The organism is Carnobacteriaceae bacterium zg-C25, assembly GCA_017945845.1.
Classification (GTDB): domain Bacteria; phylum Bacillota; class Bacilli; order Lactobacillales; family Aerococcaceae; genus WM01.
The window spans coordinates 1-230,686 of sequence record CP072828.1 but is presented as its reverse complement, the minus strand read 5'-3'; the positions used below and the strand labels follow the sequence as shown (position 1 = coordinate 230,686).

Sequence of the window (230,686 nt, the reverse complement as noted above, 5' to 3'; positions counted from 1 at the left end):
GTTCATTTTCACCACCCGGATAATGTTCTGGGTCATCTTGTGGAATATCTAAAAATTCAATGCCACGATCATAAAAAATTTCAGTACATGGCCCGCAAGGTCCAACACCAATATCCCAAAAGTTATCTTCAAACGGCACTAAATGCGTTGGATTGAAATTCGGTTGTTTTTTCCAAATTTCAGGCGTTTCGGTATCTTCGGGATAGTATGTCGCATACAATAGCTCTGGATCAAAACCTAGCCATTGTTTATCTGTTAAAAACTCCCACGCCCATGCAATAACTTCTTCTTTAAAGTAATCGCCAATTGACCAATTACCTAACATTTCAAATAGCGTGTGATGACGAGCCGTCACGCCAACGTTTTCAATGTCGTTAGTACGAATACATTTTTGCGAATTGGCGATACGTGGATTTTTTGGCACTTCTGTTCCATCAAAATATTTTTTTAACGGCGCAACACCCGCATTAATCCACAATAACGTTGGATCGTTCACCGGAACAAGCGATGCACTTTCTACGATGTCGTGTTGTTTTTGTGCAAAAAATTGTAAATATTTTTCTCTAATTTGTGCGCTATTTAATGTTGTCATAATTTTTCTCCTCAAATAAAAAACGCCATTGTGAGTAGGGGCGCTTATGCACGGTACCACCCTACTTACAATGTACGTTTTAGTCCATTATATCTTATGTTGATGATAACGCAATCAGCGTAACTATTTCTAGTTAATTCATATGGGGAGCACCTTTTTTATGTTTGATTTCACCAAACTCAAACTCTCTAATGTTAAAAACGGCATGTCCCATATCTTTGTTAAACTAAACGACGATTTTTATCGTTTTGATACAATTGTTCAACACGTGCAGTCGCTTGATCATCTACGTTGTCTAACGCTTGCATAATCGTTTCTTTAGCTTGTGTATATTTAAATTGATGTTGATACAGATTCATCGCTACGGTAATGGCTTTATCAATTGATGCATATTCCATACGGTAACGGTTGGCATATTGAATGAACTGTTCCGTCAACATGGCATCATCAATAATCGCTTCTGTTTCTTCGTCTAATTTTTCAACATCTTGCGTACACATTTGAACTAATTCATCAATCTCTTTCATGTTGATTTTGATTTTATTCAAATGTTGAGACAACTGTTCAATGCGTTCAGTTGTTGCAAAAAATAGTTCTAAATACGATTTTGGTAAACCTGGTAAATGTTGACGCTCCAACTCACGTTTCATGTGGCGTAAATCAAATTCAAATGATTCAACTTGATCTCTGGCAAAGCGTTCACGTTGTTTTAATTCGCTTAACGACTTCACGATATCCGCTTGTTGCTTATCAATTTGTGTCAACACATCCGCAATTTGTGTTAATTTCTCTTTTGTTTGTGTGTGGACAAAACGATTTTGCTCAAATCCTAATTTTAAATCGCGCAACAATTCAGATTGTGTATTTAATTGTGTTGCAAAGTCATTCAAATGTTTTTCTTCGTCATCTGACAATTCATAACTTTGTTGAATACGATCCAACTCCACTAAAACATGTTGATTGCTTTCTGAAATTTTTGTCCATTTAACTTCGATACGTGGAATGAGTTTTTGAACCACCTCTTTGGCGGCAATTTCACCTTCCATCACATCATATAAACGTTCAATTTCTTTTTCAATTGCTGCTTGAGTGTCTTCAATGGTATCGACGTCTAAAGCATCAATCGATTGCTTACCTTCATCAATTTGTTGAGATAACATTTTGATTGCTGATTCAATATCAATATCAACAAAATTAAATTTATCCGCAACTAATTTAGTATACCCTTCACGTAAATCAGTGACTTGTTCAGGATACTCAACTGAAAATACATTAAGTAGTTCGGGTATGTGTTGTGCTTTTTCGTCTAGTGTTTGTACTTTGACATCTACTTCGCGTAACACTTCTTTAGCTTCAATGTAATCCGCATCTTGCATTAATTGATTGAATTGTGTTAACTCATTTTCAATTTCTTGTAGACGTGTTTCAATCGTTGAAAAGGCACTTTTAAATTGTGGACTATTTGTTAATAGGGCATTACGCACCGTTTGATAGTGCGTATTTACCGCTTCAATTTCTTCGTGCGTTGACGATTCACTTTCAACAATAACTTGTAGCGCTTCGTTAATTTGGAACGCTTTTTGTTCACTTTCAATGATTAACTCTTTAGCACTTGATACGGATTGTGCACTCTTATGTAATTTTAAAGAGTTTGATAAATTTTCTGCGAGTTCTAATTTTTCTTCAATTTGTGGTAACTGTTCTTTAACGAGCGTATCCCACTGTTGCGCGTAATTTTCATACAACCCTTTTGTTTTTCCCGATAAGTGCATTGTGTTTAATTTTAACACCAATACATCATTCGGAATTTGAAATACGGCATTTTTTCGCTCGTCCAATTCATGAATTTGTTTAGCTTGTTTATTTTTTGTATAAAATACTGCTCCGTAACCTGCAATCACGATAACAATGATTACAAAAAAGATTACTGGGTTCATGTGCGTCCCTCCATCTCATATCAATCTGTTTTATCAGATACATCTCTACTAGTATACCGTTAAAATCGCTTTAAAACAATATCTTTTTATCATCAAACCCAATTTTTGTAGTGTATTTCTTATTTTACCGATATTTAGTCATGCACTAGGTTTGTCGTACTATAATGTAATTAAGGTTGTTGGTACTTCAGGATCTGTATCACAAATGATAAAGTCGTGATTAACCCCTTTTCCCATTTCTTTTAATACACTTTCTACCGTTGTTTTGGCTAATGATTTCATATTATTTTCGCTACTTAAATGCCCTAAATAAATGCGTTTTGTTTTATTACCTAACATATCACCGACAGCCAACGCACCATCTTCATTCGATAAATGCCCTTTGTCCGATAAAATGCGTTGCTTTGTCGACCAAGGGTAACGTCCAGCACGTAACAATTCTACATCGTGATTGCTTTCCATTAAATATAAACTGGCATTTTGCAACTCCCCTTTTAACCGTTGTGGTACATAACCCGTATCGGTTAGCATGACGAATTTTTCATCATTTCGTTCAAAGGCATAAAATTGCGGGTGTATCGCGTCGTGGGATACATCAAAACTACACACATCAATATCTCCGATAGTCATACGCGAATTTGGTAAAAACACCATTTTTTGTTCTAGCGATAAATTCCCTAACGATTGTTCAATCACTTGCCATGTTTTTTCGTTGGCGTAAATTGGAATTTGGTATTTTCGCGCCAATATGCCCACCCCTTTAATATGGTCGATATGTTCATGCGTAACAAAAATACCATTAATATTTTTAGCACTTTTACCAATTTGTTCTAATAATTTTTCAATACGTTTTCCGCTTAATCCAGCATCTACTAAAAACTGCTGTGTAGGCGTTTCAACAAATGTAACATTGCCTGAACTCCCACTGGCTAGCATACTCACTTTCATTGCCCAATTTGACATTTTAAAACTCCATTTCTTTTCAGGCTTTTATTGTATCAAAAAGAGACTCATTTCACTAGTAAAACCCTTTTATACCCATACCGTAAACCGTCCAGTAAACTCAGCGTCATAAAAGACGATACACTGACAACAATTGCCAATGCATTATCTAAAAAAACCTCACTCTGTTCTACAAAAACATCGTTTGACATAAAACAAAAAGCGATAGTGCTTACGCATTATCACTTTCTTCTTTTTCCCATTCATCTGCCAAATCAACTTTTGGTAGCGACACAAAAAATGTGGAGCCTTGATTTTCACGACTAGTTACCCAAATTTTTCCTTTATGCAATTCAACAACTTCTTTTGCAATGGCTAGTCCTAATCCGGTACCACCTTGTTCGCGTGAACGTGCTTTATCCACACGATAAAATCGTTTAAATACATTAGACAAAGCTTTTAAAGGAATACCTAGTCCTTGATCACTCACACTAAAGACAACGTGTGTTTCTGTTTCAACGATTTGTGTTTTAATGTTCCCACCATCAGGCGAATATTTAATGGCATTATTTAAAATGTTGTCAATCACTTGAATTAATTTATCTTCGTCTGCCTCAATCCAAACGGATTGACGCGCAATCACACGTTCAAGTGTATAACCTTTATCTTTGTACTGTACGGACTGCAACAAAATGTCGTAACGGTCACATATGCGTTGTACCAATTCCGTTAAATCGACCAATTCCGTATCAAATTGAATATTGCCGTCTTCTAGTTTAGACAAGTTTAATAAATCGGTTACCATACGAATCATTCGATCGGTTTCTGATTGAATGACGGATAAAAAATTAGGCGCCAAATCTTCATCTTGCCACGCTCCATCAATGAGCGCTTCTGTATACGAACGCATGCTGGTCAATGGGGTACGCAATTCATGTGAAACGTTGGAGACAAACTCCCGACGTTCTTGTTCAATTTTTTCTTGTTCGGTAATGTCGCTTAAGACGCACACAATACCACTAATAAAACCCGATTGACGCTTAATGACTGAAAATTCAACTCGAATAATCGTTTTCAAACCGTCACTGAAACTATTTAAAATCAATTCATCATCTGTTTCAAGCAACTGGCGGAAATTATATTTTTCACGGATTTCAAACGCGTCCATAATAGACTGTTGCAACAAATCTTCACGATGCTTATTCAGCAAAAGTAACGCGGCATCGTTGGCTAAAATAATGTTCCCACGGCGATCTGTGGCAATCACGCCGTCACTCATATGCGTCAACACACTATCCAAACGTTGCCGTTGTGCTTGTGTTGAGGCGCTAACGTCTTTAATTTTGAATCCTAATTCTGTTATCGTATCGGATAAAATGTTCAATTCATTGTTGAAAAAATATAATGAATCGGGTGTGTCATAAACACCGTCGGCAAGTTTATCCGCTCGCTCTTTAATTTTTGAAATCGGTCTTCCGACTTGACGGCGAATGTAAACAATAAAGATAACAGACGCAATAATAATGGCTATGCTACCATAGATGGCGACTTGAGAAAGAATAAAATCGACTAACTCAAGCGATTGCGTCGATAAATTCGACTCTTTGCGAACTAAATAGCTCAAGATAACTAACGCCGTATAAAACAATACAATCATGACAATGCCATAATAGACGGATAGCTTAAATTGTAAACTCCCCCAAAAATGATAGTCTTTTGGGTCATTTAATGGTTCATTAATTTTCTTGTTCATTCATCTTCACAAAGTAACCGACACCCCGACGCGTCATTAACCATGTCGGATGGCTCGGTACATCCTCAATTTTTTCACGCAGACGACGAACCGTCACATCAACTGTTCGTACATCGCCAAAATAGTCATATCCCCACACCGTTGACAACAAATCTTCACGGGTTGCCACTTGATTTAAGTGTTTTGCTAAATAGTGTAGCAACTCAAACTCACGATGCGTTAATTCAATTTCTTTGCCGTTTTTGGATACGATGTAGGCATCTTCGTGAATGATTAAACCACCCAAATCAATGCGATTGGTTTCTTTTTCGCCTTCCGATGTCGTCGATTGTGTTTTCCGACGCAAATTCGCTTTGACACGCGCAATCAATTCACGATTAGAGAAAGGTTTTGTCACATAATCGTCTGCTCCCAATTCCAAGCCTAATACTTTATCGATTTCCGAATCCTTTGCCGTCAACATAATTATTGGAAAATCATGTGTTTGTCGAACGGTACGACAAACTTCTAATCCATCCACTTTAGGTAACATTAAGTCTAGCAACATTAAATCTGGCGCGACTTTCTCAACCATGTCTAGCGCTTCTTGCCCATCAAACGCTACGGATACTTCGTACCCTTCTTTTACTAAATTAAATTTTAAAATTTCTGCAATTGACTTTTCATCATCAACAACTAATATTTTTTTCATATTAGCCTCCTTTTGAAATATGGCACCCTTTAACCCTATTTTACCACAAAAGTTTAAACAGACAATTCTTTTACGAGGTTGTGGTGTTGTCTGCATGAAAACATGACCTAAAACACAATGCTTATGTCATTGCAATCAAAACGAAATCACTAACGCACAATGCCAACAATTATACATAGCGCTACATTAACTGGCATTGACGATTAAAAACAAAATCTGTGAAAAGTGTATTTTCTATTATGTTTAGATAATACCTTTAATAAATTATCAATTTCACTTGGACACTAAACACCATCATTTTGTATCCGACACAGTAAATAGTTAGGATTGATACCATCAGCATCAACCGTATTTGACATAGAGCCAACATTCCTCGTTATCGGCTAATAAAGTCGCTTAATTTTTGGTCACCAACACCATTTGACATAGAACCCCTTTTTGTCTACATGAAATTAGGGTTGGTGGCGTATGCCATCAACCCTAAAAATGATACCGTTAAAAATACTCTACTCAACACCTGAACATTAAGTAGAGTATTTTGTGTTGCACGAATAATCGTATTTTACCAACTTAAACGATTATAATTTTGCTTCTAATTCAGCTTTTAAATCTTCAAAACCAGGTTTACCTAACAACGCAAACATGTTCTTTTTATAAGCTTCAACGCCCGGTTGGTCAAATGGATTCACACCATTCAAGTAACCTGAAATACCAACAGCAATTTCAAAGAAATAGAATAAGTAACCTAACGTATACGCTGATGTATCCGGAATTGTAACTAATAAGTTTGGTACATCACCATCTGTATGCGCTAAAAGCGTTCCTTGGTATGCTTTTGTATTGACAAAGTCAACGTCTTTTCCTTGCAAATACCCTAACCCATCTAAATCTTCTTCGGCAGAAGGAATTAAAATACTTTTACGTGGTTTATCCACTTTAATAACCGTTTCAAATAAGTTACGTTGGCCTTCTTGAATATATTGACCTAATGAGTGTAAATCAGTTGAGAAGTTAGCACTTGATGGGTAAATACCTTTTAAGTCTTTACCTTCAGACTCACCAAACAATTGTTTCCACCATTCTGAGAAGTATTGTAAACTTGGCTCATAATTAATTAATAATTCCGTTACTTTCCCTTTACGGTATAGTAAATTACGGATAGCGGCATATTGATACGCTTCATTTTTTGTTAAATCGTCTGTTGAATAGTCATCTTGTGCTTGTTTGGCACCTGCCATTAAACCATCAATATCTGCACCTGTTACAGCAATTGGTAATAGCCCTACAGGTGTCAACACTGTAAAGCGTCCACCAACGCTATCTGGAATGACAAATGTTTCATAACCTTGTGCATCTGCTTCATTTTTTAGCGCACCTCTTGCACTATCTGTTGTTGCGTAAATACGAGAAATGGCACCTTTTTCGCCATATTTTTTCACTAGTAAATCTTTAAAGACACGGAAAGCAATCGCTGGTTCAGTAGTTGTACCTGATTTTGAAATCACATTTACTGAGAAATCACGATCACCAATCACTTCAATTAAGTCTTGTAAGTAAGTTGAACTAATGCTATTTCCGGCAAAAAATACTTGCGGTGTTTTACGGTTTGGATCCATATTGTAAAAACTATGATTTAAAAAATCAATGGCTGCTTTTGCACCTAAATAAGATCCACCGATACCGATAACAACTAACACTTCTGATTCTTCTTGAATTTTTTTAGCCGCTGCTTTAATACGGTCGAATTCTGCTTTGTCATAATCTGTTGGTAAATTTACCCAACCTGTAAAATCGTTACCAACACCTGTGCCGTTACGTAAGCCGTTATGTGCAGCTGTTACCGCTGATTGCAAATAATCAATTTCGTGTTGTCCAAAAAATTTCAATGCTTTTTGATAATCAAATGTAATACTCATTTTTCTACCTACCTTATTTATCTTTTGAAAGTAATTGTTGTGCTTCTTCAATCCACGTTGGCAACATATTTTTCAACGTCTCAAATCCAATTTGATTCATGTATACCGCGCGTCGTCTTTTTTTGCGTACCGGTTGTTTCGCTAACGGTATTTTTTCTAGTGCGCGTAATGATAAACTTATTTTTTGTGTATATTCATCAACGTCAATGACCATTGCCCTAACGGTTTGCCCAATTTTTAAAAAGTCATACACATTCGGAATATAGCCGTGTGTACATTCTGAAATATGAATCAAACCTTGTTGTTCATTTTCTAATTGTACAAAAATACCATACGTTTGAATACCGGTGACGCTACCTTCTATAATGTCTCCAATTTTGTACATATCGACCTCTATTCTTCAATAGAAATAGAAGTAATTTTCACATCTTCAAGCGGACGATCTTGTGCATTTTTTTCTACTGATTCAATGCTATACACCACATCCATACCTTCAATAACTTGACCAAATACTGTATGACGTTGGTCTAACCAAGGTGTGCCTCCGTTTTTAGCGTATTCTTCAATCGCTTCTTTTGGCCAGCCACCTGCTTCTAATTGACCTAGCATATTAGCTGGAACGTGTTTCGCACTCACAATGAAAAATTGAGAGCCGTTCGTATTTGGACCGGCATTCGCCATTGATAGAGCCCCATTAAAGTTATAGGCATCCATTGAAAATTCATCTTCAAATTTTTCGCCGTAAATGGATTCGCCACCCATTCCTGTACCCGTTGGGTCGCCACCTTGAATCATAAAATCGCTAATGACGCGGTGAAAAATAATACCGTCATAGTATCCTTGTTTTGCTAATCCGACAAAATTGGCAACCGTTTTAGGTGCAATTTCAGGGAAAAGGCGTAACGTAATATCACCTTTGGTTGTGTGCATAATCGCTTTTACACTATTTTCTACATGTTCTTGTAATTGTGGTAATGTCATAATTCTCTCCTTCTTGTTAATCGTGTCTATTATACTAGATTTTGATATGCTTTTCTACTGTAAGGATTTTATAAAAAATTACCCAACCAATCGATTTATGATATAATTTTGATACTTTATTGTAAAAAGGAGTGCACGCAATTCATGGATAAAAAGAAATTAGGTACTATAGGTGTTATCATACTTGCTATTATTGGAGTAGGATTACGCTTTTTGCGTTTTAATGACCGTATAGAAAAACGTGAACGCGAACGTGAATCGTATTCTCAACTTGTTCAAGTTCGTTCCGCCGTACAAAACATGAGTTCAACGACAAAATACGATTTTAAGAAACTTTCAGCAAAATGGAGTAGCATGAGCAACCATTCAACAAAAGAAAACGCCGGTAATTTATCCTACGACAAATACACGCCTGTTGATGGCACTTACTCATTAGGGCAAATTCAATCTAAATATTACGTTGTCGACGTAAAAAGCGGTGGAGGCACGCCAATGGATAACGTCACTGAAGCATATGTTGTGTTTCTAAGAAATAACGATGCGAATTGGGAATCAAATATCATTGTTGGAAAAGTTAAAAATGAATGGCTTGTTTTCGGACCAGAAGCTAATGTCCACGGTAATTTAGGGGATATTGAAATTACATCAAAAACAAAACGACTAACGTTACAAAATGACAAGATAACATTTGAATAACATCAAACTTAAAGAAAAGGACACCTCATTTTAGTATGTGTCCTTTTTTGTATGGATATCTTCTAAAAAGCAGGCGTTAACACGAATAAACCCCGTCGAAAATGTCTTATTTTCGACGGGGTTTTTATACAATTAGAAGCTCTTTGTATAGGGTACACCAAAAAATTTAGATTTTAAAAACGACCAACCTTTTAATAGCCAGTTTGCTTTGCCAAACATCAAAAACGGCTTTTCAATGACGGCATACTGATGATGATTCAACCACACATTAAATAACAATTCGCTGATACGACCAACATAACGCGCTTGAAAGTCAGTCATATGCGTACGATCGATACGTTTAAACAATTCATCAACGATGGTAAATAGCCATTGGCAATACGCATCCGACTTTTCTTTCGTCATAATATACATATTGAACATGTACGCTGAACGTTGTTTCATGGTAGCATCAAATGCACCCAAATACTCTGGCGTAAATTCTGCGATAATATCACGAGTGACATCTAAATGCATACGATCAAATGTGTGTGCATAATGTGAATACAACGTTTCAATATAGTAATACCGTTTTTTAGGAACGATAACATCGGCTTGCATGAGTGCTTGTTGCATTTGATTTTGTGTTAAAACAACATCATTCACATCAATCCCATCGCGAAACTTAACAGTTTGATTGGTAAAATGGCGTCGGTAGTGTGCTAAACCTAAATAGTCACACTCTAAGTTTTTCCACGCCCAATACAGACCCGTCAATTCACAATAATATGGATTTAAATGAGAAATATTGTCAAGCGTATTATCCCCTTGATAACCGATTGGTTCTTTACCTTGTGCACCGACGTGTATTGGTAAATAAACCTCATGTCGATCAGGCATTTCATAAATTTTATGTGTTGCAATTAACACTTTAATCGTTTTATCCATTATTCACCTTGTTTTGTGTCTAAATTTTGCTGTTGAATAATTGGTTCTTTACCTTGTTCAACACGTTTAATGTTTTCTTTTACAGTTTCCAAACTATCTTCATCTACAATACCCATCCACAATTCATATCCTGGCATTGCATACGAATCGGTACGAATTTCACCTTCGACATTTAACGCTTGAGAATGAATGGTGTAACCTGGATCACTTCCGCTTTCTAAATAATTATTAAGAATTGTCGAAATCGTTTCTAGCTTCATATTTGTTTGAGCTGAATTCGCCAATTGATTAATAATTTGTCCGGAATTGGTTAACAATACTGGAGATAGTAATTTTTTAAACAACGCGGTAATGACTTCTTGTTGGTGTGCGGCACGACCAACATCCCCGTCGTCTAAATTATAACGTTCACGAACGTAGGCTAAAGCGTTATACGCGTTTAACGTCTGCTTGCCTGCAGGAATATACACGTCGGGAACGGTTGTGCTTTGGAAGGCGTATGCATTATCCACGGTCACACCACCAACAATATCAACCATTTGCATAAACGTTGTAAAGTTGATTCGTACGAAATAATCCATATGAATGCCATATAGATTTTCTAGTGTGTGCATTGAGGTATCCACACCATACACACCAGCATGCGTCAACTTGTCACGTTGATTTCTTCCGCCATCTGCAATTGGTACAAAAGCATCACGCGGTGTTGTACTTAATAATATTTGCTTTGTTTTTGTATTAACGGTCATAATGATATTGACGTCAGAACGGGATTCTTCCGTAATTGCACCGTATGTATCGATACCACTTAAATAAACGTTAAATACATCTGTTTTTTGATTAGTTGTGGCGCGTCTTGGCAATTGCACCACTTCTTGTTTTTTAAACTCATAAACACGTCTAATTTTATCATTTAAATCGGGAAATTGCGATTTAATGACAGACTCAAATGCATTATTCAATACAATCGCATCTGTTTTACCGGCTAATAAGTTTAAATACGCCGTATAATAAGACTCTACTTCAGTTAATGTTAACGTTTGTTTTGTCTTTGTTTGAATATCATTGGTTAGCGCTGTAATATTGTCTTTATCCATTGATAATGGCGCTTGAACAACTTTTCCTTTTAGTTGATCTAATGATGTGATTGGAGAATCTTTTAAAACCACTACACTCATCGCCACTTCAGAAATATTTTGCGTGCGAGAGAATGTGTTAAATAAATTAATGACTTCTGTCGATTTTACAACGGCAAATCCTAACACACTATTTGATACTAGCAATAATATGAGCACAACAATTTTTAACTTTTTCAGCACTAACAGTATCAATTGAATCAACACAGTTACACCGATAATGGCTAATAAAATATACGTTGTTTTATTAAATAGTAACAATCGATTAGAAATGGCTATAAATAATACATACGCAATCAACACCATTTGGACGATGAATAGTAACCAATTGAATCGACTTAACCATTTTTTATTGTTTGACGTCCCACGGTGGTACCGACGAGATCTTAATTGTAAATCATCCATAAGATTAACTCCTAGTCTTGTAACAACTCCATATCAACACATTTTAATGCGGCATCAATGACTTGATGCATGTCATAATAACGATAATGACCTAATCGTCCGCCAAAAACAACGTTTGGCATATTTTGTGCCAATTCTTGATATTGTTTGTACAATAAGTTGTTTTCTGCATTATTTACTGGATAATAAGGTTCATCACCTTTTTGCCACGTTTTTGAATATTCACGTGTAATGACGGTTTTTTCTTGTTGTCCAAATTCAAAATGTTTATGTTCAATAATACGCGTATATGGCGTTTGAGCATCGGTGTAATTCACGACCGCATTACCTTGATAATTTTCAACATCTAAAATTTCTGTTTCAAATCGTAAACTGCGGTATTCTAATTCACCCAATTGATAATCAAAAAATTCATCAATCATTCCTGTAAAAATGATTTTTGGAAATTCTTTTAAATACATTTCTTTATTGGCAAAAAAATCAACATTTAATTCAACGTCAATATTATCATGGTCTAGCATTTTTTCAACAATTTGTGTATACCCACCAATTGGAATACCTTGATACGTATCGTTAAAATAGTTGTTATCGTATGTGTATCGAACAGGTAAACGACGGATAATAAACGACGGTAATTCGGTCGTTTTCTTGCCCCATTGTTTTTCTGTATAGTCTTTAATTAACTTTTCGTAAATATCACGACCAACTAGTGAAATAGCTTGTTCTTCTAAATTTTCAGGGCGTTTGCCATTTAAATAGGCACGTTGCTCGTCGATCTTTGCTTTTGCTTGTTCAGGCGTGACAACTCCCCACAATTTATTGAACGTATTCATATTAAACGGTAAATTATAAATTTCACCTTTATAATTTGCGACAGGGCTATTCGTATAACGATTGAATTCAGCAAATTGGTTGACATAGTCCCACAACTTTTTATCACTTGTATGGAAAATATGCGCACCGTATTGATGAACTTGAATACCTTCCACTTCTTTAGTGTAAATATTACCCGATACGTGATCACGTTTTTCAATGACTTTAACTTTTTTTCCTTTTAGGGCTGCTTCATGTGCAAAGACTGCACCAAACAAACCAGCACCAACTACTAAATAATCGTACATACTTTCTCCTTTTTAACTGCCACACAGTTTATTTATTTTACTCTACTAAATGAAATAGTGTCAACAATTACTGCGATTCGTGAATCGGACTAATCGTGTACCCTAACGCTAAAATAAACGGATTATATTGAATTTCTAATAATTGCGGGTCAAACATAGCGTGTAACGCTACAATTAAAATGACAAGCGCAAAATACTTTTGATTAAATTGTGGTAATTTAGATAACGCATAATGCGCGATAAAAATAAAACACAATAGAATAAAGCCATAATTTAATAGTGTATTTACAAAAGCGGAATCGACATACAAATAGTCATATATATTTCCATTAGCGTACCTTTGTGGTGTATCGCCATAAAAGGTCCACTCAATGCCTTGACCAAATGGTTTAATTTTAAATAATTCTGTCGCCACCTTACCTAAATACAGTCGGTCGGTTAAAATACTATTCAATTTAGCCATAAACGCATTATTTGGATTATACGCATAAGTTAGTACAATGGGCACCATACCGATTAATGTCACACCGTATTTTAAAATAAATTGTGTTAAAAATCGCATTTCCCATCGTTTCGTTAGTTTAACAACGACCATAATGAAAATGGCTAAAAACGAAAATAACAGCGCGGAACGTGTATCCGTTAAACGATACACATACAGTGTTAAACCAATCATTGCGCCAATTTCAATCCAGCTTAATTTCTGTTGTCGAATATACCACCACATGAGTAAAACGTGAAACAGATAATTAGACACAAACGTTACGAACACGTATCCAGCCGCATATCGCACTTGTCCGTCTGGACGATAGTCATTGTTTAAACGAAATTCGCCTGCTAAATAGGCAAAATGTGTCACTAGCATATAACTTGCAACTAACGTCAATACAACGATCACAACACGTCGAAACGGCACATTATTAATCGTCGCCCAATACGCAAGCAGCGTTAACGGTAACATGACGTTCCCGCTCACAAAGGCAACCGCAACTAGTACACTCCCAATAAAAAGTGAGAATAACATTTTTTTGACGTTGTAGCGATTATCGTATAACGCTTTAATCATTAAAATAACCACTGCTAGTAACGTCATCCCTGTAAATACATCACTCAACGACGGAAACAGTAAAACAAGTTGTGTTTGTTTAAAAAAAGTCCCTGTAACAGTTAAAAATATAGCGCTATAAAACAATATTTCTGATAGTGTTACTTTTACTTTCATATCTCTCCTAATAGCTGTTTTATTGTCTTTTTAATAGCTTATTGCGTAGACGAACGATAACGGACATTACATTAAATCCGGCGTAGTTCCCCAGACGTACAAATGAGACAACTTTACTCGGATTATCGGCATGCATCTGCTCGCTTTTTTCTTTAATACGTTGTTCTAAAGCGATAAATTCGCGTTTGGCTAACTGTACATCAGACATGGCTAATAACACTTTGGCGTGACGATCAACCATGGTTAAAATACGTTGTTTAACAACCTCTTTACGATAGGTATCGGTTGCATAACGATTAAAGAAATCAACAACGCGCAAAATGACTTGTTCGTGCATATGACGATTGCGCACAAAGCTACCTACACTGACACTTTGTGTCACGGTACCTAAACGATACTGATAAACAACCTCGTTTAAATACACAACAGTTTCAATATACGGCGATGGAAACATAATGTATTCCATATCCACATAAAACATTTTTTCTCCGATACGAATATGATTGTTTTTCAAAATATCGGTTTTAATCGTTACCATATGCATTTGTGGTAGTTGACCATGAATTTTTAAAAATTCATCGTACGGATAAACTTGTTTTTCAACGACATTTTCAGATGCAACCAACTGCGTCGTATCACTGCCCATATACACTTCTAAATAAGGTGTAATGACTTCATCCACATCATGTGTTGCTAGAAAGTTAATCAACTGCTCAAACGCTTTTGAATCTACCCAGTCGTCCGCATCAATGACTTTAAAATACTTACCTTTTGCCACATCAATTCCGGCATTAATGGTTGAACCATGCCCACCATTCTCTTTATCCACAACACGAATGACATCGGGATATTGTTCTTTTAACGCGTGCGCCACTTCACTCGTATTATCTTGTGAACCATCGTTCACAATAATAATTTCTAACGCATCGCTATTGTTTACCGCAAGCATCGTCGGAATCGTTTCATTTAAATATTGTGCTGCATTATATGACGGCACAACAACACTCAATACTTTACTCATCATTTCCCTCGCTATTTTTTAGCTTTTAACAACTTGCTCAACAAATCCAGTACAACGACTAAAAAGGTCGTTCCAACAAATGCAATCCCTGTTAATAAGACAATACGTTTTAATGACACACTAGATCGATTGTGCATCACTTGTGCGTCCCCTGACCAATTTTCAATCGAAGCCACACTCATTTTTGATGCAAAGTCTTTTTGAATTGCTTCTAATACAAGTGGTGTCACACGCTTAACAACTTCTTTGCGTGGCGCTGTTACACTAAACGATACGGCACGTCCGTAAACTTCCTTATCTACTTTGACCAAATTATGTAAATCATCGTTTGATAATTCACTTTCAGAAACGCTTTGACGGATACGGCTACCTAACTCTTTAGATTTTAAATAAACTTTCAAATCAGTTGCTGCAATATCAGCCACTTGTGAATATTGAACCGGATTTTCGGCACCCGTACCATCTTTCGGCACAACATACACCATTAATTCTTGTGTGTATGATTCAGATTTGTTTTGTTTAGCTAAAAAGAACGACCCGCCCGCTACCAATAACGTGGCAATTAAAATGATCCATTTTTTGCGCCAAATGGCTGCCAATACTTCTTGTAAAGACACTTCAACAGCTACCTCTTTTTTCACTCTACTTCTCCTTTTTCCCTACTCTGTTTTTCAAAACGATTATTTTGAAACGAGCGTACTTTAAACATCAATTTTGTTAAGAACGATAACTTTAATCGATAAAAGGCAAACGGCCATAACTTCACCGATTTAAACGATTCAACAAGTGGCACATACGCCAAACTTTCTTTCACCAGACGATCATCGAAAACTTGTTGAAATTGCTGTTTTCGTTGTTGTGGTGTTTGTGTGATGCCCACATTATACACTTGTCGCACCATGATGACATTCACATTCATTAAGACATATTCGCTAAATGCTCTTTGCAAAGTGTTGAACATTTTAGATTGCTGAAAATATTCCGCGCTTTGATGCAATGAATACAACATATTGTCCACTTTTTTAGGGTTGGCTTGACGTGTTAATGAGTTTCCGTTGTCACTTGGACAAAAATAAACAACAGTATCCTTCATGCACAACGTTTGCACATGGTCTAAATAGCGCAATGTAAAATCACTATCTTCCGCCATCGTCAGCGCTTCGTTAAAATATATTGCATTCGTTTTAATGCGTTCCGTTTTAAACACACTCGCGGCTACTTGCATATAGACCGTAGGATTGGCAACCATTTTTGCCTTTCCTAAATCGATTTGTTCACCTTCAAACACCAATGCTTCATGCGTTGAACAATCGTCTTTACCATACATTTGAATACGGTACACCGACAAATCGTACTGCTTTTCCATGTCGGAAAACCACGCATCTATCGCTCCGGCTGTCAACACATCATCAGCGTCCAAAAACGTCACGAACTCTCCCGAAGCTACTTCTAAACCACAATTACGTGCAACAGAGACGCCTTTATCACTTCGCAACGCTTTTATCCATGGATGACGTTTGGCGTTTTCATCAATCACGCGTTGCGTGTCATCGTTTGATCCATTTTCAACAATAAGTAATTCAACGCCATCACGATACTGCGCCACGATACTGTCAATAGCACGTTGTAACGTCCGTTGCGCATTATACGCCGGAATAATAATAGACAGTTTATCCTTCATGATTGTCTCCACGTTTTCGTTTCAATAATTTGCCAATTACCTCATGTGTAAATGACTCTTTAAATAAAAGTAACATTCCAAAGAACACCCCGAAATAAACACTTGCCGACAGCAATAGTGTGATAAACGGTGATCCAAATTTAATTGGTACAATAAACAATAGCGAACTTAGCACAACTGATGCCAAAATTTTCATCACATTATTTTTGTCGACAACAGCTTTCATGGTGTGGCGAACCGCAAACCATTGATAACACACGACAACAAATTCTGCCGCTAAATTACCAATAGCCGACCCAACAACTCCCATAGATGGTACTAATAAAATATTGACGATTAAATCTGTAATCGCACCATAACATACCGAACGGACTAGTAACTGCTCTTTACCCATAGGCACCATAATTTGAATACCAATTAAATTCGACAACCCAATGAAAACAAGTGTTGGCATTAAAATCATCATTGGGAATACCGCCGGATCATATCCTGCTCCGGACAAAAATAAAATACCGGGTTGTGCATAAAAAATAAAATAGATGGTCATCGGCAACGCGCTAAGCATAATAAAATTAAGCGACTTCGCCGTCAATCGTGTAAATTCTGCTGTATTGTTGTTTTCGATATAAAATGATAGTCGGGGTAACAACACCGCACCTAAAGAAGTAACGAGTGTTACCAATACACTTTTAATTTTTACGGCGGCATTGTAGTAACCAACCGCTTCATTGCCGTGAATAAACCCGAGCATGACAACATCAAGATTTGTATAAATGACGGTCGCAACGGTTAAGAAAAAGAAACTTAGTGTTGGTTTAATGTGTCGCTTAATGTCTAACGAACTGTGTTTGTGAAACGTCACAACACGTTTTAAATTTAAAAAATTGAGTAAATTTGACCCAACAGCCGCTAATACGGTAATCGTCCCGTAAGTGATGACATCACTTTCTTGTTTGACAAATACAAACATTAAAATTAATGACAACACTTTGAATACAAGTGAACGAATGGTGATGAACTGATATTGTTCCAACGCTTTATAGACCCACTCCACACCTAACAATGTAAAAATGAGCGTTAAGGTATTGATTAAAAATAGCGTTTTATCGGTTGCTAAACGAGGGACGGTAAAAATCGCCACCACGTAACATGCTGTTGATAGCGTCATCGCCACTGTATTCAATAGGAAAATCTCTTTAACGGTTTTGGATAGTTTTTCCTCGTCATCACGCACACGAGCACATTCACGAATGCCGTAATTGGCAATACCTAACATACCAAACATGGAAAAATACGCAACGATACTTGTCACGAAACCAATTCGTCCAATCCCAGATGGTAATAAAATGCGCGACACATACGGGAATGTAATTAATGGAAAAATAATTGATGAAAGTGTCAAAATAAAATTCATGATGAAATTAAATTTGACCGACTTTATTTTATTCGCCACTATCTTGCTCCACTTCCTAAAATAACAATTTTAATTGTTTTTAAAATAATTTTAATGTCTAGCCATAACGACCAGTTATCAATGTATTCCACGTCCAATTTAACAACTTCTTCAAAGTTTTTAATATCACTACGCCCGCTGACTTGCCACATACCCGTGATTCCCGGTTTTAATGATAGGCGTTTCTTTTGTTTGTGCGTATATTGATGATACTCTTCAACTGTTGGTGGACGTGTCCCAATTAAACTCATATCGCCAATTAAGACGTTGAAAAATTGTGGTAGTTCATCCAAACTTGTTTTACGGATAAATTTACCAACACGCGTAATGCGTGGGTCATGTTCCATTTTGAACATGCCACCTTCCATTTCGTTTTCCGCCATTAACGCAGCTTTACGCGCTTCGGCATCCACAACCATGGAACGAAACTTGTAAAATTTGAAAATACGTCCGTTTTTACCAACACGCTCTTGGGCAAAAATTGCTGGCCCTTTAGAATCCAATTTAATGAGCGGAATCAATACAATGGCTATAGGTATGGTAATGACTAAGCCTACAATCGCTGCCAAAATATCAATTAGACGTTTCATCAATATCCCGTAGTAACTGTAAAATTTCGTAGAAAATTTAATGACGGTAAAGCCAGATAATTGTTCTAATTTGCGATCTGCCTCTACCGATATATCGAACGCAGTAATGTTCACTGACACATCAATCCCGGATTCTTCAAAAAGCGGAATCAATTCGCCGACGAGCAAATCATACTCGGCATCCAAATAAATGAAGGCTTCATCCACCACCTGCCGTGTAATAAAATTATCAAGCGTCACCATATCCACCCGGCTAGCACCCGCGAAATAGTCGGGCAACTTCACGTTCGAACGGTCCACGACGTCAACTAAAAGAACTGAAGAGATGGTGCCGTCCCAATCGTCCGTTTTTTGCATACGATGCACTACCGTATCTAGACGATCAAACGTTGTAATGAGCATTACTTTTTTCAAGTTTTTCGCGTGTTTGAAGTAATGTTTACGTATCTTTTTAAGAATGTAATGCCAAACAAATAAAATGAGGGCATGTACCATCACGAAATAAACGAGTTTTGTACGTGATTCTAACGACATCGTTTTATCTAAAAAGAGCATCATTGTCGTAAACAAGAAATATTGTACGGTATAAATCACGATAGCCTTGATCTCCGTACCGAACCGCTTACGGTCAAATCGTTCAATAAAATGTGATGTGTAATACGTCGCGATATGAATTAGGGCAAACGTCAATGCCGTCATGCTAAACAAATCATCGTCATTCGGTAAAACACCCACTAATACAATACTCAAAAAGACACTTAAAATATCAAAAATACAGATTAAAAATTTATATAATTCACTTTGCTTTGGTCGCATAGTACAATCTCCCATAATAATATACTTTCTTATTATACTATTTTTTTCATGAAACTAACATATAAAATTTGTTAAGTTTTGTATAAAGTAGATTAGCCGGGTTGTAAAATAAAGCGCAAAAGCAAAATAGTGTTGTAAAAACAAAAAAAGACCGATAATTAACTGACTAAAATCCACTACAAAATTAGAAAGGTCATTATCATGTCTTGATTGAATTGTAACATAAAAAAGAAAATAAATAGCTGGTATTGGTGGGGTGTGGGAAAGTGAATTTAGCCATTTAAAAATTATAGTATTAGATGTTAATCAATTATTAAAAAGAAAAACCGACAACAAAGAACATCCCTCGTTATCGGTTGGTGAAGATGATTAATATGGATAAACCTAATCTAAAATTTAAATTCCAACAAAAACTTCCACAATTTTTCTTATTTTTTCTAATACTGATTCTTTTTTCTTTTCCCTTGCGCCTTGTCTTCGTGAAGTCGGTGGAATAATACGGTCCAGTTCATCCCCTGCATATTCAACATATCCTTTACTTATAGCCTTTTCTATAAATCGTTTTGAGTCTTCTTTCAAGTTCTCTTCTTCAACTAAAGATAGGATGTTATTTTCCTTCTCTTTCTTTGCAAAACTATAAAATGACTCAAGAATATCATCAGTATTTTTCAATTTAGACAATCTTGTGCTGTTTATAAAGTCCATAATCAATTCTTCTTTTGCTCTTGTGCCAAGGCTAGACCTGATTACCCTGCGAATTTCAGCTTTTAAATTTTCCACATCATCATTTTCTTTTGACTTCTCAAATATCAAAGCCAAAATATAATCTAGATTTATTTCATCTGTTTTAAGCAAATCAATTTGAAACTCAACATCAGAAAAATCAATTTGATTTCCTTCAAAACTTTCATTACGATTTGAATTTACAACACTTTCCCTAATATCAACATAAACACTCTTCATGTCCTGCATCTGTCTATCTGATATAATTTTTTCGAAACTTTCAAATTCATCAAAATTTTTCAGGATATTTTCAGCTTTTAGTAACTCTCCGAAAAGCTCTGCAAATTCTTTTTTATCTGCTTCTAAAACAATTTCAGTCGGATCTGAAAATTTAGATATTATTTCATTACATATATCCGTGTAACCTCGAAAAATTTCGCCTGTTTCCTCATCTTTAAAACCATGAATATACTCTTCATAGCTCTTTTCTAAAATAATATTTATACTATTTTCATCACCAAATGTCTTAATCGCATCCTGTGTAGCTTTTTCTAGATTTCTGAAACAAACAATATTACCAAATGTTTTTACTTTATTAAGAATACGGTTCGTTCTTGAAAACGCCTGAATAAGACCGTGATATTTCAGATTTTTATCAACAAATAATGTATTTAATGTAGGGGCATCAAATCCCGTTAAAAACATTCCCACTACAATAAGCAAGTCAACTTGTTTTTCTTTTACTTTAAGCGATAGATCCTTGTAATAATTTTGAAACTCATTCCCATTTGTGGAAAAATTAGTTTTGAAGTAACTATTATAGTCAGTGATTACCTTGTCCAAAAATTCTTTTGCTGTTGATTCCATGGCAGAAATATCAAAATTCTCTTCAGATATTTCTCCGATTGCTCTTTGCTCTTCATTTGCTGCAAAACTGTAAATAGTAGCTACTTTTAATCTTTTTTCTTCAGGCAAACGTTTCTGTTGTCTTTCAAATTCTTCATAATATAATTTTGCCGCTTCCACACTTTGCACAGCAAGCATAGCGTTAAATCCATTGAGTCTTCTATGCTTCAAATCATAAAACTCGTTACGATGTGTTTTCGTATCAAAAACTTTGAGGATATGCTTTGTAATCTGAGTAATTCTTTCAGGATGGAGTAGCATTTTATTTTCCAGTTTAGCTAATCTCTCTTCATCTTCCTCTTTCTCCGCAGTTTTGAATTTCGGTGTAATATTGTTATAATCCACCTTGAATTTCAACACTTTGCCGTCACGAATAGCATCAGTTATAACATAGCTGTGAAGCTGTGCTCCAAATATACCTGATGTTGTATCGCCACCAAGAGAATTTTCCGGAAAAATTGGAGTTCCCGTAAATCCAAATTGGTAATAATTTTTAAATGATTTTCGTATGTTTTTCTGTGCATCTCCAAATTGAGAGCGATGACACTCATCAAATATAAAAACACACTGTTTATTATAAATTTCATGGATAGGATTTTTCTTTACAAATTCATTTAATTTTTGAATTGTAGTAACTACAATACGATTATCATCTTTTTCAATAGATCTTTTAAGTTCTTTTGTGTCCTTACTTCCATTTACACTATCCGGCTGAAACCTTTGATATTCTTTCATTGTTTGGTAGTCTAAGTCTTTTCTGTCTACAACAAAAAACACCTTATCAATAAAATCCAATGTCGTAGCAAGTCTTGCTACTTTAAAAGACGTGAGCGTCTTACCGGAACCTGTCGTGTGCCAAATAAAGCCCCCCGCTTCGGTTCTGCCGGCTTTTTTCGCCTCATAACTTGATTTTATCTTCCATAAAATCCGTTCAGTTGCTGCTATTTGATATGGACGCATAATGAGAAGAGTATTATTAACATCAAATACACAATATTTTGTAAGCACTTCAAGAACAACACGCTTTTCAAAAAATGTCTTAGTGAAGTCCTCTAAGTCACAAATCACTTTGTTTTTTGCATCTGCCCATTCACAAGTAAACTCGTAATTATTTTTATTCTGAGCTGTTGTATTAGCGAAATACCTTGTATACGTCCCATTGGAAATCACAAATATTTGAACATATTTATATAACGAATTTCCGCTGTTAAAACTTTCCTTACTGTATCTATGAATTTGATTAAAGGCTTCATGCAAATTCACACCTCTTTTTTTCAGTTCTATATGAACAAGTGGTAACCCATTTACCAAAATCGTTACATCATAGCGATTTCGTTTTTTTCCTTCAACAACAATCTGATTGGTAACTTGCAGAAAATTATTATGAATATTTTTCTTGTCGATAATTTTGATATTTTTCAAATGCCCGTCATCAAATACAAAATCATGGATATAATTTTCTTGTACTTTTCGTGTTTTTTCAATAACCCCCTCATTTGGAGCATCTAAATATTCAAGCAGAAATCTGGCCCATTCTTCTTTTGTAAAAGAAACTCCATTCAACTTTTCAATTTGAAATTTTAAATTTGTATATAATTCATCATTTGATTTGACTATAAGTCTCTCATACCCTTGAGAAACCAAATTTTCAATCATTTGTCTTTCCAGTTCCGCTTCACTCTGATATGCAGTTTCTTTAACTTTTAAATCTTTTTCAAAATTAGCTAAAATGATTCCGCCTGTCATTTCCGCAATAGTAGATGTACTATACGTCACTTTATCTTCCGACATCTAAATTACCCCTTTCATTTACATTCTCTTTTCAAATTACTAAAGAGCAATTTTAAAAGATTCTTCTCATTCGCCTTCAATCTGCTCACAGTTTATTTTTTAGGATGTTTCGTTAAAAATCGATACTTCATCGTATTTTTTTACCTGTTAACTTTTTTAAAATCTAATAGTTTCGCTCTATAATATTCGTATTGTTTCTGCCTTAACTCTATTTCTTTTGGTATACTGCTAGACAAGTCATTTATTAAAGCGTCGAACTTATCAAGAATAGAAACAATATATTCTTGAACTGGTAGAGGAGGTAATGGAACTAGAATTTGGGAATATTTTGAAATCCACAATCTCTTATGCTCCGTAGTATCAATAGTAATCATTTGCATATAATAATAACAATATCTAAAATTTATATTTTCTTTTGATTTCAAAATTTTCATTGCTGATGATTTAACCTTAAAATTGAAGTCTACCCAATGGTTTCCAGCTGTAAAATCATCAAATATGATAACTGGATTCTCTTCGTCGGCTGTGTAAATCCCTTCATTTTCATCAGTAAATCCAAGTATAAAAGTTTGTCCAGCAGTTAAAACTGGAATTTTGTAGTTATCATTATAATTGGTTGTTTTAACAATATATTTTGTCGGTTGTTCATAATCCAATAAATTCTCTAACCTTCTCCACTCAACATCAAATAATTTTACCTCAACAATATCCGCGGCTTCTTTCAATATAACCAAATAATCGCTAGATATTATTTGTCTGTCTGTCTGTCTGTCTGTCTGTCTGTCTGTCTGTCTGTCTGTCTGTCTGTCTGTCTGTCTGTCTGTCTGTCTGTCTGTCTGTCTGTCTGTCTGTCTAGAAATTGTTCCGTCTACTATATCAAATGTCAAGAGCTTTTCACGATAATATTCATATTGCTTTTGTCTTTGGTCAATTTCCTTAGGTAACAAACCTTTTGTATCAGAAAGTAAAGATTGAAATTTATCAAGGATTTCCACAACTTTGTTTTGAATTTCTATAGGTGGTAAATCTATTTTTACTTTATTCAAAATAGACTGTGTAAGACTTGGTCTTGTAGAATCTGTACTTAACTTAGCTATATCATAATTTTCGATAAAATAATATAAATACTTAGGTACAATTTTTTTATCATCTATTTCTGTATAAAAAATAGTATCCACATTCCAAAATGGCTCCTCTACATAAAATACATTATCTATTGAACCTTTTCTTGGAATTAGTACAGTAGGTTTATTATATGAATATTTATCTACAAAAACATTCATTTTCCCACCACTACCATATACAGGTATATTCCCATTTCCTAAGGCTTTCCAATCTTTTCCATTTTTGATTTTTATGATTTCACCTAGTGTGGTCAGTTTTACTCTATACCCCCCCCCGAGAATTTCTGGGTTGTTTGACAATTTATTCAAATATTCTTCACTAAGTAGCATATCTCTATAGTACTCATATTGTTTAGTTCTAGCCTGTAATTCAGCCTGTAGTTCAGCCTGTAATTCAGTAACATAATTTGTGAATTTATCAAGAATTTTTACAATTTTTTCTTGGGTTTCGAGAGATGGGATTGGAATTTCCAATTCTTCAATACAACTTTTAGATATAGTTTTTCTGGTATTACCAAAAACTTTTTTATATACTTTCTTTCTAAAATTTTCGCTAAAAAATAAATAATTCAAATAACATGATGTTATAAAATTAGGTTCTATCAATCTTATTCGCATTATATGATAAGAATATACGACGTCTTGCATATCCTCTATAGCAACTGCAGATCTGAATATATCTTCTACAGTTTCTGAACTTGGAGTAATAAATATATCCCCATACTTTACATTACATGATTTTATTTTCACATCTGAAGCTGTTACAATCATTTGGGGAATTTGTTTATTCAAATAAATATTTTTATATACATCCATATAATTTAATAGCACAATTTTATTTTCATCTTCATTTATTTTTTTGTCTACTCCTGCTCCTGTAACAACAGAAATTTCCCCTAATCTTTTCCACTCAACCTTTTCATTTTTCAATAATTCATCTATCTTACTCATTTGCTTTTCCACCTTTTTTAGCAACTTTTTCTATGTTTTTAATTTCTGCAAGATAGTCTTTTTCAACAGGAGAAAGATTTTCAGCTTGATATTTTCTATATTCAGAAATAGCCTTTTCCATTGCTTGTTTATGACTAATTTTACCTGCATCTTTTAATACATCTTCCCCTGTAGATGTCAGAATATTATCCAAGGTTTTTACATAATCACTCATGTACATAGGTTTATGTTTCAGAGCTTGCATTTCTGCGATTTCAAAGTAACCCGCTATAAGTCTGTTTAGTATCTTTAACTCATCTTCTGTAAGATAGTTTTTTGCAACTCCGATATCTTTCTTTGTTGGATAATCTCCGGTAAAAGTAGTAAGCCCCATAAATTCTTTTTCACTATTGGCTCTTTTATAAATTACTTCTGCCGCTGTTTGTCCGTGAACTGCATAATGTAGTTTATTTTGTACCATTTTGAAAAATGCTATGGATTCCCTACTTTTAGGGTCATAATCTATACTTGTTGCATATAAATCTAAAACCTGTCTGTACATAACTTTTTCTGATGAACGAATGTCACGAATTCTATCTAAAAGTTCTTTCCAGTATGCTCCACCGCCCAAATTTTTTAGGCGTTCATCATCCATTGTAAAGCCTTTGATAATATACTCTTTCAGCCTTTCGGTCGCCCATTTTCTGAAATCAGTAGCGATTTTTGATTTTACCCTATAGCCAAGGGAAATTATCATATCCAGATTATAGAAAGGCATATTTCTTGAAACGTTACGATTACCTTCTTTTCGAACCTGTCGGAAATCCCGACAGGTTGATTCTTTATCCAGTTCACCCTCATCATAAATATTTCCTATATGTTCTACAATATTTGTCCTTGATGTTTTGAATAACTCCGCCATCTGCTGTTGTGATAACCATACTGTATCGTCAATAAAATTAACATCTATCTTAGTATTCCCATCACCGGAAGTATAGATGACTACCTCTCCATGAATATTTTCTATTCCCTTACTCATCTTCAAGCTCCTTTACTATTTCGTTGATGGAAGCTCTAAGCTTATCTATTTTTTTGACAGTTTCTTCAAGTTCCTTATTCAAAACTTTGATGTCAATTATTTCTCTTGCATCTTCTTTTTCCACATAAGTTGAAACAGATAAGTTATAGTCGTTTTCTTCTATTTCAGTTCTATCTACATATCTAGAAAAATATTCTTTACCACTTCTATTTTTGAACTCATCAACTATTATATTAATATTTTTTTCTTCTAAAATATTGTTATTTGTTTCTTTTTTAAATTCTTTGCTTGCATCGATAAATAGTATTTTATTTTCTGTCTTGTTCTTTGCTATAACTAAAATGCAGGTAGCTATTGATGTTCCAAAGAACAAATTTTCTGGAAGCTGAATAATACAGTCAATAAAATTATTATCTACAAGATATTGTCTGATTGTTTTCTCGGCACCTTTTCTATAAAAAATACCCGGAAAACACACAATAGCCGCTCTACCTTTACTCGAAAGATAAGCTAAGGAGTGCATAATAAAAGCATAGTCAGCATAAGATTTTGGTGCTAATTTACCTGCCGGCGCAAATCTTTCATCGTTGATCAAAGTTGGATCGGCATCTCCCACCCATTTAATTGAATAAGGAGGGTTTGAAACAATCGCATCAAAAGGTTTTTCATCTCTATGTAGAGGATTAATTAGAGTATCTCCTCTTTTAATTGAAAAATTATTATAATTTACATTGTGCAGGAACATATTCATACGGGCCAAGTTAAAGTTGGTCATATTAATTTCTTGACCAAAAAAGCCTTCATCAATGATATGTTCATCAAATTGTTTTTTCATCTGCAAAAGTAAACTTCCACTACCACATGTTGGATCATATACCTTGTTAATACTTGTTTTCCCTTCCATAACAAGTCGTGCTAGAAGCTTTGACACTGTTTGTGGTGTAAAAAACTCTCCACCAGATTTTCCCGCATTACTTGCATAATTTGAAATCAAATACTCGTAGGCATCGCCAAAAGCGTCTATATCATTATCTTGAAAATTTCCAAAATTAATTTCAGCTATTCCTGTTAATATATCTGCCAATCTTTTGTTTTTTTCTGCTACAGTTCCACCTAAACGGTTACTGGTTGTATCCACATCTTCAAACAAACCTTTGATATCATCTTCTGATGCAAATCCTACAGCACTTCCTTCAATAGCTTTAAATATATTTGCTAAATCCGTATTTAAGTTTTCATTGTTTTTAGCTGTTTTAACAACATTTTTAAACAACTGGCTTGGCAATATAAAAAAGCCCTTATCTTCAACAGTATTCGGTCTAAAATCTCGCTCTGCTTCTTCATCAGAGAGTTCAGCATAATCAAATTCTAAGTCACCAGCCTCGCGCTCAGCAGAATTAAAAAATTCAGTAATATTTTCAGAAATAAATCTATAGAACAAAATCCCTAAAATATATTGTTTAAAATCCCATCCATCTACTGCTCCACGAACACTATCAGCAATAGCCCAAATTTTTCTATGCAACTCTGCTCTTTGTGATGTTTCATTGTTACCCTGCGTTAAACTTGTCATTCTTTTTTACCTCACTCTATTCACCAGACTTTGAATCAAATCTGTATCTTCTATCTTTGTAATACCAAAACTTTTCTTCCCTGCATCTTTAATCGATGCGCCTATGTGATACACTTTAGTATCATCTAAAATTAAAAATCTATCGTGGAAATGTGTAGTTGTTTTTACGGTTAGCATTGGATATTGTGCATTAAATTTATTAATATCCTTTGTTGTTAGATTGCCTTTTCCTGAAGTATAAATTTCAATTTCTACTCCGCTATTTTTCTTACATAGAATATTCAAAGTGTTGATATCTACATAGTTATCAATTAATATAATTTTCTTATCGGCTTTTTGAATAATTTCCACAAGAAAACTAAACGCGTCGTATATTTGACCGTCAAAAAATATTTTCTGTTTTACTTCTGTATTTGTTGCAATGTAATGAAATACTTCTTCTAATTTTTTATCTGTTTCAAGTTGCTTTATTTCTACTCGATCCAATCTTGCAAACATTTCTTGATTGGACAACAAAAACTTTCTCATTTCAACAAAGCTATTCATAATTTTGATACTCACATCAACAGCAATATCACTTTTCAACACAGCCGAAAGCATTGCAATGCCTTGTTCTGTGAATACATATGGCATATATCTTCTTCCGCCATAGTTACTCAAATTTGAGGTTCCATTTTGGAATCTCAAGTTTTTATATTCATCTTCGGTTAATTGAAAACAAAAATTATCAGGAAACCTAGTAGCATTTCTTTTCATAGCTTTATTTAAATTACCAGTTGTAACGTGGTATAAAGCAGCTAAATCACTATCCACCATCACTTGTTTTCCTCTAAATGTATAAATCATATTTCTAATATCAACAACATCAGAAATGATTATATTTGATTTATCTTCCATATAAACCTCCTATCATTACAAATACATTCTATTTCACTATATTTATCATATCTCCAAAATCTACATCTAACGCCTTACCAATTTTATAAAGTATTTCCATACTTACAAGTTCTCCACGTCCCATTTTTGCAACGGTAGCCGGAGCAATTCCGACTGTTTCTTTCAATTCTTTTTTATTCATTCCTTTATCTATAAGAATCTTCCATAATCCATTGTAGCTTGCTTTCATCAATATATCCTCCGAATTCATTAATTTGAATTTATACACCTATATTTTATCATGATTTCCAAAAAATAAAATAGCGTTTACAAACAATATCTAAAATAATTCAACTTTCAAGAAAAGTGGTATGTAACAAGAAACAAGGCTTCAGAAAGCATTTATATTTGTATACAATACACCATTAATAATACATATACCTCTGTACTATAAAAAGTTCATACAAAACTGATTGTCATACACAAAAACAACCTAGCAATGACTCACTAGGTTGTTTAATAATAAAATTCAGATTGTATAATTTTGGGACACCAACACCATTTAACATAGAACCTAGGTCGTATATTTTATAGTGATAGTGGGTAATACTAATGTATCGTTAAATGCTATATTTTTATCCTCAATCGATAATAATCGGTGTATACTAGATGCATAGGTCATGATAATTCCCCTGTGATTGGTTTTGGCGCTTTAATTAAACGGAAATATCTGACCTTTTTGTATACAGAATTTAAAAGGTGTTGATAGCTTCCTTTTGGAAGCCACCAACACCAAATATTATAGAACCCATATTTGTCTCTTTAATTCTATATTAGTGTCTTTTCAGTTTCTATTTTCAGCTATTTTTACACCTTTTTTGTGGTTTTAGAGTTTTTAGTATCAAAACAGTATCAATAGTGATACTATATTCATCCACACACAGCAACATAATAACCATTCAGATAATATAAAAGCGAAACAATTTTTATGATTTTAAATTTGTATTTCTACTATCTCAACGATCTTTTTGAATTAGTCAAATACACATCATCAGATAGCCTTCCCTTATATATTTCATCTGCTAAATATGACAGCAACTCTTTTTGAGCTTTTAAATCAGCTGGAAATACGATTTTATTTTCTTCATTTGTTTCAAATTGCAATCCTAAATTATTAGCCTCCTGAAGTATATAATCTGTCGTATTTTTTTCTAAAACCCCTGTATCTAGTATATAAGCAATTTTTTTCCTCGTCCAATTGTTACTAGCATTCACTAACGAATCTAAATCGTCAACATAAAAACAATTATTTTGGCAAAAATCCCTAATATCATCATCCGTAGCTTGCCTATAATATTTATTTAAATTAAATATTTGATTTGCCCAGTAATATGACTTGAAATATAAAGTTCCATTCTCATAATATGCATCAATACTATCAGTAATAACCACTCCTGGTTTTTGAGTAGAAATAAATGTGTCATTGCTCCAAAATAAAGTAATTCTTCCACCCAACAATAATTGTCTTTTCTGTGTCCTTTGAAAAACAATTTTCTCATTTTCACCATCATCACTTAGCGTTAAAAAAACAGCTCGAATATTTAGTTCATCTCCATCATTTGCAACTAATTTATCTACTCCCAATGGATTATTTATCGCTTCTTGTATTTCATCAGATAAATCAAAGTTTTCAATTTTTAAAATTTCATCTTCATCAGGCTTATACGAGCCATCAAATATAATCGAATTTGATTTATATCTTTCTGTATCTATATTTAGAAGTTCTTCAACGCCAACTAGAGTATCAGTTGTTGTTTCTATTACTTTAACAGATGTTTTATCACTATCCAATGTAAATATATTATCCACTTTATACCTCCATAACATAATATTCGAACAGCCTTACAACTCTACTTAAAGAGTTTCTGTTTCTTAATTCCTTTTTAGTAATCAACGTCATATCAACTCCTTGTTCTGTTTCAATTGAATAAATTTTATATCTTCCTAATATCTCCAATATAGGATTATTAACAGTTTTTTGGCTCAAAATCAGCAACACTATACCAATAAAAACAAGTATCCAATTATTCACAGTAAAATTTTTTCCAAAGTAACTTTCTACAAATGGCACAAAATAAGTTATATATACAGCTAATAGCCAACTTTCTTTATCTTGACTTATATTTAAAATATTAATTTTTTTAGTAACCATCTGTTTCTTTGCAGCATTTAGTATAACAAACTGAGCAATTACTAATACCAAAGATATAATAATTGCTGATAAACCTATTATTATATTGTTCTCTATAAAAACTTTACTTATACCAATGGTCAAAACAAAAGGTGTCAAAATAGAGGTATTAAAAACAACATGTATAAACTTATTAAAGATATTATCACCCCCTAGTTATTTATTGCACGCTTTAACAATTATACTGCTACCCATCATAAAATAAGCATTTGAAAGGTTCATTTGTACGTATTCTGTATTTTTATCGTTTTTACGCGTGCTTTTCAGGAAAAATACCTCAAAAGCACTTCAAGCCTATGAATTTTAATCACTTATCATTAGATAATCTTTACTACTTTAAAATACTCTAAAGGCACTTATACATAACTATGCAACCCGCTTAGTCCCCTGGTAATAGCAAGTATGCTAATACAAATAGTACCTCAGCAATAATTAGAAAGATATTTAATTTGATATATTTATTGTCCCTACTCGTGTCCCAATTCACCATTCCCACTATTTTCGCAAAAGCCTCCCACCAAAATAATGGAAGTCTTTAAAGAATTCACCTAAATTCAAGAACTCCCTTTTGAACCTACTTTTTCAACTTTTTAGTATCAAAACAGTATCATTTAGAGAATTTTACTTAATCAAAATCGCTGAATCCATGTATTTTCAAGCCTTTTATAACAGTATCATATTTGCTTCTGTCATTCCCACTCTATCGTTGCTGGGGGTTTGCTCGTGATGTCGTAGACGACGCGGTTGACGTGGGCGACTTCGTTGACGATGCGCGTACTGATTTTTTGCAACACTTCCCACGGTAGTTTGGCAAATTCGCTAGTCATGCCGTCAATACTTGTGACCGCACGTATACCGATGGTATAGTCATACGTTCTGCCATCTCCCATGACGCCGACGCTACGGATGCCGGGTAGTACGGTGAAATATTGCCACACATCTCGTTCCAATCCGTTGTTTGCAATTTCTTCACGTAAGATGGCGTCACTTTCACGTACAATTTCTAATTTTTCTTCGGTAATTTCACCCAGCACGCGAATGCCCAATCCAGGTCCTGGGAATGGTTGGCGCCACACAATGCTGTCCGGCATACCAAGTGCCGTTCCTAGCGCACGTACTTCATCTTTGAAGAGTGTGTTTAACGGCTCAATTAATTCAAATTGCATGTCTTCGGGTAAACCGCCGACATTGTGATGCGATTTGATGGTCTGTGCTGTTTTCGTGCCACTTTCGATAATATCCGTATATAATGTGCCTTGCGCCAAGAAATCAACACCTTTTAATTTTGCCGCTTCATCATCAAAAACGTATACAAACTCGTTTCCAATAATTTTACGTTTTTCTTCGGGGTCGCTTACCCCTTTTAACTTGTCTAAAAAGCGGTCTTTGGCATCAACACGAATAATATTCAACCCAAATTTTCCGCCTAGCATTTCCATGACTTGATTGCCTTCGTTTTTACGCAATAAACCGTGATCGACAAAAATACACGTCAATTGGTCTCCGATGGCTTTTTGAAGCAAGACACCCACGACGGACGAATCCACTCCACCCGATAAGCCGAGCAACACTTTGCGATTGCCAACACGTTCACGAATTTTTGCGATTTCCATATCAATGAAGTTTTGCATTGACCAGTTTGCGCTTGCTTTACAAATATTGAACACAAAGTTTTTTAACATTTCATTGCCATGTACAGAATGTCTCACTTCTGGATGAAATTGAACACCGTAAATTTGGCGTTCTTTATTTTCAAACGCGGCAAAAGGGCAATTTGGATTTTCGGCAGTAACGACAAACCCTTCTGGAATGGACGTAATACGGTCCCCATGACTCATTAATACGTCTTCACTTTCGCTTAGTCCTTCAAACAAGCCGTCGCCGACATTGTGGATACGAATACCCGCTACACCGTACTCTCGATGTGTCGTTGCAGGTTCCACCACCCCACCGAGTAGATGTGTTGTTAACTGCATGCCGTAGCAAATGCCTAAAATCGGTAAACCCAAATCGAAAATTTCGGGATCGACGCTAAATGAGCCTTCTGCATAGACACTATGTGGCCCACCTGAAAAAATAATGCCGACAACATTACCCATTTCTTGAATGTCACGTGCAGTTGTCTCATTGGAAAGCAGCTCACTATAGACACCGAACTCACGAATGCGGCGTGTGATGAGCTGATTATATTGCGAACCGTAATCTAAAACTACAATTTTTTCCATTGTTTGTACTGTCATACTTTACTCCTGTTTCATTATATTATCGTTAAACATAGCTTGTTTTTTCTATCAAAAAGCACGCTGACATACGTCATGTGTAGAGCGCATCCTATTTTTTGGTCAACGCATATCACACCGTCCGTACGTTATAAAACACGCATAATCATTACACTTTTTTGAGCATCACATACTCCATCAAGTGACGGTCCCCTTTGTATAAAATAATATCGGCTTGATGACGCGTCGGTAGAATATACTCCATTAAGTTACGATAATTTATCGTCTCCCACACATCTCTTGCCATTGCCATGGCTTCCTCTTTATCCCCAATCGCATAGTCGTAATAAAAATTAGTTGGGTCGTCTTTGGCCAATTCCATTAACAGTTCAAATCGCTCTAAAAACCAGCGTTGAATATTTTCGGGATCGGCATCAACGTAAATTGAAAAATCGTAAATATTTGTCATGTACACATCTTTACTATCTTTCAGTTGCAACACGTTAATGCCTTCAATGATTAACACGTCTGGTCGATCAATGACTTGGTATTCGTTTGCCACCACGTCATAAATATCGTGTGAATATACCGGCGCTTTCACTTTTTCAACACCACTTTTGACATCTTGTAAAAACGTCTTTAGCGCAATCATGTCGTAACTTTCCGGGAACCCTTTACGATCCAACAAGCCTTTACTTTCTAATATGTGATTCGGATATAAAAACCCGTCCGTTGTCATTAAATCAATCGTTTTTTCCGGGTAGCGTTGTTGTAACATTGTTTGAATTAAGCGGGCTGTTGTTGATTTACCAACCGCAACACTTCCTGAAATACCGATAATAAATGGCCGCTTTTCAGTGTATTGCTCAGAAAATTCCATATGTGTTGCATGCTTCATGTCATGCAACCGCCAATATAACTGTATAAAATTTAATAATGGTACATAAATGTCTACAACATCGTCTAAATCGATGCGGTCATTGAGTGACGTCAATTTTTTCAAATCGGCTACGGTTAATTGTAAGTCATATTCACCAATGAGCTCACTCCATTTTTTTCGGTCAATTTTATCGTAAGTATTCATGCTATTCTCCAATCGTACGACTATTGTACCATGTTTAATAAAAAAAAAGAAAAAGAGAATGCACCTTTTTAACTTTTCATGTAAAATAATAACTAGACATGAGGAGGTTATATGAAAGGTATTGCACGAGCGCATACAAATATTGCGTTAATTAAATATTGGGGGAAAGCAGACGAAGCACTATTTTTACCGATGAATAGTAGCCTATCTCTTACTTTAGATGCATTTTATACAGATACCAAAGTCGTATTTGATCCTACACTAACAGCCGATAGTTTTTATTTAAACGGTATCAAGGAAGACGCAAGCGATATTACACGCTTTTTAAACTTATTCCGCGAAACGATGAATGAACCATTATTTGCACGTGTAGACAGTTACAACTTTGTTCCAACCGCTGCAGGTTTAGCATCTAGTGCATCAGCCTACGCAGCTTTAGCGCATGCAGTCAATGTTGCATTAGACTTAAACTTGGATATGCAGACCCTTTCCACATACGCTAGACGTGGTAGTGGATCGGCAACACGCAGTATTTTTGGCGGTTTCACACAATGGGAAAAAGGTGTTGATAACAACACTTCAAAAGCGATTTTTATCGATGATGCATCTTGGGATATTGGTATGGTGATTATTGTCGTTAATAGTGCCAAAAAAGCCATCTCATCACGTGAAGGCATGAAAAAAACCGTTAATACATCGCCGTTTTACCCAGCGTGGCAATCGAGTGCTGCTGTTGACTTAGAAAATATGAAAACAGCGATTCAAACACGCAATTTCCAAACGCTAGGTGAAATTACCGAATTTAACGGCATGAAAATGCACGCAACGATGTTAGGTACAAATCCACCGATTTGCTATTTTGAGCCCAATAGTATACTCGCCCAACAACACGTGCGTTTACTGCGTGAAAAAGGCATTCCCGCTTATTTCACAATGGACGCTGGGCCAAACGTAAAAGTATTATGTCGTGCAAGTGATATGGATAAAATTATGTCGCACTTATCCAACGTGTTTCCAAAAGAACAGCTAATTGCTTCACTACCCGGTAAAGGGGTACAAACTTTATCACAAAGTGAGTTCGACGAAAGTGTCGCTAAATTTTCAGCGCAAACAAGAAAGGAGACCGTATGAAAATCGGAACGTCGTTTCATGCGAAAGCTCCCGGAAAATTATTTATCGCTGGTGAATATGCCGTCACACAACCCGGACACCTAGCCGTTATTTCTAGTGTGTCGCGCTATTTGAATGTTGAATTAATCGTGAGTGATTTCAACGAAATTTACTCCGATCAACTTAAAGATGGCTGCTTGGAATGGGCACGTGAATGTGGGGCACTCGTTCCACTAGGTCAAAATCCGTTTCCCATCATTACAAAAACGATTGAAACGGTCGAATGGTACATGAGTGAATTAAATCGAACACCAATTAATTTTGAATTACATGTTACATCGCAACTAGATGCAGAAAACGGCACGAAATATGGCTTAGGCTCAAGCGGGGCTGTGAGTGTAGCGACGATAAAAGTCATGTTAGACGCATACGCGATTGCCTATACACCGCTATTGGTCTATCAGCTAGCTGTTATTACACAACTTCGTTTAAATAGTAATGGCTCATTTGGCGATATTGCCGCAAGTAGTTTTGACACTTTAATCGCCTATAGTAGCGTTGATAAATTATGGTTACGTCAAACATTAGAAAATCAGTCTTTAATTGACGTCTTAAATCAAGAATGGAAAGATTTAATCATTGAACCACTAGTGTTACCAAATGATACCGCCTTTTTAGTCGGTTGGACGGGAAAAAGTGCCAGTACACAACAACTCGTTGATGACATCAAAAAAGCACATCTCAACCAAGCGTCTTGGCAGACGTTTTTAGCGCAATCTAACGTGTGTGTCAATCAATTCATTGAAGCGTTAAAAGCTAGTGATATTTTGGGTATAAAAAATGCCCTAAACATCAATCGTCAATTGCTTCAATCTTTGTCACAACACATTGAAACACCACAATTACAACGTTTAATTACCGTTGCAAATGCTCATGGGTTTATCGCAAAAGCATCAGGCGCTGGTGGCGGAGATTGTGGCATTGCGTTCATTCAAAAAGGCGATAATATTTCTGCTTTATTAAAGGATTGGAAATTAAACGATATTACACCACTACTTGTTATAGGAGGACAATTACATGACGAATGTATTACATTCAACACGTAAAGACGATCACGTCACACACGCGTTATCTCAATACAACACTCATTCAACGTCTGATTTAGAACAGACACGTTTTGTCCACCATGCATTAAGCGACATTTCGGTTGACGATATTTCTTTAAGTACCGAATTGGATACATTACAGTTATCACTACCGTTTTTTATTAATGCGATGACAGGTGGTAGCGAGCAAACGCATCACATCAACGAACAACTCGCCATTGTTGCTAACGAAACGGGGATGGCAATGGCAACGGGTTCAATTAGCGTGGCATTGAATCATCCAGAAACGGCACAGTCGTTTAAGGTGGTTCGCCAACACAATCCAAACGGTATTATTTTTGCCAACTTGGGCGCGCATCACAATTTGGAAAACGCTAAACGGGCGGTAGATTTACTACAAGCCGATGCACTTCAATTACATTTAAATACGCCACAGGAAATCGTCATGCCCGAAGGTGATCGCACCTTTTCAGGCTGGTTACAAAATATTGAAAATATCACTAGCCATTTAAACGTTCCTGTTATCGTCAAAGAAGTGGGTTTTGGCATGAGTCAACAAACTGTTCAGCAACTTGAAAATGTGGGCGTTCGTATTATTGACGTTGCCGGTCGTGGTGGTACAAACTTTGTGTCAATTGAAGACGCTCGTCGTCAAGATTACTCACTTTCAATGTTAACCAACTGGGGACAAACAACATTAGAAAGTCTTTTGGAAGCAACAAACGTTCGACAAAACGCGCATCTTATTGCTTCAGGTGGCATTAAAAATGTTATGGACATTGCTAAATGTCTATCACTTGGTGCAAATGCAGTCGGTTTATCTGGACATTTTTTACATATGGTGACGCACTACGGTGTAGATGAAACCATTAAACATGTACATGACATGCAAGAACAATTGAAAGCAGTCATGACAATTTTAGGACGATCGAATATCGCCGCTTTACAACACCACCCTATCGTTTTAGCAAGTAGTGCTAAAGAGTGGTGCCAAGCGCGTGGCATTGATTATTTACAATTTTCAAGACGCTAAGAGCGTCATAGAGTAGGCAAAACGTGTTAAGTGCTAAAAAATGGAATGTTGTTTTTAGACGAAAAAGAATTTTGCAGTGTTTTGCCGCATTCGCTACAATTTTGTAGCACTAATTTGATTTAGGAGTGTATACAATGAAAAAATTTAATACAAAGCAGTTAGTTTTTGCTGCATTATTAGTAACATTAAATGTTATTTTACAAGGACCGTTATTTAAATTTGATTTTGGTGGTATTGTTCAAGTCGGTTGGTCATTTATCCCAAGCGCATTGATCGGGGTTGTTTTTGGTCCGGTGTTCGGTTTTATTGCCGGAGCGCTTGCTGATGTCATTTCGTTTTTCTTATTCCCAAGTGGATATCCATTCTTTATTGGTTATACACTAAGTTCTGCTTTAGGACCTATGCTTTACGGTTTATTTTTGTACCGCAAAAAAATTACGATTCCTCGTATTTTCTTAAGCGTTCTATTCATTACAATCTTTGTCAACTTAGGGTTGGGTACATTATGGGTTTCTGTAATGCGCGGTAAAAGCTTTATCGCTTTATTACCTGTGCGCTTATACAAAAACGCACTTAGCCTATTTTTAAATACAGCTATTTTGGCATCAATCTTATCAACACCACTCATTACATCAATGATTAAAAAATATCAGGTACATAAAGGGGAATAATTTATGCCATTTGTCCATTTAGAAATGTTAGAAGGTCGTACATTCGAGCAAAAAAAAGCACTTGTTGAAGAATTGACCGCTGTCATTTCAAAACATACTGGTGCTCCAACTGAAGCCATTCATATTATTTTACGTGACATTCCACGTGGTGATGGTTTAGCACAAGGTGGAAAATTTAGAGACTAACATCAAAAGCGCAAGCGAGAATATCGCTTGCGCTTTTTCGGTTATCCCGTCAACCCTAAACATTAACCTTATCAATGTTATGGTTGCAACACGTTTTTAATATTTTCTCTTAATGTGTTCAAACTATTTTGATCGACTTCACCCATTGGCAATGAGACACCCGGTAAAACCGCACTTTGCACATCTGGATGCATTTTTACTTGTAACGTTTGAACGTTTACTTGTTGATCAAACAACACATTCATTAATGCCATCAATCGTTTAAACGGCAAATTGGTTTGAACAGCACTTTGAAGTTGTTCGATATAACTGTCCGCATGCATCAATACATCGAATGATGCCAATCTTTTCAATACTTCACTTAAAATTGCTAACTGATGTTGTTCTCTTTTTGATGTCCCATCTACAACGACTTCCTCGCGCATGTATCCCAACGCTTGTTTAGCGTTTAACGTTAATTGACCGACTTGGAACGTATACCCGCCATATGACGTTGAAAATTCTGTATCGTTATGCACACTAATTGCACCAAGACGTTCAATAATTTGGGCTAATTTTTCTAAATGGATTCGCACATAGTATTGAATAGATGTATCGTATAACATTTCGCTCGTTTTTAATGCGTTATCTACACCAAATATAAAATCATTGGCTATTTTATCCATATTTAAATTTGGTGTGCCATAGATTTGAACAAATGCACTTGACGGCGTTTGTGTCACTAACGCTCTATTCTTTTGCGTATTGGCACTCACCACTAAAGACACGTCACTACGCCCTAAGCTCGTAATCGGCAAATACGAATCGACAGCACTCACCAACACATTAAATGATGGTGCTTCATGATTCGGTTTAACTTGCGTTGGTGACGGAACATTTAAATCGTACACACTCTTTACCGTAGCGCTATACGTTGGCACCACCTTTTCTAACACACTTGCGTACGCACTATTCATGGCGATACTACGAATGCTCTCGCTTTCTAGCATTTTATAAGCCGATAAATACGAATCCGTTTGAAACAACCCGACTTTTAAATGCATATTGGTTTGAATATCATCCGCCAATGTTTTTACTTTTTCGTTATCCTGTTGTGTTGGTGCGGCGATATTTTCATTACCGACTTGTTGAATGGTAACGATAGAACTATTTTTAGGCACTAAAACACTCATTGTTGTCACTAACGGCGTTTGATTGTGCTGCATTTTATCATAGACTGTCACAACATGATACCCGCGGTATAACAACACCCCAAAAATCAATAATCCAGTGATATTTAAAATAAATGCACCCCATTTGAAACGCTTGGTGATCATTAAAACTAAAATGATGACACCTAACAGTGCAGAAACGGTGTAAATGATGTAATTTAGCCACGCAAATTGCAACGCTTGAAAATAGGCGACAAAAAAACAGGTTGTTGCAACGCATAACAGTAACAACACCCATAAAAACCAATTCAAACGAGATAATCGTGAATATTTGCGTCTTTCCACTGTAAATTTTTGTCTTTTCATACGACTACGTTGTTTTCTTGATTCCATAATAATCCCTTCTCCACTCTCTTTTTCCATTATACAAGTTTCAAATAAACAACACAATAAAAGGCAACATTTTTCACAATAAATGTCGCCTTTATTAATGTTTATATTTCACGTTTCAAAACAGCGTTTTTTGTATCATGATGTTTATCTAGGGTTAATGGGCTAACCTTTTTGAGTTAATACACGCATTAAACGTGACACGTACATTGACCTTTTGCACAACAGCACGTTACGGTTTCATCAAGCGTATCCAATCGTTTGGTCAATAATGCAATCATGTGTTGAGCGTCTGATTTGGAAAGTACGGCATCAGATAATAGGCGTTCAAATAGTTCGCCGTGTTTTGTGGTACAAACTAGCGCCAATAATTCTTGTTGCTTTTGTAAAATCACATCCATCTCATCAATACAAGCACGATACACAAACTCACGTTGCTGTTTTTCGTGCGTTAAATACCCTTTTTTGACGAGGCGTGAGAGTAAGGTTTTTATGGTAGACATGGACCACTCAAACTCTTTTGACAGTAGGGTATGTACTTGTGTGGCGGTGACGGTCTTATTTGTCCATACGGTGCGCATCACTTGCCATTCTGCTGTTGAAATCATAACTACCTCAATCTATCTTTTTCCAATTTAATCGTAACGCATTAACAACGACACTGACGGAACTAAAACTCATGGCTAATCCGGCAAACATTGGATTCAGCACGACTGGATAAAAGAGCCCCATCGCTAGCGGTATCCCAATAACGTTGTAAGCAAACGCCCAAAATAAATTGGTTTTAATCGTTCGCATCGTCATTTTAGATAAAGTAATGGCAGACACGACGTCCATGACATCACTATGCATCAACACCACATCACTTGTTTCCATTGCCACTTGCGTGCCACTACCAATCGATATACCAACTGATGCGACGGCTAATGCTGGTGCATCATTTACACCATCACCGACCATGGCTACAACGCTAGTTTCTTCAAGTTGTTTCACGACATTGGCTTTATCTTGTGGCAATACGTCAGAAATGACTGTATCAATTCCCACTGCTTTAGCAATGGTACGTGCTGTTTTTTCATTATCTCCTGTCAGCATCACAACATCAATGTTTAACCGTTTTAAAGCAGATACGGCTTTTTTACTTGTCGGTTTAATGGCATCAGAAATAACAAGTAACCCAATAATTGACTGTTCGTCCATCACAAGCAATGGCGTTTTACCGTTTTGCGCCACTTCACGTGCTTTTAAGACATATTCATGCGTTAAAATGCCTTCGCCTAAATGGTCATACCCCATTTTTTCATTGCCAATCATTAGTATTTTTCCGTCTATTGTACCGCATACGCCACGTCCTTCAATCGCTTCAAATCGCTCAACAGAAAGTCGCTCACCTTCATAAAAATTGACAATTGCTTGTGCTAACGGGTGATTCGAATAACTTTCAATGCTCGCAATTTTTTGAAGTAACGTTTCATCAGCACTTAAATACTCCGTTACAACAGGTTTCCCGTAAGTGACGGTTCCCGTCTTATCTAAAACGACCGTATTGACATGATGTAATTTTTCTAGTGCTGGTGCGTTTTTCACTAAAATACCACGTTTGGCACCGACTCCTGTTGCCACCATAATCGCGGTTGGTGTGGCTAATCCGAGTGCACATGGACACGCAATGATTAAAACGGCAACCGCACTATTTAAAGCAAACGCAACACTTTGCCCAACAAGTAACCAACCAATTAACGTTAAAACGGCAAGCACAAGCACTACGGGAACAAAATACCCCGAAATAACATCGGCTAACTTGGCGATAGGCGCTTTTTCACTTTGCGCACGTTCAACGAACTGAATGATTTGCGAAAGGGTTGTTTCTTTTCCGACATGCGTCACGGTGTAGTCAACCGAACCATTTTGCACTAACGTTGCTCCGATGATTTGATCATCGATACTTTTTGTCACGGGCATACTTTCTCCCGTTAAAAAACTTTCGTCAATTTGTGCCGTCCCACTTAAAATGACACCGTCTAACGCAACGGCTTCACCGGCTTTAGCACGCAACACATCTCCGACTTTAATAATGGCTACGGGCACTTCGCGTGTTTGTCCGTTTTCTACTTTTACGGCAGTTTTAGGCGACAATTCGACAAGCGCTTGTATGGCTCCAGTTGTTTTTTGTTTGGCGGTATGTTCGAAATATTTGCCTAACGTCACAAGTGTTAAAATGACCGCACCAGACTCAATGTAAAAGTCGATATGATGTCCGGCAAATAACACCACCAACGCGTAAAATCCTTGAGCGAACGCCGTTAACGTCCCAATCGCAACTAGAGAATCCATGTTAGCTTGTCCGTTGAAGAGTCGTTTAAAGCCATTTGTATAATAGTGGCGGTTGACCCACATAATTGGTAACGACAATAACGTTTGTACAAGCCCCATTGTAAAGTGATTGTCTAAAAATGACGGCATGGGCGCATTGAAAAAGTGGCTTCCCATTGCTAAATATAGTAACGGTATGACAAAAATTAACGAAATGATTAAACGGTTGCGCAATCGATGATCAACAACTTTTTCGACTTGAGTGGTATCCACAACAGAATATCCCGTTTGTTCAACGATTTGTGCAATAGCCGACACGGTTACGGTATCGTCGTGCTTTACAAATAACGTTTCCGTTGCAAAATTAACGACAACTTCCAAAACGCCTTTTTGTTGCGCTACCGCTTTTTCAATAGAACGGGCACAGTTGGCACAACTCATCCCACTGATTTTTAACAATGTTTCTTGGGTCGGTAAATCGGCTGTATACCCGGCGTTTGTAACACTTGCGTAAACGTCCTCTAAAACGCTATCTTCACTAACGTCTACATACATTGTTTGTGTCGCTAAATTGACATGCACTTGTTTCACTCCGTCAACTTTTTCTACGGCCTTTTCAATAGAATGCGCACAATTTGCGCAACTCATTCCACTTATTTTTAACGTATACTCCATAGTTTCCTTTCCTAATTCATCACAAGCGTTATGATTTCACATCATACCCTATATCATTTAAACAATTTTTAATTTGTGTTAAATCAAACAGTTCATTGGTATGAATGGTTGCTGTTTGTTGTTGTAAATCCATTTCAACTGGTGATTTTGTAAGTGTTTCTAACGCTTTTTGGACACGTGCAGCACAATGCGCGCAACTCATTCCTGTAATTTGTACGATTTGTCTCATTTCAAACTCTCCTTTTTTATAAAGTTTACAGTTGTAGACGTAAATTGTCAAATGTATTGTTTGCCCAATTTTCAAACACAAAAAACGTCTTAAACAAGCTTTCGCTTATTTAAGACGTTAACCCATAGCGTATTGATTATCCTTGGAATTTAAAGACAACAGATGAATCGTATAATTTCAATATTTTTTCAAATACAATTTGAGTGGCAATGGCACTAACAAATGGCACAACAAACCAACAAATTGCTACTAAGGCAATGTTTAATCCGGCATCTAATGACGCTAATGGCCCAACTAAACCAACTAAACCAAACCCAGCTGAAGATGGTACACCACTAATTGAAAATAGCGCAACTGGAATAGCAGATACAATGGCTGTTGTTAAACAAGGCACTAAAATGATTGGATATTTAAACAAGTTTGGCATCATCATTTTCATCGCCCCTAAAGCAATAGCTAATGTTACCCCACCTTTATTAACACGTAATGAATGGATGACTAAAACGGCTGTTGTTGCAGCGATACCCATTGCGGCTGCACCGGCAGATACACCATTTAATTGAATGGCTAAACCGATTGCTACGGTTGATATTGGTGAAATGATGATAAAGGCGAAAGAACATCCAATTAAAATAGACATGATAATTGGTTGGAACGTTGTAAATGTGTTAATAATGTTTCCGATAGTGGCTGTAAATTTAGCAACAAACGGCAATAACATTAACCCAATAAATGATACCCCACAACCAACGACAATTGGTAAGGCAACAATGGATACAGAGCCAAATTTATCTTGTACCCACAACAATACCACAACAGCAATACCGGCAGCTAACATGGTATTGATTAAATCACCTGTACCGGCGCCGACATATTTACCTAATGATGCATCGAATTTCACGACACCTGATGATACAAAGCTGACACCTGCTACAACCATTGTTTGTAGCGGTTTAAATTTAAATTGCAAACCAATTAAAGCACCAATAATAAGTGGTGTAGCCAATTGGAAGATGACAGCAATTTGAATCACTTGTGCTGCAATCGTGTTACTACTAAAATATTTTAAAATCGCAGATAAAACGGCATTTGGAATTAAACCAATAATTACCCCTAACGCTGTTCCTGCAAGTAATCGGTTAAAAAAATCTTTACCTGATATTTTTTCTGTATTCATGACGGTTTTCTCCTTTATTTAGCCTCTAATACAACTTCTTTAGCGTGAATGAGTTGTGTAATCAATTGGCAATATGGTGTAGGCACGCCGTATTTTTGTCCTTTACTTACAATCGCTCCATTGATACAGTCAATTTCTGTTAAACGGTGATTTTTCACTAAATCTTGATGCATTGATGGGTAGTGTAGTCCAATTGTTTCACGATTGTAACAAGCTGTTTCGATATAATTTACAGTTTCTTCAACTGGTAAATCAACATTTTCATGTTTAGCCACTTTTGAAAATTCACTGACAATACCCATTAACATGTCGTGTGCTGTTGCGGTTTCACCTAATTGCGCCATATTACATTCTAATAATGTACATAAGCTATTCATTGTTCCGTTCACACATGCTTTTTTATAAATAGCAAAGCGAATATTTTCAGAATACTCTGCATTTAATTGGGCATCTGATAACACTTTACAAATATCTTTGGCAACAGTGGCATCTCCACCGTGCAATTCTTGTAATGCAATAGATCCGTTACCAAACAATTTAGCACGACCTGGTCCTTCCATGCCGGCTGTCCACATTGTGTTTCCAATTAGAATGCGTTCACGTTTCACATATTTTTCAATGATTTCTTCATGTCCAATACCGTTTAACAAACATAAAACGTTTGTTTCTGGTGTGATAACACTTTGAATGCTCTTTAACATGCCGTCTAACTGCATTGCTTTTGTAAATAAAATAATTAAATCGGCACGTAATGATGCATCCACCTCATCTTTTAAATACGCTTTTAATGGCACCGTTTTTTCTTCTCCATTAAAATTCGCTTTTAATCCATGTGCGTTAATCGTATCAACATGTTCTTTCCATCCATCTACTAAAACCACTTCGTTATTCGCTTCGTGCAACATTAAACCAAAGCGCATTCCCATCGCTCCTGCACCTGCAATAATAATTTTCATTATCTATTCCTCCTGTTTTATGTTATTATTTTCACATACAATGTGAATAAAAATGCCTATTTTTTAAAGGAGACCTCATGGATATTAAACAATTACACTACTTTATTGAAATTTTTGAATCTGGTGGTTTTTCAAAAGCATCGCGTAATTTATTTTTGACACAACCAACATTATCTGCAGCCATGAAAAAATTGGAATCGGAATGCAACACTAAACTGTTCCATTTTCAAAATAATAAAATTGTGCTTACCCAAGCGGGCCAATTTTTGTATCAGCGTAGTAAAACACTTGTAGAAGAATTTCAGCAATTGACACTGGATATGCAACAATTTCAGCATATCGACCATGAAAAAATCACTGTAGGTCTACCCACTTTATTCGCCATGCAATTTATGCCTGTTTTTTCAAAATTTATGTTAGATCACCCTAACGTTGACTTAACGTTAACACAAGGGGGATCAAAAAATTTACAAGCACAGTTGGCTAGTGGTGAAATTGATATTGGCATTTTATCGTTCCCAAAATATGAAGATAGCATTACCATCGATCCTTTTAAAAGTGAGCGTGGTTATACACCTTGTATCGTTGCTCCAGCGAATCACCCTATTGCTAAAAATAATAGCTTATCCTTTAATGATTTAAAAAATGAACAGTTTTCATCTTTTTCACAACGCTTTATTTTAGGTCGCTATTTAAAAAAACGTGCCAAAGAATGTCAGTTTACACCAAAAATTATTTATACCGATGACAACTGGGAAGTTTTATTATCGAGTGTCAATCAGTTAAATAGTGTTTGCTTAATGGCAAAAGAATATCAAGACTATTACAACAACAATGATTTAAAATGGATTCCGATAGAAAATGATTCTATCCACATTCCCATTGGTGTGGCGTATAGACAAAATTATCCTTATTCACAAAATATTTCACTACTCATTCAAACGTTACGAGCGCTCTAGTAACATTTGAATTTACACTTATACTATACACCTTATGTTAATTTTTTCACAATATTGCTTTTTTATACTGGGTATAGATTTTGCCTATACCTTTATCAAACAACAGACAAATAACCGGACTGCTTATTTCAGCAATCCGGTTATTTTTTGCTAGGTTAAATAAAGTTTGCCATCAACCTTAAAAATGATGTAGCCGTTTATTTTCATCAATCTACATTTTTAACGGTACAACTGTTTTTCTTCATAACGGGCATATTGCCACCACACGATAAAACACAATTCCATAATCGCAAAAATCAATACGGCACAACTCAAGAAAAACGATTCTGGTAATACGTGAATAATCGGGTCTGTTGACGGATCAAACAACCAATCGTTGTTGCCAAATGCCACTTGATGAAAAACAACAAACCAATAATTAAAACTTGTCGCAATAAGGATCACTACCGCTACTGGTAAAAAGGTAATGATTTTTCCAATTTGGGCGAACACTTGCCAGCGCTGTTGTTTGGCGATATAACGCAATGCGCCTATCGATGCGACAACACCACCTAAAAAAACAACGTTATTCAATAAAAATAAATTTTTCACTTCGTAAAAATGAAACGCGCCACTTGGGGACGTTGGAATGTCGCTCATTTTCAATACGGATACGAATGGATTTAACAAATAATTTAATAGTTCATCATAATTATGCACGACTTGATCGTGTGTTAATCCAAGTAAGTATTGTGTGTCAATTGCTTGTAGTTGCCATGTAAATAACGGTTTAAACACCATGGTCATAAAAATGGCACCCGTCATAATCGTTAAAATAAGAATAATACTGGCTAAAATATCTCTTTTTTTCATATTACACACCCGAAATCATTTGCACTGCAACATTTTTATCAATGTCATCTTGTTGATGTTTCTGAAGTAATTTTGTCATAAAAACCTCCACACGACTCTGTTCACATTTTACCCTAAACCTAGATTAACGACAAATGATATCTTGTTGAGAGAATTTTAAATTTCTTTAAAACGAAAGCGATGATTCGCTTTTTGTGTTATAATAGCAAAGAATCTTACAAAGTAAGGAGAACATAATGTCTATTAAAAGTCATTTAGCTATTTGGGCAGGAAAAAGTTGTTTAGCCGCTTTAAAATTACTCAAACGTAATGGTGGAAGTTTGCCCGGTAAAATTGCTTTACAAATTGACGAAAACGCTTTACGTACGTTAGCTAAAAATTATAAAACGGTCATTATTACGGGGACAAACGGTAAAACGTTGACAACTGCTTTAACCGTACAAGCGTTAAAACAAATTAATCCAAATGTGTTAACAAATTCAACCGGTTCAAATATGACACAAGGGATTACATCTGCTTTTTTAGGTCATCGCACAACAAAAAACGAAAAACCGTTAGCTGTTCTTGAAATTGACGAAGCGTATTTGCAATACATGGTTGAAGCATTAAACCCTAAAGCTATCGTCACAACCAATATTTTCCGTGATCAAATGGATCGATTTGGTGAAATTTACACTATTTATCAAAAAATTTTAGACGGTATTCGCTTAGCGCCTAATGCAACGGTTATTGCCAATGGAGATGCTCCCATTTTCAATAGTGTGACGTTACCGAATAAACAAGTGTATTTTGGGTTTGATCATGTCGATGATGGCGATTTAGCGGCACACTACAATACAGACGGCATTTTATGTCCGCATTGCCAAAAAATTATTCGTTACAAACATAACGTCTATGCCAATTTAGGCAAATACTATTGCCCACATTGCGCCTTTAAACGTCCCGATTTAAAACACGCTGTAACGGCTTTACAAAAACTATCACTTGAACGTTCTCAATTTCAAATTGATCATGTCGATTTTGATTTACCCGTTGCTGGATTATATAACATTTACAACGCTTTAGCGGCATATAGCGTTGCTCGTGAATTCGGATTAGCACCACAAGCTATTGCGGAAAGTTTTTCTAAAATGCCACGCGTATTTGGCCGACAAGAAATTGTACATGTTGAAGATAAACACGTTCTCATCAATTTGATTAAAAATCCAGTTGGTTTAAATCAAGTATTAGACTTATTGAAATTACAAGATACACCATGTTCTGTTATCGCCGTTTTAAACGATAATTACGCTGACGGACAAGATGTGAGTTGGATTTGGGACGGTCAATTTGAAGATTTAACACAACTCAATATTCAACAAATCGGAGCTGGCGGAGCACGCTTAAATGAAATGGCGGTACGTTTAGAAGTGGCTGGATTTGATCCTAAAGACATTATCCACGCACGTTCCATTCAAGATGTGCTAACCTTTATTAAAAATGCACCGACAAAACAGGTCTATGTTTTAGCAACTTATACCGCTATGCTATCTATTCGCAAAGCACTACTTTCTGAAGGCTATGTGAAAGGAGAAATGAACTAATGACAAAAACCATTCGCATTTGCCATCTATACGGTAACTTATTAAACACGTATGGAGATAACGGAAATTTATTAATGTTGCAACATTGCGCTAAACATCAAGGTTACAACGTCGAAACAACGATTGTCTCATTGGACGAACCGTTTGATCCTAATCAATTTGATTTGGTTTTTTGTGGCGGTGGTCAAGATTATGAGCAACTCATCGTGTCACGTGATATTCAAGAAAAACGTGACCATTTAATTCAATTCATTGAAAACAATGGTGTAGTTGTTGCCATTTGTGGTGGATTTCAATTATTGGGTCACTACTACATTGGTGCAAACGGCGAAAAAATTCAAGGTATTGGTGCATTAAACCATTACACCTTATCACAGGACAACAATCGCTATATTGGTGATATTGAAATTTTAGATGAAGAAACCGGCATGACTTATGTCGGATATGAAAACCATAACGGTCGAACATTTTTACAAGACGGCATGCAACCATTAGGTAAAGTTATTTCTGGTTATGGTAATAATAATGAAGATAAAACAGAAGGGGCACGCTATAAAAATGTATTTTGTAGCTATTTCCACGGTCCACTATTAGTGCGCAACCGTCATTTAGCAGAACATATTATTGATTTAGTTGTCTCGCAAAAACAGTAAGGAGTTATTTATGAACAATAAAAAAATATCGGTACGCGATTTAACAATTTTAGGCGTATTTACAGCATTAGTTATTTTACAAACATTTACACCTTATTTAGGTTATATTCGTTTCGGCTTTGTCGACATTACCATTATTCACGTGACAGTTATTATTGCCGCTACATTGTTAGGCTGGAAAAAAGGTGCGATTATTGGTGGTGTATGGGGAATTTCCTCACTTGCTTACGCTTATGCATCTGCAGGTATTTTAAACCCACTATTTTACAATCCTTTAATTTCTGTAGTGCCACGTATTTTAGTCGGTCTAGTCGCTGGCGCAACATTCGTCTTATTAAAAAAACGCTTAAATCAACATATTAGTGCCGGTATTGCTGGTGTCGTTGGTACATTAACAAATACGATTTTGGTGCTTGGTGCCATGTATACATTTGGTTACTCATTTTTAGCAGACACTTTACATTTAAGTGGTGGTGTCGGGGATCCTGTATTAACCTTTATTTTATCATTGGTGACAACAAATACATTGTTTGAGGTACTTATTGCTGCAGTTGTTGTACCAGCAATTGTCAATCCTTTAAAACGATTGATGACTAACAATTAAATCATTTATTCAATAGGGTTGATGGCATAAGCCATCACCCCTTAGACTGTTGACAACTTAAACTGTCAACAGTCTTTTTTCGTACCAGACGTTAAGTTGTACGGCTTATGCCATCAACCCTAATTTGTTATTTAATCGTTATACGTTCAATCAAATGTAGAACGCTTTTTATGCCACACCAAAACTGTCTATATGATGTATGCCTTATTTTTAAAAGCACATAGCCGTTGGGAAATATCCCAACGGCTATTAGTGTCTGCAGTTTTCAACACATCATTTATTTTAAAAATTTTAAAATGTATTCCCATGTTTTCCAGTCTAAAACATCGAATGCGTTACCGTCGCCTAAAACAGAATAACCAATCATCATTCCGACGACAAAACACACTAGCGCCATAGCTAATATTAAGACGATATAAAACAACACTTTAAGCACATTGTTTTCAATAAATGTAAATCGTGCAGATTTTACAACTTGAAATGATCCTTCCTCTTTAGACATAGGTAATCCCCTTTCTAAACAAATAACTGATTTAACTCATCACGTGTTAGTTCATTTTTCACACGGACGATATTAGCGCCAAGTGCTTTTAATTTCTCATGGAATTGATAATAACCGCGATCTAAATAGTCTAATTTAACGACTTGTGTATATCCGTTGGCACGTAATCCAGCTAATACTAATGCGGCGGCTGCACGCAAGTCACTTGCTGCAACTGTTGCACCTTGTAATGTATGTGATGGGCGCATAAATACGGTATTGCCATCAATCGAAAAGTCAGCATTCATTCGACGCAATTCTTCAAAATGCATGAAGCGGTTTTCAAATACGGTTTCACTCATTGATGTTTCTTTATTCGACAATAGTTGCGCTATTGTCATTTGCGCTTGCATATCGGTTGGAAAACCCGGGTGTGGCATCGTTTTAACACTTGTACCTTTTAGTGTTTGAGGACCTTTAACTTGAATTCCCCACTGTTTTTCTTCAAACAGAACACCCATTTCTTGTAATTTAGAAATTAGCGGTTTATTATGGCTCATCATGGCATCTTCAATAAAAATATCGCCACCTGTAATCGCTGCCGCCACCATAAACGTACCCGTTTCAATACGGTCCGGGATAATGTAGTGCGATGCACCAGTCAACGCTTCAACACCTTCGATACGAATTGTATCCGTTCCTGCTCCGTAAATACGTGCACCCATTTTGTTTAAGACAATCGCTAAATCGACAATTTCTGGTTCACGTGCAGCATTTTCAATAACGGATGTCCCTTCAGCCAATGTGGCTGCCATCATAATGTTTTGTGTTGCACCAACACTTGGGAAATCTAAATAAATTTTAGCACCTTTTAATTTTTCAGCACGCGCTTCAACAAATCCTGCATCTAATGTAATTTCAGCACCTAACGCCTCTAAACCTTTTAAATGCAAATCAATTGGTCGTGTACCAATGGCACACCCTCCTGGCATGGATACTTTAGCATACCCTTTACGCGCTAAAATCGGACCCATAACAACAATTGACGCACGCATTTTGCTCACATATTCAAACGGAGCCACTGTAGCGATATCTTTTGTCGCATCAATCTCCATTGTATTTGTACTTTCATCAAAGGCAATCTCAATATTTATTGCGCGCAATACGTCATTCATCAAGTGGACATCTGATAAAACAGGGACGTTTGCTAAATTCATTTTACCCGTCTGCGCCAAAATACTTGCTGCCAAAATCGGTAAAACGGCATTTTTTGCACCTTCCACTTTTACTCGACCTTGTAATTTTTGACCACCTTTAACAATAATTCGTTCCATATTCTCTCCAATAACTTTCATGTAATACGCCTATTATACCATAAACCTGTTAGAGTGAAATGTATTTGTTTGCTTTCAGTTGTTTGGACGTCACCCACTTTTACGTCACCCGTTTTCGTTAAAGGTTGACGATGTAACCAAACTATGTTACGATACGCTCATCTTAGGAGGGACTATGTCGACAAAAGCACATGTTTTACACGCTTTACAACACACATCTGTTTTATCTGGTGCACAACTTGCCAAGCAATTAAACCTTTCGCGAAATGCGGTGTGGAAAGCGATTCAATCACTAATTAAGGACGGCTTTACGATTGAAAGTACACCAACAGGCTACCAATTGCACCATCAACCACAAACGCTAAACGCAACGCGCATTGAAAGTGCATTTTTAAACGATCCTGTTTTTGTGTACGATACGATTGACTCAACAAACACACAAGCTAAATTACATGCCGATACACTTTCTCATCGCGGTGTTTTTGTTGCAAATGCACAATCGGCTGGGCGAGGAAGATATGGCCGTTCGTTTTATTCTCCATTAGGCAGTGGATTATATATTAGTGTACTTTATCCAGCAAAACGCATACAACAGCATTTGCAACTGATTACCCCATTAGTTGCAGCGGCTCTTCATAACGCCATTCAAACACAACTCGGCATTACTGTCGGCATTAAATGGGTTAACGATTTATTTTTAAATAATAAAAAAGTCGCGGGCATTTTGACCGAAGCGATATTTAGCATGGAAGCTGGGCAAGTCGATAAAGTCATTATCGGTATGGGCGTCAATGTGACTAAACCGGCAAGTGTACCCGATGAATTACAATCCATTATCGGTTATTTGACGAATGATTCGGTTGATATGAACGCTTTAGCCATTGAAATTGTACAAAATGTATTCGATTTGTTGGATCGTTTACCCGACACCTCATTTATGCGTACATACAAAGAACAATCGATTGTCTTACATCAGCCGATTACCATACACTATCCAACACACAGTATACAAGGTGTTGCCATTGATATTAACGATGACGGCCATTTAATTGTCCAAACCGACACCAACGATAGATTAACATTACAACATGGCGAAGTCTCAATTCGTCTATAACTGGAGCTTTATGAAAACAAAAGACATGACCATCACAGCACTTTTTAGTGTTCTCTTATTTTTAAGTAGTTTTTTCAAATTACCCATTGGACCTGTTCCCGTAACAACGCAAATATTTTTTGTATTGGTCATCGGGCTTCTGTTACGTCCAAAGTTAGCATTTTTAAGCACGTTAATTAGTTTACTATTACAATGCATTTTTTCCATGGCGTATGCGTCCTTAACATTTGGCTTTGTAATTGGTTTTGTGATTTCCGCTACGGTTATTTCGCTACTGACGACAAATTGCCCAACAACGATACGTTCTATCGTTTCTGTTAGTATTGGAACATTAGTGATTTATATTTGTGGCACTCTCTACTTTCATCACATGTTACCGTCTAAAACATTATTAGACGTCATTACATTAACGACCACTCCATTTTTAATGGGTGATTTCATAAAAGCCATTTTAGCAATCGCTATGGCAAAGACATTACGAAAAATTTACCGTTAACTCAATAAACTAATGACAACGGTTTTATATTTTATTGATACTAATTTATGATATCCCTGTGCGACACCTGTGTTGCTTCTTTCATATTTCGTATGTGTCACACACAAAAAAGAAATCTATTTATTGGTACATAATTTTTAAGGTTGATGGATTGTGCCATCAACCTTATTTAATATCACATATTTTTATGCACAAAAAAAGACCCGAAGGTCTTTTTTGTTAGGCTTTGTTTGTTGAACCAAAGATGTCCATGATTTCTTTAGTTGTTTTCACGATTGCATCAAAACCTGGTTTGATGACTTTACGTGGGTCGTAAACTTTAGCATCAGTTGCTAATTTTTCACGAACTGCAGCAGTCCATTGTTGTTGCAACTCTGTGTTTACGTTAATTTTAGCATGTCCACGTTCAATTGCTTTTTTGATTTGGTATTCTGGAATACCTGAACCACCGTGTAATACTAATGGTGCGTTTGTAGCTTCTGAAATAGCTAACATTTCATCAAAACCTAATACAGGCTCACCTGCATATGTTCCGTGAACTGAACCTAAAGCCGCTGCTAAAGCGTCGATACCTGCTTCAGAAACCATGCGTTTGCACTCTTCTAAGTCAGCGTATTGTACACCACCGATAACACCGTCTTCTTCTCCACCAACAGTACCAACTTCTGCTTCTACAGATGCTCCTTTAGCGTGAGCGTAAGCAACTACTTCTTTTGTTAAAGCGATGTTTTCATCGATTGGATAGTGTGAGTGGTCGTACATTACTGATGAGAAACCTGCATCGATATATTCTTTACATACTTCTACTGATGAACCGTGGTCTAAGTGTAATGCTACAGGAACAGTAATGTCCATTGTTTCTAATAATGCATTTACCATAGCTGAAACAACTTTAGCACCACCCATATATTTACCAGCACCTTCAGAAACACCTAAAATAATTGGTGATTTTGCTTCTTGTGCAGCAGTTAAAACAGCTTGTGTCCACTCTAAGTTGTTAATGTTGAATTGACCAACTGCATATTTTCCTTCTTTAGCTTGTTGTAACATGTTTGTCATGCTTACTAAACGACTCATAAGAATCCTCCTAAATTTTCGTAACTTTGTTACTTTTTTAACGTTTCCTATTTTATCAAATTTTAGCCGTATTGGCTACTCATGCACATCTAATTTTCTGAAAACCATTTATTTTTTTATAATATTTTCGTGAAAAATCTTCATAAACTTATCCAATACTTTTCAAAATTACACAATTTTCTTTAATACAGGAATTTTTTGAATGATAAAAACGATTAGCCATGATACTAGAAATACCGTAATTGTCCAAATCACTTTTTCAAAAAGAGATGCCATCGTAATATGATTGATATATAACAGGCGCAATACAAACCAATGGATTAAATAAATACCAAACGTTTGCTTTTCAAATAATTGCGTAACTTTTACAATTGCAGATGGTATCTTTGCATAACGAATGGCTGTAAATATCGCTACAGCATATAAAACAGACGGTAAATTGATATACCCTTTAACGTTCATGATAAGTGTATTGGCATCAACAGATAGCTTATACGTCCCATAAAAATGAATCAATAAACCAACAGCGCCTAAAGCATATATCATCAATCTTTTTATTTTTTCAATCGGATAGTGCGCAATATAAAACCCTGCTACGACAAAAAACAAATACCCTGACATGGCTACAACTGGAAAATTTGATACAGCAATATTCGTCAATTTATAAATAAACTCCGATAAAACATTGAATATAAACGTGCTCAACAACAAATACTCGAACGTTTGTTTACGTTTTGATGCATCGATACTTGCAAATAGCGGAATACTTAAATATACCGAAAACAAGACAGGAAAATACCAAAAAAACTGATTGTATTCTGATAATAAAAACCCATTAATCCACTGTTTAATGGTCTGTCCTTCAAAGCGTTGTGGCATATTCAATCTTATGAAAAACCACGCTAAACTACTCCATGCAACAAACGGAATCATCGTTCTCATAACACGTTTTTTTAAAAATACTTTTGTCGAATACTTTTCTTGATAATTTAATAATGTCGCTCCTGAAATCATAAAAAATATAGGAACGGCAAAATAAAATACCGACTCAATCAAATTTGCAAAGTGCCATGAACGTGTATTTGAAAAATGCCAAAAATTATCGTTCACATGTAAAGCGATCACCGCAAAGCTAGATAAGACATTCAATACACTTAAATAATTTTTCTTTTGCATTGTCCCTCCTACTAATCAATCAATTCATAAATGGAAAATCCATTTACATTCCCTTTCAATCGTACACTCGCCTTATTTTGAACCAATTCACTCAACTGACGTTGTGTCAGGACGTATCGAACATTCATTTTTCTCAAGTGTGTTGTGTTCATAACTGCTGTAAAACTATCCGGTAACGTTAAATTAAAGCCCACTTGATCAATCGAATCGTCTATTTTTAAATGAATATGTGCGTAACGATTATAAATGGGACGATACATAGACAGCGGATCAAACTGTGCCCAACGGTCAACATTAGGATACACATTGGTTACATTCACACTTGGTACACCGGCTAATAATGGAATATTGCTATACGGATACATCAAATCATCCACTACCCACACACCCGGTTGCTCTTTATGAATTTGTTTCATTGTTTTAATGAGCGCATTATCGTCAATCACACGCGTCCCTTGACGTACGGGATTGACCATCGCACCAAAAAATAAACTCGTAAGTGATAGACTGATGAATAAATGGCTAATTTTACGATGTAACACAAATGAATAAATAACGTACAACACGACAAAAGCAATCAACGCAGCGATAAGCATGAATAGCATTTGAAGAGAGTGTTCTACACCAAACGCAGACAAATCAAAATAGTCGTGATGTAAAATAAGAGCCAGTACTATCGCAACAGAAGCTACCAGCGCACTATACCATTTCACTTCATCTCGGTTTAATTGCCACTCTAACGCTAATGAACGTATGAGCATCATAATCGCAACAATACCAAATGGTGCAACAACTCGCACACCAAACGAATACGATAACAATGTGGCTTTAGCTAAAATTTCAGGGAATCCAAATGTAATGTATACCCAGAAAAATGCATTAAGTACAGCCAATATGATAAGTAACTTATCTTTTGTTTTTTTCCAAACGTAAGCACTTAAAACAAGGGTAAGCGGTAAACAATCGTACATGACATCCATTCCACGCTCCCATGACAGACCTGTTAACGTATAAAAGATTGAAAACGGTGAATCGAATAAAATGTGTCCCCAATGACCCCCTGTTTCAACACGCTTGCCGGGGTAATCGGTATTCAATACGGCAGAGAGTGTATCTTTTGACTGCCATAACACCACCCCCACAGATACAAGCATTAAAATAAAGGCACCAAGTAATATCGCGGTATCCTTTTTCCACGACCAGACGGCATTTTTGAGGTTATCCCAGATAACGAAAACGATTAACGCAATCATGACGTACGCTACGGGTACTTGCCAAGCTGGATAGAACGTTAAGATGTAGACGCCTCCGCACCACGCCAACGCTAACGCTAAATAAAGGCGTGTTGTATAGTGCGTCGTTTTGAAATAGTGGTAAAACAACACCACAGCCATGCTACTTGTCGAGAGCATTTCAACTAAACCATTGACGGCAAACCACCATTGAACAACAGGTGAAAACGTCATTAAAACGGCCAAAAGGCAGGCTAACTTACGATTTTGTTTAGCAATAATTAACCCTAATTCAAATACGCTCATAAATAGCCAAACGGTACGAAACACCCAGAAAAACGATAATCCACGTTCCAAGCCAAATAATAAGTATCCCATATGTGCCGGTCTAAAGATTGCCCCAAAGTGTAAGACGGGTTGACCGTAGACGATAAACATATCTGTGGCAGTTGCCCGAACACTTTCATTAAAGTAAGGAAACGCCACGTCCTGTGCTGCTTGTGAAAAAGCAAGCGGGGTGAACGTCGCCCATTCATCCGAACGAATGGCACGACTTGTTCCTAATAAAACGTTGTCTAATTCACTTTGACCGATGTAATTGGACCATATCCCAATGGATGATCCGTTTAATGATAACGCAACACCGACGATAATTACCATTAGCGCAATGGCATAGCGATATTTGAAGATGAATTCTAATAAAGATTGTCGAGTAACTTTTTGCATTTACTCACCTATCTTTCTTTTGACTGAACAACTTGATTGAGTAATATTTCAAAGGATTGTCGTTCAGATTTACTTTGTGTATCTAAAATAATGCCGACAGAAAATGACAATAGCGTCAACACCATAAACACACCAGAAATCACGAGAGTTGGCAACTTTTCAACGAAACCAGTTCGTGTAAATTCAAAGAAAATCGGAAAAAACGTGACACTTGCCAAAATTAAAAATAGCAACGAAATAGATGAGAAAAACAACGCCGGTCTGTAGTATTTAAATAAACTGACAATCGTTTTCAATACTTTAAAACCATCTGAAAAAGTGTTCAATTTTGACTCACTACCTTCCGGACGGTCGCGATAATTGACCGGAATTTCTTTAATGTAAAAATTACGGTCTACCGCAAAAATACTCATTTCTGTTTCAATTTCAAATCCTTTAGATAGTACCGGGAACGTTTTGACAAACTCGTAACTAAATGCGCGATACCCCGTCATAATATCTTGTACATTAGATTTAAAAATTGTATTAATTAAACGACGAACTAATACATTCCCAAAGTTATGGAAAGGACGCTTATTTTCAGTAAAATACGTGGAAGACAGACGGTCTCCGACAACCATATCCGCACCTTCATTTAAAACAGCATCTACTAACTTGCGCGCATCTTCTGCTGGATAGGTATCATCACCATCAATCATTAAGTAACATTCTGCATGCACTTGTCGAAACATGGAACGAATCACATTCCCTTTACCTTGACGATATTCATGACGCACAATGGCACCAGCTTGTTGAGCAATTTTCACCGTGTTATCCGTTGAATTATTATCGTACACATAAATTGTTGCTTCAGGAAGTGCTTGTTTATAATCTGATACCACCTTAGCAATCGTTTGCTCTTCGTTATAACACGGAATCAGCACCGCAATTTTATCTTTTATCATGATGTATCTCTCTTTATTGTTTGTTGTAATCCGCTTCATTGTAGCATAAAACCCTTGTAAAGTTAAGACTTACAAGGGTTTACACACTTTCTATTCACTTAAAAATTTTGCTAACGCTTCTTGCCACGTTGGAATAATAAATCCCGTTGCTTTCGCTTTGCTTAAATCCATAACGGAATGTTTCGGACGATTGGCTTTTTGTGGAAATTCATCTGACGTTACCGGTAAAACTACTACCGCTTCATCTTTTAAAATCTCTTTGGCAAACTCATACCACGAACAACTGTTGTCATTTGACAAATGGTACGTGCCGTACTCACATTCGTTTTCAACAACATACACCATAAATTCCGCTAACGTACGCGTCCATGTTGGTCGTCCCACTTGATCACTGACAATCGTCAACGTATCTCGAACCTTCGCTAAATTTTGCATCGTATACACAAAATTTTTACCGAACCGACCAAACACCCATGACGTACGAATGATGTAATGGCTTTCTACCACATCGCGAACGGCCTCTTCACCTTCAAATTTCGTCAACCCATACTCACTTTGAGGGTTTGGTGTGTCGTTTACAGTATATTCCTCTTGTTTTGTGCCATCAAAAACATAATCTGTACTAATATAAACCAATTTAGCATTTACAAATTGTGCAGCATTTGCCAAGTAACGCGTGCCATCCACATTAATTAAACGGCATAATGCCTTACCTTCGTCCTCCGCCATATCGACTGCCGTATACGCGGCGCAGTGATAAATAACGCTTGGTTTTAATTCGCTAATGTATTGATTAACCAATACTTCATTTGTAATGTCTAACGTGTCCACATCAGCTGCCACAAATTCAATATTTTTTTCTTTTAAATATTTTTGCAATTCTTGTCCTAACTGTCCGTTAGCACCAGTAATTAATACTGTCATCGTTTTCCTCATTTTCTAGCAGATTACTGCCCTTTACTTGCATAAAATTGTTCTACTTTAGCTTTTTCATTTTGCCAATATTCTGGATAGTTTTGATACCATGCAATTGTATCCGCTAAGCCAGATTTAAAATCAGTAAATTGCGGTACCCAGCCTAATTCTTGACGTAATTTTGTAGCATCAATCGCATAACGCAAATCATGTCCCGCACGATCTGTCACATGATCATACGCATCTTTAGGTTGACCCATTAATTCTAAAATTAATTCAATCACATCTTTATTCGTTTCTTCGCCATCAGCACCGATTAAATACGTTTCGCCAATACGCCCTTTTGTTAAAATTGTCCATACGGCACTAGAATGATCATTCGTATGAATCCAGTCACGAACGTTTTTCCCTTCACCATATAATTTCGGACGAATACCCGATAAAACATTCGTAATTTGACGTGGAATAAATTTTTCAATGTGTTGATATGGTCCGTAGTTATTTGAACAGTTTGAAATGGTTGCTTGTAACCCAAACGAACGCACCCACGCTTTTACTAAAAGATCGGAACCCGCTTTTGTTGATGAGTAGGGACTTGACGGATTATACGGCGTTTCAGCAGTAAACTTCTCACCCGGACCATCGCCACCAAACTCTAAATCTTCTCGAAGCGGTAAATCGCCATACACTTCATCCGTTGAAACGTGGTGGAAACGCTTGTTGTGTTTTCGACACGCTTCAATTAATGTATACGTTCCAATAATATTAGTATGTAAAAACGGTGAAGGGTCGTTTAATGAATTATCATTATGTGATTCTGCCGCATAATGCACTACTGCATCGACTTGTTGTACCAATTCGTCTACAAGTGTTGCATCTGCAATATCGCCTACGACTAAATGAACACGCTCTGTATCCAATCCTTTTAAATTGTCACGATTACCAGCATACGTTAATTTATCTAAAACGGTAATCGTTATATTGGGAAAATTATTGTAAACGTAATGCACAAAGTTAGAGCCGATAAATCCTGCTCCACCCGTTACCATAATGTGTTTAAACTGCGTCATACGCCCTCCTATAAATCTTCTTTTCTCAATGGTTTAACATCTTTTAATAACGGATGTAATTTATCCGCGTCTGAAACTTCCGCATTTTCTAAATCGTGCCACTGCACATTTAATTGTGGGTCGGCATAATTCACAAAAGCGTATTTCGGTTTTAATTCTAACGCCCAATAGTCATTGACTAAATAACTGTAGGAAACGGTCTCGGATAACACTTGAAATCCATTAGCTACACCACGCGGCACAAATACACCGACACTGGCATCGATTTCGGTTTGATACACATTACCAAACGTTTCGCCTTCACGCAAATCAACCCATGTACCTAAAACTTTTCCACCATCGGCTACAGAAATGTATTTATCCCATGGTTCAGCATGCAACCCGCGCAATACATTTTTACGCGAAAAGCTGACATTATTTTGTAATTTGTCGGCGTCAAAAAATGATTCTGGAAACCCAAGCGGTATCATTTTTTCTTTTTGAAAATTTTCTTTAAACCATCCTCGATTATCGCCATGCACTGGAATATCGAATTGAATGAATCCGGGAATTTGTGGAATGGGTTTGGCACTTAACGTTTTACCAAAAAATTGTTCACTCATCTTATTCTCCAATTAACCGTAGTAAATATTGTCCATATTCATTTTTCTTCAACGGCTGCGCTAATTCACGCACTTGTTCTTTTGTAATGTAGCCCATACGGTACGCTACTTCTTCTAAACACGCCACTTTTAAATTTTGGCGTTTTTCAACAGTCTCAATAAATGTCGATGCTTCTAATAATGATTCATGCGTTCCCGTATCTAACCACGCAAAACCACGTCCCAACAACTCAACATCTAATTCACCACGCTCTAAATACACTTTATTCACATCGGTAATTTCTAGCTCGCCACGTGGAGACGGTTTAATGTTTTTCGCAATTTCAACGACTTGATTATCGTAAAAATACAGACCCGTTACGGCATATTGACTTTTCGGCTGAATCGGTTTTTCTTCAATCGATAAAGCTTTCATGTTTTCGTCAAACTCTACCACACCAAAACGTTCTGGATCATGCACGTGATACCCAAACACTGTCGCACCTTTTTCTTTTTTGGCAACACGTTGCACCATACGTGAAAAGCCATCACCATAATAAATGTTATCGCCTAAAATTAACGCAACAGAGTCATCTCCAATAAACTCTTCCCCTAAAATGAACGCTTGCGCCAATCCATCCGGACTTTCTTGGACTTTATACGAAATATTAACACCTAATTCGTGCCCATCTCCAAAAAGTTGTTCAAATCGTGGCGTGTCGGTTGGTGTCGAAATAATTAAAATATCTCGAATGCCCGCCAACATCAAGATTGACATTGGATAGTAAATCATCGGTTTGTCATAAATTGGCATCAATTGTTTTGATACCGCACGCGTCAACGGATATAACCGCGTCCCACTTCCCCCAGCTAAAATAATTCCTTTCATCTGTATACTCCTACTGTTTAATTTTTCGAATGACTTTGTTTGCCCATTTTTTCGGCAATAAGCGCACCACCGTTTCAAATTTCGCCAACTGCGCGTCCTCTTTTCTAAACGATTTTAACGCACGATACGTCGATGCACTCGGCTTTTTAAACCAATCTATCCGCGCTTGAATACTCTTCAATTCCGCTTCTAACACTTCTTTTTGTTGTGGTGTCAAGGGCAATACATCAAATAAAGTGCTTAACTTATCATATTCTTTCACTAACTTATTTGGCACATAATCTTCAATGTTTTCTACACCGTATAAACGAGTGCTACCAATTTGATTATCGCCATGCAAACGATACTGTACCAAACTTTCTTTAATACATGTGATTTTCCCAGATAGACTGGCGTGTAACGCTAACCAATGGTCGTGCACGTATTCACTGTGAAATGGCATTGCTTGTTTAGCAACCGCACTATCCATTAATAAACTGCATCCCGTTACACAGTTACGGCGCACAAAAAAGGAAAATAAATTTTCGCCTTCCACCATTTCAATACGTGGATTGTATTCGCTAAACCGTTCTGAAATGACATCATTTTGTGCATTAATGACACGTAAATGACTATACACTAAACGACTTTGTGTGTGTTCAATCGTTATCACTTGTTTTTCAATTTTATCTGTTTCCCATATATCGTCTTGATCACAGTACGCAACATAATCGCCTTGTGCCAACTGGGTTAAACGCTCAAACGTTTTTGTACTACCTAAATTTTGTGCATTGGCAAATAAAATATACGGTTTATTTGTTAATTCTTGTTGTACTAACTTAGAAATGGATGCATATTCTTTTTCATTAGCAGAATCATCGCAAATATAAATGCGCATTTTATTATACGTCTGATCATTTAAACTCCGTAATTGTTGTTTTAAAAACGTCATATTCGGATAATATACTGCCAATAAAACGGCAACTTCTTTATTCATTACAAATCCTTTCTAAATACATGTCTATTTTTTCGTTATATTTGCGTGGCGATAATTTTTCGGTATACACCTTTCTTGCGCGCTGTTTCATCAATAAAACATCTTGATATTGTAACTGACAAATCGCTTCAACACCTTGATCAATACTTTCAATATTGATACCTGCGCCATATTCGTCAACCCACTTAGCCGTATCGTGATTAACCGTATTTAACAATGGTAACCCACCATTAAAATAATCAATACTTTTAAGCGTTAAACCGATATATACACTTTCTTTTAAAATGTTAATGCCAAAAGCACAACGGTTAAAAATCTTTTGTTTTTCTGTGTTGTCGTATACATTTCCATAATCTACGACATCAACACCAATAGCGCGCATTTGATGGAGCCAATAGTCTTTTTTTTCTCCATTTCCAATAACGTGTAACGTCACACGACGACGTTCAACGAGTTTTTGAAAAAATTGTGTAATGCGTTCAATATCAATAATGTTATTAATCGATCCTAAATAACAAATATGAAGCCCTTCTTCTTGGGAAAATTGAATCGGCAACGTATTTTCTTCTTGATACGGGTGTAACGTTCCTACCGCTTTGTTGCCAAGTTGTTGCAGTCGATTCGTAAATAATTCACATTCTGCCAACACTAAATTGGCACGGCGTAATCCACGTGTACGTAGTTGCTCCCAAATTTTAAACGGTAACGCTAATATTGGCCTTAACCGGTTATTCGGAAACGTTTCTGGCCACATATCAAACACGTCAAAAATCACTTTAGTTTGTGGAAACTGCCGTTTATATTTCGCTATAAAATGTGCCATAAAATTTGGTGGCACCATAGCATAAATCACATCGGGTTTTTCTTGTAAAAGTTGCTTATAAATCGCTTTTGCAAATTGATAGTGTGAATAAATCCGTTGAAACGATATATTTTTATAATACGGTATCACACGTATTTGTTTGGCATTAGGGACATTCAATTGATAATGTTGGCGATTCATCGTATCGTAGTCGCCCGTTAAATATAAAACGTTATACCCTTTTTGCTCAAAAAAATGCATCACTGATTTAATACGCAAATCATAATAATTAAATTTACTTACGCAAACAACTTTCATGTTTTCTTCCTGTACATTTTGACATAGTTTGCTCTATTATACCATTTTTCAATGAAAAATAGTGAATATTTTCGTAAGTGTGCGCTATCTGGCACAAATGATACCATCAAAACAAAAAAGCACCGAATGTGATCGGTGCTCTATTCATTAACGAACATAAACATCATAGTGATTACCGTAAGTTCCACGGTCATACACTTTACCTTGATAACCAAAAGGTGTATCAATAATTGTACCTAACGGTGCGCTACTTGCTAAAACAATGTAGCCATCTTTATCGGCAACATACCCGTCAGCGTTCACGTGACGACCAGGGATACGTAACCCACCACCAGGCAATACGCTTTGTGAATAATAGGTAAATTTCAAACTATTCCAATTAATAACACCTAAAAACATAAAACGATTCAACGTATATAGTTTTGGTGAACGCGATGTAGCCACCACTTCTTGCGTTTTTGCTACTGCAGGTGTTGCTTGAGATTGGGCTGGTGCCTTTTGTTGCGTAGCAGCTGCTTGAGTTGTCGTTTCAACAACACTTGACGCAGAAGCGATCGACGTTTCATCAGAAGGTTTGTGTTGTTGTGTTTGTATCGTTTGTTGCGTTTTTTCTTCTTTTGAAACGTTTACTTTTTCTCCACTTTTCGCATCAAAGCTATTAACGGTTAAACCGTCAGAAACCGATACGACATTGCGGTCTTTATTAAAAGAAAGGATAGCATTTTCATCAATTAGAGAGAAATTTGAAATCGCATTGATGCTAGCTAAATGTTCCATAGAAATATTTGTTGCTTTTGATAGTGCGTATAAAGTATCGCCCCATTTTACAGTATAACTACTGTTTCCGTTTTTTGCGTTGTTTAATAAATCTGTTTTAATTTCTTCAACCGAACGAGGTGACCAGTCTCTTAAGCCTTGGGCAAATACAGTTGGTTTTGTCACCATCCATAACATTGCACCGACTAATACCAATACAATGCCAACGGTTAATTTTACTTTTTTCATGTTTTTTGTTTTTCTCCATTTCTTGAATAATCTTTATTCAATTTGTAATAAAACACAACACAGTGTGGCTTAACCACGGAAAAATCGTATCATACTAAACCCCCACTTTTTGTAAAGTAAACGTTTTCTTTTATATACCTTTAACCATTTTGTTATATAAAAAGCCTTTTGTTACACGTTTGTTATTTTTGTTACGGTTTCGAAACGAAAAACAGAACATTTATCCCATAAAAAAACAGTATATAAAACGTCAAATTCAACACGTTTTACACACTGTTTCAGTCGTATTTTAAGGTTACAAAAGCAACCTATTTTATTTGTTTATACTGATGTGCCTGTATCAATTGCAACCTTCCTTTACACTTTCCACAGGCAAAACGTTGCGTATCGATACGTCTATTTCGATGAAATTTTTGGGCACACGATAGACATTGGTAAGTGTATTTAGCTGTTTTTTCGCGATGATTCCCCCACGATACAAACCGTGTACCACCCACTTTTTTGAGCAGTTTTTTGAAATCATCGTCTCCATGCCGATACCCTAATCCAAGTAAATGTAAATGATAATGACACAATTCATGTTTAATGACTGCATCAAATTGGTCGATACCTAATAACGTTAAGACGTCCGGATTAAAATCTAAATGATGTGTTTTTAAATGGTACCGTCCACCTGTTGTTTTTAAACGTGTATTCCATGTGGCAATATGCATAAACGGTCGATGAAACCACTCTAGCGAAATGGCTTCTACACGTTGTTGCAACCACTCTTGAGAGTATAACTTACTCATTTGGCCCTACCATCGTTAAACTAATTCGATTTTTAGTGACATCTACTTGATCAATCCATACGGTAACAATATCTCCAACACTTACAACATCACTGGCACGTTTGACAAAGCGCTCGCTCATTTTTGACAAATGCACTAACCCGTCTTGTTTCACACCAATATCAACAAACGCACCGAAATCGACAACATTGCGCACTGTCCCTTGTAGCTTCATACCGACCGTTAAATCTTCCATACTCAAGACATCACTTCTTAACAAAGGCGCTGCAATCGCATCTCTGACATCACGACCCGGTTTTTCTAACGCTTCTAAAATATCTTTAATTGTCTCTTTACCTAACCCTGTTAATTCTACGGCACGTTCTACACTCATCGCCTTAATTTTATCTTGCACATCCGCTTGACCTAGCGATTCCGCCGTAACGCCCATGACGCGCAACAATTCTTTTGTTTGGACGTACACCTCGGGGTGAATCGCCGTATTATCCAATACATTGTCTCCTCCAGATACACGTAAAAATCCTACCGCTTGCTCAAATGCTTTTGGGCCTAGTCGTGGCACTTTTTTCAACTCTTGTCGGTTGTTGAAAGTGCCATGTTCATCACGGTAAGCGACAATATTCGTAGCAATTGTTTTATTTAAACCTGAAACTCGTTGCAATAATGCACTGCTGGCGGTATTTAAATTGACGCCTACCGCATTGACCACATCTTCAACAACAGCATCCAACTGCACTTCCAATTGTTTTTGCGATACATCGTGTTGGTACTGTCCAACACCTACCGATTTCGGATCAATTTTAATCAATTCGGCTAACGGATCTTGCAATCGACGCGCAATGCTGACCGCACTGCGTTCTTCAACTTGAAAATCAGGAAATTCCGCACGCGCGACATCACTTGCCGAATAAACCGACGCCCCTGCTTCATTCACAATGACATAATGCACCGTCTGTTTCAACTGCTTAATGTTTTCCGCAACAAAAATTTCCGACTCTCGACTCGCCGTCCCATTTCCAATCGCGACCATACGCACATCGTATTTCTCGATAAGACGTTTAAATTTAACGCTTGCTTCCTCACGTTGTTTCGCATTCGCGGGTTTGTGCGGATAAATCACACCTTTATCTAAAACACGTCCCGTTGCATCCACAATCGCCAATTTACAACCCGTACGATAAGCCGGATCTAACCCTAAAACAACTTTTTCTTTCATCGGTGGCTGCAACAATAAGTTTTTTAAGTTTTCAGCAAATACATGAATGGCTTGTGTATCAGCAAGTTCTGTCAATTCCGAACGAATCTCACGCTCAATGCTCGGGAAAATAAACCGTTTGTAACTATCTTCATACGCTTTTGCGACATATTCACTCGTCAACGTCTCTTTTTTTATGAGTTTTTTAGCAAAATACGCCATTACTTTTTCACTTGGTAATGTTATCGCTACTTTTAACACATCTTCTTTTTCGCCACGATTCATCGCTAACGTTTGATGTGGTTTCATCAATTTCAACGGTTGAGCAAATTCGTAATAGTGACTATAAACGCCCTTTTCATCTTTATCCGCATTTTTTACACTCGATTCAACAACGGCATGCTGATTGGCAAATCGTCTAATCCATTCCCGATATTTCGGTTCATCTGAAATCATTTCAGCCATAATTTCATGCGCACCTTGTAACGCATCTTCAACGGATAAGACTTCTTTTTCGGCATTAATGAACGTTTCGGCAAATGCTTCGACATCTTCCATCGACCCATTCATTAAAAATTGCGCCAATGGCGTTAAGCCTTTTTCTTTAGCAATCGTGGCTTTTGTCCGTTTCTTTTGTTTAAATGGACGATAAATATCTTCCAACTGTTGCATTTTTTCTGCGCGATCAATAGCTTCTTTAATGTCAATCGTTAATTTTTCTTGTTCATCAATCAAACGCAAAACATCGTCTTTACGTTTCATCAACGCCGCTTGCAATTGATACGTTTCATCAATTTCACGAATCGCCACTTCATCAAGCGCACCTGTCATCTCTTTTCGATAACGCGCAATAAAGGGGACAGTATTCCCTTCTTGCAATAAGTTTAATACCGTTTCTACCGCCTTAGGTGAAATGCCTTTTAAAAGTTTAATCGTGTGTTGTAACGTTTGTTCTTGATACGTTGTCATGTATTCTCCTCATAGAAAAATGCTGAGTTTATTCAGCATTTTCTTCTGTATTCATATTGTCATATTTTTCAAATTTATGTTGGGGATTAAAAATTTGATAATCCGCTTCGATACTATCTTTATCCATTACCAAACCGTGTAGAGCCCCTTGATACACGGCACCACCATCAATCCCAATTTTATGTTGATGATACCAAATTCCCGTATTAAACAAGTTACCATGCAACCCTTGAACAGGTGTATGTCCAAACACAATATGTTTATTTGTGGTGTTTTGTGCATGATGAAAGGCTTCGCGAATCCATATGAAATCGCGTCTACTTGTCTCGTGCCAATCTTCTAGCAACAAATTGATACCCGCATGGACACAAATCACATGCTCCGTTTCGTAATACAACGGCAATTGTTGGAAAAAGGAAACAATATCCGGATAGCGACTTTTAATCATGGCTGCCATTTCAACGGGTGATTCTTCATCAAATACACCGACATACAATAAACTTTCGATGGTAGCTTGCCCCCCATTACGCAAATACCAATCCATTTTTTCTTCCGGTGCATCTAACCATTGTAAAAAAATATCTTCATGATTTCCCGTTAAACAAATGGCATTTTTTTCTTCAACTAACTGTTTAACCGTATATATTGTCGCTTTTGCCGAAGGTCCTCTATCAATTAAATCACCTAAAAAAACAATTTGGTGCTCATCTTCATCAACTAATTTTAATAATTTCAATAATAAATCATGCTCAGCGTGCACGTCACTAATAATAAATAACTTTTTATCCATGGTCCCCTCCACTGTATACAGTACGTTTATTATACCACACATCAAATCATCGCACCGCTTTTTATAATCATTTCTATGACACAAACAAAAAGTATTCATCTACTTAAAAATCGCAAAATAGAGTGGATACTGAGTGTCAAAGCAACACATAAAAAATGCTGTCAAAACCGGTTGTGACTAGGTTTCTTTAAGCACACCAATCTATTTCCACTACACCACATTTAAGTATGCTCATCATATCAGACGTACGGCACGCACGTAGTCGAAAATAAGCGATGTACCGCGTACATCGCGGTAAGCCGTACATCACTTTGTGACTTAAAATGAAAAGATAGTGACGTAACATCCGTTAAATCACTATCTTTATGAGTCATCAACCCTATTTGACATAACACCGAAAAAAGACTGTTGACACTTTACTTTGTCAACAGTCTGAATGTAGTAGTCTAGATTTTTCATACGTCATTTTATGATTTCGATAGGTAAATTACACATTAAATCTAAACAACATGACATCGCCATCTTGAACAACGTAATCTTTACCTTCTAAACGGACACGCCCCGCTTCTTTAGCGCTATTCATGTTACCGTAATGAGATAAGTCTTCAAACGATACCGTTTCTGCACGAATAAATCCACGTTCAAAGTCAGAGTGAATGATACCCGCACATTGTGGTGCTTTCATGCCTTGTCTAAACGTCCATGCACGCACTTCTTGTTCACCCGCTGTAAAGTATGTTGCTAAACCAAGTAACGTATATGCTTTTTGAATTAAAATGTCTAATCCTGATTGTTCAATACCGTAATCTGCTAAAAATTCTGCTTTTTCGTCATCTTCCAATTCAGCCACTTCTTCTTCAAGTCGTGCACAAACCACAACTACTTGAGCGCCTTCAGTCGCTGCAAACTCACGCACAGTATCCACATGATTGTTGTTCCCACCGTTGGCTAAATCATCTTCTGAAACATTCGCAACATATAACACTGGCTTAGTGGTTAATAGGAAAAAGCCTTTTACAACCGCCCATTCATCGTCAGTAAATTCAATACTACGTGCAGATTTTCCATCTTCTAAAACCGTTTTAATACGCAGCAACAAATCGTGTTCAATAAGCGCATCTTTATCTTTTTGCTTTGCCATTTTCGCAACACGTGCAATACGTTTATCAACACTTTCTAAGTCGGCTAACACTAATTCTAAATTGATGGTTTCAATATCCGCAATTGGATCAACTTTTCCATCCACGTGAGTAATGTTCTCATCTTCAAAACAACGCACCACATGACAAATGGCATCAACTTGGCGAATATGGCTTAAAAACTTATTACCTAACCCCTCACCTTTGCTTGCACCGCGCACAATTCCAGCAATATCAGTAAATTCAAAAGTTGTCGGTACGGTTTTTTTCGGTTTGACTAATTCAGTCAAGCGAATAAGACGACTATCCGGCACTTCTACGACACCGACATTGGGATCAATTGTAGCAAACGGATAATTTGCTGCCTCCACACCCGCTTTTGTAATTGCATTAAATAATGTTGATTTACCGACGTTTGGTAATCCGACAATTCCAGCTGTTAAAGCCATTTTCTAAAATCCTCATTTCTTATTCTTGTGTATGTACTGGTGCATTCTTCACCAATACTTTTTTCATTTTTTTTGTAAATTCGACACGTGGCATTAACACCATTTGCCCACATTTTTCACATTTAATACGAATATCCATTCCCATACGAATGATGCTCCATCGATTCGTTTGGCAGGCATGCGGTTTTTTCATTTCCACCACATCGCCTAATCCGAAAACTTTTTGTTGCATGTCATCACCTAATCAATCCGAATATCTAAAATTTCTAAAATGCGTCCTAAATCACCTTGTGACAAGTATTCAATTTCAATTTTTCCACGATCATTACCTTTTTCAACAATATGGCATGACGTTCCAAATTTGTCAGTTAATTTTTCTTCACTTTCTGAAATGTAAGTTGGTTTGAGCGCTTTACGTTTACGCTTAGACACTTTTACTTCAGGTTGTATCATTTTAGCCACTAATTCTTCTAATTGACGAACGGTTAAATTTTCTTTTACCGCACGTTTAGCCAATGCTAACATATCGTCTGGATTCGTTAAACTCAACAATGTTCTTGCCTGTCCCATTGACAATAAGTTGTCATTTAATAATGCTTTTACACCACTTGGCAACGTTAATAAACGCACATAATTGGCAATGTACGGACGGCTTTTCCCTAACTTTTCAGCCACTTGTGCTTGAGTTAAATTTAATTTTGCCATTAAATTTTGATAGGCTTGCGCTTCTTCGAGTGCATTCAAGTTTTCACGCTGTAAATTTTCAACAATCGCAATTTCAATCATCAACCCTTCATCAAGTTGACGGACAATCGCAGGAATCGTTGTTTTACCAGCTAATTTTGATGCGCGAACACGGCGTTCACCCGCAACAATTTCATACCCTTTTATAGCAGACTTACGTAAAATAACGGGTTGAAAAACACCTGTTTGCTTAATGCTTTCTGCTAATTCATTCAAAGCGGCTTCATCAAAAATTTTACGGGGTTGATACGGATTTGGTCGAACCAACGCTAAATCAATTTCTTCAACCTGTTCATTTTCTTTGACGGTTTCAAAATCTTCTAGTCCATTTGAAAACAGAGCATTCATTCCCCGTCCCAAACCTTTAGTTGTTTTTTCTTTTTTAGTCATTTTGTGCTAACACCTCCGAAGCCAACTCTAAATACAATTGTGCGCCACGTGATTTCAAGTCATAATCGATAATGGATTGCCCATAGCTTGGTGCTTCTGACAATCTCACATTACGTACAATAACCGTCTCGTAAACTTTTTCTTTGAAATAAGTGCGGACTTCTTCAACAACTTCTGCACCTAAATTTGTTCGTGTATCCAACATCGTTAGCAACACACCTTCAATACGCAAATCTTTATTAAAATGCTGATGAACTAAACGAATCGTATTCCATAACTGACTCAATCCTTCTAGCGCATAATATTCACATTGAACGGGGATCAAGACAGAATCGCTAGCTGTAAAAGCATTTAAGGTCAATGCCCCTAATGCCGGTGGACAGTCAATTAAAATAAAATCATAGTCATGAACAACATCTTGTAACGCACGTTTCAATAACGTTTCACGATGCTCAATTGTATACATTTCCATTTCAGCACCCGCTAAATTCATGGTTGCAGGTACTATCCATAAATTTTCACGACTACTTGGGACAATCGCATCTCGTATCGATACCCCTTCAATGAGTACACTATAAATATCACGACCTTCAACATCTCCGCGATTCACACCTAATCCACTTGTCGCATTTCCTTGTGAATCACTATCAATCAAAAGGACACGTCGTCCAGAATACGCTAGTGCTGCACCTAAATTAACCGCTGTCGTTGTTTTACCAACGCCACCTTTTTGATTTGATATGGCTATAACTTTTCCCATTCGACACACTCCTATTCTATTGGACTTTTTGCAGGTAAGCCTGCTTTTCTTGGATATTTTTTTGGTGTCGCTTGTTTTTTATGCACGACAACAATATGACGCTCACCGGCTTCATACGGTAATTGAAACGCTTTATCTTCAACAAATTCGCCACCTAATACGTTAAATGCTTTACGCGATTGCGCCACTTCTTCTAGTGTGCTAGAAGCTTTCATCGACACAAAAACACCGTCCACTTTAACCAATGGCAAACATAATTCACTCAATAAATTTAATCGTGCAACAGCACGTGCTGTCACAACATCAAATTTTTCACGAAACGCTTCGTTTTGTCCAAACGTTTCCGCTCTATCATGAAAACACGACACATTTTCTAATTCTAAAGTACGCACCAACTCATTCAAAAAGGTAATCCGCTTGTTTAATGAATCCACGATTGTCACGTGTAAATGTGGTAAAGCAATTTTTAAAGGAATACTTGGAAAACCTGCTCCCGCACCCACATCACATAACGTCACACTTTTTTGCAACACGTCTGTTTCAATGGCAAGTGTTAATGAGTCATAAAAGTGTTTTAAATATACCTCTTCTTTTTGTGTAATGGCGGTTAAATTCATTTTTTCATTCCATTCCACAAGCATTTCAAAGTACATTTCATATTGTTTTAATTGTTTATCAGTGAGTGTAATGCCCGCTTCTTCTACACTTCTTTTGAATTGTTTTGGTGTCATGCTTTACTCCATTTCATCGCATTGTATCATTTCTATTTTAGGTTATTTCCCCCGTATTAGCAAGCCATCTCATCGATTTCTACAATTTCTAAATGATACTGATTATGATTTTCTCCTACGGACAATTGATGATACGTCACATTTACATGCGCATTTTTACCTTTTACAATGATCACACTTTTAATTAAATCTTCCACCACCGAATTATCTTGCACAAAATAACACGTCACATCTAAACACATCCCTTCCGGAACGTAAATGTACACACCGCTATTTGTATACGCTTGATGACGAAGCGACAGTTTTTCCCACACATTTGTGAGGTTGTATTGTTCCATCGCATCAAACAGATCACTGACAACAACACCCGCTTGCATTAGCGCGTAGTCGACTTGCTCCAATGTTGTTATCGTGCCGTATTGGCAAATCACCGTTTCATTATGTGCCACATTGGCTAACACACCAAAACCGGTGTCATCACGTTCGTCAAAACTCATTAATGCATACTGTTCATTGACTTGACGATGGGCTTTTAAGCGCAATGTTTCAATTGCTTGTGGCTCACTTTTAAATTGCGAAAACGCTAAAATTTCACTTTCCATTGTTCCCTCACTAAAAAAGAGCCTGACGGCTCTAACTATTTTATAAATAATTTTGCAATATCATTAAATGTGACGACAACCATTAGTAACAACAGTACGCCCACACCAATCATGGTGACGAAAACTTCTTTATTTTTACTTAACGGTTTACCACGTAATAACTCAATTAAGGCTAATAAAATTTTACCACCATCTAAACCTGGAATTGGCAATAAATTTATAACCCCGAGGTTTGCACTCAGTATTGCTAAAAACGAAAATATAGATAAAATACCAGATTGTGCCACTTCACCGCTCATTTGAACAATGGCGATTGGCCCACCAAGTTGACCCACATTAAATCCGTTTGTCACTAGACCTACTAACGCTAGCCAAACTTGTTTCACGACGAAAATGGTTTCTGTAAAGCCATACGTTAATTTGCTCCAAATATCCGTATCTTTACTTTGCGTTACACCGAGATACCCGTCGGTTAATTGCGCACGAATGGTTTTTGTCTGGTGATTTGATTCATAGGTTACGTCAATATCCGTTACATGTTGCTGGCGTAATCTAGCCATAACGGTTGTCAAATCACTAAAATTCGTTATAGCTGTATCATTAATCGCAGTGATTTTATCCCCTGTTTGTATACCAATACGTGCTGCCACACCATTTTCAGAAACTGTAACATGATTACTTGGCGAATTGACACCACCCGCCGAAAACGCTAATAAAGTAAACACAAAAATGCTCAACAAAAAATTATTGATTGGTCCGGCTGCATATATGGCAATACGCTTAAAAGCACTTTTTGTTTCTAAATGCGTTTGAAGCGGAGCCACTTGCACTCGTGTACCGTCGTGTTCAATGTGCATTGCTTTATCATCAACCACAAAAATTTGTTCATCGGATTCTCCAGCAACAAAACCTTTAATGGTCATCGTATCCACAATATCACAATACGACACTTCAACTGGAAGTGCCAATGTATTAGACGGTTTATCTTGTGTATCAATTTCAACAATACGTCCATCTTCATTTTGAGTAAGATACACACGTTGCCCTTGTCTAATTTCTTGTGTATCATCACCATCTCCAGCCATGCGCACAAAGCCACCAAGTGGTAACGCACGAAGTGTAAAAGTTGTTTCACCTTTACGCCAGCTGAATACTTTAGGTCCCATACCTAAAGCAAATTCACGAACAAGTACACCTGATTTTTTCGCTACATAATAATGCCCAAATTCGTGTAATGTTACAATGATTGTAAAAACCAATAAAAAGACAACAATTGCCATAGTCCCTCCTATTTAGACCACTGCCACTAAAAATAATTGGCAGGCAACAACACCAAACAAAATACTATCAAAACGATCCAAAACGCCGCCATGCCCCGGTAAAATCGTCCCCGAATCTTTAACGCCATAAAACCGTTTTAATGCCGACTCGACCAAATCGCCCATTTGTCCGGCAACCGACACAAAAAAGGCAAGTAATATCGTTTCAAAAACACCGATATCAAAAGGCTTTATAAACAACATCATACTACTGGCTAAACAAGTCGCAATGAACGTGCCACCAATAGCCCCTTCTACCGATTTATTAGGACTAATATAGGGAGCCAATTTACGTTTCCCAAATGAACGCCCCACAAAATAAGCACCCGTATCCGTTAAGTAAATCGCTAATAAAATAAAAATCATAGCTGGCAGACCCATAGAACGAATTGAAATGACATTATTCGCGCCTAACCCAAGGTAGAGTGACGATAGCGTAACCACACCCACTCGTTCAAATGAAAATTTGTTTTCCGAAAATACCATGATAATGAGCAATAAAAAAGCGCAACTGCTCAACAATAGAAACGGCGTTAATTTAAACGGCCCGTAAGCATCCGAAGATACGGTCAACCCGATGGTTGCCACTGCTCCAATAACGGCTTCAGGCGATACAATCGGAATGTTTGCCATTTTCATAATTTCCAAAAAACCAATTACGGCAACACCAACGACGACGACTCGAAACGGTTGTCCACCCATCCACACTAGTGGTAACGCAACAGCTAATAAAAAAATTGAAGTTATTATTCTTTGCTTCATATCTATTTTATAACCCTCCAAATCGTCTATTACGCTGTTGATAATGCGCCAACGCTTCTTCTAACTCGTTTTCTTTAAAATCTGGCCATGCAATTTTGGTAAAATACAATTCACTATACGCAATTTGCCATAACATGTAATTACTAATGCGTTGTTCACCACTTGTACGAATCAATAAATCCGGATCCATGTACTCCCCTAATAAATCACTCGCCCACAACGCACTTGAAAAGACGTTTTCGTCAATTTCATCGATTCTATCTTTATAGGTCGTAGCGACTTGCTTAACCGCTTCAATAATTTCTGCACGCGACCCGTAGTTTAAGGCAAAATTTAAAATCATCCCATCATTTTGCTTTGTTTGCTCGATAGCGTCTTTCACCGCTTTTTGTGTTGCTTGCGGTAACGCATCAATAAACCCTGTCGTAATGACACGAATATTGTTTTCATTTAATTGCGGTATAAACGTGCTAAAAAAATCAATCGGTAATTTCATTAAAAAATTAACTTCATCATTTGGTCGTTTCCAATTTTCAGTAGAGAAGGCATACAACGACAACACTTTAACCCCCAACTTTTTGGCGTGTAAAGCAACCGTTTTAACCGTATTCATTCCCTCTTTATGCCCTGCAATACGTGGTAAGTGTCGATTTTGCGCCCAACGCCCATTCCCGTCCATAATGATGGCAACATGCTTTGGAATATTGTGTTTCGGATCAAATGAATTCATTTCTGTCTGTTGACTACTTTTCTTTTTAAAAAACAACATCTTTTCACCTACTCTTTTGATGACTATCAGCTACATTTTACCATATATACGCTAGAAACTAAACGATTTATTGCGCTTTCGCATATAGCGCCTTGACCATTATCTCTCTATTTTTGAAGTTTTATAAAATGCACGCATCATTTGGTATACAACCGATTCATCAAAGCACTTCATCTTGTACACCAACATACTTCAACAATGTTGATGGATCATTTGAAGATGCCAACATCAAATATTATAAAATTGAAACGTATCGCATACATTTTGGTGAGCCGTATATCACATTGTGGCTTAAAACGAAAAGGTAGTCCTGTTAAATGACTACCTTTATGCATCATCAACCCTATTTGACATAGAACCAAAAAAGACTGCTGACATTTTTTGTCAACAGTCTAACCGGTAGGAAATCCTACCTTAAAAGATGATTTAACCGACTATGTAAAGAATAAATAAATTAAACCGAAAATGACACTGACAATAAGAATTGTTGGAATCACTAATGTGATGATTCCAGCAATAATAATTGCTGGAATATCTTCTTTATCAATTTCATGATTTAATTCTTTTAATTCAGGTTGTTTCTTTTTTTCAAAAAAATTAAACATTAAAAATTCGCCACAAAATGATTTGGCTCTATTTCACGCATAGGCTCTAAATCTTTTTGTAATTCATCTCCACAGATTGTATCTTTGCTACGATCTGCATTTTCAATAGAGTATGTCGGATCGAAAATTTCAATGGCTACTTCTTTACGTGTATCCATTAAAGGAATGGCAGATAACAACATTTTTGTATACGGATGTACCGGATTATCAAAAATATCATCGCTATCAGCTAATTCCACCATGTTACCAAAATACATAACACCCACTCTATCGCAAATGTTGTTAATAACTGATAAATCGTGTGAAATAAATAAGTAGGTCAAATCTTCTTTTTCTTTTAATTCTTGTAATAATTCTAAGATTTGTGCTTGGATTGAAACGTCCAACGCACTAACCGATTCATCACAAACGATGAATTTTGGTTTTAATGCTAACGCACGTGCAATACCAATACGTTGTCTTTGACCCCCAGAAAATTGATGTGGATAACGATGGATAAATTGTCTGTCTAATCCACATTTTTCCATTGTTTCAATAACATATTCTTCTAATTCTTTTGAATTTTCTTTAAACATGCCATGTTCAACAATTGCTTCTGAAATCAACTGACCAATTGTCATTCTTGGGTCTAAAGAAGAATATGGGTCTTGGAAGATGATTTGTAATTCACGACGTAAATCACGCATTTCCATTTTGTTTAGCATCGTTAAATCAATTCCACCATCTTTGAAATGATTCAATTCTTCAAAACGTTCATGTGAACGTACGGCTTCTTCTAAACTTTGAACAACCGCTTTTGCATCTTCATGTTTTTTACGATTTTCAGGTGTGTCGTTTTTCGCTAATGCAACACCTGTATTATATTCATCTAATAAAGCTTTTTTCACTTTTGCTTCATCGGTATGCAACAATAATGCACCCGCCAAACGAGCAATCACGCGAAACTCTTTATGTGCTTGATCCAATTTTAATTGGCTATTGCCATTAATGGCAGCTTGAACATTTTGTTCAGCTTTTTTAAACACATCAAACGCTTGATTTAAATATTTTGTCGCATATGCTGGGTTTAAGGCATGAATACTTCTACCGTAGTAAATTGTATTTCCACGTGTTTGTTTGTATAACTGCAAAATCACACGACCCAATGTTGATTTACCACATCCGGATTCACCAACTAAACCAAATGTTTCATTTTTTCTAATTTCTAGATTGATTCCATTATTCGCTTTTAAATACTGTGGCTTTTTGACAAAACCGCCAGTGCTTCCGATGACAAAGTACTGTTTTAAATCTTCTGTTTTAATCAATAAATCATTAGCCATTCACAGTACCTCCTTTATAATAGCATCTTACAAAATGATTTGGTTCGATTTCGAGTAATGCACCTTCAACACCTTCAACTTCTTCATAAGTATAACCTTCTGGTAACACAAGTGGGTTATGATCTAATAAAGCTTTTGCAGGGTTTTTCTTCGTGCTAATACGCGGAATTGCTTTTAACAAGTCGTACGTGTATGGATGTAAAAATTTATTGTTTTCAAAAATCAACTCGCGTGGAGCCATTTCTAAAACTTGACCTTTGTACATAACGACAATATCGTCTGCCATTTGATTAATAACACCTAAGTCATGTGTGATAAACATAATCGCAGTCCCCATGTCATTTTTTAACTCATTCATCAATTTTAAAATTTGGGCTTGAATGGTTACGTCTAATGCTGTTGTTGGCTCGTCAGCAATTAATAATTTAGGTTTACATGCTAAAGCCATCGCAATCATAACACGTTGACGCATCCCACCAGATAATTGATGCGGATAAGAGTGCAAAATTTTCTCTGGGTTTGAAATACGAACATGCTTCAACATTTCTAATGCACGTTCTTCAGCTTGTTCTTTAGTCATATTTTGATGCAGCATCAAAACTTCGCTAATTTGACGACTGATTTTAAATACAGGGTTTAAAGATGTCATTGGCTCTTGGAAAATGACCGAAATATCGTTTCCACGAATTTTACGTAAATCCGATTCTTTCATTTTTGTCAATTCTTTGCCTTCAAACCAAATTTCACCATCGTAAATTTTTTGATTAGATTCGAATAAACGTAAAATAGACATGGCTGTTTGTGATTTTCCTGAACCTGATTCACCTACAACGCCTAACGTTTTACCTGCACCAATTGAAAAACTTACTCCACGGACAGCTTTTACTAATCCACGTTTCGTTTCAAAATACGTATGTAAGTTTTTGATTTCTACTAATGTATTACTCATCTACTGTCCTCCTATTTTTGATTTGATTTTGGATCAACGGCATCTCTTAATCCGTCACCGACTAAGTTTACGCACAATACGGTTAAGAATACCGCTAACGCTGGGAATAACCATCTCCACCAGTAAAATTGAATAACTTCTGCAGATTGCGCTCCGTTCAGCATGTTACCCCAAGTTGGTGTTGGTTGTACAACACCAAATCCTAAGAATGACAGACCTGCTTCTGTTAGCATCATTCCACCGTAACTTAGTGTCATATTAACAATAACAATACTTAAAATACTTGGTAAAATATGTTTTAAAATAATTTTACTTTCACGAATACCTAAAGCACGCGCCGCTAAAATAAAGTCTTTTTCACGTTCAATTAAGATTTGTCCACGAATTAAACGTGCTAGACCTACCCAGCTTAATACCCCGATAATGACCATAACCAAGTACATACGTTGACTTGGATTTAATGAATTACCTAAAACGGCAGATAATGTAATTAATAACGGTAAAAACGGAATAGATGTGATAATTTCAGCAAAACGCATTAATAAATTGTCGACTGCTCCACCAACGAAACCAGCAATTAACCCAACGGTTACACCGATAATCGTTGTAATCACAACTGCCACGATACCGACTAATAACGATGTTTTACCACCATTCATTAAACGTGTTAAGACATCACGACCTAACTCATCACTACCTAATATAAAGCCGCTTAATCCCCATGCATCTACTGCATTGCTGCGTACAGCATAGTTTTGGAAATATCCAGCATAAATAGCTGTCACATCACTAACTTGTGGCACTTTGTCTTCACCATAAGCGGTTTGCGTTCCCACTGTTGTGATTGTACCGTCTTCAAATAAGATTAAAAAGTGATTGTAACCTGCTTTAATGTCTTTAACCGTTTTTGTGAATTGCTCTTTAATCTCTAGACCTTTATCACTAGCACCCCATGAGATTAGTTTGTTGTTTTCAGTTAAAACTAATCCGTTTAAGTAAGATGCGGCGATTTTTTTCGCTTTCACACGACCGTCTGTTAATTCAGCTGGTAGTGAGCTTGATAAAATGTTTCCACCTGTCACACGAACGGTACCATCATCAAGTAACAAAATCATGTTTTCAGTTGTTGTAGCAACATCTACAATGTGTCCATCCCATTCTGCGTTAATGGATAATTGTTGAACAGAGTTAGAACCCCAAGTAATGATTTTTTTATTACCAAGTAATACCCCTGAATAAAGTGGACCAGCAAATACTTTGTCCACACCTGCAGCAGACATTTTCACTTCATAAATTGGGTCTAATTTAGATTGATCTGCAGAGTTATCTCCCCACATCATCACATCACCAGATGTTGTTAAAGCGATAACGTGTTGATTACTTACAGCAACGTCTTTAAATTTTTTCGTTTTTGCTGTTTCGGGAATATTTAATACACCCGATTTATCTGTACCCCAAGAGTGCAATTGTCCATCAGTGTCAATTGCAAAACCGAAAGATGTCCCGGCAGCAATTTTTTTCACTTTACCATTCAAATGACTTGGTATTGCTAAGTGATTATTACCGGGTGCAATATTTCTCAATGTAGTTTGTGTATAGTTCACATCAAATTTTACGAATGCAGAACCAACAAATGTAAATAACATCACTAAAATAAAACCAATTAAACCAAAAATGGCTAATTTATTTTCTTTGAAGTTGTTCACAATCATTTGTGTTGGCGTCACAATCGTATTATCGTTTAAATCAATAGCTTTTTTTGGTCTACGAGAGAAAATTTTTGTAAATAGTGATTGTTTCTTTTTTGTCATTTTACTCTCCTTTTTCGCCACCTAATTTAACACGTGGATCAACTAACGCATATGAAATATCGGTGATAAAGTTTGTAATCAAATAGATTAGCGCTGTTAATAAGTTAATCGCCATAACAACAGACCAATCACGTTGGTTGATGGACGTTAGCAATTTACTACCTAATCCATCCCATGAAAACACCGTTTCTGTAATAGAAGACCCCGCAAATAAACCACCAATTGATCCGATAACAATCGTCACAACTGGAATTAGGGCGTTACGAAAAGCGTGTGAGTAAACGACAACTTTCTCGGATAACCCTTTAGAACGTGCTGTACGAATGTAATCTTGGTTCAAAACATCTACCATGGCATTACGTACATAACGTACTGTTCCTGCTAAACTTCCTATTGTTAATGTAATAACAGGCAAAATTAAATGTCTACCTAGTGCAATTAAATAATCCGTGCCTTGTAACCTAACAGACGGCATCCCCCCTGTTGGTAATAAATCCAAGCTGATTGACACCACAAAAATTAAAAGTAAACCAATAAAAAATGTGGGCATACTGGTCCCAATTAAAGAGAACACTTGCCAGAATCGATCATAAAACTTACCGCGTCTCACAGCAGATTTAATTCCGACAATAATTGAAATCGTCAATGAAATGACAAGTACAAAAATATTTAAAATAATTGTATTTTTCATTGGTGTCTCAATAATATTTGACACAGGTTGTCCATTAACAGTTTCTCCTAACTCCCCTGTTAATGTATTTTTCATCCAGATAACGTAACGTTCTGGAAGTGGTTTATCTAATCCGTATTTTTTTGTCAATGCTTCTGTAATTCTGGCTTGATCTGCTTCACTAAGTCTGGCGTTTTGAGACACTTTTAACTCCACGGGGTTTCCGGGAGTTATTTGTGAAACGCCAAAAATAATCATAGACATAACCAAAAACACTGGAATCAGCGTTAAAATACGTCTAATAATATATTTGAACATTTAATTTTCCTTTCTAAAACAAGGGAAGATAGTACCGATACATACTATCTTCAACCCTCTATTTTATAATTATTTTAGTCTGAAGTACTCAATTAATGCTGACCAGTCACGAATTGATGTTGTTGGGTCTGTCGCTACTTTTTCGTTTGAGTAGATGTTGTAGTAAACGTTTGAGTACAATGGTAAGAATGGTAACAACTCATTGAAACGTACTTGGTATGCTAACCATTTGTTTGCAAATCCTTCTGTATCAGTTGATTCTGTTGTTTTCATTTCTTCAGATAATCTGTCGATTTCTTTATCGTTAATACGCCATGGGTTTACACGAGTACCTAAGTTTTTAGAGTGCTCTGCGTTGTATGGGTTAACAACCGCACCTGCAAAGTTACTTGCTAAGTTATATAAGTGGTATTGTTGTGTGCTTGCCGCTGTTGTTGTGAATCCCATTTCTTTTTGTAACGTTGGGAAATCTGTTTTTGTAATTGAATATTTCATACCTGCTTTAGGTGCATCAACTAATAAGTTTGTTTCTAAAGCTGTTGAAACTGGGTTGTTATCTGTTGCTAAGTGTTTTACTTCTAACACTTCTTTATTAGCGTTGTGACGTAAGTAAGATTCAGATGCTTTTGATGCGTCGAACGGTGTAACACCATCTGCTTCAAAACGGTAGTCTGATTTATCTAACGCCGCATTTGCTGCTGCAACGTCGTAGCTATATTTGTTTAATTTTGAGTTTAACTCAGCTTCTTTTTCTTTAGCCATCCATTGTGCTGCTGCGTATTGACCGTTGATGGCAACACCACCACCGCCAAGTACGTCTGTAATCAATTGGTTACGGTTGATTAAGTGCGCGATAGCGTGACGAACGTTAATATCTTTTGTTGGTCCAAAGTCGTTTGCCATACCTAAGAAACCATATCCGTTACGGTTATATTTTGTGATACCAAGTGTTTTGTCTTCTTCAGCTGTTTTAGCAATTGATGCTTCAACGAAGCTAGGTGCGAAGTCAACTTCACCTTTTTGTAAACGTTGTAACGCTAAATCACCATTTGAGTTTGCTTTAACTGTAACTGTGCCAATTGTAGGTTTGACACCTTCGTAGTTTCCAACGTAATTTGGGTTAGCTTTTAAAACGATTTCTGTATCAGAAGATTTATCAAGCACATATTTACCGTATGTTACCGTTGGTTTTTTACTGTCAACTTGTGTTACTTTTGCATTTTCAGCAACGGCTTTCATGTCAACGCCTTCTAATTTAGAACCTTCATCAGTTGAACTAATTGTTGCCCCTTTAGCTAACTCGTGCATTGGCAACGCCGCTACACCGTAATATGATAATTCATAGAAATAAGGTAATTTTGCTTTGTCGATTGTAATTGAGAATGTATGATCATCAATTAATTTAATGGCTTTCAAACGCTCTGCTTCACCTTTGTTAAAGGCTTCCGCACCTAATACAGCTGGCTCAACAACAGTTTGTGCACCTGCTTCTGTCCACTCTTTAGATAGACCGAATAATGTTCCAAACACGTAGTCTTTAGCTGTGACTGGTTGACCGTCACTCCATTTTAAATCTTTACGTAAGTGCCATGTCACAACTGTATTGCCGTCAGCGTCAGTTGAACGGTCTAATTTGTCATCTGTTACAACACCTTTGTTAATTAATAATTTACCGTTAGCGTCTTGATCAACTGTACCTGTGTTTTGGATTAAACGTGTAATTGCCACGTCATAAGCACTGTTTGAAAAGTCATTTGTAAAGAAGTCACCAACAAATGGTTGTGAGTCAACAACTAATTCATTAAATTTTGAAGCACCTGATGATGCAGTTGAACCGTTATTGCCTTGTGAGCTACATGCTGCTAATAAAAGGGCTGCTGCCATACCTAATACTAATTTCTTTTTCTTCATATTTTTTCTCCTTATATTTTATTAAACTTAAGATAAAGCTAATATTTGATTTAAAAAAGATTGTGTCCGTTCATTTTTTGGATAATCAAACAATTCGCTCGGTGTCCCTTGCTCTACTATTTGTCCTTCGTCCATGAAAATGACGCGATCTGACACTTCTTTTGCAAATCCCATTTCATGTGTAACGATAACCATTGTCATCCCGTTATGCGTCAAATCTTTGATGACATGTAGCACTTCGTTGACCATTTCTGGATCGAGTGCGGATGTTGGTTCATCGAACAACAAAATATCGGGTTGCATTGCTAATGCTCTTGCGATGGCAACGCGTTGCTTTTGTCCGCCAGATAATTCTTTTGGGTAGACGTCAGCTTTTTCTAATAGTCTTACTGATTGTAACAATTTCAGCGCCATTTGTCTAGATTTCTCATGAGACATTTTTTCTAATTTTGTAGGTGCTAAAGTGATATTTTCCAGTACAGTTAAATGTGGAAATAAATTAAAGTGTTGAAACACCATACCAATAGATTGCATGATGTCACGTGTATCCATTTTTGAGCTCAAAATATCAACACCATTAATTAAAATTTGACCACTTGTTGCCATTTCTAATTTATTTAAACAACGTAACAAAGTGCTTTTCCCAGACCCAGACGGCCCAATAATACACACAACTTCACCTTGTTTAACGGTTAAATTGATGTCCTTGAGTACTTGGTTCGTTTCAAAGCTTTTGTTTAAGTGTGCTACATTAATTTTAATGTCGCTTTCCACGAAACCACTAATCGCCATCACCCTTCCATTGTTATGCCTTCCATTAAACTACTCACATCTCTTTATGAGAGAATTCTTATCGTTTTTTAATGAATTGAGAGTATTTTAAATTATTTTTTTTCATAAAACAACCCATACGTTACATTGCGTGTAATAAAATATGACACGTTAAAATTAAAGACTTAAACCTGGTTGTGCATTCAATGATAACTGCGAAAAATCATTTTCTAAATATTGATAATATGCGGCTATCCCAATCATTGCTGCATTATCCCCACACATGTGCATTGGCGGAAATACTACATCAATCGATAAATTTTGCATCTCCTGTATTAAACGATTGCGCAACCCTTTATTAGCGGCGACTCCACCTGCAACAATTAATTGTTTGGCTTCATATTGTTTAACCGCTTGAATCGTCTTAGTCGCTAATACATCAATAACACTCGCTTGAAAACTTGCCGCCAAATTTTCAGGTTGAATGCTTTCTCCTTTTTGGTTGGCGTTATGCACTCTATTGATGACCGCACTTTTTAACCCACTCAAACTAAAGTCAAAATGTTTTTCATTAATCATGGCACGTGGAAAATGATACGTATCTTTACCGATGGCTGCTAACTCATCAATCGCTTTACCTCCCGGATACGGCAAATGCAATAATCGCCCAATTTTATCATACGCTTCACCTACGGCATCATCACGTGTTTGCCCAATCAATTCAAACGCATTATGCTCTTTCATATAGACCAATTCCGTATGCCCACCACTGACCAACAATGAAATCGCAGGAAACTCAAGTGGCTTAACAACTTGTGCAGCATAAATATGCCCCGCCATATGATTGGTGGCAATTAACGGTTTGTCATATGCCATAGCTAACGCTTTTGCAGCCGTAATCCCAACTAATAAAGAGCCTACTAACCCCGGTCCATGCGTTACGGCTATTGCGTCTACATCTTCTATACACACATTAGCTTGTTTAAGTGCTTCATCTAACACGACATTCATTTGTTCGACATGATGTCGAGACGCCACTTCAGGCACCACCCCGCCAAAGCGTTGATGACTTTTAATTTGTGACGCCACAACATTTGATAATACATCTTTTCCATTTTTTACCACGGCAACACTTGTTTCATCACAACTTGTTTCAATGGCTAAAATCATTACATCTTTCATTTTTTCTCCCAACAATACACCCACGCGTCTTCATTTTCTTTAGTGTAATAGTTTTTGCGCTCTGCAATTTTCATAAACCCACATTGCTCATAAAATCGTTGCGCTTTTTGATTACTGGCGCGCACTTCTAAAAAGCACTTTACAACACCATATGTATCAAACATATTCAGAGTTTCTTGCCATAACCATTTTCCCACACCTTGATTTTGTCGACTCGGCATAACGGCAACATTTACAATCTCCGCTTCATCTAGCACGATGGACAGCGCGATAAACCCATCCTTACTCACAATATAATGTACATTTTCATCACGCATATGCTGTTCAAAAGCTTCTAAAGACCACGAAAATCCGACTTGTTGCGCAATTTCATACACCTGTTTGATTTTATCTTTCATGCGTAATTTGCTCTTTCAATGAGTTCATTTGTCGCCACGATACCATTAACTTTGTTCCAGTTTTCTTCCGCTTCAGCCAATTTCAAATACACAGGCAACACGTCATCACTAGCCACGCACTGACGATTTTTTGCACGCAACATATGTTGCGCACTTGGGTACGCCTGAATGCAACTCGCGTTTGGGAAGTGGTGTAAAATGCTTTCTTTATATAAAGGCATATCAGGGCTAATAAACGTCAACGATTCGTGTGCTTTTACTTTTTCCAATACTTGTGCAAATGGTAAATGTTCATCCATTTCAATGTTACTACCATTTTTATAGTACCCTACAAACACATTTTGACGACGGGCATCATAAAAGGGCACTACCAAATGATTGGTATTTTCTAAACTTAGTGCTAATACGTGCAAACTAGATAAAGGCAATACGGGAATATTTAAAGTTTGCGATAACGTTTTTGCAAAGGTAACACCAATACGTAACCCTGTATAAGAACCGGGTCCTACCGAAACAGCAATTTGATTCAACTGTTTCATCGTAACACCTGCTGTTTTCATAACGGTATCAACGCACGGTGCCAAATGCACACTGTGCTGCAAAGTGTTTTCTAAAGATTCACTAGCAATCAACGTATCGTCCTGAAATAACGCTACAGAAAGTGATTTATTGGCAGCTTCTATCGCTAAAGTAATCATATTATCATCCTTTCATTCTTTGTGTAGTATACCACGTTTAAAACACCCAATCAAAAAGGGTTGATTGACAGCATAAGTTATCATACTTAATGAAGCATACATTTAATTTAGTAGAGCATCAAAAAAAGCCAAACGATTGTTTAGCTTTTTGATCTTATTTTTTTATAGCCAGCATCTTTTTAATGGTAGATGGTGCAAATAGAACAAACATCGGTAAAATTTCTAACCGTCCGGCTATCATACTTAACGATAGCACCAATTTATTCCAGTCTGAATAAAATGCAAAATTTTGAGTGGGTCCAACCGCATCTAATCCCGGACCGATATTGTTAAACGTTGTGGAAACAGATGAAAAGGCGGTCGTAAACGAATCCGCTTCAATCGACACACTTAATAACACGACAATAAAGCATAGGATATAGACTAACAAATAATTGGCAATACGTTGGCTATCTTTATCCGTAATGCGTTTGCCATTAAATGACGGACTCATCACACGGTGTGGGTGCCCCGTTTTAAACACTTCTACAACGGCACTCTTCATGTACATTACGACACGAGACACTTTAATACCGCCGGCAGTTGACCCTGCACACGCGCCGACAAACATGAGCAACAATATAATGGTTTTAGCAAACAAATTCCACTGATTAAAATCAGCAGTTGCATATCCAGTTGTCGTTACAATGGATGCTACTGTAAACAACACTTCCCGAAACGTTTGTTCAAAATGATGCGACGCTGGTGATAAACTCCACATAATTGCGATAACACTAGCCGCAACGATACCAATGTACCAGCGTAATTCTTCGTCATGAAATACGGCTTTAATGTGTTTAATTAAAATATAGTAGTATAAATTAAAGTTCACACCAAACACTAGCATACCGATGGCAATAGCGTATTCGACAAACACTGGGTTGCCGTACATCGCAAAGCCGGCACCACGGATAGCAAAGCCACCCGTTCCAGCCGTACCAAACGCTAATAGTGTAGCATCAAAAATCGGTACACCACCAAAAACGACTAAAATCATTGTGAAAATGGCAGTAAAGACTAAATAAATGATATACAAAATACGAACACTTTCACTCACTTTAGACACAATTTTCCCAAACGTTGGACCGGGCACTTCTGCACGCAGTAAATGCGCCGAATCTGATTGACTCGGCAAAATAGCCAGCGTAAACGCAAGCACACCCATCCCACCAACTAAATGCGTAAAGCTACGCCAAAATAGCGTACTATGCACCAATGTGTCAACACTGGACAAAATACTTGAGCCTGTCGTTGTAAATCCACTTGATGTTTCAAAAAATGCATCAACGATATGCGGAATATCGCCACTAAACACAAAGGGTAATGCACCAAAAAAAGATAGTAGTATCCAACCTAGCGCTACAATAACTGCACCTTCTCTGGCACGAAGCATCATTTTGGGTTGCTTATGACTCAATGCAAACCCAATACTTCCTGTAATCAAAATCGTCCATAAAAAACTCGTTACGTATGTCATTGATTCTTGATACAGTAACGCAACACTTAACGGCAACATTAAAAATCCCGCTTCTACCACTAGTAATCGCCCAATGACAAAAGCAATCATTCGTCTATTCATATTTTCCTCAATCTATTTTTCTAAAATATGTTCAATATCCGTAAAACCGGTATGTGTCGTCATGACAATCACTCTATCTTCCGGTTGCAACATATCTTGTCCATTCGGAAACATAATTTTCCCTTTACGAATGATACACGTAATGAGTACATTCTTTTTCAAAGACATTTGCTGTAACGACATATTCAACACTTGGCAATTATCAGCTACTTTAAAGAGTAATACTTCTACCTTGGCATCAGCAACACGATATAACGCTTCAATATTTGACCCTTGTGCATTGGCGCGCGAACGGACAAATTGAATAATTTCATTAGCGACTAACTGTTTTGGTGTCACAATGGTTTTTAACGCATGTGAATCAACAACTTTTAAAAGATTGACACGACTTAATTTAGTAATGACTTTTTTAACGCCTTGTTTAGAAGCGTATAACCCTAATATTAAGTTTTCTTCATCCACTCCAGTAAGGGCAATGAACGCATCGTATTCAGACAATCCTTGTTCTTGTAAAACATCTGGATTTGTTCCGTCAGAATGAATCACGCGAGCATGTTTATAATCGTGCGCTAAACATTCTGCTCGATTTTCATCTAACTCGATAACTTTTACTTCCATATGATTATGTTCTAATAGTGGTAATAAATAATGTGTAATTTTTCCACCACCAACTAACATCACCGATTTAATCAATCGATCAGGTTGCTTAATTTGTCGGTTAAATTTAGCTGTATCTTTAGATTGCCCCGCAAAATAAATTTTGTCACCATTCATTAAAACGTCGTTACCAGAAGGGATAAATACCTTTTCACCACGTTTAATGATACACACTAACACTGAACCAAATCGTTGACGAAAATCGTGTAAAGGCATATTCACCAAAATTGAATCGCTTTGTATCTCCATTTCAACTAGTGATACACGCGTATTGGCTAGTGGTTGCACACTTAGCGATGAGGCATATCTAACCGTACGTGCAATTTCACGAGCCGCGGATAATTCCGGATTAATCATTAGTGAAATACCTAACTGGGATTTCATAATTTCAAATTGTTGTGAGTATTCCGGGTTACGCACACGCGAAATAGTATGCTTTGCCCCTAATTTTTTTGCCAATGTACACGCAATAATATTAACTTCATCACTATCTGTTGTCGCAATAAAAATGTCGGCATATTCGACTGCAACTTCTTGTAACGTCGCCACATTCGCACCGTTACCAACTAATCCATTAACATCGTATTTGTTAATCAAATTGTCAATAACCATTTCATCTGTATCAACTAGCGTGACATTGTGATCGACTTGTGACAATTCTTGGCAAAGTGCTTCTCCGACTTTCCCAGCACCGACAATAATAATATTCATAATGATTCCCTCATCTACGTTATAATGTTGACATTTTACCACTATCAATCATTTAAAAAAAGCCTACCTATATATAATAAGCAGACTTTCTCATATCATTTTAATATTAAAAACGTTTTCTTGTTTCATGACGCATTTTGGCTGGTCGAAACGTAATGATGACACACTCATTACTGATAACAAAACATTAAACGTTAGTGTTTGATTTAAAATAGAGCTAATACTTTTTCGACAACATTTTCTACTGTGAAACCAAAGTATGGTAATAAATCACCCGCTGGTGCACTTTCGCCAAAACGGTCAATTCCTAGTACATCTCCATTTAAACCAACATATTTGTACCACGGCATTGTTGCACCCATTTCTAAAGCGAAACGTTTTGTTAATGCTGCAGGCAACACACTTTCTTTATAGTCAGCACTTTGTGCATCAAACATTTCAAAACATGGCATGGATACAACACGGACACCTTTACCTTGAGTTTCTAATGCTTTTGCGGCATCAATGGCTAATGATACTTCTGATCCACTTGCTAACAACACCACTTCTGGACTTTGTTCAGTTTCAAAAATAACGTATCCACCTTTAGAAACCCCTTCAAAAGAACTGTTTTCTAAAACAGGTAACGCTTGACGTGACAACACTAGCGCTGTTGGTGTATATGTCGATTTCATCGCTTCTAGCCACGCTGCTTGTGTTTCCACCGCATCCGCTGGGCGAATGACGTTCATGTTAGGCAAGCCACGTAGTGCTGCTAAATGTTCAATTGGTTCATGGGTTGGCCCATCTTCACCAACTGCAATACTGTCATGTGTTAAGACATAAGTAACTGGTAATTTTTGAATGGCTGCTAAACGCATGGCACCTTTTAAGTAGTCACTAAACACAAAGAATGTCCCACCGTAAATGCGTAATCCACCATGTAATGTTGCACCGTTTAAAATACAGCCCATCGCAAACTCACGTACACCAAATTGAATGTTACGTTGCGTACGATTAGCATCATCTTGCAATGTTTCACCTTTAATATAAGTCATATTAGAATGCGCAAGGTCTGCTGAACCCCCTAAAAATAGTGGTGATTTTGATGCAATTGCATTTAATGCATCTTGCGATGAATTACGTGTTGCTTGTTGGAAACCAACTTCGTAAGTCGGGAAATCTGCTGGTGTTAAATCAACTAAGAAATCGCCTTTAATGGCACGTGCTAATTCTTCAGCTAATTGCGGGAATGCCACTTGATAGTCATCAACTAACGCTACCCACTCGTCATAACTGTGTTTTCCACGTTGTACTACTTTTTCATCAAAGTCCGCATACACTTCTTCCGGAACAACAAACGGATCATATTCCCAACCTAACGCTTCGCGTGTTGGTTGCGTATTTTCTGCACCTAATGGTGCACCGTGAACAGCGTTTGTGCCTTGTTTTGGAGAACCAAATCCAATAATTGTTTTTACTTCAATCAATGATGGACGTGGGTCAGCTTTTGCATTTTCAATGGCTTGATGAATTGAAGCGACATCTTCACCATCTTCAACCAATTGTGTGTGCCAACCGTATGCATCGTAACGCGCACGGACATTTTCTGTTAAAGCGTCTTCTGTTTTTCCGTCTAAACAAATATCGTTTGAATCGTACAACACAACTAACTTACCTAATTTTTGTTGTGCAGCAAACGAAGATGCCTCAGCAGAAACACCTTCCATAAAATCGCCATCACCACAAATCGCATACGTATAGTGATCGACAACTGCATAGTTCGGTTGATTAAAATGTGCTGCTAAATAGCGCTCTGCTAACGCCATACCTACAGCCGTTGAAATCCCTTGACCTAACGGACCAGATGTTGCATCAACACCGCGTGTATACCCAAATTCTGGATGTCCCGGTGTTTTTGAATGCAATTGACGAAACTTTTTCAATTCATCAATTGTCACGTCTTCATGTTGTGTTAAATGCAATAGTGCATATAACAACGCTGACCCGTGTCCTGCTGATAAAACAAAACGGTCTCTATTAAACCATTCTGGAACAGATGGATTAATGTTCATGTGATTTGCATACAATGCATATGTCATCGGTGCTGCACCTAATACGATACCTGGATGGCCTGAATTTGCCTGATTAATTGCATCCACTCCTAAAAAACGAATGGCATTAACTGAATTTTTGTACGTCATTAAATTTCTCCTTGTTTATGAAAACTCATTATGCAGTCATTTTACCATAAACCAACAAGAAAACTCTACCTTTGCTTTTTGTGTTATTTACCCATTTCAAAAAATATCCATATTAAAGGTAGTCTGCACCTACTATTTCCGATTCATTATGGTACACTTAAGATAATTAAAATTTGGAGAAATTGATTATGATAAAACCTTTAGCTTTTCGTATGCGTCCAAAATCTATTGACGATATTGTCGGGCAATCACACTTAGTTGGACCGGGACAAATTATTCGTAGAATGGTCGATGCCAAACGATTATCGTCTATGATTTTATACGGGCCTCCCGGCATTGGAAAAACCAGTATTGCTAGCGCGATTGCTGGTTCAACACAATACGCTTTTAGAATATTAAATGCCGCAACGGACGCTAAAAAAGACTTAGAAGCGATTGTTGAAGAAACAAAAATTAGTGGAACGGTTATTTTGCTACTTGATGAAATTCATCGTTTAAATAAAACTAAACAAGATTTTTTATTGCCCCACATGGAAAAAGGTTCCATTATTTTAATTGGTGCAACAACTGAAAATCCGTATATCACAATAAATCCCGCAATTCGTTCACGCGCGCAAATTTTTGAGTTAAAACCGCTTCAACCAAATGATATTTCAAATGCTTTAGACCGTGCGCTAACTGATAAAACAAATGGACTAGGTGATTATCCAATCGATATCACACCAGAAGCAATAACACTCTTATCTACTGGTACAAACGGAGACTTGCGCAGTAGTTTAAATGCATTAGAATTAGCCACCTTATCGACAGAAAGAAATCGTGATGGTCGTATCGTTTTGACCCATCACATTATGGAATCGTGTTTACAACGTAAATACTTTTCACACGATAAAAATGGCGATTCACATTACGATACCATTTCGGCATTCCAAAAATCAATTCGCGGTAGTGATGTTGATGCCAGTTTGCATTATTTGGCACGATTAATTGAAGCAGGCGATTTGCCCACAATCATTCGTCGATTACTCGTGATTGCATATGAAGATATCGGGCTAGCCAACCCAAGCGCTGCAGAGCGTACATTTATTGCTACACAAGTAGCCGAACGCGTCGGGTTTCCGGAAGCGCGCATTCCTTTAGCAAATGCCGTTATTGAACTGGCATTATCACCAAAATCCAATTCTGCCATCATGGCAATTGATGACGCGTTAAACGATATTCGTTCTGGTCGTTTTGGAGATATTCCCGACCATCTAAAAGACACGCATTATTCGGGTGCTAGTCAATTGAATCGTGGCGTGGATTATTTATATCCTCACGCTTTTGATGGACATTGGGTAAAACAAGATTACTTGCCAGAAGCATTGCGACAAAAACGTTACTATAAACCTGTTCATACCGGAAAATATGAGCATGCCTTGAGTTTACAACTGGAAAAATACAACAACAAAGTATAAATCTACACAAAGCATGGCTCTTACGGGTAATTTTTGCTATAATTCAAATCAGAAAGGACGAGGTTATCGCATTTATGAACGAGTTTTTAAAAAAATGTCAGCATTTTTTTGCAACATTATTTACCTCACAACGACAATCGTTATTTAACATTGTTTATTTAGTGGGTAAAAAATTATTTGCGTTGTTATTAATTTTATTTGCATTGTTAAGCGTACTAGGTGTGGGTATCGGAATCGGGTATTTCGCTAACGTGATTGCCAAAACAGAAATCCCTTCACAAGCAAGCATGAAAGCAAAAATTGGAACATTAAATCAATCTTCATCTCTGTTATATGCAAACGGCGAAACGATTGCAGCGGTACAGACGGATTTAACACGAAAAATTGTGACATCTGACGCTATTTCACCGTACGTCAAAAAAGGGTTAATCGCAACGGAAGATAATTTATTTTACGAACATAGCGGAATTGTACCGAAATCGGTATTTCGTGCTATGTTACAAGAAGTAGCTGGCTCCGACACTCAAACTGGTGGATCTACCATTACACAACAATTGGTTAAGCAACAGTTACTATCTAACGAAGTCACCTTCGCACGTAAAGCAAAAGAAATGTTGCTAGCACTACGTTTAGAAAAATATTTTACAAAAGATGAAATTTTAACAGCTTATTTAAACGTATCACCATTTGGGCGCAATAATTCTGGACAAAATATTGCCGGAATTCAAGCGGCTGCAGAAGGTGTATTCGGCAAAAATGCTAGTGATTTATCGTTACCACAAGCCGCCTTTTTAGTTGGGTTACCACAATCTCCTTATGCGTATACACCTTATTTAAATACAGGAGAGAAAAAAGAACAGTTTAACGCTGGGATTAAACGTATGCAAATTGTATTGGACGCTATGTTGCGCGACGGATACATTACACAAGAAGAACATGATCAAGCGTATCATTACGACATTAGCGCAGACTTTTTACCAACCGTTAATCGATCACAAAGTCATCAATCTTATTTATACCAAGCGGTTCATCGTGAAGCTGTTATCATTTTAATGAAGCAACAAATTAAAGCAGAAGGTAAAAAATGGGAAGACATTGACAATCCAAAAGACAATTACGCTGCGTACAACGCCTATTATCAAAAAGCCAGCAACTTATTAGCATCGGCAGGTTATCGTGTTTATTCAACTATCGATAAAAACATTTACCACAACATTCAAGATGCTGCGACTCAAAACGCTTATTTAATTGGCCCAACGTACCAATCTACTTATACAGATAATGCGACTGGACAAACGGTTACAATGGAAGAACCACCTCAAACAGGGGTATCCATTATCGAAAATGAAACAGGAAAAATTTTAGGCTTTGTCGGCGGAACAAATTTTGGCGTAACACAAGTTGACCACGCCTTTACAACACAACGTTCGCCGGGTTCAACGATTAAACCGTTATTAGTGTACGCTCCTGCTATTGAATTGAAAGTAGCCTATCCATCTACTGTATTAGCGGACTTTCCTATCAATAAAACACAAGGTGATGGGTCTGTGTGGCGTCCAACTAACGCGACCGGAACAACGTCAAACACATTTGTTACCGCACGTCACGCGCTACAAATGTCAATGAACAACCCAACGATTAATTTATATTCTGCGGTATTGGCAACGGGTGTTAATCCGGGGGACTACATGCAAAAAATGGGCGTTGATTCTATACCACAAAATGAGTATTTAAACTTGGCTGCTGCCGTAGGTGGTTTTACATACGGACCAACCGTTACCCAACAAACGAGTGCTTTTACAACGTTTGCCAATGACGGGGTACATAAAAATGCTTACTTAATTGAAAAAATTGAAGATGCTGAAGGTAACGTCGTTTACGCACATACACCACAAGAAACACGTGTATTCTCAGAAGGAACCGCGTATATGACGCGTTCAATGCTCTTTGATTCTGTCAACGGCGGAACAACAACCTACATTAAACAGCACGTCAACTTTAATTTAGGTCAAATATTCGGAAAAACAGGAACATCAGACGACAATCAAGACGTTTGGGTTATCGCTTCAACCCCTAAAGTGACTATTGGACAATGGATGGGTTGGGACAATAACGGAAATCAAAAACATTTCCTACAAACATACGATGGTAACGGCCCGTATTGGACACGAACACAAAAATATTGGGCATCTATCGCCAACGCTATACACGCTGTTCGTCCTGACTTATTTACAGGCACATTTAGCCCACAACCAGCAACGGTTGTCCAATCAAGTGTGTTAAGATCAACCGGAACATTACCGGGTGAAACAGTATTACCAAATAACTTAAAAGTATCTGTAACTGGTGAAATGGTAAGCGACTTATTTTTCAGTGACTTTACAGGCGCTCCATTAAATTACAGATTCTCACCTGGGGCAAACGATACGGACTTGAATAGTTTCTGGAATACGATTATTAGACAACAACAAACACCAGCACCTACTCAACCATCGACACAACCACAAAACCAACAAGGTGCTCAAAACAATCAACCAAATCGACAACAAACGAATGCACCTGCAACACGACCTTAATTGTAGGTGCATCATAAATCAATCTATATTAAATGGTGTTGGTAATTTCGGCTCTATGTCAAATAGGGTTGATGCTCATAAAGGTAGTAATTTAACAGATGTTAAGTCCCTACCTGTTCATTTTAAAGATTTGCTAAAAGGCATGTCAGTTTTGCTAAACTGGCACGCCTTTTTGACGTCTACACTCAATCATTTTTTATGTCATTTAACTTAATAAAATAGTGTGAACCATCGGTATCTTCAACGCGGATAATACCACTTTTATGAATTGGCGACACACTACGGGCATCTAACACTTTACCAAACTCAAATTTTTCCGACATAACCACCCATTGTGTATCATTTATTTTAACCAACGCTTTTTGATTCATAAATGCACGGGCATCTTGATAACGTTTTGCATTTATTATCTGCCCATTAAGGTCAATAAATCCCCAACCGTCTTTAAATTGTACAGTGGTCGGTTCGTTACTGATGAAACGTTGTACATTTAAAAATGATTCATTAGACACTGAATCTCCTTTTTCATTTAATAACTGCCATTTTTGATTTTGTTTTGCCCAAATAACGCCAAACGCATTAATCACTTTATCGCCATCCATACGTATATCATCATATAAAGCGTCAGATAGTTTTTCAAAATTTCGATTGATTAATCGCCATTTTCCTTCGTGCTTTACCGCAGCAACGCCATTATAAAAACTTGTAGCATCTTCATAAATAAATGGCGTTAACTCATTCATATGATAATCAATAAATCCATATTTCCCATCTCTTTTCGCAAACGCTCGATTATCACTTTGGAATCCAACAACTTCATACACAACATCTGACACACTTCGTTTATAGCCATTTTCATCAACATAGAAACCTACACCATTTTTTTGTGCCGCAAAAAAGCCTGTATCTTGACTACAATTGGATAAACGATCAAATTCAGCTTCAGCGTAAACGTCTAAATGACTATCCATAATGCCGTAACGATTCCCCTTTTTAAAAACCGAAAACCCATTTTTCTCATCAAACACGTCATCAGCCGGGATAAACGTACGCTCAAACCCTAATCGGTATTCACGCAATTCGACAACATCTTCATTCGGAAACGCTTCTTGATAGCGCGACAATGTCGCTAAATATTTTTTAGGATAATCCCCTTTATACCACGACAACAAACGGGTATACGCACGTTTATCTTGAGGAAATTGCTCAATGACACTTTCATAAATCGCAATGGCTTCATCACTTTGACGGAGTCCCTCATATGCTTTTGCTTTTTGCAATAACCACTCTACAGACACTTCGCCTTTATATCCATCAATCAATTCCAGCGCGTCAACGAATAACTCTTTATCCATTTTTCTTTGTAATTCGACAGTTAGCTGTTCTTGGGTAGGTGGTGTTGGATCTTTTTGAAAATAAAGTGCCATTGCTAAAACAATCGGTAGCGACAAAATAACGTACGCTTTCTTTTTCATAATGTAAACCCTCCTAAAAATATTAGGCTATGACTGAACACAACACCAAACGACAAACAGACAAAAGGTGCCATTGGCAACGACACATTCAAATGATCGCGCTTGATTAAAAAACGAATCGTTCCAATAATGCAAATGCATGCACACGACAGCAATAACACAACTGTAGAATGCCACAATCCAATATACCCGCCAATCACACTCATTAACTTAACATCTCCAGCACCAAAACCATTTTTTAACAATTTATGCAATAGTCCTAGACCCGCTAACCAAACTATCGCACTTACGACACTATATTGAATGACCGATGTATCTTGCAAACACAAAACAATGCGATTAATGAGCAAAAACAATAAAAATGTATTTGGAATACGCTGCATTTTATAATCAATTATCGCAATATAACACAACCCACCCAGTAAAACACTACAATTATACTGTTGCACTGAAGATAAAGCAGTTGCAAACAACGGAACACACATCACTAAACACACGCTCACTAATCGAAGTAACAGCCAATTTTTAGACATTCCGTAACGTCGATACAATATTTCAAAAATTAATAATTGACTACCTATAACGAATACACTCATTTTCCCCTCGTTTACTGCGTCACTTTAGGCGTAGATTTTGTACCGGTATCTGCCCATTTCGTCAACGCTTTCATAATATTTTGTGCTGCGGTTGTAATACCATCTTTAAAAATAACAGCAACGACTAACACAATAACAATAATGACGATAATTGAAACCATATTGGAATCGCCCCGCTCATCTAGAAAAAACTGTTTCATTGACTCACCCCCTTTACGTTAAAAATCCATTAATGAATAGTGGTAACATCATCAAAATAATAATGCCTAAAAAAATTAAACCCGATGGTAAAAGTAATTGTGTTGCTGCGTTTTGCGCTCGTTTAATCACCCGTGTTTTTTCTTTAGTCCAATTGATTTGTGACATTTCAAAAAATAAACGACTCATTTCAGCGCTCCCTTTTTGTTGTGTCTGCATCAATAAATTAATCATTCGCTTAATATCCGTATCGTCACATCGACTTGAAAAATCAGCAAGTGCTTGAATCAGTGGTGTCCCATATTGAATCGCAGAAAGACATTTTTTCATTTCGTCATATAGTACACCTGATTTAGAAAACGCCACTTTTTCAAAAGCGTCCATAATCGTATGCCCCGCACTCACGAGCAAGACAAATTGAAATAGGACTTGTGGCAAATCCTGTACCATGGCTAATTGTTGTTTTTCGTATTTTAGACGTATGCGGTAACGCTCGTTATAAATCAGTAAACCTAATAGCACACCACATAAAACACTAATACCGGGATAAAAAAGAGCAATCACAGCAACGATAGGTACGCCTAACACAAAAAGTGAAACTTGTTTAATAAACACAATATAGTTGACCGCCTGCCCGCTACCATCTTGAAAAACAATATTGCCAAATCGAATAAACGGTATAGACCATGTGGTATCATACGGCAATTTAAATTTTTTAGTGATGACACTACCGATGTATAACGAGTTGATTCGAAAAGGTAATTGATATTTTTCAATGAATTGTTGTTCATATTCTAGTGTCACATCGCTTTTATAGACACAATAAACAACAAGTAGTTCCCAACACAAAATAAATAGTACCACACCCATACCATCACCGTATTCTTTCTACAATTCGTTTTGCACTGACATATCCACTAATAAACAACCCAACAGCAATCGTTCGTACAATCCATTCAGTTGGACTTAACACCGATGGCGTTTGACTTAAACCAAACCATTCCATCATCACTAACAATACGTAAGGCATCGCTAGCAAAATCATCACTTGTTGTTTTTGCTCATGGATAATCGTTAAAATATCTAATTCAATGGCAATTTTTTTCGTGATGAGTTCTTTACTTTGTAACATGAGCGATCTTAAATCGCCTCCTCGACGATAAACGCTGTTAAAAACATCAACAAAATCATGAATTTCAACGGGATTGACTTGTTGTGCAAAGTGTAAAAGCAACTCTTCCACACCGTATCCATGTTCCAAACCAGAAACAATGGTACAAACTTCTTGATAAACCAATGACGTCTTGGGGTGTTGATACAATAAATCAATTTCAGCACCTTTAAAGCTCTCTAATGTATTTTTACCGACCGCGTATGAATTAAATAGTGAATCTAATAAATCGTTAAATTGAAACAACACTAATCGGTCATGCTTTTTATTTAAATATTGTCTATAATAAACAACACCATACACCACTCCCACAACAGCGCTAATCACGCTCAACAATAGTTGCTTATAAACAATATCCATCATCATGTAAAAAATACTGCCACCAACTATTCCGCCAGTTAAATAGTGTTGCCACGTTAATGTCACGCTAGCGTATCCCTTTTTATTTTTGCTTATCACCTTTCTTCCCCCTTTGACGTTCATATAGACATTCCATTTGAACGTTATCATGATGTAACCCAACAATGCGGTGGATGGATTGCACCGCACGCTTACCATTTTCAATCCGTTCTAAATGCACAATAAAATGAATACTTGCAGCTATTTGTTGTCGAATGGCTTTTAACGGCAAATTGTCACTCGCCATTAAAACCATCATTTCCAAACGAGAAATGACATCTTTTGCACTATTGGCGTGAATCGTTGACATAGACCCTGCATGCCCTGTGTTCATGGCTTGTAACATATCTACCGCTTCACTCCCACGAACCTCACCGACAATTATTCGTTCCGGGCGCATACGCAAAGCGGTTTTAATTAAATCTCGAATAGTCAATTTACCCACTTTGGCACTGTTGTCATTTCGGGTTTCTAATACTACTAAATTCTCTTTTCCAATGAGTTGTAATTCTGCAGAGTCTTCAATCGTCACAACTCTTTCTTTTTTCGGAATAAACTGCGATAGAGCATTCAAAAAAGTCGTTTTCCCCGTACCCGTCCCACCACTAATTAACAAATTTTGCTTTTGACGCACCGCACGTTTTAAAAAATGGGACATCTCTTCATCTAAAGCACCCATGGCTTGTAATTTATCCATGGTCAACGGATCTTTTGCAAATTTACGAATCGTTACCACAGGTCCAATCACACTAATCGGAGATAAGACGACGTTCACACGAGATCCATCCAAAAGCCGTGTATCGACAATGGGATTGGCGTAATTCACTTCACGACCCGATTGATTGACAATTTTTTGAATGACATCATTCAACTGTTCAACGCTGTCAAACGATAAATTTGTCTTTTGTAAACACCCATTTTTTTCAATGAAAATCAAATTATACCGATTGATCATAATTTCGGTAATATCATCATCTTTGAGTAACTCATCAATAATGCCGTAGCCACGCAATTGATGATACAGCTGTGTAACGATTGTCTTTTTTTCAAACGGGTCAATTAATATGGCATGTAAGTTCGCCATACGCTCAACGGTTTCCATCAACACATTTTGTAATTGCGTATCGGTATAATGACTTAAATCACCCAATAAAAGTAATTGCGATTTCACTAACTCTACTAATTTCTCCATTTATTTATCTCCCGTTCGAACTTTTAAGGTAACACTCGACTTAATGGTATGATGGTAATTAAACTGATGATAGTACATTCCTCGCAAGCGGTAAGCTATTTCAAAAGTTACATACATATCATGCGGATTCACGTTGCTGGAATTTGATTTCGTATGCAACCATGACCCTGCAAACGATATACCGTCCAAACCACCTAAAACACCCATATTTTTTAAAAATTGATTTTTAGCACGATCGCTATTCCCCGGAATATACCGTTTAAACAAATATTTAGCGACAGCTTGTGTCAAATACCGATTATTTTTCATGGATAATAACCCATTCAGCATGTTGTCATCGGTAATTTCGACAACGCCATCAATCTTTTCACGTTCAAACCCCCGCAACGCTTCTAGGTTAACTTTCCCTTGCTGCACGCCATTAACAAACATCAGCGCATAATTGATGGTATCGGTAACTTCAGATACCAATTCGTTTTGTTGTGTTTTTGTCAGCACATACGCATATTGTGCCCCCTCACGTGTTGACTGATATAACACATGATGTAAATACGCCTCCGTCTTTAAAGTAAATGCCGTTGTTGCAACAGCAAAAAATATAAAGACACTCATTAATAGACCAAAGGCGGCTTCGATTGTCATAATGCCCTGTTCTCGTGAACGATTGTACATTTTCAGTACCCCAATATAGTTGTTGTGTGATAATTATGTTTAAACGCCTCGATGACAAATGTATCGACCTGATACGTTGACGTCATTTCAAAAACAGTATGAAATTGCGTTAAATTTAACTTTGTGTTTTGACCAATTAAATCAACCATTCGCTTATATAACGGCGACTGTGGATTAGAAATCAATTCAAACAATACAAAAATTTTTAAATATTCCGTATACGTTAACCCAAGTGCTACATTTGTTGTCTGAAACGAATTTGTTTGAAATGGTTTGCTCGTTTCGCCTAAAAAGCGTTGTGTGATGCCCTTTAGTTTTTCTTTTGCACCATCTCCCACTCGATGTGTTTGTTGCCGTACAATCGACAATACATTCTCTTTATAGCCATTCGCTTTATCCTGTACAAATGCACGTATCGGTTGCGTCACACGATTTAAATATTCCCGAATAACATTTTGCAAAGCATTTCCAATGGATTGATTCCCATTTTTAATCGATTTTTCAACTAACTGAACATACGAAGCGCGTAAATCGTGCATATTTTCTTTTAATAAAATGACTAAATTATGAATCGCACCTAACGTTTCATGCTTTTCAACACTTTGTATTAAGCGTGTTTCTAACGATGCAAAACCTTCATCAATTTTTTCTTTTAGTGCATTGTCTGCTTGATTGAGTGTTGTTAATTGTGCTGTAACTAAATCTTGTAACGGTCGCTCAATTTGTTGTGAGAGTGTATTTAAAATGGCATTTTCTTGTTGTGTTATCCAATCATCCACTCGCTTAACCACCTTTTTTTCAACCTCGTCAACACCACCTTCAAACCAATCCAAAACATTTTCTTCAACTGTATCGACGGTACGATTTAACTGTTGCGTAATCGTATCTGATGCAAACGACAATAACCCGTTAGCCACTTGTGACGGTTGCATTTTGAAAGTAGTTGGTGTTTTCACTAACGCTACACGTTGACCTTTCAACAATAAATACTCATCCATTTGTGTTTCTGCTAGCGCAACTAAAACATGCAAAAACACTTCTAACCCCTTAGCAAACGGCCCTGCGATTAAACTACTTGAAAATAGCAACGCCCGTAATTCCGCACTTGTATACGTATACGCTAAATTAAATACAAATCGAATGAGCTTAATGCGCCGTAACGCTTCTTGAACATTATCTTGCGGCGTATCTTTACCAAACAGTAAATACTCCACTTCTACACCCCGCGTTAATGACCCGACCGCATTTAACGGAACGCCATTCAATAACGTTTGCTTGGTTAGTGGCGTATGTGCCCCTTGTCGATCTAAATAATTGGTAAACATTTCTGTAATGTATTCACATACCAATAATTCATTGATTACATTGGCAAATGTATCGCCCACGGAATTAGCTTGTGTAAAAAAAGACGTTACGCCTTGAATACGATTTAAAGCATCCGTAAATACGTTGTTTTGATTCGGTAATACTTCTTGTACATTGTTGTTTATCGCTCCACTTTGCCCATTTGGCGTCTTCATATTTTGCGTTTGTAGCGGTGTTGTAGCGGATTGATACACTTGTTTAACGCTTTGAATTAACGATACCGATGACGTATCTTCTTTAACATGACGAACTAACTGTAAAAACGCAACATTTTTTGATAAGTTTCGTTTCGTAATCGCCACTTCTTTTTTTACGGATACGTGTGTTGTCACTTTTTGTTGCCCATTCGTTTGGTTAATATGCGTTACATCTGGTCGCTCTACGACATCAAGTTGTTCCAACAAAGTTTGGTGCGACTTGACGGCATCTATTTCATGCTTAATGCTATTGCGCAATTCTGTCACAAGCATGTGCTCTACCTTTATTTTTTGAATGGCTTCGCTTGCCTTTTCCAATTCCGTTTGATACCGACTCATTTGCAATCGTGCCTGTTGCACCAGCTCTTTTGCATTTTCTTTCCCATCTAATTTTGTGACGAGCTCATTTGCACTTTCAACATCAAAAAAGGCTAGGTTGGTAATATACTCATTTAATTTTTGCAAACGGGGTTGTAAAGCATATAATTTTTTTAACGTATCTACCTGTTCTTTATCTTCTTGAAGCTGTTTTTCACGTGATTTTGTCGGCTTATCCTGCCCTTTCAACACACCAATCTTTTCCAATAAATTTTCTGCCATACTCATTGGTCCGCGATATTTCATATATTCAACAATTTGATATTTTAAAATATCCGCATTGTATAGCGTACTATTGGATACGGGTTGGATTTCTGGTTTTTGCAATACACGAATACCATTTAAATTCGTCATACTGCTTGATGATTTTCGTCGCGTCTGTGCATCCCATAACGCTTTATCAATCACACCATTTTGAATATAACCATTGGCTAACGTTTGTATCTGTGTATTGGATAAACTCCCACGCACACTTTGTAAATAATGCGTTAATAATTCCTCTTCCATTTGTGGTGTCATCTTAGTTGCATAAAGGCCATATATCCGTTTTAAATCAGCGTTATAATGCGCTAATATATTTTCCAATGTCACATCATTCGCGATACCAACAGTTTGTTTAGCAAAAATGACACGACTACCATCTACACACACCATCGCTAGCAGAAGCAACGGCAGTAGCACATACATCATCATAACGCTCACTAAACCTGTTTCCTTTTTCATTTAACGCACCTGAATTTTTCGCAACACCCTGTTCAATCGTTGCAACAATCCTTTCACATGATCTAACGATTTCATCGGAGAAAACCGCTTTTGAATAACTTCACCCGCTAAATCCACTTGGTTTACAAAATCATTAACCGCCAATATCGGTGCCGTAACTTCAAAGTGGCTATCTAATTGCACATTTGGCGACACATGATTCCAAACATTCAACGCATAATCAACTTGCGCACGCACCATTTTTCGTATTAACTTTTTAGTCGATACTTCCACGTGTATATTCAGCGCGTTCAATTTCCCAATAGCATCCTTTTGGATGCCTGTGGTTGCGGTATTGATGCTTTGATACGGTTGTGGTGGCTGACTAAATATAAAGCGGTACGGTCTTGGTTGGCGATAAAGCGCAATGTAATCACTGCCTTTTAATGTTGTATCTATCTGATTATTGTGAGAAACAGCCGTCAAATAATCACTTTTATCAAACGTTTTCGCATACGCATCTATTGCGCGATTGGTGTGATAATACATTTGATTTTTTTGTAAAATAATCGTACTGGATAATACGAACAGCAATAAACATAGCATGACCGCCTGCATGACCAGTCCGCTTTCTAACACCAACACCGCCCCAGATTCATCTCTCCACTTCACGCATCTTCCCCCTTTTCTATAACATAGCCCAAAAGTCTTCAAAGCAAACAAAAATTTTAAAATAGATTTTACCCTTTTTTTGTGATACTATGGATATGATACGTATGTATTTAAAATTCAAAAAAATATAAAAATATAAAGGAGATTATTTATGATTTTTAAAGTGACTTATCAAGAAACAAAATCACAAGCGCCACGTCGCGAAAATACAAAAACGCTTTACATCGAAGCACCATCTCGTGTAGAAGCACGTGAACAAATCGAAAAAAACACACCGTATAACATTGAATTTATTCAAGAATTAGAAGGAAAGCATCTTGCATACGAACAACAAAGTGCTGACTTTGCATTAACGGAGTTCTAGTATGAAAGTCAATTTACAAAATAACGAAACTGGAGTTTTTGCGTTAGGCGGGCTTGGTGAAATCGGGAAAAATATGTACGGGGTACAATTTCAAGATGAAATCATCGTGATTGATTGCGGTGTTAAATTCCCCGAAGAACATCTACTCGGTATTGACTATGTCATTCCAGATTATAGTTACCTTGTAGAAAATCAACACAAAATCAAAGCACTTGTTATTACACACGGACATGAAGACCATATCGGTAGCATTCCCTTTTTATTACGCGAATTGAACATTCCAATTTATGCAGGACCTTTAGCGCTTGCACTCATTCGTAACAAATTGGAAGAACACGGATTACTACGCGATGCCGTTTTACATGAAATTAATGAAGATAGTGTGTTAAAATTCCGTAAAACAACGGTAACTTTTTATTTAACCACACACTCCATACCAGAAGCGTATGGTGTTATCATTAAAACACCGTCAGGTAATATTGTCTCAACAGGAGATTTCAAGTTTGATTTTACGCCAGTCGGAAAACCAGCTGATCTACATAAAATGGCGAAAATTGGTAGCGAAGGTGTTCTTTTATTACTCGGCGACAGCACTAACTCAGAAGTATCTGGTTTTACAAAATCAGAAAAAGAAGTCGGCAATGCGATTCGTGATATTATTAAAAAAATTGATGGACGTATTATTTTTGCAACGTTCGCCTCAAACATTTCACGTTTACAACAAGCCGTTCAAGTAGCGTTAGAAACTAATCGTAAAATTGCCGTATTTGGTCGTAGTATGGAATCTGCTTTTAAAACGGGTCGTGAATTAGGCTACATTACCGCACCGGATGATACCTTTATTGAAGGACGCGAATTAAATGCGTATCCTTCCGATCAAGTGATTATTATGTGTACCGGTTCGCAAGGTGAGCCAATGGCAGCGCTAAGTCGTATCGCCAACGGCACACATCGCCAAATTGCGATTCAACCTGGAGATACCGTTATCTTTTCAAGTTCTCCAATTCCCGGCAATACAACAAGCGTGAATAAAGTAATTAACTTATTGTACGCAGCAGGAGCCAATGTTATCCACGGTAAACTAAATAACATTCATACATCTGGTCACGGTAGTCGACAAGAACAGATGTTAATGTTACGCCTATTAAAACCTAAATACTTTATGCCGGTACACGGCGAGTTCCGTATGCAAAAATTACACGCTCAAACCGCGGAACAAGTGGGTATTCCAATCGAAAATAGCTTCATTTTAGAAAATGGAGAAATGTTAGCCGTTACTGCAAACTCTGCACGTAAAGCAGGACGATTCATCGCCAACGATATTTACGTTGACGGAAAAGGCATCGGTGATATCGGCAACATCGTCTTACGTGAACGCCGTATTTTATCAGAAGAAGGTTTAGTCATCGCCGTTGCTACAGTTGACATGGGAAATCGCACCTTATTAGCAGGCCCTGAAATTTTATCACGCGGTTTTGTCTACATGAAAGAATCTAGCGAACTCATCAACGATGCACAAACAATCGTTCGTGACGCTATTTTGGATGTGTTGAAAACTGCCGATACATTAACGGAAAAAATGATTAAAGATACGATTAGCACAACCTTACAACCATTTTTATACGAACATACAGAGCGTCGCCCAATCGTTACACCAATGATTGTAGCGCTGCCATAACACGTATTTTTGACTCTGTGTCAAATAAGGTTGATGCCTCGATTCTATAAATTTGGGCTATACTTTGGCTGTATAACTTTTAGGGTTGATGGCATATGCCATCAACCCTAATTTCATTTGAAAACGCAAAAAGGCTATCGATTCTTAACGAATCAATAGCCTTTTTTGTCAGTATATTAATTATTCATCATCTTCGTCGTCATCAGAAAATAGTATCGCATTTACATGTTGAATATTTTCAATAGCTTTTTGTGCTAAGTTATCATTTGAACCTACCCAAGCATTATTTAAAAATGCAATGACCATAGGCATATTCATACCCGCATATAAATCGAATTGATGACCTTCCATTAATAGACGAGATGCCACGTTACATGGTGTTCCGCCCATTAAATCTGCTAAAACAACAAAATCTTCTAATTCAGCAATTTCTGCTTCTAATTTGGCACGAAATTCTTCTGGACCATCTTCTTGTAATAACGCTACTGAATGGATAATATCTTGCGGTCCCATAATCATTTCTGTTGATTTTTTTAATTCGTGACAAAACGTACCATGACTAATTAAAACAACGTGTTGTGACATGAAAAATCTCCTTTAACGCATAAGGTGCCATGAATTGTCACAGCACCTCATACACTTTATTTTTTAATTGTTATGATTGCGTATCACCATAAAATACGATGATATATTTATCATTACATACCTAATACAAATTTACCTAATGCAGATGCTCCAAGAGCTATTAAGATAATGATACCGATAGCTTTTGTAGAGTTCATACCGCGACGGCCTAATAACCAGAATACAAATCCAGTAAAGATAGCTGGTACTAAACGTGGGAAAATTGTATTAAAGATTTCTTGGATATTGATTTCTTTTTCACCAATTTTTGGTGCCCAAGAAATTTGGAAGTTAATCAATGTTGCGATTAACGCACCCATCATGAATACCCCAAGAACAGATGCTGCATCAATGATAGCTGTTAAAGTATCACGCATTGTTGTGATTAATTTAACCCCTTCACGATGTGCAAACTCTAACTGTTTCCAACGGAAAATGTTATAAGCTACTGATACTGCGATCCATAAGAAAATACCCCATGGTTCTTTTGATTCAACGGCCATTGTTGCAGCAACTGTACCCATAATCGCTGGTACAAGAGAACCAAAGATTGTGTCCCCTAATGGTGCAAATGGTCCCATTAAACCTGTTTTAATACCTTTAACCGCTTCTTTAGAATCTACACCTTCTTTTTCTTCTAACGCCAAGTCAAAACCTGTGATTAATGTGTGGAAGAATGGAGATGTATTAAAGAATTGTGTATGTAATTCCATCATTTCTTTTAATTCTGGTGTACCGTCACCATACATTTTACGTAATTGCGGTAAAATCATGTATAAGTAACCAGATGCTTGCATACGTTCGTAGTTCCAACCTAATTGGTAAGTGAATAAACTACGTTTATTAATTTGATTAAAATCTTGTTTTGTTAATTTGTAATTAGAATTCATCATCTTCAATTTCCCCGCTTTCTACGTTAGATGCTGGTGCTGCCACAACTGTACGGCGAGCGTTTTGATAATGTAATACCGCTAATAAAATACCGATAATTGCAATACCAATCATTGATAATGATTGGAAATTATTAGTAAAGGCAATTGCAGCTTTTTCTTCAAGACCTTTATTAACAACTCCAACTAATTTACCTACTGCACCACCTAAAGCTTGTACGTTCCCATATAATACAGTTAACATCGCTGTTAATCCGAAACCTGCAGCTAAGTAGTGTAAGTTACGTTTAACTGGTAATGTGTGTAATAAGATAGCAAACCCTAGACCTGGTAACATACGTCCTGCTAATACTAAACCGTCTGCTAACCATTGGTATTGTGCAATACCGTCTACAACTGTTTTAACAAACTCTCCACCTAAAGCTAAGGCTAAGAATACTGGTAAAGCACGAGATAATCCCCAAGGAATTGCACCTAATAAGTAGTTACGTTCGATTGCTTTATAGTCGAAACGTTCAATCGCAGCATCGATACGGTGAGCGAAGAATGTTGTTGAGAAACGACCAGCAATATCTGTATAAACTAATAATGCCGCTACGGGTACCGCAATTGTTGAAATTGCAATATCTGCACTTAATCCTTGTGAAACTGCGAATGCTGTTGCTAAAACCGCACCTGATGTTGCGTCGATACGAGAAGCCCCACCGAATGTACCTACACCAAGTACAACCAATTGTAAGTTACCACCGATGTATAGACCTGTTTGCATATCCCCCATCACAAGACCTGTGATAAAACCTGCGAACACTGGTGAACCAGCAGATGAAACAATCGTTAACTCATCACAAATTTGGTAGAATGAGTACAACGTTAATAATAATATTTGCCACCATTGCATAATAGTGATCCTCCTATAATAATTTTGTAATAATAAATAATTACCAAAAATAATGTTATCTTACACTTGAAAGCAATTGTAAGAAATCTTTCGGTGCGTCATTTGGCACCATTTGTGCAGTCAATTTAACACCTTTAGCGTTTAATGCATCAAACGCTTCAATATCAGCATCAACTACATTAATTGAACGTGTCACAGAACGTGTTTCAGATGTTTGTGACATATTTCCAACGTTTAATAATTCTAATGGAACGCCTGCTTCTACTAAACGTAAGAAACGATCTGGATAGCGCGCTACAATAAATAAACGTTGAGAGTCATATTTACCTGCTAAAATGTTTTCTGCTGCTTTTGCTACTGGAAGTACGCTTAATTTTACTCCAGGTGGGCAAGCTAGCTTCAACCCTTGTTTTTCAACATCGTTTTCTGCCACATTGTCATCGATAACCATGATACGACTAACTTGTAATTTTGAAGACCATAAGTTAGCTACTTGACCGTGAATTAAACGTCCGTCGATACGTGCACCAACAATTGTCATAGATTTTTTCTCCTTTTTATTTATTTTCGCCAGTTACGGCAATTAAAACATGTTCATTTTGAGTTTGTAACGTGTTTTGACCTTGACCTTCAACGTCAAAAACGACAATCTCGTTGTGCCCTACATTTAAAAATGCTTTTGGCACATATAACGATCCAATTGGACCAACATTCCAATATCTCCCAACATTGATACCATTCACAAAAGTAATCCCTTTGCCAAATGTAGATAAATCTAAAAATGTATCTTCTGCTTCATCAAGCGTTAAATCATATTGATAAAACGTTGGTCGATTTGGTTTTGCAACTTTCGTATAATCAACAGTTGGACATTTTGTCCATTCAAATGTGTATTGTTCCCAATTTGTCATAAAATGTAAATCGGCACACACACCTGTTCTAATCCCTTTATGTTGTGTATTCGCTAATAATTTATGGCCGTAATTTACACGTCCCATATTTTCCACTAAAATATCAATTTGATTCACATCTTGTGTTAAATCAGCGAATATATCTTCCCCTATTTCCATCTGATATTGAGTAGCAAGCAATTCCCCATTTACAAAAAACTGTAAATAATCACTACCGTCAATCACACGGTATCTTTCCCTATTTGCATCTTTTTCCGCTTTTGTGCGATACAACGTGTAACCAATATTTTGTCCTAAAGCCTCCATCGTTTGCGGATACAAACTATTTGCCGGATGCCCTAACGTATGTAACGTGTCAAATAAATTAACACTGTTTTTCAACTCAGCTTGCGAACGCATTGTTTTTTTCACCAACGGTTCCATTGTCGGATACTGTGGGAAATGTTCGTTCATCATCTTTTGCACGGCGTAATATTTTGGTGTTGGATTACCTTGCTCATTTAAAAGTGCGTCGTAATCATATGACGTAATTTGGTGCAAATCCAACCGTCCTCTTGCCGAACAGCCGTTCATAAATCCAAAGTTTGTTCCCCCATGAAACATGTATAGATTTACACTGCCTCGTTGCAAAGCCTCCAATACAGACTGCGCTAAGTCTTCGCCATCACGTTTAATAATCGGTTCATTCCAGCGATTAAACCAACCGTCCCAAAATTCCATACACATGAGTGGCCATTTTTTGCCATGCTCATCAAAGAATTTTTGCATGTTGTCAAAATTGTCGTTTGCTCGCGAACCAAAGTTTCCCGTAACCAGCACATCATCTTCAATCAAACTACCGCTTCGTAACGTTGCACGCCACGGTCCATCCGATGTGAATAACGGCATTGTTATCCCTTTTTCTTCCATCATCTGTTTGATTGCTCTTAAATACGCTTTATCTTCGCCGTACGAACCGTATTCATTTTCAACTTGGAACATGAGTATGTTGCCACCTTCATGTAGTTGATGTTTCACCAATCGTGGCAATAATTCATCAAAATATTGATTGACAGTATTTAAAAATTTTGGATCACTTGAGCGTATGCGCATGTTTTTTTCATTGAGCAACCACGCTGGCAAGCCACCAAATTCCCATTCAGAACAAATAAATGGTGATGGTCTAACAATAGCATACAGTCCTAATGATTTTGCCGTTTCCAAAAACGCCTCAATATTTAGCATTCCCGAAAAATCGAACTGCCCCTTTTTAAATTCGTGCAAATTCCACGGCACATACGTTTCAACCGTATTAAAGCCAAGTGCTTTTAAGTTATATAACGAATGATACCAATCCTCACTTGGCACGCGGAAATAATGAATGGCTCCAGAAAGAATTTTGAACGGTTTGCCATTAAGATAAAACTGATCAGATACTCTGAATTCTTCCATAACCTCCCCCTTGTAAAAGCGTTGAAAGCGCTTAACTTATATTAATATAATAACCTATGTATTTTTGCTTGTCAATAGCTTTTTTTTGACTTATTATAATATAAATAAAGTTTTAAAAAGGAGGTGTAACCTATGAAAATACCGAAGTATTTACAAATCAAATTTGATTTACAAAAGCAAATCCAATCTGGTCAGTTCGAAAGCGGTGACCGTTTTTATACCGAAGCGGAAATCATCAAAAAATATTCCGTTAGTTCCATTACAGCGATTCGTGCATTAAACGAATTAACGCAAGACGGTTATATCGTTCGTCATCAAGGTAAAGGTTCTTTTGTATCCCGTGCAAGAAAAAACAAACTTGTTCAATTTTCTGATATTGAGAAATTCACATTGAATAAAGAGACCGTTGAGGTACTTGCCATTACAAAAGAACAGCAACCAAACTACGTCAAAAAATTAGAACTTCACGAAGACGCGTCGTATTATCACGTTGAGCGCCTACGTCGCCAAGACAATGAACCTTTCTTATATCAAAATACGTACTTGGCACCTAAATATGTCAAACACGATATTTCCGATTTAGACGCTTTTGCATCCATCTATCGCCGTTTTCGATTAGACTTTGATATTCATATGAACGATGAGTATTCAATTGAAACGAACGAAATTGTTTTTCCAGTTCCTGAACAGGTTAAAAATCATTTACAGTTAAAAGATACCGAACCGGCCATCTTACAAATTAAAAAGACTATTTCTCGTTCTGATAACTCCGTCTTAGAATATATCGAGTCTTATAAGCATTGGAATTACTATAAAATAGAAATCGTTTCTAACGCGAACGGTTAATCTATCTATCCGCCACGCCCTAGGGCGTGGCGTTTATATTTCTATTTTACAGTAGCTTTTGTATGCCATGAACTTGCTGTTTCATTTACGACAGCATTCAAGCTTTCAATGTTTGCTTTTCCTTCAGTACGCAACCACTCCAATGTTTCTTCTAGAGTGCCCGTTACAAAAGGTTTTACACCATGTTGCCATGTTGCACGGCCACATAACACACCGTTGAATGTTGAACCCGCTTCTTTAGCAAAACGTAATGTATCTTGGAACATTTCAGCAGATACACCTGCACTTAAGAAAATAAACGGTAGATGTGTTGCTTCACTTTGTTCTTTAAATAGACGCATTGCTTCTGCTTTTGTATAAACGACTTCATCTGTTCCAAAACCTTCCACGTATTTCATATTTACTGGTACTTCTACTTTCAATACATCAACATGGTATTGCGGTTTAGAGAATTCTTTCATCATTTCATTAACTTTATGTGCTTTAACTTTCGCAAATTCTACAGAATTGCTGTCTGCATTTGTTGCGTCGTAAGATACTAATTCTAAATAGAACGGAATATCTTCTGCAACACACTCACTACCTAAACGTTCAATAAACGCATGTTTTTGTTCGTTAATTGAAGCATCTTCGTCAATGTCATAGTACAACAAGAATTTCACAGCATCTGCACCGGCTGCTTTAATGCGTTTTGCAGACCAAATGCTTAATAAATCTGGTAAACGTCCTGGAACTGTTGCGTCATACCCTGTTTTTTCATACGCCAATAGTAAACCGGCGTTTTCAGCACGCGCATTTGCACCTGGCAACCCATATTCTGGGTCCAATAAAATACTTGATGCATACGGTGTTAATTCACGAGATACCAACACTTTAAATTCTTCAATTTGTTCTTGAGTTGGTTCTACGCCTAACGCCGTAATCATTTTTTTCAATGCTCCACGCTGGTCAATGGCTAACGCGCTAATAATGCCGTTTTCAGTCGATAATCGATCCATTGCAGCTTTTTTTCCTTGTGTCAACTCTAACATATCATTCTCCTTTATTTTGAAATTTCTTTATACAACTTCCCGAGGTGGTATAAACGAACCCTTATTGTTCGTACGGATGCAAAATAACCCCTTTAACCACACGGTTAACTGTGCCACTTGGTGACGGTGTATCTGGTGTATTGCCCACTTTTATAGACGCTAACAATGAAATCGTTTGAGCAAATAGTACATCTGGTAACGCCAAGTAAGCGTCTGGTAATACATGTGTTGTGTCAAACGCAAAGGTTGTTCCTGTAAAGCCTTCAAGTGTATCTACTTGTCCAATGGCTACAGTGTCCACCGCGATTTGATCTCCTGAAATTTCATTGATAATATCAAGATCATACAAACGTGTATAAGGATGGTTATTGATAAATGTAAAGACAATCGTTTTATGGTTTACAAATGATTTTGGACCGTGACGGAATCCCATTGAAGAATCGAAAATCGTTGTCATACGTCCTGCAGTTAACTCCAACACTTTTAATTGTGCTTCACGTGTTAAGCCAGCTAAACTACCTGAACCTAAGTAAACGATACGCTCAAAGTCTAAATCAACTAATTTTTGAATATCTGCTTCTCTTTCAATAACAGATTCCCCTAATTGAGACGCCACTTTAACGTGCGCTTCTTTTGTTGACAAATCAGTCGTATCGAAGACTAAAACAGCCGTTAATAACATGCATGAATAACTACCTGTCATCGCAAATCCTGCATCGTTTGAACGTTCTGGCATCATCAATAACAATACATTGTCATTTTCCGGTGCACGTTGCGCTAATTTACCTTCTGGTGCGCAAGTGATGAAAATGTGGTAGACGTTATCAATACTTTGGTTGGCTAAGTCTACAGTTGCAATACTTTCTGGTGAGTTACCACTTCTTGCAAATGACACCACAATTGTTGGTTCGTCTTTAAAAAAGTATTCATACGGTGTTGCAACGATGTCAGTTGTTCCAACACTTGAAAATTCAATTTGATGACGATTGCCAAATTGTTTTAAATATGGTAGCGCTGTATCTCCGACGTATTGCGATGTCCCCGCACCCGTAAAGATCACTTTCACGTGTTCGTGTTTTGCTAAAATATCATTTAAAAACGCATCAATTTTTGATTGACGTGATTGATACAACTGTAATGTTTCCAACCACAATTCTGGTTGCTGTTTAATTTCACGTGTTGTAATTTCAGCTCCACGTGCTTCTAACGCTTCTTTTGATAATTGAAACATATTTCCTCCTTTTATTTTTAAATGGTTAAACCCTAAACTTTTCGCTCATGTGTAATGTGATAACGGAATTTATCCCCACGAGCAATGGACTGCGTATATTCAATCAGTTCATTATGATGATTAAACGTTGTACGCTCAATTGTAAATACCGGTGAGTAATCACTGATTTCAAGTATTTTTGCCTGATCTCCCGAAACCACTCCCGCAAAAAACTCTTCATTGGCTAAGCGAATACTTTGCTGATAGGTTTCGTTCAAAACAGAATAGAGCGGTTTTTTTTCAATCATTTTTTTCGTTAATTTCGGAAATAATTCTACCGGCAAATAACTCACTTCATACATAAACGGCTCATTATCCGCCAGACGCAAGCGTTCGATGCGATAAACTTTATTTCCTACATCAACGGATAAGCGTGGTGCTAACGTTTCATCGGATGACACAATCGAAAAATGAAGCACTTTTGTAGATGGCACTTTACCTAAGGTAATCATCTGTTCTGTAAAACTATACATTTTAGATAAATTGGCTAATCTATCTTTAAACTCCGATACAAACGTCCCTTTTCCATGCCGTTTGTAAATATACCCTTCGATTTCCAATTGTTTGAGCGCTGAACGTACAGTTGTTCGACTCATGTTATAAAAAGTCGCTAATTCGCGTTCGGATAACATTTTATCGTGCGGTGCCATTTGCGTATTAATTTGATGTTTTAACGTATTCATCAATTGATCGTACAACGGCATCTCTTTATTCAACACATCATCTCCTTTTATTTGTCAACTGGTTACTACCACTTTACAATCAAACTATACTCCTATCTGTTTTTTTTGTCAATTCATTTTTTTGCATTTGTCCGTCACAAATTTAAAATAAGAAAAAATTACACTATCTATTAGTTTTTCATATACGAATCAGTATTGTTTTTCATTGTGTTATCGCATACAATTTAATTGTGAATAAAATAACAAACTAAGGGAGGAATACGATGTCCATCACAAAATTGTTAAATATTAAATACCCTATTTTTCAAGGTGCTATGGCGCAAATTGCACGCCATGAATTAGCCGCAGCAGTCAGTAACGCTGGCGGTTTAGGTATTATTGCATCAGGGGGGATGCAACCTGAACAATTACGCGAGGAAATTCGTCAATTACGTGAACTAACTGATAAACCGTTCGGTGTCAACATTATGTTGATGATGCCAAATATTAAAGAAATTGTAACGGTCATCATTGAAGAAAAAGTGCCTGTTGTCACTACCGGCGCTGGAACACCAAAACATATTTTACCTTACTTAAAAGAAGCAAATATTAAATGTATTCCTGTTGTTGCCAGTGTAAAACACGCTTTAAAAATGCAAGAACTAGGCGTTGATGCCGTTGTTGCAGAAGGAACAGAAGCGGGTGGGCATATCGGAAATACAACAACAATGTCTTTAATTCCACAAATTGTTGATGCTGTTACAATTCCCGTTATCGCAGCGGGCGGTATTGGTGACGGTCGCGGTATTGCAGCCGCGTTTGCACTCGGTGCTAGTGGTGTTCAACTTGGAACAGCATTTTTAGCTGTTGAAGAGTGTCCAATTGCCCCTGCATACAAACAAGCCATACTCGATGCCATCGACACAGATACTGTTGTTACGGGTAGAACAACAGGTGCTCCTGTTCGTTGTTTACGCAATGCCATGACAGAACAATTCATTGCCTTGGAAAAAGCAGGTACCGATCGCGATGAATTGGAAAAAATCACTATTGGTTCTTTAGCTAAAGCGGTATACGACGGAGACGTCGAAAACGGATCATTAATGTCGGGACAAATTGCTGGTTTAATCAAAACGATTAAGCCAACAAAACAACTTATCGAAGAACTTTTTGAACAGGCAGATGCTGTTTTAGCACAAGCAAAAGTTCTTTATTAACTTTAACTCTCCTTATCAATCAATTGATTTAATCAAACAAAGGCACTCTTGCTTCGAGTGCCTTTGTTTGTTGATGGTATTGGTGACTTTCATGATATCGCCAACATTTTTAACGCTTATAGCACATTTCAAATTACCCTTACCTTTAAAAAGCACCAATTCATTTTCTTGCAGTCGCATTTGGCAGTTATTTACTACCACATTTGACATAGAACCTTAAAATAAGAAAACCGATAACAAAGAACATTCCTCGTTACCGGCTAATAAAGTCGCTTAATTTTTGAGCGCCCACACCATTTGACATAGACCCCTTAATTGAGAACCCACACCATTTAACACAAAACTGCAAATCATTAGGACTAAACCGTCCATTTCGCAGACGATACAAAAAAAGACTGTTGACACTTTCATTGGTCAACAGTCTATAACGTGATACTCACGCCTTTTTTATACAGTTTATTATGCCGGATTATAAGCCAAAATCAATATAATCCCCTTGTGCTGCATGTGCGGCAGATACTACACGTGTTGAAATGATAAATTCACCAATATAGTTCATTTCTGAAACTAAAATGGATCCATCACCATAAACCGCTTCAACAAACGCCACGTGACCATACGGTGTGTTAATTCCCGCTTCTCCACCTTGCCATGAAACAGCTGTTCCCACTTTAGGTGTGTTAGACACTGAATATCCATTAACTCGTCCGTAATAGCCCCATTCTCCACCATTTCCCATTAAGGAATGACGAATCGGTGAACCTAATTGCGCTAAACGGTTGAATACGTACCATGTACATTGACCTGGATAGCCACCGTTTAAACTTGCGATAAAAGATGGATTTGGCGCAGGGTAATTGCCACTACCCGATACAAACGATGTTACCGACGAAGATGTCGATGTGCTTGATGGTACTGATGATGCCTCATACGCATTCGTCGAAACCGTTCCACCATGAGCGGTTACATACTCTGCACGTGCACGTTCTTCTTCTGCAAGACGTGCTGCCAACGCACTTTGTTGTGCTGCTTGACGTTGGGCTTCTAATTGCGCTAAATATTGTGCTTGCGCTTCTTTAGCTTCATCAATTTTCGCTTGTAAATCAGCGTTTTGTGCTTGTGTTGATGCCGTTTGTGATTCAATCGTCGATAATACTGTCTCTAAGTTCCCGCGACGATCTGCTTGTTGAGACGCCAACGTTTGCATATTTGCAGCACGTTGTCCTTGCTCTTGCAATTTAGTGTCTAACTCCACTTTTTTAGCTTCAACTTTTTCTTTATCCACTTTTTGTTGTTTTAAGACATCGTTTGAAGCAGATGTTAATTCAGTCATCGCCCAAATTTTTTCAAAAGCTTCTACGATTGATTCTGATGAAAAAATAGCTTTTAACAAATCGCTACTTGTATTTTCAGTTTGCAAATAACGCGCTTGCTCCACAATTTTTTCAGCACGTTTTTCAATCACTTCATTTAACTTTGTAATGTCCGATTCCAATGTAATAATTTGGTTTTGTGTGTCAGACATTTGTTGTGCTAATTGATTTAATTGTAATTGTGTATCTTCTATTTCTTTAACTAACGTTGTTAGTTGTTGTGCAGTTGCTTGTTGCTCTTGTTGCAACGCTTGAATGGTTTGGTTATTTTGTTCAATTTGTTGCGCATTTTGATTGATTTGTGCTTCATAATCTTCTGCATACGCCATAACAGGAGAAATAACCGCTCCAGATAAAACTAGGATACTCGATAGCAAGACTAATCGTCTTTTCATAAAAAAACCTCCAATCTATCGTCCTTGAAATATTTTAACACCATTATGTACCTATTACAATTACAACGATATTACACTCTTGTTACATACGAATCTGTGTTTTTTATTTGTTTAGTGGTATACTGGTGAAGTACATTGAAAAAAGGAGTTATTATGACACAGCAAAAACATATTATTGCCATTGATTTGGATGGCACATTATTACGCAACGACCACTTGCCATCTGCTTTTACGATAGACACACTGCGTAAAGTACACGAACAAGGACATACCGTCATTATTACAACAGGTCGTACTTATTCAAGTAGTCAACACATTTATGACTTATTAAATATTCCAACACCGATGATTAATAGTAACGGTGCTTACTGCCATTTCCCTAACCATCCCGATTGGAGTGGCACACAAGTGAAATCGATTTCACTAGAGTTGGCACAACAAATTTTTGAATTGACACAAACACAAGACTTGGGTTACTTAGCAATGGAAACCTTAAAAGACATTTACATTACGAGCTTTGAAGCGTTAAAGAGTCCTTATTTTGCAAGTTACGCTAAAAATCCGACTTTTTTACATTCACCAAGCGAGTTAAAAGAACAGCCAATCGCTTTTTACTGGTTGTCCACACCCGCACAACAACCTTATATTCAACAACTGATTGCTGAAACAATTGAAACACCACTTGAAGTTTGTACGTGGGGCGGTGAACACCCAAGTTTAGACATTACACCTAAAGGCGTTCATAAAGCATTTGGTATTCAACACGTTGCACAACATCTTGATTTAGCACACGCACCTGTGATTGCTTTTGGCGATTCAGATAACGATGTGCCGATGATTGATTTTGCAACAATTGGTGTAGCGATGGCAAACGGGAATGAAAATGCCAAATCTGTAGCAAACGTTATTTTAGACTTATCTAACGAAGAAGACGGTGTAGCACATTTCTTAAAAAACTATTTTTCAATTGATTAAAGGACGCTCATCATGATTCATATTATTGTTGTTTTGTCGCTATTACTACCGATTCCAATGCCACTGATTGCAATAGCTATCGGCGTGGGATACGGCTTAATTAAATATTTCCGTATCATTTTGAAACACCTATTCACCCATAAAATGATTTTGGCGTTATTTGGTATCGGGACAATCGGTAGCCTGCTGAGCCAAAACACCGCCGGATTAATCGTCGTTATGTTGCTGTTTGGATTATGGATTTATTTCATCACACTAAGCCAAGAAATGACGTCTTTCTTATTTGAAGGTGCAACATCTGTTTTATTAATCGCCAGTTGGTTTCACGCCGGATACGCTCTATTGCAACACTTAAAAATCTTTTTTGGCCCAGATTATCACGCGTGGCATGAATCCATGATTTCTTGGCGCGATGGTCGGGCGGATTCCGTCTTTTTAAATCCGAATTACTATGCATTTATGTGTGTGGTGTACATTTTAATTGCACTGTATAAAGCCCAAACAAGCCAAGCGAAAGTGCGGTACTATTTGACAATACTCATCAATATGCTTGGCGTTGTGTTTACGCAATCCCGCACAGCATTTGCGGTCATTTTTATCGTTATTTTTACGTTTTATTATTGCGCGCTCCCACATTCACAGCGTAAGTGGTTGCGTATCGGCGCAATTGGGACACTCGCCATTTCACCGTTGTTTCAATTGTTACCGCGATTTGATTACGGCACGATTGTGGCACATTTAGTGGATATTCGCTTTGAAATTTGGCAAGTTTCTTTACATGCCTTTTTGAAAAGAGCGTTTTTTGGGTATGGTCCGTTTGCTTATCGTATGCTACATACAACATACGGCAGTTATCCAACACAACACGCGCATAACTTATATATTGATAGTTTGTTAAACTACGGTATTGTCGGAGTTATTTTACTCATTTGCGTATTGGTGTGGTTGATAAAACGCATGATGCCACTACGATCAACTCACACACCGCTTTTTGCGCTCGGTATGAGTTGTATCGCGCTAATACTGACACACGGTTTGTTAGATGTATCGATTTTATTTGTCCATACGTTAAGTGTTATGGGTTTTCTATTTATCTATATGCTCAAAAAAGAGGCGCATTAAATCGCCTCTTTTTATTTATAATCATTCTAAATAACTTGACACAACCCCTTACTATGATACACTTATTTTAGGAGGTTAACCTATGAAAAAGTGGCTTACTCATCTCGATATGACATTGACCATTATTAGTGGTCTTTTGATGATTTTAGGGTTTATTTTATCCTTTAACGGAGCGGACGGAACGCTTTGGTTTATTTTTTCTTTTTTAGTTGGTGGATTTTTTAGCGCTAAAGAAGGTGCCGAAGAACTCATTTACGAAAAACATTTAAATGTCGATGTGTTAATGATTTTGGCTGCCATTGGTGCGTGTCTTATTGGTAACTGGGCGGAAGGTGCTCTTTTAATTTTTATCTTTTCATTGGCCGAAAGTTTAGAAACGATGGCAATGCAAAAAAGTAAAAATGCGATTGAAAGTTTACTCTCTCTCACACCCAATACGGCAAGACGTCTTAATGGGACAACTATCGAAGAAGTGCCTTGTGACGATTTAATGATTGGCGATATTATCCAAGTTCCAAAGGGGCAAATCGTTCCCATAGACGGCGAGTTGGTATCCCCTTACGCATTACTTAATCAATCGAGTATTACTGGTGAAAGTATTCCCGTTGAAAAAAATGTTGATGATGTGGTGTATGGCGGTACATTAAATGAATCGGATGCCTTTAACATGCGTGTGACGGTTACAAATGATAACACTCTGTTTTCGCGCATTATTAAGTTAGTTGAACAAGCACAATCTACGCCATCAAAAACAGCTAGTTTAATTGAACGTATTGAAGACACATACGTTAAAGCAGTCTTGATTGCCGTACCGTTGTTCATGATCGTGATGCACCTTGTATTTCAACTATCTTTACACGACGCATTTTATCGTGGCATGGTCTTATTAACCGTTGCATCGCCTTGTGCATTGGTGGCGAGTGCCACACCGGCGACATTATCCGCCATTAGTCGTGCCACAAAAAATAATATTTTATTTAAAGGTGGCGTGGCACTAGACCACACTAGCCGTATTCGCGCCATTGTTTTTGATAAAACAGGGACACTAACAACAGGACATATGCGTGTGGCGACAACACACTATTTTGCAGATGAAGACTTTGTAAATGGTATGGTGTTATTGGCTGAACAACAATCTACCCACCCAATTGCCAAAGCCATTCAAGCACATTTAAAAGATACCCCCTTGCTTAACGTTTCGTCGATTAACGAAATAACGGGTAACGGGTTTGAGGTAGCAACGGACGATAACGTCTATCGTATTGGAAAAGTTGGATTTGCGCATTGTGATGAAAACGCCAAAACAATGGTCAATCAATTACAATCTACAGGGGCAACCGTTATTTTAATGAGCAGTCCTACACAAACATTGGGTGCTTTTGCCATTGAAGATACGATTAAACCACACACCAACTCAGTTATCGACACATTGAAAGCATTGAACGTTACGCCGATTATGATGACGGGCGATCAGGAAAAATCGGCGCGGTACGTTGCAGAGCAACTCGGCATTGAACGCGTGTACGCAAATTGCTTGCCAGAAGACAAAAACGGTCTCATTAAAACGTTACAAAACGAGTTTGAGCAAGTCGCTATGGTTGGTGATGGAGTGAACGATGCACCTGCTTTGGCGCAAGCGAATGTGAGTTTTGCGATGGGAAGCGGTAGCGACATTGCTATGGAGACAGCAGATGTGGTGCTAATTCGTGATGATTTATCACAAATTCCATTTTCAATTGGTTTGTCAATTGCACTAAAACGCATCATTACACAAAACATTATTTTTTCATTGGGTATGATTGCACTATTGATTATCACGAATATTTTGCAAATCATTAATTTACCGATTGGGGTAATCGGACATGAAGGTAGCACCATTTTAGTCATTTTAAATGGCTTACGTTTACTGTTTTATCAAACGAAATCATAAAAAAACGACTGCTGACAAATAATCTTGTCAGCAGTCGTTTTTCGTAGTGTCCATTAAGTTGTATAGTGCTTGTTTGCACTAACCTTATTCAGTGCAAGAACGAAGCCATTTCATTGGTAGCAACCGTCTGATACGATACTAACAAGTCAAAAGGTCAGCAAATACCGGCTTTTCATCAGGGCATTGCCTATTTATCCCGCGATTACGGCATCAATCGTTTTGCCACATCAAATAGCAAACTTTCCATCCCTTTTGCAGCAGTCACTTGGACACCCATCGGCATCCCGTTTGCACTAGTGCCTAATGGCAACGTTATAGCTGGTTGTCCTGTTAAATTCGCTTGTTGTGTAAATGGTGTGAGTGTTAATCCGGGCATAAACATATCCCAGACAAATTGCTCTTTTTCACTTTGTGAACAGTTTTCAACTTCACTAGCCCACGTGGCTACGTCATTCATTACGCCATATTGTGATACTAGCGGTGCTTCAAAAGCGTTTGTTGGTTGAATCAACACATCATACGTTTGATGAAATTGTTGCATGATTGCATTCGCATGATCCCATTCGTCTAAAACACGTGAATACTCGCTGGCTAAAATCTGTTTGCCGGATTGATAAATTAACCATGACATATCTTCCATGTCAGAACGTTCCACTTTTCGACCGATTGATTTTTCAGCATGCTGAATCATTTTTACGGTTTCCGCACCATTCATCTTATAATAGCCTTTCATTAACGCGATGCCATCTAATTGTGGAGCAGTTTCAACCACCTCACACCCAAGTTCACTCAATCGTTTTACTGTATCGATAACGACACGTTTCGCATCTTCGCTAACAACCGTTCCAACAGGCGAGGTGACGCTAAAGGCAACGCGTAACGGGCGACTGGCAAATGGTTTGGCTAGCGGCAACGTAAAAGGCGATTCAAATTGCTCTGTTTGCATATGGTAAAACAATGATTGCGTACTTTCTAACGAATTTGCCAACACAAAATTTACCGACGCTCCTTGCCACCCACGATAACTACTTGGACCACTTGGTATACGCCCTCGAGACGTTTTTAACCCAATAAGACCTTGCCAACTAGCCGGAATACGAATGGAACCACCCCCGTCACTTGCTCCTGCTACACTCACCATTCCACTTGCAACGGCACTTGCCGCTTCACCACTAGAGCCTCCCGCATGCCGTAAACAATCGTGTGCATTAACCGTTGTGCCGTGCAGACGCGATTGCGTATAATTTTTAAAACCAAACTCACACGTTGCCGTCTGTCCGACAACAATAAACCCCAAGTCGAGTAATTTTTGCGTGTAATGATCTGTATGTTGTGACACGTAATGCTCAAATAATTTTGCTCCAGATGTATTTTTTTCACCTTTTAACTGTTGCCCTAAATCTTTTAGCAAAATCGGCACGCCCGCAAATGCCTTACTGAAATCGAGTTGTTGAGATTCTTGCAACGCTTGTTCAAATCTTTCTGACACGAGTGCACGATACGTCCCATTCATGTCTTCGATGCGCTTGATGGTTTCTAAAACAACTTCTTTTGCCGAAACCTCCCCTTTTTTAATTTGTCGTGCAATTTCTAATGCATCTTGATGCATAACTTTCCCTCATTTCAATGATTTTTCATTCTCTTTCACTTTGATTATACCATATTGCTAATTTCATGATATGATTACAGGGATAGATTGTTGTGGTGTAGACTGCAATGACAAAACAGCATATAAGGAATATAAACGCATGATTATTTTACAAGGGCAAAATCTCTCACGACTATTTGGTAGTGACATATTGTTTGACCAACTCGATATTCAAATACAAGACACTTCACGTATTGCATTAGTTGGGCGAAACGGCAGTGGAAAATCAACTTTATTAAAAATGCTCGCCGACATTGAAGCACCTTCGGGTGGGACGATTTCAAAAGTAAAACAATTAAAAATTGGTTACTTAGATCAACATTCTGCCGTAGATACGACCAATAGCATATGGGATGAAATGTTAAGTGTATACGCCGAAACAATCGCCTTACACAAACAAGTTGAACAAGCTGCGCTACAATTAAGCGATGATCGTGTCTTAAATGATACAACCGCCTACGAATTGGCATTAAAGCAATACGACACATTGCAACACCAACTCGAAGAAATGGGTGGGTATCGCTATGAAGCCGATATTAAATCAATTTTACACGGGTTTGGTTTTGCCAACATGGATTACACTCGACCAATTAGCGAATTATCCGGCGGACAAAAAACGCGTTTGGCTATGGCAAAATTATTGTTGGAAAAACACGACTTACTCATTTTAGACGAACCGACAAACCATTTAGACATTGACACACTATCGTGGTTAGAAAATTATTTAACGCATTACAGCGGGGCTTTATTAATCGTATCTCACGACCGTTACTTTTTAGATAAAGTCGCTAATGAAGTGTACGAAATTAGCCATCATAAAATGCACCATTATAAAGGTAATTACACGTACTATTTAGAAGAAAAAGAACGCCGAATGGCGCAATGGGAAAAAGCGTACGAGCAACAACAAAGCGACATCAAAAAAATGGAAGACTTTATTGCTAAAAATATTGTGCGTGCTTCAACAACAAAACGGGCACAAAGTCGACGCAAACAATTGGAAAAATTAACCCGTATCGAAAAACCGACAGGCGATGAAAAGGTAGCGCGCTTTTCATTCCAAAGTGAAAAAGAAAGCGGAAATGTCGTCTTACAAGCAGAAAATTTAGCCATTGGATACGAAGATACGACGTTGAGTGCGCCGATTCATTTAGACATTCGTAAACAAGACGCCATTGCCTTGGTTGGCCCAAATGGGATTGGTAAAACAACTTTGTTAAAAACGTTATTGCAACAATTACCAGCATTAGGCGGGCATATTCATTACGGTACAAACGTTTCAATTGGGTACTACGATCAAGAGCAACGCCGATTAAATGCGCACAAAGATGTCCTACACGAAGTATGGGACGATTTTCCAACCATCAATGAAAAAGATATTCGACAATTGCTCGGTGGCTTTCTATTTAGTGGCGACGACGTTCAAAAGTCAATCGGTTTATTAAGCGGTGGCGAAAAAGCTCGTGTCCTCTTATCCAAATTGGCATTACAACACGACAATTTTTTGATTTTAGATGAGCCGACAAACCATTTAGATCTAGATAGTAAAGAAGTTTTAGAAAATGCATTAATTAATTTCGATGGTACCATTTTGTTTATTTCGCATGACCGTTACTTTATCAATCGTGTAGCAACACGCATTATCGAATTATCACCAATGGGTAGCACTTTATATGACGGTGATTATGATGACTATTTAACTAAAAAAGCACAAATCATGCCATTAGAGCCACAAGTGCTTACGCAGACGACAACACAACAAAAACAAAACTTTCAAGAAACAAAAGATTTTCAACGCCTGGTTCGCCAGCTGACACGAACCATTGAAAAATTGGAAGCGGATATGGCGACATTGGAAGAAGAAAACGCCCGGTTAAACGAACAATTAGCCGATCCTAATATGTATAGCAATCATGAAAAAGCCTATGCGCTACAACAAACAATCGACGAAAACACACATCAGTACGACGATTTATTGACCGAGTGGGAAAACACACATCAGCAATTGGAGGAATTACAACAATGACATATACAAGTACGAGAGATAATACACAACGTGTAACGGCAAGCCAAGCGATACTAAACGGCATTTCATCTGACGGTGGATTATACGTTTTAGATAAATTACCAACGTTTGCGACAGATACGTTAGAACGACTTGTAGGCGCAACGTATCAAGAGGTGGCAAAAGCCGTTTTACCACTATTTTTAGATGATTTTACACCAGAAGAAATTGATTACTGCATTCAAGCAGCGTACAACACGAAAAACTTTAGTACAGACGATATGGTGGCACTTCACACCGTTAATCATCACCACTATTTAGAACTGTTTCACGGTAAAACATTAGCGTTTAAAGATATGGCATTATCTATTTTGCCTTATTTGATGCAAATTTCAGCAAAGAAAAATGCTTTGAAAAATGAATTGGTCATTTTAACGGCAACCAGTGGCGATACAGGTAAAGCCGCACTTGAAGCGTTCCATAACGTTGAAGGGATTCACATTTTTGTCTTTTATCCAAAAAATGGTGTCAGTGCCATTCAAGAACACCAAATGGTGAGTCAAGTTGGCGATAACGTACACGTCTTTGGTATTACGGGTAACTTTGATGACGCACAAACAAAAGTGAAACACTTGTTTAACGATGCTACTTTAAATAACACGTTAGCCGAGAGGGGTTATCAATTTTCATCTGCCAATTCGATTAATATTGGTCGTTTAGTTCCACAAATTGTGTATTACGTTTATGCGTACACACAATTAGTCGCAAACAAAAAAATTGAATTCAATCAAAGTGTGAATGTTTCTGTACCGACTGGTAATTTTGGTAACATTTTGGCTGCCTACTACGCAAAAGCACTTGGCGTACCGTTTAACACACTGTTATGTGCCTCAAACGAAAACAATGTTTTATCTGACTTTTTCCAAAGTGGAACATACGACAAAAATCGTCCATTTATCGTGACAAACTCACCATCAATGGATATTCTTGTTTCAAGCAATTTGGAACGCTTAATTTATCATGCAACGGGTAATGATGCGACACAAACAAAAGCATTAATGACACAATTAAACGAAACGGGTCAATACACTTTAGAAAGTGATACCATTTTAAACGACTTTATTGCAGATACCATTTCGCAATCCGACACATTGACACACATTCGTGATGTGTTTGAAAGCAATGGCTATGTGATTGATCCACACACCGCTGTAGCAAGCGCATTAGTATCGCGTTACGAGTCGATTACCAATGATGTGACGCCAACGATTATTGCTTCAACGGCTAGTCCATTCAAATTTGCCAATAGTGTTTTAGACGCTTTAAATAGTAAGTACACCGACAATACGCCATGGGATATTATTGACGCCCTATCACACCAGACACAATTACCTTTACCACAAGCATTGGTAGAGTTAAAACAATTACCGGTGCGCTTTAATCAAACCATTGACACAAGTGATATGGCAAATGTCATTACATCAACTTTAAAAGGATAACGTATGAAAAGTATAAAATTTTGGGTAATTGCGCTAATGTCCTTTATGTTAGTGGCATGCGCAAAACCGGCAAATACAGCAGAAAACACCACTTTGCAACCATCAAATGCTAAAAATACGACAAAAACAGAAACTACGACTACTAAACAACCGTTAGTCAATCAAAAGTTGTCGTCTTTACAACATACCGAGCATTTTTTAAAAAATGCGATTGTTCATATTTTTGAAGGCGAAATTAATCGAAACGGACAAGCCGTTGGCTATCATTACGAGGGGTTAAATACATCTAAAGCAAAAATTGTTGAAAACACCCGTTCAAAAACAGACAAAAACGGTGTGTATCGTGCAAAAATTACGATTGACGGAAAAGAGAAAAATGCATTTTCATCATTTTTCCCAAATACGTGGCCTATTCAACAAGTCGTGGATACGATTAACGAAGCGTATGACAATCGTCAACATCAATCGGGAAACATTTATAATGGGACAACGAAAAGTGGTATTACGGTACAAATGTATTTAACAGATGACAACAAAATTATTTCAGCCTTTCCGCTGTACAATCGATAGAGGTAATGTATGAACGAATTATTTGATATGTTTTTAGTCAGTGATGTGGCTAATTTTGGCGATATTATTTTAGACGAACTCACTGCTGTCATGAACGGCGAAAAAGAAACTGGTGAATTTAGTGGCAATATTTTTGATTTAAGCATTCGAAAAGACTATGCCACACTAACCAATTTATTAGATGAACGTATGGCACAATCTAAAATGCGCACACGCTATTTATACGCGCTTGTAAAAAGTGAAGTGGCATCCGATTTCTAATCAGCAACACTTAAACAAGTTGACCAATAAAACGATGGCTGATGCCACCAACCGATTGGTCATAACGCAAAAACACTCTCATTCCCGTTGCATTGGGATACGAGAGTGTTTTTAATTTTAAGATTTGTCGACATTACTTTCTTCAATAATGTAATGCGGACGCTTTTTAACTTCATAATAAATTTTTCCGATATATTCCCCTAACACACCAATCGATAGCAGTTGAACACCACCAATCAATAGAATGGCGGTCATTGTTGTGAAATAACCGTTTGAGGATACGCCTTTTGTAAAAAATTCAACAACCATCGCAACAATATACACAATACATAACGACAAGATGAATAAACCTAGTTTTACACACATGCGTAGCGGTTTATCGTTGAAAGATAGAATGCCTTGTACCCCGTAATTTAATAAACTTTTCAATGAAAATTTAGAAGCGCCTGCCGCACGTTCCACATTTTCATAAGGTAAATAATATTTATTATACCCAACCCATGAAAACAAACCTTTTGAAAAACGATTGTACTCCGGCAAATCTACTAACGATTGAATCACACGACTCGACAACAATCGAAAATCCCCCGCACCGTCTTTCATTTCAACATCCGTTAAACGATTGACTAAACGATAATACCATTTTGAAAAAAACGTCTTTGGCGCACTATCCCCCGTACGCGTCCGCGTGGCAATCACTTGATCATACCCTTCGTCATATTTTTTCAGCATGTCTTTAATGAGCATTGGTGGGTGTTGTAAATCAGCGTCCATTATAACAGCAACATCACCCCTGCATGCTTTCAACCCAGCAAGCATGGCACTTTCTTTTCCAAAATTTCGACTAAAGCTAATATATTTAACACGTGCATCATGTTGTGCAAATGATTTAATACTCTCTAACGTTTTATCGCCACTACCGTCATTGACAAAAATCAATTCATACGCATCAATCGGTAGTTTTTTCATCTCATTCGACAACACTTGATACGTTTGTTCAATAACTTTTTGTTCGTTAAAACACGGTATAATTACAGATAATTTCATCATTATCTCCTATTTATTCTCATTTTTTATCGTTTTTCGCTTCTTTATTATAGCACGCTTCCAATTACTTTTTTCTGTTAAATACATTTTTTTATGATAAAATGTAGATGATTACCTGTTGAAAGGAGGGTTATTGTGCCAGTCACAAATTTTCCGCTATTGGCATCTTTACTCGCAATAGCCGTTGCACAAATTGTTAAAATTCCGATTGCCTATTTAATGAAAAGCGACCGTGCGTCAGTGAAATTAATTACGTCTACTGGAGGTATGCCAAGTTCTCACTCGGCTGCCGTGAGTGCACTCATTACCGCACTCACGATTCAATATGGCATCCAATCTCCTTACACTGCTATCGCCATCACATTCGGTGTTATCATTATGTTTGATGCGATGGGTGTACGCCGACAAAGTGGCGAACAAGGCATTGCACTAGAAAAATTAATTACGGAATTAGAAGATAAAAAATTAGTCGAAGGGTTAACTTTTAAAGATCCAGATGATGACGAAGATTTAGACTTACGTCATATGATTATCAATAAATATTTAGGGCATAAACCAACAGAAGTCTTTGCGGGTATGCTAACGGGCTTATTTACCGCCATTTTACTCGACTTTATTTTACTACGCTTATAAGAGGTTATTGTGGAATTATACGATATTACAATTATTGGTGCGGGACCTAGTGGATTATTCGCTGCGTTTTACGCACATTTACGACAAGCAAAAGTCAAATTGATTGATACGTTGCATCAAGTCGGCGGTCAACCCGGTATGCTTTATCCAGAAAAAAATATTTTAGACATTCCCGCTTTTGCCAACATTACGGGCGCACAGCTAGTAGATCAGTTGAGCGAACAATTAAATCGATTTGAAACAACCATCTGTTTAAATGAAACCGTCGAAATGATTGAACAACAAAATAATTATTTCGTATTACAAACGAATAAAACACAACATTTTAGTAAAACCGTCATCATCGCTCTAGGTGCAGGTGCTTTTAAACCGCGCACACTGAATTTACCCGGTATGGATACTTACCGCAACATTCACTATTACGTTTCTAATTTACAGCAGTACGCTAATCAAAACATTGTCATTCTAGGTGGTGGCGACTCTGCTGTGGATTGGTCACTCGCCTTTCACGATATCGGTGCCAACACCACCATCGTGCATCGTCGCGAAACGTTTAGAGCATTGGAGCATAGTGTTGAGCAACTCAATGACGCGGCGATTACGCAATACAAGCCTTACGTGCCCGTTGCCTTACACGGAACTGGTGATGTGTTGGAGCGTATCACTTTAGAGCATGTGAAAACCAAAGAAACGATGGATATCCCAGTTGATCACTTGTTTGTCAATTACGGGTTTAGTTCATCGGTCGGCAATTTAAAATCATGGGGGTTGGATTTAAACCGTTCGCTCATTAACGTCGATATGACACAACAAACCTCGATTCCGGGCATTTACGCCATTGGAGACTGTTGTGTACACGACGGAAAAGTAGAGTTGATTGCCACAGGATTTGGCGAAGCACCGATTGCCGTCAATCACGCCATGCACTTTATCAATCCAAACGAACGCATTCAACCAATGCATAGCACTAGTTTATAATTATGTCATATCAAATAGGGTTGATGGCATACGCCACCACCCCCTAAAATTATGCGCTTTTTATAATTTGCAGTGTTTGTTTTCCCGCTAAAATAACAGTCACAAAAGCCCCTGAAACGAACACTATCGTTTCAGGGGGTTACTTTATCAATACAGATGATTCACAAACTTTTAATACGCTCGTGCAATCCATACCGTATGTTTAGCGGGTTTACCCGTCACTAAACACGTTTCTTTTTGAACTGGTGGCGCAAATGGAATATTACGTGTCGTGAAACCTGTCTCTTCTTTAATGCGTTTTTCGGTTTCTTCGCTACCATCCCAGCCAATCAATACCCAACCCGGAATATCGCCAGCTTCTTTTTTCGTTTGAATGTGTGCTTTTAATTCTTCTAACGTATTAATATGTGTATGTTCATTAGCCGCTCTATAGGCACGTGCTGTTTCTAATAGACGGGTTTGCATTGTTTCTAATTCGTTTTGAACGGTTTCAATTAAAGACTCAAATGGTACGGCAACTTTTTCTTCTAAATCACGCATTTTTGTCATCACTTGTCCATTTTCTAAATCACGTGGACCACATTCAATGCGCATTGGTACACCTTTTAATTCCCACTCATTAAATTTATATCCCGGAGAATTGTCCGTATCGTCAATAAGCACGCGAACACCTTTTGCCTTTAGTTGCGCAAAAATCTCATCTAATTTTTCCATGATGCTTGGATTTTTTTTCCATGGTCCAACTGGAATGAGCACTACTTGTGTTGGTGCTAAACGTGGTGGCAATACTAATCCTTTTTCATCACCATGTGTCATAATCGTTGCTCCAATTAAGCGTGTCGATACACCCCATGATGTTGTGTGCGCGAAAACATGTTGATTATTTTTATCTAAATATTTGATGTCAAACGCTTGCGCAAATTTGGTTCCCATGTAGTGACTTGTTCCAGCTTGCACCGCTTTTCCATCTTTCATCATCGCTTCAATAGAATACGTTGCTACGGCTCCGGCAAAACGCTCACTTGGTGTTTTTTCGCCGTCATAAACAGGTACGGCTAATAATCCTTCAACAACCTCTTTATAAACGCTTAACATACGCATTGTACGGCGACGCGCATCTTCTTCATCTACATGAGCCGTATGCCCTTCTTGCCATAGAAATTCGGATGTTCGTAAAAATGGTAACGTCTTTTTCTCCCAACGGAACACATTTGCCCATTGGTTAATTTCCATTGGTAAATCACGATATGAATTAATCCAGTTACTAAACGCATGCCCTATCATTGTTTCAGACGTTGGACGTAATGCCAATTTTTCTTCTAATTGTTCACCTGCGGCTTCTGTAACGAATGGTAATTCAGGTGCAAATCCTTCAATATGGTCTTTTTCTTTTGTGAAAAAAGATTCTGGAATTAACATCGGAAAATACGCATTACGCACACCTTCTTCTTTGAATCGAGCATCAAACTCCTTTTGAATGTGTTCCCACAATTCGTATCCATCGGGTTTAAAAATCATACACCCACGAACTGGCGAATAATCCATTAAATCCGCTTGTTGAATGGTTTGCAAATACCATTTTGAAAAATCTTCACGTTGTAAATTTGTCATATTTTTCTCCTTCTTGCTGTGGTGTAAAGCACACTACATCTTATAAAGCAAAAATACCACACAACCGCCCTTCGAAAAGGACGCAATTGCGTGGTACCACCTTAATTTATACTCTACCTTGATAACGGAGTGGACTCCGACGACCATTACAGCCATCTATACATAGTAGGTTCGATGTGTAGCGGGTATGTTTGTTCCAGCCTAGCAAACATTCTCTAAAACCATAGCACATTTAATAATCTATAGTGCTATTGTAATCGAAAGTGACAGGAATGACAAGGTTTTTAACCATACCCTCAGCATTTCTGGAATAAAAAACCACACTCATATGAATACTAGAACAAATCGGAATGAGAACCTGTTCGAGAGGCTGTCAAAATTAATTGATTTTGATTAATGGCGTAAATCAATAACCAGTCGGGTTCAATATGGCACTCTCTAAAGCCGATATAATTGCCGACTAACGTATGATCACGATAAAAAGCATCAAGCACTTCTTCATTCATCAATTTATCAAGAACAATTTGAAGTTTCTTTAAATCACGATTTCTTTTTTTCATGCGTTTTAAGTCTTTACGAAATTGAGAGGTTGTGACCAACTGTAGCATGTTACTCTTCCTCGCTATTTAAATCTGCAAATAACGCTTCTGCTGAAACGTAAGATTTTGCCTTAATATGACCTAGAGCAATTTGTCTTGCTTCGTCCATAGCTAATTCTGTTTCTTTGTTATAACGAGGCTGCTTAATTTGAAACGGAAAACCACCTTCCATGATAGCAGTGTTTAAAAAAATATTGATTGCATCTGTTACAGAGATGCCAAAACTTGAAAATAAAGATTCTGCTTGTTGTTTTTTTATAGGGTCTATTCTTAAATTAATGTTTGCCGTTTTAGCCATAATACATATCTCCTTATACTTTAAATTGTATAACAAAAGTGAAACAAATGCAACCTTTGGCAAAATTAAAAACCAAGTGCCAAAACAACGTGTGGCAACCATTACACTCATTTTGATGAATCATACATCACTTTGTGAGTCATCAACCCTATTTGACATAGCGCCTAGAAAACGAGTGATGTATCGTGTACATCGCGTTAAACCGTACATTTAACGCCTGATACAAACAAAGACTGTTGACACTTTAATTGGTCAACAGTCCAAACGTATTCAAATTGACACGTATGCATTAATTACCCGGTTTGTATTCTGTATACATTTTTGATTTTAAGAAAGCGTAGACAGACGTTTCATCGGTATATTTATCTGGGTATCTAATGGCTTTATTTTCTAAATTAGACATAATCACAACATTATCACTGACACTTAAATCAGAGTAACCAACATATGTGTAATATTCTTTTACTGTCGGTTCTTTTTGGAAAAGGTTTGTATACGTTTCTTTTACTTTATAGACGGTTACAACAGATATTGAAGCTTTATCATCATTTGAATACTCAGAATATCCCACATTGATAAAAGTATTTTTCTTTTCAACTTCATACTTGTAACTACTATTTTCTTTATTAGCATATGTTGCTGTCCCTAGATTTTCTACCTGTTTTAATAATTCATTTAAATTTGTAATAGATTTTATTGTAGATAAACCAGATGCCGTCACTTCAAAAGTTTGTCCGGCGTTTTCAACCGTTTTTCCTTCAGATTCTAATAAAGTATCTAAATATTTCGGTCTAATGCTAACTTTAATTTTTTGACCGTTTTTCAAGGTTTTAGCAAGCGATTCGTCAACACTATAAACGGATTTATCATAACTTACACTACCATTACCATCAAATCCGACAAATCGAATTGGTTTATTTTTTTGTAAGTCTTCAAAAGTAATTTTTGTAATGTCTTTTAATCCAGACACTTTAAATTTTTTCGTTTCACTTTTAATTGGTGAATCTTTATCCGCTGAAATCGTTAAAGTTACTTCTTCCCCGTTTTTCAAACCTTCTGTTTTATCAAATCGGATACGCACACCTTTGCGATATTTTTCATATTTTTGATATTTGTCAAAGTTGGATTGAAGATTGTTTAAAAATTGAGTCCAGTTAGATAAGTCTGTATTTTTAGTATCAATTCCGACTTTGTTTAAAATCACTTTATCAATTTCGTGTTGTATTGTCGCGTAATTATACTCCACTCGTCCGCGTTCATCGTACCCTTCAAATGTTACTTCAACTTTATCCATAACACTTTTTGGTCCGCCTGTTAATGTGAAAAATAAAATAATTGCGGCAATAATAGCTGCTAAAATACCAACATTACGTTTGTTTGATAAAAATGCTTTAGCTTTGACGCCAACATCACTTGCTGTTGTAGATATCGCTTCTTTTTCGCTAGTTTCTGTCGATTCGCTTGCCACAACTACTGCTTCGTCTTGTGCAACTTCATTTTCCGGCGTCATCGATTCAACAGTTTCATCAGTACCCAAATCAGCTTCTGTTGCCGTTTCTTCAACCGTATCCAATACTTCTTCCGATTCAACAGATACCGCTTCGACATCATCTGACAACTCTTTAGTTTCTGGTGATGCATCTTCTGCAACGTTGGGTGTTGTTTCCATATCGTTTGATACTGTTTCAACAGACTCATCTTCAACCGTTTCTACACCATCATTTTGTGTATCTTGTTCAACATCATCTGAATGATTGTCTACTGTTTTTTCGACTGTTTCATCAAACTCTTTTGTCATTTTAACCCCTCCTAAACCTCTATTAATACCTTTATTTTAACCGATGTTATGCGTTTTTTCCAGAAATTTCAAACGCATTCATAATGATTTGCTTCTCGTTAAACGGCAATTTTTCTTTGCCAATCAATTGATACGTTTCGTGCCCTTTGCCAGCAAATAAAACAATGTCTTTTTCTTGTGCCATCGACACTACCTGCTCTATTGCCAATTTGCGATCCACTTGCGTCAATAATTTCCCTTCGTACCCTTCAAAAGCTTGCACAATGTCATCAATAATTTGTTGAGGGTCTTCACACCCCGGATTATCACTCGTCACCATCGCAACATCAGCATATTTTGCAACCACTTGTCCAAGTTCTAAGCGTCGATTTTGCGATCGATCACCGACCGAACCAAATAATACGATTAATCGGTTGTACTCATATTGTTGTAATGTCGTTAATACATTTTCTAAGGCAAATCCATTGTGCGCATAGTCTAAAATCGCCAATACCCCTTTATCATTTTCAATGACTTCCATTCGCCCGGGAACACTCGTCTCATTTAATAATTTTCGGCATTTTTCCACATCTCCGCCTAACAATGCGCCAACGCCTAACACCACCAACGCGTTATACACATTAAATTTCCCCGGAACGTTCATGTGTACCGTCTCGCCATTCACGACAAACGACATCCCGACACGATTCCCGTCAAACGCATGCTGCACATCACTGGCTCGAAACTGCGCAGCGTTATCAATTCCATACGTGTAGACGGTTAAGTTGGGCTGTGTTATAAAAGCATCCACATAAGCGTCATCAACGTTCACAAGTGCCGTTTTCGCCAATGTAAACAAATGGGTTTTCCAATGTAAATACTCTTCGAAAGTAGCGTGTTCTAGTGGACTAATGTGGTCATGTGCCATATTCGTAAACACACCAATTTCAAAACGCACGTCATCGACACGGTGCATCATCAATCCTTGAGAAGACACTTCAATGAAACACACTTCAATACCTTCATCAATCATTGCTTTAAAAATTTTATGAATGTCATAACTTTCTGGTGTTGTATTTGATGTTGGAATAAATCGATCTGCAAAATAGGCACCATTTGTCCCGATAACACCCGCTTTAATACCCGAACGTGACAAAATTTTATATAGCAACGTTGTTGTTGTCGTTTTTCCTTTTGTCCCTGTAATACCGACAACTTTTAATTTATGGCTAGGTTGTCCAAAAAAGTGATGACTTGCCGAACTCAATGCTTTACGGGCATCTTCAACGACAACTAATAGTGCATCTGCTGGTATATCGACTGCTTTTTGTGATACGAAAATACGCGCCCCATTTTCATAGGCTTGCGGAATATACGTTACGCCATCTACGCTTCTACCCGGCATGGCAAAAAATACACTCCCCGATTTTGCCAATCGCGCATCGTAACACAAATCATTAACGGTAACCGTTAATAAATCACTATTTCCGATAGACGATTGTATACCGCATTCTTTTAATAAATTTTGAATATTCATACGCTTCCTCTTTTACCTTTACGTTATCTTCTACTATATCATATTTTGACAAAAATATCTCTTTCTGTCAGTTTCTAAAGACTACTAAAACGCTAATTTACACCATTTCATCATTTTACATAGTGTGCAACAATTTCAGCGTCTAATCTTATTGCTTGACGATAAGTTGAATGTCATTTATCTGCTGATTTATTTTATAATCAATCAATTCCCACAAGTCGTTATCCCAAAATATTGATATGATAAACTCATGATTAAATTGACACATACCCACCTCATCATCTACATGGTTGCCAACCACACTAAGTATATATACGGTTAATTCACTAAGGTTTTTTAGATTTTTCCTTCTAAACAAAAAAGACTAGCGTTTGCTAATCCTGTAATTTTTAAATAAAAAAAGCACCCATCAAATTGATAGGTGCAAGTATGATAATCATTAAATTCGGTTGGGCGGCGTATCCAACATCTCAGATACCTTTTTAAAGGTGCGGCAGGTGCCTTTCTGCCCTCAAACTTAATATCTTTAACCATAGTGTATACTTTTTTCGCTATTTTGTCAATTTTCGCACACGATTATTATTAATCATATGGTCTAATTTTGATTGTGTTACATCATACAATGACGCTATATAGTAATAATCTCTTTTACTATCATACTTTATAGCAAGTAACAAATTATCCAAATATATCTTGATGACTTCTAACGACTTACCATTAATATTTTTATTTCTACCAATATAATCTGGAGTAGAAATAATCTCTGGAATTTTATCAACATACTGTAAGCAATTTGCATGATTACTTTTTATCATATGTTTCACAAGATTTTCTTTATTTAAAATTAGCGTACTAATACCTATACTTTTTAAAAAATCACTTTTTAATTTTTGATTAACCATTTCAATTATCATACCTTTCAATATAGTTAATTATAGCATAACTTACTTATTTATTTTTCCAAATCTCATTTACTTATTTCACGGCTACACCATGTTTGCATCGCTTTTACAATACCAAACATCTTGCTCCTTTTAATTGATCAGCACTACGTACATCTATTTGTACTACTGTGTGTACGGCGTTAAATGTTATAGCCTGCATAAACTTTTGTGCTATACTGAATAAGACAAAATTAAGGAGTTGTGCGTATGTACGATATTATTGTAGTTGGTGGCGGAACGAGTGGTTTAATGGCAGCCGTTCAAGCTGCTGAATACGGGGCAAAAGTATTAATTATTGAAAAAAATGGATCTCTTGGTCGTAAATTGCTCTTAACAGGAGGCGGTAGATGCAACGTTACCAACAATCGTCCAAGCAACGAAATTATTGCTCACATCCCCGGAAATGGTAAGTTTTTATATAGTGCTTTTTCCCAATTTGACAATTACGACATTATGTCTTTTTTCACTTCAAACGGTGTCACTTTAAAAGAAGAAGATCACGGTCGTATGTTCCCGACAACTGATAAAGCGCGTACGATTTTAGAGACATTTCAAGCACGCATTACCGATTTACATATCGACGTATGGTACGACTGCTCTGTGAAGAAATTACTCATTGTTGATGGCACAATTAAAGGGGTTCGATTGGCAAACGGCAAAGACGTTTCTGCACGTTGTGTGATTTTAGCAACAGGAGGAAAATCCGTACCCAAAACAGGATCAACAGGAGATGCGTACGCATGGTTAAAAAAAGCTAGCCATACGATTACACCCCTTTTCCCAACAGAAGTTCCCTTAACTAGTAATGAGCCATTTATTCAGCAAAAAATATTACAAGGGTTATCTTTACGCGGTATTGGATTGAGTGTGCTTAATGAAAAGGGCAAAGCCATTGTCACACATGAAATGGATATGATTTTTACACACTTTGGTGTAAGCGGACCTGCTGTTTTGCGTTGTTCGAGTTTTGTGTATCACCAACAACAAAAAACACAACATCAAAACGTCACTTTATCATTAGACTGTTGCACCACCTTATCCAAAGAGCAATTAACTACACAACTCCATCACATCCAAAAAACAGACGGTGCCAAACAATTAAAAACGGTACTCAAAACATTTATTCCCGAACGCTTGGCACTCTTTTACGCTCAACAACTGAATTTAGATGCTAATACCGCACTGTCTAAATTAGATGAGCAAACGATTCATCGCATCGCTACCCTACTGAAACACTTTACATTTACCGTAAACGGTAGTCTACCTATTGAAAAAAGTTTTGTGACAGGAGGCGGCGTTAGCGTAAAAGAAATCTCTCCGCAAACAATGATGTCTAAATATGTCGATGGTCTATTTTGTTGCGGCGAACTACTCGATATTCACGGCTACACAGGTGGCTATAATATTACATCCGCATTTATTACAGGCACAATTGCCGGAAGAAGTGCAGCAATGTATTTCCCACAATAAGCACACAACAAATTATCCTGAGTGATTTTAAAATCAGCAATACGTCAAAAGGTTTAACACATTGTCATTTCTATAATTTTTTTGTTAATCGTTTGACTTTACAAACAAATTCCCATTTTAGATTAAATGGTGCTAATACCCAAATAAGCCGATGGAAAACTAGTTTTCTATCGGCTTTTGAGTGCTGTTTTTAATTTACACATCCCCTAAAAAAACAAAAAGGCGTTGCTCACTTTCTTTCAAAAATGACCAACACCAAATCTTATCAAATCCAAATCCCTAAAAACAAAAAACCAACCAAAATGGTTGGTTACGTTTAGGGAAACTAAATCTAAAAGGGGGAAGATTTAGTTTATGAGGTTCGCTAAAGTACTTATAGATGATTCATCAAAAAGGGGGGAATGAAGTTCATCTTTCCTGTTAGCGAATGTCTAGTTTAATAGGTTGAAAAGGGGGTAACAACACTATTAGCCTAGTTGTTCAAACCTTTTGTTTGAACTTTGATAAGTTTACAACACTTTTTATAATTTGTCACGCATTTTTCATACAATTTTTTCATAAAAAATAGTGATACGCTTTCATTTAAAATACTGATATAACAACATTTATCCCAATATAACGCTATCCTCGCTAAACATTTCACCACTATTTGATTTGAACAAATCAAGCAGTTGTGGAACGGTTAAATTCGCCTTTTCTTCACCGGAAACATCAACAACAATTTTACCTTGATACAACATCACTAATCGATTCCCATACGCAATCGCATGCTCCATATTATGCGTAATCATTAACGTTGTTAAATGGTGTTGCTCCACAATTTTTTTCGTTAGCGCCATGACCATCTCACTTGTTTTTGGATCAAGCGCTGCCGTATGTTCATCTAACAATAACACATCAGGGCGAATTAATGTTGCCATGGCGAGTGTGAGTGCTTGTCGTTGCCCACCAGATAAAAATTGCGTCATCGTTTTTAATCGATTTTCTAAACCTAAATCTAACGTGGATAACACTTGTTTAAATAACTCTCTATCTTGCGCTGTCACGCTCGCACGTAAGCCTCTTTTTTGACCTCTTCGATGCGCTACCGCCATATTTTCTTCAATGGTTAAATTAGATGCTGTTCCCATGCGCGTATCTTGAAATACACGCGCAATACGTTTTGCACGTTGTTCAACACTTTGCTTTTTAATCGACGCACCGTCTAATAAAATATCGCCCTCATCAATGGTTAGTGATCCGGCAATGGCATTTAATAGTGTCGATTTGCCGGCACCATTTCCTCCGATGATGGATATAAAATCGCCTTCTGCCACATCCAACACCACCCCGCGTAACACGTGATTTTCATTCACGCTACCACGCTCGAACGTCTTATGGACATTTTGTAACAACAATAAACTCATTTTAACGTCCTCCTTTTAATGTGGTGTTGTGGCGCACGCCTAAACGTTGACGCACTTGCGGTATGTATAAAATAATGGCTAAAAGTATTGCCGAGAACAGTTTAATCATTTGTGGGTCGATGTTAAATTGTAAAATGATCATTAAAATAAAGCGATACAGTACCGCACCTAGTGAAATGGCCATAAATCGTTTTGGTAATGACAATTGCGAAAACATCACTTCAGATAAAATAATAGCGGATAAGCCAAATACAATCGTTCCTACACCCATATTGACATCGGCATAACCATTGTTTTGCGCAAATAGCGCTCCGGATAAAGCAATTAATCCATTAGAGAGCATATACGCTAAACATTTCATCCAATTAATGCGAATCCCATTTGCTTGGCTCATATGTGGATTATCGCCCGTTGCACAAAGTGCCAATCCGATTTCGGTTTTAAACAACACGACTAAACTTAAAATGACCGCGATTAACGCTATACTCCCCATGACGAGTACACTTTCTGTCTTTGTCATGCCCAGCTGTTGAAAAAAAGAGATTAAAGTGGTCATTTTCACAATGGATAAGTTAGATTTGCCTAGAATGAATAAATTAATGGAATATAAACCTGTTAATGTAATAATCCCTGCCAATAAAGGGGGGATTTTCATTAGCGTATGCAATAATCCTGTAATTAAGCCAGCTAATGCACCGGCACACAGCCCTAAAACAGTCGCCAATAAGGGATGTATCTGTTGTGATATGGCCAATGCCGTCACACTACCGCCTAACGCGAATGTTCCTTCCGCTGAAAGATCTGCACTATCTAATATACGAAACGTTATAAAAACACCAATGCCCATAATCGCCCATAATAAACCTTGCGCCGTTCCCGAAAGTAGTAAGTTAATCATCACATTATCCTCCTATTCAAAAAGGTTAGATTTGACTACAAATCTAACCTTTTATGCACTAGACACCTTAATTACAGATGTTGGTCTTAAACACCAATTTTTTTAAATAGCACTTCATAAAGCCATACTTTGTATGCGCTAATTATACATTAAATTGCTATTTTAGCAAATTGTCTAATTGATTTTATTCGATTGTCATTTTAATTTTGCTTAATAAGTAATACGCCATTGCAGCAAAACTAACACATACGTATAACGTCATATCGATACCAAAACGAGTGGCTAGCGTACCCGCTAAAATCGGCATAATCAATGAGCCACCGCCCATAAAGACACTAAGCGCGGTCAACTGGGCACTGTTTTGCAAGTGTTCAGGCACTAAGTCGATAATGAGTAATTTTGATGTTACCATCACAATTGGTGTTGTGAATAACTGAAGCATGGATACACCAATAATGAGTGCTGGTGATTGCACGGTACCAAACAAAATGAATTGAATGCCTAATACGATAGCGCTCACTTTTAACAATTTTAAAGGATGCACCCGTTTCATAAATAACGGTACTAGGACGTACGCAGGAATTTCTAAAAATGAACCCATTGCCCATTTTAATGAAATGTCAACGGCACTCGCTTGTAACGCCAACATTTTATCGACGACTAAACCGGTATTGACAACAATGAGCGCATACATTAATAGTAGGCTCCCCAATAATGTGAGATACGATTGATTGCTAAACAACGCTCTGTAGTCAATTTTGTGGTCACTTTCGATGACATGTTGCTTTTTCATAATATCTGGAACACACCACATCACACCACAGACGATTACGCTCACTACCATTAGGATCACGCTCATCCCGGTGTACCCAACTAAACTCAAAATAACAGCGGATAGTAAACTCCCAATTCCCCAGCCGGCAGAACCGAATGATTTAATGGGCGATAAGTAATTTTTCATTTCTGTCCCGATACCAATAAACCAGACGTCTTGTAAACCGCACAATGAATTGAGCAACCCTCCGGATATGGCGACGCCAACGAGTAACAGCCAATACGTCGACAATGTATTGGATAACACTAAATAACTGGTTGTCCCAAATACAAATGTTGAAAATAGGACAATCCATTTTAATGAACGCGTCTTATCTGCAATATACCCAAACGTTTGTTGTAACACGATATTTAAAACGGCATAGCTGGATAGTGCATATCCCCGTTGCAATATCGAGTAGCCTTGACTTGCCATAAATGGCGTTAAATTAGAAAGATACATTCCAAACACAAAATAAGAAAGTGCTTGAATGACCATAAAATACTGTTGAATTCGTCTAATTGTCATGTTGTTCCTTAAACACGAAAAAGGGGAAATCCCCTTATTTCGTTAGCTAGTCATTAGTTTAATTCTGGCCAAAATTCTTTGTTTGCTTCAATTAAGTCATCCAAGATTTCTTTAGCCACTTTTGCACTTGGCACTGTTTTGTTCATAATTAATGATTGCCATAATTTTTGATAGCTTTTTTCAATATATGCTTCAACCGCTAATTTTTCAGAAGCGACTTGTTGTTCCATCAATCCTTTTTGGAATGTTGGAATAGTACCGATTGACATTGGTTCATATTGATCTTTACCAACGATACATGGAATTTCTACCATGGCGTCATCTGGGAAGTTTTCAATAGCACCGTTGTTTGGTACGATTAATAAGAATCTTTCTTTTGTATTGAACGCTAACGCACACGCTAATTCAACGATAAATTGTGCATGCTCATTTGACGCAAAGAATGTACCTTTGGCTGTTCCGGCAGCAACAATACGTTCACATTCAGCAGATGTGTCTTTTTCACGACGATCCATAATTTCATTTGCACGTGTGTAGTTGTGGTCTGAATGTTCCACTGTTTCATCACTCATTAAGTAGTATTTCAAGTAAGTGTTTGGCAATGTTTCAGGATCCATCAAATGCAATTGTTTTGCAGCACGCATTGTTTCTAACCATGATGATTCTTTATGTTGGCCTTGTGGTGTAAACTCTTCATATCCACGCTCTGCAACATATTCTTTAAGTGCTGGCATTAAATCGTTACCTTCGTGGTCACGAATTTGTGTCCACCAACCAAAGTGGTTTAATCCGTAGTAACGCACATCAAATTCTTTACGTGATTTTTTACCTAAAATACGAGCAAAGATTTCTTCTAAGCAGATTGGCATATCACAAATGTTGATAACACGTGCGTTTGGACGTAAACGACGGCAAGCTTCCGCAACGATCGCTGCAGGGTTAGAGTAATTTAACATCCAAGCGTTTGGTGAATATTTCTCCATGTAGTCAATCATTTCAATAAGTGGTCCAATTGTACGTAATCCGTATGCGATTCCACCAGGTCCACATGTTTCTTGTCCAACAACACCATGACGGAATGGAATTTTTTCATCTTGTTCACGCATTGCAAATAAACCAACACGAATTTGTGCCATTACAAAGTCAACGTTTGTAAATGCTTCTTTTGGATCTGTTGTGTAACTGAAACGAACTTCTGGTGATTTTTCACGCACGATAATTTCACAAGCTTTAGCCACACGTTCTTGACGTTCAGCGAAGTTGTCATATAACACAATTGATTCAATTGGGAATACATCTTGACTTTCTAATAACATTGTGACGATACCAGCTGTATAAGTACTACCCCCACCAGCAATTAAAATACGTTGTTTTTTTCTCTCTTTCATTTTTAAAATCCTCTTTCTATCTATTAGTTAAAACCGATTTATTTAATCTAATAATGCTTCAAATTCATCACGAACATAAGGTACATTTAATCCAACAATAACTTGTACCGCCGTATCATTATGCATCAATCCTGCCGCACCAGCTTCTTTAAATTGGCTATCTGCAGCGACTAATGCACCGTCTTTTACAGTAACACGTAAACGTGTCGCACAGTTTGTGACATCAACAATATTGTCTTTTCCACCTAATAAATCTAAATACGCTGCCGCTTGTTGCGCTGTTGTATTTGTTGATCTATCCATAGACACTTCTTGTGCTGCTTTACCTTCTTTACGTTCGTTGTATTCTTGTTTAGAGTAGAATTTAACTTCTTCGTCATCTTCACGACCCGGTGTTTTTAAATTCAATTTTTTAATTAAGAATGTAAACACGAAGAAGTAAATCACGGCAAAGATAATACCGATAATCACTTGCGTAATATAAGTTGCATAGTGATAGAACCCTAACGGTAGCCAGTTCATAAATACCCAGTTAATTAAACCACCACCAAAGTCACCAACAACCCCGAATGAGAACGCTAACGCTTGCATTGTTGCGTCTAATACAGCGTGAATACCAAATAAAACTGGTGCAACGAATAAGAATGTAAATTCTAATGGCTCAGTTACCCCGATTAAAATGGCTGTTAAAGCTGCGGGAACTAATAACCCTAATAATTTTTTACGTTTTTCTGGTTTAGATGTTACGTAGAACGCACCGAAAATACCCACTGAACCGAATACTTTTGATAAACCAGATAAAGAAAATCCGATTGGATATAAATCTTTTAAGGTTGCTGCGTTTGTAGCAAACTCTTGTAAATGTGTTGCCCAGTAAACAGATGTACCACCTTGTACGATAACGTTATCGTATACGAATGGTGCATAAATAAAGTGATGTAAACCTGTTGGAATTAAGATTTTTTGTAAGAAACCGTAGAACCAAATGCCGATTGAACCGCTATTGATAAAGAACGATTGTAACCCTTTCATTCCTAACTGTACTTGTGGCCATACTAAACAAGTGACATAAGATAATGGTAACATCGCAAAGAATCCCATTGCGACAATTAGAGATGATCCTCTAAAAATACTCATTAATTCTGGTAATTCTTTATCAAAGTAGCGATTGTGTAACCAAACAACAATACCGGATACAACAAGTGCCCCTACCATACCAGTATCCAATGTTTTAATACTTGCAATCATTGTTAAACCACTACCTGTACTTGCTTCTTTGGTCATATCGACACCAAATGTTGAGCCCCAAGTTGTCAACATGGCATTGACAAAGTAGTTAAATGTTAAATAAGTTGCTAAAGCTTCTAAACAAGCGCGTGCTTGTTGTTTTTTAGCTAATGCGATTGGAAGCGCTAATGCAAATAATAATGGCAATTGTAAAAATACTGTCCAAGACCCTGCACCAATAATGTTCCAAATTTGTGACCAAAGTGTGTTTGGATCAGCCAAACCACCAAAAATATTTTTGTTGGTCATAACGATTGATAAACCTGCCATAATACCGGCAAAAGCAAATAGCAAGGTTGGTGTAAACATTGCGCCACCAAAGCGCTGAATTTTTTTCATCATATCGTGAAATTCTCCTTCCGTAAAATTTTCCCCTATTGTAATGTAAATCTTATTCCTGTTAGGCACCTTACACACTTATCTTACACGATACTTTTTCTTTTGCAATCGCTCTCAACGTTGTTGGTATAACGTTCCTAAAGCAAAGTAATTTTCCCGTTTGTTGTGAAATTTTTCCAAAACAAGACCAATTTATAAAAACGTCGCAATTTCTTTGTATTCGTTACGTTGTACCCCTTATAACACTGTATTTGATACACCATTCTTTATGACGTACAAAAACGATTTTTACAATTCAATCCTTTATTTAGCCTGTTTAAATTCAAAAGCCACCCTATTTTTCAAGATTGAAAAATAGGGTGGCTCTTTTATGAGCAATCTATTGCATTTAATGATTTATTTTTGATTTAACTGCTTAGTTTTATACAACGAATAATTGATAAATAGCAATTCAATCAACACATAATAAAACATCGTGACTTTATAATGTGGGTGGCGTTTCATCAAATTAAAATTCGTAGATGAAATGTATAAACTTTCCTCGCATAACGCTGACAACGCATTGTTTTTAAACTCGGTTAACGAAATCAGCTTGACACCACGTAATTTCAATTGTTTCGCCACCGAAATCATTTGGTCATTATTACCACTCAATGAAATTAGAATGACGACATCGTCATCGTCAATAACATCTAATAACGCACCATCAAATGTTGAACCGCCAATATCATAGACCATTTCTTGCGCCGATGAAAACAAACGTTTCATGTGCTTGGCGACAGAATTTTGAATATCTCCTGACCCATACACAACAATACGATGGGCATTGAATAACAATTCACAAATCGACGTATAATTTTTGCCACGCTGTTCTTGAACGTATTGAATAATGGTATCGCAAGCATCTTCATAAATCGTTGTGGCATCGTCACACAATATGGTTTTTTTCTCCATGCGTAACCGCACTTTTAATTCGCTAAATCCATCTAATCCAATTTTACGCACAAAACGTGATAACGTTGTTCGTGACACGTTACATAGTCCAGCAACCTCATCAATCGAAGATGACATGACATTTGGAGCATTTTGATAAATTTTTTGCCAAATTTGTTTGTCGGTGTCATTTAATTTTTCATAATGTTGCAGCACTAACTCTTCTAGAGTCTTTTCCATAACTATCTACCTTTGCTGATTTTATAAAGGTGTTACACAGACACATTCGTGTGCAATGGCTGTTTTATCGACTAATGTTAATAAACCTGTTTCTTGATGACGTTCAAACAGTGATAACACATCGTCGTCTTGGTGACCACAAATGATAAACTCTTGTGTTTTGTTAAAGTTAAAATCACGTGGTGTTTTTCCTTCTGTTGCAATCCATTGAATCGCTTTTAACGTTCCGTTTTCTGCAACAGAAAATACGACAATACTGTCATGCCCACGATTTGACGCATAAACAAATTTTCCGTCATTTGAGATACGAATAGCCGCTGCACCCGACCAACCCGTAAAATCTTCTGGTAACAATGATACACGCTCTACAAATGTCAACTCTCCATTTTCATAGCGACACACATCAATCTCATTTGATAATTCACCGATGATGTATACTAAAGGTAACGTTGGATGCTCTACTAAATGACGTGGCCCAAATCCTGCTGTTGTTGTATAACGGGAGTGCAACTCTACACCACCGTCCGCATCAACATCATAAACGTATACACCGTCTGTTCCTAAGTCGCACACTAGCAAATACTCACTGTTTTTGTCCATTTGCACGTAATGCACGTGTGGACCTTGTTGATTTTCATGGACGCTTGAGCCTTCGTGTTGCACATCATTGACAATGTCCAATCCTTCATCATCAATTTTAATGACTTGGAAAAAGCCTTGATGATAGTTCGCATTGAAAGCTAACTGGCGTTTTGTATCAAATGACACGTAACATGGTGGATTCACCCCTTGTGTCATGGCTGTTGCCACTTCTTGTAAACCGTCAGCCGTATTTTCGAATAATGCAATTCCTGCCCATTCATCTTCTTTAGCGATAGAAAATACGAAATCACCAATTGTTGTTAAATACGTTGGCGACTCAACTGTCGCTTGTAACGTCACATTTTCTAACGTTTTTGTTTCTGTGTTCAATTCTACTGAAGAAATCCCTTTGTTATCACGGCGTGTGTAGCCACCTAATAATAATTTTTCCATCATTTACTCCTTATGATACGCATGATACACGTCTTTTTTTGCTAGTCCCAATGCTTTAGCAACCGTTTTAATCGCATCTTTTGACGATTGTTGTGTTGTGGTCATCACCCATTCTACTTGCTCTTTTATCGACAAGTGCTCGGGCAATGTTTTTGGCATATCGGTTTTAGCGTGTTGTTCTATTTCACATTGTAATGCAGGTCCTAATAATAAGCAAATCTCACCTTTTATTTCCGTTGCTTGCACATAATCCGTAACTTCTTGTAATGTACCACGTGTAAACTCTTCATATTTTTTAGTGAGTTCGCGACAAATTACCACTTGCCTATCCGGACTAAATACACTCAACATATTGGTCAATGTGTCTTTTAAACGATATGGCGATTCGTAAAAAATCGTTGTCACTTGTAACGTCACAAACGATTCAAGCACTTCTTTTTGTGTGCTTGTTTTACGGGGTAAAAAGCCATAAAACATAAACGGTTGAGGCGCTAAACCTGATGCAATTAGCGCTGTTGTCGCTGCGTTAGCACCGGGCAGTGCAACAACGGTAATATCTTGTTCAATACACGCTTTCACCAGTTCATGACCTGGATCACTAATGCACGGCATGCCCGCATCACTCACTTGCGCCATACTTTCACCATGTTGTAAGCGTTCAATCAATTGTGGAATACGTTGCTGCATATTGTGCTCATGAAAACTAATGGTCGGCACATGAATGTCAAAATGCGTCAATAATTTTTGTGTATGGCGTGTATCTTCACAAGCAATGATCGTCACTTGCTTTAATGTATTCAACGCACGAAAAGTGATGTCTTCTAAATTGCCAATCGGTGTCGGCACTAAATATAGCACACCCTCACTACGCTGTTGGAAACTCTTTTGTTGTTGCACGCTTTAAATACACCTCCTTTTGTTGTCGGGTCAATTTTTTAAATTTTGCTTCAGCTTGTGTTGCTTGGGCGCGCGTTTCAAACGCTTCATAATAAATCATTTTTACCGGTTGTCGAAATCGGGTATATTTTGCACCCTTACTTTTGGAATTGTGTTCTTGTTCTCGTCGTATCACATCTGTTGTATAGCCTGCATAATACGTATTATCTGCACAACGCAACACATAAAAATAGTGTTTATTTATATTCGCCATATAACATATCCTTTATCACTGCCGTATAGTTATTATCTTCATCAAAAACGGTTATCGCTGGCATGATTTCTAACCCCTCACCACTTCCGTTTTTTATCGCTTCGATGAGTACAATATTGGCATTTTTATTTGCTTTAGGATACACAAATTGAATGCGTTTAGCCGGGATATTATGGCGAGATAAACACGCCATAAGTGCCGTTAATCTTTCTGGGCGATGCACAATAAATAATTTCCCTTTATATTTCAATAATTTTGCACTTTGTTTAATCCACTGCTCCATGGTTAAGGTCACTTCATGTCGCGCCAACGTAAAGGTATCCAACTGATTTTTTAACGCATGCGCATCACTCATAAAATATGGCGGATTACACGTAATAACATCAACCGTATCCGGACGAATATAAGTGTGGGCATTGTTATAATCTGCATGTATCATCTCAACTTTTTCTTCCAAATGGTTCAATGCAATGGTGCGATTTGCCATATCCACTAATCGTTCTTGGTATTCAATTCCCGTAATTTTGGCATTCGTTTTCGCACTTAACATAAACGCTACCGCACCATTCCCCGAACAAGCATCTACAATGCGTGCGCTATCTTTTTTAGGCAATTTTGCAAAATGAGCCAATAACACCGCATCCAACGAAAACGAAAAAACGGTTGGGCTTTGAATAATGTGAATGCCTTCTTTAATTAAAACATCTAGCCTTTCGTCGTCTTTTAACATAACTTCTCCTTACATAACGATAGTATAGCATAAAAAAGAAAAAGCCGTCGTAAAAAACGGCTCTTTCATTATTCAGATAATACACGTTCAATTTTGCTTGTTACGTCGGATAAGCTGGATTCGTTCACAACACCCATATATAAGTTATATCCTGGCATTGCATAAGATGGTAATCCCATTTGACCGGTTACACGCAATGCTTGTGATTCAATGTTTAAATTGGTTTGATGATTAATTTGATAGTTAATCACATCACTAATCACTTCAAATGGCATGTTTGTTTGTAGTGAATCGGATAATTGACTCATAATGGATCCTGCTTGTGTAATCATCGAAGGTGAAGCTAATTTTTTAATGATGGCTTCAATAACTTTTTGTTGATTCGCTGCACGATCGACATCTCCGTTAGCTAGACTATAACGTTCACGGACAAACCCTAACGCTTTGTCAGAATCTAATTCAACGGTTCCTTGTGGGAAATAGAATCCGCCATGTGCTGATGTAAAGGATTGCGTATTGTAAACAGATACGCCACCAACCACATCAATTAATTTTAAGAACGACGTAAAATTAATGCGTGCGTAATAATTGATTGTTGTACCATACAAGTTTTGTAAAGTGTCAATGGATGATTGCACACCGTAAATCCCTGCATGCGTTAATTTGTCGTATTGATTTTGACCGCCCCCGGCAATGCGCACATACGCATCACGTGGCGTTGTTGTTAATAAAATATTTCCGGTTTTTGTATTTACCGTCATGATAATATTAACATCAGAACGTGATACGGACGAAATTGGCCCGTATGTATCAATTCCGCTAATGTATAAATTAAATGAGGTTGCTCCGTCAGCGGCAACAGTCGGTTTTACACCTTTAATTTGACTGTCTGCTTGTTCTTTTTTAATGACATATTCATACACACGACGAATTTTTGTCGTATAATCGGGAACTTCTTGCTCTAATATACCTTCAAAACTACTGTTTAAAACGATTGCTTCTACATTACCTTTAATTAAAGCGTCATACGCTTGTGTGTAAGATGCAATATCTTCAACATTAACCGCTACACTTTTTGTCTCTTTTAAATGTGACACAAACGTTTCAACATTTTGTTTATCGAGTTGTAAAGGCGCACTGACTGTCTTATTATTTAATTGTTCAATTGTCGTTACGGGACTTTCTTTTAACACGACTACACTCATCGTTTGTTCGGTGTATTGCGTACTTTGTTGCAATTGTGAAAAGCCCGATACTAAGGAATGTGTCGCATATAATCCCGCACCTGCAACTAAACAATATAATATTGAAATAACCGTTACTGTCTTTTTCGCTTTTTTCAATAGATTTAAACACAAAACGCCCAATAAACTAATGGCAACTACGGCATACAAAGCCGTATTTAAGTGTTTAAAATTAAACAAACGATACGTCACAACGTAATAGACAATAACAGCTGATAAGACACTCATGATTACCCATAATAACCAATTGACGATACGATGTCCTTTGCTTTCAGAATTGGTGTATTTTCTTTTTTGTGCTCTTGATACCTCTGGTTTCATACTCTCTCCTTTTGTCACCTGATTCATATGATTGACTAGTCTTAGTCATCAATACCATCAAACTGCATCGATAGTATTTGAATAACGACCAACTAATTTATCATACAAATTCATGCGTTTCATAAAAAGTTTTATACGCTTCTTCCAATAGTTTAGTCGCATCATCAGTAAAATGCAAACCATCTGTTGTGTAGCCATATTTTAAATGATTATTTTCACTCAACCATGTATTGACATCTAGTATTGGTAAGTGGCGTTTTGTCGTTTCATTGCGTAACCATTCATTAATTTGTTTAACGTCCCTATTATTTACTGTTTCTCTAAACAGAGTATATGGAATCGTTGTGATAAACGGTTTAATGTGTCGTGCTTCTAAACAATCGAATAATTTTGTAAAATCGTCAATAATTTGATCAACCGTTCGAGAAACAATTAAATCATTAATACCAATTGAAATAAACGCATGGGTTACGCACGGAGTGAGCAGATTGTCAAGATTAGACAATAACGTATGTAATGTGACACCGCCTTGCGCATAGTTTGCAAATGATGGCATTGAAATTGCCAGCATTCTAGAATCACCTAACATAATGTGCGTTGCTTGTTCATTTTTTAACTGTTGATAGCCCAACGCATACAACTTTTTATTGTTTACTTCACGCAACGCATAATCAAAAAATCGTTGAGCAATGGCATTTTTAAAATCCAGTGCATCATCAATATCAATTGCGGTAGATTTATCCATTTGATACCCAATTGTTTTTTCAGTAAAGAAACTTTGATTGGATAAGTAGGCTGATTTAGTCGATATAAAAATAGCGCCATTTGGATAATACAATTTTTTTTCATTTTGGCGACGGTAATTTTTGTCCACACCAACAATATCTACTAACTCATCTTGTGTTCCTAATGTTGTAAATAAGCGGGGGTGCTTATCAACTTTTGAAATACTCACAACATTTTCAGCTGCTTTGTTCATAAATAACAAATAGGCTTCCTGTATTTGCACACCCGTTCTTAGTGGTGACGTAGCTTGTAACAATACAAAGGGTTGTTCATCATCAAAACGATTTAAAAAATCAGCTAATACATCATACGACGTCGCCGTATCACTGGCTAACGCTTCTTCACGTAACAAAACCGATACCCCTTTTGTTTGGCAAATGTCTGCATACTCTTTTGAATCGGTACTAATATAAATATTTTTTAAATCAAACAAATTACTTTCAATGGCTGCATCAATCGTATGAAAAACCATTGGCTTTCCTTGTAAGAACAACATATTTTTATTCGGTAATCCTTTAGATCCCGAACGAATAGGAATCACACATATTGGTTTCATCCGTCTACTCCTTTATTATTTTTTTAGCCGGTACACCAACGTACGTGCCTTTTTCTGTAATGTGATTCACCACAACAGCACCAGCGCCAATCGTCACTTGATCACAAATATTTTTCACTTGGATAATAATGCTACCACTGCCAACATACACCTGTTCACCTAAATGACACGTTCCGTTGATAGTCGCATTCGGTGCAATATTGCAATGCGGACTAATTTCCGTATGATGTTCAATGAGTGCACCCGTATTGACAACTGTATTATCGTTTATTTTAACTTTCGATCCGATAAAAGCACCAAATCCAACAAAGATACCACGTCCTTGAATACTTTCAGCGGTTAAAACGGATGAACGTTCACTAATAATATTGATAAGTGCATCGTAGTATTTTTCTTTAAGACCATCAAAAATTTCTTTGCGTTTCGCATTATCTCCAATGGTAATAAAAACGGCATCTATTTTTTGATCATTTAAAAAAGATTCCACATCTTTAATTTTACCTAAAATAGGGTAGCCACTATGTTCAATAATATCTTTATCGTCAAAAAATCCAACAAATTCGTATTGGTTTTTATCTAATATGGGTAAAACCGCATCGGCGTGCCCCCCAGCTCCAATAAATGCTACTTTACTTTTCATGAACTTTCTTCTCCTACACTCATTCCATTATACGACATCAAAAAAATCTTTTTCGGCCGTTGGCTCTTCACTCAAATACGCTTTGATGGCATGATAAGCTGTCTGACTCGCATTTTCTTTTTCATACGGGTTATCGTAACGACCAATCGTTTCTAACTGTTTAATAGCTTGTATAATAGCATTTTTATCAACAGGCACATCAATCACGCTGTCCCCACGTAATCGCCCCTTTTGTCGATCGCCAATATTGACCGTTCCTTTTTTCAACGACGGTACTTCAATTAAGCCTGAAGAGGAGTTACCAATTAACCCTTTTGAATGTAACACAAGAGAGTGATACTGTTGTGTTGTTAAAGAGGCAAATACATGGCTATTGGCAGATTGACTGACAAAGCGATTCACTTCTCTCATAATATCATCTGAACCCGTATCCGAATTAGATCCAATAAAAATATACTGCGCATCAATCATTTCCAAGGCACTCGTCAACACTTTGATTTGATCAATTGGTTTCCCATCCGTTTCCAATGTGACCGGATGAAACAACACAACAAAATAATTCGGCTCCAATGTGATACCCAATTGTTCTTGCAACTGCTCTAACGTTAGTTTTTCACTCGTCAACACATTTTCAACACCTAAAGAACCGGTATGCACAACATGCTTTGAATTTTCACCCATTTGAACAATGCGATCGTAATATTCTTTAGCTGATACGAGATGCAAATGACTCATTTTTGTTAGTGCGTGACGAATGGATTCATCAAAATTACCCAACGTTTTTTCGCCACCATGTAAATGGCATACTGGAATGCGATAAATTAACGCCACATTCGCTACGGCTAACATTTCATAGCGATCACCTAAAATAATCAACAGGTCATAGGTGTTTGCACTACACCATTTGGCAAATTCCACTTGCAATGTCGCAATACTTTGAATTAGCGTTTCTTTTGTCGTATCCACTAACTGTATCGGTATTTTTTTAGCGATAGGATAGCCATCTTGTTCAATTGTCCGGTACGTATACCCGTATTTTTCTTCCATGTGCATTGCTGTTGCAACAATATCTAATTGAATGTCAGAATCGTGATATAATCTGTCAATCAACGGCTTTAAAATACCGTATTCTGCACGTGAACCTGTTACAAGACATATCTTTTTGCTTTCTTTAGACAACTCATCATCTCCTTTTACTTTCACATTTACCTATTTGTTTAGTCGTTTCTCTGTCCATTTTTGATGTAATTTCATCCATAAAAGCCCTAATAAACAGCATACACTCACACTAAAAAGCGCATAAAAAAGTTTTCCCATCGCTCCAGATGATGCACCTAGCATATTTTTATATTTATTGTTCAATATAAAGAAATACATCATTTGTATGACATAAATATAGTAGCTGGCTTGCCCGATTTTCTGCGTTACTTTTTGTGTAAAGTGAGATAACTGATACCGATCACTTAACATACCCATAAATAGTACAAATGGATAAAAATAAGCATATATATTCTGACTTCTCCAAGATAAATTAGTAAATGACCGAAAAGAAGTATATTCGACTTTAGTAATATAGACTAAACTAAACAACGCTAATATCCCCCAATATATTTTTTTCGTTTTTTTATGGAGTGCATAATAAACGCCTAGCGCTAGTACAAATACATAGCGTAACAATAATAAACGATACAAAAAATCGGATAGTGTATAGGCGTAATATTCAAATACGACACTAACAATAAATAGGCTAACTAATGTGCGATAAGGAAATTTTTTAATACTATAGTATAGAATTGGCATCACCATAATAACTTGCACCATCATCACAATATAGTACCCACCAGGTCCAAATCCCCCATTAATAAATAATAAAATATACTCACCCAAAGACTTATAACCATCTTTAGCTAAAATAATCATTTGAATGATGTAAACGACAGTAAATGGGATTACTATTTTTGATAATTTTCGCCAAAGATTGCTAAAACGATAATACTCTAACACTTTCTGATTTTTTGAACTAATCGACATTGAAAAGTTATAACCAGACACTAACATGAATAATGGCACTGCCTGTAACATGTGAAAAGGTGCACCGATTTTATTTCTCGTTTCAACAGAGAAACAGTGTAATAAAATAACAAACACAATTGAAATTGCTTTAATAAAATCTATTTTAGCATTATGTTTTCTCATTTTATGATTGCTCCCATTCAAATTGATCATGTCGAATCAATTCATCTTCTTGGAAATCATGTTGTGCTTCTTTACCTAACACCTCATACCAGTGCATTGGCGAAATTCCATTTCCTGGACGTTTAACCGTAATGTTCTCTTCCGTAAAAATATCGCCTTTTTTAATTGCTTTATTGGCAACGATTGATTTACGTGCCACAATTTTATTTTTTTCTTCTACAGGAACAGAAACTTTTTCAAAACTTCCTAATGATTTTTCAATTAAACGCACACCTTTGACCAACGCTTCTAGTACATCTGGTGTAGCACTTGCTTTATGGTCAGGACCGGGCATATTTGTATCCAATGTAAAATGTTTTTCTAAAATTTCTGCACCAAGTGCAGCGGCTGCAATCGGCACTTCATGGCCAATGCTATGATCAGAATAGCCAATGGTTAATTCTGGAAACTCTTTTTTCAATGTAGTAATCACATTTAAATTCAGTGATTCGTACGGCGTTGGATACTCTGTTGTACAATGCAACACACTAATATCGCTTGTACCATTATCTTGTAAAATTTTAACGGCTTGATGAATTTCAGCCATGTTTGCCATCCCGGTAGATAAAATGACCTTTTTATTTTGTTGTCCAATTTTTTCTAAATAGGGTAAGTTGGTAATTTCACCGGACGGAATTTTATATACAGGCATATTGGTACTAATTAAAAAATCTAATGATTCTTCATCAAATGGTGTTGAAAAAACATCGACCCCTTTACTTAACCCGTAATCTCTTAATTCTAAATATTCTTCAAAACTTAATTCTAGTCGTTTCGTCATTTCTAGTTGACTGTCATTTGTTCCTGTTGTTTTCTTTTGATATTCTGCTTTTGGCGCAAAACGCGAAATTAATTTTTCAGCCTTAAATGTTTGAAACTTTACAGCGTCTACACCGCACGATACGGCGACATCGAGCATTTTTTTAGCTAATTGGGCATCTCCATTATGATTACATCCTATTTCTGCAATAATATAAACCATTTGATTCTCCTATTTTTTGTTTTTTATTTTATTCATTAAAGCGAATAATTCATTTTTATAATATAGACTATAAATAACAACCACAACCGCACCGACTAAATAGCGTACGATTATATGATTTAAAAATAAATTCATCAATTCTGCATAGCCTAAACTAATACCGGCTAGTAAACCATAAAATTGAATCGAAAATTCTGTATCATTGTATTTTCTTTTTGAAATCATATAGTGGAAAATGAGCAAGGCAAAATACGACAACAACGTCGCTAAAGCGGCACCGTAGATACCCATCGTTGCAATCATGACAATATTCAACACAATATTAATACCGCCTGAAAGCAACGTTCCAACAGGAATCATTTTTGTATTGGCGTGATAAAATTGAACGTTGACCGGAATCGTGTATAAAAACACAAAAAAGTAACTCAAAATAATGAGTGCAATAAAATGAATACTTTGACTATACTTTTCACCACCCATAAGCAATGCAAACTCTGGATAAATGGTTAAATACCCTAAAGTTAAAAACAGCCCTAAAAAAATATATTTTTTAAAATGTTTTTGTAAATGGACATTTGCCGCTTTCTTTTCTTTGAAATACCACGGTACCCACACCGTATTCATACTCATTAAAACAATTTGAATGATGAGTCCCATTGAATACCCAAAACTATAGACGGCAACATCCGAAATTTGCATGGCATTGGCGATCATGACGCGATCCATTTGATTTAAAATCTGATGGCCTAATTGATGAAAAATAAGTGGTAAAGAGACGCTTAAAATAAATGGCACATACGATTTTGTCAGTACAGGCACTTTTTTACGGTAAAAATAAATGAGTGCAAAAACTGCCGTCAATACAGTAGGGATACCAGCACCGTAGACACGCGCTGCAAAATGATCTTCCCACAAATAAATCAACGTTAGGGATAAGGCGACACCGACAATGGCACTAAACAACGATAACACTAAATTCAACAAACTTTTTTGTAATTGAATGAAATACGTTCCTAAAAAAGTTGTGACATATATACATGTACTTTGAATGAATAGCAATACAACCGATTCAGCAGATAGATTTAACCAATGTGCTAAAACATTTCGTCCAACGATACCAACTACTGTCAATAGGATGGCAAAAAGCAACGACACACTAAGTGCCGTTACCGCATATCGATCATATTCATCTTCTTGATAAGTAATCTTTGCGGCTGATAATGAACCAGATGTTTGAAGCCCAATCACCAAACCAATCATCGCTAAATAAGCGGCGTATAAACTATATTGCCCAAAGGCTTCCGGAGAAATCACACGTGTATAAATCGGTAATGTTATAAATGAAATACCTTGTATAAATACCGTTCCTAACGTATACAAAAATCCGGATTTTAACATATTACTTTTTTTCATGAGGATCCTTTTCGTTTTTTCACCATCGCATAAAGCAACGGGTGAATTTTCATCAACATAATGGATAAAAAGATGTTTTTATCAAAAAGTTGCTTGTTTTTTAAAATGGGATACCGTTTAATTGCTTGTAACAACGTACGGTACTCTTTTTGATGTGTTTGTTGGTGCGTATACATCAAATGTACCAATTTACATTGTTCATGTACCAATTTCGCTTGTGCTAATGGTTGGTGTTCTAGCGCTACTTCATCAACCATTTTTTGCGCCACCACAACGGCGTCATAAAAGCGATCTGAAAACCCACTTTTCATTGCAGACGTTTGACGAAAAATATAATGATACCCCGTATAGGTTGTATTCAATAACATACTGTGACTGTTTTGTAACACCTTAAATAAAAAGTACATATCTTCGCCAATACGCAGATTATTTGTAATGTGAATATCTCGACATTTTTCTGTCTTAAACAATTTATTGCATAGCGAATTGTCCATCATACCCGATGTAAAAAAAGAAACCATACAGTCTTTTTGATTTTTCAAATGGATAATTTGTTCGGGTCGTTTTTTTATCGCCTTCCCGTCTAAATCGATATATAACATATCCGTTGTTGCAATATCGACATCGTACGTCTGTAAATCGTGTAGCAGTTTTTCGTACATTGTTGCTTCTATAATATCGTCTGCATCACAAAAGCCAACATACGCCGTTTTGACTTTAGATAAGCCATAACTTCGAGCAACAGACACTCCAGAATTTTCGATGGTATAGACTGTTATATTAGAAAATCGGTCGGCGTACGTTTGGCAAATGGCTAAACTATTATCTGTCGATCCATCATTCACTAAAACAACCGAAATATCTGAAAATATGGTTTGTTTCACAATCGATTCTAATGTCTGTTCAAGATATTTTTCACTATTAAATACCGGAATGACTATCGTTATCATGCTTTATCCTACCTATTTTAAATTACAATACGATTATGTTTACTAAACTCTTCTGTTAACAACAAAATCATTTTTCTTTTTACCTTTCCTACGAAAGCAAGTGCTGTTGATGAGTGGGTTATACCAATTTCAAACTCTGTATTTAGCATCAAATCAATTAATTCTAAAGGTACTTGAGCGGGTAAAATCTTAACATTTGGGTATACCGTATAATCTAAATCATCTCTTGGATGCACTTTTATATAGACGACATAATTTTGTTCTTGTAACTTTTCAACAATTTCTTTATAAAATTCAAGTTGTTGTTCGGGTTGATTGACATGTATATTTTGTGTATACAGTGGCTGCGTAATAATAAGTGCCGCATTGTTCTCGATAGACAGTGGCGCAACATCGAACAGTTTGAATAACTTTGCTTTCTTTTCATCGGACAACTGATTAAACAGTTCTGTACGCGACGTTTCCGTCATTTTTTTAGAACGCGAATCTTTCTTAACACCATCTAGTGAGTTGACGTTAAATTCTTTGCAAAATTTACTAAAACCCTTTGCTCTTGGCGCACCTTTTATCATTCTTTTAATGTTGAAAAGAGCGTCATCAATCCATGTGTCATCTTCTAATTTAGGACTTTTTAAAAAATCATACCCATCTTCTCTCAAAATATAAGGTATTTTATTTTTATGTAAATAATACCCAAAATTATTGGCATCATTATACACAAACACTTGATCCCCTTTAACAACAAATTGAGACATATCGATACTTGTTTTGTTCAAAAGGAATGATGCTTTCGTTGGATAAATTTGTGCATAATCACAAATAGCAACGTCTATATTAAATATTTCGTGTAGTCGATGATAATAAACATCTGTATGTTTCAATCTAGAATCTAAGACGATGACACCATTTTGTGCCTCTTTTTCTGTCAACATGACTAATGTAATCAACAAATGATATGTTGTATTACAAACAAATACTGTACGCATTGTCATTTTACCCTTTCATTACGCCTACTAAAGACAAACATTTAATGTAAACTGCCATTCTAATGTTTTATCATTTACCGTTTTTCAACGTTTTGATATTGAAGACATTTTTTATACCTTTAAACTGGTACGGCGCATAATGTTTTAATTCCGCATTTACAATATTCAGCAACACAATAAAAACACTCGAATAAAGCGTATTGTGGAAACTAGCAAACAACCAAATCACAATAATTAATGGATGGTATTTTAATTTGTATAAAATATAGAAAATTAAACCAAATCCAATTAAGCCATAATCGAAAATCAAACTTAACATGTCTTGATGCATGAACGTGATGCTATAGCCTTTAGTCAACGTTTTTACAAAATCTACTGAACGAACAGGTAAATGCCCAACAATTAATTGACCTACATTATCAAAAATAGCAGCGATGCTACCTTTTAAAATCGTGGTACGGTCTTGTGTACTAGCATTTCCGTCACTACGGACTAGTAACGGTGATAAAATGAAATACAGAGCAACTAACGTTACAACAAGAATACAGACACCTAAAACAATATTTTTTGGCGTCATATACTTTTTAATCGCCACAAAATTGATTTTTTTAACGGCAATCAGTGCGTATTTTAGTAAGACAAGCGCTAAAAATAAAATGAGTCCTGTTCGTGTTTTAGTCAATGTAATTGAAATTCCAGAAAGCACGATTAATAAAATATCTAGTCGGTTCAAATCTTTTTTTCGATATAGAAAAAAAGTGGCACATAGTATCATCATCATTGAAAAAAGAGTTGCTGAATTTTTCAATAACCCAGATGGACGATGATTTTTAAAAATCACCACTTCCAAAAGCGCCACTAAAAAACCAACCATGATACAGGCCGCTAATAACCATTCTGCTTTTTTCAAACGAACGTTACTCCAAAGTACACAGACACCAAGTGTCATGATAAATATATACGAATAAATATCTATTTTTCGAAAAGCCATATACGCAACTGTTAATAGCGATAAGCCAATCAACTTAACATCAAATTGAATATGCGCTAAAAAACGCGTTAATTTTTTCAAATCAAATAATTGTAATTCATATATTCTAAGTGCAACTAAAATAACTAAAATGAATTTATTATAATGCCCCGATGGGACGTTCCATGAATATAATTTTTCAAAAAATAAGCAAAATAATATTAAAATGAATACTGTAGAAAAATTATTTTTATTTAGCGTTAATTTTTTTTGCATACGCATCCTTTTCCTTTACATTATTTAAATATAAAACGATAAAAATATCGAAATAAAACAACTTTCATTCTATGTTTAATGCCTAAAGACATACCGCTAAGTTGGCGCATTACTTGATTTATGACATTATTTAATGTTGATTCTATAACTTTTAACTCTTTTTTATTTAGTTTTACTTTCATCAAACCAATCAATCTAACAATAGCGATGAGGGTTAACGTTTCATCTAGATGATGCTTTTTCATCTCCTCTACTCTTTCTAAAAGAGCATCCAGCACAACCGTATTTTTGAGCGTATATTGTTTTTGCATAATACTGTTATCTCTTACACGATAGACGTATAAGGAGTGATCAATAAACGCGACTGTATTTGATTTAATATACAATTTATACGTTGTAAACTCATCTTCGTGCAGTTTACCAACGGGAAATGTTATTTCTTTATACCATGATAAAGGAGCCAACTTCCCCCATGCCGTTGAAAAGGCAAGACTCGTTTCTCCGGAATAGATGGCATCAATCGCTTCTTGCGTATTAAAAACACGTGTCGCACCATTTTGAGTTACTGTTACAGGTTCGTCTTTCAAAATTGCAACATTGCCAACTACCATATCCGCGTGAGTGGCTTGCAACGTTGTTACCATTTTTTCGATATAATCAGTCGTTACATAATCATCTGAATCTACAAATGTGACATACTCTCCACTAGCAACTTGTAAACCGTAGTTGCGAGCATCGGACAATCCACCATTGGCTTTTGAGACGAACACAAATCGAGAATCGTTTTCTACACATTTTTTAGCGATGTGAATGCTGTCATCGGGTGAACCGTCATCCACAACGATCACTTCAATATTCGTATACGTTTGATGGCATAAACTGTTGATGCAGTCTTCGATATACGCTTCCACGTTATATACTGGTACAATTACACTGACTTTCACAGCACACCTCTATTTTTGGATTAATTCATCAACATGTTCAGCAAACAAGCGATTAAATTCTGCGTTATGGCTTGTTCTTTTAACAGATCGATTTTCTTTTAACAACGCCGTTTCAAGCTCTTCAATGTGATCCACTAATTCAATGTCATAGCCTGTTTCAATCGCGTTTTTACAAAAAATCATTTGATGGTCATTCACGTGCTCGTTGAATTGATGTTGTCGTGGCACTACAATCGGCACCTTCCCATAGGAAATGGCTTGCATAAAGGTAGACGGCCCACCATGAGTAATAATTTTTGTCGCCTGCTTCATATAGCTATGCATTTCTTCAAACGAAATCATTTTTTCATATCGACAATATTTTGGAACGTATGTACAATAGCCTGTCTGGATAAACACGTCGTCCGTTATTTTATTTTGTCTTTTTGACTCATCAACACATTCAATTAAACGATCGAACGGTTGCTCGTGTGTGCCAACAGTTACAAAAATCATTAAAATATACCTCCTATATAAATCGCTTTAGGGTATACTTTTTTCATTTCTTCCCACTGTACAAAAAATAAATCAGAAACGGGATACACCAATTTACCTGTCAATGTCGCCTTATCCACACGATCAAACACTTCCACAAAAACTGTTTTAATACCCAGCAATTTACCAACATAAAAAAACGGAATCGCCACCGCTGCACCACTCGAAATGATGACAGATGGTTTTTCTTTACGCAACACTTTAAACGCTAAAAATAGATTGCGTATTAAATTCCAAATATTACGATTTGTTGGATAATAACAATGGTATAATTTTTCATCTTTTAAAACAGCGTTAGCATCTGGTTTATTAAATGTCACCCAAAATCTATCTTTATTTTCCCAATAGGGACGAAGTAAAGTCAAATGCGTTAAATGCCCACCACTAGACCCTACTAAGCAAATTTTTGTATTTTTCATTATAGTCATCCTATTTTTTAGTATCATATTTATTATACTACATTTTGATTGAAATATGATATATATATATATATATATATATATATATGAAAAAAGTTTACAACCCTTAACTTTGTTATATCACACTTTCCATCATTGAGTTTACCCACAACATATGCGATACTAACGCTATCAACATCACACTTTAAGGAGATCATTATGCATGCGTTTATTCACCACGCGTTAACAAACTATCACACCAAACCATTAGGTCAGCAGCACGCATACGCCGTTTTATTACCGCTAATTAAAAACAACGATTCTTACGATATTCTCTATCAAGTTCGCGCACATCACATTTCACAACCCGGAGAAGTTAGTTTCCCCGGTGGAAAAGCCGAAGCCAATGAAACGTTGATGCACACTGCCATTCGTGAAACGATGGAGGAATTACAGCTTCCAAAAGACGCCATCAACATTATCGGAGAAATCGACTATTTAGTGCACGGCACACGTACCATTCACTGTTTTGTAGGTGTTATTGACGTGCCATCAATTGAACATATCACACCAAACGAAGAGGTAGCAACATTATTTACCGTTCCACTGTCTCACCTTATAGACAATCCGCCCATTGTCTATCCTATAAAAACAGAACTGGTTTTCCCTAAATCATTCCCGTTTGAGCGTATCCCTAACGAAAAAGCGTATCCGTTCCATACGTTTCCGCATACAATTCCATTTTATGACACGTATAACGGACACACCATTTGGGGCATGACGGCACGCTTTACAAAACAATTCATCGACATCATTACCAGCGACTTAACACATACTCCTGACAACAGCCATTAAACAATAGACATCATAACCCCCTATCTAACGGGGGTTATTTTTACGTACCTTGAGGCACATGACAGACTAAATCGACAAACACAAAATCGTGTTGGCGAAAACAACATCCACCAACACGATTTATGATAAACTTCATTATAATCCCGATGTATCCAATAAGGCATCGTACTCACTACGTTCAACGTGACTTAAAATGGCGACCCACGTATTTTCTTTATCCGTACTATTTAATAGCTCGGGTTGCTTTTCTAATGCGTGATGCCACTCCACCACACGCCCATTTAACGGAGACGCTAAATCCGTCGTCGCTTTAGACGCTTCAACGCTAAACAGTGAATCTTCCGTCGTAACGTTTTCGCTTGCCAAAAATTCAAAAAAAGCGACATCTCCTAAATCATCTTGCCCTTTATCAGATAAACCGATACGGTATAAATCATCGTTTATCGGTTCTACCCAAAATCCATTTTCGCTATATTTCATCATTTTCTCCAATTTTCTTCTAACGTTTTCTCTTTCGCACCGAAAGTTACGCTATCATTATACCATATGACAGGACGTTTGATGAGCATACCGTGTTTGGAAAGTAACCCAGCAACATCGTCATCACTCATCGCCGAAAGCTTATCTTTCAACTGCATTTCTCGATACAACTCGCCCGATGTGTTCATCATGCTCGAACGTGTCACGCCATTTTTTAAACACGTCTGTAACAACGCTTTTGTCGGTGGCGTTTTTCGAATATCCACAGTTTCATAGACATGCCCTTGATCGTCCAACCATTTCAAAATTTTTTTACACGTCGAACAGGTCGGGTGTATGTAAACAGTCATTTCCTTTTCCATATTCCCTCCTACACAATTCGCTTAAACAATTTTTCCATATCACGATTGGTTAAATGCACTAGGACAGGTCGACCATGCGGACAATTATACGGATTTTCACATTGCGACAACTCCGCGAGTAACGCACGTGCCTGATACGCATCTAAATGATGATTCGCCTTAATCGACTTTTTACACGACATCATAATCGCTACATTTTCTCTGAACTTGGCAACGGATACTTTCCCATCTTCTAGCGCAATAGCAATCAACTCACGAATCGTCGACTCAACATCTTCTTTAATCCACGTCGGATGTGCTTCGAGCAAGTAACTATTTTGACCAAACGGCTCCAAATGAATGCCAATTTCATTCAGCACGTCCATTTTTTCCGAAATCGCTAAATACTCATTGACGGGATAATCGAGTACGATAGGGACGAGAAGTGTTTGAACGTCATGTCCGACTTGTCCAATCGCCACACGATAAAACTCATACTTAATCCGTTCTTGTGCAGCGTGTTGATCGACAATGTATAAGCCATTCGCATTTTCAGCGAATAAATACGTGCCATGCATTTGCCCAAAATAATGTAATTCTGGAAATCCATTTGATTGTATTTGTTCATCATGACGCCGCGATTCAACCTGCGATGGTTCCGAATAGCTTTCTCCAAAACGATAGGCATCAGGTATATCATTGATTTCAACATCATACTTCGATTGTTCGTTATCCCCCGCTTTACTGTGCGTATCGTTGGCGTGTTCTGTTGTAAAAAGACTATCCGTTTCATGTAGTGTTCCCGAAGCGAATGGTTGATCGTTGACAGCATTATCAAAAGGTACGTTATCTAACTGACGTTCATCAAAAAATGGTAAATCACGAGAAACACTCGTATGCGTAGGGACGGTAGTTTCTTGATTTTTTGATGCAAAATCACGTGTGTCAAACGCTAGTTGTGTTTGTTCACCCTTATCTTCAAAACGTTTTGGCACGCTTTGTGGAATGCGTGTCGTTTTTAACATCGCACTTTCAATCGCTTCTTTAATTAAGGCAATCAATTCTGCTTCTTGACTAATGCGAACTGTTTCTTTTGTCGGATGCGCATTAACATCGACCAACTCAAAGTCCGCTTCTATTTTAAGCACAGCAATAGGGAATCGACCAACCATTAACGTTGAACCGTACCCATCGACTACCGCATTAATTAATTGAAAATTACGAATGTAGCGCCCGTTTAAAAATACAGAAATAAAGTTTTTTCGCGCGCGGGTAACTTCTGGTAAACACGCATACCCGCCAACTGAAAAACGCATGTTTTCGGCATGAATGGACACCATTTTTCGTGCCACATCTGGATGATACACCCCAGCAATTGTTTGTTGTAATTGATTGTTTCCAGCCGTTTTTAATAAACGATTACCATCTACCGTTAAACTAAACGCAATATCGGCATGACTTAACGCAAGACGATTCATTAAATCGGCAATTTTAGACACTTCTGCTTGTAACGACGTAATAAATTTCAATCGTGCAGGTGTGTTATAAAACAAATCACGAACATCAATCGTTGTCCCTTTACGGCCAATCGCTTGTTTATGCTCTTTGACTTGCCCACCTTCAATGACCACGTGTGCTCCGTCCACTCCATCTGTTGATGTCGTTAAAGTCACTTTCGATACGGATGCGATACTCGGTAGTGCCTCACCACGAAATCCCAACGTTGTAATCGGCATACGATCGGGCGATAAAATATGCTCTTTTTCCACTAAAGCCGTTAATTTACTCGTTGCATGCCGTTCAAAAGCAATCAACACATCACTACTATCAATCCCGTCACCATTGTCAATCACTTGAATGCGCGATAACCCACCCTCTTCAATGACCACATCAATTTGGGTACTGTTGGCATCAATCGCATTTTCAACTAATTCTTTCACGACCGACACGGGTCGTTCTACAATTTCTCCAGCCTTAATTTGATTTGAAATGTGCACTGGTAATTCAATGATTTTTCCCATAGTCTACTTCTTTCTAATAATATAACGGAGCGTCCTGTTTATAATACAGTTCTTGCTTGTCTTCAAAAAATAACGGCAACATATCTAAAAACGTTGGCGATACCGTACTTTTATCCAACTCATTTAAATACACCCACGACAACTCCCCTTCAGCCGTTTTTTCTAGTAATTCTCCAGAAAAAACTTGTGTCGTGTAACAAAAAACAACATATCTGTCATTATTGTAATCAAAATTTTTCACACCGCACAACGTAATATCCCAAACGTCCAAACCGGTTTCTTCCTTAATTTCACGAATTACCGATTCTTGAATACTTTCACCAAGTTCGATATGCCCACCCGGAAACGCCAAACCTTTCCATGATTTTTCACGTTTTTGAACAAGCACCTTTCCCGTGTGCGTGTCTTGAATCATACACATATTTGTTAAAACCGCCATAAAACCCTCCTATTTTTTACTTTCCCTAATGGATATAGACCACCAAGTCGATTCACTGTTTAAGTGCGTGCATTTTTCACTTTATGTGTGGTGTATAATGCGTTCCATTATTACCGTTTTCGCATCACTTTTTGTGATATAAATGCTATCCACCACTTCATCTCCTCGTTTCCAAAAAACGCAATTAAAAGTACGCCCATTAAAAACAACCCTAACACCATCGCAAACAACACTAACCCTATTAAGTTGCTTGAAAACCATTGTTGCGGGGAGAGCATGTGTAAAACACCTAATGTGGCAAAGAACACTGCCCAGCACTTCGTTGTCGCCCATACATATTCGTTTATTGAACGCTTCAAACCATATTTAAAAATAATGTACGGTTCAAACCACGTATTTGTGAATAACGTGGACAAGATGGTACCTAATAAAACACCTTCAATGCCCCATTTAAAAACGATTAAAAACAAGCACGAAAACACGAGATTTAATACCGCTTCGGCAATTGGTTTGTAACGCGATTCCCAATATAGACCGTAAGCGTTATAAAAAATAAAGCCTGCGTAGCGATACATTTGAATGAACATGTACACACTAAATAAATGAACCATGTAAGATGACAATAAATACTCTGCGCCAATCCAAACCGTCAGCAACGACTGAATTAAAACGTCAACAAATACCGCCATGACAAACGACAGCACAAAATTTAAAAAATGATACCGTTTAAAAATTTGGTACACTTTATCGTCGTCTGCACTGTGGACTAAATTTCCAACAGACGCATTTTGAGACGTCATCAACTGCAACAAGAACGAATCTAAACTTTTCGTAATAATCGTGTAGTTGGAGTACAAACCAACCGCCGTAACACTAATAAAAGACGACATTAAAATGTTGTCCGTACTAAAAACAACGACGCCTGCAATATTGCCGGCTAAATTACCAATGACATTTTTCTTTAAACTTAATTTTTCAGCGCTACTTAATTTTTCAGCAACCAGCCCATCGCTAATCGGATGCCGTTTATCAACAACATAAGACACTAAAAGATTAGAGATAATTGTTGTTAAAACCGTCATCACCAACACCAAAATATAATTTTGTGTCAGCCATAGCACAATCCATTGCGCAATACTCGATACAATAAATAAGATACAATCAATCCAAGAAATAATATAATTTTCTTGATGGGCAACTAATAGACTTCTTTTATACGAAAACAGAAGATAACCCATAACAGAATTGATTAAAAAGAGAAGATAAATATCTCTAGCTTCTGTACTTAAACTAGGTTCATTTAAAATCGTTGGTAAAAACGGCAAAATCAATACGCCTAGCACGACAATAATGAGTGCAATCAATCGATAAATTTTTCGGTAAAGTTGCATGTAGGCAACAATTTTCCCCGATTGGTTTTCTGCAATTGGTTTATACAACGCAAAGATAATCGACGAACCAATCCCTAGCTCCGCTAAAGACAGCATGCCTAAAATGCTCGTAAAAATACCGTTCAATCCCAAATAGTAGACACCTAGAAATCGAAGAAATACCATTCGATTGATAAATTGAAAAATAAAACGTAGCGAAAAAATTCCAATCGTTGAAATGGAATTGTACCACGCGTGTTGCATCCTAGTTTTCACTTTATACTCCTTTGTGACCGTACAAAATACCGTCATTTTATTACCATCAACACCATACGTTATTGATGATTTTGCCATTTCTTAAACGTTAAATCGACACCGTTTTAGTGCACCTTGCTAAATTCGCGCATTGACCCACTCCGGAATGTACGCTCGATAACAGTTGCTTGGCACCACCTCATCGGCGTACAAGCCTACCGCTTCACCAAACGTTACAATATCTTTTCGATATGCACTGTGTTTGATAGCCACTTCAACTAAAAAGCGGTTAATTTGCCATTGCAATTGCCCACTTGTTTGCATTAACGCTTCTTTTGCCAATTGAATCAGCAATTCCAATTGTTCGCTTGGCATCTTTTTTGCCATACGTTTAATTCGAACGCCCCAAACTAATCGTTCGAACTTATCTGTTTTTTCACTTTGCCAAGCCTGTTCAAAATAGAGTGCATCTTTACGTTTAGCAATCACTTTATCAACCAATTCATCTAAAACCAGTTCACAATCCGTTTGTCGTGCCACATCTAGCAATTGTTCAACCGTTACCGTCTTTGGATTGAGCAAATAAATGCTGATGAGTTCCGTTTCTAAATAGTGAGTGTCGAATAATCGTTTGGCTAACGCATTATTTTGTCCGTACGATTTCGCAATCGCTTTAACATCTTTCATTAACACGCCAAAATACTGCAATGGCATACCCTTTTTTTCTAAATGCTTCATTCGTGCGTCATTTTGTTTTTCTTGTAAATGAACCAATATCGTTTGAACATCTTTACCTAACGCTTTGTCATCGCCTGTTACTTTAAACTGCTTATTTCGTTGACGCAACGCCTTAAAAAAACGTTGTAAAATCGCTTTACAGTCATCTTCCATCACACCACAAATGACATCGGATTGGTGATTAAATCGATCATCTTGTACTAAATTCATCAACGTACCGCATGTTCCTGCCTTTTCGTCTTTTGCACCGTAAACCACTTGCTTTAAACGAGAAAGAATAATCGCACCACTACACATCGGACACGGCTCTAACGTCACATATAGCGTACAATCTTCTAAACGCCACTTGCCCAGCTTTTGATTGGCATCTGCAATTGCCAACATTTCCGCATGCGATGTTGCACTTTGTTGCACCTCGCGTAAATTATGCCCACGACCAATAATCTTTCCATTCAATACAACCACTGCACCAATAGGCACCTCGCCTTTATCGTACGCTTTTTGTGCCTCATCTAATGCCGCTTGCATAAATTTGTCATGTTCACTCATACACTTCTCCTAAAACGGTTTGCTTTTGTATAATAGACAAGACTAAACGCCTAGGCATCTAGTCTTGTGCTTGTCGATAAAAATTACCAATAAATTGTTTTGTTCGCATCACATTAATAATCGCCGCTGGATCCGTTTCAATAATTCCTTGGGTAATCTCTTTGACCTCATACGCCGATACAATTGTTTGTAAAATGTATGTACGACGATGCGTATAACCACCAACTGCCTCTAAACACGTCATTCCATGGTGATGTTTATCAAAATAATAGTTCATCACTTTTTCAGGATAATTTGTTGTGATTTGTAACGTTAATTGGTCGTATCGGTTATGGAAATTTTCAATGGTTTTTGTCGTCACAAATTGGAATACAATAGAATACCCTGCTAACTCAAACCCTTTTTGAAAACCGAACAAAATTAATAAACACGTATTAAAAATAAAGACATATTGCCAAATGGCGCGCCCTTTTTTATTGGATACGTACAGCGCGATAAAGTCCGTCCCACCAGTTGATGCATTGCCTTGCAACGCAATAACGATATACATTCCCGTTAATACGCCACCAACTAGTACGGCTAACATGACATCATCAATAATCGGTTCAAAATTGAATACGGATAAAAAGAACGTACTCAATGTAACTTGGAATAACGTCAACAGTGTAAATCGTTTACTGATACCTTTATAACAAAATCCCGCAACAATAAAGTTCAATCCCCATGACACAACCGAAAACGGTACGGCACCACCCGTCACATTTTCTACAAGTACACCAAGCCCTAAAAATCCTCCCGGAAGCAAGTGAGCTGGATTTAATACCGCTTGTAAAACAAATGTCTGTAAGAAAGATGCCGCAACAACAGCACCAATTGATATTAATAATTTATAACGATTCATAATTGTCATCGACTCTTACCACTCTTTTAAAATTTTGTTCACTCACAAACATGAGTTGTTCATACACTTTATCGGCATGTATCATTGTCGAAAAGGTATCCATATCCCCTTTTTTAAATTGTGTTGTGTAGCTTGTGTTATCTAGCTGTTTCAAATAAGCCTTGCCTTTTGGCGAAAAGCCAAGCACACGTAACGGTACACTATTTTTTTCAAACCTGTTTTGGATGATTTCAGTTGTCCAGCGCAACACAATATACACACATAACCGTTGCAACCGTTTCTTTGTAAACCGTTTATTTTGTACTCGATTTAAAAAGTCGGCATAATCTCGTGCAACAGCAACTTCTCTTTTAAGCACATGCTCAATACCTTCGCTCATTTGATAAATGTGACGCAATTCCTCCAATGAACTTTGTATAATTTGATACTTTAGCAATTGCCAAAATAACGTATCGTTATAACACCTTTTTTGCAACGCGTCATCAATCAATTTGGGCACATACGTTGAAACATCTTGATGATGAGTGCGTGCCAAGCGAATCGCAGTCGCACTAGCAATATCTCCATTCGATAACGTTTTATCCGAATGATTGGACACCACACGTTCAATTGGTAATAACGTCATGTCATAGTTCAATGTGCGCATGCCTTTGATATAGGTGTATGCTAACAACTGATTAGGCAACATTAAGGTATCACGACTAAAACGTTGTGCATGTGACTTAGAAAAATCTTTTTCTATCATGGACAAGGTTTTTTCAAGCGGAATGGTATCTTTATGCGAAACTAAATCAGCCATAATTTCACGATTTTCTACACCAAACGATAGTTCACTCAGTTCAAGTTGCTTGGCAACTTTCATTGCCCCTAACCCAAAATAATCTGCCGCTTGTACGGCAAATTCATTTGGCAGTTCAACAACAAGATCAACGCCACTTTCTAATGCTGCTTGTGTACGTGTCCACTTATCTAGCAGAGCAACTTCTCCACGTTGTACCCAATTACCACTCATCACACTCACTAACACATCACTCGTCATCAAACGCTTCGTTTGTGCAACATGATGCGCATGCCCGTTATGAAAAGGATTGTATTCAGCGATAATCCCGCAGGCTTTCAATGGTTTATTGTTCATCTTTAATCAAATCTTTAATCAATCCGTACATATACTCGTCCGCTGCGAACACTTTCAAGTCATTCACACCTTCACCTAATCCGACAAATTTCACAGGAATATCCAAATCGTGACGAATCGCTAAAACGACACCACCTTTTGCAGTCCCGTCCAATTTCGTCAAAATCAAACCTGTAATATCCGTCGTTTCATTAAATTGTTTTGCTTGAATTAAGGCATTTTGACCCGTTGTGGCATCTAAAACCAACAACACTTCTTGCGCACCACCCGGCACTTCGCGGTTAATAATACGCTTAATTTTTTCCAATTCCGCCATCAAGTTGACTTTGTTTTGTAAACGACCTGCCGTATCGACTAACAAGTAATCAACCGACTGCTCTTTAGCCTTTTTAATCGCATCAAACACAACAGACGCTGGATCACCACCAAATTCACCTTCAACGACTTCAACACCGATACGTTCGCCCCACACACCAATCTGTTCAATGGCTCCGGCACGGAACGTATCTCCTGCGGCTAGCAACACTTTTTGACCAGATTGTTTCAATTGATGCGCCAACTTTCCAATAGACGTTGTTTTTCCAACACCATTCACACCAACGAATAACACCACCGTCAATCCATCCGGATTTTTCGTCAACACATGATTGGATTTATTCCCTTTTTCATAAATGGCTACTAAATGATTCACAATCGCGCGTTTTACTTCCTCTTGCGATGTTGCTTTCCATACCGCTTCATCATCACGTAACGCATCCGCCAAAGCAATGGTCATATCAAACCCGACGTCGCTTGTAATCAATACTTCTTCTAAATCATCAAAAAATTCATCATCGACACCACTAAATGATGAAAACAACGCATTCAATCGTTGCGAAAATGACGTACGCGTCTTTTCCATCCCTTTGTCGTATTCATCAAACGTAATACGACTTTGCGATTGTACCGCTTCTTGCGTGGCTTGTACCGTCTCATCTTCTCCGGTAAACGCACGCTTAATTCGATCCCAAAATGACATAATTTACTCCTTCTATTTGTTCAACACAAATTTTTCTATCGCTTGGGCTACCCCATGCTCCATATTGGTTCCCGTCACATATTTGGCAACAGCTTTGACGTGTTGTGTTGCATTGCCCATTGCCACGCCATATCCAACAGCTTGCAACATCGCCATATCGTTTGCTTCATCTCCTAGCGCCATACACTCTGCCATGGTAATGTTAAGCAATTGACACAACTGTGCAATCCCAAATGCTTTATCAATCCCTTTTGGCATAATCTCTAATAAATTAGTCCGTGATTTAAAGACATTCATTCGCTCAAAAAATGCTTTTGGCAATTGTGATACTTGGCAATCTAATCGATCCTCCGGACAACAACACACCGCCTTAACAAACGTATGCGTATCATCAAACGAATCAAATTCACGCCGTTCAAACGTCAAGTTTTTAATAATTACCGGATAAAGTGATGGATTATTTTGCGGATAAGTCGGTTCATACACTTTTTCTAAATCAATGGCATTCATTGGCAAATCGTGTGCGGACAACGTTTCGTAAATGTATCGCACATCGTCAAGCGTGTGCGGATGCATCGCTAAAATTTCACGCGTTGTTGCACGTTGGACTAAGCCACCGTTAAACGTGATGACGTAATCGTTATGTTCGGGCAATTCCAACGCATCAATAATAGATTGAATACCCATAATTGGACGCCCTGTGCACAGCACCACGTACACCCCTTGCTGAATAGCATCTTGCAAAGCTTTTTTATTTTCAGGCGACACTTGCTTATCATCTGTCAACAATGTCCCATCTAAATCTAAAGCAATTAACTTAATCATCACACTTCCTCCAAATAGTAAGTTAAGTATACCATAGAATGCTCAAAACGAAACGACAAAAAGCACGCGCTTTACAATTTAATGGACGTGGGATGACTTGTATACGTTACATTTTAAATCATCACGCTTTACTTATACATTTACTAATCATTAACTCATCAACAAAGCGTCTTAAATTTTTCATTTTACCACAAATTCCCTATATGCATTTTTATATACACGAGAAAAAACTACCCATCTTTCGATAGGTAGTTTTCCAAATTACGCATTAAACGGACTGCGTTTTCCTTCTTTGTAATATTCTTGTTTATAATTGTCCGGCATCATGCTACCACCCGTTGCCCAAGCAATGTGTGTCGCATTTTTCAATTTATCAACTAAATTGTATTTTTCTAAATATGCTCGGCCGTTTTCGCTATTTAATAGCGCATTCACACCCGGAATACCAGCAATGGCTGCCGGTTCCAATGGAATATCTTCTAAATCAACGAGCGCACTCAACCAATGCATCACTTCTGCTTCTGTCATTGTGTACCCACCAGAAAATAGTGTTTCCATTGCTTGCGCAACAAACCCTGACGTTCTTGGAACCGCTAAACCGTCCATAATGGTTTTACCTTCTAGGCCGAAATCTACAACAGATACCCCATCATATTGACCGGATAAAACACCACATAACATCGATGGCATCGTTGTTGGTTGTGCATGGAAGCAGTGAATGTGATCGCCAAAATATTGTTTCAAACCGAACGCCACCCCACCTGGACTACCGCCAATACCACAAGGCATATACATGAATAATGGATGCTCTTCATCAACCGTAATATTCATGTCTTTTAATTGTTGATACAAACGTGATCCCGCAATGGTATACCCTAAAAACAAGTCTTCTGAACGCTCGTCGTCAACAAAGTAAGAATATGGGTTGCTCTCTGAATCAATACGTCCACGTGTCACCGCTTCTGTAAAGTTCGTTTGATGTTCAACAACACGAACACCTTTCGAACGCAACAATTCTTTTTTCCATTCTTTTGCATCGTATGACATGTGAACAGTTACGTCAAACCCGAATTTTTCAGCCATAATTCCAACGCTAATACCTAAATTTCCTGTTGTTCCAACCATAACGGTATATTGCGAAAAGAATTTTTTAAATTCATCACTGTTAAATTTAGCATAATCGTCATCAATTCCGGTTAATAGTCCATTTTCTAACGCTAATTTTTCAGCGTGTTTCAACACTTCATAGATAGCTCCACGTGCTTTAACTGTTCCAGAAATTGGTAACGTGTCATCACGTTTTAAATACAAATTACCATCAATCGTTAAGTTGTACGCTTTTTCAAGTGCACCTTTTAAATGATCTAATTTCGTCAAACCTGATTCAATCACGCCCCCTGCTGACGCTGTTTCGGGATATGCCACTTTGAAAAAGGCTTTAAAACGTTCCATACGTTGCTCAACATCTTCAACTTGTTCACGCGAAAAACGATTCGTTTTCATCGCCTCTTCAAACGTTGGACGTTCATCGTTATACCAAAAAACAGGCTCTTGCTTTTTGATACGCTCTAAAATTTCTTGTTTATTGTTACTCAAAACAGTAACCTCCTTGACCTTTATGTTCCCATTATACTATTTTTTTGACACAATGAAACGAATTAATCAAAAAACTTACGGATTTTTTTAGGCTGTTTTTTTACTGTATCACAAAAATATAAAGTGTTTTTATCCGTTTTTTCACTCCGTATGATCACCTACCTTGTGATACAGGGCATCGTTGTATCCGTCATATGAATAAACCACACCGCCTGATTATTTCAAATGTATTGTTATTGGATAAATTGATTTTACTATTGATTGAACATACCCTGTTTCAGAAATAGTAAAGCAACAGTAAAACCCCATTATTTTTGCAAAAAGCATTGCATTTTATAAAATCTACTGATATACTTATAATAAGGTATACTATATGTATCCCTTATATATATATTAGAGAGGAGCTATTTTATGTTCAAAAAAGAAAGTGTGAAGTACCTTGTTAGAAAAACAGCTTACGGATTAGGTTCTGTAGCAGTTGGTTTCGCATTGTTAAATACACCACTTATCACACAAGTCAGCGAAACGTTGGCACCAGTTGCATACGCAGCAGACTTTAAAAGAGTGATTAACTCAGAAATTACTCCACAGCAACTAAAAGTAACGGTTATCGGAGAATCAAATAGCAAAGTTGAGGTTGAATATGACCAAGCTGATGATTCTGAGCCATTATACACGTTAACAGAAAAAGCAAACGGAGACGGAACATCAACATATACTTTAGATAAACGTTTCCCTGGAAATGTAGGCTACAATCCATTAAAAGTTTTATTTACAAAAGACAACGTTACAAAAACGTATAACTTACCCGAACCAGCATCTGTTTTATCAAAATTGGCTAGAACACCAATCGAAAAAACAAGAGTAGCCGATCCAAACGCATTAACAGCCGACGAGCAAAATGCGATTATCGCTAAAATCGTAAAACGATTTAACGAATTTGGTCGTCCAATTACAGCAGCTAACGTTTCCTATTCTCCTGCACTAAAACAATTCGCAGTGGACGAAGATATTGACCTTACAGGAAAATATCCTGAATTAGATGTTTATCATGCACATGTAACATTAGGTGTTCAAGCAGTTATTGATTTAAACGCTATTCAAAACACCAACATTCAAATTACAAACGAATTTTTATCAGGTGCAAGTTTCTTAGGACCTGCTGATGGTAAAGCTGTGGCATCTTATGACGGTAAAGAGTACAAGTTAGTAGCCGCTAGAGCTAGCCAATACGTTTATTCATTGGATATTTCACGAAATTCAGGGTATAGAGAGACAAAATTCGATGTGGTCAACAACAACGAAACATTAGAATTTAAATTGGTAAACGCTGACGGTGAAACGTTAACCAAAACAGTAGATGTTTCTGAACAATTGCAACACAAAGTCGACCAAGCACTAAAAGCAAAACCGTTAGAAAAATCAGTAAGAGAAAACAACAACCGCTTTACAGATGACGAAGTCGCTGCATTTTCACAACGTATTAGAACATACTTAACCGAAATGGGATTAGGCGACCGCATTGAATCGATTAACCAACAAGGTAATACAAACATCCGAGTTCTATTTACACCAACAACGACAACAACCGAAAACGGAACAGACACTGTACAGTTCGGATATATTTTCACGCCAGAAAAATTATACACTGTTGGAGAACCTGAACCTGTTTTACCACCAGAAATCGAACAACCTACTGAGCAACCAGCGGAACAACCGTCAGAACAGCCAGAAGGAAACACAGGTGAAACGCCAACCAACCAAGATACACCTGAAAGCACGACTGGTCAACAAGACGAGCAAGCAGGTAAAGACGAAGAAACAGCTAAACCCGACACAACAGTAGAAAAAACACCTGAACCGTCAAATAATCAATCAACTGAACAAACAGCGGAACAAACGGGAACAGCTTCATCAGAAACGTCTGATAAAGCAAAAACACCTCTATTACCGCAAACAGGTGAAACAGAGCAATCTACAACATTGTATGGAGCAACTGCTCTTGGATTAGGATTAATGATTGCAGCATTCAAAAAACGCTTCAACAAAGAAACTAAATAATTGTATTTCAAAACGCTGAAATCACACCACCCCCCTCGCAAGAAAATCTTACGAGGGGGTTGTTTCTATACAAAATGATATGGTGAGCAAAAATTAAGCAACTTCATCAACCGATAACAAGAACTGTCGTTCGTTATCGGTTTTTGTATTTTTAAATAAACGTTTCATAAACCATTACACAATCGATAGTAATTGGTGTATACTAGATGCATAGGTCATGATAATTCTCCTTTGATTGGTTTTAGCGCTTTAATTATAAGGGAATATCTGACCTTTTTGTATATATAATTTAAAAGGTGTTGATAGGTTCCTTGCGGAAGCCACCAACACCAAATATTATAGAACCGAAATAAGTCCAAATTAAGTCCACAAATGACAAAAACACCGCACACTGTGATACACAATGTGCGGTGTTGAAATTAAACATTATTATTTTAATGTTACAGAAGCACCAGCTTCTTCTAATTGAGCTTTTAATGCTTCAGCGTCTTCTTTAGAAGCGCCTTCTTTAACGATAGATGGTGCGCCATCTACTAATTCTTTAGCTTCTTTTAAACCTAAACCAGTAGCTTCACGTACAACTTTGATTACGCCGATTTTTTTGTCGCCAGCGCTTGTTAATTCTACGTCAAATTCTGTTTTTTCTTCTGCAGCAGCAGCGCCACCAACAGCAGCTACAGCTACAGGAGCAGCAGCAGTTACGCCAAATTCTTCTTCAATTGCTTTTACTAAGTCGTTTAATTCTAAAATTGTTGCTTCTTTAATGTCAGCAATAATTTGTTCAATGTTTAATGCCATTTTAAATTTCCTCCAAATTTATATTAATTATAATTTATGCTGAATGTTTCAGCGTTAATGTGTTTGAAAAAGGGATTATGCCACTTCTTCTTTTTGTTCTGCAACAGCTTTGAAAACCAACGCTGTATTGCGAACTGGTGCTTGTAAAACTGATAAAAGCATAGATAACATACCGTCTTTGTTTGGTAATGCTGCTAAAGCTTCTACTTCTGATTTACCAACAACTTTACCTTCAACAATACCTGCTTTAATTTCTAATGCCTCTGCAGTTTTTGCAAAATCAGCTAAAATTTTAGCTGGTGCAACTGCATCATCATTTGAAAAAGCAACAGCTGTAGGACCTACTAAAGCTTCATCTAAGCCTTCTAAGTTTTGAGCTGCTACCGCACGACGTACGATTCCATTTTTTAATACACGGAACTCAACGCCAGCTTGACGTAATTGTGAACGTAAACGTGTTACTTGATCAACGGTTAAGCCTAAGTAGTCCACGATAACAACTGAAGATGCGTCTTCAATTTTTTTAGCGACTTCTTGAACTAATTCCGCTTTTTTAGCAATAATTGCTTCGCTCATTGTGCCACCTCCATTAAATTTTGGGCAGAATTTTTTTAATAAAAAAACTCCACGTCGCCCAAGACATGAAGAAGTACAGATAATCATATGTAATCATTCTGTTCCCCTCGGTAGGATTTTTAAGATAAGCTCCCCTACTGTCTTTGGTTTACCTTAACCATAATACTAACAAAATGCTATTCTGTCAACCTTTTTCAGCGAAAATGGGTAAAAAAAAACTAATGAAACCTCATTAGCATAAAAGTATTTATATTACCACAGGTCTTTTGACCTGCGGTAATATAACGAGCTAGACTGTGAATGATTTCAACCATCATAACGCTCTTTTTATAAATTAAACCAACTCAATGATAACCATTTGAGCGCCATCACCACGACGTTGTTCAGTTTTTAAGATACGTGTGTATCCACCTTGACGTCCTTCGTAGCGTGTTGCTAAACCATTGAATAATTTTTGTAGTGCTGTTTCAACAACTACAGTGCCTTCTTCTTCACGTACTGATGCTACTTCGTTACGTACAAAAGCTGCCGCTTGACGACGTGCATGTAATGTACCACGCTTACCTAAAGTAATCATTTTTTCAGTAGTTGAACGGATTTCTTTAGCTCTTGCTTCAGTTGTTACGATACGCTCATTAATCAATAAATCTGTTGTTAAATCACGTAGCATTGCTTTTCTTTGAGCACTTGTACGACCTAATTTACGGTATGCCATGAATGAGATCCTCCTTTACATTGATACTTAATCTTCTTGACGTAATGTTAAGTTTAACTCAACTAATTTGTTATGTACTTCTTCTAAAGACTTACGCCCTAAATTACGCACTTTAATCATTTCTGCTTCTGTTTTATCAGTTAACTCTTGAACAGTGTTAATGCCTGCACGTTTTAAACAGTTGTATGAACGAACAGATAAATCTAACTCTTCAATTGTCATTTCAAGCATTTTTTCTTTATGCGTATCTTCTTTTTCTACCATAATTTCAACTTTACGTGTTTGTTCACTTAAGTTGACAAATACATCTAAATGTTCAGTTAAAATTTTAGCTGATAAACTGATTGCAGCTTCTGGACTAACTGATCCGTCTGTCCAAATGTCTAACGTTAATTTATCATAAATATTTTTTTGACCAATTCTTGTATTTTCTACTTGGTAGTTCACACGACTGACAGGTGTGTAGATTGAATCAATTGGTAACACACCAATTGGCATATCATCACGTTTGTTGTGTTCTGCACGAACGTAGCCGCGACCTGTACGCGCTGTAAGTGACATTTTTAAATGCGCACCTTTGGCAACTGTACAAATATACAAATCTGGATTTAAAATTTCTACATCACTTGATTTTGTAATGTGATCAGCTGTAACGACAGCAGGACCAACAACATCAATTTCTAATGTTTTCTCTGTTACATCGTTTAATTTTAATGCTAGTTTTTTGATATTTAAAATGATGGTTGCTACATCTTCAACAACACCTGGTACTGTTGAAAACTCATGTAAAACACCTTCGATTTGAATATCGGTAATTGCTGCACCCGGTAATGAAGATAACAAAATACGACGTAGTGAATTTCCAAGGGTTGTTCCATAACCGCGTTCTAGTGGTTCCACAACGAATTTACCAAACTTGGCATCTTCGCTGATCTCAATCGTCTCAATCTTTGGTTTTTCAATTTCGATCATTTTTTATACCCCTTTCGAATTTAAACAGTTTTACTGTCTCAAACTACTTTTAAGTTTACGTTTTTCTTCTTTAAAATTACACGCTTCCAAATCTCTAGTATAAATTATACACGACGACGTTTTGGAGGACGGCAACCATTGTGTGGGATTGGGGTTACATCACGAATTGATGTAATTTCTAATCCAGCAGCTTGTAAAGAACGAATTGCTGATTCACGTCCTGAACCTGGTCCTTTAACTGATACTTCAACTGTTCTCATACCGTGTTCGATAGAACCTTTAGCAGCTGATTCAGCAGCCATTTGCGCTGCGAATGGAGTAGATTTTTTAGAACCTTTAAATCCTAAAGCACCTGCTGATGACCATGACACAGCATTTCCATGAACATCTGTAATCATAACGATTGTATTGTTGAATGTTGAACGGATATGTGCAATACCTGATTCAATATTTTTTTTCACGCGACGTTTACGAGTCACTTTTTTAGCCATGAAGTTTAACCTCCCTACTTAGAATTATTTTTTCTTGCCTGCAATTGCTTTTGCTGGGCCTTTACGAGTACGTGCATTATTTTTAGTATTTTGTCCACGAACTGGTAAACCACGACGGTGACGGATACCTCTGTATGATCCGATTTCCATCAAACGTTTGATATTTAAGCTAACTTCACGACGTAAGTCACCTTCAACTTTTAATTTGTCAACTTCCGCACGAATACGGTCTAATTGATCGTTTGTTAAGTCTTTGACACGTACATCTTCAGATACTTCTGCAGCTGCTAAAATATCTTGAGAAGTTTTCTTTCCAATACCAAAAATGTATGTTAAAGAAATTACTACACGTTTATCACGTGGTACGTCTACACCTGCGATACGAGCCATTTACGGCACCTCCTTATAATTATCCTTGACGTTGTTTGTGTTTTGGATTTTCACAAATTACCATAACACGACCATTGCGTTTAATGACTTTACATTTTTCGCAAATTGGTTTTACTGAAGCTCTAACTTTCATTTTTTTACCTCCTCTAAAGTAAACGATTTATACATCATTTAATCAAAAACAAGAAACTATCTTATTTTATGGATGGAGTACAATTATTTAAAGCGATATGTAATTCTTCCACGAGTTAAATCATATGGTGATAACTCAACCGTTACTTTATCCCCTGGTAGAATACGAATGTAATGCATTCTGATTTTTCCAGAAACATGTGCCAATACAATATGGCCGTTTTCTAATTCTACTTTAAACATTGCATTCGGCAAAGTTTCAACGACTGTTCCTTCAATTTCAATCACATCGTCTTTAGCCACGCCTTTATACCTCCTTAACTATCCGCTTCTTTTATAGCTCTAACCCTCAAATTATACCATGAAATCAAGGCTTTGAAAAGGTTGCGCTAGATTACTTTTCAATGATTTTTTTGACTTCTTCAAAGACAACAGCGATATCGTCTTCTCCATTGACATTAAATAACACTTGTTTTTCAGCATAATAGTCTAATAAAGGTTGTGCTTGTTTTAAGTTGATTTGAATACGATTTTCAACTGTTTCTGGTTTGTCATCTTCGCGTTGATAAAATTCATGCGACCCACACTTATCACAAACACCTTCCACTTTTGGTGGATTGTTTAATTTATGATACGTTGCACCACACCCACGGCAAATGATACGGCCTGTTAAGCGCGCTTGCAACACTTCTGGATTCACATCAATGTTAATCACTGCGTCAATTTTTCTACCTAATTGTTCTAAAATCTCGTCTAAAGCGTGTGCTTGGGCTAATGTACGTGGAAATCCATCCAATAAGAAGCCTTTTGCTGTATCGTCTTGAGCTAAACGCTCTTTCACAATACCGTTAGTTACATCATCTGGTACTAACTCACCTTTATCCATATAAGATTTAGCTTGTACACCTAACGGTGTTTCATTTTTCATTGCTGCACGGAACATATCTCCTGTTGAAATATGAGGAAACTTGTATGTTTCAACAATCTTTTCAGCTTGTGTTCCTTTACCTGCCCCTGGCAAGCCCATCAATAAAATATTCATTACTACTTCCTCCAGAGATATTGCAGTAAAACGACAAAATGTGATTTGCCGCGTTACTGAATAAATCCTTTATATTTACGTTTCATCAATTTTCCTTGAATTTGTTTAGATGTTTCTAAAATAACACCAATCACAATTAAAATATTCGTTCCACTTAAAGATAATCTTGAAGGGAAAGACGGAATCACTAATGACGCGATAATCGGAATTGCTGCAATAAGTGCTAAGTAAACTGATCCAACTACACTTAAACGCATTAGCATTTTAGATAAGTAGTTTTCAGTTCCTTTTCCGGGTCTTACACCCACAATGTATCCACCTTGTTTTTGTAAGTTTTCTGCCACTTTTTCAGGGTTAACTTGAATAAATGCATAGAAGAACGTAAACAAGATGATTAGCGTAATATAAATTACCGCTCCCACTGGTTGACGATAATTAAAGGCTGTTTGCAACATTTGGAACCAACCGCGATCCGCGTATTGTGTTGAAAAGAAGCCTAAAATTGTAGATGGAATTAAAATAAATGAGCTCGCAAAAATAACAGGCACTACACCAGCCGAATTAATTTTCAATGGTAAATAAGCCATTTTACTAGCTCCATTGGCACGCTTAGAATATTGTACGTGAAGTTTGCGTTGTGCTTGTTCCATGAGAATGACAAAAGCAAACATTAGCAACAATAATGCGACACCACCTGCTACCACAACAAGACGACGTTTTAATGAAACGTCAGCGTTGCCTAAATATCTAACAAATAGGCTGTATAATTCTCCGGGTAGTTGTGCAACGATACCACTTAAAATAATAAGCGATGTTCCGTTACCTACACCTTTTTGCGTAATTTGTTCACCCATCCACATCACTAACATTGTACCGGCAGTTAAAACCAACGCAATCATTAAATAAGATTGAGCTGATGTATTTCTAACTAAACCGAAACCTGTTAATGCGTTAAAACCTAGTGAAATACCGATGGCTTGAACGAAACCAAGAACAATTGTGAAATATACGGTTGCACGATTTAATTTACGACGACCAACTTCACCTTGTTTTGACCATTCACTAAACACCGGAATGATGTCCATTTGTAACAACTGAACAATAATTGATGACGTGATGTATGGTGAGACCCCTAGTGCAAAAATAGAATATTGTTGCAAGGCTCCCCCACCAAACGTATTTAAAATACTAAACAAACTGTTTCCAGAGTTTGACAAACGCGCCATAGCCGCTGCATTAACTCCCGGAACCGTAATTTGTGTCCCAATTCTAAATATAACAATCATCATAATAGTAAAAAAGATACGTTGACGCATCTCTTTTACTTTAAAGGCTGATTTTAATAATGAGAACATTAAATCACCTCTACTGAACCACCAGCAGCTTCAATAGCTTCTTTAGCTACTTGCGAAAATTTGTGTGCTTTAACAGTTAATTTTCTTTCTAATTTACCATTTGCTAAAACTTTGATTCCTGATAACTCTTTTGAAACGATTCCAGCTTCAAATAAAGCAACAGGTGTTACTTCAGTTCCATCTTCAAAACGGTTTAAGTCAGATAAATTAACAATTGCGTATTCTTTACGGTTAATGTTAGTAAAACCACGTTTTGCAATACGTTTGAATAATGGTGTTTGACCACCTTCAAAACCTAATCTTACACCACCGCCTGAACGTGCTTTCTGACCTTTGTGTCCACGTCCCGCTGTTTTACCATTTCCTGAACCTTGACCACGACCTACACGGTTACGTACGTGACGTGAACCTGCAGCAGGTTTTAATGAATGAAGTTCCATTGATGAGGCACCTCCTTATTGTAAAATATTATAAAATTTAAATTTCTTCTACTTCTACTAAGTGAGAAACTGTACGAACCATACCTTTAATCGCATCGTTTACAGGCTTCACAACTGTTTTGTGAGGTTTTGTTAAACCTAAAGCTTTGCATGTATCGATTTGATTTTGAGGACGTCCGATTAAGCTACGTTTTAAAGTAATTTTTAATTCTGCCATCTTTAAGTCCTCCTATTATAATTCTTCTACTGATTTGCCACGTAATTGCGCAACCTCTTCAGCACGTTTTAATTGTTTTAATCCTTCAATCGTTGCACGAACCATGTTTACTGGTGTGTTAGATCCTAATGATTTACTTGTTACATCGGCAATACCTGCCAACTCAACAACTGCACGTACTGGTCCACCTGCAGCAACTCCAGAACCGGCAGTAGCTGGTTTTAACAATACGTTACCACCACAGAAACGTCCAATTACTTCGTGAGGAATTGTTGATCCTACAGTTGGTACTGAAATTAAGTTTTTCTTAGCGTCTTCGATTGCTTTACGGATAGCTTCTGGAACCTCTTGAGCTTTACCAGTACCGAAACCAACGTGACCATTTTTGTCACCCACAACCACTAAAGCAGCAAAACGTAAACGACGTCCACCTTTAACAACTTTTGTGACGCGGTTAATAGCAACAACGCGATCTTCTAATTCTAATTTTGTATGATCGATAAAAGCCATGAATGGGTATCCTCCTTCTAAAATTCTAGTCCATTTTCGCGTGCAGCTTCAGCTAAAGCTTTCACACGGCCATGGTATAGATAACCACCACGGTCGAAGACTACTTTCTTGTAATTTTTTGCTGCTGCACGTTCTGCAACTAATTTACCTACGATTGCAGCTTGTTCAGATTTAGTAGCTTTTGACACTTCTTTATCTAAAGTTGAGGCACTTGCTAGCGTCACACCCGCTACGTCATCAATTAATTGAGCGTAGATGTGTTTATTTGAACGAAAAACATTCAAGCGTGGGCACTCAGCAGTACCAGAAATTTTTGATCTTACGCGCGAATGACGAGCTTGGCGCATTTTGTTTTTATCTGGTTTTGTAATCACTTTGACACCTCTATATTTTTTTAATAACAGGATAATAATCGTTTAATACGATTATTTACCTGTTTTACCTTCTTTACGACGTACGTATTCGTCAGTGTAACGGATACCTTTACCTTTATATGGCTCTGGTGGACGTACACCACGGATGTTGGCTGCTAATGCACCAACTTTTTCTTTGTTAATTCCACGTACAATAACTTTTGTGTTTGATGGTACTTCTACTGTTAAACCATCTTCTGGTGTGAATTCAACCGGATGAGAGTACCCAACGTTTAATACTAATTTAGTACCTTGTAATTGTGCACGGTAACCAACACCGACTAAATCTAATTCTTTAGAAAATCCTTCAGTAACACCAACAACCATGTTGTTTAATACAGCACGTGTTGTTCCGTGTAATGAACGGCTTTCTTTTTCGTCATTAGGACGAGTAAATGTAACTTGTGTTTCTTCCACGTTAATTGTAATAACTGGAGAAAATTCGCGAGTTAACTCGCCTTTAGGACCCTTAACTGTTACGTTATTCCCGTTAACAGTAACGGTTACGCCATTTGGAATCTCAACTGGTTTATTACCAATACGACTCATGACTGCACCTCCATATAGTTTAATTTATTTTTACCAAACGTAAGCTAATACTTCGCCGCCTACATTTTTTTGTCTTGCAACTTTATCAGTGACAACACCTTCAGAAGTTGAAAGAATTGCAATACCTAAACCGTTTAATACTTTAGGCACTTCGTTTGTTTTTGCATAAACACGTAAACCTGGTTTTGAAATACGTTTCAAACCTGTGATAACGCGCTCGTTGTTTTGTCCATATTTTAAGAAAACACGGATAACGCCTTGTTTGTCATCTTCGATAACTTCAAAGTCTTTGATAAATCCTTCATTTTTAAGAATTGTCGCAATATCTTTTTTCATGCGTGATGCAGGTGCTTCTAAAACCGCGTGACGAACCATGTTCGCGTTACGGATACGAGTTAGAAAATCTGCAATTGGATCTGTCATAACCATTTAGCTGAACCTCCTATTAGATTGATAGTGTAAATTACCAACTAGCTTTCTTCACTCCAGGAATTTGCCCTTTATAAGCAAGTTCACGGAAGCAAATACGGCAAAGTTTAAATTTGCGATATACAGAATGTGGACGTCCGCAACGCTCGCAACGAGTGTATTCTTGAACAGCAAATTTTTTAGGACGTTTGTTTTTTGCAACCATTGATTTTTTAGCCACTTCATTCGCCTCCTATAATTATTTTTGGAATGGCATTCCTAATTGTGTTAATAATTCTCTTGATTCTTCGTCTGATTTAGCAGTTGTAACGATAACGATATCCATACCACGTACTTTATCTACTTTATCGTATTCAACCTCAGGGAAGATTAATTGTTCTTTAATACCTAATGTGTAGTTTCCACGACCATCGAAAGCTTTTTTGCTTACTCCACGGAAGTCACGTACACGTGGTAATGATACAGTAACTAATTTGTCTAAGAAATCGTACATACGGTCTCCACGTAAAGTTACTTTTGCACCGATTGGCATACCTTCACGTAAACGGAATCCCGCGATTGATTTTTTAGCTTTAGTTACTACAGGTTTTTGACCTGAAATTGCTGTTAATTCATCTACAGCTTTTTCTAAATTTTTAGCATTTGATACTGCATCACCAACACCCATATTGATAACGATTTTATCAATTTTTGGTGCTTGCATTACAGATGTATAGTTGAATTTTTCTACTAATGAAGGCACTACTTCATTAACGTATTTTTCTTTCAATCTACTCATTATTTGAGTTATCCTCCTTCCTTAGGATTATTAAATTGTTTCGCCTGTCTTTTTAGAAACGCGTACTTTCTTACCGTCTACAACTTTGTAGCCAACACGAGTTGGTTGATTTGTAGATGGGTCGATCAACATTACGTTAGAAACGTGAATTGGAGCTTCCTTTTCAACGATTCCACCGTTTGGATTTGTATTTGATGGTTTAGTATGTTTTTTAACAATATTCACACCTTCAACAATAACGCGATCTTTTTTAGGAAAAGCTTTCGTAATTACGCCTTCTTTGCCTTTATCTTTACCAGCTAAAACTTTTACTTTATCACCAGTTTTTACGTGCATGTAACGTTGCACCTCCTTCGTTTGTTGACTGTTTAAATGATTTATTTGATTGATTAAATAACTTCTGGTGCTAATGATACAATTTTCATGTAGTTGTTATCACGTAATTCACGTGCAACTGGCCCGAAAATACGTGTACCACGTGGGCTCTTGTCATCTTTAATAATAACACAAGCATTTTCATCAAATTTGATGTATGAACCGTCTTTACGACGAGCACCTGATTTTGTACGAACGATAACAGCTTTAACAACGTCACCTTTTTTAACAACTCCACCTGGTGTTGCTTGTTTAACAGTTGCTACAATCACATCACCAATGTTTGCAGTTTTACGGTTTGAACCACCTAAAACTCGAATAGTTAACACTTCACGTGCACCTGAGTTATCAGCTACTTTTAAACGAGATTCTGTTTGAATCATTTCGGTCTCCTCCTTTTCGAATGGTTAGTCAATTTTCAAAGTTAAAAATTAAATAATAATGGATTCCTCAACAATTTCTAATAAACGAAAATGTTTTGTAGCAGAAAGTGGACGAGTTTCCATAATTTTCACGATGTCGCCCATTTTTGCTGAGTTGTTTTCATCATGAGCTTTGAATTTTTTAGAATATTTAACACGTTTACCATATGTTGGGTGTGTTTTGTATGTTTCAACAACTACTGTAATTGTTTTGTCCATTTTATCTGAAACAACACGACCTTGATAAACTTTACGTTGATTACGTTCTACAGTCATCTTTTATGTCCTCCTTTGCTGATCTACTATTTTTGTAATTCTTGTTGACGCACTACTGTCTTAATACGTGCAATTGTTTTACGTACTTCTTTTAAGCGCGCAGTATTTTCTAATTGGCCAGTAGCTAATTGGAATCGAAGATTGAATAATTCTTCTTTGAATTCTTTTTCTTTAGCAACTAATTCAGCAGTGGACAGACCGTTTAATTCATTAATTTTCATTCGATTCACCACTTTCTGTACGTTTTACAAATTTAGTTTTTACAGGTAATTTGTGAGAAGCTAAGCGGAACGCTTCACGTGCGATTTCTTCTGAAACCCCAGCAACTTCGAACATCACTTTACCACGTTTAACTGGTGCAACCCATCCTTCAGGCGCCCCTTTACCAGAACCCATACGTACTCCGATAGGTTTTGATGTATAAGATTTATGAGGGAAAATTTTAATCCATACTTTCCCACCACGTTTCATATAACGAGTCATAGCAATACGCGCTGATTCGATTTGGCGGTTTGTAATCCAGTGTGATTCAGTTGCTTGTAAACCAAATTCACCGAAAACTACTTCTTTACCACCTTTAGCTTCACCACGCATTTTTCCTCTGAATTCACGACGGAATTTTACACGTTTTGGTACTAACATGATTAATTTTCTCCTTTCTCAGTTTTTTTCTTTGCTGGCAATACTTCGCCACGGTAAATCCATACTTTAACACCTAATTTACCATATGTTGTTAACGCTTCTTCCCATGCATAATCAATATCTGCACGTAAAGTATGCAATGGAACAGTTCCTTCTGAATAGCTTTCAGTACGGGCCATATCAGCACCGTTTAAACGACCTGAAACCATTGTTTTAATTCCTTTAGCACCAGATTTCATTGTGCGTTGGATCGCTTGTTTTTGTGCACGACGGAAAGCTACACGGTTTTCTAATTGACGTGCAATTCCTTCTGCAACTAATTTTGCGTCTAAATCAGGTTTTTTAATTTCAACGATGTTAATGTTTACGTTACGACCTGTTAAACTTCTTAATTGTTTACGTAAGTTTTCTACTTCTGAACCGCCTTTACCGATTACTAAACCTGGTTTTGCAGTATGGATAGAAACTGTTACTACGTTGTTTGCTTTACGTTCTGTTTCGATTGTTGAAATCGCAGCATCTTTTAAGCGTGTTAAAATATACTTGCGGATTTTTAAATCTTCATGTAAGAACTCTGCATAGTCTTTTTCAGCGTACCATTTAGCATCCCAATCACGGATGATTCCGACACGCATTCCAATTGGATGTACTTTTTGACCCACAGACTATCCCTCCTTATTCTCTGAAACCACGATTGTAATGTGGCTTGTACGTTTATTAATTGGAGAAGCTGATCCTTTTGCACGTGGACGGAAACGTTTCATTGTTGGTCCTTCGTTTACAAAAGCTTCACTTACTACCAAGTTTTCAATATCTAAATCAAAATTGTGTTCTGCATTTGCAACAGCTGACATTAACACTTTCTCAACAACTGGAGATGCTGAGCGTTGTGTAAATTTTAAGATTGAGATTGCTTCGCCAATCTTTTTGCCTCTAATTAAATCCACTACTAAACGAACTTTACGAGGTGCAATGCGAACTGTTTTAGCAACTGCTTTTGCCGATGTAATTTCTGACATTTTATTTACCTCCTATAAAATTAACGTTTTTTAGATTTTTTATCATCCGCAGCATGACCACGGTATGTTCTTGTTGGTGCAAACTCACCTAATTTGTGCCCTACCATATCTTCTTGTACGTATACTGGAACATGTTTTCTACCATCGTATACAGCGATTGTTTGTCCAACAAAATTTGGGAAGATTGTAGAACGACGTGACCAAGTTTTAACAACTTGTTTTTTGTCGCTTGCAGCTGCAGCTTCAACTTTTTTCATTAAATGGGCATCAACGAATGGCCCTTTTTTAAGACTACGACTCACAGTGAAGCCTCCCTTCTGATGATTTTCTTATCATTTCAATGTGTTAATTACTATTTTTTACGTCCACGTACGATTAATTTATTGCTACGCGCTTTTTTCTTACGTGTTTTTAAACCTAATGCAGGTTTACCCCATGGTGTCATTGGTGATTTACGTCCGATTGGAGCACGTCCTTCACCACCACCGTGTGGGTGATCGTTAGGGTTCATTACAGAACCACGTACTGTAGGGCGTTTACCTAACCAGCGTGTACGACCAGCTTTACCAATGTTTACTAATTCGTGTTGCTCGTTACCTACTGTACCGACTGTTGCACGGCAAGTTGATAAGATCATACGTACTTCACCTGAGTTTAAACGGATCAATGTGTATTTACCTTCTTGACCCAACACTTGTGCGCTTGTACCAGCTGAACGAATCAATTGTCCGCCTTTACCTGGTTTAGTTTCAATGTTGTGAACTAAAGTACCAACAGGGATATTTGCTAATGGTAACGCGTTACCAACTTTAATATCCGCATTTGGACCTGATTCAATTTTTTGACCAACTTCAATTCCTTTTGGTGCAATGATGTATGTTTTCACACCGTCTGCATATTGCACTAAAGCGATATTTGCTGAACGGTTTGGATCGTACTCAACAGCTTTAATCACTGCTGCTACGTCATCTTTTGTACGTTTGAAGTCAATAACACGGTAAGCACGTTTGTGACCACCACCGTTATGACGTACAGTAATTTTACCTTGGTTGTTACGTCCGGCTGTCTTTTTGATTGGTTCTAACAATGATTTTTCTGGAGTAGATTTTGTAATCTCAGCAAAATCATAACCTGTCATATTACGACGGCCGTTTGTTGTAGGGTTATATTTTTTTAACGCCACGACTGTTTCCTCCTAATGATTTTCTTTCTAGATCAAATATTCAAATTAGTCATTATTTGAAAAAATTTCAATATCTTTTGAATCTTGTGTTAAAGCAACGATTGCTTTACGACGTTTTTTTGTATAACCAGAAAATTTACCAACGCGTTTGAATTTACCACGTACATTCATAATGTTTACTTGTTTTACAGTTACGCCAAAGATTTCTTCGATTGCTTGTCTAACTTGTGTTTTGTTAGCACGAACATCTACTTCGAATGTATATTTTTTGTCTTCCATCGCAGCTACAGATGCTTCTGTAATTACTGGACGTTTAATAATATCACGAGCGTTCATTATTTAAGAGCCTCCTCTACTGTTGAAAGAGCACTTTGAGTGAATAACACTTTAGTGTTTGAGAACACATCTAAAACGCTAACGTTGTTTTCAGATACAACTGTTACGTTTGGAACGTTACGTGCAGATAAAGCTGCAAAGTCGTTTGAGTTTTCAACAACAACTAATACTTTTGATGTTACGTTCAAGTTTTTCAATACTTGTGCAAATTCTTTTGTTTTTGGTGCACTAAAGTTTAATGCATCAACTACTAATAAGTTACCTTCAGCCACTTTGGATGAAAGAACTGATTTGATAGCTAAACGACGAACTTTTTTGTTTAATCTGTAGCTATATGAGCGAGGTGTTGGACCGAAGACCACTCCACCGCCAACCCATTGTGGTGAACGTGTAGAACCTTGACGAGCACGTCCAGTTCCTTTTTGTCTCCATGGTTTGCGTCCGCCACCGCTAACTGCGCTACGGTTTTTCACAGCGTGTGTACCTTGACGTAATGAAGCGCGTTGCATGATAACTGCATCAAACACTACACTTTCATTTGGTTCGATACCAAACACTGCATCGTTTAATTCGATTTCACCTAACGATGAACCATCTTGTTTAAATAATGTAACCTTTGCCATTGATCATTTCCTCCTTCCCAAATTAATTCTGTCCTGCTTTACGAGCAGTACGGATTTCTACTAATGATTTTTTAGAACCTGGAACATTACCTTTAATTAAGATAACGTTGTTTTCTACATCAACTTTAACGATTTCTAAGTTTTGAATAGTAATACGGTCGCCACCAGTTTGTCCTGGTAAGTTTTTACCTTTGAATACACGTGATGGGAATGACGCCCCACCCATTGATCCTGGACGACGGTGGTAACGTGAACCGTGAGCCATTGGTCCGCGATGTTGTCCGTGACGTTTGATAACACCTTGGAAACCTTTCCCTTTAGATGTTCCTGTTACGTCTACGATATCTCCAGCTTGGAAAACATCCACTTTAACTTCTTGTCCTAATTCGTATTCTCCTAGCTCAACATTTCTAAATTCGCGAATGAAGCGCTTAGGAGTAGCATTTACTTTTGCTACATGACCTTTTTCAGGTTTGTTTGTCAATACTTCACGTTTGTCTTGGTAACCGAATTGAACAGCTTCGTAACCATCGTTTTCGATTGTTTTTAATTGCAATACAACGTTTGGTGTTGCTTCTACAACTGTTACCGGTACTAATTCACCACTTTCAGTAAAGAATTGAGTCATCCCTACTTTTCTTCCTAAGATTCCTTTGGCCATGGTACACCTCCTGTTAATTTATTTTATAATTTAATTTCGATGTCAACGCCACTTGGCAACTCTAATTTTGTTAGTGCGTCAACTGTTTTTTGCGTTGGGTTCACAATGTCAATTAAACGTTTGTGAGTACGCATTTCGAACTGCTCACGAGAATCTTTATATTTGTGAGTCGCACGAATCACTGTATATAAGTTTCTTTCTGTAGGCAATGGAATTGGTCCTGCTACTTGAGCACCTGTTCTTTTTGCTGTTTCTACAATTTTCTCCGCTGATTGATCTAACGCACGATGTTCATACGCTTTTAAACGGATACGAATTTTTTGGTTTGCCATTTTTTTACCTCCTTCGTCAAATGTTTCTCATTTAGACTAGCTCCACGAAAATTTCCGACGCACCTGACTAGGCAAAGCGTCCGGGTGTGTCGCAACCTCTCGTATCATCACTAACCCTCTAATTTTTAATAGAGGGGGTGCCATTTGGGCATAATAACCCCTTTTGATTACGGCACTTTTGATAGTATACACAAAAAACGCTTATTTATCAAGCGTTTTTCAATGTTTTTTAAACTTTTTTTGTGGTGTTTTGCAACCACTACATATTGTGTCATATCAATAGATTAACCACTACATTAATGAACCCTAGTGATAACATCATCACTATTGGATTCACTTTATATTTTCGTACCGCTACAATACCAAGTAGTAACAATGTAACTTTAAAAACGACTTGTCCATCAATCAATAAAACCACCAAATCATAGCCCACCGACGCAATTAAGGCAATCATTGCAGGGCGTATGGCATTGAGCACTAGCTGTGCAGATGATAAGTTTTTATATTTGTAATAAATCATCGCTAATGTGAGCGTAATGATGAATGTTGGCGCAACAAACGAAAACGTTGCAACAACAGCACCGATAACCCCCGACATTTTCATACCAACAAAGGTCGCTGCGTTAATGGATACCGGCCCGGGCGTCATTTGCGAGAGCGTGAGCAAATCGGTATAGCCTGTCATGTTTAACCATGCGTTTTGATGTACAATGACGTCTTGTAAATAGGCTAAAATGGCGTACCCTCCGCCAAAACCGACTAATCCGATTTGAAAAAAGGCTAAAAACAACTGGAAAAGAATCATTTTACCACCCTCTTTTCAATGAGTTTTAGTAACGTTCCAAACACAATGCTACTTAGAACTACCATCAGAACGTTCACATGATAAAAAATAACCATTATCGCTGCACCGGCAAAAATCAGCCAATCCACAACAGAACGTTTAGCGTATAATCCTCTTAACATGGTTAATACAACATCAATCACAAGAGCGGTTGCCCCTATTTGCATCCCTTGCATAAACAAACGGATGGTATCATTATCTTTTATACTGTCATAAACAAGGAACGTTCCCATTAGGATGAGCATTGGCGGTAGAACCGTTCCCAACATTGCGACAATAGCTCCAACGACACCAGCAAGACGATACCCTACTGCAATCGACGTATTAATGACAACCGCTCCAGGTGCAGATTGTGCAATGGCGACTAAATCTAGCATTTCCTCTTCTTCTAACCAACCATATTCTTGTACGAACTTTTTTTGCATGATTGAAACGATAACATAGCCACCACCCATTGTGACCGCACTTAATAAAAACGTTTCTTTAAATAATTTCTTTAACACTTTTTCTCCTAAAATAGTAAAGGGCGCAATAGACGCACCCTTTATTTGTAAATCACTCTACCTACATCTCTACTAAAAACGGTGTAGATAGACTATTGCTGCGTTGCATCACAACCATTTGGTTAATTGTGGTGCCTATCAAATACAGCTTACTTTTTAAAAATCAAACAACGATAATTGATTTGATTCTGGTAAATTATCCAACACACCATTTTCAATAAAGTAGTCCATTATCGTTTTAGACACTTTACCGCGTTTTGATAAATCTTCTTGCGATAAAAACACCGCTTCTTCACGTGCTTTAACAATTTGTTGTGCTACGTTATCACCCAACCCCGGAACAGCTCTAAATGGTGCAATCAAACTATCGCCATCAATCACAAAGTTTGTGGCGTGCGAACGATTAATATCTACCATTTTAAATGTAAATCCACGTTCCAGCATTTCGTTGGCAATTTCAAGAACCGTCAACAAGTTTTGTTCTTTAGCGGTAGCGTCTAATCCTTTTTCATTAATTTCTCGCATACGCGCTTTAACCATTTCTTTTCCTTGTACCATTGCCACCAAATCGAAAACATCGGCACGAACAGAAAAATACACACAATAATATAACAACGGCTCATGAACTTTATAATACGCAACACGTAACGCCATTAACACATACGCTGTCGCATGAGCTTTCGGAAACATGTATTTAATTTTTAGACATGATTCGATATACCACTCTGGTACATTGTTTTCACGCATAATGGCTTGATACTCGTCAGAAATTCCTTTTCCTTTACGCACACTTTCCATAATGTTGAACGCAATACCTTCTTCTAGTCCAGCATGGATTAAATAAACCATAATATCATCACGACACCCGATAACTTTAGACAATGGTACTATCCCTTTTTTAATCAGTTCTTCTGCATTACCTAAATAGACATCTGTACCATGTGATAACCCAGAAATTTGTAGCAACTCTGAAAAGGTACTTGGTTTTGTTGCTTCTAACATACCACGCACAAAACGTGTTCCAAACTCTGGGATACCTAGCGTACCTGTCTTACTATCAATTTGTTCAGGTGTAACGCCTAACACTTCTGTCCCTTGGAAAATTTTCATCACATCGGGATCTGTTGGTGGAATGGTTTTAGGATCACGACCGGATAAATCTTGTAACATACGAATAACGGTCGGATCATCATGCCCTAAAATATCCAACTTCAACACATTATCATGGATGGAGTGGAAATCAAAATGGGTAGTTTTCCATTCGGCATCTTGCGCATCGGCAGGATACTGAATCGGCGTAAAGTCATAGACGTCCATATAATTTGGAATAACGATAATCCCTCCAGGGTGTTGCCCTGTTGTTCGTTTGACACCACTTGCTCCAATAGCCAAACGTTCAATTTCTGCACTGTTAAAGTTTTTATTTTTTTCTCTTTCATACGCTTTAACATACCCAAACGCTGTTTTATCGGCTACCGTTCCAATTGTCCCCGCACGATATACGTAATCGGCACCAAACAATTCTTTTGTGTAGGCGTGCGCTTTTGCTTGGTATTCACCTGAGAAATTTAAATCGATATCGGGAACCTTATCTCCATAAAACCCTAAAAACGTTTCAAACGGGATATCTTGACCGTCACGATCTAACATTGTTTCACATTTTGGACACATTTTATCCGGTAAATCATACCCCGATCCATATTCACCTTGTTCAAAGAACTCACAATACTGACAATTTGGACAGCGATAATGGGGCGCTAGCGGGTTTACTTCAGTAATTCCCGTCATTGTTGCCACAAAACTAGAGCCGACCGACCCACGCGAACCAACTAAATAACCGTCTGACATACTTTTATGTACTAATTTTTGAGAAATTAAATAAATAACGGAAAACCCATTACCAATGATACTTTTTAATTCTTTTTCTAATCGTTTTTCTACAATGTCTGGTAGCGGATCTCCATACAGTTTTTTAGCTTGTCCGTAGCTAAGTTGGGTAATTTCATCTTCTGCACCTTCTATTTTAGGCGTGTATAAATCACTTTTAACCGGAACAACTTTTTCAATAGATTCCGCAATGGCTTGTGGATTTTTCCATACAATATCATCTACTACTTCACTTGGTAAAAAATCAAATGCACGAACCATTTCATCGGTCGTTCTAAAATGCACTTGAGGAAAATTCAAGTGACGGTTAGCGTTGATTTTCAAAGTTGAGATTAAAATTTCACGATAAATATGATCCCTAGGGTTTAAATAATGCACATTCCCCGTTGCAACGACTTTCTTATCCAACTCTTTTCCAATTTGGATAAGGTTAGTAATAATTTCTTCTAATTCTTTTTCAGAGCGAATGCGTTCATCGGCAATCAAATGACTATACGCTTCTTTAGGCATGACTTCAATGTAATCGTAAAACTTCGCTTTTTCTTTTGCTTCGTCATACCCTTTTTGCATGATGGCTTCAAACACTTCACCTTCACTACATGCACTACCTAACAATAAATTTTCACGATGTTCTATCAGTAGCGAACGCGGAATACGTGGCACACGATAGAAGTAATCCACATTACTATGTGATACGAGTTTAAATAACGATTTTAAACCGGCTTGGTTTTTCGCTAAAATGGTGACGTGGAACGGACGTGAACGTTTATACGCGTCTTGTCTACCTAAATCTTTATTCAAATCATCGTGGTAATGCCAATTATGTTCACTTGCGGCTTCTTTTAAAAACGCAAACAATAAATGCCCGGTTGTTTCTGAGTCAAATACCGCACGGTGATGTTGTTCTAAATGTACGCCATATTTTTTTGCCAGCGTATTTAAACGATGCGATTTTAATTCGGGGTGCAATACACGAGATAATTCTAGCGTGTCAATGACAGGGTTGGTTGCTTCTTCAATGCCTAGCCTTCTATAAGTGGTATTTAAAAAGCCCATATCAAACGATGCATTATGTGCTACTAAAATGCAATCTTTTGTAAATGCTTTAAACGACTCCATGACAACACGTTCATCTTGACCTTGTTCGCGTAAAATCGCGTCGGTAATACCCGTTAACGAAATGATGGTCGCCGTTAATGGTCGATAAGGGTTAATAAAGGCTTCAAAGGTATCAATAACATTCCCTTTGTACATTTTTACGGCCGCTAATTCGATAATGGAATCGTAAATGGCTGACAACCCCGTTGTTTCAACGTCAAAAACAACGTAAGTGGCTTGGTTTAAATCAACGTGTTGCGCATTGTACGCCACTTCAACAGCATCATCTATAACGTTTGCCTCTACACCGTATAAAATTTTGATATCGTGTTTTTTACCTGCTGCATGTGCATCGGGAAACGCTTGTAATCCCGCGTGATCCGTTACGGCAATTGCTGTATGTCCCCATTTTGCTGCTTGCGCAACATAATCACCAACGCTATTTGTTGCATCCATTTGACTCATCGTCGTGTGCAAATGTAACTCAACACGTTTTTTATGGTCTTGCGCTAAATCTAGTCTAGGTCGTACATTCACGACATTAATATCACGTGGAACAACAATAATATCTTTTAAAAAGCGATCTTCTTGTACACTACCGCGTACTTTAATCCAATTTCCTTCTATTAAATGCGTTTTATACAACTTGGCGTCTTTTTCATTTCGTGAAAACAACTTCATCACAAACGAACTTGTATAATCGGTAAATTTAACAGTAAAGACACTACGTTTATTACTTAATGTTTTATCTTCTGAAGCAAAAATATACCCTTGAAATAGAACTGCCGGATTCTCTTCCGTAACATCTTTCATTTGCATGATTGGTTCCTTGCGATTAATTGGACGCCCCATCAAAACACCTTCTTTTAATTGAAGGTCTTCCGGTGTTTCTTTTGCTTTATTCTTTTCTTCTTCCTGTTGTTGCAACTGAATTTTTGCGATGTGGGCTAATTGTTCCATCTCTGCTTGTTGACGTTCAATAAATGCTTGCTGTTTTTTTACGGATTCTTCTTCATCTAATATGACCGCAAAAGACAACTCGCCAAAACCTAGCGTTTCATATTGTTGCTTGATTATCGGCAAATATTTATCGATAATTAACTCTTGTGAATAGAGTGTATGCACAACAATTTGTACAACACCATCAATCCAAGTTAAATCTTGATGACGCAACGCCTGACTCAATCCATTAGATACTTCACTTTGATCAACGACATATCCCCAATAGTCACGAATCATCTCTTGTGTGACATCTACACGCTCTGCACTAATATGTAAAATAACTGTCGCAATCGATTCAAAGGCATGTTGCACAGCTTGATTAAATGTTACAAACCATTCATATGTTACTAATTCTTCAAAATGGATATACATATGCCACGTTTTAGTTTGTGCGTCGACAACAATTTTAGTGACTTGCGCACTATCTTCGTAGCGATTAAACACTGGGTTAGCATTTAATTTTGTTTGTTCTAGTAATACTTTAAAATAATTTTTGTCTTGTGCCATATGTTCGCTCCTTTTCTTAACGCCTATTATAGCACAAATCAAACGTATCTCACTGAAAAAATCTATTCACGAATAGCGGGAAATGTCATCAATTTCAATAACAGCGAGATAACAATAAACACGACTCCAACAAAATAATTTGCGTGCGTTGACATGCCTGTGTGTGGCAATTGTTTAGGTGTTACCACAAATGATTGTTTTTCATCTTTGTTGTCTGTATGTTTTGAAATCAATTGTTCTGTGCCTTTACCGTCTTTTACCTCGTACACTTCTTCCATTAACGTGTATTTACCAGCTGGTAATTTACTTGTATCAAATTGGTCTAATGTAACGGTTACTTCACCATTACCGTTTAAACGAACGATATGCTCGTACACATCACTGACTCTTTCATCAGTTCCATGTTTGACAATCCATGTTTTAATCAACACATCTTCATCTTTAAAATCACTATATGTTAAGGTGTCTGTTACAACAACTTTATCGCCAACGGTTAATACAAAACCATCCCCGACTTTAGCCATTGTTTTAATCATCGGCTCATTGACTTTTACAGTTTGATTTTTGTTCATCAAATCAAAGTGTGTCGCTATTTTACGTTTTTCGTGATATAAATCTTCTCCGTAAACAATGTTACCAACAAAACTTACTGGAACAGTAAACGTAAATTCTTCTGTATGCGTTGTATCTTTTGCCGTAAATTCACGTGTTTGTGTAGCGTATACTTTGCCATTTTCATCATATTGTGTTGCCACAACTTCATACGTTCTACCAACAATTAAATTCGTCATTGTCGCTACTTCTTTATGGTCATCATAGTCATAACCGACTTTACCACCGCTGACGGTTGTTGCTTGTGTACTCACTTTTGGCTCAATCACTGTAACAGTTTGATTTTTATTCGTTAAATCAAAGTGTGTCACTATTTTACGTTTTTCATGATATAAATCTTCTCCGTAAACAATGTTACCAACAAAGCTTACTGGTACTTTAAAAATAAATGTTTCGACATGTGTTGTGTTTTTTGCCGTAAATTCACGTTTTTGTGTAGCGTATACTTTACCATTTTCATCGTATTGCGTTGCCACGACTTCATACGTTCTACCAACAATTAAATTCGTCATGGTTGCCACTTCTTTATGGTCATCATAAGCATAGCCGACTTTACCGCCACTGACGGTTGTTGCTTGTGTCGTGACGTTTGGTTTAACCACTCTAACCGTTTGAGCTTTATTATTATAATCCGTATGGTTGACTAAACGTTGATTATTTTTAAATAACTCTGCACCATACACCACGTCCCCTATAAAGTTTTCATCAACGTCATAAATAAATGTATGTACTTCGGTTGTGTTGTTGGCTTTAAACGTTTTTTCTTGAGTTGCTAATGGTGTTTTTGTCGCCACGTTGTATTGACTAGAGACTAATTTATAAGTGTTTCCGATAACTAAATCACGTGATGTGACAACTTCTTTATGTTTTTCAAAAGCAAGTCCTACCTTTTCGCCTTTTTCTGTTGTTGCATTAGACGTTACCGTTGGAACAGGTTCATTTTTAAAATCCATACGGAATTTTTCAGCAGGTTTTAAACGGTGTTCTTGTGCTTGTGCGTTTAAATAATAACCTTGTTTGGTTTTTGTTTCTTTTACAACATACGTTTTATCTGGATCTAAATCTAAAAACGCTAACCACCCATCACCGTTTGTTGTTTTTGTTGCAAGGGCTTTATTGGTTGCTTTATCGTAAAGCGTAAACTCAACACCCTCAATGGCTTTACCGTTTGACGCTGATGTTTTGTACAACTCAATAATCCCTTTTTTGATGGTTGTTAAATTTAATGCACCAGATTGTGGGTCTTTTATTTTAAATGATGCAACAGTTTGACTATTTGGTTTACGAAAAACAATGGACGCTCCGTGAATTAAATTGTTAAATGGCTGTTTAAATCCGACTTTTCCATCAACTGCGTTAGCTGTTGCCGTAACCGTCAATTGATTACCGTTTTTCAAAAATGTATATCCGTTTTGTTGAGCTGGTACATTTAAATTTTGTAGCACATTGTAGCTATCTACAAACGTTACACTTTCTCCCACTTTTAACGTTGCAGATTGATTATTAAACGAAACAACATTTTTATATCCGTTCACTTTTGCCATTACATTTGCTTTCCATACTTGATATTCACCCATGGATAAACCACCCGTAAATGACTGCGCTCTATAGTTGATACTTTCCCACACTAACGCTTGTGTATAGTGATAGTTCTTATGATTTGGATTTTGTTTATACCCAAAATACGTCACAAGCATTAATTTATCTTGTAATTGTTTATCAAGCGTCGTTCGATTGGTAATACGTTCACCGTCCCTAATTTCTTCTCCAACATATTGCCCCTCGTACGCAAACGTTCTCGGGTCTAAACAGAAAACGGGTTCCCCGTTGATCATTAAAATCATGTAGTCTTCATATGTATTTTGTGTCGCTGTTGGGTAACGAAATTCCATACGTCCCGAATATTGTGATGTGCCTCTTGTCAGTTGCCCAACTGTTGCAGCATCAACTGTCATTTGAGCGGTTAAGCCACGATACATGAAAACACTTAACAATGCTATAAACAATAGTTTTAAATACTTCATCTCTTTTCTCCTTTTTTCAATACAAAATAAAAAAGCTTTCATCTATAACATAGACGAAAACTTTCGTTTTATAACAAATTACTTATAATTATTCACGCCACTCAACAGAATAACCATAAACATCTCCATCGGAATCAAATAAAGCAAAAGTAAAATATGGTTTAGGTTCTTTCAAATACTTCTGCCATGCCCAATTAAATGCTTCTTCTTCTGTTTTAAATTCCATACCACTATTGCCTAATGGTGTAACACGGTATGGTTTTTGAGTGGTTTGTTGTGTTGTGGTAACTACCTTTTGTGTTGTCACAACTGGTCTTTGCGCTTGTACAGGTTGTTGTGTTGATTTTGAAGCAGGAGATGGTGTATCAGTTGGTTGTGGTTTTGGTGCTGGTTGTTCATCTGCAACAACTGATTTCTGTGCTGTGTTTTGGACTGTTGGTTGTGCTTGCGTTTCAGATTGTTTCTTTTCTTCAACCTTAACAGCCACTTGTTCCTTTAACACATTGATTCTTTGTGATAAGTCATTTCGCGCTTTTTCATCTGTCACTTGAGATAATTTTTCTTCTAATTCCGCAACATTTGTTTCAGCCGTCACTTCATTAGATAGCTTGCTTTCCAATTCGCTCACTACTGCGTTTGTTGTTTGTTTTGTCGTGCTTTGCGTAGTGGTTGTCATTATCTCTTTTTTTGCAATTACTTGATTTGGTTGATTTAGCCATACGATGATACCACTCACTAAAACAAACAAAATAGCAAATACACTTAACCACACTTTGTGCTCTTTCGTTTTTTCCACTAACGATTTCATACGTTTAATCCCCTTTCTGCACTACCTTTGTAACTCTATAGTAAATCAGTTTAGTAGAGTTATTCGCCAATACCTTTTAACACGTCTTTCTTAATAATAGTATACCCTTTTTAAGTGCAAAATACACAAAAAACCCCAAAGTTCATCCTTTGAGGTTCTAATTCGGTTACATCGACTTTGGAGTTCCTAACAAATGGCATCAACCCATTTAACCTGCAACCTATTTTTCAAATTTAAATGTAAATTTATCTTTTTGCACACCTATTTTAACAGTGACGCCATTTACAATATTTCCTTTTAACATCTCGACACTTAATTTATCTTCGATTTCATTTTGCAATACGCGACGAATAGGACGAGCACCATATTCAACGTCATACCCTTTTGTTGCAATTTTCTCAATTGCTTTAGGGGATAATTCCACACGAATTGATTCTTCTTGTAAATGTTTAAAGTTTTCTTTGACCATTAATTTCACAATTTGTTCAATTTCTTTTTTCGTCAATTCTTTAAAGATGACAATTTCATCAATACGGTTTAAAAATTCCGGACGCATCGCTTTTTTCAACTCTGCACGAATCACACTTTCCATCATATTATTAGCACTTTTCGCATTAAATCCAACTGTTTTTTGGTCTTTTAATGCTGTTGCACCAAGGTTTGACGTCATAATAATTAATGTATTTCTAAAATCAATTTTTCGACCTTTAGAATCCGTTAAAAATCCGTCATCTAACACTTGTAACAAAATGTTAAATGTATCTGGATGCGCCTTTTCAATTTCATCAAACAACACAACGGCGTAAGGATTTTTACGAATTTTTTCCGTTAGCTGTCCACCTTCTTCAAAACCGACGTATCCCGGAGGTGATCCCACCAAACGACTCACACTATGTTTTTCCATGAATTCCGACATATCAACACGAATGAGATGATCGTCTGAACCAAATAAAACTTGCGCTAACGACTTAGCCAACTCCGTTTTACCAACACCCGTTGGTCCTAAAAACATAAATGACCCGATTGGACGATTTTGTAACGTCACACCACTTTTAGAACGACGAATAGCTTTAGACACCGCATTAATCGCTTCATTTTGACCGATAACACGCTCATGCAACACTCTTTCAAGCTCTAACAAACGTTTTTTGTCATCTTTTTTCAACTCCGTCAGCGGAATCCCCGTCCATTGCGACACAACTTTTTCTACCGCTTCTTTTGTGACGTGGTGTAAAGACATTCCAACAGAAGCATCATCCTTGACGGTTAAGCGACGTTTTTGAGAACGCAACTCTTTTGCAGCATTATTAAAATCTTCATTTAACAATGCCTGCAATATATCGTGATCCGCATTATGTTGTTTTTTCTTGCCAATCGTCTGATTTTTAACAATGGCAGATGCTTCATCTAAAACATCAAACGCTTTATCAGGCAATTTACGATCACTAATGTAACGTGCCGATAATTTTACGGCTGTTTCAACAACGGCTTCATCAATAACAACTTGATGGAACGCTTCATACTCATCCATAACACCTTTTAAAATGGCAATCGTCTCTTCAATAGATGGCTCATTCACACTAACTGGTGAGAATCTACGCTCTAATGCCGCATCCTTTTCAATGTGTTTTTGGTATTCATTGAACGTTGTTGCCCCTAACAATTGAATGCTCCCTCTGGCTAAAGCAGGTTTTAAAATGTTCGCCGCATCGACAGAACCTTCCGCCCCTCCTGCACCAATCAACATGTGCATTTCGTCAACAAATAAAATAATGTTTTTATTTTGAGATATTTCGTCAACTAAACGCTTCATACGTTCTTCAAACTCACCACGGTACTTCGTTCCCGCCACAAGTGTACCAACATCCAAGCTAAAAACACGCTTGTTTTTCAAATAATCAGGAACTTTACCTTCCACAATCATACGTGCTAAGCCATCAGCAATGACGGTTTTACCAACACCCGCTTCACCAACTAACACTGGATTGTTTTTATTTTTTCGACCTAAAATTTGAATGATGCGTGTCAATTCTTCATTACGGCCAATCACTTTGCCAATTTCGCCGTTTAACACCGCTTCGTTTAAATCTTTAGCCAACATATTTAAAACAGGCGTTGTAGAAGCCATTTGTTTAGCGTTTAAGTCAATCAATTCATTACGATCATTCAACTTAAAGCCTAAACTTTGGTAAACCTCTTTAATCAGTTGTTCCAAACTAAAGCCACGGTCATTTAAAAACTTAGTCGCCACACAATCTTCTTGAAGCATCCCTACAAGAACATGTTCCGTTCCTAAAAGTTGTGAATTGGTTTGCTCCATAACACGTTTAGCGTTGGCAAAAATATTTTCCGTTTTATTCGAAAACGTCAGATTTTTCACTTTTTTATGGTCCGATTTCAATAACACACGTACTGCATTCACTGTCAATTTCGCCGACAGTAGCTCGTATACGCTATTATTTCCATCTTCTAAAAATGCATATAATAAATGTTCTGAATAAATAAAACTATTTTTATTTTCTTGCGCTACACGCTTGGCAATATCAAGTACACGTGTCAAACTTTCTGTATATTGGGTTGTCATTAAACCACCTGCTTTCTCATTCTACTTTTGCACCATTTACATTATTATGATTACGTGCGAAAACATATAACACTATTATAAAAAAGTATAAAAAAAAAGCCAATCAATACGATTGCCATTTCCAATATGTTTATCGGGAAGACAGGATTCGAACCTGCGACCCCTTGGTCCCAAACCAAGTGCTCTACCAAGCTGAGCTACTTCCCGTAAGCTTACGCTATGCACCCAACAGGAGTCGAACCTGTAACCGCTTGATTCGTAGTCAAGTACTCTATCCAATTGAGCTATGGGTGCTCCTTCTATTAGGTCTTCCCCAATAAAATAATGCCGAGGACCGGAATCGAACCGGTACGGTGTTAACCACCGCAGGATTTTAAGTCCTGTGCGTCTGCCAGTTCCGCCACCCCGGCATCTGTGCTCTTCACACAAGCGAAAGACGGGGTTCGAACCCGCGACCCCCACCTTGGCAAGGTGGTGTTCTACCACTGAACTACTTTCGCATTTGCTATGCCGGCTAAAGGACTTGAACCCTCGACCCTCTGATTACAAATCAGATGCTCTACCAACTGAGCTAAGCCGGCTGTCTTTTTCATGCGGATGAAGGGACTTGAACCCCCACGATGTTACTCGCCAGAGCCTAAATCTGGTGCGTCTGCCAATTCCGCCACATCCGCTGCTTGTTAAAAAGCATGAGTGATACAGGGCTCGAACCTGTGACCCTCTGATTAAAAGTCAGATGCTCTACCAACTGAGCTAATCACTCGTTTTCATGGAGGTTAACGGGATCGAACCGCTGACCCTCTGCTTGTAAGGCAGATGCTCTCCCAGCTGAGCTAAACCTCCTAAAAAATGAGCGTGGCAACGTCCTACTCTTGCGGGAAGTTTCCCTCCAACTACCATCGGCGATAAGAAGCTTAACTGCTGTGTTCGACATGGGTACAGGTGTGTCCTTCTTTCCATCATTACCACACTTATTCTTTTTCGAAAAGTTCTTTCAAACCTCTCACCACTGAATACAATTATTAACCAAACCTACTCACTTTCTCACGTTTCTTGGATAAGTCCTCGACCGATTAGTACTAGTCCGCTCCATATATCACTACACTTCCACTCCTAGCCTATCTACCTGATCGTCTCTCAGGGGTCTTACTCTTCTTACAGATGGGAAATCTCATCTTGAGGGGGGCTTCACGCTTAGATGCTTTCAGCGTTTATCCCGTCCACACATAGCTACCCAGCGATGCTCTTGGCAGAACAACTGGTACACCAGCGGTGTGTCCATCCCGGTCCTCTCGTACTAAGGACAGCTCCTCTCAAATTTCCTACGCCCGCGACGGATAGGGACCGAACTGTCTCACGACGTTCTGAACCCAGCTCGCGTACCGCTTTAATGGGCGAACAGCCCAACCCTTGGGACCGACTTCAGCCCCAGGATGCGATGAGCCGACATCGAGGTGCCAAACCTCCCCGTCGATGTGAACTCTTGGGGGAGATAAGCCTGTTATCCCCAGGGTAGCTTTTATCCGTTGAGCGATGGCCCTTCCATACGGTACCACCGGATCACTAAGCCCGACTTTCGTCCCTGCTCGACTTGTTGGTCTCGCAGTCAAGCTCCCTTCTGCCTTTACACTCTTCGAATGATTTCCAACCATTCTGAGGGAACCTTTGGGCGCCTCCGTTACATTTTAGGAGGCGACCGCCCCAGTCAAACTGCCCGTCTGACACTGTCTCCCACCGGGTTAACCGGTGCGGGTTAGAGTGGCCATGTAACAAGGGTAGTATCCCACCAGCGCCTCCTGCGAAACTGGCGTCCCGCTCTCCTAGGCTCCTACCTATCCTGTACATGTTACACAAACACTCAATATCAAACTGCAGTAAAGCTCCATGGGGTCTTTCCGTCCTGTCGCGGGTAACCTGCATCTTCACAGGTACTATAATTTCACCGAGCCTCTCGTTGAGACAGTGCCCAAATCGTTACGCCTTTCGTGCGGGTCGGAACTTACCCGACAAGGAATTTCGCTACCTTAGGACCGTTATAGTTACGGCCGCCGTTTACTGGGGCTTCAATTCAAAGCTTCGCTTGCGCTAACCTCTCCTCTTAACCTTCCAGCACCGGGCAGGCGTCAGCCCCTATACGTCATCTTTCGATTTTGCAGAGACCTGTGTTTTTGATAAACAGTCGCTTGGGCCTATTCACTGCGGCTGACCTGAAGTCAGCACCCCTTCTCCCGAAGTTACGGGGTCATTTTGCCGAGTTCCTTAACGAGAGTTCGCTCGCTCACCTTAGGATTCTCTCCTCAACTACCTGTGTCGGTTTGCGGTACGGGTTGTTCGTCTCTTGCTAGAAGCTTTTCTTGACAGTGTGATTGATAAGATAGCCGTTACTTCATATTTCACGACCCCATCATCACTCATCCTTATCGATGAAAAGCATTTGACTCTTCATCAGACTCGTGATTTAGTACAACTATTCCAGCAGTTGCCTCTTTCAACCTCCTGTGTCCCTCCATCGCTCAAACGATTCGAACAAGTACAGGAATATCAACCTGTTATCCATCGACTACGCCTATCGGCCTCGCCTTAGGTCCCGACTAACCCTGGGAGGACGAGCCTTCCCCAGGAAACCTTAGTTATTCGGTGGACGGGATTCTCACCCGTCTTTCGCTACTCATACCGGCATTCTCACTTCTAAGCGCTCCACCACTCCTTACGGTGTAGCTTCTTCGCCCTTAGAACGCTCTCCTACCACTTGCGCTCTTCACGCAAATCCACAGCTTCGGTGTTCAGTTTAGCCCCGGTACATTTTCGGCGCAGGGTCACTCGACTAGTGAGCTATTACGCACTCTTTAAATGATGGCTGCTTCTAAGCCAACATCCTAGTTGTTTAAGCAACCCCACATCCTTTTCCACTTAACTGATACTTTGGGACCTTAGCTGGTGGTCTGGGCTGTTTCCCTTTCGACTACGGATCTTATCACTCGCAGTCTGACTCCCGTTTATAAATATTTGGCATTCGGAGTTTATCTGAATTCGGTAACCCGAGAGGGGCCCCTAGTCCAAACAGTGCTCTACCTCCAATATTCTTACAACGAGGCTAGCCCTAAAGCTATTTCGGAGAGAACCAGCTATCTCCAAGTTCGATTGGAATTTCTCCGCTACCCACAAGTCATCCAAGCACTTTTCAACGTGCCCTGGTTCGGTCCTCCAGTGTGTCTTACCACACCTTCAACCTGCTCATGGGTAGGTCACTTGGTTTCGGGTCTACGACTACGTACTCTATTTCGCCCTATTCAGACTCGCTTTCGCTTCGGCTCCGTCTCTTCAACTTAACCTCGCACGCAATCGTAACTCGCCGGTCCATTCTACAAAAGGTACGCTATCACACATTAACGTGCTCTAACTACTTGTAAGCACACGGTTTCAGGTTCTCTTTCACTCCCCTCCCGGGGTGCTTTTCACCTTTCCCTCACGGTACTTGTTCACTATCGGTCACTAAGGAGTATTTAGCCTTGCCAGATGGTCCTGGCGGATTCCGACGGGATTTCTCGTGTCCCGCCGTACTCAGGATCCTGCTAGAGGTTGTCAAGATTTTGATTACGAGGCTTTCACTCTCTTTGGCCAACTTTCCCAAGTTGTTCTTCTATCCTTTCAACTCCCATGTTGCAGTCCTACAACCCCAACAAGCATGCTCGTTGGTTTGGGCTCTTTCCGTTTCGCTCGCCGCTACTCAGGAAATCGATTTTTCTTTCTCTTCCTGCAGGTAATGAGATGTTTCAGTTCCCTGCGTCTACCTTCTCATGTGCTATTGATTCACACATGGATACTACACCATTACATGTAGTGGGTTCCCCCATTCGGAAATCTCTGGATCATTGCGTACTTACTGCTCCCCAAAGCATATCGGTGTTCGTCCCGTCCTTCTTCGGCTCTTAGTGCCAAGGCATTCACCGTGCGCCCTTATTTACTTAACCTACCATACTAATCTATGATCAATATGAGTTTAAACGCGATTCGTTTTTCATTAAAAAACTCTTTTTTCAAACATTTCTGTTTCTCGGTAAAATTTTTGGTTTGTTTTACTTAATTGTATTCAGTTGTCAAAGGTCTGTTTGTACCCTTTCAGGTACATGGAGAATAGCGGGATCGAACCGCTGACCTCCTGCGTGCAAAGCAGGCGCTCTCCCAGCTGAGCTAATCCCCCAACTCTTTGAGTGGTTTATCTTTTCACTTAGATAACCCTCTCAAAACTAAACAATGTAAAAACTCCTTTGTGCATTCCTTCTTTTCCTTAGAAAGGAGGTGATCCAGCCGCACCTTCCGATACGGCTACCTTGTTACGACTTCACCCCAATCATCTATCCCACCTTAGACGGCTAGCTCCATTACTGGTTACCCCACCGGCTTCGGGTGTTACAAACTCTCGTGGTGTGACGGGCGGTGTGTACAAGACCCGGGAACGTATTCACCGCAACGTGCTGATTTGCGATTACTAGCGATTCCGGCTTCATGTAGGCGAGTTGCAGCCTACAATCCGAACTGAGAACGGCTTTAAGAGATTCGCTTACCCTCGCGAGTTCGCTGCTCGTTGTACCGTCCATTGTAGCACGTGTGTAGCCCAAGTCATAAGGGGCATGATGATTTGACGTCATCCCCACCTTCCTCCGGTTTGTCACCGGCAGTCTCACTAGAGTGCCCAACTGAATGCTGGCAACTAGTAATAAGGGTTGCGCTCGTTGCGGGACTTAACCCAACATCTCACGACACGAGCTGACGACAACCATGCACCACCTGTCACTTTGTCCCCGAAGGGAAAGCTCTATCTCTAGAGTGGTCAAAGGATGTCAAGACTTGGTAAGGTTCTTCGCGTTGCTTCGAATTAAACCACATGCTCCACCGCTTGTGCGGGTCCCCGTCAATTCCTTTGAGTTTCAACCTTGCGGTCGTACTCCCCAGGCGGAGTGCTTAATGCGTTAGCTGCGGCACTAAAGGGTGGAAACCCTCTAACACCTAGCACTCATCGTTTACGGCGTGGACTACCAGGGTATCTAATCCTGTTTGCTCCCCACGCTTTCGAGACTCAGCGTCAGTTACAGACCAGAGAGTCGCCTTCGCCACTGGTGTTCCTCCATATATCTACGCATTCCACCGCTACACATGGAATTCCACTCTCCTCTTCTGCACTCAAGTTCCCCAGTTTCCAATGACCCTCCACGGTTGAGCCGTGGGCTTTCACATCAGACTTAAGGAACCGCCTGCTCTCGCTTTACGCCCAATAAATCCGGACAACGCTTGCCACCTACGTATTACCGCGGCTGCTGGCACGTAGTTAGCCGTGGCTTTCTGGTTAGATACCGTCAATCTCTTAGCAGTTACTCTAAGAGGTGTTCTTTTCTAACAACAGAGTTTTACGATCCGAAAACCTTCTTCACTCACGCGGCGTTGCTCGGTCAGACTTTCGTCCATTGCCGAAGATTCCCTACTGCTGCCTCCCGTAGGAGTTTGGGCCGTGTCTCAGTCCCAATGTGGCCGATCACCCTCTCAGGTCGGCTACGTATCATTGCCTTGGTGAGCCGTTACCTCACCAACTAGCTAATACGCCGCGGGTCCATCTACAAGTGACAGCTTACGCCGCCTTTCCCAACACGTTCATGCGAATGTGCTGACTATTCGGTATTAGCAGTCGTTTCCGACTGTTATCCCCATCTTGCAGGTAGGTTACCCACGTGTTACTCACCCGTCCGCCGCTAAGCGTGAAAAGTGCAAGCACTCTTCACAACCCCGCTCGACTTGCATGTATTAGGCACGCCGCCAGCGTTTGTCCTGAGCCAGGATCAAACTCTCATTAAAAATTTGAGTTTTTAAAGCTCATTTAAATTACTGACTTGTTCGAATTTTCATCCGATTTATTGTTTTGTTTGGTTATTAATTGACTTAATAATCCCTACACATTTGGTTTGTCTTTACTTTGTTTAGTTTTCAAAGGGCTATGTCGTCTTGACGACTTAGTTATAATATCAAACTCACCTGAAACCGTCAACCTTTTTTTAAAACTTTTTTTAGAAAATTGCAATTTTTTCGTTTTTACTTATTTTTTGTTAGTAATTTTCGGTCCATTCATTAATAAAATGCTGATTCCGATAACGATTTATCGTTTCAGTGTAAATAAAACTTGAACGGGTATTTCCCGTAAAATTCCACGATTCTATCTCTTTTATTTGCCGATAATATACACTACAGATTCTATCCAGTTGTCTTTGGAAGCTTTCTTGAGTTATTTGTGTTTGAATCATACTCTCTTGAAAATGTATCGTTACTAACTCACTTTTCGGTTCAACGTGGTATCCGGTCATGTGATTGGCGAAAAACCAATTAACTCCACCACGCGCAACACCTTTATCTGGAATAACCATAATATTTTTAAATACGTACGGCGCTTTATACACCCGCACACGATGTTCCCCTTTACTAATATTTTCTTCGTATGATTGCCCTAAAACCATTCCCATATTTTCAATTAACTTTTTTGTTGGATGTGGTGAATAGTACAGACGATTATCTGTGTATACAATAAGTGTTTTGTAAATCGGATGATTGTCAACGTGAATGAGCACCATTATTTTCCGATAATCAATTGTTCCGACACGTTTAATATGTTTTGCACACAAATCTAAAACCGTTTGTTTATTTTTTAAATTGATTACTTTCATTTTGTTATCCCCTTTTTGTATAATAATTATACTATAAAAATATAAAAGATACAAAGGGTTGAAATAATAAACGCGATACTTTCCCAATTTTTTGAGCCTTTTATTTTATACTTTCACAAATCATTTGTTATTTAGACTATCGCTAAATTTATAAACATTTACAACCATTATCATACTGTTCAATAATGAACATTTCCCTTCTATTGTTTTTATCATTTACAACGATAATGTATCTACATGAATTTGCATGACTACTTTTTATTGAATCTGATTTTTAAAACTTCAAAAAAGTAGAATGGAAACCTTAAAAACAACAAAAAAGCAGAAGATAAATCTCCTGCTTTCAAGTTTAATAACGATTTGGTATTAAGCTTCGATAGAAGCAACAACACCCGCACCTACTGTACGTCCACCTTCACGGATTGAGAATTTTGTACCTTCTTCAATCGCGATTGGGTGAATTAATTCTACGCTAACAGTAACGTTATCACCAGGCATTACCATTTCAGTACCTTCTGGTAAGTTAACAACACCTGTAACGTCTGTTGTACGGAAGTAGAATTGAGGACGGTAGTTTGAGAAGAATGGAGTGTGACGTCCACCCTCTTCTTTAGTTAATACGTAAACCTCAGCTGTAAATTTTGTATGTGGTGTGATAGAACCCGGTTTTGATAATACTTGTCCACGTTCGATGTCATCACGAGTAACACCACGTAATAAAGTACCAATGTTGTCACCAGCTTCAGCGTAATCTAATAATTTACGGAACATTTCAACACCAGTAACTGTTGATTTAGAAGTTTCTTCTGCAATACCTACGATTTCAACTTCGTCACCAACTTTAACTTGTCCACGTTCAACACGACCTGTAGCAACAGTACCACGACCTGTGATTGAGAACACGTCTTCAACTGGCATCATGAATGGTTTGTCTGTTTCACGAGCTGGTGTTGGGATGTATTCGTCAACTGCGTCCATTAAATCTAAGATTTTTTGTTCGTATTCTGCGTCACCTTCTAAAGCGCGTAAAGCTGAACCAGCGATGATTGGAGTGTCGTCACCTGGGAAATCATATTCTGATAATAAGTCACGAACTTCCATTTCTACTAATTCGATTAATTCTGGGTCGTCAACCATGTCCATTTTGTTTAAGAAAACAACGATGTATGGAACACCAACTTGACGAGATAATAAGATGTGCTCACGAGTTTGTGGCATTGGACCATCAGCAGCAGATACTACTAAGATACCACCGTCCATTTGAGCAGCACCAGTAATCATGTTTTTAACGTAGTCAGCGTGTCCTGGGCAGTCAACGTGTGCATAGTGACGGTTGTCTGTTTGGTATTCAACGTGAGAAGTGTTGATTGTGATACCACGTTCGCGCTCTTCTGGAGCTTTATCGATAGAAGCGTAGTCAGATGCTTCTGCGTAACCTTTTTTAGCTAATACTGTTGTAATAGCAGCTGTTAATGTTGTTTTACCATGGTCAACGTGTCCGATTGTACCAATGTTAACGTGTGGTTTAGAACGGTCAAATTTTTCTTTTGCCATTTTGTTCAATTCCTCCGAATAATAATTTTTTTGTTATATATAATAGAGAATCGCTTCTCTACATATTCTTTATCAATTATACTGACTTTCAATAAGAAAATCAACTATATTAATTATGTAATCTTTCAAGAAAATTAGTCTTTGTTTCCGCCGTTTTTCTTGATGATTTCTTCCATAATTGATTTTGGAACATCTTCATAGTGATCAAATGTCATAGAGAATGTACCACGTCCTTGAGTTGCAGAACGTAAAGTTGTTGCGTATCCGAACATTTCAGATAACGGAATCATACCTTTAACAACTTGTGCATTACCACGTAACTCAGAACCTTCAACACGTCCACGACGTGAGTTAATGTGACCCATTACATCACCGAAGTATTCTTCTGGTACTGTAATTTCAACGGCCATCATTGGCTCTAAGATTGTTGGGCTAGCTTTTTTCGCTGCGGCTTTAAGTGCCATAGATGCGGCCACTTTAAACGCTGTTTCAGAAGAGTCAACGTCATGGTATGAACCATCGTATAATTTAGCTTTAATATCAACTAATGGATAACCAGCTAATACACCGTTTTCCATTGCATCTTTTAAACCAGCTTCAACTGCAGGGATGTATTCACGTGGAACAACACCACCGACAATTGCGTTTTCAAAGGCGAAACCTGCACCTTCGTCGTTTGGTGTGAATTCAATCCATACGTGACCGTATTGACCTTTACCACCTGATTGACGAACAAATTTACCTTCTGCTTGAGTAGCTGCACGGAATGTTTCACGGTAAGAAACTTGAGGTGCACCAACAGTTGCTTCTACTTTAAATTCACGTTTCATACGGTCAACGATGATATCTAAGTGTAACTCACCCATACCAGCGATGATTGTTTCACCTGTTTCTGGGTTAGTTGAAGCACGGAATGTTGGGTCTTCTTCTGATAATTTTTGTAAAGCGATACCCATTTTATCTTGGTCAGCTTTTGATTTTGGCTCAATCGCAACTTCGATAACTGGATCTGGGAATTCCATTGATTCTAAAATAACTTCATGTTTTTCATCACACAATGTGTCCCCTGTTGTTGTATCTTTTAAACCTACAGCAGCAGCAATGTCACCTGAGAATACTTCAGGAATTTCTTGACGGCTGTTTGCGTGCATTTGTAAGATACGTCCTACACGTTCACGTTTGCCTTTTGTAGCATTTTGAACGTAAGAACCTGATTGTAATGTGCCTGAGTACACACGGAAGAATGTTAAACGACCTACGAATGGGTCAGTCATAACTTTAAACGCTAACGCTGCGAATGGTTCTTCATCGCTTGCTTTACGTTCTGTTTCTTCTTCTGTATCTGGGTCAATACCTTTGATAGCTGGTACATCCACTGGAGATGGTAAGTAATCTACAACAGCGTCCAACATTAATTGAACACCTTTGTTTTTGAAGGCAGATCCACACAATACTGGGTAGAATTCTGCTCGAACTGTAGCTTTACGGATACCTTCTTTTAATTCAGCTTCTGTTAATTCTTCGCCTTCTAAGTATTTTTCCATTAATTCTTCATCAGTTTCAGCTACTGCTTCAACTAATTTTGTACGCCATTCTTCAGCTAATTCCACCATATCTGCTGGAATTTCTGTTTCTTGAATGTCTGTACCTAAGTCATTAGTATAAATTTCAGCTTTCATTTTCACTAAGTCAACGATACCAGTGAAAGTGTCTTCTGAACCAATTGGTAATTGGATTGGGTGAGCGTTTGCTTGTAAACGGTTGTGAATTGTGTCCACTGAGTACAAGAAGTCAGCACCTGTTTTATCCATTTTGTTAACGAAAACAATACGTGGCACGCCATAAGTTGTCGCTTGACGCCATACTGTTTCTGTTTGTGGCTCAACACCTGATTGTGCATCTAACAATGCTACGGCACCATCTAACACACGTAATGAACGTTCAACCTCAACCGTGAAGTCCACGTGTCCTGGTGTATCGATGATGTTGATACGTGTTGATTTCCATTGCGCTGTTGTTGCAGCAGATGTAATTGTGATACCACGTTCTTGCTCTTGCTCCATCCAGTCCATTTGTGACGCACCTTCGTGAGTTTCACCAATTTTGTGGATTTTACCAGTGTAGTATAAAACACGTTCTGTTGTCGTTGTTTTACCTGCATCGATATGAGCCATGATACCAATATTACGTGTATTTTCTAAAGAAAATTCTCTTTTTGCCATTGGAATTTTGCTCCTTATTAATTTGTTGTTTTTAGCGAAATACCGAAGTTAAAAATAGACTTCGGTAACAGCTTGATTGACTTGAACATTAGATGCCTAAAGGCATTTAATCTTACCAACGGTAGTGTGCAAACGCTTTGTTTGCTTCTGCCATTTTATGTGTGTCTTCACGTTTTTTAACTGAAGCACCAGAATTGTTAGCAGCGTCCATGATTTCACGCGCTAAACGTAATTCCATTGTGTTTTCACCACGTAGACGTGCGTAGTTTACTAACCAACGTAAACCTAAAGTTGTACGACGATCAGCACGTACTTCTACAGGGACTTGATAGTTAGAACCCCCAACACGACGAGCTTTAACTTCTAATAATGGCATAATGTTTTCCATAGCTTGTTCGAAAACTTCCATTGGATCATTGCCAGTTTGTTCTTTAACAATATCAAATGCTTGATATAAGATTGTTGCTGCTGTACCACGTTTACCATCAACCATTAAACGGTTAATTAAACGAGTTACTAATTTTGAATTGTATAACGGATCTGGTAACACATCACGTTTTGCAACTGGACCTTTACGAGGCATTTAAATTTCCTCCTTTCAATTAGTTATGTTTTTATCATTTAAATGCAAATTATTTTTTCTCTTTTGGACGTTTAGTACCGTATTTAGAACGACCTTGCATACGGTTGTTCACACCAGCAGTATCTAAAGCACCACGAATAATATGGTAACGTACCCCAGGTAAGTCTTTAACACGTCCACCACGGATTAACACAACACTGTGTTCTTGTAAGTTGTGGCCGATACCTGGAATGTATGCAGTTACTTCAATTAAGTTTGACAAACGCACACGTGCGTATTTACGTAACGCAGAGTTAGGTTTTTTAGGTGTCATTGTTCCCACACGAGTACATACACCACGTTTTTGAGGTGCGCTTGTGTTCGTTTGAGATTTTTTGAAACTGTTATAACCTTTGTTTAATGCTGGAGAATTAGATTTTTCAACAGCTGATTTACGAGGTTTGCGTACTAATTGGTTAATGGTTGGCATTTCTGTTTTCCTCCTTCCCAAAAGGGTTCATTTTAAAGGACTTTCTAAGTCCACACATCCAGGTGTTTCATTTTTTGAATAAAAATAAAAACCTGAAAATAGGTTGTTTGCTTTTATATCAGTCAGCACGACTGATTATTCAGGAATCTGTCTATAAAAGCACCTTTCATAAAATAACACGATAACCCTTTAGTGTCAATGCTTTTTAAAGACTTTTTAACGATATTTCGTTAAATTTCAATTATTTTTTAAATTAGGGGTTCATGTCTAAAATTAACAAAAAATATTCTATACAAAGAAGCCCATTTACTTTTAACGCTGACGCTTATTATTTTAATTTTAAAAATATCACTTTTATTTATTTGTGAATTTAATCACAAGTTGATATGGTTTATTTTCATTATAACGTTAATCAATTCAATTACGTAATTTATAACTTTTTTCATTTCAATAATACTTTTTTATTTTATATACACAAAAAAGTTTGCTGATTTTTAGATTGAATGGCATAAGTCACCAATCCAAATTGTATGTAGATAAAAAAAGCGATTTCCCTTATTTTAAACGTACAATTTAATAACAAGGAAAATCACCTCTGTTTTATATGTTAATTTTATAGTAATTTCTATATATCCAAAATATAAAATGTTTCACGTGAAACATTTTATTGTGGTGGTTGTTCCAATGCGATTGGTGAAAATTTATTGTATTCTTTTTTAAATAATAATTTCACTGTACCACGTGCACCACTACGGTTTTTTTCGATAATCACTTCGACAATATTGTTTTCAATTGGTTGTTCTTCAACGGTGTCTTTTTTATCTGTTTTGTCTTTTTTATCACTGCCTTCGCGTTGATAGTAATCATCACGATATAAAAAGGCAACAATATCGGCGTCTTGTTCAATAGATCCTGATTCACGAATATCACTCAAGACAGGTCTTTTGTCGTGTCGTTGCTCTACACCACGAGATAATTGAGATAACGCAATAATTGGCGCTTTTAATTCTTTTGCCAATTTTTTCAATTGTCGTGAAATTTCAGAAACTTCTTGTTGACGGTTTTCTCTACTACGTCCTGCACTTTCAATTAATTGTAAATAGTCAATAACAACTAAATCAATAGATCCTTTTTCTTGTGCTAAACGGCGGCATTTCGCACGTATTTCAGAAATTTTAATACCTGGAGTATCATCAATATACGTATTTGTATTTGCCAATGTTTCCATAGCAAAAAATAATTTATCCCACTCATCATTGGTTAAATTACCCGTACGCATATTGTGCGCGTCAATGCTTCCTTGTGCACAAATCATACGATTAACTAATGATTCTGCACCCATTTCCAAACTAAAAATAGCTACCGTTCCTTTTTCTTTAACGGCAACGTTTTGCGCAATATTTAACACAAACGCCGTTTTACCAACAGCTGGACGAGCGGCTAATATAATTAACTCATCTTCGTGCAATCCGGTTGTCATACGGTCTAGTTCGGGATATCCGGTAGGGACACCTGTCACATCACCTTTTTGTTTTGCTAATATTTCTAAATTTTCAACAGTTGTGCTTAAAATATCCGAAATGCGTATAAATCCATCACGTGATTTATTTTCTGAAATACTGAAAATTTCTTTTTCAGCAAATTCAATAATTTCTTCCATCGACTGTGTGTCGTCAACACTTTTAGAAATGATATTATTTGCACTGTTAATCAAGCGTCTTAATATTGATTTTTCAACAACAATATCTGCATAGTATTGTGCATTTGCTGCTGTAGGTGTTTTTTTAGACAACTCTAATAAATAGTCTAATCCACCAACATTATCGAGTTGATTTTGTTTATCTAATTCAGCACGCAATGTAATCAAATCAATCGTTTCATTACGATTGATTAAATCTCCCATTGCAGTAAATATTAAACGATTACGAACGCCATAAAAGTCTTGTGGCGTAATCGTGCCTAAGTCTAAAAAGACATTAGAATCAAATAAAATTGATCCTAATACGGCTTCTTCTGCAACTAAATCGCGTGGTAATTGTCTTTCTTCAACGATAGTTTCCATAATTTACCCTAATTTTGTTTTTTAATCAGTACTGTAACGTTTGTTGATACTTGTGAATGCAATTTAACTGGAATTTTTACATAACCTAACGCTTTAATTGGTGCATTCATTTCAATTTTACGTTTATCAATATCAATGTTAAATTCTTTTGATAATACATCAGCAATTTGTTTATTCGTGATGCTTCCAAAAATACGTCCGTCATCGCTTGCTTTTGCATACAATTCAACAACTGTATCTTCTTTTTCAATTAACTCTTTTAATTGTTGTGCATGTTCGAGTTGAGCTTGTTTTTCTTTTTCAATCGCTTTATTTTGTCCATTCAATTCACTTAATGCACTTTTATTGGCTTCTTTTGCATATCCATTTTTGATTAAAAAGTTTTTTGCATAACCGTCGGCAACATTTTTTACTTCACCTTTTTTACCTGAACCTTTAACATCTTTCAAAAAAATTACTTGCATGATTATCTTCCTTTCTCTTTCTTTTATTATACCATTAGTTTTCTTTTTTTTATAAAATGTTTCACGTGAAACATTTTATAAAAAAAAGGCGACGACTATTCGTCGCCACCATCTCATTAGTCTACAGTAGTGAATGGTAGTAAAGCCATTACACGTGCACGTTTGATTGCAACTGTTAACATACGTTGATATTTTGCGCTTGTACCAGTTACACGGCGAGGTAAGATTTTACCTTTTTCTGAAATGAAACGTTTTAAAAGTTCTGTATCTTTATAATCGATAAATTCAATATGATTAGCAGTAAAGTAACATACTTTTTTACGTCTACGCATTCCGCCACCACGGTTTGGACGTTGTTGGTTAGCCATTGTATATTCCTCCTATTAAAATCACGCTACTAGAACGGTAAGTCATCATCTGAAATTTCAAACATTTCAAAATCGTTACTTACTTGTGTAGTTGTGTTATTTTGTGGAGCAGTAGTTTGTTGTGAATGGAACTGCGCTGTAGATGCTTGTGATTCATTTGAACCTTTTGATTCTAAGAAATCAAAGTTTTCAACAACAATATCTGTTGTATAAATACGTTGTCCTTCTTTTTCGTAACTGCCCGTTTGAATACGACCTTGTACACCAATTAATGCACCTTTCTTCGTATACTGAGCTAATGTTTCAGCCGGTTTATTCCAAATTACACAGTTAATAAAATCAGCAACGCGTTCACCATTTTGGTTTGGCACACGACGGTTAACTGCTAATGAAAAACGACCAACAGCATTTCCGTTTGGTGTATAACGTAATTCTACGTCTCGCGTTAAGCGACCAATTAATGTAACAACATTCATTTTTCTGCCTCCTTGCTATCTATTAAGCTTCTTCTTTTACGACAATGTGACGTAAAATGTCAGTATTGATTTTAGCTAAACGATCAAATTCGTTAATTGCAGTTGCATCAGCAGCTGTTAATTTTACGATGTGGTAGATTCCTTCTTGGAAATCTTTGATTTCATAAGCTAAACGACGTTTACCGAATAATTTTGACTCTAAAATAGTAGCACCATTATCAGTCAAAATGGCATCGAAACGTGCAACCAATTCTTCTTTTGCAGCTTCTTCGATATTAGGACGAATAACATACAAAATTTCGTAGTTAGTTGTTTGACTCATTATTTTTACCTCCTTATGGACTTTGGCTCTAAAAAGAGCAAGGAGAGTGATCTATTGATATAGATACTCACACCTAAACATTGTACTAAATTGAAGTAATTTCTGTCAAATTTTCTAAGCCTATTTTAAAAGCATTTTTAAATTTAAATTATCCAAACTAGATTATTTTAGTAAAATGAATTTAAGATGTACTTAAAAATTTTAATCTAAACAGTGTAACAACCGTTTTGCCATTGATTTTTTCAAAACTTTCGCTTTAAAATTTCTACACTGCCCATACTTGTATCACTTTTTTAACAGTTGTGATAGGTGTAAATTTTGGAGAGAGTAATAGTAAAATAAAAAAAGAAAGCGCTACCAATATTTTATTATAACTCTTTTTTACTGATATTAATAGTCTTGTTTTTTTATTTTTTTATGATACGGTTAACATATGAATCATCACAATATGTTTTGTCTAAAACTTTTTACGTGAATACGATAACACAAGGAGTGGAATATTTATGAGTACGTTCGATGAAAAAAATCAAAATTCAATCAATAGACTACTTAAAATGATTATGATTAGTTTGATTATTGTCGTTATTCTTTGTATAGTGAGTGCCATTATATTGATGACAGTAAAACCAACCAATACTGCTTTAAATAATATTACGAAAATGCTAGTTATCGTTGATAACAGTAAATACATTTTATAATGCTAAAAGCGACCGATTATTTTAGTCAGTCGCTTTTAAATTGCATATTATTTTGTTTTTATTATTCTTCATCACTTTCATCGTCTTCATGATTAATTTTAACAAATGAAGAAACTTTTGCTTGGTCATCTAAACGCATTAAGCGAACACCTTGTGTAGCTCTTCCGGTTTGTGATACCTCTCCACAAGCAAAACGAATGATGACACCTGTATCGGTCATTGCCATAATGTCTTCGCTACCGTCAACGGTAATTAAACCAATTAAATTACCATTTTTTTCAGTAATATTTGCCGTTTTAATACCCTTAGTACCACGACTCTTAATCGCATATTCATTTGCCGGTGTACGTTTACCATATCCGTTTTCAGTAATCACTAACACTTCTGAATTATTATTTAAAATCGACATGCCGACAACATAATCTCCTTGGCGTAATTTTACACCACGTACACCCGTTGCGGTACGTCCCATCACACGAACATCTGCTTCGTTAAAACTTACAGAATAGCCAAAGTGTGTTCCAATAATAATGTTTTGTGTACCATCGGTGATCAAGACATCAATCAATTCATCATCTTCACGCATATTGATGGCTTTTAAACCGTTCGTACGAATATTTTTAAAGTCATTCAACGATACACGTTTTACGACACCTTGTCGCGTACCAAATAATAGGCAAGTATCTTCAGTAATATCTTTATCAATATTTATAATGGTTTGAATTGTTTCTTGTGCTTCAATTGGTAGCAAGTTAACAATTGGTAGACCTTTTGCTGTTCGTGAATGTTCATTAATTTCATACCCTTTCATACGATATACTTTTCCTTTGTTTGTAAAGAATAGTAAATTATCGTGTGTAGAGCATGCCACTAAATTGGATATATAGTCGCCGTCATGCATATTCATACCTTGTACACCACGTCCACCACGTTTTTGTTTTCTAAATTCGCTATTTGGCAAACGTTTAATGTAACCATTATTCGTTAATGTAATGACAATATTTTCTTTTTCAATTAAATCTTCATCTTCAAGACTCAATACTTCACCAACTAATAATTCGGTACGTCTTTCATCTCCAAAACGCTCTTGAATATCGGCTAATTCGTCTTTAATAATATTTAAAATGCGGTAACGGTTTGCCAAAATATCCGTTAAATCAGAAATTAATGCCATTAATTCTGCATGTTCGGCATCAATTTTTTCACGTTCCAATCCTGTTAAACGAACTAAACGCATATCTAAAATAGCTTGAGATTGTTTATCGGATAACCCATATTTTGAAATAAAGATGGCTTTTGCTTCATCTCCTGTTTTTGATGAACGTAAAATCGCTACAATTTCATCGATATGGTCTAAAGCAATTTGTAAACCTTCTAAAATGTGGGCACGTGCTTGTGCTCTATTTTTATCAAAAATGGTACGTCGTTTAATGACATCTTCTTGATGCTCTAAATAATTTTCTAATATTGCCTTCAAACCTAATGTTTTTGGCACACCTTTTTCAATCGCCAACATATTGAAACCAAAAGACGATTGCAATTGTGTTAATTTATACAAATTATTGACGACAACGCTTGCACTCGTATCGCGGCGCACTTCCACCACAACACGCATACCTTCACGACCTGATTCATCAGCAACATAGGTAATACCATCAATACGTTTGTCACGGCCTAATTCAGCAATTTTTTCAACTAATTTGGCTTTATTGACCATGTAAGGTAATTCGCTAATTAAAATGCGTTCTTTACCGTTTGGTAACTGTTCAATATCGACCTTACCACGAACAATAATCGTTCCTTTACCCGTTTCGTACGCTTTACGAATACCGGATTTTCCCATCACAATACCACCAGTTGGAAAATCTGGTCCAGGTAAAACGTCCATCAATTCAGCCACAGTAGCGTCTGGATTTTCCATTAACACTTGAATGGCTGAAATGACTTCACCTAAATTATGCGGTGGAATATTTGTTGCCATCCCTACGGCAATACCAGAAGCACCATTAACAAGTAAGTTTGGAAAACGTGCAGGTAAAACGTCTGGTTCACGTTCACTACCATCGTAGTTATCGTGATAATCAATTGTATCTTTATTGATGTCACGTAACATTTCTAAAGTTAATTTAGACATTCTTGCTTCGGTATAACGCATCGCAGCAGCACCATCACCATCAATCGAACCAAAGTTTCCATGACCGTCTACTAATAGGTAACGGTAACTGAAATCTTGTGCCATACGCACCATAGCATCATAAATCGCCACGTCACCGTGTGGATGGTATTTCCCCATAACATCACCGACAATACGCGCTGATTTTTTATAGGCTTTATCTGGTGTTACACCTAATTCATGCATGCCGTATAAAATACGACGATGTACAGGTTTTAATCCATCACGTACATCGGGTAAAGCACGCGATACAATGACACTCATTGCATAGTCTAAAAATGATGTTCGCATTTCTTGACTTAAATTAGCATTTTCAAATGTTTCATTTCTTAAATCTCTTTCTATTGACATGGTTTACCTCCTTTCTTACACATCTAAGTTTTGAACGTATTTTGCATTATCTTCAATAAATTTACGACGTGGTTCAACACGATCACCCATCAACATATCCAACACTTTATCGGCTTCAGCAGCATCTGCCACGCTTACTTTAAGCATACGACGATTTTCTGGGTTCATGGTTGTTTCCCACAACTGTTCTTTATCCATTTCACCAAGCCCTTTATAACGTTGAATACTTGGTTTTGGTGTTGATGGTAATGTTTCTAAATATTCTTTTAATTCAGTATCCGATGCTAAATATTTTACAACTTTACCTTGTTTAACTTGGTAGAGTGGTGGTTGAGCAATATAAACATAACCTGCTTCTACTAATGGACGCATATAGCGATAAAATAGCGTCAGTAGTAATGTTCGAATGTGAGCACCATCGACATCGGCATCGGTCATAATCACTAATTTATGGTAACGCGCTTTAGAGACGTCGAACTCTGCACCAAATCCTGTTCCCATTGCGGTAAAAAGTGAACGAATTTCTTCATTTTCTAAAATTTTATGAAGGGTTGCTTTTTCAACGTTTAAAATTTTACCACGAATTGGTAAAATGGCTTGATACATACGAGAACGTCCTTGTTTGGCAGAACCACCCGCAGAATCTCCCTCTACGATAAATAATTCACATAATTCTGCTTCTTTACTTGAGCAGTCTGCTAATTTACCGGGTAAATTACTAATTTCTAAACCTGATTTTTTACGTGTCATTTCACGTGCACGTTTAGCAGCTTGACGCGCTTTAGAAGCTAAAATCCCTTTTTCCACAATTTTTTTAGCAACTTGTGGGTTTTCTAAAAGAAATTTTTCAAAGTATGTTGCAAACAAGCGTTCTGTTACTTTTCTTGCGTCAGAGTTTCCTAATTTGGTTTTTGTTTGTCCTTCAAATTGTGGATTTGGGTGTTTAATGGATACAACACACATCAATCCTTCACGAACATCATCACCCGTTAAATTATCTTCATTTTCTTTAATTAACTTGCTTTTTTTAGCATAGTCGTTAATAACACGTGTTAAAGCGGTACGCACACCTTGTTCGTGTGTTCCACCTTCGTGCGTGTGAATATTATTCGTAAAACTTAAAATATCGCCATAATAACTGTCGTTATATTGTAAAGCCACTTCCACTTGAATGTTATCTTGTTCGCCTTCAATGTAAATTGGGTCATCAAATAACACGACTTTACCTTCGTTTAAGTAATCAATATAACTACTAATTCCACCTTCGTAATGGAATTCTTTGACTTGTTGTTGATTTTCACGTTTATCTTCAATAACAATGCGTAAACCTTTATTTAAAAAAGCTAATTCACGTACACGTGTCATCAATCGATTAAAATCATAAATAGTTGTTTCTGTAAAAATTGTTTCGTCTGGTACAAAATGAACTTGTGTTCCTGTTTTATCCGTTGTACCAACAATTTTTAAGTCTTCTACAACATTTCCGTATGTGTAAGATTGCTCATAAATATTGCCATTACGGTGTACTTGGACGGTTAATGATTTTGACAATGCGTTAACAACCGATGCCCCTACACCATGCAATCCACCGGACACTTTATAACCGCCGCCACCAAATTTTCCTCCAGCGTGCAAAACAGTAAAGACGGTTTCTACTGCGGGTCTTCCCGTTTTTTCTTGAATATCTACCGGAATACCACGTCCATCATCTAAAACGGTAATACTATTATCTTGATTAATGATAATTTGAATGCTTGTCGCAAACCCAGCTAGCGCTTCGTCAATCGAGTTATCAACAATTTCCCACACTAAGTGGTGTAAACCTGAAGCACTTGTTGACCCGATATACATTCCGGGACGCTTGCGAACAGCTTCTAATCCTTCCAATACTTGAATTTGACTGGCATCATAATCCTGTCCTAAATTTTTAACGTTTTCAGTCATATGTTACACTTCCTTCCTTAATGTGAAATATTTTAGGTTGTTCAATTAAATGTTTTTGAATACCTTCTAAATTAGTTGTTGTGATAAACGTTTGTACTTTATTTTCAACGGTTTTCAGTAAATACGTTTGGCGTAAATCGTCTAATTCGGATAAAACATCATCTAATAATAAAATGGGGTATTCTCCCGTCTGGTCAAAAATACTATCGATTTCGGCTAATTTGACGCTTAATGCGACCGTTCGTTGTTGTCCTTGTGACCCAAAATCGTGCACATTTTTGCCGTTGACATAAAAAATAACGTCATCTCGATGTATGCCATAAAGTGTTTTTCGTTGATACAGTTCTTTTTCTTTATTGTTGTGGTAGAGTTGCATAAACCTTTGTTCAAGCTTGTCTATTGATGTGTCAGTAACATTGTCAAGCTGACTAATGTATGCAATAGATAGTGCATCTTTTTGTTGAGAAATGCTTAAATTAATGGTGCTTGCGTAATGGGTGATTTGTTGGATATAAGCTAATCGGTAATGTAAAATAATTGCCGATAATTTAGCTAATTCTTCAGTAAGAATATCAAAATAAACCGTATCCAATTGTGCTTCTTTTAAATAGGTGTTGCGTTGTTTTAACGTTTTTTGATAAGTGGATAAATAATTTAAATACAATTTATTCATTTGTCCTAATTGCATATCAATAAACTTACGACGAATTGCTGGTGTGCCTTTAATAATATCTAAATCTTCTGGAGCAAAAACCACTACTTTTAAAAAACCGACATAATCACTAAGTTTTTTTTGTTCAATTTTACCAATTGATGCTTTTTTACCTTTGTGATGAATGATTAACTGCAAAGGGATTTTATTTTGTTTTGTAATGAGTGCATCAATTTTAGTGAATTCTTGTTGAAATTGAATTAAATCTTTATCGTTATGCGTTCGATGGCTTTTCGTTAATGCTAAAACATGTAACGCTTCAATAAGATTTGTTTTACCTTGTGCATTTTCACCAATCATAATGTTGATTTTAGGTGAAAATTCAACCGTTTGTTTCGTATAATTACGAAAATGTGAAAGGCTTAATTGTTCAACGTACATGATTATGCCACTTGCTTTACAATAATTTTTGTACCATTTTCTAATTCAATAATAGAACCATGATACACTTTTTTACCACGTCGGTTTTCCAATTCGCCATCTAAATAGACGGTGTGATTGGCTAAATACCACTTTGCCATACCGCCGCTACTAATGACATCGGCAATTTTTAAAACTTGACCTAGCGTAATGTAGTTTTCATTTATTTCAACAACTTGCATTTTTACACCTTCTTCACACAATAATTCATCATAAATTATACCTTAAAAAATGGAAAAACGCAAAAAAACGGCCTTTTAAGCCGTTTTTTATCAAAATAATGAAATTTATCATTTTTTAGTTTCTTGTACGTATAGGCGTAATTAATTGGATAAATTGATTTAATTCATCATCACTTGCTTTTAATGTAAATGGTCTACCTTCATCCATTAGCCCGATAATCACGTCATGCCCTGATAACACACGTAAAGCGTCTTTCATATAGTTAGGGTTAAACGCAATTTTTAATCCATTACCTTTAAATGCTGTTGGCAATAATACATCTTCAACATAACCGATTTCAGATGATTCAGTGTATAACTTAATATTTTCTGATGCTGTACTATCCAATGTCACAATATCGTTTTTACCTTCTGTTGATAAAATAGATACACGTTCTACGGCATGTAAAAAGGCATTGGCATCTATTGTGATGTGTGTTGTCATTTCTTGTGATAATAAGCGTGTTACGTCAGGATAATTTCCTTCTAATAAACGTGAGTAAAAATATAGATTTTCAGAAATAAATAACACTTTATTTTCTGAAAGAACCATTGTTAATTGATCGTCGTCTGAAATGATTTTTGTTAATTCACTTAAACTTTTAGCAGGAATAACGCAATCGTGTGAAACATTTTCAGAAATATTTGGTAATTTAACAATTCTTTTGCTCATACGATGTGAGTCCGTTGCTGTAGCGATTAGTTCACCATTTTTAATTTCTAAATGAATCCCTGTTAAAATCGGACGTTGCTCACTTGTAGAAGCAGCAATCATCGTTTGTGATAATACTGTTTTAAATAAAAATGTTGGTAATTGAATGGTATTTGATGTATCACTTTCAATATTTTCAATAATTGGATAAAGGTCAGCATCTAACCCATTAATGTTAAATGTTGATTGTCCTGATTTAATTTGTAATTTTTGATGGTCTAATAACGTAATATCAACAGTATCATTAGGTAATTTTTTAATAATTTCTATAAAGAAACGTGAAGGTAACACTAATTTTCCAGTTTCATGAATGGTTAAACCATTTTCTTCATCTTTACTTAATACCATTTTTTCAATGGAAATATTAGCATCACTTCCTGTTAAATAAATACCGTCTTTTGTAACGTTTAATTTAATACCTGTTAAAATAGCGATTGCACTTTTTGATGAAATGGCACGTTGAACATCTAATAGATGTTTTAAAAATTGATTTTTGTTAATTGTAAATTTCATGGTATCTCCTTTATATAATATTAAATAAATATAATAATAGTAGTAGGACTTGTGAATTGTGTGTATAAGTCTATTTTGTTTAGATAAATCAATTGATTAGATTGTGGATAAAAAGTGTGGATAAAGAAAAAGTTATCCACTAACGTAATTTTGATTTTAATTGATTGATTTGTTGAATGAGTAAAATATCAGAGTTTTCTTGAATAATCGTGTCTATTTTCATACAAGCGTGCATTACAGTGGTATGATCTTTTTTATTAAAGGCTTGTCCTATTTTTGGTAATGAATTATCTGTAATTTCACGAGATAAATACATAGCAATTTGTCTAGGAATAACGATTTCTTTATTACGTTGTTTCCCTTTTAATTGTTCGATAGTGACATTAAATAATTTACATACTTCATTTTGAATGTCAAAAATAGATACCATTTTTGATTCGTCTGAACTAAATAAGGATTGCAGTGCTTCGGCTGCTAAACTGGTTGTAATGTCTTGACGTTTTGTTACCGCATAAAAATTAACACGTGTTAAAGCTGCTTCTAATTCACGGACATTAGAATTTACTTGTCCAGCAATATAATTTAATGTTTCATCAGGAATTGTAATTTGATTGCTATTTGCTTTTTTTCTTAAAATGGCTGTACGTGTTTCTAAATCTGGAGGTGTAATATCAGAAGATAATCCAGAACTGAATCGTGAAACTAAACGTGCAGGCAATTCAGGAATTTCCGTTGCCAATCGATCACTCGTTAAAACAATTTGTTTACCTGCATCTCGCAATGTATTAAAGGTATGGAAAAATTCATCTAATGTTTGTTCTTTTCCAGCTAAAAATTGAATATCATCGACTAATAGTAAATCCACTTGACGATAGTTATTTTTAAATTCTTCCATTGCACCGTGACGAATAGCAGTGGTAAATTCATTAACGAAATCTTCACTAGTGACATAACGAATATTAGCTTGAGGTTTATTTTGTAAAATACTATTTCCAATGGCGTGCATTAAATGTGTTTTTCCTAAACCTGAACCACCGTAAATGAATAATGGGTTATAGAAATTACCGGGGGAATCACTAACGGCAAGTGCTGCTGCGTGAGCCATACGATTGCCTTCTCCAACGATAAAGTTATCAAATGTATATTGTGGTTTTAATTTTATTGAATGATTTTGTGGTAAGGATACCGGTGGTGTTGTTTGTATTGGTTCAATTTCTGACTGCACCACAATAGTAATATTAGGGTAATTTTCTGATAAAATTTGTGTAATTGAATTTTGTAAAAACTGATCCCAATGCGGTCTAATTAATTGATTAACCGAAATAATAAATGTATTTTGATAAAAACTAATTGGTTTTGCCGGTAATATAAAGGAATTATAAATGTTAGGAGCAAAAATATGTTGTAATTTTACAAGTAAATTTTCCCAAATGGCTTGTGCGTTTTCCATAGATTTTTCCTTTCTTTATCATAGGATAATATTTTTTATAGTGTAGCATATTTTTAAAAAGTTATCCACAGAACGAGTGAAAATAATGTATCTATCCACAGAAAAAATAAAATGTGGATAAAAATTGTGGATAAAAAATGAAAAAATCTAAATTTCCACAAAACTATACACAATCATAAAGGCAACAAATAAATGAAAAATACACTTGTACACAG

General features: G+C 37.2%; 217 protein-coding genes, 9 tRNA genes, 3 rRNA genes and 1 other annotated feature (1 of these 230 cut by a window edge). Of the genes, 32 read left to right on the top strand and 197 right to left on the bottom strand.

All coding sequences use genetic code 11. The features are described from left to right. From alaS to J7S27_01110, 8 genes are all read right to left on the bottom strand, one after another. Positions 1-592 carry the 5' end (the start) of an alanine--tRNA ligase gene (alaS, locus tag J7S27_01145; protein ID QTU83161.1) on the bottom strand. It extends 2,045 nt beyond the left edge of the window, so the window shows 592 of its 2,637 coding nt (coding positions 1-592); the start codon lies at positions 590-592; its stop codon lies beyond the left edge, outside the window. Positions 593-813: 221 nt separating this feature from the next. After that, entirely contained in the window at positions 814-2,529 is a 1,716-nt protein-coding gene (locus J7S27_01140; protein ID QTU83160.1) for a septation ring formation regulator EzrA, read from the bottom strand. A gap of 159 nt (positions 2,530-2,688) precedes the next feature. Next, positions 2,689-3,492, bottom strand: a complete 804-nt coding sequence (locus tag J7S27_01135) for an MBL fold metallo-hydrolase (GenBank protein QTU83159.1) — start codon at positions 3,490-3,492, stop codon at positions 2,689-2,691. Between the two features lie 211 nt (positions 3,493-3,703). Then, a complete protein-coding gene (locus J7S27_01130) occupies positions 3,704-5,224 on the bottom strand; it encodes a PAS domain-containing protein (GenBank protein QTU83158.1) in 1,521 nt (506 codons plus the stop codon). Further along, on the bottom strand, positions 5,208-5,915 hold the full coding sequence (locus tag J7S27_01125; GenBank protein QTU83157.1) for a response regulator transcription factor: 708 nt from the start codon (positions 5,913-5,915) through the stop codon (positions 5,208-5,210). Before J7S27_01125 ends, J7S27_01130 begins: the two co-directional genes overlap by 17 nt. A 578-nt stretch (positions 5,916-6,493) precedes the next feature. Further along, entirely contained in the window at positions 6,494-7,831 is a 1,338-nt protein-coding gene (locus J7S27_01120; GenBank protein ID QTU83156.1) for a glucose-6-phosphate isomerase, read from the bottom strand. Between the two features lie 13 nt (positions 7,832-7,844). Then, positions 7,845-8,216: a S1 RNA-binding domain-containing protein gene (locus J7S27_01115; GenBank protein ID QTU83155.1), complete on the bottom strand. Its 372-nt coding sequence runs from the start codon at positions 8,214-8,216 to the stop codon at positions 7,845-7,847. 8 nt (positions 8,217-8,224) lie between these two features. After that, positions 8,225-8,812, bottom strand: coding sequence for a peptidylprolyl isomerase (locus J7S27_01110; GenBank protein ID QTU83154.1), 588 nt, complete (start codon positions 8,810-8,812; stop codon positions 8,225-8,227). Positions 8,813-8,956: 144 nt separating this feature from the next. On the opposite strand from J7S27_01110, the gene J7S27_01105 reads away from it, so the two are divergent. Further along, the gene (locus tag J7S27_01105) at positions 8,957-9,508 is read left to right on the top strand and encodes a hypothetical protein (GenBank protein ID QTU83153.1); all 552 of its coding nucleotides are present in this window, start codon (positions 8,957-8,959) and stop codon (positions 9,506-9,508) included. Positions 9,509-9,640: 132 nt separating this feature from the next. On the opposite strand, the gene J7S27_01100 is transcribed toward J7S27_01105, so the two are convergent. The 19 genes from J7S27_01100 to J7S27_01010 all read right to left on the bottom strand — a co-directional run bounded on the left by J7S27_01100 (position 9,641) and on the right by J7S27_01010 (position 34,408). Continuing rightward, entirely contained in the window at positions 9,641-10,435 is a 795-nt protein-coding gene (locus tag J7S27_01100) for a DUF4422 domain-containing protein (protein ID QTU83152.1), read from the bottom strand. Continuing rightward, positions 10,435-11,976: an LCP family protein gene (locus J7S27_01095; protein QTU83151.1), complete on the bottom strand. Its 1,542-nt coding sequence runs from the start codon at positions 11,974-11,976 to the stop codon at positions 10,435-10,437. The genes J7S27_01100 and J7S27_01095 overlap by 1 nt, the downstream gene beginning before the upstream one ends. 11 nt (positions 11,977-11,987) lie before the next feature. Further along, positions 11,988-13,097 carry a UDP-galactopyranose mutase gene (glf, locus tag J7S27_01090; GenBank protein ID QTU83150.1) on the bottom strand — a complete coding sequence of 370 codons (1,110 nt, stop codon included), beginning with the start codon at positions 13,095-13,097 and terminating at the stop codon, positions 11,988-11,990. A 67-nt stretch (positions 13,098-13,164) separates the two neighbouring features. Then, positions 13,165-14,319, bottom strand: a complete 1,155-nt coding sequence (locus J7S27_01085) for a hypothetical protein (protein ID QTU83149.1) — start codon at positions 14,317-14,319, stop codon at positions 13,165-13,167. Positions 14,320-14,338: 19 nt separating this feature from the next. Continuing rightward, positions 14,339-15,340: a glycosyltransferase gene (locus J7S27_01080; protein QTU83148.1), complete on the bottom strand. Its 1,002-nt coding sequence runs from the start codon at positions 15,338-15,340 to the stop codon at positions 14,339-14,341. 11 nt (positions 15,341-15,351) lie between these two features. Further along, positions 15,352-15,981 (bottom strand): hypothetical protein, encoded by a 630-nt coding sequence (locus J7S27_01075; protein ID QTU83147.1) that lies wholly within the window; start codon positions 15,979-15,981, stop codon positions 15,352-15,354. Continuing rightward, complete coding sequence (locus tag J7S27_01070) at positions 15,978-17,021, bottom strand: glycosyltransferase (protein ID QTU83146.1); 1,044 nt, start codon at positions 17,019-17,021, stop codon at positions 15,978-15,980. The genes J7S27_01075 and J7S27_01070 overlap by 4 nt, the downstream gene beginning before the upstream one ends. Then, positions 17,011-18,474: a flippase gene (locus tag J7S27_01065; GenBank protein QTU83145.1), complete on the bottom strand. Its 1,464-nt coding sequence runs from the start codon at positions 18,472-18,474 to the stop codon at positions 17,011-17,013. Before J7S27_01065 ends, J7S27_01070 begins: the two co-directional genes overlap by 11 nt. After that, positions 18,474-19,880: a sugar transferase gene (locus tag J7S27_01060; GenBank protein QTU83144.1), complete on the bottom strand. Its 1,407-nt coding sequence runs from the start codon at positions 19,878-19,880 to the stop codon at positions 18,474-18,476. Before J7S27_01060 ends, J7S27_01065 begins: the two co-directional genes overlap by 1 nt. A 396-nt stretch (positions 19,881-20,276) precedes the next feature. Continuing rightward, positions 20,277-23,255 (bottom strand): type I restriction endonuclease subunit R, encoded by a 2,979-nt coding sequence (locus tag J7S27_01055; GenBank protein ID QTU83592.1) that lies wholly within the window; start codon positions 23,253-23,255, stop codon positions 20,277-20,279. 185 nt (positions 23,256-23,440) lie between these two features. Next, the gene (locus J7S27_01050) at positions 23,441-25,375 is read right to left on the bottom strand and encodes a restriction endonuclease subunit S (GenBank protein ID QTU83143.1); all 1,935 of its coding nucleotides are present in this window, start codon (positions 25,373-25,375) and stop codon (positions 23,441-23,443) included. Further along, positions 25,368-26,372: a virulence RhuM family protein gene (locus tag J7S27_01045; GenBank protein ID QTU83591.1), complete on the bottom strand. Its 1,005-nt coding sequence runs from the start codon at positions 26,370-26,372 to the stop codon at positions 25,368-25,370. The genes J7S27_01050 and J7S27_01045 overlap by 8 nt, the downstream gene beginning before the upstream one ends. 13 nt (positions 26,373-26,385) lie before the next feature. After that, the gene (locus J7S27_01040) at positions 26,386-27,966 is read right to left on the bottom strand and encodes a type I restriction-modification system subunit M (protein ID QTU83142.1); all 1,581 of its coding nucleotides are present in this window, start codon (positions 27,964-27,966) and stop codon (positions 26,386-26,388) included. A gap of 6 nt (positions 27,967-27,972) precedes the next feature. Continuing rightward, the gene (locus J7S27_01035) at positions 27,973-28,863 is read right to left on the bottom strand and encodes an ORF6N domain-containing protein (protein QTU83141.1); all 891 of its coding nucleotides are present in this window, start codon (positions 28,861-28,863) and stop codon (positions 27,973-27,975) included. Positions 28,864-28,891: 28 nt separating this feature from the next. Then, positions 28,892-29,092, bottom strand: coding sequence for a helix-turn-helix transcriptional regulator (locus tag J7S27_01030; protein QTU83140.1), 201 nt, complete (start codon positions 29,090-29,092; stop codon positions 28,892-28,894). Between the two features lie 761 nt (positions 29,093-29,853). Further along, positions 29,854-30,711 carry a DUF4868 domain-containing protein gene (locus J7S27_01025; protein ID QTU83139.1) on the bottom strand — a complete coding sequence of 286 codons (858 nt, stop codon included), beginning with the start codon at positions 30,709-30,711 and terminating at the stop codon, positions 29,854-29,856. A gap of 1 nt (position 30,712) precedes the next feature. Further along, complete coding sequence (locus tag J7S27_01020; GenBank protein ID QTU83138.1) at positions 30,713-31,177, bottom strand: hypothetical protein; 465 nt, start codon at positions 31,175-31,177, stop codon at positions 30,713-30,715. A 605-nt stretch (positions 31,178-31,782) separates the two neighbouring features. Continuing rightward, a complete protein-coding gene (gene guaA, locus J7S27_01015; GenBank protein ID QTU83590.1) occupies positions 31,783-33,318 on the bottom strand; it encodes a glutamine-hydrolyzing GMP synthase in 1,536 nt (511 codons plus the stop codon). A gap of 163 nt (positions 33,319-33,481) precedes the next feature. Beyond that, complete coding sequence (locus J7S27_01010) at positions 33,482-34,408, bottom strand: type I pantothenate kinase (protein ID QTU83137.1); 927 nt, start codon at positions 34,406-34,408, stop codon at positions 33,482-33,484. A gap of 99 nt (positions 34,409-34,507) precedes the next feature. Here J7S27_01010 and mvaD point away from each other — a divergent pair, with 99 nt between their 5' ends. The 5 genes from mvaD (at position 34,508) to J7S27_00985 (ending at position 38,502) form a co-directional block, all read left to right on the top strand. Further along, the gene (mvaD, locus tag J7S27_01005; protein ID QTU83136.1) at positions 34,508-35,527 is read left to right on the top strand and encodes a diphosphomevalonate decarboxylase; all 1,020 of its coding nucleotides are present in this window, start codon (positions 34,508-34,510) and stop codon (positions 35,525-35,527) included. Continuing rightward, positions 35,524-36,612 carry a phosphomevalonate kinase gene (locus J7S27_01000; GenBank protein QTU83135.1) on the top strand — a complete coding sequence of 363 codons (1,089 nt, stop codon included), beginning with the start codon at positions 35,524-35,526 and terminating at the stop codon, positions 36,610-36,612. Before mvaD ends, J7S27_01000 begins: the two co-directional genes overlap by 4 nt. Next, positions 36,584-37,645 carry a type 2 isopentenyl-diphosphate Delta-isomerase gene (gene fni / locus J7S27_00995; GenBank protein QTU83134.1) on the top strand — a complete coding sequence of 354 codons (1,062 nt, stop codon included), beginning with the start codon at positions 36,584-36,586 and terminating at the stop codon, positions 37,643-37,645. The genes J7S27_01000 and fni overlap by 29 nt, the downstream gene beginning before the upstream one ends. A gap of 134 nt (positions 37,646-37,779) precedes the next feature. Then, a complete protein-coding gene (locus J7S27_00990) occupies positions 37,780-38,316 on the top strand; it encodes a folate family ECF transporter S component (GenBank protein ID QTU83133.1) in 537 nt (178 codons plus the stop codon). 3 nt (positions 38,317-38,319) lie between these two features. Continuing rightward, entirely contained in the window at positions 38,320-38,502 is a 183-nt protein-coding gene (locus tag J7S27_00985) for a tautomerase family protein (GenBank protein QTU83132.1), read from the top strand. A 77-nt stretch (positions 38,503-38,579) separates the two neighbouring features. Here the strand turns inward: J7S27_00985 and J7S27_00980 are convergent, their stop codons facing one another. The 6 genes from J7S27_00980 to J7S27_00955 all read right to left on the bottom strand — a co-directional run bounded on the left by J7S27_00980 (position 38,580) and on the right by J7S27_00955 (position 45,393). After that, complete coding sequence (locus tag J7S27_00980) at positions 38,580-40,046, bottom strand: LCP family protein (GenBank protein ID QTU83131.1); 1,467 nt, start codon at positions 40,044-40,046, stop codon at positions 38,580-38,582. A 188-nt stretch (positions 40,047-40,234) separates the two neighbouring features. After that, positions 40,235-40,651: a CopY/TcrY family copper transport repressor gene (locus tag J7S27_00975; protein ID QTU83130.1), complete on the bottom strand. Its 417-nt coding sequence runs from the start codon at positions 40,649-40,651 to the stop codon at positions 40,235-40,237. Positions 40,652-40,658: 7 nt separating this feature from the next. After that, positions 40,659-43,031 (bottom strand): copper-translocating P-type ATPase, encoded by a 2,373-nt coding sequence (locus J7S27_00970; protein ID QTU83129.1) that lies wholly within the window; start codon positions 43,029-43,031, stop codon positions 40,659-40,661. A 28-nt stretch (positions 43,032-43,059) separates the two neighbouring features. Further along, positions 43,060-43,260, bottom strand: a complete 201-nt coding sequence (locus J7S27_00965) for a heavy-metal-associated domain-containing protein (GenBank protein ID QTU83128.1) — start codon at positions 43,258-43,260, stop codon at positions 43,060-43,062. 136 nt (positions 43,261-43,396) lie between these two features. Further along, complete coding sequence (locus J7S27_00960) at positions 43,397-44,437, bottom strand: PTS transporter subunit IIC (protein ID QTU83127.1); 1,041 nt, start codon at positions 44,435-44,437, stop codon at positions 43,397-43,399. A 14-nt stretch (positions 44,438-44,451) separates the two neighbouring features. Next, complete coding sequence (locus J7S27_00955; protein QTU83126.1) at positions 44,452-45,393, bottom strand: 2-dehydropantoate 2-reductase; 942 nt, start codon at positions 45,391-45,393, stop codon at positions 44,452-44,454. A gap of 77 nt (positions 45,394-45,470) precedes the next feature. Between J7S27_00955 and J7S27_00950 the strand changes: the two genes are divergently transcribed. Next, complete coding sequence (locus tag J7S27_00950) at positions 45,471-46,352, top strand: LysR family transcriptional regulator (protein QTU83125.1); 882 nt, start codon at positions 45,471-45,473, stop codon at positions 46,350-46,352. Between the two features lie 219 nt (positions 46,353-46,571). Here J7S27_00950 and J7S27_00945 read toward each other — a convergent pair whose 3' ends face one another. Then, positions 46,572-47,204, bottom strand: coding sequence for a TIGR01906 family membrane protein (locus J7S27_00945; protein QTU83124.1), 633 nt, complete (start codon positions 47,202-47,204; stop codon positions 46,572-46,574). A gap of 236 nt (positions 47,205-47,440) precedes the next feature. Here J7S27_00945 and J7S27_00940 point away from each other — a divergent pair, with 236 nt between their 5' ends. From J7S27_00940 to J7S27_00930, 3 genes are read left to right on the top strand one after another with little or no spacing between them, the layout of a single operon-like run. Further along, a complete protein-coding gene (locus J7S27_00940; protein QTU83123.1) occupies positions 47,441-48,787 on the top strand; it encodes a Mur ligase family protein in 1,347 nt (448 codons plus the stop codon). Further along, the gene (locus tag J7S27_00935; protein ID QTU83122.1) at positions 48,787-49,440 is read left to right on the top strand and encodes an adenosylcobyric acid synthase; all 654 of its coding nucleotides are present in this window, start codon (positions 48,787-48,789) and stop codon (positions 49,438-49,440) included. Before J7S27_00940 ends, J7S27_00935 begins: the two co-directional genes overlap by 1 nt. Before the next feature lie 10 nt (positions 49,441-49,450). Then, entirely contained in the window at positions 49,451-50,044 is a 594-nt protein-coding gene (locus tag J7S27_00930; GenBank protein ID QTU83121.1) for an ECF transporter S component, read from the top strand. Between the two features lie 277 nt (positions 50,045-50,321). Here J7S27_00930 and J7S27_00925 read toward each other — a convergent pair whose 3' ends face one another. Both J7S27_00925 and murA read right to left on the bottom strand, forming a co-directional pair. After that, positions 50,322-50,546: a DNA-directed RNA polymerase subunit beta gene (locus tag J7S27_00925; protein ID QTU83120.1), complete on the bottom strand. Its 225-nt coding sequence runs from the start codon at positions 50,544-50,546 to the stop codon at positions 50,322-50,324. 14 nt (positions 50,547-50,560) lie between these two features. Next, positions 50,561-51,859 carry a UDP-N-acetylglucosamine 1-carboxyvinyltransferase gene (gene murA / locus J7S27_00920; protein ID QTU83119.1) on the bottom strand — a complete coding sequence of 433 codons (1,299 nt, stop codon included), beginning with the start codon at positions 51,857-51,859 and terminating at the stop codon, positions 50,561-50,563. A gap of 175 nt (positions 51,860-52,034) precedes the next feature. On the opposite strand from murA, the gene J7S27_00915 reads away from it, so the two are divergent. Together J7S27_00915 and J7S27_00910 are read left to right on the top strand one after the other, a co-directional pair. Next, a complete protein-coding gene (locus J7S27_00915; protein ID QTU83118.1) occupies positions 52,035-52,973 on the top strand; it encodes a biotin--[acetyl-CoA-carboxylase] ligase in 939 nt (312 codons plus the stop codon). 10 nt (positions 52,974-52,983) lie between these two features. After that, positions 52,984-53,469: a biotin transporter BioY gene (locus J7S27_00910; GenBank protein QTU83117.1), complete on the top strand. Its 486-nt coding sequence runs from the start codon at positions 52,984-52,986 to the stop codon at positions 53,467-53,469. A 219-nt stretch (positions 53,470-53,688) separates the two neighbouring features. On the opposite strand, the gene fba is transcribed toward J7S27_00910, so the two are convergent. From fba to J7S27_00795, 23 genes are all read right to left on the bottom strand, one after another. Next, on the bottom strand, positions 53,689-54,546 hold the full coding sequence (fba, locus tag J7S27_00905) for a class II fructose-1,6-bisphosphate aldolase (GenBank protein ID QTU83116.1): 858 nt from the start codon (positions 54,544-54,546) through the stop codon (positions 53,689-53,691). A 168-nt stretch (positions 54,547-54,714) separates the two neighbouring features. Next, on the bottom strand, positions 54,715-55,722 hold the full coding sequence (locus J7S27_00900; protein QTU83115.1) for an acyltransferase family protein: 1,008 nt from the start codon (positions 55,720-55,722) through the stop codon (positions 54,715-54,717). A gap of 11 nt (positions 55,723-55,733) precedes the next feature. Continuing rightward, the gene (locus tag J7S27_00895) at positions 55,734-57,680 is read right to left on the bottom strand and encodes a hypothetical protein (protein ID QTU83114.1); all 1,947 of its coding nucleotides are present in this window, start codon (positions 57,678-57,680) and stop codon (positions 55,734-55,736) included. An 8-nt stretch (positions 57,681-57,688) separates the two neighbouring features. Then, entirely contained in the window at positions 57,689-58,624 is a 936-nt protein-coding gene (locus J7S27_00890) for a glycosyltransferase (protein QTU83113.1), read from the bottom strand. 90 nt (positions 58,625-58,714) lie between these two features. Further along, positions 58,715-59,560 carry a dTDP-4-dehydrorhamnose reductase gene (gene rfbD, locus J7S27_00885; GenBank protein ID QTU83112.1) on the bottom strand — a complete coding sequence of 282 codons (846 nt, stop codon included), beginning with the start codon at positions 59,558-59,560 and terminating at the stop codon, positions 58,715-58,717. 11 nt (positions 59,561-59,571) lie between these two features. Then, positions 59,572-60,609, bottom strand: a complete 1,038-nt coding sequence (rfbB, locus tag J7S27_00880) for a dTDP-glucose 4,6-dehydratase (protein ID QTU83111.1) — start codon at positions 60,607-60,609, stop codon at positions 59,572-59,574. Between the two features lie 8 nt (positions 60,610-60,617). Next, on the bottom strand, positions 60,618-61,211 hold the full coding sequence (locus tag J7S27_00875) for a dTDP-4-dehydrorhamnose 3,5-epimerase family protein (GenBank protein QTU83110.1): 594 nt from the start codon (positions 61,209-61,211) through the stop codon (positions 60,618-60,620). 1 nt (position 61,212) lies between these two features. After that, positions 61,213-62,079, bottom strand: a complete 867-nt coding sequence (rfbA, locus tag J7S27_00870) for a glucose-1-phosphate thymidylyltransferase RfbA (GenBank protein QTU83109.1) — start codon at positions 62,077-62,079, stop codon at positions 61,213-61,215. 10 nt (positions 62,080-62,089) lie between these two features. After that, on the bottom strand, positions 62,090-63,055 hold the full coding sequence (locus tag J7S27_00865; GenBank protein QTU83108.1) for a glycosyltransferase: 966 nt from the start codon (positions 63,053-63,055) through the stop codon (positions 62,090-62,092). Then, positions 63,048-64,175 (bottom strand): glycosyltransferase, encoded by a 1,128-nt coding sequence (locus J7S27_00860; GenBank protein ID QTU83107.1) that lies wholly within the window; start codon positions 64,173-64,175, stop codon positions 63,048-63,050. Before J7S27_00860 ends, J7S27_00865 begins: the two co-directional genes overlap by 8 nt. A 147-nt stretch (positions 64,176-64,322) precedes the next feature. Continuing rightward, the gene (locus tag J7S27_00855; protein ID QTU83106.1) at positions 64,323-65,180 is read right to left on the bottom strand and encodes a LysM peptidoglycan-binding domain-containing protein; all 858 of its coding nucleotides are present in this window, start codon (positions 65,178-65,180) and stop codon (positions 64,323-64,325) included. Positions 65,181-65,488: 308 nt separating this feature from the next. Then, positions 65,489-65,971, bottom strand: a complete 483-nt coding sequence (locus tag J7S27_00850; GenBank protein ID QTU83105.1) for a SprT family protein — start codon at positions 65,969-65,971, stop codon at positions 65,489-65,491. Beyond that, positions 65,964-68,135: an RNA-binding transcriptional accessory protein gene (locus tag J7S27_00845; GenBank protein ID QTU83104.1), complete on the bottom strand. Its 2,172-nt coding sequence runs from the start codon at positions 68,133-68,135 to the stop codon at positions 65,964-65,966. The genes J7S27_00850 and J7S27_00845 overlap by 8 nt, the downstream gene beginning before the upstream one ends. A 28-nt stretch (positions 68,136-68,163) precedes the next feature. After that, the gene (locus J7S27_00840; protein QTU83103.1) at positions 68,164-68,925 is read right to left on the bottom strand and encodes a metallophosphoesterase; all 762 of its coding nucleotides are present in this window, start codon (positions 68,923-68,925) and stop codon (positions 68,164-68,166) included. A gap of 487 nt (positions 68,926-69,412) precedes the next feature. Continuing rightward, positions 69,413-70,513 (bottom strand): redox-regulated ATPase YchF, encoded by a 1,101-nt coding sequence (gene ychF, locus J7S27_00835; GenBank protein QTU83102.1) that lies wholly within the window; start codon positions 70,511-70,513, stop codon positions 69,413-69,415. Between the two features lie 19 nt (positions 70,514-70,532). Further along, positions 70,533-70,745, bottom strand: coding sequence for a DUF951 domain-containing protein (locus J7S27_00830; GenBank protein ID QTU83101.1), 213 nt, complete (start codon positions 70,743-70,745; stop codon positions 70,533-70,535). A gap of 8 nt (positions 70,746-70,753) precedes the next feature. Continuing rightward, entirely contained in the window at positions 70,754-71,647 is an 894-nt protein-coding gene (locus J7S27_00825) for a ParB/RepB/Spo0J family partition protein (protein ID QTU83100.1), read from the bottom strand. Continuing rightward, entirely contained in the window at positions 71,640-72,407 is a 768-nt protein-coding gene (locus tag J7S27_00820; GenBank protein ID QTU83099.1) for a ParA family protein, read from the bottom strand. The genes J7S27_00825 and J7S27_00820 overlap by 8 nt, the downstream gene beginning before the upstream one ends. A gap of 11 nt (positions 72,408-72,418) precedes the next feature. Next, positions 72,419-73,138, bottom strand: a complete 720-nt coding sequence (rsmG, locus tag J7S27_00815; GenBank protein ID QTU83098.1) for a 16S rRNA (guanine(527)-N(7))-methyltransferase RsmG — start codon at positions 73,136-73,138, stop codon at positions 72,419-72,421. Positions 73,139-73,194: 56 nt separating this feature from the next. After that, positions 73,195-73,740 carry a hypothetical protein gene (locus J7S27_00810; GenBank protein ID QTU83097.1) on the bottom strand — a complete coding sequence of 182 codons (546 nt, stop codon included), beginning with the start codon at positions 73,738-73,740 and terminating at the stop codon, positions 73,195-73,197. A 35-nt stretch (positions 73,741-73,775) separates the two neighbouring features. After that, a complete protein-coding gene (locus J7S27_00805; protein ID QTU83096.1) occupies positions 73,776-75,020 on the bottom strand; it encodes a site-2 protease family protein in 1,245 nt (414 codons plus the stop codon). A gap of 12 nt (positions 75,021-75,032) precedes the next feature. Next, positions 75,033-75,821, bottom strand: a complete 789-nt coding sequence (locus J7S27_00800) for a phosphatidate cytidylyltransferase (GenBank protein ID QTU83095.1) — start codon at positions 75,819-75,821, stop codon at positions 75,033-75,035. A gap of 7 nt (positions 75,822-75,828) precedes the next feature. Beyond that, the gene (locus J7S27_00795) at positions 75,829-76,590 is read right to left on the bottom strand and encodes an isoprenyl transferase (protein QTU83094.1); all 762 of its coding nucleotides are present in this window, start codon (positions 76,588-76,590) and stop codon (positions 75,829-75,831) included. 128 nt (positions 76,591-76,718) lie between these two features. Here J7S27_00795 and J7S27_00790 point away from each other — a divergent pair, with 128 nt between their 5' ends. Continuing rightward, entirely contained in the window at positions 76,719-76,898 is a 180-nt protein-coding gene (locus tag J7S27_00790) for a hypothetical protein (protein QTU83093.1), read from the top strand. Between the two features lie 126 nt (positions 76,899-77,024). Here the strand turns inward: J7S27_00790 and J7S27_00785 are convergent, their stop codons facing one another. From J7S27_00785 to tkt, 13 genes are all read right to left on the bottom strand, one after another. After that, positions 77,025-77,195, bottom strand: coding sequence for a hypothetical protein (locus J7S27_00785; protein ID QTU83092.1), 171 nt, complete (start codon positions 77,193-77,195; stop codon positions 77,025-77,027). Beyond that, positions 77,195-78,517, bottom strand: a complete 1,323-nt coding sequence (locus tag J7S27_00780; GenBank protein QTU83091.1) for an ATP-binding cassette domain-containing protein — start codon at positions 78,515-78,517, stop codon at positions 77,195-77,197. Before J7S27_00780 ends, J7S27_00785 begins: the two co-directional genes overlap by 1 nt. Continuing rightward, positions 78,510-79,466, bottom strand: coding sequence for an ABC transporter ATP-binding protein (locus tag J7S27_00775; protein QTU83090.1), 957 nt, complete (start codon positions 79,464-79,466; stop codon positions 78,510-78,512). The genes J7S27_00780 and J7S27_00775 overlap by 8 nt, the downstream gene beginning before the upstream one ends. An 11-nt stretch (positions 79,467-79,477) precedes the next feature. Then, positions 79,478-81,277, bottom strand: coding sequence for an ABC transporter permease subunit (locus J7S27_00770; GenBank protein ID QTU83089.1), 1,800 nt, complete (start codon positions 81,275-81,277; stop codon positions 79,478-79,480). A 1-nt stretch (position 81,278) separates the two neighbouring features. Beyond that, positions 81,279-82,265, bottom strand: a complete 987-nt coding sequence (locus J7S27_00765; protein QTU83088.1) for an ABC transporter permease — start codon at positions 82,263-82,265, stop codon at positions 81,279-81,281. 69 nt (positions 82,266-82,334) lie between these two features. Then, complete coding sequence (locus J7S27_00760) at positions 82,335-84,176, bottom strand: ABC transporter substrate-binding protein (GenBank protein QTU83087.1); 1,842 nt, start codon at positions 84,174-84,176, stop codon at positions 82,335-82,337. Between the two features lie 27 nt (positions 84,177-84,203). Then, positions 84,204-84,968, bottom strand: a complete 765-nt coding sequence (locus tag J7S27_00755) for an amino acid ABC transporter ATP-binding protein (GenBank protein ID QTU83086.1) — start codon at positions 84,966-84,968, stop codon at positions 84,204-84,206. A gap of 156 nt (positions 84,969-85,124) precedes the next feature. Further along, positions 85,125-86,129: a tRNA (adenosine(37)-N6)-threonylcarbamoyltransferase complex transferase subunit TsaD gene (gene tsaD, locus J7S27_00750; GenBank protein QTU83085.1), complete on the bottom strand. Its 1,005-nt coding sequence runs from the start codon at positions 86,127-86,129 to the stop codon at positions 85,125-85,127. After that, positions 86,126-86,527 (bottom strand): ribosomal protein S18-alanine N-acetyltransferase, encoded by a 402-nt coding sequence (gene rimI / locus J7S27_00745; protein QTU83084.1) that lies wholly within the window; start codon positions 86,525-86,527, stop codon positions 86,126-86,128. The genes tsaD and rimI overlap by 4 nt, the downstream gene beginning before the upstream one ends. After that, positions 86,524-87,225 (bottom strand): tRNA (adenosine(37)-N6)-threonylcarbamoyltransferase complex dimerization subunit type 1 TsaB, encoded by a 702-nt coding sequence (gene tsaB, locus J7S27_00740; GenBank protein ID QTU83083.1) that lies wholly within the window; start codon positions 87,223-87,225, stop codon positions 86,524-86,526. Before tsaB ends, rimI begins: the two co-directional genes overlap by 4 nt. 154 nt (positions 87,226-87,379) lie before the next feature. Further along, positions 87,380-88,843, bottom strand: coding sequence for a TrkH family potassium uptake protein (locus J7S27_00735; protein ID QTU83082.1), 1,464 nt, complete (start codon positions 88,841-88,843; stop codon positions 87,380-87,382). Positions 88,844-88,855: 12 nt separating this feature from the next. Beyond that, positions 88,856-90,211 (bottom strand): Trk system potassium transporter TrkA, encoded by a 1,356-nt coding sequence (trkA, locus tag J7S27_00730; protein QTU83081.1) that lies wholly within the window; start codon positions 90,209-90,211, stop codon positions 88,856-88,858. Positions 90,212-90,417: 206 nt separating this feature from the next. Beyond that, entirely contained in the window at positions 90,418-92,394 is a 1,977-nt protein-coding gene (tkt, locus tag J7S27_00725) for a transketolase (protein ID QTU83080.1), read from the bottom strand. Between the two features lie 188 nt (positions 92,395-92,582). On the opposite strand from tkt, the gene J7S27_00720 reads away from it, so the two are divergent. Then, complete coding sequence (locus J7S27_00720; protein ID QTU83079.1) at positions 92,583-93,851, top strand: replication-associated recombination protein A; 1,269 nt, start codon at positions 92,583-92,585, stop codon at positions 93,849-93,851. A 74-nt stretch (positions 93,852-93,925) separates the two neighbouring features. After that, positions 93,926-96,427 (top strand): penicillin-binding protein, encoded by a 2,502-nt coding sequence (locus J7S27_00715; GenBank protein ID QTU83078.1) that lies wholly within the window; start codon positions 93,926-93,928, stop codon positions 96,425-96,427. A 185-nt stretch (positions 96,428-96,612) separates the two neighbouring features. Here J7S27_00715 and J7S27_00710 read toward each other — a convergent pair whose 3' ends face one another. Genes J7S27_00710 through J7S27_00670 form a run of 9 tightly spaced genes read right to left on the bottom strand, consistent with a single transcriptional unit; the run spans position 96,613 to position 105,444 of the window. Next, positions 96,613-97,902: a WG repeat-containing protein gene (locus tag J7S27_00710; GenBank protein QTU83077.1), complete on the bottom strand. Its 1,290-nt coding sequence runs from the start codon at positions 97,900-97,902 to the stop codon at positions 96,613-96,615. After that, complete coding sequence (locus tag J7S27_00705; protein ID QTU83076.1) at positions 97,899-98,498, bottom strand: prepilin peptidase; 600 nt, start codon at positions 98,496-98,498, stop codon at positions 97,899-97,901. The genes J7S27_00710 and J7S27_00705 overlap by 4 nt, the downstream gene beginning before the upstream one ends. Before the next feature lie 11 nt (positions 98,499-98,509). Next, positions 98,510-98,698 (bottom strand): hypothetical protein, encoded by a 189-nt coding sequence (locus J7S27_00700; protein ID QTU83075.1) that lies wholly within the window; start codon positions 98,696-98,698, stop codon positions 98,510-98,512. Between the two features lie 13 nt (positions 98,699-98,711). Then, a complete protein-coding gene (locus J7S27_00695) occupies positions 98,712-99,566 on the bottom strand; it encodes a type II secretion system F family protein (GenBank protein QTU83074.1) in 855 nt (284 codons plus the stop codon). Between the two features lie 4 nt (positions 99,567-99,570). Continuing rightward, complete coding sequence (locus tag J7S27_00690) at positions 99,571-100,326, bottom strand: hypothetical protein (protein QTU83073.1); 756 nt, start codon at positions 100,324-100,326, stop codon at positions 99,571-99,573. Continuing rightward, complete coding sequence (locus J7S27_00685; GenBank protein ID QTU83072.1) at positions 100,310-101,458, bottom strand: CpaF family protein; 1,149 nt, start codon at positions 101,456-101,458, stop codon at positions 100,310-100,312. The genes J7S27_00690 and J7S27_00685 overlap by 17 nt, the downstream gene beginning before the upstream one ends. Then, entirely contained in the window at positions 101,459-102,100 is a 642-nt protein-coding gene (locus J7S27_00680) for a hypothetical protein (protein QTU83071.1), read from the bottom strand. Positions 102,101-102,132: 32 nt separating this feature from the next. After that, complete coding sequence (locus J7S27_00675; protein ID QTU83070.1) at positions 102,133-104,793, bottom strand: hypothetical protein; 2,661 nt, start codon at positions 104,791-104,793, stop codon at positions 102,133-102,135. Continuing rightward, complete coding sequence (locus J7S27_00670; protein ID QTU83069.1) at positions 104,794-105,444, bottom strand: hypothetical protein; 651 nt, start codon at positions 105,442-105,444, stop codon at positions 104,794-104,796. A 151-nt stretch (positions 105,445-105,595) separates the two neighbouring features. Here J7S27_00670 and J7S27_00665 point away from each other — a divergent pair, with 151 nt between their 5' ends. Both J7S27_00665 and J7S27_00660 read left to right on the top strand, forming a co-directional pair. Next, a complete protein-coding gene (locus tag J7S27_00665) occupies positions 105,596-105,808 on the top strand; it encodes a DNA-dependent RNA polymerase auxiliary subunit epsilon family protein (GenBank protein ID QTU83068.1) in 213 nt (70 codons plus the stop codon). 1 nt (position 105,809) lies between these two features. Then, positions 105,810-107,486, top strand: a complete 1,677-nt coding sequence (locus J7S27_00660) for a ribonuclease J (protein QTU83067.1) — start codon at positions 105,810-105,812, stop codon at positions 107,484-107,486. A 180-nt stretch (positions 107,487-107,666) separates the two neighbouring features. Here J7S27_00660 and J7S27_00655 read toward each other — a convergent pair whose 3' ends face one another. From J7S27_00655 to J7S27_00635, 5 genes are all read right to left on the bottom strand, one after another. Continuing rightward, complete coding sequence (locus J7S27_00655) at positions 107,667-108,071, bottom strand: PTS sugar transporter subunit IIA (protein ID QTU83066.1); 405 nt, start codon at positions 108,069-108,071, stop codon at positions 107,667-107,669. A 113-nt stretch (positions 108,072-108,184) separates the two neighbouring features. Continuing rightward, positions 108,185-109,003: a PTS system mannose/fructose/sorbose family transporter subunit IID gene (locus J7S27_00650; GenBank protein ID QTU83065.1), complete on the bottom strand. Its 819-nt coding sequence runs from the start codon at positions 109,001-109,003 to the stop codon at positions 108,185-108,187. Then, positions 108,990-109,901 carry a PTS sugar transporter subunit IIC gene (locus J7S27_00645; GenBank protein ID QTU83589.1) on the bottom strand — a complete coding sequence of 304 codons (912 nt, stop codon included), beginning with the start codon at positions 109,899-109,901 and terminating at the stop codon, positions 108,990-108,992. Before J7S27_00645 ends, J7S27_00650 begins: the two co-directional genes overlap by 14 nt. Before the next feature lie 52 nt (positions 109,902-109,953). Next, positions 109,954-110,439, bottom strand: a complete 486-nt coding sequence (locus J7S27_00640; protein ID QTU83064.1) for a PTS system mannose/fructose/N-acetylgalactosamine-transporter subunit IIB — start codon at positions 110,437-110,439, stop codon at positions 109,954-109,956. Between the two features lie 16 nt (positions 110,440-110,455). Beyond that, positions 110,456-112,240 carry a beta-galactosidase gene (locus J7S27_00635; protein ID QTU83063.1) on the bottom strand — a complete coding sequence of 595 codons (1,785 nt, stop codon included), beginning with the start codon at positions 112,238-112,240 and terminating at the stop codon, positions 110,456-110,458. 132 nt (positions 112,241-112,372) lie between these two features. On the opposite strand from J7S27_00635, the gene J7S27_00630 reads away from it, so the two are divergent. After that, the gene (locus J7S27_00630; protein QTU83062.1) at positions 112,373-113,086 is read left to right on the top strand and encodes a GntR family transcriptional regulator; all 714 of its coding nucleotides are present in this window, start codon (positions 112,373-112,375) and stop codon (positions 113,084-113,086) included. 41 nt (positions 113,087-113,127) lie between these two features. On the opposite strand, the gene lacD is transcribed toward J7S27_00630, so the two are convergent. The 3 genes from lacD to J7S27_00615 form a co-directional block, all read right to left on the bottom strand. Continuing rightward, entirely contained in the window at positions 113,128-114,117 is a 990-nt protein-coding gene (gene lacD / locus J7S27_00625; GenBank protein ID QTU83061.1) for a tagatose-bisphosphate aldolase, read from the bottom strand. A gap of 61 nt (positions 114,118-114,178) precedes the next feature. Then, complete coding sequence (locus J7S27_00620; GenBank protein ID QTU83060.1) at positions 114,179-115,348, bottom strand: SIS domain-containing protein; 1,170 nt, start codon at positions 115,346-115,348, stop codon at positions 114,179-114,181. 32 nt (positions 115,349-115,380) lie between these two features. Then, positions 115,381-116,091 carry a GntR family transcriptional regulator gene (locus tag J7S27_00615; protein QTU83588.1) on the bottom strand — a complete coding sequence of 237 codons (711 nt, stop codon included), beginning with the start codon at positions 116,089-116,091 and terminating at the stop codon, positions 115,381-115,383. 242 nt (positions 116,092-116,333) lie between these two features. Between J7S27_00615 and J7S27_00610 the strand changes: the two genes are divergently transcribed. After that, positions 116,334-117,266, top strand: coding sequence for a DUF561 domain-containing protein (locus tag J7S27_00610; protein ID QTU83059.1), 933 nt, complete (start codon positions 116,334-116,336; stop codon positions 117,264-117,266). A gap of 469 nt (positions 117,267-117,735) precedes the next feature. Here J7S27_00610 and J7S27_00605 read toward each other — a convergent pair whose 3' ends face one another. Next, positions 117,736-119,034, bottom strand: a complete 1,299-nt coding sequence (locus J7S27_00605; GenBank protein QTU83058.1) for a CHAP domain-containing protein — start codon at positions 119,032-119,034, stop codon at positions 117,736-117,738. A gap of 153 nt (positions 119,035-119,187) precedes the next feature. Between J7S27_00605 and J7S27_00600 the strand changes: the two genes are divergently transcribed. From J7S27_00600 to J7S27_00590, 3 genes are all read left to right on the top strand, one after another. Continuing rightward, entirely contained in the window at positions 119,188-120,009 is an 822-nt protein-coding gene (locus tag J7S27_00600; protein ID QTU83057.1) for an HAD family phosphatase, read from the top strand. Between the two features lie 12 nt (positions 120,010-120,021). Beyond that, the gene (locus J7S27_00595) at positions 120,022-121,131 is read left to right on the top strand and encodes an O-antigen ligase family protein (GenBank protein QTU83056.1); all 1,110 of its coding nucleotides are present in this window, start codon (positions 120,022-120,024) and stop codon (positions 121,129-121,131) included. Between the two features lie 82 nt (positions 121,132-121,213). Continuing rightward, a complete protein-coding gene (locus tag J7S27_00590; protein QTU83055.1) occupies positions 121,214-123,061 on the top strand; it encodes a heavy metal translocating P-type ATPase in 1,848 nt (615 codons plus the stop codon). Between the two features lie 202 nt (positions 123,062-123,263). On the opposite strand, the gene J7S27_00585 is transcribed toward J7S27_00590, so the two are convergent. Beyond that, a complete protein-coding gene (locus J7S27_00585) occupies positions 123,264-124,670 on the bottom strand; it encodes an amidase (GenBank protein QTU83054.1) in 1,407 nt (468 codons plus the stop codon). Positions 124,671-124,809: 139 nt separating this feature from the next. Between J7S27_00585 and J7S27_00580 the strand changes: the two genes are divergently transcribed. The 4 genes from J7S27_00580 to J7S27_00565 are packed head-to-tail and all read left to right on the top strand — an operon-like array spanning position 124,810 to position 129,044. Then, entirely contained in the window at positions 124,810-126,735 is a 1,926-nt protein-coding gene (locus J7S27_00580; protein ID QTU83053.1) for an ABC-F family ATP-binding cassette domain-containing protein, read from the top strand. Next, positions 126,732-128,213, top strand: a complete 1,482-nt coding sequence (locus J7S27_00575; GenBank protein QTU83052.1) for a threonine synthase — start codon at positions 126,732-126,734, stop codon at positions 128,211-128,213. The genes J7S27_00580 and J7S27_00575 overlap by 4 nt, the downstream gene beginning before the upstream one ends. Positions 128,214-128,216: 3 nt before the next feature. Continuing rightward, a complete protein-coding gene (locus J7S27_00570; GenBank protein QTU83051.1) occupies positions 128,217-128,783 on the top strand; it encodes an EndoU domain-containing protein in 567 nt (188 codons plus the stop codon). Between the two features lie 9 nt (positions 128,784-128,792). After that, positions 128,793-129,044, top strand: coding sequence for a hypothetical protein (locus J7S27_00565; GenBank protein QTU83050.1), 252 nt, complete (start codon positions 128,793-128,795; stop codon positions 129,042-129,044). Between the two features lie 117 nt (positions 129,045-129,161). Here J7S27_00565 and J7S27_00560 read toward each other — a convergent pair whose 3' ends face one another. Further along, entirely contained in the window at positions 129,162-130,091 is a 930-nt protein-coding gene (locus tag J7S27_00560; protein QTU83049.1) for a glycosyltransferase family 2 protein, read from the bottom strand. 132 nt (positions 130,092-130,223) lie between these two features. Here J7S27_00560 and J7S27_00555 point away from each other — a divergent pair, with 132 nt between their 5' ends. Both J7S27_00555 and J7S27_00550 read left to right on the top strand, forming a co-directional pair. Next, entirely contained in the window at positions 130,224-130,724 is a 501-nt protein-coding gene (locus J7S27_00555) for a divergent PAP2 family protein (GenBank protein QTU83587.1), read from the top strand. A gap of 6 nt (positions 130,725-130,730) precedes the next feature. After that, entirely contained in the window at positions 130,731-131,702 is a 972-nt protein-coding gene (locus J7S27_00550; protein QTU83586.1) for an NAD(P)/FAD-dependent oxidoreductase, read from the top strand. A 171-nt stretch (positions 131,703-131,873) separates the two neighbouring features. Here J7S27_00550 and J7S27_00545 read toward each other — a convergent pair whose 3' ends face one another. The 6 genes from J7S27_00545 to J7S27_00520 all read right to left on the bottom strand — a co-directional run bounded on the left by J7S27_00545 (position 131,874) and on the right by J7S27_00520 (position 138,426). Then, positions 131,874-133,313: a proline--tRNA ligase gene (locus tag J7S27_00545; protein QTU83048.1), complete on the bottom strand. Its 1,440-nt coding sequence runs from the start codon at positions 133,311-133,313 to the stop codon at positions 131,874-131,876. 335 nt (positions 133,314-133,648) lie between these two features. Further along, the gene (locus tag J7S27_00540) at positions 133,649-133,921 is read right to left on the bottom strand and encodes a type II toxin-antitoxin system YafQ family toxin (GenBank protein ID QTU83047.1); all 273 of its coding nucleotides are present in this window, start codon (positions 133,919-133,921) and stop codon (positions 133,649-133,651) included. Between the two features lies 1 nt (position 133,922). Further along, positions 133,923-134,210: a type II toxin-antitoxin system RelB/DinJ family antitoxin gene (locus J7S27_00535; GenBank protein ID QTU83046.1), complete on the bottom strand. Its 288-nt coding sequence runs from the start codon at positions 134,208-134,210 to the stop codon at positions 133,923-133,925. Between the two features lie 289 nt (positions 134,211-134,499). Then, positions 134,500-136,008 carry a hypothetical protein gene (locus J7S27_00530; GenBank protein ID QTU83045.1) on the bottom strand — a complete coding sequence of 503 codons (1,509 nt, stop codon included), beginning with the start codon at positions 136,006-136,008 and terminating at the stop codon, positions 134,500-134,502. 46 nt (positions 136,009-136,054) lie between these two features. After that, positions 136,055-137,524 (bottom strand): UDP-N-acetylmuramoyl-L-alanyl-D-glutamate--2,6-diaminopimelate ligase, encoded by a 1,470-nt coding sequence (locus tag J7S27_00525; GenBank protein ID QTU83044.1) that lies wholly within the window; start codon positions 137,522-137,524, stop codon positions 136,055-136,057. Between the two features lie 551 nt (positions 137,525-138,075). Next, positions 138,076-138,426, bottom strand: coding sequence for a hypothetical protein (locus J7S27_00520; GenBank protein ID QTU83043.1), 351 nt, complete (start codon positions 138,424-138,426; stop codon positions 138,076-138,078). Positions 138,427-138,675: 249 nt separating this feature from the next. Here J7S27_00520 and J7S27_00515 point away from each other — a divergent pair, with 249 nt between their 5' ends. After that, positions 138,676-139,938, top strand: coding sequence for an NAD(P)/FAD-dependent oxidoreductase (locus J7S27_00515; GenBank protein QTU83042.1), 1,263 nt, complete (start codon positions 138,676-138,678; stop codon positions 139,936-139,938). A gap of 605 nt (positions 139,939-140,543) precedes the next feature. Here J7S27_00515 and J7S27_00510 read toward each other — a convergent pair. The 23 genes from J7S27_00510 to J7S27_00400 form a co-directional block, all read right to left on the bottom strand. Then, complete coding sequence (locus J7S27_00510) at positions 140,544-141,344, bottom strand: ABC transporter ATP-binding protein (GenBank protein QTU83041.1); 801 nt, start codon at positions 141,342-141,344, stop codon at positions 140,544-140,546. Between the two features lies 1 nt (position 141,345). Continuing rightward, positions 141,346-142,242 (bottom strand): ABC transporter permease, encoded by an 897-nt coding sequence (locus J7S27_00505; GenBank protein QTU83040.1) that lies wholly within the window; start codon positions 142,240-142,242, stop codon positions 141,346-141,348. A gap of 184 nt (positions 142,243-142,426) precedes the next feature. Next, the gene (locus J7S27_00500) at positions 142,427-143,584 is read right to left on the bottom strand and encodes an MFS transporter (protein ID QTU83039.1); all 1,158 of its coding nucleotides are present in this window, start codon (positions 143,582-143,584) and stop codon (positions 142,427-142,429) included. A gap of 53 nt (positions 143,585-143,637) precedes the next feature. Further along, positions 143,638-144,972: a 6-phospho-alpha-glucosidase gene (locus tag J7S27_00495; GenBank protein QTU83038.1), complete on the bottom strand. Its 1,335-nt coding sequence runs from the start codon at positions 144,970-144,972 to the stop codon at positions 143,638-143,640. A gap of 42 nt (positions 144,973-145,014) precedes the next feature. Then, entirely contained in the window at positions 145,015-146,601 is a 1,587-nt protein-coding gene (locus J7S27_00490; protein QTU83037.1) for a PTS transporter subunit EIIC, read from the bottom strand. Between the two features lie 393 nt (positions 146,602-146,994). Beyond that, positions 146,995-147,771 carry a MurR/RpiR family transcriptional regulator gene (locus J7S27_00485; protein ID QTU83036.1) on the bottom strand — a complete coding sequence of 259 codons (777 nt, stop codon included), beginning with the start codon at positions 147,769-147,771 and terminating at the stop codon, positions 146,995-146,997. A gap of 21 nt (positions 147,772-147,792) precedes the next feature. Further along, positions 147,793-148,806 carry a lactonase family protein gene (locus J7S27_00480; protein QTU83035.1) on the bottom strand — a complete coding sequence of 338 codons (1,014 nt, stop codon included), beginning with the start codon at positions 148,804-148,806 and terminating at the stop codon, positions 147,793-147,795. Positions 148,807-148,809: 3 nt separating this feature from the next. Further along, entirely contained in the window at positions 148,810-149,703 is an 894-nt protein-coding gene (gene rsmI / locus J7S27_00475; GenBank protein ID QTU83034.1) for a 16S rRNA (cytidine(1402)-2'-O)-methyltransferase, read from the bottom strand. After that, positions 149,672-149,956 (bottom strand): GIY-YIG nuclease family protein, encoded by a 285-nt coding sequence (locus tag J7S27_00470; GenBank protein QTU83033.1) that lies wholly within the window; start codon positions 149,954-149,956, stop codon positions 149,672-149,674. Before J7S27_00470 ends, rsmI begins: the two co-directional genes overlap by 32 nt. Next, complete coding sequence (locus J7S27_00465; GenBank protein ID QTU83032.1) at positions 149,940-150,686, bottom strand: tRNA1(Val) (adenine(37)-N6)-methyltransferase; 747 nt, start codon at positions 150,684-150,686, stop codon at positions 149,940-149,942. The genes J7S27_00470 and J7S27_00465 overlap by 17 nt, the downstream gene beginning before the upstream one ends. Positions 150,687-150,754: 68 nt before the next feature. Then, positions 150,755-152,251 carry an LCP family protein gene (locus tag J7S27_00460; protein QTU83031.1) on the bottom strand — a complete coding sequence of 499 codons (1,497 nt, stop codon included), beginning with the start codon at positions 152,249-152,251 and terminating at the stop codon, positions 150,755-150,757. Positions 152,252-152,351: 100 nt separating this feature from the next. After that, positions 152,352-153,593: an acylneuraminate cytidylyltransferase gene (locus tag J7S27_00455; GenBank protein QTU83030.1), complete on the bottom strand. Its 1,242-nt coding sequence runs from the start codon at positions 153,591-153,593 to the stop codon at positions 152,352-152,354. A 4-nt stretch (positions 153,594-153,597) separates the two neighbouring features. Next, positions 153,598-154,233, bottom strand: coding sequence for an acetyltransferase (locus J7S27_00450; GenBank protein QTU83029.1), 636 nt, complete (start codon positions 154,231-154,233; stop codon positions 153,598-153,600). Between the two features lie 27 nt (positions 154,234-154,260). Continuing rightward, the gene (gene neuC / locus J7S27_00445; GenBank protein QTU83585.1) at positions 154,261-155,412 is read right to left on the bottom strand and encodes a UDP-N-acetylglucosamine 2-epimerase (hydrolyzing); all 1,152 of its coding nucleotides are present in this window, start codon (positions 155,410-155,412) and stop codon (positions 154,261-154,263) included. Between the two features lie 30 nt (positions 155,413-155,442). After that, positions 155,443-156,429: an acyltransferase gene (locus tag J7S27_00440; GenBank protein QTU83028.1), complete on the bottom strand. Its 987-nt coding sequence runs from the start codon at positions 156,427-156,429 to the stop codon at positions 155,443-155,445. Between the two features lies 1 nt (position 156,430). Further along, a complete protein-coding gene (gene neuB, locus J7S27_00435; GenBank protein QTU83027.1) occupies positions 156,431-157,450 on the bottom strand; it encodes an N-acetylneuraminate synthase in 1,020 nt (339 codons plus the stop codon). A gap of 9 nt (positions 157,451-157,459) precedes the next feature. Then, on the bottom strand, positions 157,460-158,863 hold the full coding sequence (locus tag J7S27_00430; protein ID QTU83026.1) for an oligosaccharide flippase family protein: 1,404 nt from the start codon (positions 158,861-158,863) through the stop codon (positions 157,460-157,462). Then, the gene (locus tag J7S27_00425; GenBank protein QTU83025.1) at positions 158,860-159,813 is read right to left on the bottom strand and encodes a glycosyltransferase; all 954 of its coding nucleotides are present in this window, start codon (positions 159,811-159,813) and stop codon (positions 158,860-158,862) included. Before J7S27_00425 ends, J7S27_00430 begins: the two co-directional genes overlap by 4 nt. A 17-nt stretch (positions 159,814-159,830) precedes the next feature. Continuing rightward, positions 159,831-160,799: a hypothetical protein gene (locus J7S27_00420; protein QTU83024.1), complete on the bottom strand. Its 969-nt coding sequence runs from the start codon at positions 160,797-160,799 to the stop codon at positions 159,831-159,833. 70 nt (positions 160,800-160,869) lie between these two features. Further along, positions 160,870-162,045 (bottom strand): hypothetical protein, encoded by a 1,176-nt coding sequence (locus J7S27_00415; protein ID QTU83023.1) that lies wholly within the window; start codon positions 162,043-162,045, stop codon positions 160,870-160,872. A gap of 20 nt (positions 162,046-162,065) precedes the next feature. Continuing rightward, entirely contained in the window at positions 162,066-162,989 is a 924-nt protein-coding gene (locus tag J7S27_00410; GenBank protein ID QTU83022.1) for a glycosyltransferase, read from the bottom strand. A gap of 9 nt (positions 162,990-162,998) precedes the next feature. Further along, the gene (locus J7S27_00405; GenBank protein QTU83021.1) at positions 162,999-163,484 is read right to left on the bottom strand and encodes a multidrug MFS transporter; all 486 of its coding nucleotides are present in this window, start codon (positions 163,482-163,484) and stop codon (positions 162,999-163,001) included. Further along, positions 163,484-163,951 carry a UDP-N-acetylglucosamine--LPS N-acetylglucosamine transferase gene (locus tag J7S27_00400; protein QTU83020.1) on the bottom strand — a complete coding sequence of 156 codons (468 nt, stop codon included), beginning with the start codon at positions 163,949-163,951 and terminating at the stop codon, positions 163,484-163,486. The genes J7S27_00405 and J7S27_00400 overlap by 1 nt, the downstream gene beginning before the upstream one ends. 189 nt (positions 163,952-164,140) lie before the next feature. On the opposite strand from J7S27_00400, the gene J7S27_00395 reads away from it, so the two are divergent. After that, a complete protein-coding gene (locus J7S27_00395) occupies positions 164,141-164,776 on the top strand; it encodes a CoA pyrophosphatase (GenBank protein ID QTU83019.1) in 636 nt (211 codons plus the stop codon). A gap of 135 nt (positions 164,777-164,911) precedes the next feature. Here J7S27_00395 and J7S27_00390 read toward each other — a convergent pair whose 3' ends face one another. The 11 genes from J7S27_00390 to J7S27_00340 form a co-directional block, all read right to left on the bottom strand. Further along, positions 164,912-165,268, bottom strand: coding sequence for a glycine cleavage system protein H (locus J7S27_00390; protein ID QTU83018.1), 357 nt, complete (start codon positions 165,266-165,268; stop codon positions 164,912-164,914). Next, positions 165,256-165,606 (bottom strand): Spx/MgsR family RNA polymerase-binding regulatory protein, encoded by a 351-nt coding sequence (locus tag J7S27_00385; GenBank protein QTU83584.1) that lies wholly within the window; start codon positions 165,604-165,606, stop codon positions 165,256-165,258. Before J7S27_00385 ends, J7S27_00390 begins: the two co-directional genes overlap by 13 nt. A 20-nt stretch (positions 165,607-165,626) precedes the next feature. Next, positions 165,627-167,618: a DNA mismatch repair endonuclease MutL gene (mutL, locus tag J7S27_00380; GenBank protein ID QTU83017.1), complete on the bottom strand. Its 1,992-nt coding sequence runs from the start codon at positions 167,616-167,618 to the stop codon at positions 165,627-165,629. 13 nt (positions 167,619-167,631) lie between these two features. Then, the gene (locus J7S27_00375; protein QTU83016.1) at positions 167,632-168,057 is read right to left on the bottom strand and encodes an 8-oxo-dGTP diphosphatase; all 426 of its coding nucleotides are present in this window, start codon (positions 168,055-168,057) and stop codon (positions 167,632-167,634) included. A 110-nt stretch (positions 168,058-168,167) separates the two neighbouring features. Further along, entirely contained in the window at positions 168,168-169,703 is a 1,536-nt protein-coding gene (locus J7S27_00370) for a transporter (GenBank protein ID QTU83015.1), read from the bottom strand. A 117-nt stretch (positions 169,704-169,820) separates the two neighbouring features. Beyond that, positions 169,821-170,969 carry a tRNA adenosine(34) deaminase TadA gene (gene tadA, locus J7S27_00365; GenBank protein QTU83014.1) on the bottom strand — a complete coding sequence of 383 codons (1,149 nt, stop codon included), beginning with the start codon at positions 170,967-170,969 and terminating at the stop codon, positions 169,821-169,823. Positions 170,970-171,027: 58 nt separating this feature from the next. After that, positions 171,028-171,870, bottom strand: a complete 843-nt coding sequence (locus J7S27_00360; GenBank protein ID QTU83013.1) for a YitT family protein — start codon at positions 171,868-171,870, stop codon at positions 171,028-171,030. Next, positions 171,857-173,005 (bottom strand): nucleotidyltransferase family protein, encoded by a 1,149-nt coding sequence (locus J7S27_00355; GenBank protein ID QTU83012.1) that lies wholly within the window; start codon positions 173,003-173,005, stop codon positions 171,857-171,859. The genes J7S27_00360 and J7S27_00355 overlap by 14 nt, the downstream gene beginning before the upstream one ends. Continuing rightward, positions 172,995-174,023 (bottom strand): signal recognition particle-docking protein FtsY, encoded by a 1,029-nt coding sequence (gene ftsY, locus J7S27_00350; protein ID QTU83011.1) that lies wholly within the window; start codon positions 174,021-174,023, stop codon positions 172,995-172,997. The genes J7S27_00355 and ftsY overlap by 11 nt, the downstream gene beginning before the upstream one ends. Positions 174,024-174,035: 12 nt before the next feature. Beyond that, on the bottom strand, positions 174,036-174,848 hold the full coding sequence (locus tag J7S27_00345) for an HAD family phosphatase (protein QTU83010.1): 813 nt from the start codon (positions 174,846-174,848) through the stop codon (positions 174,036-174,038). Between the two features lie 261 nt (positions 174,849-175,109). Next, entirely contained in the window at positions 175,110-176,444 is a 1,335-nt protein-coding gene (locus J7S27_00340; protein QTU83009.1) for a D-serine ammonia-lyase, read from the bottom strand. A gap of 411 nt (positions 176,445-176,855) precedes the next feature. Between J7S27_00340 and J7S27_00335 the strand changes: the two genes are divergently transcribed. Next, a complete protein-coding gene (locus tag J7S27_00335; protein ID QTU83008.1) occupies positions 176,856-178,505 on the top strand; it encodes an LPXTG cell wall anchor domain-containing protein in 1,650 nt (549 codons plus the stop codon). Between the two features lie 429 nt (positions 178,506-178,934). On the opposite strand, the gene rplL is transcribed toward J7S27_00335, so the two are convergent. The 59 genes from rplL to J7S27_00040 all read right to left on the bottom strand — a co-directional run bounded on the left by rplL (position 178,935) and on the right by J7S27_00040 (position 221,277). Then, complete coding sequence (gene rplL, locus J7S27_00330; protein ID QTU83007.1) at positions 178,935-179,303, bottom strand: 50S ribosomal protein L7/L12; 369 nt, start codon at positions 179,301-179,303, stop codon at positions 178,935-178,937. A gap of 75 nt (positions 179,304-179,378) precedes the next feature. Then, positions 179,379-179,879 carry a 50S ribosomal protein L10 gene (locus J7S27_00325; protein QTU83006.1) on the bottom strand — a complete coding sequence of 167 codons (501 nt, stop codon included), beginning with the start codon at positions 179,877-179,879 and terminating at the stop codon, positions 179,379-179,381. A 31-nt stretch (positions 179,880-179,910) separates the two neighbouring features. Continuing rightward, positions 179,911-180,044, bottom strand: a sequence feature (ribosomal protein L10 leader region). Between the two features lie 169 nt (positions 180,045-180,213). Then, the gene (gene rplQ, locus J7S27_00320) at positions 180,214-180,594 is read right to left on the bottom strand and encodes a 50S ribosomal protein L17 (protein ID QTU83005.1); all 381 of its coding nucleotides are present in this window, start codon (positions 180,592-180,594) and stop codon (positions 180,214-180,216) included. Positions 180,595-180,621: 27 nt separating this feature from the next. After that, complete coding sequence (locus tag J7S27_00315) at positions 180,622-181,566, bottom strand: DNA-directed RNA polymerase subunit alpha (protein ID QTU83004.1); 945 nt, start codon at positions 181,564-181,566, stop codon at positions 180,622-180,624. A gap of 104 nt (positions 181,567-181,670) precedes the next feature. After that, positions 181,671-182,057: a 30S ribosomal protein S11 gene (rpsK, locus tag J7S27_00310; protein ID QTU83003.1), complete on the bottom strand. Its 387-nt coding sequence runs from the start codon at positions 182,055-182,057 to the stop codon at positions 181,671-181,673. A 24-nt stretch (positions 182,058-182,081) separates the two neighbouring features. Beyond that, positions 182,082-182,447: a 30S ribosomal protein S13 gene (gene rpsM, locus J7S27_00305; GenBank protein QTU83002.1), complete on the bottom strand. Its 366-nt coding sequence runs from the start codon at positions 182,445-182,447 to the stop codon at positions 182,082-182,084. Between the two features lie 19 nt (positions 182,448-182,466). Beyond that, complete coding sequence (rpmJ, locus tag J7S27_00300; protein ID QTU83001.1) at positions 182,467-182,580, bottom strand: 50S ribosomal protein L36; 114 nt, start codon at positions 182,578-182,580, stop codon at positions 182,467-182,469. Positions 182,581-182,663: 83 nt separating this feature from the next. Continuing rightward, on the bottom strand, positions 182,664-182,882 hold the full coding sequence (infA, locus tag J7S27_00295; protein ID QTU83000.1) for a translation initiation factor IF-1: 219 nt from the start codon (positions 182,880-182,882) through the stop codon (positions 182,664-182,666). A gap of 91 nt (positions 182,883-182,973) precedes the next feature. Further along, a complete protein-coding gene (locus J7S27_00290) occupies positions 182,974-183,621 on the bottom strand; it encodes an adenylate kinase (protein ID QTU82999.1) in 648 nt (215 codons plus the stop codon). Between the two features lie 53 nt (positions 183,622-183,674). Further along, positions 183,675-184,976 (bottom strand): preprotein translocase subunit SecY, encoded by a 1,302-nt coding sequence (secY, locus tag J7S27_00285; GenBank protein QTU82998.1) that lies wholly within the window; start codon positions 184,974-184,976, stop codon positions 183,675-183,677. After that, positions 184,976-185,416 (bottom strand): 50S ribosomal protein L15, encoded by a 441-nt coding sequence (gene rplO / locus J7S27_00280; GenBank protein QTU82997.1) that lies wholly within the window; start codon positions 185,414-185,416, stop codon positions 184,976-184,978. Before rplO ends, secY begins: the two co-directional genes overlap by 1 nt. A gap of 37 nt (positions 185,417-185,453) precedes the next feature. Next, a complete protein-coding gene (gene rpmD, locus J7S27_00275) occupies positions 185,454-185,633 on the bottom strand; it encodes a 50S ribosomal protein L30 (protein QTU82996.1) in 180 nt (59 codons plus the stop codon). Positions 185,634-185,648: 15 nt separating this feature from the next. Further along, positions 185,649-186,143, bottom strand: a complete 495-nt coding sequence (rpsE, locus tag J7S27_00270; protein QTU82995.1) for a 30S ribosomal protein S5 — start codon at positions 186,141-186,143, stop codon at positions 185,649-185,651. Positions 186,144-186,160: 17 nt separating this feature from the next. Further along, on the bottom strand, positions 186,161-186,517 hold the full coding sequence (rplR, locus tag J7S27_00265) for a 50S ribosomal protein L18 (GenBank protein ID QTU82994.1): 357 nt from the start codon (positions 186,515-186,517) through the stop codon (positions 186,161-186,163). A gap of 51 nt (positions 186,518-186,568) precedes the next feature. Beyond that, positions 186,569-187,105, bottom strand: a complete 537-nt coding sequence (gene rplF / locus J7S27_00260; GenBank protein QTU82993.1) for a 50S ribosomal protein L6 — start codon at positions 187,103-187,105, stop codon at positions 186,569-186,571. 30 nt (positions 187,106-187,135) lie between these two features. Next, on the bottom strand, positions 187,136-187,534 hold the full coding sequence (gene rpsH / locus J7S27_00255; protein ID QTU82992.1) for a 30S ribosomal protein S8: 399 nt from the start codon (positions 187,532-187,534) through the stop codon (positions 187,136-187,138). Positions 187,535-187,568: 34 nt separating this feature from the next. Then, positions 187,569-187,754 carry a type Z 30S ribosomal protein S14 gene (locus J7S27_00250; protein QTU82991.1) on the bottom strand — a complete coding sequence of 62 codons (186 nt, stop codon included), beginning with the start codon at positions 187,752-187,754 and terminating at the stop codon, positions 187,569-187,571. Between the two features lie 18 nt (positions 187,755-187,772). Further along, positions 187,773-188,312: a 50S ribosomal protein L5 gene (gene rplE / locus J7S27_00245; GenBank protein QTU82990.1), complete on the bottom strand. Its 540-nt coding sequence runs from the start codon at positions 188,310-188,312 to the stop codon at positions 187,773-187,775. A gap of 30 nt (positions 188,313-188,342) precedes the next feature. Next, positions 188,343-188,648: a 50S ribosomal protein L24 gene (gene rplX, locus J7S27_00240; protein QTU82989.1), complete on the bottom strand. Its 306-nt coding sequence runs from the start codon at positions 188,646-188,648 to the stop codon at positions 188,343-188,345. Between the two features lie 53 nt (positions 188,649-188,701). Further along, entirely contained in the window at positions 188,702-189,070 is a 369-nt protein-coding gene (gene rplN / locus J7S27_00235; protein ID QTU82988.1) for a 50S ribosomal protein L14, read from the bottom strand. Positions 189,071-189,118: 48 nt separating this feature from the next. After that, positions 189,119-189,385: a 30S ribosomal protein S17 gene (gene rpsQ / locus J7S27_00230; GenBank protein ID QTU82987.1), complete on the bottom strand. Its 267-nt coding sequence runs from the start codon at positions 189,383-189,385 to the stop codon at positions 189,119-189,121. 26 nt (positions 189,386-189,411) lie between these two features. Next, on the bottom strand, positions 189,412-189,606 hold the full coding sequence (rpmC, locus tag J7S27_00225; protein QTU82986.1) for a 50S ribosomal protein L29: 195 nt from the start codon (positions 189,604-189,606) through the stop codon (positions 189,412-189,414). After that, positions 189,596-190,027 (bottom strand): 50S ribosomal protein L16, encoded by a 432-nt coding sequence (gene rplP, locus J7S27_00220; protein QTU82985.1) that lies wholly within the window; start codon positions 190,025-190,027, stop codon positions 189,596-189,598. The genes rpmC and rplP overlap by 11 nt, the downstream gene beginning before the upstream one ends. A gap of 2 nt (positions 190,028-190,029) precedes the next feature. Beyond that, positions 190,030-190,689 (bottom strand): 30S ribosomal protein S3, encoded by a 660-nt coding sequence (gene rpsC / locus J7S27_00215; GenBank protein QTU82984.1) that lies wholly within the window; start codon positions 190,687-190,689, stop codon positions 190,030-190,032. Positions 190,690-190,692: 3 nt separating this feature from the next. After that, positions 190,693-191,046: a 50S ribosomal protein L22 gene (gene rplV, locus J7S27_00210; protein QTU82983.1), complete on the bottom strand. Its 354-nt coding sequence runs from the start codon at positions 191,044-191,046 to the stop codon at positions 190,693-190,695. A gap of 20 nt (positions 191,047-191,066) precedes the next feature. Further along, on the bottom strand, positions 191,067-191,348 hold the full coding sequence (rpsS, locus tag J7S27_00205; protein QTU82982.1) for a 30S ribosomal protein S19: 282 nt from the start codon (positions 191,346-191,348) through the stop codon (positions 191,067-191,069). Positions 191,349-191,398: 50 nt separating this feature from the next. Beyond that, positions 191,399-192,229 (bottom strand): 50S ribosomal protein L2, encoded by an 831-nt coding sequence (gene rplB, locus J7S27_00200; protein ID QTU82981.1) that lies wholly within the window; start codon positions 192,227-192,229, stop codon positions 191,399-191,401. Positions 192,230-192,274: 45 nt separating this feature from the next. Then, a complete protein-coding gene (rplW, locus tag J7S27_00195) occupies positions 192,275-192,565 on the bottom strand; it encodes a 50S ribosomal protein L23 (protein ID QTU82980.1) in 291 nt (96 codons plus the stop codon). After that, positions 192,565-193,188, bottom strand: coding sequence for a 50S ribosomal protein L4 (gene rplD / locus J7S27_00190; protein ID QTU82979.1), 624 nt, complete (start codon positions 193,186-193,188; stop codon positions 192,565-192,567). The genes rplW and rplD overlap by 1 nt, the downstream gene beginning before the upstream one ends. 22 nt (positions 193,189-193,210) lie before the next feature. Then, positions 193,211-193,849 carry a 50S ribosomal protein L3 gene (gene rplC, locus J7S27_00185; protein QTU82978.1) on the bottom strand — a complete coding sequence of 213 codons (639 nt, stop codon included), beginning with the start codon at positions 193,847-193,849 and terminating at the stop codon, positions 193,211-193,213. Between the two features lie 23 nt (positions 193,850-193,872). Further along, positions 193,873-194,181 carry a 30S ribosomal protein S10 gene (rpsJ, locus tag J7S27_00180; protein QTU82977.1) on the bottom strand — a complete coding sequence of 103 codons (309 nt, stop codon included), beginning with the start codon at positions 194,179-194,181 and terminating at the stop codon, positions 193,873-193,875. Positions 194,182-194,452: 271 nt separating this feature from the next. Further along, positions 194,453-194,986 carry a chromate transporter gene (locus J7S27_00175; protein ID QTU82976.1) on the bottom strand — a complete coding sequence of 178 codons (534 nt, stop codon included), beginning with the start codon at positions 194,984-194,986 and terminating at the stop codon, positions 194,453-194,455. Next, positions 194,983-195,528 (bottom strand): chromate transporter, encoded by a 546-nt coding sequence (locus tag J7S27_00170; protein ID QTU82975.1) that lies wholly within the window; start codon positions 195,526-195,528, stop codon positions 194,983-194,985. Before J7S27_00170 ends, J7S27_00175 begins: the two co-directional genes overlap by 4 nt. Before the next feature lie 156 nt (positions 195,529-195,684). Beyond that, positions 195,685-200,022: a PolC-type DNA polymerase III gene (locus tag J7S27_00165; GenBank protein QTU82974.1), complete on the bottom strand. Its 4,338-nt coding sequence runs from the start codon at positions 200,020-200,022 to the stop codon at positions 195,685-195,687. A gap of 62 nt (positions 200,023-200,084) precedes the next feature. Then, positions 200,085-202,658 (bottom strand): Cys-Gln thioester bond-forming surface protein, encoded by a 2,574-nt coding sequence (locus J7S27_00160; GenBank protein ID QTU82973.1) that lies wholly within the window; start codon positions 202,656-202,658, stop codon positions 200,085-200,087. An 88-nt stretch (positions 202,659-202,746) separates the two neighbouring features. Next, positions 202,747-203,466, bottom strand: coding sequence for a hypothetical protein (locus J7S27_00155; GenBank protein QTU82972.1), 720 nt, complete (start codon positions 203,464-203,466; stop codon positions 202,747-202,749). Positions 203,467-203,686: 220 nt separating this feature from the next. Beyond that, positions 203,687-206,050: an ATP-dependent Clp protease ATP-binding subunit gene (locus J7S27_00150; GenBank protein QTU82971.1), complete on the bottom strand. Its 2,364-nt coding sequence runs from the start codon at positions 206,048-206,050 to the stop codon at positions 203,687-203,689. Between the two features lie 133 nt (positions 206,051-206,183). Next, positions 206,184-206,257 (bottom strand) — tRNA-Pro (locus J7S27_00145). 13 nt (positions 206,258-206,270) lie between these two features. Beyond that, positions 206,271-206,344, bottom strand: a tRNA-Arg gene (locus J7S27_00140). A gap of 31 nt (positions 206,345-206,375) precedes the next feature. Continuing rightward, positions 206,376-206,460, bottom strand: a tRNA-Leu gene (locus tag J7S27_00135). Between the two features lie 18 nt (positions 206,461-206,478). Next, positions 206,479-206,550 (bottom strand) — tRNA-Gly (locus J7S27_00130). 8 nt (positions 206,551-206,558) lie between these two features. After that, positions 206,559-206,631 (bottom strand) — tRNA-Thr (locus J7S27_00125). Between the two features lie 11 nt (positions 206,632-206,642). Continuing rightward, positions 206,643-206,724: transfer RNA gene (locus J7S27_00120), tRNA-Leu, on the bottom strand. A gap of 16 nt (positions 206,725-206,740) precedes the next feature. Further along, positions 206,741-206,813, bottom strand: a tRNA-Lys gene (locus J7S27_00115). A gap of 7 nt (positions 206,814-206,820) precedes the next feature. Next, positions 206,821-206,893 (bottom strand) — tRNA-Val (locus J7S27_00110). A gap of 10 nt (positions 206,894-206,903) precedes the next feature. Next, positions 206,904-207,020 (bottom strand): 5S ribosomal RNA (rrf, locus tag J7S27_00105). A gap of 83 nt (positions 207,021-207,103) precedes the next feature. After that, a 23S ribosomal RNA gene (locus J7S27_00100) occupies positions 207,104-210,021 on the bottom strand. Between the two features lie 157 nt (positions 210,022-210,178). Next, positions 210,179-210,251: transfer RNA gene (locus J7S27_00095), tRNA-Ala, on the bottom strand. A gap of 91 nt (positions 210,252-210,342) precedes the next feature. Beyond that, a 16S ribosomal RNA gene (locus J7S27_00090) occupies positions 210,343-211,897 on the bottom strand. The 16S, 23S and 5S rRNA genes sit together here with 9 tRNA genes alongside, the layout of an rRNA operon. 248 nt (positions 211,898-212,145) lie before the next feature. Then, complete coding sequence (locus J7S27_00085; protein ID QTU82970.1) at positions 212,146-212,757, bottom strand: competence protein ComK; 612 nt, start codon at positions 212,755-212,757, stop codon at positions 212,146-212,148. Between the two features lie 366 nt (positions 212,758-213,123). Then, a complete protein-coding gene (tuf, locus tag J7S27_00080; protein QTU82969.1) occupies positions 213,124-214,311 on the bottom strand; it encodes an elongation factor Tu in 1,188 nt (395 codons plus the stop codon). A 134-nt stretch (positions 214,312-214,445) separates the two neighbouring features. Next, positions 214,446-216,533 (bottom strand): elongation factor G, encoded by a 2,088-nt coding sequence (gene fusA, locus J7S27_00075; protein QTU82968.1) that lies wholly within the window; start codon positions 216,531-216,533, stop codon positions 214,446-214,448. Between the two features lie 112 nt (positions 216,534-216,645). Next, the gene (rpsG, locus tag J7S27_00070; GenBank protein QTU82967.1) at positions 216,646-217,116 is read right to left on the bottom strand and encodes a 30S ribosomal protein S7; all 471 of its coding nucleotides are present in this window, start codon (positions 217,114-217,116) and stop codon (positions 216,646-216,648) included. Between the two features lie 49 nt (positions 217,117-217,165). Then, a complete protein-coding gene (gene rpsL, locus J7S27_00065; GenBank protein QTU82966.1) occupies positions 217,166-217,585 on the bottom strand; it encodes a 30S ribosomal protein S12 in 420 nt (139 codons plus the stop codon). A gap of 664 nt (positions 217,586-218,249) precedes the next feature. Further along, entirely contained in the window at positions 218,250-219,647 is a 1,398-nt protein-coding gene (gene dnaB / locus J7S27_00060; protein QTU82965.1) for a replicative DNA helicase, read from the bottom strand. An 8-nt stretch (positions 219,648-219,655) separates the two neighbouring features. Next, positions 219,656-220,111, bottom strand: coding sequence for a 50S ribosomal protein L9 (gene rplI, locus J7S27_00055; GenBank protein QTU82964.1), 456 nt, complete (start codon positions 220,109-220,111; stop codon positions 219,656-219,658). Between the two features lie 116 nt (positions 220,112-220,227). Then, entirely contained in the window at positions 220,228-220,479 is a 252-nt protein-coding gene (locus tag J7S27_00050; GenBank protein ID QTU82963.1) for a 30S ribosomal protein S18, read from the bottom strand. Positions 220,480-220,508: 29 nt separating this feature from the next. Beyond that, entirely contained in the window at positions 220,509-220,955 is a 447-nt protein-coding gene (ssb, locus tag J7S27_00045) for a single-stranded DNA-binding protein (protein QTU82962.1), read from the bottom strand. 22 nt (positions 220,956-220,977) lie between these two features. Then, on the bottom strand, positions 220,978-221,277 hold the full coding sequence (locus J7S27_00040) for a 30S ribosomal protein S6 (GenBank protein ID QTU82961.1): 300 nt from the start codon (positions 221,275-221,277) through the stop codon (positions 220,978-220,980). Between the two features lie 503 nt (positions 221,278-221,780). Between J7S27_00040 and J7S27_00035 the strand changes: the two genes are divergently transcribed. Further along, positions 221,781-221,975: a hypothetical protein gene (locus J7S27_00035; protein QTU82960.1), complete on the top strand. Its 195-nt coding sequence runs from the start codon at positions 221,781-221,783 to the stop codon at positions 221,973-221,975. A 61-nt stretch (positions 221,976-222,036) separates the two neighbouring features. Here the strand turns inward: J7S27_00035 and gyrA are convergent, their stop codons facing one another. The 6 genes from gyrA to dnaA all read right to left on the bottom strand — a co-directional run bounded on the left by gyrA (position 222,037) and on the right by dnaA (position 230,471). Next, a complete protein-coding gene (gene gyrA / locus J7S27_00030; protein ID QTU82959.1) occupies positions 222,037-224,499 on the bottom strand; it encodes a DNA gyrase subunit A in 2,463 nt (820 codons plus the stop codon). A 15-nt stretch (positions 224,500-224,514) separates the two neighbouring features. Further along, complete coding sequence (gene gyrB, locus J7S27_00025; protein QTU82958.1) at positions 224,515-226,443, bottom strand: DNA topoisomerase (ATP-hydrolyzing) subunit B; 1,929 nt, start codon at positions 226,441-226,443, stop codon at positions 224,515-224,517. Next, complete coding sequence (gene recF, locus J7S27_00020) at positions 226,436-227,536, bottom strand: DNA replication/repair protein RecF (GenBank protein QTU82957.1); 1,101 nt, start codon at positions 227,534-227,536, stop codon at positions 226,436-226,438. The genes gyrB and recF overlap by 8 nt, the downstream gene beginning before the upstream one ends. A gap of 2 nt (positions 227,537-227,538) precedes the next feature. After that, positions 227,539-227,757 (bottom strand): S4 domain-containing protein YaaA, encoded by a 219-nt coding sequence (gene yaaA, locus J7S27_00015; GenBank protein ID QTU82956.1) that lies wholly within the window; start codon positions 227,755-227,757, stop codon positions 227,539-227,541. 115 nt (positions 227,758-227,872) lie between these two features. Beyond that, positions 227,873-229,021 carry a DNA polymerase III subunit beta gene (dnaN, locus tag J7S27_00010; GenBank protein QTU82955.1) on the bottom strand — a complete coding sequence of 383 codons (1,149 nt, stop codon included), beginning with the start codon at positions 229,019-229,021 and terminating at the stop codon, positions 227,873-227,875. A gap of 139 nt (positions 229,022-229,160) precedes the next feature. Next, positions 229,161-230,471 carry a chromosomal replication initiator protein DnaA gene (dnaA, locus tag J7S27_00005; GenBank protein ID QTU82954.1) on the bottom strand — a complete coding sequence of 437 codons (1,311 nt, stop codon included), beginning with the start codon at positions 230,469-230,471 and terminating at the stop codon, positions 229,161-229,163. Positions 230,472-230,686 lie beyond the last annotated feature (215 nt).

What these genes read in the sequence shown, in the direction of transcription:
- neuB (QTU83027.1), bottom strand. Translation starts at nt 157,450, where the DNA reads ATGGTTTATATTATTGCAGAAATAGGATGTAATCATAATGGAGATGCC.
- J7S27_01130 (QTU83158.1), bottom strand. Translation starts at nt 5,224, where the DNA reads ATGAACAAGAAAATTAATGAACCATTAAATGACCCAAAAGACTATCAT.
- recF (QTU82957.1), bottom strand. Translation starts at nt 227,536, where the DNA reads ATGTACGTTGAACAATTAAGCCTTTCACATTTTCGTAATTATACGAAA.
- murA (QTU83119.1), bottom strand. Translation starts at nt 51,859, where the DNA reads ATGGAACGAATTATTGTTAAAGGTGGTCAAAAATTACAAGGTCGAGTA.
- J7S27_00665 (QTU83068.1), top strand. Translation starts at nt 105,596, where the DNA reads ATGATTTTTAAAGTGACTTATCAAGAAACAAAATCACAAGCGCCACGT.
- rplD (QTU82979.1), bottom strand. Translation starts at nt 193,188, where the DNA reads ATGGCAAAGGTTACATTATTTAAACAAGATGGTTCATCGTTAGGTGAA.
- rpmC (QTU82986.1), bottom strand. Translation starts at nt 189,606, where the DNA reads ATGAAAATTAATGAATTAAACGGTCTGTCCACTGCTGAATTAGTTGCT.
- J7S27_01030 (QTU83140.1), bottom strand. Translation starts at nt 29,092, where the DNA reads ATGAAAGCAAGCTACAATGGATTATGGAAGATTCTTATAGATAAAGGA.
- J7S27_00735 (QTU83082.1), bottom strand. Translation starts at nt 88,843, where the DNA reads ATGAATAGACGAATGATTGCTTTTGTCATTGGGCGATTACTAGTGGTA.
- J7S27_00705 (QTU83076.1), bottom strand. Translation starts at nt 98,498, where the DNA reads ATGAGTGTATTCGTTATAGGTAGTCAATTATTAATTTTTGAAATATTG.
- J7S27_00405 (QTU83021.1), bottom strand. Translation starts at nt 163,484, where the DNA reads ATGATTTTTGTAACTGTTGGCACACACGAGCAACCGTTCGATCGTTTA.
- rpsJ (QTU82977.1), bottom strand. Translation starts at nt 194,181, where the DNA reads ATGGCAAACCAAAAAATTCGTATCCGTTTAAAAGCGTATGAACATCGT.
- J7S27_01095 (QTU83151.1), bottom strand. Translation starts at nt 11,976, where the DNA reads ATGGATGATTTACAATTAAGATCTCGTCGGTACCACCGTGGGACGTCA.
- J7S27_00955 (QTU83126.1), bottom strand. Translation starts at nt 45,393, where the DNA reads ATGAAAATTATTATTGCAGGTGCAGGAGCGATGGGAATGCGCTTTGGT.
- J7S27_00480 (QTU83035.1), bottom strand. Translation starts at nt 148,806, where the DNA reads ATGGAAAAATTATTATTAGGTGGCTACACACGCCGTGATAACAAAGGG.
- J7S27_00595 (QTU83056.1), top strand. Translation starts at nt 120,022, where the DNA reads ATGATTCATATTATTGTTGTTTTGTCGCTATTACTACCGATTCCAATG.
- rpsK (QTU83003.1), bottom strand. Translation starts at nt 182,057, where the DNA reads ATGGCTAAAAAAGTGACTCGTAAACGTCGCGTGAAAAAAAATATTGAA.
- J7S27_00975 (QTU83130.1), bottom strand. Translation starts at nt 40,651, where the DNA reads ATGATTTCAACAGCAGAATGGCAAGTGATGCGCACCGTATGGACAAAT.
- J7S27_00655 (QTU83066.1), bottom strand. Translation starts at nt 108,071, where the DNA reads ATGTCACAACACGTTGTTTTAATTAGTCATGGTACGTTTTGTCACGAA.
- J7S27_00930 (QTU83121.1), top strand. Translation starts at nt 49,451, where the DNA reads ATGAACAATAAAAAAATATCGGTACGCGATTTAACAATTTTAGGCGTA.
- J7S27_00385 (QTU83584.1), bottom strand. Translation starts at nt 165,606, where the DNA reads ATGACTGTTTACATACACCCGACCTGTTCGACGTGTAAAAAAATTTTG.
- J7S27_00355 (QTU83012.1), bottom strand. Translation starts at nt 173,005, where the DNA reads ATGAACAATAAACCATTGAAAGCCTGCGGGATTATCGCTGAATACAAT.
- J7S27_00440 (QTU83028.1), bottom strand. Translation starts at nt 156,429, where the DNA reads ATGAGAAAACATAATGCTAAAATAGATTTTATTAAAGCAATTTCAATT.
- ftsY (QTU83011.1), bottom strand. Translation starts at nt 174,023, where the DNA reads ATGTCATTTTGGGATCGAATTAAGCGTGCGTTTACCGGAGAAGATGAG.
- J7S27_01050 (QTU83143.1), bottom strand. Translation starts at nt 25,375, where the DNA reads ATGAGTAAGATAGATGAATTATTGAAAAATGAAAAGGTTGAGTGGAAA.
- rplP (QTU82985.1), bottom strand. Translation starts at nt 190,027, where the DNA reads ATGTTAGTACCAAAACGTGTAAAATTCCGTCGTGAATTCAGAGGAAAA.
- J7S27_00580 (QTU83053.1), top strand. Translation starts at nt 124,810, where the DNA reads ATGATTATTTTACAAGGGCAAAATCTCTCACGACTATTTGGTAGTGAC.
- J7S27_00085 (QTU82970.1), bottom strand. Translation starts at nt 212,757, where the DNA reads ATGAAAGTAATCAATTTAAAAAATAAACAAACGGTTTTAGATTTGTGT.
- gyrB (QTU82958.1), bottom strand. Translation starts at nt 226,443, where the DNA reads ATGACTGAAAACGTTAAAAATTTAGGACAGGATTATGATGCCAGTCAA.
- J7S27_00485 (QTU83036.1), bottom strand. Translation starts at nt 147,771, where the DNA reads ATGGAAAAGACTCTAGAAGAGTTAGTGCTGCAACATTATGAAAAATTA.
- rpsG (QTU82967.1), bottom strand. Translation starts at nt 217,116, where the DNA reads ATGCCTCGTAAAGGTCCAGTTGCAAAACGTGATGTGTTACCAGATCCG.
- J7S27_00050 (QTU82963.1), bottom strand. Translation starts at nt 220,479, where the DNA reads ATGGCTAACCAACAACGTCCAAACCGTGGTGGCGGAATGCGTAGACGT.
- J7S27_01105 (QTU83153.1), top strand. Translation starts at nt 8,957, where the DNA reads ATGGATAAAAAGAAATTAGGTACTATAGGTGTTATCATACTTGCTATT.
- gyrA (QTU82959.1), bottom strand. Translation starts at nt 224,499, where the DNA reads ATGTCAATAGAAAGAGATTTAAGAAATGAAACATTTGAAAATGCTAAT.
- rplL (QTU83007.1), bottom strand. Translation starts at nt 179,303, where the DNA reads ATGGCATTAAACATTGAACAAATTATTGCTGACATTAAAGAAGCAACA.
- J7S27_01060 (QTU83144.1), bottom strand. Translation starts at nt 19,880, where the DNA reads ATGCGACCAAAGCAAAGTGAATTATATAAATTTTTAATCTGTATTTTT.
- J7S27_00515 (QTU83042.1), top strand. Translation starts at nt 138,676, where the DNA reads ATGTACGATATTATTGTAGTTGGTGGCGGAACGAGTGGTTTAATGGCA.
- J7S27_00590 (QTU83055.1), top strand. Translation starts at nt 121,214, where the DNA reads ATGAAAAAGTGGCTTACTCATCTCGATATGACATTGACCATTATTAGT.
- J7S27_00710 (QTU83077.1), bottom strand. Translation starts at nt 97,902, where the DNA reads ATGAAAAAGAAAGCGTACGTTATTTTGTCGCTACCGATTGTTTTAGCA.
- J7S27_00720 (QTU83079.1), top strand. Translation starts at nt 92,583, where the DNA reads ATGATAAAACCTTTAGCTTTTCGTATGCGTCCAAAATCTATTGACGAT.
- J7S27_00910 (QTU83117.1), top strand. Translation starts at nt 52,984, where the DNA reads ATGAAAACAAAAGACATGACCATCACAGCACTTTTTAGTGTTCTCTTA.
- J7S27_00985 (QTU83132.1), top strand. Translation starts at nt 38,320, where the DNA reads ATGCCATTTGTCCATTTAGAAATGTTAGAAGGTCGTACATTCGAGCAA.
- J7S27_01120 (QTU83156.1), bottom strand. Translation starts at nt 7,831, where the DNA reads ATGAGTATTACATTTGATTATCAAAAAGCATTGAAATTTTTTGGACAA.
- J7S27_00560 (QTU83049.1), bottom strand. Translation starts at nt 130,091, where the DNA reads ATGAAATTATCTGTAATTATACCGTGTTTTAACGAACAAAAAGTTATT.
- rplW (QTU82980.1), bottom strand. Translation starts at nt 192,565, where the DNA reads ATGAACGCTCGTGATATTATTAAACGTCCAGTAATTACAGAAGCATCT.
- J7S27_00505 (QTU83040.1), bottom strand. Translation starts at nt 142,242, where the DNA reads ATGATTAACTTACTACTTTCGGGAACGGCGCAAGGTTTATTATGGGCG.
- J7S27_00150 (QTU82971.1), bottom strand. Translation starts at nt 206,050, where the DNA reads ATGACAACCCAATATACAGAAAGTTTGACACGTGTACTTGATATTGCC.
- rplI (QTU82964.1), bottom strand. Translation starts at nt 220,111, where the DNA reads ATGCAAGTAATTTTTTTGAAAGATGTTAAAGGTTCAGGTAAAAAAGGT.
- rpsQ (QTU82987.1), bottom strand. Translation starts at nt 189,385, where the DNA reads ATGACTGTAGAACGTAATCAACGTAAAGTTTATCAAGGTCGTGTTGTT.
- J7S27_01000 (QTU83135.1), top strand. Translation starts at nt 35,524, where the DNA reads ATGAAAATCGGAACGTCGTTTCATGCGAAAGCTCCCGGAAAATTATTT.
- glf (QTU83150.1), bottom strand. Translation starts at nt 13,097, where the DNA reads ATGTACGATTATTTAGTAGTTGGTGCTGGTTTGTTTGGTGCAGTCTTT.
- J7S27_00620 (QTU83060.1), bottom strand. Translation starts at nt 115,348, where the DNA reads ATGTTTCAATTATCAAAAGAAGCGTTAGAAGCACGTGGAGCTGAAATT.
- rsmG (QTU83098.1), bottom strand. Translation starts at nt 73,138, where the DNA reads ATGACACCAAAACAATTCAAAAGAAGTGTAGAAGAAGCGGGCATTACA.
- J7S27_00845 (QTU83104.1), bottom strand. Translation starts at nt 68,135, where the DNA reads ATGACAACGTATCAAGAACAAACGTTACAACACACGATTAAACTTTTA.
- J7S27_00760 (QTU83087.1), bottom strand. Translation starts at nt 84,176, where the DNA reads ATGAAGAAAAAGAAATTAGTATTAGGTATGGCAGCAGCCCTTTTATTA.
- J7S27_01125 (QTU83157.1), bottom strand. Translation starts at nt 5,915, where the DNA reads ATGAAAAAAATATTAGTTGTTGATGATGAAAAGTCAATTGCAGAAATT.
- J7S27_00770 (QTU83089.1), bottom strand. Translation starts at nt 81,277, where the DNA reads ATGACAAAAAAGAAACAATCACTATTTACAAAAATTTTCTCTCGTAGA.
- J7S27_00360 (QTU83013.1), bottom strand. Translation starts at nt 171,870, where the DNA reads ATGAATCGTTATAAATTATTAATATCAATTGGTGCTGTTGTTGCGGCA.
- J7S27_00635 (QTU83063.1), bottom strand. Translation starts at nt 112,240, where the DNA reads ATGGAAGAATTCAGAGTATCTGATCAGTTTTATCTTAATGGCAAACCG.
- J7S27_00465 (QTU83032.1), bottom strand. Translation starts at nt 150,686, where the DNA reads ATGTTAAAAGACGACGAAAGGCTAGATGTTTTAATTAAAGAAGGCATT.
- J7S27_00335 (QTU83008.1), top strand. Translation starts at nt 176,856, where the DNA reads ATGTTCAAAAAAGAAAGTGTGAAGTACCTTGTTAGAAAAACAGCTTAC.
- J7S27_00695 (QTU83074.1), bottom strand. Translation starts at nt 99,566, where the DNA reads ATGGGTGTGGTACTATTTATTTTGTGTTGGGAACTACTTGTTGTTTAT.
- rplV (QTU82983.1), bottom strand. Translation starts at nt 191,046, where the DNA reads ATGTCAGAAATTACATCGGCAAAAGCAGTTGCTAAAACAGTTCGCATT.
- J7S27_00715 (QTU83078.1), top strand. Translation starts at nt 93,926, where the DNA reads ATGAACGAGTTTTTAAAAAAATGTCAGCATTTTTTTGCAACATTATTT.
- J7S27_00325 (QTU83006.1), bottom strand. Translation starts at nt 179,879, where the DNA reads ATGAGCGAAGCAATTATTGCTAAAAAAGCGGAATTAGTTCAAGAAGTC.
- J7S27_00165 (QTU82974.1), bottom strand. Translation starts at nt 200,022, where the DNA reads ATGGCACAAGACAAAAATTATTTTAAAGTATTACTAGAACAAACAAAA.
- rplQ (QTU83005.1), bottom strand. Translation starts at nt 180,594, where the DNA reads ATGGCATACCGTAAATTAGGTCGTACAAGTGCTCAAAGAAAAGCAATG.
- J7S27_00535 (QTU83046.1), bottom strand. Translation starts at nt 134,210, where the DNA reads ATGGCTAAAACGGCAAACATTAATTTAAGAATAGACCCTATAAAAAAA.
- rpsL (QTU82966.1), bottom strand. Translation starts at nt 217,585, where the DNA reads ATGCCAACCATTAACCAATTAGTACGCAAACCTCGTAAATCAGCTGTT.
- rpsH (QTU82992.1), bottom strand. Translation starts at nt 187,534, where the DNA reads ATGGTTATGACAGATCCAATTGCAGATTTTCTAACTCGTATCCGTAAC.
- J7S27_00530 (QTU83045.1), bottom strand. Translation starts at nt 136,008, where the DNA reads ATGACAAAAGAGTTTGATGAAACAGTCGAAAAAACAGTAGACAATCAT.
- rpsE (QTU82995.1), bottom strand. Translation starts at nt 186,143, where the DNA reads ATGGCTTTTATCGATCATACAAAATTAGAATTAGAAGATCGCGTTGTT.
- J7S27_01055 (QTU83592.1), bottom strand. Translation starts at nt 23,255, where the DNA reads ATGACAGGCGGAATCATTTTAGCTAATTTTGAAAAAGATTTAAAAGTT.
- J7S27_00890 (QTU83113.1), bottom strand. Translation starts at nt 58,624, where the DNA reads ATGATAAAAGATAAAATTGCGGTGCTGATTCCGTGTTATAACGAAGAG.
- J7S27_00925 (QTU83120.1), bottom strand. Translation starts at nt 50,546, where the DNA reads ATGTCTAAAGAGGAAGGATCATTTCAAGTTGTAAAATCTGCACGATTT.
- rpmJ (QTU83001.1), bottom strand. Translation starts at nt 182,580, where the DNA reads ATGAAAGTTAGAGCTTCAGTAAAACCAATTTGCGAAAAATGTAAAGTC.
- dnaN (QTU82955.1), bottom strand. Translation starts at nt 229,021, where the DNA reads ATGAAATTTACAATTAACAAAAATCAATTTTTAAAACATCTATTAGAT.
- rplF (QTU82993.1), bottom strand. Translation starts at nt 187,105, where the DNA reads ATGAGTCGTATTGGTAATAAACCAGTTGAGATTCCAAATGGCGTAACC.
- rplC (QTU82978.1), bottom strand. Translation starts at nt 193,849, where the DNA reads ATGGCCAAAGGAATCTTAGGAAGAAAAGTAGGGATGACTCAATTCTTT.
- J7S27_00615 (QTU83588.1), bottom strand. Translation starts at nt 116,091, where the DNA reads ATGCCGTTGTACGATCAATTGATGAATACGTTAAAACATCAAATTAAT.
- J7S27_00565 (QTU83050.1), top strand. Translation starts at nt 128,793, where the DNA reads ATGAACGAATTATTTGATATGTTTTTAGTCAGTGATGTGGCTAATTTT.
- J7S27_00660 (QTU83067.1), top strand. Translation starts at nt 105,810, where the DNA reads ATGAAAGTCAATTTACAAAATAACGAAACTGGAGTTTTTGCGTTAGGC.
- rpmD (QTU82996.1), bottom strand. Translation starts at nt 185,633, where the DNA reads ATGGCAGAATTAAAAATTACTTTAAAACGTAGCTTAATCGGACGTCCT.
- tadA (QTU83014.1), bottom strand. Translation starts at nt 170,969, where the DNA reads ATGAGTGAACATGACAAATTTATGCAAGCGGCATTAGATGAGGCACAA.
- J7S27_00895 (QTU83114.1), bottom strand. Translation starts at nt 57,680, where the DNA reads ATGCAAAAAGTTACTCGACAATCTTTATTAGAATTCATCTTCAAATAT.
- J7S27_00495 (QTU83038.1), bottom strand. Translation starts at nt 144,972, where the DNA reads ATGAAAGAGAGAAAAAAACAACGTATTTTAATTGCTGGTGGGGGTAGT.
- J7S27_00840 (QTU83103.1), bottom strand. Translation starts at nt 68,925, where the DNA reads ATGGATAAAAAGTTATTTATTATTAGTGACGTGCACGCTGAGCATGAT.
- J7S27_00575 (QTU83052.1), top strand. Translation starts at nt 126,732, where the DNA reads ATGACATATACAAGTACGAGAGATAATACACAACGTGTAACGGCAAGC.
- ychF (QTU83102.1), bottom strand. Translation starts at nt 70,513, where the DNA reads ATGGCTTTAACAGCTGGAATTGTCGGATTACCAAACGTCGGTAAATCA.
- J7S27_01110 (QTU83154.1), bottom strand. Translation starts at nt 8,812, where the DNA reads ATGACATTACCACAATTACAAGAACATGTAGAAAATAGTGTAAAAGCG.
- rplN (QTU82988.1), bottom strand. Translation starts at nt 189,070, where the DNA reads ATGATTCAAACAGAATCTCGTTTAAAAGTAGCTGATAACTCAGGTGCA.
- J7S27_00540 (QTU83047.1), bottom strand. Translation starts at nt 133,921, where the DNA reads ATGCTACAGTTGGTCACAACCTCTCAATTTCGTAAAGACTTAAAACGC.
- fni (QTU83134.1), top strand. Translation starts at nt 36,584, where the DNA reads ATGACGAATGTATTACATTCAACACGTAAAGACGATCACGTCACACAC.
- rfbA (QTU83109.1), bottom strand. Translation starts at nt 62,079, where the DNA reads ATGAAAGGAATTATTTTAGCTGGGGGAAGTGGGACGCGGTTATATCCG.
- J7S27_00850 (QTU83105.1), bottom strand. Translation starts at nt 65,971, where the DNA reads ATGAGTAAGTTATACTCTCAAGAGTGGTTGCAACAACGTGTAGAAGCC.
- J7S27_00455 (QTU83030.1), bottom strand. Translation starts at nt 153,593, where the DNA reads ATGAAACCAATATGTGTGATTCCTATTCGTTCGGGATCTAAAGGATTA.
- rimI (QTU83084.1), bottom strand. Translation starts at nt 86,527, where the DNA reads ATGAAAGATAAAATCAAACAGGTGTATGAAATTGCGCAACAAGTCGGA.
- J7S27_00830 (QTU83101.1), bottom strand. Translation starts at nt 70,745, where the DNA reads ATGCAACAAAAAGTTTTCGGATTAGGCGATGTGGTGGAAATGAAAAAA.
- J7S27_00605 (QTU83058.1), bottom strand. Translation starts at nt 119,034, where the DNA reads ATGAAAAGACGATTAGTCTTGCTATCGAGTATCCTAGTTTTATCTGGA.
- guaA (QTU83590.1), bottom strand. Translation starts at nt 33,318, where the DNA reads ATGGAAAAAATTGTAGTTTTAGATTACGGTTCGCAATATAATCAGCTC.
- dnaA (QTU82954.1), bottom strand. Translation starts at nt 230,471, where the DNA reads ATGGAAAACGCACAAGCCATTTGGGAAAATTTACTTGTAAAATTACAA.
- J7S27_00935 (QTU83122.1), top strand. Translation starts at nt 48,787, where the DNA reads ATGACAAAAACCATTCGCATTTGCCATCTATACGGTAACTTATTAAAC.
- J7S27_00945 (QTU83124.1), bottom strand. Translation starts at nt 47,204, where the DNA reads ATGAAAAAAAGAGATATTTTAGCCAGTATTATTCTTATTTTAACGATT.
- J7S27_00545 (QTU83048.1), bottom strand. Translation starts at nt 133,313, where the DNA reads ATGACAAATTTACAACGTGAAGATTTTTCAAAATGGTATTTGCAAACC.
- J7S27_00795 (QTU83094.1), bottom strand. Translation starts at nt 76,590, where the DNA reads ATGTTGTTTTTTAAAAAGAAAAGTAGTCAACAGACAGAAATGAATTCA.
- yaaA (QTU82956.1), bottom strand. Translation starts at nt 227,757, where the DNA reads ATGCAAGTTGTTGAAATAAATGAAAACTACATTACGCTAGGTCAAGTT.
- J7S27_01070 (QTU83146.1), bottom strand. Translation starts at nt 17,021, where the DNA reads ATGAAGGATAAACTGTCTATTATTATTCCGGCGTATAATGCGCAACGG.
- J7S27_00805 (QTU83096.1), bottom strand. Translation starts at nt 75,020, where the DNA reads ATGGCAATTGTTGTCTTTTTATTGGTTTTTACAATCATTGTAACATTA.
- J7S27_00630 (QTU83062.1), top strand. Translation starts at nt 112,373, where the DNA reads ATGAAAATACCGAAGTATTTACAAATCAAATTTGATTTACAAAAGCAA.
- J7S27_00345 (QTU83010.1), bottom strand. Translation starts at nt 174,848, where the DNA reads ATGATTAAGTTAATTGCTTTAGATTTAGATGGGACATTGTTGACAGAT.
- J7S27_00460 (QTU83031.1), bottom strand. Translation starts at nt 152,251, where the DNA reads ATGAAACCAGAGGTATCAAGAGCACAAAAAAGAAAATACACCAATTCT.
- J7S27_00510 (QTU83041.1), bottom strand. Translation starts at nt 141,344, where the DNA reads ATGAGTTTATTGTTGTTACAAAATGTCCATAAGACGTTCGAGCGTGGT.
- tuf (QTU82969.1), bottom strand. Translation starts at nt 214,311, where the DNA reads ATGGCAAAAGAAAAATTTGACCGTTCTAAACCACACGTTAACATTGGT.
- trkA (QTU83081.1), bottom strand. Translation starts at nt 90,211, where the DNA reads ATGAATATTATTATTGTCGGTGCTGGGAAAGTCGGAGAAGCACTTTGC.
- J7S27_00585 (QTU83054.1), bottom strand. Translation starts at nt 124,670, where the DNA reads ATGCATCAAGATGCATTAGAAATTGCACGACAAATTAAAAAAGGGGAG.
- J7S27_00175 (QTU82976.1), bottom strand. Translation starts at nt 194,986, where the DNA reads ATGATTCTTTTCCAGTTGTTTTTAGCCTTTTTTCAAATCGGATTAGTC.
- J7S27_00675 (QTU83070.1), bottom strand. Translation starts at nt 104,793, where the DNA reads ATGAAAAAGGAAACAGGTTTAGTGAGCGTTATGATGATGTATGTGCTA.
- J7S27_00855 (QTU83106.1), bottom strand. Translation starts at nt 65,180, where the DNA reads ATGAAAAAAGTAAAATTAACCGTTGGCATTGTATTGGTATTAGTCGGT.
- J7S27_00915 (QTU83118.1), top strand. Translation starts at nt 52,035, where the DNA reads ATGTCGACAAAAGCACATGTTTTACACGCTTTACAACACACATCTGTT.
- lacD (QTU83061.1), bottom strand. Translation starts at nt 114,117, where the DNA reads ATGTTAGAGTTGACACAAGGAAAAAAAGCTGCAATGGATCGATTATCG.
- J7S27_00960 (QTU83127.1), bottom strand. Translation starts at nt 44,437, where the DNA reads ATGAATACAGAAAAAATATCAGGTAAAGATTTTTTTAACCGATTACTT.
- J7S27_00820 (QTU83099.1), bottom strand. Translation starts at nt 72,407, where the DNA reads ATGGGAAAAGTTATAGCCATATCAAATCAAAAAGGTGGCGTTGGTAAA.
- J7S27_00800 (QTU83095.1), bottom strand. Translation starts at nt 75,821, where the DNA reads ATGAAGCAAAGAATAATAACTTCAATTTTTTTATTAGCTGTTGCGTTA.
- rfbB (QTU83111.1), bottom strand. Translation starts at nt 60,609, where the DNA reads ATGACGCAGTTTAAACACATTATGGTAACGGGTGGAGCAGGATTTATC.
- J7S27_01115 (QTU83155.1), bottom strand. Translation starts at nt 8,216, where the DNA reads ATGTACAAAATTGGAGACATTATAGAAGGTAGCGTCACCGGTATTCAA.
- J7S27_01140 (QTU83160.1), bottom strand. Translation starts at nt 2,529, where the DNA reads ATGAACCCAGTAATCTTTTTTGTAATCATTGTTATCGTGATTGCAGGT.
- J7S27_01135 (QTU83159.1), bottom strand. Translation starts at nt 3,492, where the DNA reads ATGTCAAATTGGGCAATGAAAGTGAGTATGCTAGCCAGTGGGAGTTCA.
- J7S27_01080 (QTU83148.1), bottom strand. Translation starts at nt 15,340, where the DNA reads ATGAGTAAAGTATTGAGTGTTGTTGTGCCGTCATATAATGCAGCACAA.
- J7S27_00155 (QTU82972.1), bottom strand. Translation starts at nt 203,466, where the DNA reads ATGAAATCGTTAGTGGAAAAAACGAAAGAGCACAAAGTGTGGTTAAGT.
- J7S27_00860 (QTU83107.1), bottom strand. Translation starts at nt 64,175, where the DNA reads ATGAAAGTTGTTTGCGTAAGTAAATTTAATTATTATGATTTGCGTATT.
- fba (QTU83116.1), bottom strand. Translation starts at nt 54,546, where the DNA reads ATGAGTCGTTTAGTAAGCATGACAAACATGTTACAACAAGCTAAAGAA.
- rfbD (QTU83112.1), bottom strand. Translation starts at nt 59,560, where the DNA reads ATGAGGAAAACGATGACAGTATTAATTACTGGTGCTAACGGACAGTTA.
- J7S27_00520 (QTU83043.1), bottom strand. Translation starts at nt 138,426, where the DNA reads ATGGTTAATCAAAAATTAAAAAGTGATTTTTTAAAAAGTATAGGTATT.
- ssb (QTU82962.1), bottom strand. Translation starts at nt 220,955, where the DNA reads ATGAATGTTGTTACATTAATTGGTCGCTTAACGCGAGACGTAGAATTA.
- J7S27_00775 (QTU83090.1), bottom strand. Translation starts at nt 79,466, where the DNA reads ATGAGTAATACATTAGTAGAAATCAAAAACTTACATACGTATTTTGAA.
- J7S27_01040 (QTU83142.1), bottom strand. Translation starts at nt 27,966, where the DNA reads ATGACAAGTTTAACGCAGGGTAACAATGAAACATCACAAAGAGCAGAG.
- J7S27_00040 (QTU82961.1), bottom strand. Translation starts at nt 221,277, where the DNA reads ATGAGTCAAACAACTAACTACGAAATTTTGTATGTTATTCGTCCTAAT.
- J7S27_00395 (QTU83019.1), top strand. Translation starts at nt 164,141, where the DNA reads ATGCATGCGTTTATTCACCACGCGTTAACAAACTATCACACCAAACCA.
- J7S27_01100 (QTU83152.1), bottom strand. Translation starts at nt 10,435, where the DNA reads ATGGATAAAACGATTAAAGTGTTAATTGCAACACATAAAATTTATGAA.
- rpsM (QTU83002.1), bottom strand. Translation starts at nt 182,447, where the DNA reads ATGGCTCGTATCGCAGGTGTAGACGTACCACGTGATAAACGTGTAGTA.
- J7S27_00950 (QTU83125.1), top strand. Translation starts at nt 45,471, where the DNA reads ATGGATATTAAACAATTACACTACTTTATTGAAATTTTTGAATCTGGT.
- rplX (QTU82989.1), bottom strand. Translation starts at nt 188,648, where the DNA reads ATGCACGTAAAAACTGGTGATAAAGTAAAAGTTTTAGCTGGTAAAGAT.
- J7S27_00035 (QTU82960.1), top strand. Translation starts at nt 221,781, where the DNA reads ATGAGTACGTTCGATGAAAAAAATCAAAATTCAATCAATAGACTACTT.
- J7S27_00940 (QTU83123.1), top strand. Translation starts at nt 47,441, where the DNA reads ATGTCTATTAAAAGTCATTTAGCTATTTGGGCAGGAAAAAGTTGTTTA.
- J7S27_00315 (QTU83004.1), bottom strand. Translation starts at nt 181,566, where the DNA reads ATGATCGAAATTGAAAAACCAAAGATTGAGACGATTGAGATCAGCGAA.
- J7S27_00900 (QTU83115.1), bottom strand. Translation starts at nt 55,722, where the DNA reads ATGCAAAAGAAAAATTATTTAAGTGTATTGAATGTCTTATCTAGCTTT.
- J7S27_00685 (QTU83072.1), bottom strand. Translation starts at nt 101,458, where the DNA reads ATGGAGAAATTAGTAGAGTTAGTGAAATCGCAATTACTTTTATTGGGT.
- J7S27_00825 (QTU83100.1), bottom strand. Translation starts at nt 71,647, where the DNA reads ATGACTAAAAAAGAAAAAACAACTAAAGGTTTGGGACGGGGAATGAAT.
- J7S27_00450 (QTU83029.1), bottom strand. Translation starts at nt 154,233, where the DNA reads ATGAAAAGTAAAGTAGCATTTATTGGAGCTGGGGGGCACGCCGATGCG.
- fusA (QTU82968.1), bottom strand. Translation starts at nt 216,533, where the DNA reads ATGGCAAAAAGAGAATTTTCTTTAGAAAATACACGTAATATTGGTATC.
- J7S27_00965 (QTU83128.1), bottom strand. Translation starts at nt 43,260, where the DNA reads ATGAGACAAATCGTACAAATTACAGGAATGAGTTGCGCGCATTGTGCT.
- J7S27_00425 (QTU83025.1), bottom strand. Translation starts at nt 159,813, where the DNA reads ATGATAACGATAGTCATTCCGGTATTTAATAGTGAAAAATATCTTGAA.
- J7S27_00290 (QTU82999.1), bottom strand. Translation starts at nt 183,621, where the DNA reads ATGAATATTTTATTGATGGGCTTGCCAGGGGCAGGTAAAGGAACACAA.
- J7S27_00970 (QTU83129.1), bottom strand. Translation starts at nt 43,031, where the DNA reads ATGGAGTATACGTTAAAAATAAGTGGAATGAGTTGCGCAAATTGTGCG.
- mvaD (QTU83136.1), top strand. Translation starts at nt 34,508, where the DNA reads ATGAAAGGTATTGCACGAGCGCATACAAATATTGCGTTAATTAAATAT.
- J7S27_00640 (QTU83064.1), bottom strand. Translation starts at nt 110,439, where the DNA reads ATGACAATTGTTGGTGCACGTATCGACGGACGTTTAATTCACGGTCAA.
- rplE (QTU82990.1), bottom strand. Translation starts at nt 188,312, where the DNA reads ATGAGTAGATTGAAAGAAAAATACGTTAATGAAGTAGTGCCTTCATTA.
- J7S27_00785 (QTU83092.1), bottom strand. Translation starts at nt 77,195, where the DNA reads ATGTTTAATTTTTTTGAAAAAAAGAAACAACCTGAATTAAAAGAATTA.
- mutL (QTU83017.1), bottom strand. Translation starts at nt 167,618, where the DNA reads ATGGGAAAAATCATTGAATTACCAGTGCACATTTCAAATCAAATTAAG.
- J7S27_01085 (QTU83149.1), bottom strand. Translation starts at nt 14,319, where the DNA reads ATGAAAGTAAAAGTAACACTATCAGAAATATTGTTTTATAGCGCTATA.
- secY (QTU82998.1), bottom strand. Translation starts at nt 184,976, where the DNA reads ATGTTCTCATTATTAAAATCAGCCTTTAAAGTAAAAGAGATGCGTCAA.
- J7S27_00500 (QTU83039.1), bottom strand. Translation starts at nt 143,584, where the DNA reads ATGACAATTAGACGAATTCAACAGTATTTTATGGTCATTCAAGCACTT.
- J7S27_01035 (QTU83141.1), bottom strand. Translation starts at nt 28,863, where the DNA reads ATGGAAGATAAATCAAATATAATCATTTCTGATGTTGTTGATATTAGA.
- J7S27_00490 (QTU83037.1), bottom strand. Translation starts at nt 146,601, where the DNA reads ATGATGAAAAAAATTCAGCGCTTTGGTGGCGCAATGTTTACACCAACC.
- J7S27_00160 (QTU82973.1), bottom strand. Translation starts at nt 202,658, where the DNA reads ATGAAGTATTTAAAACTATTGTTTATAGCATTGTTAAGTGTTTTCATG.
- J7S27_00790 (QTU83093.1), top strand. Translation starts at nt 76,719, where the DNA reads ATGCACGCATCATTTGGTATACAACCGATTCATCAAAGCACTTCATCT.
- J7S27_00470 (QTU83033.1), bottom strand. Translation starts at nt 149,956, where the DNA reads ATGGCGAATATAAATAAACACTATTTTTATGTGTTGCGTTGTGCAGAT.
- J7S27_00980 (QTU83131.1), bottom strand. Translation starts at nt 40,046, where the DNA reads ATGGAATCAAGAAAACAACGTAGTCGTATGAAAAGACAAAAATTTACA.
- J7S27_00415 (QTU83023.1), bottom strand. Translation starts at nt 162,045, where the DNA reads ATGCAAAAAAAATTAACGCTAAATAAAAATAATTTTTCTACAGTATTC.
- J7S27_00755 (QTU83086.1), bottom strand. Translation starts at nt 84,968, where the DNA reads ATGGCGATTAGTGGTTTCGTGGAAAGCGACATTAAAATTAATGTAGCA.
- J7S27_00700 (QTU83075.1), bottom strand. Translation starts at nt 98,698, where the DNA reads ATGAAACAGTTTTTTCTAGATGAGCGGGGCGATTCCAATATGGTTTCA.
- J7S27_00610 (QTU83059.1), top strand. Translation starts at nt 116,334, where the DNA reads ATGTCCATCACAAAATTGTTAAATATTAAATACCCTATTTTTCAAGGT.
- dnaB (QTU82965.1), bottom strand. Translation starts at nt 219,647, where the DNA reads ATGGAAACTATCGTTGAAGAAAGACAATTACCACGCGATTTAGTTGCA.
- J7S27_00600 (QTU83057.1), top strand. Translation starts at nt 119,188, where the DNA reads ATGACACAGCAAAAACATATTATTGCCATTGATTTGGATGGCACATTA.
- J7S27_00650 (QTU83065.1), bottom strand. Translation starts at nt 109,003, where the DNA reads ATGATGAATTCTAATTACAAATTAACAAAACAAGATTTTAATCAAATT.
- J7S27_00865 (QTU83108.1), bottom strand. Translation starts at nt 63,055, where the DNA reads ATGAATAAAGAAGTTGCCGTTTTATTGGCAGTATATTATCCGAATATG.
- J7S27_00875 (QTU83110.1), bottom strand. Translation starts at nt 61,211, where the DNA reads ATGAGTGAACAATTTTTTGGTAAAACGTTAAGTGCCAAACCCATTCCA.
- J7S27_00400 (QTU83020.1), bottom strand. Translation starts at nt 163,951, where the DNA reads ATGACTATAATGAAAAATACAAAAATTTGCTTAGTAGGGTCTAGTGGT.
- J7S27_00430 (QTU83026.1), bottom strand. Translation starts at nt 158,863, where the DNA reads ATGAAAAAAAGTAATATGTTAAAATCCGGATTTTTGTATACGTTAGGA.
- J7S27_00765 (QTU83088.1), bottom strand. Translation starts at nt 82,265, where the DNA reads ATGTTCAAATATATTATTAGACGTATTTTAACGCTGATTCCAGTGTTT.
- J7S27_00420 (QTU83024.1), bottom strand. Translation starts at nt 160,799, where the DNA reads ATGCGTACAGTATTTGTTTGTAATACAACATATCATTTGTTGATTACA.
- rplO (QTU82997.1), bottom strand. Translation starts at nt 185,416, where the DNA reads ATGGAACTTCATTCATTAAAACCTGCTGCAGGTTCACGTCACGTACGT.
- J7S27_00680 (QTU83071.1), bottom strand. Translation starts at nt 102,100, where the DNA reads ATGACAATCGAAGCCGCCTTTGGTCTATTAATGAGTGTCTTTATATTT.
- tsaD (QTU83085.1), bottom strand. Translation starts at nt 86,129, where the DNA reads ATGAAAGATGTAATGATTTTAGCCATTGAAACAAGTTGTGATGAAACA.
- J7S27_00375 (QTU83016.1), bottom strand. Translation starts at nt 168,057, where the DNA reads ATGGCGGTTTTAACAAATATGTGTATGATTCAAGACACGCACACGGGA.
- J7S27_00525 (QTU83044.1), bottom strand. Translation starts at nt 137,524, where the DNA reads ATGAATATTCAAAATTTATTAAAAGAATGCGGTATACAATCGTCTATC.
- J7S27_00780 (QTU83091.1), bottom strand. Translation starts at nt 78,517, where the DNA reads ATGGCTAATGATTTATTGATTAAAACAGAAGATTTAAAACAGTACTTT.
- J7S27_00990 (QTU83133.1), top strand. Translation starts at nt 37,780, where the DNA reads ATGAAAAAATTTAATACAAAGCAGTTAGTTTTTGCTGCATTATTAGTA.
- J7S27_00570 (QTU83051.1), top strand. Translation starts at nt 128,217, where the DNA reads ATGAAAAGTATAAAATTTTGGGTAATTGCGCTAATGTCCTTTATGTTA.
- J7S27_00810 (QTU83097.1), bottom strand. Translation starts at nt 73,740, where the DNA reads ATGGAAAGTGAAATTTTAGCGTTTTCGCAATTTAAAAGTGAGCCACAA.
- tsaB (QTU83083.1), bottom strand. Translation starts at nt 87,225, where the DNA reads ATGATTACTTTAGCGATAGAAGCTGCCAATAAATCACTTTCTGTAGCG.
- tkt (QTU83080.1), bottom strand. Translation starts at nt 92,394, where the DNA reads ATGACGTACAAAAATTCAGTTAATGCCATTCGTTTTTTAGGAGTGGAT.